The following is a 230686-nucleotide window of genomic DNA, read 5'->3' as shown; positions in this document are numbered from 1 at the left end:
CGTCTGGGTCCCGCAGCAGCGGGACACCGAGCAGGACCAGCAGTACCAGGACCAGCAGGGCTACTACGGCAACGGCGGGGACTACCAGCAGTACCGCTGACCCCGGGGGGGCGACGGGCGCCGGGCTAGCGCGAGCCGCGGAAGTCCGCGCCCTCCACGATCAGCCCGGCCACCAGGGCCCCCGACATTCCGGCGTGGGCGAGCCCGCCGCCGGGGTGGGACCAGCCGCCGACGAGGTAGAGGCCGGGGAGCGGGGAGAGGTTGGCCGCCGGCAGGTAGTGGCCGCGCGCGCCGCCGAGCGCGGGGCCCGGAACCTCGGCGACCCCGGTCTCGCGCAGGGTGTCGTCCGGGGTGCGGACCTCCTGCCAGAGCAGCCGCTCGCGCAAACCGGGGGCAGCGCGTTCGGCCGCGTCCAGCATCCATGCCGCCTGGTCCTGCCAGTCGTCGGAACCGGACGTGTGCACCGTCGACGTCACCGTCACCGACTCATGGGCGTCGTCCGGGCGCAGCGCGGGATCGTCGGGGCGCAGCACGGTCACGCTGTACCGGTCACCGACGTGGACCACCGTGCGGTGCGCGGCCTCCGCCTCGCGGGCACCCCGCAGGGCCAGACAGACCGTCACCCGCCCGGTGAGCTGGGGCTGATGGGCGCCCAGCTCCTCCTGGCCCAGGCCGACGATCTGGTCCCGGTAGAGCACCGGCACCGGCGCGCCCGACACCACGTGGTCCGCCTCCACGACCTCCCCGCCGTCGAGCCGGACCCCGCACGCCCGCCCGTCCTTCTCCAGGACCTCCACGACATGCGCGTCGAAGACGAACTCCACCCGCCGCTGCACGCACCGCTCGTACACCGCGTCCGCGAGCGCCCGCATGCCGCCGGCCACGTACCAGCTGCCGAAGGTCTGCTCCATGTACGGCAGCACCGCCGCCGCGGCGGGTGCGGTGGCCGGGTCGAAGCCGTAGCTCCAGGCGTACGAGTCGAGCAGCGCGGCGAGCCGCGGGTCGCGCAGCTCACGGGCGCCGACCTGGGCGAGCGTGGTCGTGGGACGGCGCAGCAGGCCCGCCTTGAGGGCCGGGTAGGGATCGCGGTCCAGCAGGCGGGAATCGGTCGGCTGCGGCTCCTCCAGGAGTGGCCGGCGGGTCCGGTCCCAGGCCTCGCGGGCCCGTACCAGGAAGTCCCCCCAGCGCTCGCCCGCGCCTGCGCCGAGCGCCGCGTCCAGGGCGGCGACGGTGCCGGCCCGGGAGGCGTTCGGCAGGTCCACGCGGGTGCCGTCGGCGAAGACGTGCCGGCTCGCCGGATCGACCTGGGTGAGCGTCACGCACTCCTCCAGGGGCTGCTTGCCGGTCTTCACGAACAGGTCGCGGTAGACGGCGGGCAGGTGCAGCAGACCGGGGCCGGTGTCGAAACCGAAGCCGTCCTTCGAGAACCGGCGGACCCCGCCGCCGTACGTCTCGCCGCTCTCGTACACCGTCACCCGGTGCCCCGCCACGGCCAGCCGGGCGGCTGCCGCCATGGCGCCCAGACCGGCGCCGATCACCACAATCCTTGCCATGGGGCGACCCTATCCGCCCCGCCGGACGCCTCGACCGGCGGTCAGAAGTGCTCGGAACCGTCCATCGGCACCGGTGGCCGGACCCCGGCCGCCGCGAGCCGCTTCTCCTCCCGGCGCTGTGCCCTGCGCCGCCAGAAGCGACGGATTCGCCGGGCGAGGAAGACCAGTATCACCAGGCCGAGCGCGAGCAGCGTGGCCGCGATCACCGACGCCGCGACGGGATGGAAGACGGCGAAGGTGATGAGCGCGGCGACGCCGAGATCCTCCGCCGTGGACACCACGATGTTGGAGGCGGGCTCGGGCGAGGTGTTGATCGCCATCCGGGTGCCGGCCTTGACGAAGTGGCTCAGCAGCGCCGTCGTACCGCCGACCGCGCCCGCCGCCAGCTCCGGCAGCGAACCGGACTGGCCGGCCAGCAGCGCGGCCACCACCGCTCCGCTGATCGGCCGGATCACCGTGTGGACGGAGTCCCACACGGAGTCGACGTACGGGATCTTGTCCGCCACCGCCTCGCACAGGAAGAGCACGCCGGCGGCGATCATGACGTCGGGTCGCTGCAGCGCCTCGGGCACCTCGTCGGTGAGCCCGGTGGCGCCGAAGACGCCGAGCAGCAGGACCACCGCGTACGCGTTGATCCCGCTCGCCCAGCCGCTCGTGAAGACCAGGGGGAGTACGGACACGCCCGCGATCGTAACCAGACCTGAGTATCCGTACCTAGACGTCGAGATGAGTAGGGATGCGGATGGGCCGTGACCTGCGCGGAAGGGAGAGTGGAGCGCACGGAAGGGGCGCGGCTCCGGGACCGCCGACACGGGGCGGCGGAACGGGGCCGCGCGCCTGCCGGTACGGGGGAACGGGGAAAACGGGGGAGCGGGGAGACACGGGGGAACGGAAAGACGCGCAGGTCCGGCGAGGCTCGGGGGGATCGAGCCTTGCCGGACCTGCGCTCTTCGTATGTCCTGCCGCCGTTCCGCCGGTTCAGCAGCCGCTGACGCGGCCGTGCAGCAGCCGCGAGAGCGCGGAGTGCACGTCGTCCAGAGACCGCTCCCTCTGGAAGGCCTGCCAGTCGAGCGCGGCCACCAGGACCATCCCGACCAGTGCCGAGGCGGTCAGCGGCACATCGATACCGCCGTCGATCTCCCCGGCCGCCACACCCTCGCGCAGCACGTTCTCGACCACCGCGACGGCCTCCTGACGCACCACCAGGAGGGTGGAGTTCCAGGCCCGTCCGGTGCGCCACAGCTCGGCCACGTACAGCTGGGTGAAGGCCGGGTAGCGGTCGATGAAGACCAGACCCGCCCGGATCATCGCGTCCAGCGCCTCGATCCGGCTGCCGCCGCGCTCGGCGGTCTCCTCGGCCGCCGCGCGCAGCGAGCCGGCGAGGAGCGAGACACCGTGCCGCAGCAGCTCCTCGAAGAGCTCGGTCTTGCTCTTGAAGTTGTAGTAGACCGTGCCCTTGGCGACGCCGGCCCGCTCGGCGATCTCGTCGACCGTCGTCGCCGAGAAGCCCTGCTCGGCGATGAGGGTGACGGCCGCCTCGTAGAGCTTGGCGCGGGTCGCCTGCCGTCTGGTGCTGCTGCTGTCCATGGGCTCGATTCTCACAGAGACAGTTCGGGGTGGAGACGGTCCAGCGACCACACCTGCTTCTTGCGGGCGGAGAGGGCGGTCAGGGCGAGCGCGCCGGCCGTGAAGGCGGTGAGGACGGCGACGCCCTGCCAGACCGGTCCGGTACCGCCGCCGGTGATGAGCCGGCGCAGCGCCTCGACGACGTACGTCATCGGCAGGTACGGGTGGATCCAGTTGAAGAAGCCCGGGCTGGTCTGGACGGGGTAGGTGCCGCCCGCCGAGGTCAGCTGGAGCATCAGCACCGCGAGCACCAGGATCCGGCCGGCCGCGCCGAAGCGGGCGTTGAGCCACTGGATGATGGCGGCGAAGCAGCAGGTCACCAGGACGAGGAAGCCGACGGTGCCGGCGGCCCTGGTCATCTCAAGGCCCAGGCCCCAGTGCAGCACCGACATCAGCGCGCCCACCTGGAGGACGCCGATGGCGGCGACCGGGAGCCAGCCCGCGAGCGCGATCCGCCAGGCGGAGGCGCCGGCGGCGAGCGCGCGCCGGTTGAGCGGCTGGATGATCATGTACGCGACCATCGCGCCGACCCAGAGGGAGAGCGGGATGAAGTACGGGGCGAAGCCGGTGCCGTAGTTGGGCGCCTTGTGCATCGACTGGGCGGCCAGCTTGACCGGGTCGGCCATCACCTCGGTGCGGCGGTCCCGGTCCTGCTTGTCGTAGTCGGGGATCTGCTTCACGCCGTCGCTGAGCCCGGTGGCCAGCTCGCCGGAGCCGTCGGCCAGCTTGAACAGGCCGCCGTCCAGCTCGCCCGCGCCCTTCTTGAGCTTGCCGACACCGGTGTCGAGGCTGCTGGAGCCGGTACGGGCCTGGGTCAGACCGGTGTGCAGCCGGTCGGCGCCCGCGGCGACCTGGTGGGCGCCCTTGTTGAGCTCGTTGATCTTCCTGATGGCACCCTCGATGTCCTCGTCGAGGTGCGGGGAGCGCCGGGCCAGTTCGTCGGCGTCCTTCTTCAGTTTCGTCAGCCGGGTGTCGAGGGTCTTGATGTCGCCGTTGCCGTCCTTGGTCAGCTCGTGCAGGTCGTCGGCGATCTTCGCGACGTCACCGGCGGAGACCGAGGCCTTCTTGAGGAGCTCGCAGGCCTTGGGGTCGTGCAGCGGGTCGGCGACGCAGCTCTTCTGGTAGTAGGCGGAGAGCTCGTCGTCGGCCGTGTGGGCGGCGGCGCGGGCGCCCGGGGCCCGGCGCACCAGCACGTCCAGGTTGTGCTGGACGGCGGTGGCCGAGTCGGAGACCAGGCGGGCGGTGTCGCGGATCGACTTGCCGTTGTTCGCGAGGTAGGGGCGGACCTTGTCGGCGGTGCCGTTCACCTTGTCGGCGAGCTGCTGGGTGCCGTCGGCCACCTTGCGGGAGCCGGCCTCCAGGTCCTTGGCGCCCTTGTCCAGCTTGGTGATGCCGGAGGCCAGGTCGCCGCTGCCCTTCTTGGCGGTCTTCAGGCCGTCGGCCAGGTTCTTGGAACCGGCCTTCGCCTTGTCGACGCCGTCCTTGAGGTCGCCGGCGCCCTTGGCCGCCTCCTCGGTGGCGTCGTGGAGGTCGGAGAAGGAGATGAAGATCTTGTCGAGGAAGCTCCGGGAGGACTTCGTGGAGGCGGCGGTGCGCACCTCGGAGAAGACCGTGCGGGAGATCTGGCCGACGATGTAGTTGTTGGCGTCGTTGGTCCGCACCCGCAGCGCGCCGGTCTCCGGGGAGTCGCCGGAGCTGGACGCGATCCGCTCGCTGAAGTCGGACGGCATGGTGAGGGACAGGTAGTACGTCCCGTCCTCGACGCCCTTGCGGGCCTCGGCGTCGCTGACCTCGTGCCACTCGAAGGTGGCGCTCTCGCGCAGCTTCTCGGTGATGTCGGCGCCGGCGGTGATCTTCTGGCCGCCGGTGGTGGCGCCCTTGTCCTCGTTCACCAGGGCGACGGGGATCTTGTCGAGCCTGCTGTACGGGTCCCAGAAGGAGCACAGGTACAGCGCGCCGTACAGCAGTGGCAGCAGCAGGATCGCGACCATGGCGGCCGCCGGGAGCTTCCCCCTGCCGAACCGCTTGAGCTCGAGCGCGGCGAGCTTATGCGAGCGCATCGGCGTCCCCCTTCTCGGTCTTCTGGTTCTCGTCGGTCCTCTGAGGCTTCTGGGTCTTCTTGGTGCCGGGTTCGGCGTCGGTGTCGGCCTCGGGCTTGCGCTCGGGCTCGGGTTCGACCTCGTGCTCGGGCTCGGGCGCGGTCTCGGCCGGCTTCGCTGCCGGGGCCGGGGCCGGGGCCGGGTCCTTGGCCGGGGCGGTGGCGCCGGCCGCGCCGGTCGTGGAGACCCTCAGGGCGTCCTCGGGGGCCTCGCTGCACACGGCGAGGACGGTGGTGCCGGCCGCGGCGACGGAGCGCAGCAGGGCCCAGGCCTCGGCGCGCTCGGCGTCGGAGAGCTTGAGGTCGGTGTCGTCCAGGGCGAGCAGCCGGGGCCGGCCGATGAGGGCGAGCGCGGTCGACAGGCGCAGCGCCTCCAGGCGGTCCAGGTCCCGCACCGAGGTCCGCTCGCCCTTGGCCAGGGCCGCGAGGTCGAGTCCGGCGGCGGCCAGGGCCTCGTCGATCCGGTCCCGGGCGGCGGCGCGGCGTTCGGCCGGCGGGCGCAGCAGGGCCTTGAGGGAGCCGTCGAAACGACGCTGGAGCAGCGCCCGCTCGCGCAGGTGCTCGACGACGGTGAGGGCCGGGTCGAGGTCGCTGACACCGGGGACGGGGCCGAGCGCGCTGATCCGGCGCACGGCCGCCATCTTGTGGGGCAGCCGCAGCCCGGCCACCTCGGCGTGGCCCTCGTGGGTCCTCATCCGGCCGGTGAGCGCGAGCAACAGGCAGGTGCGGCCCGAGCCGGAGGGGCCCTCAAGGGCGACCAGGCTGCCGGGGGCGGCCTCGAAGCCGATCCCCCGGAACACCCGGCCACGCGGGCCCCTCAGTCCGAATCCGTCCGCGACGACGGCGGCGCCGTGGTTCGCTTCCACCATCCCCCCTCTTTTGAACTGACCAGTCAGTGCAAAAAGTTACCGCCGAGTTGGCGAACTGGCAAAAGCCCAGGTCAGCGGGATTGTCAGTGGTGCCGTGCACGATGAACACATACGGCCACAGCGCCGTCACCCGACGACAGGAGGCTCGTCATGGCCGGCCACTCCGCCGCAGCCGCACCCCGGCGCCAGACCGCGCGCCGCTCCGCCCCCGCCCAGCTCGGACCCGCGTCCGACATCCACCCGGTCCTGCGCCGCACCTCGGCACCGCCCGCCGCCCTCGACCTGCTCGCCAAGGCCAGGTCCGGACTCGACGAGGCCGCCGCGCTGGACATGCCCCACGAGCGGTACGCCACCGCCCACCTCGCCGCCCTGCGCACGGCCGCCGCCGTGCTCGCCGCCCGCGGCCGGCCCGAGCGCGACCCCCGCAAGCGGGCGCGGATCCGCAGCGCCTGGGAGGTGCTGCCCGAGATAGCGCCCGAGCTCACGGAGTGGAGCGCGCTGTTCGCCGCCGGCGCCGAGCGGCGGGCCCGTGCCGAGGCCGGCATCACCGGAGCCGCCACCCGCCGCGACGCCGACGACCTGATCAGGGACGCCGCCGTGTTCCTGCGCCTGGTCGAGCGGATGCTCGTGCTCCAGCCGGTGCTGCCGCGCCAGCCGGGCGCGGAGGAGGCCGCCGGATGATCCGCGTGGACCGTCCCAGGCCATAGGGTGGGGATGTTCGTCCCAGTCATCGAGGAGTCAGCAACCGTGTCGGACCCTTCCCCCGTCTCCGGTCGAGAGGCGACTTCGCGCCCGTCGCGCGCCTCCCTGCGTACCGCCGTCGTCTGGGACGTCCTCAAAGACGCCCTGGAGCGCCGGGTCAAGGCCACCGGGAAGGACAGCCTCGATGTCCTCGACACGGGCGGCGGCTCCGGCAACTTCGCGGTGCCGGTGGCCCGCCTCGGTCACCGGGTCACCGTCGTCGACCCCAGCCCCAACGCGCTCTTCGCCCTGGAGCGGCGCGCCGCCGAGGCCGGCGTCGCCGACCGGGTGAGCGGCGTGCAGGGCGACATCCGCGGCCTCTTCGACGTGGTCGGGCGCGAGGGCTTCGACACCGTGCTCTGCCACGGCGTCCTGGAGTACGTGGACGACCCCGCCGAGGGCGTCCGCAACGCCACCGCCGCGCTGCGCCCCGGCGGCAGCCTCAGCCTGCTCGCCGCCGGACTCGGCGGCGCCGTCCTGGCCCGGGCGCTCGCCGGCCACTTCACCGAGGCCCGGCACGCGCTCGGCGACCCGGACGGGCGCTGGGGCGTGGGCGACCCGGTGCCGCGCCGGTTCACCGCCGAGCAGCTCACCGGCCTCGCCGCCGACGCCGGTCTGGAGGTCGGCTCCGTGCACGGCGTGCGGGTCTTCGCCGACCTGGTCCCCGGCGTCCTGGTCGACACCGAGCCGGGCGCGGCCGAGGCCCTGCTCCGGCTGGAGGCCGCGGCGGCGGAGCTGTCCTCCTTCCACGCCATCGCGACCCAGCTGCACGTTCTCGGCGAGAAGCGCGGCTGACCGGCGGGTACACCCGCACGGCGGTGCCCCGGGGGACTCGCCCCCGGGCGTCGCCGTACGCGCTGAGCAGCGGCGCAGTCGCCGATGGAGTACGCCACAGGCCGCCCGAACGGGGACTTGTCCCCGTATGATCGAGGGACACCATCCGGCATGACGGGCAGGGGGCTGGGGAATCAACGCCTCAGCATCCGATCCGCATGGCGGCCCGGTTGGCGATTTGGCATTGAGGGCGGGTTTCACGGGGGCGATTCCCTGCCTATCCTGAAAGGGCCGCAAACCGGTCGCCCCCGCGACCGACGACGAGGAGGACTCCGTGCCGCTCTCGGAGCACGAGCAGCGAATGCTCGAGCAGATGGAGCGAGCGCTGTACGCCGAAGATCCCAAGTTCGCGACAGCGCTCGAGGGAAGCGGGCTGCGTACGTACACCCGGCGACGGGTCTACCAGGCGGTCGCTGGCTTCCTGGTGGGTATCGCGCTCCTCATGGCCGGAATGGTCGCTCAGCAGATCTGGATCAGCGTGGTGGGGTTCCTCGTCATGCTGGGCTGCGCGGTCCTGGCGGTCACCGGATGGCGCAAGGCGCCCAAGCCCGGCGAACACGGCCGAGCCGCAGGCGGAGGCCGGCAGGCCCGGCAGCGCCGCTCCATGATGACCCGCATCGAAGAGCGGTGGCAGCGCCGCCGCGACGAACAGCAGGGCGGCCACCACTAGCTCCTGCACCTTCACCCCGAGCCTTTCGTGGGCCCGCACCGATCCCGGTGCGGGCCCACGGGCGTGTTCGGGGGCGGGGCGGGGCGCTCGGGGCCCGAGGCGGGTCGGCTACCGCCGGTTCCTGGCGCCGGCCCCGGGCCTTGCCCCGGCCCCGGCCCCGGCCTTGCGCCCGGGAGCGGGGGCCGGGCTTGCTACGAGGGCTTCCGGCGCAGGGAGCGGGTGAGTGCGGCGGCGCGGGTGGACCAGGTCTCCCGCAGGGCCTCGGTACGGGCCTGGGCGGCCCAGCGGACCCGTGCGGCCGAGCGCGGGGCCAGGCGGGCCCGCAGGCGGGCCGGGGTGGAGGCCGAGGCATGCAGGGCGCGGCGGATCAGCTCGGCCTGCTCGGTCAGACCCGTGGCCGGGCGGGGCCGGGGCGCGTACAGCGCCTCCTCCACCGCGCGGGCCACCCGGTGCACCGCGTCCGCCGCGTCCGTGGACAGCTCGCCCTCGCGGACCAGACGGGCCGCCGTACGCCGCGGCGTACGGGACTCGTCCGGGGTGATCCCGTAGTCCCAGGCCGTGTCGTTGATCTCCTGCCACACCGCGAGGACCCGGGCCACCGGGTCGGGTGCCGGACCGAGTCTGCGGGCCCGCAGCCGGCCGCGCCACAGCCACGGCAGCAGCGGCAGCCCGAGGACCACGAGCAATACCAGGGCCACCAGAGCGATCTGCCGCCAGTCGAAACCGCCGCCGTCGCCGTCCGTGACACCGGCCGCGGCCTTGTCCTGGCCGCAGCCGCCGAGCTTCTGCTCCTGCGGGGTGCAGCTCACCGAGGCGCTCGGCACCGCCGAGGGCTGCGCCGACGCACCGGTCGAGGGCTGCGCCGACGGGGTCGCCGAACCGCCCGCGGACTGCTCCCGGGTGTAGTCCGGCACGGTGCCGCGCGAGGGCGTCGGCTCGAAGCGGACCCAGCCCGCCCCCTCGAAGTACAGCTCGGGCCACGCGTGCGCGTCCCGGATGCCGACCGACACGGAGCCGTCCGGCTGCGGGGTGCCCGGCATGAAACCGACCGAGACCCGGGCCGGGATGCCCAGCGAGCGGGCCATCGCCGCCATCGAGAAGGAGAAGTGGATGCAGAAGCCCCGCTTGTCCTTCAGGAAGCGGGAGACCGCCCCGACGCCCGTACCGGAGTCGACCGACACGTCGTAGCGGAAGCCGCCGTCCTCGGCGAACCAGTCCTGCAGCCGCACCGCCTGCTCGTAGTCGCTGCTCGCGCCGCGGGTGACCTCCAGGGCCGTCGACCTCACGTCGGCCGGCAACGAGGCCGGCACCCGGGTGTACTCCCGGACCAGCTTCTCCGGGGCGGCCGGGGCCGCCGCCAGCTGCTCGCCGGTCGGCCGTACGTCCAGGCTGGTCACCGAGTAGCGGGCGCCGCGCGTGCTCTGCCCGTTGTCGCCGACCAGCATCCGGCCCGCCGGCTCGTACCGCCAGCTGCCGCCGATGGAGACCCTGGACGCCGGGTACGGCATCGGCAGCCACTTCTGCTCGTACTCACCGGCGGCCACGAAGTTGGTGGTCACCTCGGAGACGCGCACGTCCTGGGCCAGGCCGTCCGGCCACGGCAACTGCTCGGGCACGTCCTCGATCGGGCGGACCGACGACTTCCACGACGTGCCGTCGAACTGGTCGAGGGCGACAAGACGCAGGTACAGGCCGCTCTTGTCCGTGGCGTTGGTGCGGTAGCGCAGGACCTCCCGGTCCTCCGGCTGGCGCAGGTCGTTCTGCAGCGAGACCAGCGGGTTCACCGCCGAGATCGTGCCGCCCCTGCCGCCCCGGCCCTCGCCGCCGCTGTCGCCGAGCACACCGCCGCCCAGACCGGGCAGCGCGAACGGCACCAGGAGTGCCACGCCCAGGGTGACCGCGCCGATCCGCGCCCCGGTGCGGGCCGGTGCCGACGCGGACCCGCCCTCGCCGATCGGGGAACCGGCCCGGCCGGCGCGCTGCGCCCCGCCGAACACCCGGCCCCAGGCCGACAGCCGGTCCCGGCCCTCGGCGAGCAGCAGCACCAGATAGCCGGCCGCGGCGAGCAGGAAGGCCATCAGACCGGCGCCGCCGCCGGACAGCCCGGCGGCCACCGAGTACAGCGCGAGCAGCGGCAGACCCGCCGGGGCCGCGTTGCGGAAAGTCACCGCGAGGGTGTCCACCAGGAGCCCGATCACGGCGACGCCGGTGACCAGGAGCAGCCGGATGCCAGGGGTGTTCGGCGCGGGCGGCGCATAGGTGCCCACGTCGTCCACCCCGGCCGCGAAGAGGTCTCCGAAGGCGCCGAGCGCCTCCGGGCCCGGCAGCACGCCGAGGACCGCCTGCTCGCGGACGAAGATCACCGAGAGCACCAGCAGAGTCAGCACCGCCTGGGCGGCGATGGTCAGCGGCCGGGCCAGCGGCACCCGCCGGGTGACCGCGCCGACCGCGCTCTGCAGGGCGAGTACGAGCGCCGCCGTGAAGATCCAGGTGGCCGGCTTGACCAGTGGCAGCAGCGCGAGGGATGCCGCCAGCGTCGCGGCGTAGGCCGCGAGCGTCAGCCGCGTGCGCCCGCTCATGACCAACCTCCGTAGGTGTCGGCGCCGGGGGCCTGCGCGGCCGCGCCGCCCGCCTGCTGCCACAGATCGGCAAGCCGCACGCCAGGCCGCACGGCGAAGGCCTGCCAGCCGGCCTCCCGGAGCCGGCGCAGCCGGTCCTCGACCGCGCCGGTGACGGCGCCGCCGGTCAGCCAGGTCCCGGAGTCGAGCACGAAGGCGACGGCCGCGCCGCCGCGGTGCCGCATCCGGGCCACGAGCGCCGCCTGCTCCTCGTCGAGGTCGCCGAGGAACGCGACGAGCAGCCCCTCGTGCCCGCCGCGCAGCACGTCGTAGGCCCGGGAGAGACCGGCGCCCTCCGAGTGGTCCACGACCGCGAGGGTGTCCAGCATCAGTCCGGCGGCCTCGCCCGAGTCCTGGCCCGCGCCGGCGAAGCCCTCCGCGCCCTCGCCGGGCACGGTGCTGCCGGTGTCGGTGAGCAGCCGGACCGCGTAGCCCCGCTCCAGCAGGTGGGTGAGCACCGAGGCGGTGCCGGAGACGGCCCACTCGAAGGCCGAGTCGGGACCGCCGCCCTCGTACGCGAGGTCCCGGGTGTCGAGCAGCACCGTGCAGCGGGCCCGCTGCGGCTGCTCCTCGCGGCGCACCATCAGCTCGCCGTACCGCGCGGTGGAGCGCCAGTGGACCCGCCGCAGGTCGTCGCCGTGCCGGTAGGCACGCGGGATGATGTCGTCGTCCCCGGCGAGCGCGAGGACCCGCTGCTGCCCCTCCCCGTACCCGGCGGACTCGCCGCCGAGCCGGACCGGCGGCAGGGCCTCGGTGCGGGGGATGACGGTGAGCATGTCGTAGGCGCTGAAGGAGCGGGTCAGCTCGCACATCCCGAAGGGGTCGGTGAGCCGTAGCTGCAGCGGGCCCAGCGGGAAGCGTCCACGCAGGTCGGAGCGGACCCGGTAGGACACCTCGCGGCGGCCGCCGGCCTCGACCCGGTCGAGCACGAAGCGGGGCCGCGGCCCCAGCATGTAGGGCACGTGGTCCTGGAGCATCAGCAGGCCGGTGGGCAGCCGGGACACGTTGTCCATGCGGAGGTGGACCCGGGCCTCCGTGCTGGTCTCGACCCGCTGCGGGGCGAGCCGGCGGCTCGCCGCGACCCGGTGCCGGGTGCGGTGCAGCACGAGGACGCAGACCAGCGGCAGCACGGCGAGCAGCAGCCCGACGCGCAGCAGGTCGGCCTGGCCGAGCACATAGGCGCAGACGGCCGCGGCGACCCCCGCGGCGAGGAAGGACCGGCCGCGGGTGGTGAGCCCGGCCAGGGCGGCCCGCAGGCTGCCCCGGTCGCTGTCCTGCCACTGTCCCGGGGCCTGCCCCTGCGGAGCGGCGGCGCTCATCACGGCCGCCGGACGCCGGGCTGCTGCTGGCCGTGCTGCTGGCCGTAGTACGGACCGGAGGGCTGCGCGGGCGGGGCGGGCGGCGCGGCGGCCGGCACCGGGGTGCGCTGGAGGATGTCCTGCACGACCTGCTCCGCGGTGCGGCGGCCCAGCTGGGCCTGTGCGGTGGGCAGCAGGCGGTGGGCGAGCACCGGGGCGGCGAGCGCCTGGACGTCGTCGGGCAGCACGTACTCCCGGCCGCTGAGTGCGGCGGAGGCCTTCGCGGCCCGCAGCAGGTGCAGCGTGGCGCGCGGGGAGGCGCCGAGCCGCAGCTCGGGGTGGGTGCGGGTGGCGGCGACCAGGTCCACCGCGTACCGCTTGACGGGCTCCGCGACATGCACCGCGCGGACCGCCTCGATCAGCTTGAGCACGTCGTGGGCGTGGGCCACCGGCTGGAGGTCGTCCAGCGGGGAGACCGAGCCGTGCACGCCGAGCATCTTCAGCTCGGCCTCCGCGTTCGGATAGCCGATGGAGACCCGGGCCATGAAGCGGTCCCGCTGGGCCTCGGGCAGCGGGTACGTGCCCTCCATCTCCACCGGGTTCTGCGTGGCGACCACCATGAACGGGCTGGGCAGCTCGTAGGTCTGGCCGTCGACCGTGACCTGGCGCTCCTCCATGGACTCCAGGAGCGCGGACTGGGTCTTGGGGGAGGCGCGGTTGATCTCGTCGCCGATCACGATCTGCGCGAAGATCGCGCCGGGCTTGAACTCGAACTCGCGCCGCTGCTGGTCGAAGATGGACACACCCGTGATGTCCGAGGGCAGCAGGTCGGGCGTGAACTGGATCCGGCGGACCGAGCAGTCGATGGACCGCGCCAGCGTCTTCGCCAGCATGGTCTTGCCCACGCCGGGGACGTCCTCGATGAGGAGGTGTCCCTCGGCGAGGAGCACGGTCAGCGCAAGACGTACGACCTCGGGCTTGCCCTCGATCACACTCTCCACCGACCCGCGGACCCGCTCCGCGGTCGTGGTCAGATCTGTGAGGCTCGCTCGGTCGTCATAGGTCGTCACCCGGCCCTCCTCGGCCCTTTCGCAGCACCGACACCTGCCCCCGGCTCGCGAGGGCCGGGGGGTGTCACCCGTGCATTCTTGTTGGCGCGAAGGGGTCGTGTCACTTGCCCGCGGCAGGCCTGTGGATAACTCCGGGCGAATTGCCGGGGTTTGTGGGCTTGCGCCGGACGGAAAGCGGTTGAGATCTCAGAGCGGATCTCCGGATCCCGGACTGCGCGGCCGGTCAGGCCGGGTCGATCTCGCGCAGCAGACCCGTCGTCACGTCGAAGACGAAGCCCCGCACGTCGTCGGTGTGCGGCAGGAACGGGGAGGTGCGCACCCGCTGCATCGACTGCCGTACGTCCTGGTCGACGTCCCGGAAGGCCTCCACGGCCCAGGCCGGACGCTGCCCGACCTCGTCCTCCAGCTCGTGCCGGAAGTCCTCGGTGAGGTCCTCCAGACCGCAGTTGGTGTGGTGCACCAGCATCACGCTGCGGGTGCCGAGCGCCCGCTGGCTGATCGTGAGGGAACGGATCACGTCGTCGGTGACCACGCCGCCCGCGTTGCGGATGGTGTGACAGTCGCCGAGCTCCAGGCCGAGCGCGGCGTGCAGGTCGAGACGGGCGTCCATGCAGGCGACCACGGCGACGCGCCGCACGGGGCGCGCGTCCATTCCCGGGTCGTCGAAGTCGGCGGCGTAACGCTCGTTGGCCTCGACGAGGCGGCCGATGACCGGGCTCTCGGTGCCTATCGCGTCGGCGGAGGGGTGCGCAGAGGTCGACATGTCTCGACCGTAATGGTCACGGCCTGGGCGAGCCCGCTGTGAGAGCGGACAAAGAGCGTCAATGAACCTTGTTGTGAGCGACTCCACAGGGCGCCGCGGCCGGGGCCGTCCGGGTGAACCGCGCGAATCGTCCGGCCGCCCGGCCCGGGGTGCGCGACGCGCCAGCCGATTGGTTGACCGGCGGGTCCGGTGGACTAGAGTGACGCGAAGTTCACGGAGACATCGAGCGTTTTCCGCCGATTCTCCCCATATGCGCGGCGGTACCCACGGCTCGGCCCCCATCCGCTCGCCGGCGGTGCCCGTCCCGCCGGATCTGAGAGGGCGCATTGAGCAACGACCGACACGTCCCGGTGATGCTCCAGCGGTGCCTGGACATGTTGGCCCCCGCCCTGCAGCGGCCCGGTGGGGTTTCCCATGCCGAAGGCCGGGGGCCGGTCGTCGTCGACTGCACCCTGGGCCTCGGCGGGCACAGCGAGGCCCTGCTCAAGCGCTTCCCCGAGGCCCGGCTCGTCGCACTCGACCGCGACAAGGAGGCCCTGCGCCTCTCCGGCGAGCGGCTCGCCCCCTACGGCGAACGCGCCACCCTGGTGCACGCCGTGTACGACGAGCTGCCCGAGGTCCTCGACCGGCTCGGCATCGACAAGGTCGACGGCGTCCTCTTCGACCTGGGCGTCTCCTCCATGCAGCTGGACGAGGCCGACCGCGGCTTCGCCTACGCGCAGGACGCCCCGCTCGACATGCGCATGGACCAGACGACCGGCATCAGCGCCGCCGAGGTCCTCAACACCTACCCGGCCGGCGAACTGGTCCGCATCCTGCGCGCCTATGGCGAGGAGAAGCAGGCCAAGCGGATCGTCTCCGCGATCGTGCGCGAGCGCGAGAAGGAGCCCTTCAGCAACAGCGCCCGGCTGGTCGAGCTGATCCGCGACTCCCTCCCGCAGGCCGCCAAGCGCACCGGCGGAAACCCCGCCAAGCGCACCTTCCAGGCCCTGCGCATCGAGGTCAACGGCGAGCTGTCGGTCCTGGAGCGGGCGATCCCGGCGGCCGTGAAGGCCCTCGCCGTCGGCGGGCGGATCGCCGTCCTCTCGTACCACTCCCTGGAGGACCGGCTGGTCAAGCAGGTCTTCGCGGCGGGCGCCGCGACCACCGCGCCGCCCGGCCTGCCCGTCGTGCCCGAGCAGTACCAGCCCCGCCTGAAGCTCCTCACCCGCGGCGCCGAGCTCCCCACCGAGGAGGAGATCGCCGAGAACCGCCGCGCGGCCCCCGCGCGTCTGAGGGGTGCGGAGCGGATCAGGGAGGACGTGCAGCCGTGAGTCAGAAGGGGCCGCTCAAAGGACGCGCCGCCCGGCTCGGCCGGCTCATGCCGTCCGGACCGAGCACCGCGGCCCGCACCCCCTTCGTCCTGCTCGTCGTGCTGCTGCTCGGCGGCGGCCTGATCACCCTGCTGCTGCTCAACTCCGCCCTCAACCAGGGCTCCTTCAAGCTCAGCGAGCTGAAGAAGAAGACCACCGAGCTCACCGACGAGGAGCAGGCGCTCCAGCACGACGTGGACGACAGCGCCGCCCCCGACGCCCTGGAGCGCCGGGCCCGCGAGCTCGGCATGGTGCCCGGCGGCAGCCCCGCCTTCCTCGACCCCGACGGCAGGGTCCGCGGCGTGCCCACCGTGGCGGTCTCCCCGAAGCCCTCGCCCAAGCCCACCCCGCCGGCCGCGAACACCCCGCCGGCCACCGCCCCGCCGGCCACCGGGGCCCCCGCCACCGGGGCTCCGAAGCCGACCGGCACCGCGAGCCCGACCCCCGCGCCGCCCGCCGCGCCGCCCGGCGCCCCGACCGCGACCGCCCCCACGACCTCCGGCAGGTGACCCGTGCCCCCCAAGGAGCCCCCGCGCCGCCGTGTCCCCGGCCCCGCCCGGCCCGCACGCCCCCGCCCCGCCGCCTCCGGCCGGCCCGCCCAGCGGCCCGCACCGCGGTCCGCGCCGCCCCGGCGCCCGGCACCCCGCCCGGCCCCGAAGCCCCGCACCATCCGGCTCGGCAGCCCCAAACCACGGCTCCGCCTGGTCTCGCTCGGCCTGACCCTGGTGCTGCTCGTCTTCGTGGTGCGGCTGCTCCAGGTCCAGGCCGTCGACGCCAACGCGTACGCCGCCAAGGCCGAGAAGCACCGCTACCAGGAGTACACGCTCTCCGCCGACCGCGGTGAGATCACCGACCGCAACGGGGTCGCGCTGGCCGCCAGCGTCGACGCGTACGACGTCACCGCCGACCCCAAGCTGTTCACGCCCGAGGAGTCCCGGCTCAAGGACGCCCCGGAACAGGCCGCCGCGCTGCTGGCCCCGCTCCTCGGCAAGGAACCCGCCGAGCTCGCCAAGAAGCTGCGCACCCCCAAGTCCCGCTACACGATGCTCGCCCGCAAGCAGACCCCGCAGGTCTGGAACCAGATCAAGGACCTCAAGAAGGTCTACGAGCAGAAGGCCAAGCCCGCCAACGGCGGCAACGGCGTCAACCTGCTCGGCGGCGTCCTCGGCGAGCCCAGCACCAAACGCGTCTACCCGAACGGCGAACTCGCCGCCGGGATACTGGGATACGTCAACGCCGAGGGCCGCGGCGCCGGCGGCGTGGAGTCCATGCTCGACAAGGAACTCGCCGGCAAGGACGGCAAGATCCGCTACGCCCAGTCCGGCGGCCGCCGGGTGCCCACCGCCGGTTCCCAGGGCACCCCCGCCGTCCCCGGCTCAGACATCGAGCTCACCATCGACCGGGACATCCAGTGGGCCGCCCAGCAGGCCATCACCGAGCAGGTGAAGAAGTCCCGGGCCGACCGCGGCTACGTCGTCGTCCAGGACATCCGCACCGGCGAAGTGCTCGCCATGGCCAACGCCCCCGGCTTCGACCCCAACGACCTCTCCCAGGCCAACGCCACCGCCATGGGCAACGCCGCCCTCCAGGACGCCTACGAGCCCGGCTCGACTGCCAAGGTCATGTCCATGGCCGCCGTCCTGGAGGAGGGCGCCGCCGCCCCGGACACCCGGGTCACCGTGCCCAACCGGCTGCACCGCGGCGACCGTCTCTTCAAGGACGACGTCGACCACAAGACCTGGTACCTGACGCTCAACGGCGTCCTCGCCAAGTCCAGCAACATCGGCACCATCCTGGCCACCGGCCAGCTCGGCAGGACCCAGCCCGAGGCCAACAAGGTGCTGTACGACTACCTGCGCAAGTTCGGCGTCGGCAGCCCCACCGGCCTCCACTACCCGGGCGAGACCTCCGGCATCCTCGCCAAGCCCCAGGACTGGTCGACCTCCCAGCAGTACACGATCCCCTTCGGCCAGGGCCTCTCCGTCAGTGCCATGCAGGCAGCCTCGGTCTATTCGACCATCGCCAACGGCGGCGTCCGCGTCGAACCGAGCCTGATCCGCGGCACCAAGGGCCCCGAAGGGCGCTTCGGCGCCGCGCCCGAGCCCAAGGAGACCCGGGTGGTCAGCGAGAAGACCGCCAAGACCCTCGCCCAGATGCTGGAGTCCGTCGTCGACGACGAGGAGGGGACCGGCGCCAAGGCCGCCATCCCCGGCTACCGCGTCGCCGGCAAGACCGGCACCGCCAACCGGGTCGACCCCGAACTCGGCCGCTACAAGGGCTACACCGCCTCCTTCGCCGGCTTCGCCCCGGCCGACCAGCCCCGTATCACCGTCTACTGCGCCATCCAGAACCCCACCAAGGGCAGCTACTTCGGCGGCCAGATCTGCGGACCCATCTACAAGAAGGTCATGGAGTTCGCCCTCAAGACCCTGCACGTCCCGCCGACCGGCAGCGGCCCCGCCCGGCTGCCGGTGACCTTCGAGCCCTGAGCCGGTTCGGCCGGCCGGGCCAGGCAAGGCACCGCGCGGCCCGGCCCGGCCCGGCCCGGCCCGGCCCGTATCCGTACCCATACCCGTACGACCGTGACACCGTGTGACACTCCGGGAGCTCCAGTGACAACGATCACCCCCCGTTCCGGGAACCGGAAATCGAACTCCGGCGACGCCATGGCCCGATTTAGCCCTGCGCAGGGTGCGCCCGGTACGCTCACCGCCGTGCCACACGCTGATCAGTCCCGAACCGCCCCGCCCCGCCCCGAGCGGCTCCGCCCGACACCCCTGGGCGAGCTCGCCGACCGGCTCGGCACCGAGCTCTCCGCCGCAGGCCGCGGCGTCGAGGTCTCGGGCATCACCCACGACTCGCGGGCGGTCCGCCCCGGAGACGTGTACGCGGCGCTGCCCGGCGCCCGCGCGCACGGCGCCGACTTCGTCGCCCAGGCCGCCGGCCTCGGCGCCGCCGCCGTCCTGACCGACCCGGCGGGCGCCGAACGCGCCGCCGCGACCGGCCTGCCGGTCCTCGCGGTGGAGAACCCGCGCGGCCGGATGGGCGAGCTCGCCGCCGAGATCTACGGGCGGCCCGGCGAGGGCCTGCTGCAGATCGGCATCACCGGCACCTCCGGCAAGACCACCACCGCCTACCTCGTCGAGGGAGGACTGCGCGGGGCCGGGAAGCACACCGGCCTGGTCGGCACCGTCGAGATGCGGATCGGCGACGAGCGCATCAAGTCCGAGCGCACCACCCCCGAAGCCACCGACCTCCAGGCCCTGTTCGCCGTCATGGGGGAGCGCGGCGTCGAGGCGGTCGCCATGGAGGTCTCCAGTCACGCCCTGGTGCTCGGCCGGGTCGACGGCTGCGTCTTCGACGTCGCCGTCTTCAACAACCTGAGCCCGGAGCACATGGAGTTCCACTCCGGCATGGAGGACTACTTCCTGGCCAAGGCCCGGCTGTTCACGCCGGAGCGCAGCCGCCGCGGCGTGGTCAACCTCGACGACGCCTACGGCCGCCGGCTCGCCGAGGAGGCGACCGTCCCGGTCGTCACCTTCTCCGCGAGCGGCGACCCGGACGCCGACTGGCGCGCCGAGGACGTGGTCAGCGGCGCCGCCGACTCCGCCTTCACGGTCGTGGGCCCGGACGGCACGCGGATCTCCGCCACCGCCCCGCTGCCCGGCCCGTTCAACGTGGCCAACACCCTCGCCGCGATCGTCACCCTCGCCGCCGCCGGGATCGACCCGAAGACCGCCGCCGACGGCGTCGCCGCCGTCCCCGGCGTCCCCGGGCGCCTGGAGAAGGTCGACGCGGGCCAGCCGTACCTCGCGGTCGTCGACTACGCGCACAAGACCGACGCCGTCGAATCGGTCCTGCGCTCGCTGCGCGAGGTGACCCGCGGAAAGCTGCACGTCGTCATCGGCTGCGGCGGCGACCGGGACACCACCAAGCGCGGCCCGATGGGCGCCGCCGCGGCCCGGCTGGCCGACACCGCGGTGCTCACCTCCGACAACCCGCGCTCCGAGGACCCGCTCGCGATCCTCACCGCCATGCTGGCCGGCGCCGCCGAGGTGCCGCCGGCCGAGCGCGGCACCGTCCTCGTGGACGCCGACCGCGCCGCGGCCATCGCCACGGCCGTGGCCCGCGCCGAGCCCGGCGACACCGTCCTGGTCGCGGGCAAGGGCCACGAGCAGGGCCAGGAGGCCGGCGGCGTGGTCCGCCCCTTCGACGACCGCCTGGTCCTGCGCGAGGCGATTCTCAGCCGGCAGCAGGACGCTCCCCGCCCGCAGAACAGCCGTCACCAGAACAGTCAGGGATGAAGCAGTGATCGCCCTCTCCCTCGCCGAGATCGCCGATATCGTCGGCGGGCGGCCGCACGACATACCGGATCCGGCCGTCCCGGTCACCGGTCCGGTCGTCATCGACTCCCGTGAGGTGAAGCCCGGCAGCCTGTTCGCCGCCTTCGCCGGTGAACGGGTCGACGGCCACGACTACGCGACCCGGGCCGTCGAGGCGGGCGCCGTGGCCGTCCTCGCCACGCGCCCCGTCGGCGTGCCCGCCATCGTCGTCGACGACGTCCAGACGGCGCTCGGGGCCCTCGCCCGCGCGGTCGTCGGACGCCTCGGCACCGATGTCGTCGCCCTCACCGGCTCGGCCGGCAAGACCTCCACCAAGGACCTGATCGCCCAGGTCCTGCAGCGGCACGCGCCGACCGTGTGGACGCCCGGCTCCCTCAACAACGAGATCGGCCTGCCGCTCACCGCGCTCACCGCCGGACCCGAGACCCGCCATCTCGTCCTGGAGATGGGAGCGCGCGGAATCGGCCATATCCGGTACCTCACCGGCCTCACCCCGCCGCGCATCGGACTCGTCATCAACGTCGGCACCGCCCACATCGGCGAGTTCGGCGGCCGCGAGCAGATCGCCGAGGCCAAGGGCGAGCTCGTCGAGTCCCTGCCGGCCGCCGAGGACGGCGGAGTCGCCGTCCTCAACGCCGACGACCCCCTGGTCCGCGCGATGGCCTCCCGCACCAAGGCCAAGGTGACGTTCTTCGGAGAGGCGGACGAAGCGGCCGTACGGGCCGAGAACGTCCGCCTCACGGAAAGCGGACAGCCTTCTTTCAGGCTTCACACACCCACCGGGTGCAGCGACGTGACCTTGCGCCTGTACGGTGAGCACCACGTGTCGAACGCGCTCGCCGCGGCCGCCGTCGCCCATGAGCTGGGCATGCCCGTCGAGGAGATCGCCACCGCGCTCTCCGAGGCAGGCACCCTGTCGCGCTGGCGCATGGAGGTCACCGAGCGTCCGGACGGCGTGACGATCGTCAACGACGCCTACAACGCGAATCCCGAGTCCATGCGAGCCGCCCTGCGCGCGCTCGCGGCCATGGGCAGGCCCGCACAGGCCAGGGGCTCCCGTACGTGGGCGGTGCTCGGCAAGATGGCCGAGCTCGGAGACGAGTCGCTCGCCGAGCACGACGCGGTCGGACGGCTCGCCGTCCGGCTCAACGTCAGCAAGCTCGTCGCGGTCGGGGACAGGGAAGCGTCCTGGCTGCAACTGGGCGCCTATAACGAGGGTTCGTGGGGTGAGGAGTCGGTGCACGTGTCCGACGCGCAGGCGGCGGTCGACCTGTTGCGCAGTGAGCTGCGCCCGGGGGACATCGTCCTGGTGAAGGCTTCCAGGTCGGTGGGTCTGGAGCGGGTCGCCCTGGCACTGCTCGAGAACACCGCCGAGGGTGAGGCGGCCGGCCGATGAGGCAGATCCTCTTCGCGGGGGCCATCGGGCTCTTCCTGACCCTGGTCGGCACCCCGCTGTTCATCAAGCTGCTGGCCCGCAAGGGATACGGGCAGTTCATCCGGGACGACGGCCCGCGCACCCACGGCGCCAAGAAGGGCACGCCCACCATGGGCGGCATCTCCTTCATCCTGGCCACGCTCGTCGCGTACGCGCTCACCAAGGTCATCACCGGCGAGGACCCGACGTACTCGGGCGTCCTCGTGCTCTTCCTGATGGCGGGCATGGGCCTGGTCGGCTTCCTCGACGACTACATCAAGATCGTCAAGCAGCGTTCGCTCGGCCTGCGGGCCAAGGCGAAGATGGCCGGCCAGCTGATCGTCGGCATCACCTTCGCCGTGCTCTCGCTGCAGTTCGCGGATCTGCGCGGCAACACCCCGGCCTCCGAGAAGCTGTCCTTCATCACCGACTTCGGCTGGTCCATCGGCCCGGTGCTGTTCGTGGTCTGGGCGCTCTTCATGATCCTGGCCATGTCCAACGGCGTGAACCTGACGGACGGTCTGGACGGTCTGGCCACCGGCGCCTCGGTGATGGTCTTCGGCGCGTACACCTTCATCGGTCTCTGGCAGTTCCAGGAGTCGTGCGCCAACGCCATGACCCTGACCAACCCCAACGCCTGCTTCGAGGTCCGCGACCCGCTCGACCTCGCGGTCGTCGCCTCCGCCCTGATGGGCGCCTGCTTCGGCTTCCTGTGGTGGAACACGGCGCCGGCCAAGATCTTCATGGGCGACACCGGTTCGCTGGCCCTCGGCGGCGCGCTCGTCGGCCTCGCCATCTGCTCGCGCACCGAGCTGCTGCTCGCGCTGCTCGGCGGTCTGTTCGTGCTGATCACGATGTCCGTGGTCATCCAGGTCAGCGCCTTCAAGATGACCGGCAAGCGGGTCTTCCGGATGGCGCCGCTCCACCACCACTTCGAGATGAAGGGCTGGTCCGAAGTACTCGTGGTGGTCCGGTTCTGGATCATTCAGGGCATGTGCGTCATCGTGGGTCTGGGGATCTTCTACGCCGGATGGGCATCGGAGAAGTGAGCGAGACGGTGGACTGGAAGGGCAAGCGGGTCACGGTCGCGGGTCTCGGCGTCAGCGGGATCCCCGCCGCCCGTGTCCTGCACGGCCTCGGCGCGGTCGTGACCGTCGTCAACGACGGCGACGACGAGCGCTCCCGGGCGCAGGCCGCCGAGCTCGAGGCGGCGGGCGTCACCGTCCGCCTCGGCGACGGGGCGACCCTGCCCGAGGGCACCGAGCTGATCGTGACCGCGCCGGGCTGGCAGCCCGACAAGCCGCTCTTCCGGGCCGCCCAGGCGGCCGGTGTGGAGATCTGGGGCGACGTCGAGCTGGCCTGGCGCCTGCGCGGACCCGATGCCGCGCCGTGGCTCGCGGTCACCGGCACCAACGGCAAGACCACCACCGTGCGGATGCTCGCCTCCATCCTGGAGGCGGCCGGCCTGAAGACCGCCGCCGTCGGCAACATCGGCGTCTCGCTCCTCGACGCCGTCCTCGGCGACGAGAAGTACGACGTGCTCGCCGTCGAGCTCTCCAGCTACCAGCTCCACTGGGCGCCGAGCCTGCGCGCCCACTCGGCCGCCGTGCTCAACCTGGCGCCCGACCACCTCGACTGGCACGGCTCCATGGAGGCGTACGCCGCCGACAAGGGCCGGGTCTACGAGGGCAACCAGGTCGCCTGCGTCTACAACGTGGCCGACCGGGTGACCGAGGACCTGGTCCGCGAGGCCGACGTCGAGGAGGGCTGCCGGGCCATCGGCTTCACCCTCGGCACCCCCGGCCCCTCGCAGCTCGGCGTGGTCGAGGGCATCCTCGTCGACCGGGCCTTCGTCGAGAACCGGCAGAAGAACGCCCAGGAGCTCGCCGAGGTCGCCGACGTCCAGCCGCCGGCCCCGCACAACATCGCCAACGCGCTCGCCGCCGCCGCCCTCGCCCGCGCCTTCGGCGTCGAGCCCAGGGCCGTACGGGACGGGCTGCGCGCCTTCCGGCCCGACCCGCACCGGATCGAACTGGTCGAGGAGATCCAGGGCGTCGTCTACGTCGACGACTCCAAGGCCACCAACACCCACGCCGCCGAGGCGTCGTTGGCGGCCTACGACCCGATCGTCTGGATCGCCGGCGGCCTCGCCAAGGGCGCCACCTTCGACGAGCTCGTCCAGAAGTCGGCGAAGCGGCTGCGCGGCGTCGTGCTGATCGGCCAGGACCGCGCGCTGATCCGCGAAGCCCTGACGCGACACGCCCCGGAGGTCCCGGTGGTGGACCTCGACCGGACCGACACTGGGGCGATGTCCGCGGCGGTCCGCGAGGCGGCCGCGCTCGCCCGGCCGGGGGACACGGTCCTCCTGGCCCCGGCCTGTGCGTCGATGGACATGTTCGCCAACTACAACAAGCGGGGCGAGGCCTTCGCGGACGCCGTCCGCGCCCTCGCCGCCACCGGCGAAGCCTGACCTGACCAGCAAGGAGGTCCGGCACGGCCGGACACGACTGGAGGGGACAGGGACCATGCCGAGCAGAACCGCCGGGCCGCGCCGGCCGCCCGCCGCACGCGGCGCCGGCCGTGCCCCCGCGGCACCGAGGAAGCCCCGCGCGGGCGGCCCCAGGGGGCTCTACGAGCGGGCCCGCCGGGCCTGGGACCGGCCGCTCACGGCGTACTACGTGATCGTCGGCGCCGGACTGCTCATCACCGCGCTCGGCCTGGTGATGGTCTACTCCGCGTCGATGATCACGGCGCTCCGCTACGACCTGGTGCCCTCCTACTTCTTCCGCAAGCAGTTCTTCGCGGCACTGCTCGGCGCCGGCCTGCTGTTCCTGGCCTCCCGGATGCCGGTGAAGCTGCACCGGGCGCTCGCCTACCCGATCCTGGTCGGCGCCATCTTCCTGATGGTGCTCGTGCAGGTGCCCGGGATAGGAGTCGCGGTCGGCGGCAACCAGAACTGGATCTCGCTGGGCGGTCCCTTCATGCTCCAGCCCAGCGAGTTCGGCAAGCTGGCGCTGATCCTGTGGGGCGCCGACCTGCTGGCCCGCAAACAGGACATGAAGCTGCTCACGCAGTGGAAGCACATGCTGGTGCCGCTGGTCCCCGGGGCCTTCCTGCTGCTCGGCCTGATCATGCTGGGCGGTGACATGGGCACGGCGATCATCCTCACCGCGATCCTGTTCGGCCTGCTGTGGACCGCGGGCGCCCCCACCCGGCTCTTCGTCGGCGTGCTCGCCGTCGCCGCCGTCATCGGCGGAGTGCTCATCAAGACCAGCCCGCACCGCCTGGAGCGCTTCGGCTGCCTCGGCGCCAGCGACCCGGGCGGCGCCGGGGACCCGTGCTGGCAGGCCGCGCACGGCATCTATGCTCTCGCCTCGGGCGGATGGTTCGGTTCCGGACTCGGTGCGAGTGTGGAAAAATGGGGCCAACTCCCCGAAGCGCACACCGACTTCATCTTCGCCGTCACCGGGGAGGAACTGGGCCTGGCGGGGACGCTGTCGGTGCTCGCCCTGTTCGCGGCTCTAGGCTATGCGGGTATCCGCGTGGCCGGAGGCACGGAGGACCCCTTCGTCAGGTATGCCGCGGGAGGCGTGACCACCTGGATCACGGCGCAGGCCGTGATCAACATCGGTGCGGTGCTCGGTCTGCTGCCGATCGCCGGAGTCCCGCTCCCGCTGTTCTCCTACGGGGGCTCGGCCCTGCTGCCGACCATGTTCGCCGTCGGGCTCCTGATCGCCTTCGCGAGACAGGAACCCGCCGCGAGAGCGGCCCTGGCCCTGCGCCGCCCCGGCTGGGGCAAGCGGGCCGGGGGGAGATGGAAGTCGATGCGACGGCGCGTCAAGAAGCGTCCGTCCGGAGAGCGGTGAATTTCGGTGCATGTCGTACTCGCCGGCGGAGGTACCGCCGGTCACATCGAGCCCGCGCTCGCCCTCGCGGACGCCCTGCGCAGGCAGGACCCCTCCGTGGGGATCACGGCGCTGGGCACGGAGAAGGGCCTGGAGACCCGGCTGGTCCCCGAGCGGGGCTACGAGCTGGCGCTCATCCCGGCCGTGCCGCTGCCCCGTAAACCCACCCCCGAGCTGATCACCGTCCCCGGACGGCTCCGCGGCACCATCAAGGCCGCCGAGCAGGTCCTGGAGCGCACCAAGGCGGACTGCGTGGTCGGCTTCGGCGGTTACGTGGCCCTGCCCGGCTATCTGGCCGCCAAGCGGCTCGGCGTGCCGATCGTGGTCCACGAGGCCAACGCGCGGCCCGGCCTGGCCAACAAGATCGGCTCGCGCTACGCGGCCGGCGTCGCCGTCGCCACCCCGGACTCCAAGCTCCGCAACGCCCGTTACATCGGCATCCCGCTGCGGCACACCATCGCGACCCTCGACCGCGCCCGCGTGCGCCCCGAGGCGCGCGCCGCGTTCGGCCTGGACCCGAACCTGCCGACCCTGCTGGTCTCCGGCGGTTCGCAGGGCGCGCGCCGGCTCAACGAGGTGATCCAGCAGATCGCCCCGGTGCTCCAGCGCTCCGGCATCCAGATCCTCCACGCGGTCGGCCCGAAGAACGAACTGCCGCGTGTCGACAACATGCCCGGAATGCCGCCCTACGTGCCGGTACCGTACGTGGACCGGATGGATCTCGCGTACGCCGCCGCCGACATGATGCTCTGCCGCGCGGGCGCGATGACCGTCGCCGAGCTCTCCGCCGTCGGACTGCCGGCCGCCTACGTCCCGCTGCCCATCGGCAACGGCGAACAGCGGCTGAACGCCCAGCCGGTGGTCAAGGCCGGCGGCGGACTCCTCGTCGACGACGCGGAACTGTCGCCGCAGTGGGTGCAGGCCAACGTCCTGCCCGTACTGGCCGATCCGCACCGTCTGTACGAGATGTCCCGCTCCGCCGCCGAGTTCGGCCGCCGGGACGCCGACGAACTGCTCGTCGGCATGGTGTACGAGGCGATCGCCGCCCGCGGCCGCTAGCGGGCGAGTCGAGCCCGCGAATCAAGGGGAGGTGGATGGTGGCAGCGAAGAGCGCGAAGAGCGGGCCCGAGGGCTCCTCGTCGCGTCCGGCCCGGCCGGAGACCCGGAGGTTCCGTGTCCCCGGCCCGCGGGTGCTGCTGATCGCCCTCGGCACCGTCCTCGTGGCCGCCGGCAGCGTCTGGGCGCTCTACGGCTCCAGCTGGTTCCGGGTCGAGAAGGTCAGCACCTCCGGTACGGCGGTGCTGACCCCGGACCAGGTCGAGCGTGTCGCGGCGGTCCCGGTCGGCGCGCCGCTGGTCTCCGTCGACACCGACGCCATCGAGGCCCGGCTGCGCGCCGAACTGCCCCGGATCGACTCCGTGGACGTGGTCCGGTCCTGGCCACACGGAATCGGTCTGAAAGTGACGGAACGTCGCCCCGTGCTGCTGCTCGAAAACGGCGGAAAGTTCGACGAAGTGGACGCCGGGGCGGTCCGGTTCGCCACCGTCACCACCCCGCCCCGCGGCGTCCCCCGACTGGTCCTCGACGCCGCCGCCTCCCCGAGCCTGCGCCGCTTCGACACCGAGCGGCTGCTGACCGCCGCGGTAGGCGTGACGGGCGAACTCCCGGAGAAAATCGCCCAGGACGTCCGTGTCGTCCGGATCACGTCGTTCGACTCCATCACTCTGGAACTCGGCAAGGGCCGCAGCGTCTTCTGGGGCAGTGGTGAGGACGGGCCCGTGAAGGCCCGGGTTCTCACCGCTCTCATGAAAGCGACCCCCAAAGCGGGGCACTTCGATGTAAGTGCCCCCACCGCACCCGCCTCGTCGGAAAGTTGACGCTCATCACCGCTGGCCAGCACCCTGGTTGGCCAGCGCTACGGGTGATCACATAGGGTGAAAAGAAAAACGGGAGGTTCGGCGTGTTCGTTGAACGTGCGCCGCTTGTCGACTTAGTGTCCTGTTCGGAAGAGTCCAGCGAACAGAGACACTGGTAACCCTAAACTTCAACGTTAGGGTTTGGGTCGGCGTCATGGACCGTCCCAATCGGCATCCGTCGTCGCGACGCGTCAACCACCGCGAAGCGGCGACACGTAACTCGAGGCGAGAGGCCTTCGACGTGGCAGCACCGCAGAACTACCTCGCAGTCATCAAGGTCATCGGTGTCGGCGGCGGTGGTGTCAATGCCATCAACCGAATGATCGAGGTCGGTCTCAAGGGCGTCGAGTTCATCGCCATCAACACCGACGCGCAGGCGCTGTTGATGAGCGACGCCGACGTCAAGCTCGACGTCGGCCGTGAACTGACCCGCGGCCTCGGGGCCGGGGCCAACCCGGCCGTCGGCCGCAAGGCGGCAGAGGACCACCGCGAGGAGATCGAGGAGGTCCTCAAGGGGGCCGACATGGTCTTCGTGACCGCCGGCGAGGGCGGCGGCACCGGCACCGGCGGCGCGCCCGTCGTCGCCAACATCGCGCGTTCGCTCGGCGCCCTGACGATCGGCGTGGTCACCCGCCCGTTCACCTTCGAGGGCCGCCGTCGCGCCAACCAGGCGGAGGACGGCATCGCCGAGCTCCGCGAAGAGGTCGACACCCTCATCGTCATCCCCAACGACCGGCTGCTCTCGATCTCGGACCGCCAGGTCTCGGTGCTCGACGCCTTCAAGTCGGCCGACCAGGTGCTCCTCAGCGGTGTCCAGGGCATCACCGACCTCATCACCACCCCGGGCCTGATCAACCTCGACTTCGCCGACGTCAAGTCGGTCATGTCCGAGGCCGGTTCCGCCCTGATGGGCATCGGCTCCGCCCGCGGCGACGACCGCGCCGTGGCCGCCGCCGAGATGGCGATCTCCTCGCCGCTCCTGGAGGCGTCCATCGACGGCGCCCGCGGCGTCCTGCTGTCCATCTCCGGCGGCAGCGACCTCGGTCTCTTCGAGATCAACGAGGCCGCCCAGCTGGTGAGCGAGGCCGCCCACCCCGAGGCGAACATCATCTTCGGCGCCGTCATCGACGACGCCCTCGGCGACGAGGTACGGGTCACCGTCATCGCGGCCGGTTTCGACGGCGGTCAGCCGCCGGCCCGCCGCGACAACATCATCGGCTCGGTCTCCGCCAAGCGCGAGGAGCCCGCCCCGGCCCCCCGCGTCACCGAGACCGCCCGCCCGCTCGGCGGCCTCGGCACCGTGACCCCGCGCGAGGAGCCGGTCGCCCCGGTCGAGCCCGCGCCGGCCGTGAGCGAGAGCACGCTGCCGCCCGTCGCGCCCCCGGTGGTCCCGCCGGCCCGCCCGTACCCGGACACCCAGGCCGAAGAGCTGGATGTCCCGGACTTCCTGAAGTGACACCTTGATAGGGCAGCGTTACGAGACGAGCGGCGCGCACTTCGCCTTCACCGACCGGTGGGGCGGGGTGAGCGCCGTTCCGTACGAGGAGCTCAACCTCGGCGGCGCGGTGGGGGACGAGCCCGCGGCCGTCCTGGCCAACCGGGCCCGCGCCGCGGACGGGCTCGGGCTCGACCCGGCGCGGGTCGTCTGGATGAACCAGGTGCACGGCGCCGACGTGGCCGTGGTCGACGGACCGTGGTCCTCGGACGAGATCCCGTCCGTGGACGCGGTGGTCACCGCCACCCGCGGCCTTGCACTCGCGGTGCTCACCGCGGACTGCGTCCCGGTCCTGCTCGCCGACCCGGTCGCCGGGGTCGCGGCCGCCGCCCACGCCGGGCGGCCCGGGATGGTGGCGGGCGTCGTGCCCGCCGCGGTCGCGGCGATGACGAGGCTCGGCGCCGACCCCGCCCGGATCACCGCCCGCACCGGACCCTCGGTCTGCGGACGCTGTTACGAGGTGCCCGAGGCGATGCGCGCCGAGGTGGCCGCGGTCGAACCGGCCGCGTACGCCGAGACCTCCTGGGGGACTCCGGCCGTGGACGTGGCCGCCGGAGTGCACGCCCAGCTGGCCCGGCTCGGAGTCCGGGACGTCTCGGACGCCGGGGTCTGCACCCTGGAGTCCCGGGACCACTACTCGTACCGCCGCGACCGCACCACAGGGCGACTCGCGGGATATGTCTGGTTGAGCCGAGAAGAGACATGACCGACCTGACCGACCGCAAGTCCGAACTCGCCGCCAACCTCGCCCGGGTGGAGGAGCGCATCGCCGCCGCGTGCGCCGCCGCCGGGCGGGCGAGGGACGAGGTGACCCTGATCGTGGTGACCAAGACCTACCCCGCGAGCGATGTGCGGCTCCTGCACGAACTCGGTGTGCGGCATGTGGCGGAGAACCGCGACCAGGACGCCGCCCCCAAGGCCGCCGCCTGCGCGGACCTCGACCTCAGCTGGCACTTCGTGGGCCAGTTGCAGACCAACAAGGTCCGTTCTGTGGTGGGTTATGCCGATGTGGTGCAGTCCGTCGACCGACTGAAGCTCGTTTCCTCTCTCTCCGCTGCCGCGGAGAAGGCGGAACGCGAAGTCGGCTGTCTGATCCAGGTCGCCCTCGACGCCGAGGCGGGCGGGCGGGGCGACCGGGGCGGGGTCGCCCCGGACGGGATCGAGGAGTTGGCGGCCGCGGTGGACGCCGCCCCCGGACTGCGTCTCGACGGACTGATGACGGTCGCGCCGCTGGCCGGCCCCTTCGCCGGCCGGCAACGCGCGGCGTTCGACCGGCTGATGGATTTGTCGACTGTCCTGCGCGCGACCCGTCCAACTGCGAACATGGTGTCAGCAGGGATGAGTGCGGACCTCGAAGAGGCCGTGGCGGCCGGAGCGACACACGTACGCATCGGTACGGCGGTACTCGGAGTCCGCCCGAAGCTCGGGTAACGTCGCGAAGCAGGTCGGACCACAGCAGAAAATATGGTCATTCCGCCGAGTAGGCGGGGGGACCCGTGGATCGCGGGCACTTGGTGACACTGCGACATTCGGTAAGGCGATCCACCACTGAGCGGAGGATGCAGAGAATGGCCGGCGCGATGCGCAAGATGGCGGTCTACCTCGGCCTCGTGGAGGACGATGGCTACGACGGCCGGGGATTCGATCCCGACGACGACTTCGAACCCGAGCTGGAGCCGGAGCCTGAGCGCGACCGGCGCCACCAGCCCCCTCGGCAGATCGAGCGGGAGGAGCCGGTACGGGTCGTGCAGCCGCCCGCGCCGCGCGAACCCGTCGCTCAGTCTGTACCGGTACACGCGGAAAGCGGACGTCCTGCCCGAATTGCCCCCGTGGCATCCATCACACCCGAACGTCCGAGCCTGGAGAAGAACGCGCCGGTGATCATGCCCAAGGTCGTGTCCGAGCGGGAGCCCTACCGCATCACCACGCTGCACCCGCGGACCTACAACGAGGCCCGTACCATCGGGGAACACTTCCGTGAGGGCACCCCGGTGATCATGAATCTCACGGAGATGGACGACACCGACGCGAAGCGACTTGTCGACTTTGCCGCCGGACTCGTGTTCGGGCTCCATGGCAGCATTGAGCGAGTGACGCAGAAGGTGTTCCTGTTGTCGCCTGCTAACGTCGATGTCACGGCGGAGGACAAGGCCCGCATCGCAGAGGGCGGATTCTTCAACCAGAGCTGAGAACACGAGACCGAGAACGGCCGGCCGCGGGAGCGGTCGGACAAGTAAGAGCACGAGAGCCAGGGGAGAGGGAACCGCGGGATGGGCGTCGCACTACAGGTGGTCTACATCGCGCTGATGTGCTTCCTCGTCCTTCTGATCTTCCGGCTGGTCATGGACTACGTCTTCCAGTTCGCCCGGTCATGGCAACCCGGCAAGGCGATGGTGGTGGTCCTCGAGGCCACCTACACTGTGACCGATCCACCGCTCAAGCTTCTGCGGCGGCTCATCCCGCCGCTGCGCCTCGGGGGCGTGGCACTCGACCTGTCCTTCTTCGTTCTGATGATCATCGTCTACATCCTGATCTCCGTCGTGAGCGGCTTCGCGAGGTGATGGTGGAGGAAACTGTGGACGATACGGTCTTGCCGACTGCCGACGACTACGTAGAGGTGAAGAAGAGATGCCGCTGACCCCCGAGGACGTGCGGAACAAGCAGTTCACGACCGTCCGCCTTCGAGAAGGCTATGACGAGGACGAGGTCGATGCCTTCCTCGACGAGGTCGAAGCCGAACTGACCCGACTGCTCCGCGAGAACGAGGACCTGCGCGCCAAGCTGGCCGCCGCGACCCGTGCCGCCGCGCAGAACCAGCAGCAGGGCATGCGCAAGCCGCCGGAGCCGCAGGATCGTCCCGTCGGTCCCGGCGCTCCCGTGCCCGCCGCCATATCCGGACCGCCCGCCCAGCAGCAGGGCCCCATGCAGGGCCCGCCGCAGCTGCCGTCCGGTGCTCCCGCGCTTCCCCCCGGCCCGATGCAGGGCGGCCCCATGCAGGGTGGCCCCATGGGCCCCGGCCCGATGCAGGGCGGCCCGATGGGTCCCGGCCCGATGCAGGGCGGCCCGATGGGTCACCCGCAGCAGCAGCCGATGGCGCCGGCGCCGCAGGCGCCCGGTGGCGACAGCGCCGCGCGCGTGCTCTCGCTCGCGCAGCAGACCGCCGACCAGGCGATCGCGGAGGCCCGCTCCGAGGCCAACAAGATCGTCGGCGAGGCGCGCTCGCGCGCCGAGGGCCTGGAGCGGGACGCCCGCGCCAAGGCCGACGCCCTGGAGCGGGACGCGCAGGAGAAGCACCGCGTCGCGATGGGCTCCCTGGAGTCCGCCCGCGCCACCCTCGAGCGCAAGGTCGAGGACCTGCGGGGCTTCGAGCGTGAGTACCGGACCCGCCTGAAGTCGTACCTCGAGTCCCAGCTGCGTCAGCTGGAGACCCAGGCCGACGACTCGCTGGCCCCGCCGCGCACCCCGGCCGCCGCGTCCCTGCCGCCGTCCCCGTCGATGGCTCCGGCCGGCGCCGGCGCCCCGTCCTACGGTGGCAACGGCCCGATGGGCGGCGCCCCGTCGTACGGCGGGCAGCAGCAGATGTCCCCGGCGATGACCCAGCCGATGGCCCCGGTCCGTCCGCAGGCCCCGCAGCCGATGCAGCAGGCCCCGGCGCCGATGCGCGGCTTCCTCATCGACGAGGACGACAACTGAGGCCGGCGGATCAACGCGTGTTGAACGCGTAGCCGTCGTCGGCAGTCCTGAAGGGCCGGCCCCCGAATCCGGGGGCCGGCCCTTCGGCGTGCGGGGGCGTTGGCGGGCGCGCGCGCCGGTGCGGGTGCGGCAGGATGCGCCGCCGCGGCGGGTGGGCGGCGGCTTCGCGCCGCCGGGGAAGTCCTTGTCAGTTGCGCGCAGGGTACGGCGAAGGGCCCGGCGCCGTTACCGGAGCCGGGCCCTTCGCCGTACCGCTACGCCTTGCGGAGACGGAAGGCGAGGGCCAGGCCCTCGTCCTCGAACGGGGCGCCGAAGGTGTCGTCGGCGTCGCCCTGGGCGTAGTCCGTGGACAGCACCTCGTCGGCGATCAGGGCCGCGTGGGCCGTCAGGGCCTCCACCGTCTCCTCGGAGGAGGAGGTCCAGCGCAGGGCGATGCGGTCGGCGACGTCGAGGCCGCTGTTCTTGCGGGCCTCCTGGATCAGGCGGATGGCGTCGCGGGCGAGGCCGGCCTTCCGCAGCTCCGGGGTGATCTCCAGGTCGAGGGCGACCGTGGCGCCGGAGTCGGAGGCGACGGACCAGCCCTCGCGGGGGGTCTCGGTGATGATGACCTCCTCGGGGGTGAGGGTGATCGTCTCGCCGTTCACCTCCAGGCTCGCCTCGCCGTCGCGCAGGGCCAGGGAGAGCGCCGCCGCGTCGGCCGCGGCGACCGCCTTGGCGACGTCCTGGACGCCCTTGCCGAAGCGCTTGCCGAGGGCCCGGAAGTTCGCCTTCGCCGTCGTGTCGACCAGCGAGCCGCCCACCTCGGACAGCGAGGCCAGCGAGGAGACGTTGAGCTCCTCGGTGATCTGCGCCTGCAGCTCCTCGGACAGACCGGCGAAGCCGGTCGCCGCGACCAGCGCCCGGGACAGCGGCTGACGGGTCTTCACGCCCGACTCCGCGCGCGTGGCGCGGCCCAGCTCGACCAGGCGGCGGACGAGCAGCATCTGCTCCGAGAGGGTCGGGTCGACGAGCGCCGCGTCCGGCTCCGGCCAGGTCGCCAGGTGGACCGATTCGGGCGCCTCGGGGGTGACCGGGACGACCAGGTCCTGCCAGACCCGCTCGGTGATGAACGGGGTCAGCGGGGCCATCAGCCGGGTCACCGTCTCCACGACCTCGTGGAGCGTGCGCAGCGCCGCCTTGTCGCCCTGCCAGAACCGGCGGCGCGAGCGGCGCACGTACCAGTTCGACAGGTCGTCGACGAAGGCCGAGAGCAGCTTGCCGGTGCGCTGGGTGTCGTACGCCTCCATCGCCTCGGTCGCCTCGGCGACCAGGGTGTTGAGCTCGCCGAGCAGCCAGCGGTCGAGGACCGGGCGGTCGGCCGGCGCCGGGTCGGCGGCGGACGGCGCCCAGCCGGACGTCCGGGCGTACAGCGCCTGGAAGGCGACCGTGTTCCAGTACGTCAGGAGGGTCTTGCGGACGACCTCCTGGATGGTGCCGTGACCGACGCGGCGGGCCGCCCACGGCGAGCCGCCGGCCGCCATGAACCAGCGCACGGCGTCGGCGCCGTGCTGGTCCATCAGCGGGATCGGCTGGAGGATGTTGCCCAGGTGCTTGGACATCTTGCGGCCGTCCTCGGCGAGGATGTGGCCCAGGCAGACCACGTTCTCGTAACTGGACTTGTCGAAGACCAGCGTGCCGACCGCCATCAGCGTGTAGAACCAGCCGCGGGTCTGGTCGATCGCCTCGGAGATGAACTGCGCCGGGTAGCGGCTCTCGAACAGCTCCTTGTTCTGGTACGGGTAGCCGTACTGCGCGAACGGCATCGAACCCGAGTCGTACCAGGCGTCGATGACCTCCGGCACGCGCGTCGCGGTCTTGCCGCAGCCCTCCGCCGGGCAGGCGAAGGTGACGGCGTCGATGTACGGGCGGTGCGGGTCGAGGCCCGACTGGTCGGTGCCGGTCAGCTCCGACAGCTCCGCGCGCGAGCCCACGCAGGTGAGGTGGTCGTCCTCGCAGCGCCAGATCGGCAGCGGGGTGCCCCAGTAGCGGTTGCGGGAGAGCGCCCAGTCGATGTTGTTGTTCAGCCAGTCGCCGAACCGGCCGTGCTTGACGGAGTCCGGGAACCAGTTGGTGTTCTCGTTCTCCTCCAGGAGCCGGTCCTTGACCGCGGTGGTGCGGATGTACCAGGACGGCTGCGCGTAGTAGAGCAGCGCGGTGTGGCAGCGCCAGCAGTGCGGGTAGCTGTGCTCGTACGCGATGTGCTTGAAGAGCAGGCCGCGGGCGTCCAGGTCGGCGGTGAGCGCCTCGTCGGCCTTCTTGAAGAAGACGCCGCCGACCAGCGGCACGTCCTCCTCGAAGGTGCCGTCGGGGCGGACCGGGTTCACGACCGGCAGGCCGTAGGCCTTGCAGACCTTGAGGTCGTCCTCGCCGAAGGCGGGGGACTGGTGGACCAGACCCGTGCCGTCCTCGGTCGTCACGTACTCGGCGTTGACGACGTAGTGGGCGGGGGCGTCGAAGGGGATGAGCTCGAACGGGCGGTCGTAGGTCCAGCGCTCCATGTCCTTGCCGGTGAAGGACTCGCCGGTGGTGACCCAGCCCTCGCCGAGCGCCTTGTCGAGCAGCGGCTCGGCGACGACGAGCCGCTCGTCGCCGTCCGTGGCGACCACGTAGGTCACCTCGGGGTGGGCGGCGACGGCCGTGTTGGACACCAGGGTCCACGGGGTGGTCGTCCAGACCAGGAGCGCCGCCTTGCCGGCCAGCGGGCCGGAGGTCAGCGGGAAGCGCACGTACACCGACGGGTCGACGACCGTCTCGTAGCCCTGCGCCAGCTCGTGGTCCGAGAGGCCGGTGCCGCAGCGCGGGCACCAGGGGGCGACGCGGTGGTCCTGGACGAGCAGGTCCTTGTCGAAGATCTGCTTGAGCGACCACCAGACCGACTCGATGTACGAGGGGTCCATGGTGCGGTAGGCGTCGTCGAGGTCCACCCAGTAGCCCATGCGGGTGGTCAGCTCGGCGAAGGCGTCGGTGTGGCGGGTCACGGACTCGCGGCACTTGGCGTTGAACTCGGCGATGCCGTAGGCCTCGATGTCCTTCTTGCCGGAGAAGCCGAGCTCCTTCTCGACGGCGAGCTCGACCGGCAGGCCGTGGCAGTCCCAGCCGGCCTTGCGGGCCACGTGGTAGCCGCGCATGGTGCGGAACCGGGGGAAGACGTCCTTGAAGACCCGGGCCTCGATGTGGTGGGCGCCGGGCATGCCGTTGGCGGTCGGCGGGCCCTCGTAGAACACCCACTCGGGGCGTCCCTCGGACTGCTCAAGCGTCTTGGCGAAGACCTTGTTGTCGCGCCAGAAATCGAGCACGGAGTGCTCGAGCGCGGGCAGGTCTACCTGGGCGGGTACCTGGCGGTACTGCGAAGACATCGATCTTCCTCCGGCGGATGTGCCTCGTTCCGTCCGGAGGGACGAGAGCACTGCTCCCGCGGTACCACCCTCCTTGGCCCCGGGCGCGGACGCCCTGAGCCCCCTCATTGGGGTCGCGACGCCGGGTCTACTCGCCGCGCGGTCCTCACGGTCCGGCGGCTTTCTTCCGGCAGCTCCGGGGTGATGCTTCACATCGGGCTCGCCCCCGGGCTCGCACCGTCCCCGGGTCGCTCATGGCTGCTTACGACGCTACTCGTCCCCATCCAAGCCTTTCGCTCCGCCCAGTGTACGGGGCGGCGGACGGCTCGGCCGACCGGTTTTCCCCGGATTCCCGGTGGCGTCCCGGTGACCCGAATGGTCACACGGCCCGGCACGGACTTCCGCTGCGGCCAAGTGGGGGAGGCACGGCGCGGATAACCCGCCGGGGAGCTGGGCACAACCGAGGCAGGTTCGCCCCGCGGGCCGCCGGGGCGGGCGGAATGGGCGGCGTGCCCCGTTGCCGCGGACCTTGGGCCGATTTATCGTCCCAGCACGATTCGCGAGCAAGATCACAAAATGTGAAGGGGCCGCGACATGGTGGCGAAGAAGACCGCCGCGGAGAAGACGACGGCCACGAAGACCGCGGCCGCGAAGGCGCCGGCCGCGAAGAAGTCCGCGGCCGGAAGGGCGGCGGGCAGGAAGACCGCCGAGGCGGCCCCAGCCGGCGAGCCGGCCGCGAGGAAGACGGCCACGAGGAAGACGGCCGCGAACGCGCCGGCCGCGAACGCGACGGTCACGAAGAAGACCGACGGCAAGAAGGCGGTCACCAAGAAGACCGCCACCGAGAAGGCGGCCGCGAAGAAGCCGGCCGCCGGCAGGGCGCCCGCGAAGAAGGCGTCCGCCAAGAAGGCGCCGGCCGGGAAGACGGCCGCCCCGACCAACCGGAAGACAGGAGCCAGCACGGTGGCAGCGAAGAAGACCGCGGGCGGCGTCACGACGGCCGGCGGGAACGGGGCCGCGGTGCCCCAGGCCCGGGCCGGAGAGCTCGCCGTACGCCCCGGTGAGGAGCCGTGGACCCCCGAGGAGGTCGCCGAGGCCCGCAGCGAGCTGCAGGCCGAGGTGCTGCGGCTGCGCAGCGAGCTGGTGCACTCCGAGGAGGAGCTGACCGGCCTGATGCGCGACTCGGGCGACGGCGCGGGCGACGACCAGGCCGACACCGGCACCAAGAACATCACGCGGGAGCACGAGCTCGCCCTGGCGGCGAACGCCCGCGAGATGCTGGAACAGACCGAGCACGCCCTGGAACGGCTCGACGCGGGCACCTACGGCCTGTGCGAGGTCTGCGGCAAGCCCATCGGCAAGGCGAGGATGCAGGCCTTCCCGCGCGCCACCCTGTGCGTGGAGGACAAGCAGAAGCAGGAGCGGCGGGGCTGACGGCGCCGGAGGCGTGTGCCGTACTCTCGGTGCACATCAGGCACCTAGGTTGAGGGACTCACGTGGCAGAGGCGGAGAGCGTCATCGGTACGCCGGATTCACCGGATGCAGCAGGGGCCGACGAGACGGCCGCTCCTGAGGAGCGGCCGCAGCCGAAGGGGAAGCGCCGGATCGCCGCGCTGTTCGTGGTGGCCGTGCTCGCCTACCTGCTCGACCTCGGCAGCAAGATGCTCGTGGTGGCGAAGCTGGAGGGGCACGAGCCGATCGAGGTGATCGGCGACCTGCTGCGCTTCGAGGCCATCCGCAATCCCGGTGCCGCCTTCGGCATGGGCGAGGCCTTCACGATCATCTTCACCGTGATCGCGGCCGTGGTCATCGCGGTGATCATCCGGCTGGCCCGCAAGCTCTACAGCCTGCCCTGGGCGATCGCGCTCGGCCTGCTGCTGGGCGGCGCGCTCGGCAATCTGACCGACCGGATCTTCCGCTCGCCGGGCGTCTTCGAGGGCGCGGTCGTGGACTTCATCGCGCCCAAGGGCTTCGCCGTCTTCAACCTCGCCGACTCGGCGATCGTCTGCGGCGGCATCCTCATCGTGCTGCTGTCGTTCCGGGGCCTGGACCCCGACGGCACCGTCCACAAGGACTGACAAGGCATACTCGACGGGTGAGCACGAGTCCCGAGATCCGCACGCTGCCCGTTCCCGACGGCCTGGAGGGCGAGCGCGTCGACGCCGCCATCGCCCGTATGTTCGGGTTCTCCCGTACGAAGGCGGCCGAGCTGGCCGCCGCAGGCAAGGTCCAGGTCGACGGCTCCGTCGTCGGCAAGTCCGAGCGGGTCAGCGGTGGCGCGTGGCTCGAGGTCGAGATGCCCGGCGCGCCCGCGCCGGTGCAGATCGTCGCCGAGCCCGTGGAGGGCATGGAGATCGTCCACGACGACGACGACATCGTCGTGATCATGAAGCCGATCGGTGTGGCCGCGCACCCCAGCCCCGGCTGGACCGGCACCACCGTGATCGGCGGCCTGGCCGCCGCCGGCTACCGGATCTCCACCTCCGGCGCCGCCGAGCGCCAGGGCATCGTGCACCGGCTCGACGTCGGCACCTCGGGCCTGATGGTGGTGGCGAAGTCGGAGTACGCGTACACCTCGCTGAAGCGCCAGTTCAAGGAGCGCGTGGTCGACAAGCGCTACCACGCCCTGGTGCAGGGGCACCCGGACCCGCTGAGCGGCACCATCGACGCGCCGATCGGCCGGCACCCGAACCACGACTACAAGTGGGCCGTGACCGCCGACGGCAAGCCGTCCGTGACCCACTACGACCTCATCGAGGCCTACCGGGCGGCCTCGCTGCTCGACATCAAGCTGGAGACCGGCCGCACCCACCAGATCCGGGTGCACATGTCGGCCCACCGCCACCCCTGCGTCGGCGACCTCACCTACGGCGCCGACCCCACCATGGCCAAGCGCCTCGGCCTGACCCGGCAGTGGCTGCACGCCGTCCGGCTCGGCTTCGAGCACCCCGGCGACGGCAAGTGGGTCGAGTTCGCCAGCAACTACCCGGCCGACCTGCAGACCGCCCTCGACCGCATCGAGGCGGAGAGCCGGTGAGCGCCGACGGAGCGGCCGCCTACACGGTCCGGGAGGCCGTGGCCCAGGACGACCGCGAGGCCTGTTTCGCGGTGCGCCGCGAGGTCTTCGTCGAGGAGCAGGGCGTCCCGCAGGAGATCGAGTACGACACGTACGACGAGACCGCCGTGCATGTCCTCGCGATCCGTGCGGACGGTGTGCCGCTGGGCACCGGGCGGCTGCTCCACGGCTCCGACGCGACCGGCAAGACCGGCGCCGACGCCACGGTGGGCTCCCTCGGGCGGCTCGCGGTGAACAAGGCGGCGCGCGGCCTCGGGGTCGGCGCGGCGCTGGTGCGGGCCATCGAGGACGCGGCCCGCGAGCGCGGGCTCGCCGCCGTCGACCTGCACGCCCAGACCCACGCCCTCGGCTTCTACGAGCGGCTCGGCTACGAGGCGTACGGCCCCGAGTTCCCGGACGCGGACATGCCGCACCGGGCGATGCGGCGCGCGTTGTAGCCCTTCGCGAGAGGCGATACCGGGCGAAACGGGCGTACGTGACAGGGTAGGGCCGTGGATCAACTGGCCCTGCTCTTCCTGCTGCTCCTCGGCGCCGTCCTGACCGTGCCCCTCGGGGACCGGCTCGGGCTGCCGGCGCCCGTCCTGATGACCCTCGTCGGGATCGTCCTCGCGTTCCTGCCCTTCGTGCCGAACGTCGACGTCCCGCCCGAGTTCATCCTGCCGCTGGTGCTGCCGCCGCTGCTCTACGCCGCGGCGCAGCGCACCTCCTGGCGTCAGTTCGCGGCCAACCGGCGGCCGATCTTCCTGCTCGCGGTGGCTCTCGTCTTCGTCACCACGGCCGCCGTCGGCGCCGTCGCGGACGCCCTGGTGCCCGGCATCCCGCTGGCCGCCGCGCTGGCCCTCGGCGCGCTGGTGGCACCGCCCGACCCGGTCGCGGCGACGGCCGTGGCGGGCTCCCTCGGACTGCCGCGCCGGCTGGTGTCGATCCTGGAGGGCGAGGGCCTGTTCAACGACGTCACCGCGATCGTGCTCTACCACGTGGCGATCACGGCGGTGGTCACCGGCCACTTCTCCTGGCCCGAGGCGCTGGGCGAGCTGGTCCTGTCCGCGGTCGTCGCCGTCGTCGTCGGCCTCGCCCTCGGCTGGGCCGCCAACAAGCTGATGGGCTTCCTCGCCGACGCCACCCTGCAGACCGGGCTCACCCTGCTCGTCCCCTTCGTCGCCTACGTGATCGCCGAGGAGCTGCACGGCTCCGGCGTGCTCGCGGTCCTGGTCACCGCGCTCTACCTGGCCGAGTACGCGCTCGACGCCGACGACGTGATGGGACGGCTCGCCGGGCAGACCTTCTGGGAGATCGTCGAGACCCTCGTCACCGGCATCGCCTTCGGGCTCATCGGCCTGGAGCTGGTCCATGTCTTCGGGGTCGCCGAAGGGCGCGGCGGGGAGATGCTCCGGTGGGGCGCGGCCGTCGTCGGCGTGGTGGTCGTGGTGCGGCTGCTCTGGCTGCTGCCCGCCGCCTGGGTGGCGAAGAAGCTGCACGACCGGCGGGACTACGCCGAGGAGATCCCGATGAGCTGGCGGGAGTCCGTCGTCATGTGGTGGGCCGGGATGCGCGGAGTGGCCTCGGTGGCGCTCGCGCTCGCCATCCCGCTGCGCACGGACCGCGGCGCGCCCTTCCCCGGCCGGGACGAGCTGATCTTCATCGCCTTCTGTGTGATCCTGTCGACCCTGGTGGTACAGGGCCTCACCCTGCCGTGGCTGGTGAAGCGGCTCGACGTGAAGGCCGACTCGTACGCCGAGCGGGCCTTCGAGCGCGATCTGGCGATCCGGGCGGCGAAGGCCGCCAAACAGCGCCTGAAGGAGATCGAGGAGCTGGAGGAACTGCCGGAGGAGGTGGCCGAGCGGCTGCAGCGCGGTGCCTTCGACATCGGGGCCCGGATCAGTCCCGACATGGTGGACGAGGAGCGGCGGGCCGCGTTCACCCAGCGCGTGGAGCGCCTGAAGTCGGTGCAGCGGATCCAGAAGGAGCTGATGTCGGCGGCCCGGCACGCGGTCCTCTCGGCGCGCAGCGAGCCCGGGGCGGACCCGGAGGTGGTGGACCGGGTGCTGCGGCATCTGGACGTGCGCAGCATGCGCTGAGGCGCCCGGCGGGTGGGCGCCGGGCGGGGTGGGCGCGGGGCGGGTGTCCCGGCCGCCGGATGGGAGGATGGAGCCCATGGACATCATGCTCTTCCACTCGGTCCACGGGCTCACCCCGTCCGTGACGGCCGCGGCCGAGCGGCTGCGGGCCGCCGGTCACCAGGTCTGGACGCCGGACCTCTTCGACGGACGGACCGTGCGGACCACCGAGGAGGGCATGGCCCTGCGGGACGAGATCGGCAAGGACGAGCTCCTGAAGCGGGCCGTGCTCGCCGCCGCCCCTTACTCGGAGCGCGGCCTGGTCTACATGGGGCTGTCCTTCGGCGCCTCGGTGGCGCAGACCCTCGCGCTCGGCGACGAGAAGGCGCGCGGGCTGCTGCTCCTCCACGGCACCTCGGACATCGCCGAGTCGGCCGCCGTGGACGAGCTGCCGGTGCAGCTGCACGTGGCGGAGCCCGACCCGTTCGAGACGGACGACTGGCTGTCGGCCTGGTACCTCCAGATGCGCCGGGCGGGGGCGGACGTGGAGGTCTACCGCTATCGGGGCGCCGGGCACCTGTACACCGACCCGGAGCTGCCGGACTACGACGCGGAGGCGGCGGAGCGGACCTGGGCGGTGGCCCTGGACTTCCTCGACAGCCTCTAGGAGGCCTCGGGGAGACGTACGGGTGTGGCCCCCGGGAACTCGGTTCCCGGGGGCCACACCCTTGTGCCGGTGGCGTTCACACGGCGACGGTCCGTCAGGCGCGGTACGCGGTCCAGGCGTCGTTCATCCGGGTCACCTGGCCCGAGGTGAACTGGTACATGCAGGAGTCGTACGTGTAGTCCATGAAGTTGTGGATCGGGTCCACACCCGTCTTGGACGCGCAGGAGTCACGGCCGGTCGGGCACTCGTAGGCCGGGCTCTTCTCGGCCGGGGTGTCGGAGACGTAGTCGCCGTTGCCGTTACAGCCGCCCTGGAAGGTGTGGTACAGGCCCATCCAGTGGCCGACCTCGTGGGTCGCGGTGTCGCCCTCGTCGTAGTTGGTCGCCGAGCCGCCCGGCAGGGAGGCGTCGAGGATGACGACACCGTCCATGGAGGGGTTGGAGTTGTAGGAGGACGGGAAGGTCGCCCAGCCGAGCAGGCCGCCGCCGAGGTTGGCGGTGTAGATGTTCAGCGCGCCCGCGCCGCCCTTGCGGAGGGTCTGCTTCATCTGCTTCTCGGCGGTGGAGCCGGAGGTCAGGTTGTACCAGGTGGCGTTGTCCGTGTAGTCGGTGGCGGCCAGGGTGAACTGGAAGCCCGTGTTCACGTTGCCCGTGCCCTGGCCCGCGTAGGCGGCGTTCAGGACGGCCAGCTGGTTGTTGACGTCCGTGGCGCTGAGCTTGCCCGTCGTGCCGCTGTGGATCACGTGGAAGTAGACGGGGATCGAGACCGCGGTGGCGCCGAGGGTCGCGGAGGGGCTGAGCCGGCTGTCGGTCCAGCCGGCGGCGACCTTCTTCTTCAGGTCCGCGTCCATGGCCAGGGCCTGGGCGGCCGTGACCTCGTTGGGCTCGGCCTTGGTGGCGGTGCCCTTCGCCTTGCGGGCGCCGGACAGGGCGGTGGTGCCGTCGGCGCACTCCTCGGCCGAGGCCAGGGTGGTGGTGCCGGCCGACGGGGTGGCCGCCGGGGCGGAGAGGGGGGCCAGGGCCAGGGTTCCGGCCATCACGGCGGTGCCGAGAATGCGACGGGACATACGCGGCGATATACGTGCAAGAGCGCGCACGGGGGACTCCTCGTGGGGGTGGTGGGGAGGCACTTCCTCGCCACGGCGGGGAGATTACGCGTCCATGTCATATGTCGTTGAGGGTCGATCAAGCCCAATCAATCGGCGGGCAAATCGGGGCATGCGGAAGAAAAACTCGTGCCGATTCCGGAGTTTGAGACGTGGACGTAACAGAAGAAGTGACAAAGGCGGGTGGTGTGTCCGGATTCGCTGCCCCGAACTCACCACCCGCCGTAGCCGCGTGATCTTCCGTTAACAAACGGGATCTTGGCTGAAAATCGTCGGTCAGATGACCGGCTGGTACACCCGCTCGACACGCTGCGTTCCGTTCAGCGTGCGATACGAGCGCGCCCAGGCCGCCGTCGCGTTCCGGTCCGCCCGGTTCGAGAGCGTGTAGTAGTCCATTTGCGAGCGCTCGGCGGTCACGTCGAGCACGCCGTAGCCGTGGTGGTCCATGTCCACCCACTTCACATGGCGGTTGGCCGCCTTCACCGCGCCCGCGGCCACCACCGAGAGGGTGCCCGGCGCCACGTGCAGGATGTCGTCGAGGTTGTCCGAGGTCACCGAGGTCACCACGAACTCGGTCGCCGCCGAGGCCGACAGCGGATACGTGGACGCCTTCACCGGCACGTCATTCGCCCAGGCCATGTGGATGTCGCCGGTCAGGAAGACGGTGTTGCGGATGCCCCGGTCCGTCAGGTGCTTCAGCAGCTCCTTGCGGTCGTCGGTGTAGCCGTCCCACTGGTCGACGTTGACCGCCAGGCCCTCCTGGGGCAGCCCGAGCAGCTCCGCCAGCGGGCCGAGCAGATCGGCCGGCAGCGCGCCGAAGGCCACCGGCGAGATCATCACCGAGGTGCCCACCAGCTGCCAGGTCGCGTTCGAGGTCGAGAGGCCCGACTTCAGCCAGTCCAGCTGCGCGCGCCCGGTGATCGAGCGCTCCGGGTCGTCCACCGTGCCGCTGCCCACGCCCGCCTGCTGCGAGCGGAAGGAGCGCAGATCGAGCAGATGCAGATCGGCCAGGCGCCCGAAGCGCAGCCGCCGGTAGACCGTGCCCTCGGTGGAGGTGCGCACCGGCATCCACTCGAAGTAGGCCCGCTTGGCCGCCGCGACCCGGTCCGCCCAGCCGCCCTCGGCGCCCGGGGTGTGGTTCTCGGCCCCGCCCGACCAGGCGTCGTTGGCGAACTCGTGGTCGTCCCAGATCGCCACCATCGGGTGCGCCGCGTGCAGCGCCTGCAGGTCGGCGTCCGCCTTGTAGGTGGCGTGCCGCAGCCGGTAGTCGGCCAGCGAGACGATCTCGTGCGCCGGCTGGTGCTGCCGGACCCCGTACTTCGCCTCCGGGTAGGCGCCGGCGGCGTACTCGTAGATGTAGTCGCCGAGATGGAGGATCGCGTCCAGGTCGGTACGGGCGGCCAGGTGCCGGTACGCCGAGAACCAGCCGGCCTCCCAGTTGGCGCAGGAGACCACGCCGAAGCGCACGCCGGGACCGGCCGCGTCGGCGGCGGGCGCGGTCCGGGTGCGGCCGGCGGGGGAGACGGTGCCGTCCGCGGTGAACCGGTACCAGTACGGGGTGGCCGGGCGCAGGCCCCGTACGTCCACCTTCACCGTGTGGTCGGAGCTCGCGGAGGCGACGGTGCTGCCGCTCGCCACCGTACGGGCGAAGCCGCGGTCCTCGGCTAGCTCCCAGCCGACCGTCACATCGGGGCCCTGACCGGAACCGGGCAGGGCGTCGGGGGTGGGGGTGACGCGCGTCCAGAGCAGGACGCCGTCGGGCAGCGGGTCGCCGGAGGCGACACCGTGCAGGAAGGCGGGTGCCCCGGCGGCGGCGATCGCGGGAGAGGCGGCGGCCGCCAGTGCCGGCGCGGCGACGGCGGTCACGGCGGCGGCCTTCACCACGGAGCGGCGGGTGGGGGCGGATATGTGGTTACGACTGGTCACGGGCCGTCAGATTACCGACTGGTAGGGCGAATCGGCAGACCTCCGCGCAATGTTCGCCGGGTCTTCTTCCGCCGTTCCGCCGTTCCGCCGTTCCGCCGTTTCGTCGATCAGCCGATCAGCCGATCAGCCGATCGGCCGTTCTGCCGATCAGCCGTTCCGTAGGGCCCGTGCCCGCCCCGCCCCCACTCCCCGAGGGGCTCAGCCCTTCAGGACCTTGCCCAGGGCCGCGTTGAACTGCTCCACCGTCAGCGGCGGGTTCTCGCTGCCCTCGGCGGTCAGCGTCTTGCCGTCCATCTTCAGGGTCGGCGTGCCGCGCACCCCGCTGTCGTCGAAGGCCTTCGACATCTTCATCGCCCAGGCGTCGAAGGTGCCGTCCTCGACGTTCTTCCTGAACTCCGCGTTGCCCTTCAGGGCCGGGACCGAGTCCGCCACCTTCAGCAGGTAGGAGTCCTTGGCGAACTTGTCCTCGCTCTCCTTCGGGTGGAAGTCGGAGGAGTACAGCGCCGCCTTGTACTTCAGGAACGCCTCCGGGCTCACGTCCAGGGCGGCGCCGAGCGCGGAGAGGGCGTTCTTGGAGCCCTCGCCCTGGTCGGAGTTGTCGATGAAGGTCGCGCCCACGTACTTCAGCTTGTACTTGCCGTCGGCGACGTCCTTCTCGACCGTGGAGCCCACGCCCTGCTCGAAGGTCGCGCACACCGGGCAGCGCGAGTCCTCGTAGATCTCCAGGGTCTGCTTGGCCTCGGGCTTGCCGACGATCACGGTGGTGCCGTCCGTGCCCTCGGTGTTCTTCGGGGCCGAGACGCTCTTGGCGTCCGCCGCGGCCTCCCAGGCGGACGGCTTGTTGGTCTGGACGACGGCGAAGCCGATGCCGCCGGCCACGGCGAGGATGCCGAGCGCCGATGCGGCCACGATCACCTGACGGCGGGCCTTCTCCTTCTTGGCCTGCCTCTCGCGCTCGATCCGCAGCCGCTCGCGGGCCGCTGCCTTGTTGGACTGGCTGTTGCGCTTGCTCATGCTGAAGTTCTCCGTGACTCGGGAGGAGGAAGAGGGGGATGCGCGTGCTGCTCAGACGAGCGCGAGCACGGGCGGTCCCCGCCGTCCCACGGAGTGCGCGAACAGCCGGGTGCCGGACCGGCGCGGCCGGCCCACGGGGCGCCCGGCGCGCCGCGGCTCGGCCACGGCGGCGCCGAAGAAGGCGGCCGCCACGAGCAGCGGCCGGAAGGCGACGGCCACGGCCGCCCGCAGCAGCCGGGCGAGCGCCCGCTCGCCGCCGCGCAGCCAGGAGGCCGCGGCCAGCCCGACCACCACATGGGCGGCGAGCAGCAGCCAGGGCACGGCCGGGTCGGGGGAGGTCAGCAGGGCAGCGGCCGTGCCGCTGCCGGGGGCGGCCACACCGGGCAGCGGAGTGCCCACGGCGCCGCCGCACAGCGCGTCCACGTCGAGGCCGACGGCGCGCAGCGACCCGGCGACCGGGCCGCCGGCGGGGCCGTAACAGGCGGCCTGTCCGCTGGTGAAGAGGGTGTCGGCGGCCAGCTCCAGCGGGACCAGGAGTCCCGCGATCGGGCCGAAGCCGCGCTCACGCCCGGCGAGCGCGAAGGCCACGCCGAAGACGGCGACGGCGACCGGGGCGACCGTGCCGAGCGGCAGCGGCACCCCGGACAGCAGGACGTGCGAGGCCACGGACAGCGCCACGACCAGTGTCGTGAAGAACGCCGCCCGGAGGGCTCGCAGCTGGATTCCTGCCATGTTCATCGCCGTCGAAGTGTGCCATGCCGGGACATAAGGCGACCCTAAGCACTGGCTGTGAGGCGTCTCAAGGGGCCATCGGACCCCTTGCGTTCCACGCGCTCACAGGCCCGGGATCCGGCCGTTGCGGAACAGGTCCACGAAGATCTGGTGGTCGGCACGCGCGCGTGCGCCGTACGTGTGCGCGAAGTCCACCAGGAGCTCCGCGAAGCCCTCCTCGTCGCCGGCGATGGCCGCGTCGATGGCCCGCTCGGTGGAGAACGGCACCAGGGAGTGGCCGCTGGAGTCGTCCGCCGCCGCGTGCATGGTCGCGGTCGCCCGGCCCAGGTCGGCGACGGTCGCCGCGATGTCCTGCGGGTCGTCGATGTCCGACCAGTCCAGGTCCACGGCGTACGGCGAGACCTCGGCGACCAGCTGCCCCGTGCCGTCCAGCTCCGTCCAGCCCAGCCACGGGTCGGCGTGCGCCTGCAGCGCCCGCTGCGAGATCACGGTGCGGTGGCCCTCGTGGTGGAAGTAGTCCCGTACCGCCGCGTCCGTCACGTGCCGGGAGACCGCCGGGGTCTGCGCCTGCTTCAGGTAGATCACGACGTCGTTCTCCAGGGCGTCGCTGTTGCCCTCCAGGAGGATGTTGTACGAGGGCAGGCCGGCCGAGCCGATGCCGATGCCGCGGCGGCCGACGACGTCCTTCACCCGGTACGAGTCGGGGCGGGCCAGACTCGACTCCGGCAGCGTCTCCAGGTAGCCGTCGAAGGCGGCGAGCACCTTGTAGCGGGTGGCCGCGTCCAGCTCGATCGCGCCGCCGCCGGCCGCGAAGCGGCGCTCGTACTCGCGGATCGCGGTCATCGAGTCGAGCAGCCCGAAGCGGGTCAGCGAGCGGGCCTCGCGCAGCGCGCCGAGCAGGGCGCCCTCGGCGGTCTCCAGGGTGAAGCCGGGCGCCTCGTCGCTCTTCGCGCCGGTCGCCAGGGCGTGGATCCGCTCCCGGTAGCCCGCCGCGAAGACCCGCACCAGGTGGGTGATCTGGTCGTCGGAGAGCGCCTTCGCGTAGCCGATCAGGGCGAGGGAGGCGGCGAGCCGCTTGAGGTCCCAGGTGAAGGGGCCGACATAGGCCTCGTCGAAGTCGTTGACGTTGAAGATCAGCCGCCCGTTGGCGTCCATGTAGGTGCCGAAGTTCTCGGCGTGCAGATCGCCGTGGATCCACACCCGGCCGGTGCGCTCGTCCAGGTACGGCCCGCCGTGCGCCTCGTGCTCCAGGTCCTTGTAGAACAGGCAGGCGGTGCCCCGGTAGAACGCGAAGGCGGATCCGGCCATCTTCCGGAACTTGACCTTGAAGGCGGCCGGGTCCGCGGCGAGCAGTTCGCCGAAGGCGGTGTCGAAGACGGCGAGGATCTGCTCACCGCGCTCGGCGGCGGTGGGCTGGGGGACCGACATCGAGGGTGCCTCCTGGCTGAAAACCGTGCATGACAAATGGGACGGGTGTTCCCTGTCTCCCAACGCGCGAAGGTACCCCCGAGTGCCCGCCCGCTGTCAGTGGAGCGACGTAGACTTCCACGCTGTCCCCCCAGAAATTCGTATGGAGGCATCCCCACCGTGACCAGGCCGCCCTTCACGCACCTCCACGTCCACACCCAGTACTCCCTGCTGGACGGTGCCGCGCGGCTGAAGGACATGTTCAACGCGTGCAACGAGATGGGCATGACCCATATCGCCATGTCCGACCACGGAAACCTCCATGGCGCGTACGACTTCTTCCACAGCGCCAAGAAGGCCGGTGTGACGCCGATCATCGGCATCGAGGCGTACGTGGCGCCCGAGTCCCGCCGCAACAAGCGGAAGATCCAGTGGGGCCAGCCGCACCAGAAGCGGGACGACGTCTCCGGTTCCGGCGGTTACACCCACAAGACCATCTGGGCGGCCGACGCGACGGGCCTGCACAACCTCTTCAAGCTGTCCTCCGACGCGTACGCCGAGGGCTGGCTCCAGAAGTGGCCCCGGATGGACAAGGAGACCATCTCCCAGTGGTCGGAGGGCCTGATCGCCTCCACCGGCTGCCCCTCCGGCGAGCTCCAGACCCGGCTGCGTCTCGGCCAGTTCGACGAGGCCCTGAAGTCCGCCTCCGAGTACCAGGACATCTTCGGCAAGGACCGCTACTTCCTGGAGCTGATGGACCACGGCATCGAGATCGAGCGCCGGGTCCGCGACGGGCTCCTGGAGATCGGCAAGAAGCTCGGCATCCCGCCGCTGGTCACCAACGACTCGCACTACACCTACGCGCACGAGGCCACCGCCCACGACGCCCTGCTGTGCATCCAGACCGGCAAGAACCTCTCCGACCCGGACCGCTTCAAGTTCGACGGCACCGGCTACTACCTGAAGTCCACGGACGAGATGTACGCCGTCGACTCCTCGGACGCCTGGCAGGAGGGCTGCCGCAACACCCTCCTCGTCGCGGAGCAGATCAACACCGACGGCATGTTCGAGGCCAAGAACCTCATGCCGAAGTTCGACATCCCCGAGGGGTACACCGAGGTCACCTGGTTCCGCGCGGAGACCATGCGGGGCATGGAGCGGCGCTTCCCCGGCGGCATCCCCGAGGACCGCATGAAGCAGGTCGAGTACGAGATGGACACCATCATCTCGATGGGCTTCCCGGGCTACTTCCTCGTGGTCGCCGACTTCATCATGTGGGCCAAGAAGCAGGGCATCGCCGTGGGCCCCGGCCGAGGCTCCGCGGCCGGCTCGATCGTCGCGTACGCCATGGGCATCACCGACCTCGACCCCATCCCGCACGGTCTGATCTTCGAGCGCTTCCTCAACCCCGAGCGCATCTCGATGCCCGATGTCGACATCGACTTCGACGAGCGTCGGCGCGTCGAGGTGATCCGGTACGTGACCGAGAAGTACGGCGCCGACAAGGTCGCCATGATCGGCACCTACGGCAAGATCAAGGCCAAGAACGCCATCAAGGACTCCGCCCGCGTCCTCGGCTACCCGTACGCGATGGGCGACCGGCTCACCAAGGCCATGCCCGCCGACGTCCTCGGCAAGGGCATCGACCTCGACGGCATCACCAACCCCAGCCACCCGCGCTACAGCGAGGCCGGCGAGATCCGGGGGATGTACGAGAACGAGCCGGACGTGAAGAAGGTCATCGACACCGCCAAGGGCGTCGAGGGCCTGGTCCGGCAGATGGGCGTGCACGCCGCCGGCGTGATCATGTCCAGCGAGCCCATCGTCGACCACGCCCCGATCTGGGTGCGGCACACCGACGGCGTCACCATCACGCAGTGGGACTACCCGCAGTGCGAGTCGCTCGGCCTGCTGAAGATGGACTTCCTGGGCCTGCGCAACCTGACCATCATGGACGACGCCGTCAAGATGGTGAAGGCCAACAAGGGCATCGACCTCGACCTGCTCGCCCTGCCGCTGGACGACCCGAAGACCTTCGAACTGCTCCAGCGCGGTGACACCCTCGGCGTCTTCCAGTTCGACGGCGGCCCCATGCGGTCCCTGCTGCGGCTGATGAAGCCCGACAACTTCGAAGACATCTCCGCCGTGTCCGCGCTCTACCGCCCGGGCCCGATGGGCATGAACTCGCACACGAACTACGCGCTGCGCAAGAACGGGCAGCAGGAGATCACGCCGATCCACAAGGAGCTGGAGGAGCCCCTCCAGGAGGTCCTGGCGGTCACCTACGGTCTGATCGTCTACCAGGAGCAGGTGCAGAAGGCCGCCCAGATCATCGCCGGCTACTCGCTCGGCGAGGCCGACATCCTCCGCCGCGTCATGGGCAAGAAGAAGCCCGACGAGCTGGCGAAGAACTTCACCATCTTCCAGGCCGGCGCCCAGAAGAACGGCTACAGCGACGAGGCCATCCAGGCCCTGTGGGATGTCCTGGTCCCCTTCGCCGGCTACGCCTTCAACAAGGCGCACTCCGCCGCGTACGGACTGGTCTCCTACTGGACCGCCTACCTCAAGGCGAACTACCCCGCCGAGTACATGGCGGGACTGCTCACCTCGGTCAAGGACGACAAGGACAAGTCCGCCGTCTACCTGAACGAGTGCCGGCGCATGGGCATCAAGGTGCTCCCGCCGAACGTCAACGAGTCCGAGGCGAACTTCGCCGCCCAGGGCGACGACGTGATCCTCTTCGGCCTCACCGCCGTCCGCAACGTCGGCGCCAACGTCGTCGAGTCGATCATCAAGACCCGCAAGAGCAAGGGGAAGTACAGCTCCTTCCCCGACTTCCTCGACAAGGTCGAGGCCGTGGTCTGCAACAAGCGCACCATCGAGTCGCTGATCAAGGCCGGTGCCTTCGACACCATGGGCCACACCCGCAAGGGCCTGGTCGCCCAGCACGAGCCCATGATCGACACCGTGGTGGCGGTCAAGCGCAAGGAGGCCGAGGGACAGTTCGACCTCTTCGGCGGCATGGGCGAGGAGGACAGCAGCGAGCCCGGCTTCGGCCTGGACGTCGAGTTCTCCGACGTCGAGTGGGAGAAGGCCTACCTCCTCGCGCAGGAGCGCGAGATGCTCGGCCTGTACGTCTCCGACCACCCGCTCTTCGGCCTGGAGCACGTGCTGTCCGACAAGACCGACGCGGGTATCGCGCAGCTCACCGGCGGTGAGCACGCGGACGGCGCGGTCGTCACCATCGGCGGCATCATCTCCGGCCTCCAGCGGAAGATGACCAAGCAGGGCAACGCCTGGGCCATCGCCACCGTCGAGGACCTGGCCGGCTCCATCGAGTGCATGTTCTTCCCGGCCACCTACCAGCTGGTCTCCACCCAGCTGGTCGAGGACGCGGTCGTCTTCGTCAAGGGCCGGCTCGACAAGCGCGAGGACGTGCCGCGCCTGGTCGCCATGGAGCTGATGGTCCCCGACCTGTCGAACGCGGGGACCAACGCCCCGGTGATCCTCACCATCCCGACGGTCAAGGTGACCCCGCCGATGATCAGCCGGCTCGGCGAGATCCTCGGGCACCACAAGGGCAACACCGAGGTGCGGATCAAGCTCCAGGGCCCGCGGTCGACCACGGTGCTCCGGCTCGACCGGCACCGGGTCCAGCCCGACCCGGCGCTCTTCGGCGACCTGAAGGTGCTGCTCGGCCCGTCCTGCCTGGCCGGCTGACCTTCCTCGTACACGTTCCTCGTACACGCCAAGGGGCGCGCCCGTCGTCACGGGCGCGCCCCTTCGCCGTACCGCCTACGGCTCGTCAGTGGCCTCAGTTGTGGCCGAAACGCTTCTGCCGGCCCTTGCGGGCCATGTCACCCGGGGTGACCTGGCTCATGCGCTGCTCCGTCTGCGCCTCCATCGACGAGCGCTCGGCCTGCTGCTGGCCGCGCTCTGCCTGGGAGCCGCGCTGCTGACTGCGATCCTGCTTGCGATTCTTGGCCATGGTGATGATGCCTCCTCAAGGGGGTCTGGGGGCCAGGGCCGCTGTCAGACTCACACACCGCAGAAAGCGCCGCATTTTGGATCATTACGGATAGTGAGTGCGGCCCTCTCTCCCCTCCCGCGTGAGATCCGCCACGCCGATGATCGAGTTCCGGACGTCAACCGCATCCGGGTCGGGCAGACTCGGAGAAACCCGGAGCACGTCCGATCCCGAGGTTCCCGCAGGGCTTACCGAAGCTTCCCGAAGCGCGTTGAAAGAGGGTGGAACACGTGGACCGATGCGTCGTCCTGGTCGACGCCGGCTATCTGCTGGGCGCCGCCGCCAGCCTCCTCGCCGGCGAACCGGCCCGCTCCCGGATCACCGTCGACCACGCCGCGCTCATCCAGCAACTGCGCGACCGCGCCGAGGCGGAGACCCGGCTGCCGCTGCTGCGGATCTACTGGTTCGACGGCGCGCCCGACCGGGTGCCCCAGCCCGAGCACCGCCGGCTGCGCGTGATGCCCCGGGTCACCGTCCGGCTCGGCGCCCTGACCCGCAGCGACGGCCGCTGGGCCCAGAAGGGCGTCGACGCGGCCATGCACACCGAGCTCACCGAGCTCTCCCGCAACCGCGCCTGCTCCGACATCGTGCTCGTCACCGGCGACGGCGACCTGCTGCCCGGCCTCATGTCCGCCAAGGAGCACGGCGTCGCCGTCCACCTCTGGGCCGTCCAGGCCGCCGACGGCGACTACAACCAGTCCGAGGACCTGGTCGCCGAGGCCGACGAGCGGCGCGTCCTCGACCGCGCCTGGATCACCCGCGCCGTCCGCGCCAAGGACCTCAGCGGACTCTGCGCCCCGCCGCCCGCGCCGCGCCCCGAGATCGCCGCGATCCTCTCCGCGCCGCTGCCCGAGTCCGGCCTCGCCGCCTCCGCCGAACGGGCCGCCGCCGAACGAGCCGCCGCCGAACGAGCCGCGGCCGCCCACAACGGCTCCGCCGCGCCCGCCGACGCCCCTGGCCGCGCCCCGGCGCCCGACGGGGGCGAGCCGGTCGGCGGCGGCACCGTCCCGCAGCCCGCCGCCCGGGCCGTCCCCACCCCCAAGGACCTGGCCGCGCTGCGCGGCCCCAGCCTGCCGCCCCCGCCGCCGGCCGCCGCCACCCTGCGCTGGTCCTCCGACCGCGGCTGGATCGACCGCCCGGCCGCCCCCCTCGGCGAGCCCCCCGAGACCGCCTCCCTGCCCACCCTCGCCCAGCTCACCAGCGCCGAGCAGCGCTGGGCCGACCGCGAGGAGGACATCACCACCGTCGGCGGCGACCCCTACGAGGTCGGCCAGGTCTTCGCCCGCCGCTGGCTCGACCGGCTCCCCGAGTCCGGCCACGTCCCCAAGCTCGCCACCATGTACCCGCGCATCCCGCACCGTATCGACGGCGAACTCCTCCGCTACGCCGCCCGCTTCGGCCTGCTCGCCCACAAGGACGACCAGATCGACGAGCACGACCGCTATGCCATCCGGGCGGGTTTCTGGCGCGAGATCGACGTCCACGCCGCCACGCAACACGCCCCCGCGCCCGAGGAGAGCCGCGGGACCCCGTAGGCTCATCCCTCGTGAGTACGGTGTGCGTGGTGCGGGACCTGGTCAAGACGTACCCCGCCACACGCGGCAGACGCGGAGCACCCGCGACCCCGGAGGTACGGGCCACCGACGGGATCAGCCTCGATGTGCGCGGCGGCGAGATCTTCGGTCTGCTCGGCCCCAACGGAGCCGGCAAGTCCACCCTGGTCCGCCAGCTCACCGGCCTCATGCGCCCCGACTCCGGCACCGTCCGGATGCTCGGCCACGACCTGGTCCGCCACCCCGAACGGGCCGCCCGGCTCCTCGCCTACCTCGGCCAGGAGTCCACGGCCCTCGACGAGCTGACCGTCGCACTCGCCGCCGAGACCACCGGCCGGCTGCGCGGCCTCGGTGCCGCCGCGGCCCGCGCCGAGCGCGACGCCGTCCTCGGCGAACTCGGCCTCGACGAGATCGCCGGCCGCCCCTTGAAGAAGCTGTCCGGCGGGCAGCGCCGGCTCGCCTGCTTCGCCGCCGCCCTCGTCGGCGAGCGGCCCGTGCTCGTCCTCGACGAGCCCACCACCGGCATGGACCCGGTCGCCCGCCGCGCCGTCTGGGCCGCCGTCGACCGGCGGCGCGCCGAGCGTGGCACCACCGTGCTGCTCGTCACCCACAACGTCATCGAGGCCGAGACCGTCCTCGACCGGGTCGCCGTGATCGACCGCGGCCGGGTCATCGCCTGCGACACCCCGGCCGGGCTCAAGGAACGCGTCGCCGGCGAGGTCCGGGTCGAACTGGTCTGGCGCGAGCGCGCCCCCCTCGACGTCCCCGAGGTCGCCGCGCTGCGCACCTCGGCGCAGGAGTCGGGGCGCCGCTGGGTGCTCCGGCTCGCCCCGGACGAGGCCCGGGCGGCGGTCGCCGCCGTCACCGGCGGCGCGGCCTTCGCGGCCCTGGACGACTTCACCCTGGCGACGCCGAGCCTGGAGGACGTGTACCTGGCGCTCGGCGGCGAGACGCGGGGGCTGGTGAAGGCGTGAGTCACCGGAACGCGAGTCAGCGGAACGCGAGTGACCGGTACGCGAGTCGCCTGAGGGAAGCCAGGAGCGGGACACGCAACGTCAGGAGCTGGACGAGTTGAGCACCCTGCCCGCCGAGGCCGTGACGGCCACGGCCCCGGCCGCCCCGGCCCGCGACGAGGAGCCCGCCGCGGCGCCGCTCGCGCCGCGCGCCCGGCTGCTGCCCGCGCTCGGCGCGGTCTACAAGGCACAGCTCAGCCGGGCCCGGGTGGCCCGGATCCCGCTGCTGTTCGTGGCGACCTTCCAGTCGATCGGGATCATGGTCCTGATGCGCGGGGTGGTGGACGGCGGCTCGGAGGCCCGGGCGGTGGTGGCCGGCTCCGCCGTGCTCGTCGTGGCCTTCGTGGCGCTCAACCTGCTCGCCCAGTACTTCGGGCAGCTGCGGGCCGGCGGCGGGCTCGACCACTACGCCACGCTGCCGGTGCCGCCCGCCGCCGTCGTGCTCGGCGCGGCCGGCGCGTACGCCTCCTTCACCGTGCCCGGCACCGTGGTCACCGCGGTGGCCGGCTCGGTGCTCTTCGGGCTGCCGCTCGGCCACCTGTGGATCCTGGCGGCGGTGGTGCCGCTGTCCGGGGCCGCGCTGTCCGGGCTCGGCGCCGCGCTCGGCCTGCTCGCGCCCCGGCAGGAGCTCGCCACACTGCTCGGCCAGCTCGGCATGTCGGCCGCGCTGCTGCTCGGCGTCCTGCCCGCGGACCGGTTGCCCGGCCCGATCGGCTGGGCCCGCGACCTGCTCCCCTCCACGTACGGGGTGGAGGCCCTGGCCCGTACCTTCGACAACCACCCGGACTGGGCCGCGGTCGGCCTGGACCTCGCGGTGTGCGGGGCGGTCGGCGTGGTGTCCCTCGCGGTGGCGACCTGGGCGTACCGCAGGGCGGCTGTGCGGTGACCTGCGGCTCGGTTCGCCCCCTGCCTTCGGCGGGGGGACCCCCACGGGGCGCTTGAGCGCCCCCTCGGTTCACTCACCGGTCCGCTGAGGCGGCGCACAGGGACACCTGGCACGATGGCGTGGTGACCGCACCTCTGACTCCGCCGCACCAGCCGCCGCCGCACGATCACCATCGGCCCGAGCCGCTGCCGGCGCTGCCCGCGCCCGACGGCGCGCCCGGCACGGCCGCCGAGCTGCGGCAGTCCGCCGTCGTGGTCGCCCTGTCCGTGGTGGCCGGGGCCGTGCTCGGGCTGTTGTGGCTGTGGCTCGCGCCCCGGACCACGCTGTTCTCCGACGGCAAGGCGGTCTTCCTCAAGAACAGCGAGGGGGAGGCGGCGATCGGCACGGACGGAACGTTTGTCCTGATCGCCCTGGGCTTCGGCGCACTCGCCGCGCTGCTCGTCTTCCTGATCCACCGGCACGGCGGGGTCGCCCTCGTCCTCGGTCTCGCCCTCGGCGGCGTCCTCGGCTCGCTGCTCGGCTGGGGCGTCGGCGTCTGGCTCGGGCCCGAGCGCGATGTGGTCGCGCATGCCAAGGCGGTCGGCCCGGACGTCCCCTTCGACGCCCCGCTCGAACTGAACATGTGGGCCGCGGCGATGCTGGCCTGGCCGATCGCCGCGATGATCGTCCATCTCGCCCTGACCGCCCTGTTCGGCCCGCGCGACCCGGAGCCGGAGGACGGCCCGTGGCCGCCGGCCCCGAAGACCACCGCCTCCTAGGCGGGCGAAACCCCTAGGCGCACGGCGAAGGGCCCGATCCGCTCGGATCGGGCCCTTCGCCGTGCGTACGGTACGGGGTCAGCCGCGGCCGATCGGGGCGAGCACCGCGGCGGTGAGGGCGGCCAGGTCCCGCGGGGACAGCTCGACCTCCAGACCGCGCCGCCCGGCCGAGACGCAGATCGTCTCGTGCGCCGAGGCCGAGTCGTCCAGGACCGTGCGCAGCCGCTTGCGCTGACCGAGCGGCGAGATGCCGCCGCGGACGTAGCCGGTGGTGCGTTCGGCCGCCGCCGGGTCCGCCATCGTCGCGCGCTTGCCGCCGACGGCCGCCGCGAGCGCCTTCAGGTCGAGCTGCCCGGCGACCGGGACCACCGCGACGGTCAGCTCCCCGTCCACGTCCGCGACCAGCGTCTTGAACACCCGGTCCGGGGAGACGCCGAGGGCCTCCGCGGCCTCGTCGCCGTAGCTGGCTGCGGCCGGGTCGTGCTCGTACGCGTGCAGCGTGTACGCCGTGCCGGCCGTGGTCAGGGCCACCGTCGCCGGGGTGCCGCCGCTGTTCTTCTTCTGCTTCTTCGCCACGGAGGGCTCTCTCCTCGCGGGATCAGAGGGGTCAGTTGGGACTGGTCGGCGCGCGGGTCAGCTCCACCGCCGGCAGCGAGGGCAGATGGCGCAGCACCGCCGTCTCCGCGCGCAGCAGCGCCAGCTCCTCGCGCAGCCGGGTCGCCGTGTCCGGCGCCTGCAGCAGCCGCTGCTTGGCCGGGATGTCGAGCACGGCCGCCGCGGCGACCAGGTACGACACCACCGACGGGTCGTCGGGCAGCTCGCTGGTGGTCAGCGAGCGCTCCCGGGCCCCGGCGAGCCGCTTCTGGTAGCTGCGGAAGGCGCGCAGCACGCCCTCTGCGAGCGCGTCCGCCTCCTCGCCCCGCTCCTCCGGGATCTCCTCGGTCTCGGCGGTCAGGAACGGCCCGCTCGCGTCGACCGAGAGCAGCTTCACCCGGACGGTCCCGGTGACCATCACCTCGAAGCCGCCGTCCGCGCGCTCCCTGATCGACGCCGCGTCGGCCACGCAGCCGACCCGGTGGAAGGCCTGGATCGGGTCCGGGCCGAAACCGGCGGCGGGACCCTTCTCCGGCAGCGCCGTCTGGTCCGGCAGGCCCGGTGCGGTCGGCGCGACCTCACGGCCGTCGCGGATCGCCACGACGGCGAAGCGCCGCGGCTCGGACTCGTCCGTGGCGAGCAGCTCGCGCATGAGGGCGCGATAGCGCTCCTCGAAGATGTTCAGCGGCAGCACGAGACCCGGGAACAGCACCGTGTTCAGCGGGAAGAGAGGCAGGCGGGCGGTGGTCACAGCGGTCAAGCGTAATGGCCGCCGGGCCCGCTCCGGCCGCCCCGGTCCGCATCGCCCGGCCCGGCCCCGTACGGCTCCGGCGGCACGGCCCGCAGCGGGGTGCGCCGGGCCACCTCGCGGACGGTCCGGGACCGCGCCTCCAGGAAGCCGCGCAGCGGGTCGTCGGCCACCAGTGACCAGGGGAAGGTGCTGGCGTGCGGCCCGATCCGGCCGAACTCGGCCAGCGCCTCGGTCCAGCGGCCCCGCTCCACCAGGACGTGCACCAGCAGATTGCGCACCTCGCCCGGCCACAGGTCGCCCGCCGGGTACTCGGCCGACAGCGCGAGCGCCCGGTCGGCCGCCGCGTCGATCCGCTCGCCGCACACCGGACGCCCGGGTCCGGGCCCGGCGATCAGCAGCGTGAAGGCCGCCCGCACCGGCAGCGCCTGCACCAGCGAGCCGGGCAGCGCGTCCTCGGCGGCCTGCTCGGCGAAGTCGAAGCACTCGCGGTGGGAGCCACAGGGGGTGCGGGGGGCGTCCCCCCGCGGAGCGCAGCACTGGGCGGACAGGTACTTGAGGGCGGCGACATGGCTGCCGTAGTGGTGCGGGGCGCGGCGCACCGCCTGCTCCCACAGCGACTCGAAGACGGTGTGGGAGGCGTGCGTGCCGCGTGCGTGGTCCAGGGCGAGCCGCCACGGCACCGGGTCGTTCGGCGCGGCCTCGGCCGCCGCCTCGATCAGCGGGCCGAGCTCGCGCAGCCGCTCGGCGCGGGCCGGCGACTCCCAGGCCCGGCGGACCGCGAGCTGGGCCTTCACAAGCAGGGCGTCGGGGTCCTGCGGCGCGACGGCGAGCCAGTGCTCCAGCCAGCCGTCCCTGCGGTACGCGAAGGTGCTCAGCCGGGTCGTGTAGCGGTCCCGGTCCTCCCACTCGGCGGCGTCCCGGGTGGTCGCGAGCAGCTTGGCGGCCGGCTCGGGGTCGTCGAGGGCGGCGGCCACCAGGGCCGGCGCCAGGCGTCCGTCCGGCGGGTCGAGCAGCACGTCGTCGTCCGGCGGGAGCGCGGCGAGAAGCCGCGGGGTGTGCCGGACCAGGCGGGAGGTGCCGATCAGGGCGCGGAGCAGTGACATCGTGCGAAACATTGAAAACCGCAGGTGAGAGACGCGCCAGTAGCGGACTGTGAAGCTTTGGTAGCGGCGGGAAGGTTGTATCGGAGGGGGTCAAGACAGCGTAAAGAAAGGGGTGGAACAGTACCCGCGCCACCCCGTCCGCGACCCCGTTCCGCGCCCCCTTCCCCGCCGTCGGGCGAGCTGCCCGAGGCCCGTGCCCGCCCCGCCGCCGCCCCGCCTCAGCCCCGGCGCAGCAGCCGCGAGGCCCCCGCCGCGACCGTCGTCGCGAGCACCCAGCCGAGCAGGACCAGCGCCGTCGACGCCCACTGCCAGAAGCCCTCCAGGCGCCAGTAGCCCACCTGCCCCAGGTCGATCACCGGAAGCAGCAGATCCAGGGCGTACAGCGAGGCGTTCCAGTGCGGGGCCTCGCCCGGCTTCAGCGGTACGGGCTCGTGGCGGGAGAACACGAAGGCGCCCGCCGCCCACAGCACCGCCATCCACAGCGCCGCCCGCCCCGGCCGGTACCCGTAGGCCACGGTCAGGTCCTGCACCCAGCCCCACAGCTTCCCGGCCACCGGCAGCGTCTCCCGGCGCCGCCGCTGCTTGGCGAGCAGCACCTCGCGCGCGTCCGCGTCCTCCCCGCTGTTGCGCAGCACCGTGGCCAGGCGTTCGTACGGCTCCGGCGCGTACTCCGGGGTGGCCGCCGCGACCCACTCCAGGCGCCGGGCCAGCGGGAAGTGCCCGTACGGCACCAGGTTCTCGTAGACGAAACCGCCCATCGCCAGGCCGCCCGGGCCGGGCCAGCTGCTGGACAGGTCGATCAGCGTCACCACCTTCGCGCCGTTGAGCACGACCCGGCCCTCCTCGGGCCGCTCTCCGTTGAACCGCAGCTCGGGGGTGACGATCCGGCGCAGCGACAGCTCCTCGCGGCGCGAGCCGTCGAGCACGAAACGGGCGTAGTGCAGGTCGAGGGAGTCGCCGAAGCGCCCGTCGTCCAGCCGCACCCCGCCGTGGCACTCGAGCGGTTTGCGCCGGGCGCCCTGGGCCGGGGTCACCCCGTAGGGCGGGGTCGCCGTCGCGTTCCCCGAGGAGTCGTAGACCCATGCCGCGTTCAGATAGAGCGTGCGCTCCACCGTCAGCTGCGGCGCGTTCAGCGCGCGGCGCTGCTGCGCCCCGCGCAGCACACTGCCCCGCAGGCTCAGCGACACGCCGACCTTCGCGCCGCGCAGACTCAGCTCCCCGTGCGTCTCGATCAGCTCGGCCTGGAGGTCCTGGGCCACCACCATGCCGTCCGCCGTGATCGCCCGGCCGCGCCGGTCCGGCCACACCCGGATCTGGTTGATCAGCAGGTCCGTGCCGATCTGCGCGTCCGTCAGCCGGATGCCCCGCTCCACCCGGCAGCGCGGCAGATGCAGGTCGCCCGCCGTGTGCAACCGGGCCGCCTCCAGGCGGGGTATCGCGCACTCGACCATCCGCAGCGTCCCGAAGTGCGCCTCCGGCACCACCACCTCGCCGTCGAAGCGGCAGCCGTTCAGCTCCACGTACGGCCCTATCGTGCCGCCGGCCAGATTGAGCACCCCGGTGATCCGCACCCCGCGCAGCTTCAGCGCGGCGACCCGCCCGGACACCGCCGGCGGCCCGTCGAGCAGCAACAACTGCACGATCTCCGCCCGCACGCTGCGCTGCGCGCCCCACACCGTCCGCGCCGCGAACGGATCGTCCCGCCCGGCGACCCCCTCCCTCAGATCGCACATCGCGCCCACCCGGAACGCCCTCCACATGACCCGCTCGGGCCGGGTCAGGCCCTCCGGCATCCCGTCGTCCTCGCGCGGCTCGGTCACTGCCGCCCCCTCGCTTCCCACGATTCCGCTTTCCCGGATTCGTACAGCCGTTCTTCCCGCTGAGTGACGGACTGAACGCTAACGGTCAGGAGTGGCGACAAGACGCCAGTGGTGCGTATCAGACGTCAGAGGGGTTCGTATCAGCCAGTGATACGGAAGACCGGCCCTGTGGGCCGTCTGAGAGAATTGACCCGTGATCTCTCGAATCGATCTGCGCGGTGAGACCCTGCCCGAGGGTTCCGCCCTGCGCGACCTGCTGCCCCGTGCCGAGTTCGACGTGGAAGCCGCCCTGGAGAAGGTGCGGCCGATCTGCGAGGACGTCCGGCATCATGGCGCGGCCGCGGTGATCGACTACGGGGAGAAATTCGACGGCGTCCGCGTCCCGAGCCTCCGCGTGCCCGCCGAGGCGATCGCCCGCGCGCTCGACGAGCTCGATCCGGCCGTCCGCGCGGCCCTGGAGGAGTCCATCCGGCGCGCCCGCATGGTCCACCGCGAGCAGCGCCGCACCACTCACACCACCCAGGTCGTGCCGGGCGGCACGGTCACCGAGAAGTGGATCCCGGTCGACCGCGTCGGTCTGTACGTGCCGGGCGGCCGCGCCGTCTACCCGTCCTCCGTCGTGATGAACGTCGTGCCGGCCCAGGAGGCCGGCGTCGCGGGCCTGGCCGTCGCCTCGCCCCCGCAGAAGGAGTTCGGCGGCCTGCCGCACCCGACGATCCTCGCCGCCTGCGCCCTCCTCGGCGTGGACGAGGTCTACGCGGCCGGCGGCGCCCAGGCCATCGCGATGTTCGCGTACGGAACCGCCGACAGCGCCGACACCGCCGACGAGCCCGGCTGCGCCCCGGTCAACCTGGTCACCGGCCCCGGCAACATCTACGTGGCCGCCGCCAAGCGCCTCCTCAAGGGCCGCATCGGCATCGACGCCGAGGCCGGCCCCACCGAGATCGCGATCCTCGCCGACTCCACCGCCGACCCGGTGCACGTCGCCGCCGACCTGATCAGCCAGGCCGAGCACGACCCGATGGCCGCCTCCGTCCTCGTCACCGACTCCGCGGAGCTCGCCGAGGCCACCGAGGCCGAGCTGAAGACCCAGGTCGCCGCCTCCAAGCACGTCGACGACCGGATCGTGCCCGCCCTCGGCGGCCGGCAGTCCGCGATCGTCCTCGTCAGCGGCCTGGAGGACGGTCTGAAGGTCGTCGACGCCTACGGCGCCGAGCACCTGGAGATCCAGACCGCCGACGCCTCCGCCGTCGCCGACCGGGTCCGCAACGCGGGCGCGATCTTCGTCGGCCCCTGGGCGCCGGTCTCGCTCGGCGACTACTGCGCCGGCTCCAACCACGTGCTGCCCACCGGCGGCTGCGCCTGCCACTCCTCCGGCCTGTCCGTGCAGTCCTTCCTCCGTGGCGTCCACATCGTGGACTACAGCCGCGACGCCCTCGCCGAGGTCGCCCACCACGTGGTCACCCTCGCCGAGGCGGAGGACCTGCCCGCGCACGGCGCCGCGATCAAGGCGCGGTTTGGGGGTACCCCCACGGGCGAAGCCCTGTGGGGGAGGAAGGTGCCCGAGAGCAAGTGACCTCGTACGACAAGGTCGGGATCGACGACCTTCCCATCCGCGACGAGCTGAAGGGCAAGTCGCCCTACGGCGCGCCTCAGCTCGACGTCCCCGTCCAGCTGAACACCAACGAGAACCCCTACCCGCTGCCCGAGCCCCTGGTGGCGCGGATCGCGGAGCGGGTCGCCGAGGCCGCCCGCGGCCTCAACCGCTACCCCGACCGCGACGCCGTCGAGCTGCGCACCGAGCTGGCCCGCTACCTCACCCGTACGGCCGGGCACGAGGTCGCCCTCGCCAACGTGTGGGCCGCCAACGGCTCCAACGAGGTGCTCCAGCAGCTGCTCCAGACCTTCGGCGGCCCCGGCCGTACCGCGATCGGCTTCGAGCCCTCGTACTCGATGCACGCCCTGATCGCCCGCGGCACCGGCACCGGCTGGATCTCCGGTCCGCGCAACGAGGACTTCACCATCGACCTCACGGCGGCCGTCAGCGCGATCGCCGAGAACGCGCCGGACGTCGTCTTCGTCACCTCGCCGAACAACCCCACGGGCACGGCCGTCGACGCCGGGACGGTCCTCGCGCTCTACGAGGCCGCCCAGGCCGCCAGGCCCGGAGCCGGAGCCCTCGTGGTCGTGGACGAGGCGTACGTGGAGTTCAGCCACCGGGCCTCGCTGCTGCCCCTCATCGCGGGCCGTCCGAACCTGGTGATCTCCCGGACCATGTCCAAGGCCTTCGGCGCCGCCGGACTGCGCCTGGGCTATCTCGCCGCCCACCCCGCCGTGGTCGACGCCGTCCAGCTGGTGAGACTGCCGTACCACCTCTCGGCCGTCACCCAGGCCACCGCCCTCGCGGCCCTGGAGCACACCGACACCCTCCTCGGGTACGTCGAGCAGCTCAAGGCCGAGCGCGACCGCCTGGTCGCCGAGCTGCGCGCCATCGGCTACGAGGTCACCGAGTCCGACGCCAACTTCGTCCAGTTCGGGCACTTCGACGGGGCCGCCGGCTCCCACGAGGCCTGGCGGAAGATCCTCGACCGGGGCGTCCTGGTCCGGGACAACGGCGTACCGGGCTGGCTGCGGGTCACCGCCGGCACCCCCGAAGAGAACGACGCGTTCCTCGACGCGGTTCGTGAGCTGAAGAAGGAGCAGAACGCATGAGCCGCGTAGGCCGCGTTGAGCGCACCACCAAGGAGACGTCCGTCGTCGTCGAGATCGACCTCGACGGCACCGGAAAGGTCGACGTGTCGACCGGGGTCGGCTTCTACGACCACATGCTCGACCAGCTCGGCCGGCACGGTCTGTTCGACCTGACCGTGAAGACCGACGGCGATCTGCACATCGACTCGCACCACACCATCGAGGACACCGCCCTCGCCCTCGGCGCCGCCTTCAAGCAGGCCCTCGGCGACAAGGTCGGCATCTACCGCTTCGGCAACTGCACCGTCCCCCTTGACGAGTCGCTGGCGCAGGTGACGGTGGACCTTTCGGGCCGCCCCTACCTGGTGCACACCGAGCCGGAGAACATGGCGCCGATGATCGGCTCCTACGACACCACGATGACCCGGCACATCCTGGAGTCCTTCGTGGCCCAGGCGCAGATCGCGCTGCACGTGCACGTGCCGTACGGGCGCAACGCGCACCACATCGTCGAGTGCCAGTTCAAGGCGCTCGCCCGGGCCCTGCGCTACGCCTCCGAGCGCGACCCGCGCGCCGCCGGCATCCTCCCCTCGACGAAGGGCGCCCTGTAACCGTGAACGGCCTCTCCACCGTCCTCATCGTCGTCGGGCTCTTCCTGCTCGGCGGCATCTACTCCTTCGTCAAGCAGCAGATGCCCAAGGGCCTGATCGTGCTGCTCTCCATCGGTGCCGTCATGTGCATCTCGGCCGGCGTCCTGCGTCTGGACGTGTGGTCATGAGCGTGAGCAGCCCCAAGACCCCCAAGAAGGTCGTCGTCTTCGACTACGGCTTCGGCAACGTGCGCTCCGCCGAGCGCGCGCTCGCCCGGGTCGGCGCCGACGTCGAGATCACCCGCGACTACGAGAAGGCGATGAACGCGGACGGGCTCCTCGTCCCCGGCGTCGGCGCCTTCTCCGCCTGCATGAAGGGCCTCAAGGAGGCCCGCGGCGACTGGATCGTCGGCCGCCGGCTCGCCGGCGGGCGCCCCGTCATGGGCATCTGCGTCGGCATGCAGATCCTCTTCGCCCGCGGCATCGAGCACGGCGTGGAGACCGAGGGCCTCGACGAGTGGCCCGGCACGGTCGAGCCGCTGAACGCCCCCGTCGTGCCCCACATGGGCTGGAACACCGTGGACGCGCCCGCCGGCACCGAGCTGTTCGCCGGCCTGGACGCCGACGCCCGGTTCTACTTCGTGCACTCCTACGCCGTGCGCGACTGGACCCTGGAGGTCGGCAACCCCAACATGCGCGCACCCAAGGTCACCTGGGCCACCCACGGCGAGCCGTTCGTCGCCGCCGTCGAGAACGGCGCCCTGTGGGCCACCCAGTTCCACCCCGAGAAGTCCGGCGACGCCGGCGCCCAGCTCCTCACCAACTGGATCGGAACCCTGTGACCGTGTCGCCCAGCGTCCTCGAACTCCTCCCCGCCGTCGACGTCCGCGACGGCCAGGCCGTCCGCCTCGTCCACGGCGAGTCCGGCACCGAGACCTCCTACGGCTCCCCGCTGGAGGCCGCCCTCGCCTGGCAGCGCTCCGGCGCCGAGTGGCTCCACCTGGTCGACCTGGACGCCGCCTTCGGCACCGGCGACAACCGGGACCTGGTCCGCCAGGTCGCTGAGTCCATGGCGGACATGAACCTCCAGGTCGAGCTGTCCGGTGGCATCCGCGACGACGCCTCGCTCGCCGCGGCCCTCGCCACCGGCTGCACCCGGGTCAACCTCGGCACCGCCGCCCTGGAGACCCCCGAGTGGGTCGCCAAGGTCATCGCCGAGCACGGCGACAGGATCGCCGTCGGCCTGGACGTGCGCGGCACCACCCTGAAGGGCCGCGGCTGGACCCGTGACGGCGGCGACCTCTACGAGACGCTCGCCCGCCTGGACGCCGAGGGCTGCGCCCGTTACGTCGTCACCGACATCGCCAAGGACGGCACCCTGCAGGGCCCCAACCTGGAGCTCCTGAAGAACGTCTGCGCCGCCACCGACAAGCCGGTCGTCGCCTCCGGCGGCGTCTCCTCCCTGGACGACCTGCGGGCCCTGGCCGGCCTCGTCCCGCTGGGCGTCGAGGGCGCGATCGTCGGCAAGGCGCTCTACGCGAAGGCGTTCACCCTCGAAGAGGCCCTGGAGGCGGTGGCCGCCGTATGAGCGACGCGGTGAGGAAGGTCGTGACCGGCGCTCCCTGGGAGGAGCAGTTCGGCTACTCGCGCGCGGTCGAGCTGCCCAACGGCACCGTCCTGGTGGCCGGCTGCACCTCGGTCGTCGACGGCGCCATCGCCGACGGCGGCCCGTACGAGCAGACCGTCAACTCCTTCAACGTGGCCTTCGCGGCCCTCAAGCAGCTGGGTCTGGCCGCCGAGCACGTGGTGCGCACCCGGATGTACATCACCCACGCCCGGGACGTGGAGGAGGTCGGCCGCGCCCACAAGGAGCTGTTCGACACCGTCCGCCCCGCCGCGTCGATGATCATCGTCTCCGGCTTCGTCGACCCGCGTCTGGTCGTCGAGGTCGAGGTCGAGGCCTACAGGAGTGATGTGGCATGAGCCTCGCCGTACGTGTGATCCCCTGCCTGGACGTGGACAACGGCCGGGTGGTCAAGGGCGTCAACTTCCAGAACCTGCGGGACGCGGGCGACCCCGTCGAGATGGCCAAGCTGTACGACGCCGAGGGCGCCGACGAGCTGACCTTCCTCGACATCACCGCCTCCTCCGGCAACCGCGAGACCACCTACGACGTGGTGCGCCGCACCGCCGAGCAGGTCTTCATCCCGCTCACCGTGGGCGGCGGCGTGCGCTCGGCGGAGGACGTCGACAAGCTGCTGCGCGCCGGGGCCGACAAGGTGGGCGTGAACACGGCCGCCATCGCCCGCCCCGAGCTGATCCAGGAGATCGCCGAGCGCTTCGGCCGCCAGGTCCTCGTCCTGTCCGTCGACGCCCGCCGTACCCCCACCGGCTCCTTCGAGGTGACGACGCACGGCGGCCGCAAGGGCACCGGCATCGACGCCGTCGAGTGGGCGCACCGGGCCGCCGAGCTCGGCGCGGGGGAGATCCTGCTCAACTCGATGGACGCCGACGGCACCAAGGACGGATACGACACCGAGATGATCGCGGCCGTGCGCAAGCACGTGACCGTCCCGGTGATCGCCTCCGGCGGCGCCGGCAAGCTGTCCCACTTCCCGCCGGCGATCGACGCCGGCGCGGACGCGGTGCTCGCCGCCTCGGTGTTCCACTTCGGCGACCTGCGGATCTCGGAGGTCAAGCAGACGCTGAGGGAAGCGGGTCACGAGGTCCGCTGACCATGGGCGGGCCCCGGCCCGCTGCACGACGGTGGGGGTGGGACCCGGGGCGGGCCCCACCCCCACCGTCGTGAGGTCTTCGTCGTCAGCGCGGCCGTCAGCGTGCCGTCTGCGCCCTGTCGGGAGTCCTCGCCCTGCTGGTGCCCGCCCTGCGCCGCGCCGAACTGCCCGAGGGCTAGATGCCCAGCTGCTTCGCCTCGTGCAGCCGCTCCACCGCCGCCCGCTCCCCGTCCAGCTCCACCTTCGCCGCGTCCTGCCGCCCGAACAGGTACATGGTCAGCTCGCCCGGCTCCCCGGACACCGTCACCACCGGGGTGCCGCGGTGCGCCACCACCGTCTGCCCGTTCGGCCGGCGAAGCACCAGACCCACGGGCGCCTTCCGGCCCAGCAGCCGGGCCGACTTCTCCAGACGCGACCACAGCGCGTCCGCGAACACCGGGTCGAGATCGCGCGGCGACCAGTCCGGCTGCGCCCGGCGCACGTCCTCGGCGTGCACATAGAACTCCACCACGTTCGCGCCCTCGTCCACCTGCTTGATCGTGAACGGCGACATCCGCGGCGGCCCCGTACGGATGAGCTGGATCAGCTCCTCGTACGGCTTCTCGGCGAACTCCGCCTGCACCCGCTCCAGCCGGTCCTTGAGCAGCGGGACGAGCGTCCCGGCCGCGGCGTCCGGCCGGCGCTCGCGCACCACCACGTGCGCCGCCAGGTCCCGGGTCCGCCAGCCCTCGCAGAGCGTCGCCGCGTCGGGGCCGGCCGCCTCCAACAGGTCGGCGAGCAGAAGACGTTCACGCTTGGCATGGGTCGACATGGGCGCCAGCGTACGACCGCGGCCACGGCTCCGCCCAGTGGATGCCCGCCGACCGGACCCGCCGTTCCGCCCAGTGGACGTACCCCGGCCATCACCCCCGGTCACGGCACAATGGCGGCATGAGCAGCACGCCCCGGACCCCCAGCGGCCTCGACCCCGCCATCGCCGCCCGCCTCAAGCGCAGCGCCGACGGGCTCGTCCCCGCCATCGCCCAGCAGCACGACACCGGCGAGGTGCTGATGCTCGGCTGGATGGACGACGAGGCGCTGCACCGCACCCTCACCACCGGCCGCGCCACCTACTGGTCCCGCAGCCGCCAGGAGTACTGGGTCAAGGGCGACACCTCCGGGCACGTCCAGCACGTCAAGGCCGTCGCCCTCGACTGCGACGCCGACACGCTCCTCGTGAAGGTCGACCAGGTCGGCGCCGCCTGCCACACCGGCACCCGCACCTGCTTCGACACCGACGTGCTCCTCGCGGCCGAGTAGGGTCTGGCGCCATGGATCTCGAGACCTTCCGCAAGCTGGCGGCCGACCGCCGCGTCATCCCCGTCAGCCGCCGGCTCCTCGCGGACGGGGACACCCCGGTCGGGCTCTACCGCAAGCTCGCCGCCGAACGCCCCGGCACCTTCCTCCTCGAATCCGCGGAGAACGGCCGCAGCTGGTCCCGCTACTCCTTCATCGGCGTCCGCAGCGACGCCACGCTGACGGTGAAGGACGGCGAGGCACACTGGCTCGGCGCCCCGCCCGTCGGCGTCCCCGTCGACGGCGACCCGCTCGCCGCCCTGCGCGCCACCGTCGCGACCCTGCACACGCCCCGGGACCTGGCCTCCGGCATGCCGCCGTTCACCGGCGGCATGGTCGGCTACCTCGGCTACGACATCGTGCGCCGCCTGGAGCGGATCGGCGAGCACGGCCGCGACGACCTCAGGCTGCCCGAGCTCACCATGCTGCTCACCAGCGACCTCGCCGTCCTCGACCACTGGGACGGCACGGTGCTCCTGATCGCCAACGCGATCAACCACAACGACCTGGAGACCGGCGTCGACGAGGCGTACGCGGGGGCCGTCGCCCGGCTCGACGCGATGGAGGCCGACCTGGCCCGCCCCGTCGCGTCCATCCCGGCCGCCCTGCCCGAGTCCGCGCTGCCCGAGTACACGGCCCTGTGGGGCGGCCCCGCCTACCAGGACGCCGTCGAGGACGTCAAGGAGCGCATCCGGGCCGGAGAGGCCTTCCAGGTCGTCCCCTCGCAGCGCTTCGAGACCCCCTGCACCGCCTCCGCGCTCGACGTCTACCGGGTCCTGCGGGCCACCAACCCGTCCCCGTACATGTACCTCTTCCGCTTCGAGAACGGCTTCGACGTCGTCGGCTCCTCGCCCGAGGCCCTGGTCAAGGTCGAGGACGGGCGCGCGATGGTCCACCCCATCGCCGGCACCCGGCCCCGCGGTGCCACCCCGCAGGAGGACCACGACCTCGCCGAGGAGCTGCTCGCCGACCCCAAGGAGCGCGCCGAGCACCTGATGCTCGTCGACCTCGGGCGCAACGACCTCGGCCGGGTCTGCGAACCGGGCTCCGTCGAGGTGGTCGACTTCATGTCGGTCGAGCGCTACTCGCACGTCATGCACATCGTCTCCACCGTCACCGGCAAGGTCGCCGAGGGCCGCACCGCCTTCGACGTCCTCACCGCCTGCTTCCCGGCCGGCACCCTCTCCGGGGCACCCAAGCCGCGCGCCATGCAGATCATCGAGGAGCTCGAGCCGTCCCGGCGCGGCCTCTACGGCGGCTGCGTCGGCTACCTCGACTTCGCCGGCGACTCCGACACGGCCATCGCCATCCGTACCGCGCTGCTCCGCGACGGCACGGCGTACGTGCAGGCCGGAGCCGGTGTCGTCGCCGACTCCGACCCGGTCGCCGAGGACGACGAGTGCCGCAACAAGGCCGCCGCCGTCCTGCGGGCGGTCCACACCGCCAACCGGATGACGGCCGGGTGACACCCCGGCTGACACCCGGGGTGAACTTCCTCGGGTGATCGCCAGGTGGGCAGGTTCACACGACCGGATGAACGAACGGCCAGCCGGTAGGGGATAGTGGGGTATGTGAGTGCTGTACCCGTACCCCAGCCCCGAGCCGCCCGACCGGGCGGCGCCGCCTCCTCCGGCGCCCGCCGCAGCCTGGCCGCGGCCCTGCTGCTCGGCGCCCTCGGAGCCACCGTCGTACTGCTCTCCGCCGGCCAGATCTGGGCCGAGGGCACCGCGGCCGTGGGCGGCGGAACCGTCCCCGTCGAGGCCGACGGCGGCACCGTCACCGGCGTCCCGACCGCGCTCGCGATCGTCGGCCTCGCCGCCCTCGTCGCCGTCTTCGCGGTCCGCCGCACCGGCCGCACCATGGTCGCCGCGCTGCTCGCCCTGAGCGGCGCCGGCGCGGCCCTCGCCGCCGTCCTCGGCGCCTCCGACAGCGCGGCCCTGGACGCCGAGGCCGCCCGGATCACCGGCAACACGGCCGCCGCGGTCGGCAGCCTCAGCCACACCGTCTGGCCGTACGTCACGGCCGCCGGCGCCGTCCTCATCCTGGCCGCCGGGCTCTTCGCGCTGCGCTTCGGCAAGGCCTGGCCCGCCATGGGCGGCCGCTACGAGCGTTCCGGCGCACCCCGCGCCGCCCGCCGCCCGGCCACCCCGGCCACCGTCGACCCGGACCGCCCCGAGGACCTCTGGAAGGCCCTCGACCGCGGCGAGGACCCCACCCACGGAGCCTGACCAGGCCCCGCCGGATGCGACGCGTGATCGTTCGGGCACCCCGATTCATCGTCGCGCGCCCATGTGCGGAACAATGAGGCGTCACCACCGAGCAACATCGACGAGGAGCAACTCATGGCGGGCAGCGCCCACGGACACACCCCGGCCGCCTGGACCGGTGTCATCATCTCCTTCATCGGCTTCTGCGCCGCCGGCGTCTTCATGGTGGCGGCGAACGCGCCCGGATTCTGGGCGAGCATCGGTGTCATCTTCCTCGGCGGTGTCGTCGGCCTCGCGATGAAGGGCGCCGGCCTGGGCAAGCCGAAGGAATCGGCCGACGTCGTGGCCGCCCGCGATGCCGCCACCCGGACCGCCCTCGGCAAGGCCTGACCGGCCGCCGCCGCACCACGGTTCACCCCGAAGGCGCAGTCCCGCGACGCGGGGCTGCGCCTTCGCGCCGTACGGGTGAGAATCACCGGGTGGATCCGAACCCGACCCCGACCCCGACGGCGGCAGCCGTGAGCGAGTCGTACTCCAGCCAGGCGCACGGGCCCTCGGGTCCGTACGGGGCCTACGCGGCGTACGGGCCCGCCGGGCCGCCCCCGCCGCCCCGGCCGCTCGCCCGGCGCCTGCTGGCCCCGCTCGGCGCCCTCGCGGGGGTCGCCGCGGCCTTCGCGTACGTCGGCACCGTCGACCCCAACGAACCCGGGCACTACCCCGTCTGCCCGCTGCTCCGCTTCGCCGGCCTCTACTGCCCCGGCTGCGGCGGACTGCGCAGCGCCCACGCCGTCGTCCACGGCGACCTCGGCGCCGCCCTCGGCGCCAACGCGCTCGCCGTCATCGGCTACGGGATCTTCGGAGTGGTGATGGCCGTCTGGCTGGTTCGCGCCGTCCGTGGCATCCCCATGCGGCTCGCGATCTCCCCGGCCTGGTGGTGGGGCATCGGAGCCGTACTCACCCTGTTCACTCTGGTGCGGAACCTGCCGTTCGGGGCCGCGCTCGCACCCTGAGGGCCCGCCGGGCACCCCCTCGAAGTCCCAGCAGATGGGACGCGTCGTCGACCGATGCGGGTCAGCGGCCCACCTGCGGATACCATCGACGTGGCTGAACGTTGTTCATCGAAGTTCATCGAGTCCCGGAAGGGGGCCTCTCGCGTGAGTGTGCTCGACGAGATCATCGAGGGCGTGCGCGCCGACCTCGCGGAGCGGCAGGCGCGGGTCTCCCTCGACGAGCTCAAGGAGCGCGCCGCAAAGGCGCCGCAGGCCAAGGACGGCGTCGCCGCACTACGCGGGGACGGCGTCAAGGTGATCTGCGAGGTCAAGCGCTCCAGCCCGTCCAAGGGCGCGCTCGCCGCCATCGCCGACCCGGCCGGTCTCGCCGCCGACTACGAGGCGGGCGGCGCCGCCGTCATCTCCGTCCTCACCGAACAGCGCCGCTTCGGCGGCTCGCTGGCCGACCTGGAGGCCGTGCGCGCCCGCGTCGACATCCCGGTCCTGCGCAAGGACTTCATCGTCACCGCGTACCAGCTCTGGGAGGCCCGGGCCTACGGCGCGGACCTCGCACTGCTCATCGTCGCCGCCCTCGAGCAGGAGGCCCTGGTCTCCCTCATCGAGCGCGCCGAGTCCATCGGCCTCACGCCGCTGGTCGAGGTCCACGACGAGGACGAGGTCGAGCGGGCCGTCGACGCCGGCGCCCGCATCATCGGCGTCAACGCGCGCAACCTCAAGACCCTCAAGGTCGACCGGTCCACCTTCGAGCGCGTCGCGCCCGAGATCCCGGCCGGCATCGTCAAGGTCGCCGAGTCCGGCGTCCGCGGCCCGCACGACCTGATCGCGTACGCCAACGCCGGCGCCGACGCGGTCCTGGTCGGCGAGTCCCTGGTCACCGGCCGCGACCCGAAGGCCGCCGTCGCCGACCTGGTCGCCGCCGGAGCCCACCCGGCCCTGCGCCACGGGCGGGGCTGACCCCGGCATGACCGTCCGCTTCCGCCACGACACGCCGCACGTCCCGGGCCGCATCGCCCGGGGCGCCGTCGACGTGCACGCGGACGGAAGCGACCGTCGCCACGCCCCGCTCGCCCGCGGCTGCCGCCCCCGCGGCTGCCGCGCCCCCGCCCGGCGCGTCCACGGCCGCCGGGTCCGCTACGTGATCGGCGACGAGCCGGGCCAGGTCAACGGCATGCGATGGCGCCCGCGCCGAGCGCGCGTCTCCTGACGTCGCCGTAGCCCGCAGAGCGGGCTGCGCGCCCGCGCCTGCGCCGCCGGCTGTGCCTAGCCGTTCCTGCCGGGCCGCGCTGTCCCGTTGTGGGCATTCGTCCCGCAGGGCGGGACGGGTGGGCACACGGGACGGCGCCCGTGCGGGCGCGTTCCGCACCTGGGCCTGGACCCGCACCACGAATGCGGCGCCCTATGGGTGGCCGTTCAGGCGCGGAAGCCTAGGCCCGGCAGGGGGCGCCGTCCGTTGTGCCCACCCTCCCCCTAAGGCTTCGCCCTGGGGGGACCCCCACGCCCCTGCGGAACGTATGCCCACAACGGAGCGGCGAGGCGCAGCCCGCAAGGGCGAACCGCCCCGCGGGCGAAGGCGCAACGGAGCGGCCCGCACCGCCCCGCTGCCGGACGTCAGCGACTCGCGCGCAATACCGTGACCACCGACAAACACGTGATCCCGGGGCACCCGCCCCGCGAGGAGCAACCGCATGTCCAGCGAGTTCTTCATTCCCGACCCGGAGGGTCAGATCCCGTCCCCCGAGGGCTACTTCGGCGCCTACGGCGGCAAGTTCATCCCCGAGGCCCTCGTCGCCGCCGTCGACGAGGTCGCCGTCGAGTACGAGAAGGCCAAGCACGACCCCGAGTTCGCCCGCGAGCTCAACGAGCTGATGGTCCACTACACGGGCCGCCCCAGCGCCCTCACCGAGGTGCCGCGGTTCGCCGAGCACGCCGGCGGCGCCCGCGTGTTCCTGAAGCGCGAGGACCTCAACCACACCGGCTCGCACAAGATCAACAACGTGCTCGGGCAGGCCCTGCTCACCAAGCGCATGGGCAAGACCCGCGTCATCGCGGAGACCGGCGCCGGCCAGCACGGTGTCGCCACCGCCACCGCGTGCGCGCTGTTCGGTCTCGACTGCACCATCTACATGGGTGAGGTCGACACCCAGCGCCAGGCCCTCAACGTCGCCCGGATGCGCATGCTCGGCGCCCAGGTCGTGGCCGTGAAGTCCGGCAGCCGCACCCTCAAGGACGCCATCAACGAGGCGTTCCGCGACTGGGTCGCCAACGTGGACCGCACCCACTACCTCTTCGGCACGGTCGCCGGCCCGCACCCCTTCCCCGCCATGGTCCGCGACTTCCACCGGGTCATCGGCGTCGAGGCCCGCCGGCAGATCCTGGAGCAGGCCGGACGCCTCCCGGACGCGGCCGTCGCCTGCGTCGGCGGCGGATCGAACGCCATCGGCCTCTTCCACGCGTTCATCCCCGACGCCTCCGTCCGTCTGGTCGGCTGCGAGCCGGCCGGCCACGGTGTGGAGACCGGTGAGCACGCGGCGACCCTCACCGCCGGCGAGCCCGGCATCCTGCACGGCTCGCGCTCCTACGTCCTCCAGGACGAGGAGGGCCAGATCACCGAGCCGTACTCGATCTCGGCGGGCCTCGACTACCCCGGCATCGGCCCCGAGCACGCCTACCTCAAGGACAGCGGCCGCGGCGAGTACCGGGCCGTCACCGACGACGCCGCCATGCAGGCACTGCGTCTGCTGTCCCGTACCGAGGGCATCATCCCGGCCATCGAGTCGGCGCACGCCCTCGCCGGGGCCCTGGAGGTCGGCAAGGAGCTCGGCCCCGAGGGGCTGATCGTCGTCAACCTCTCCGGGCGCGGCGACAAGGACATGGATACCGCCGCTCGCTATTTCGGGCTGTACGACACCGACGCCGAGGTGGCCGCCGACGCCGCCGACACCGCCGAGATCGAGGGGGACGCGAAGTGACCGGCAACATCCAGCTCCTGAGCGACACCCTCGCCAAGGCGAAGGCCGAGAACCGGGCCGCGCTCATCGCGTACCTCCCGGCCGGCTTCCCGACCGTGGACGGCGGCATCGCCGCCGTCAAGGCGGCCTTCGACGGCGGCGCGGACGTCGTCGAGGTCGGCCTGCCGCACAGCGACCCGGTGCTCGACGGACCGGTCATCCAGACCGCCGACGACATCGCGCTGCGCGGCGGCCTGAAGATCGCCGACGTGATGCGCACGGTCGAGGAGACGTACGAGGCCACCGGCAAGCCGGTCCTCGTGATGACCTACTGGAACCCGATCGACCGCTACGGCGTCGAGCGCTTCACCTCGGAGCTCGCCGCGGCCGGCGGCGCGGGCTGCATCCTGCCCGACCTGCCGGTCCAGGAATCCGCCCTGTGGAGGGAGCACGCCGGGAAGCACGGTCTCGCCACCGTCTTCGTCGTCGCCCCCAGCAGCAAGGACGAGCGCCTGGCCACCATCACCGCGGCCGGCTCCGGCTTCGTCTACGCCGCCTCCCTCATGGGCGTCACCGGCACCCGCGAGTCGGTCGGCGAACAGGCCGCCGAACTGGTCCGCCGCACCCGGGCCACGTCCGACCTGCCGGTCTGCGTCGGCCTCGGCGTCTCCAACGCCACCCAGGCCGAGGAGGTCGCCGGCTTCGCCGACGGCGTCATCGTCGGCTCCGCCTTCGTCAAGCGGATCCTCGACGCGGACGGCGACGAGACCGCCGCGCTCGGCGCCGTAAGGGAACTGGCGGCCGAACTCGCGGAGGGCGTCCGCCGCAGGAGGTAACCCATACGGGTGGATTCGTGACCGGGGAGGCACGCCCGTGCCTCCCCGGTTCGTTCTCGTGGGCGTGAGCGAGAAGAACCGTGACGGTAATCGGAGCGCGCGGGAGCGCCTTCAGCAGCAGCGCGAGCGCGACAAGGCCCGGGAGAAGCAGCGGCGCGTCCTCATCGTGTCGGCGGCGGTGGTCGGCGTCCTCGGCCTGGCCGCGGTCGTCGGTGTGATCGCCGCCAACAGCGGCGGCAAGGGCAGCTCCGACAAGGCCGGCCCCGTCGTCGACCCGGCCGGGGCGATCGCCGGCGACAAGCCCGCCATCCCGACGGGCAAGCCGGACGCCCCGTCCACCCTCCAGATCTGGGAGGACTTCCGCTGCCCCGCGTGCGCCCAGTTCGAGACCTACTTCCGGGACACGATCCACGAGCTGGAGGCCTCCGGCGCGCTCAAGGCCGAGTACCACCTCGCCACCCTCATCGACGGCAACCTCGGCGGCAGCGGCTCGCTGCGCGCCGCGAACGCCGCGGCCTGCGCCCAGGACGCCGGGAAGTTCACGGCGTACCACGACGTGCTGTACACCAACCAGCCGCAGGAGACCGACGACGCCTACGCCGAGAACGGCAAGCTGATCGAGCTCGCCGGGAAGGTCCCCGGGCTCGACACGCCCGCCTTCCGCAGCTGCGTCGAGGACGGCACGCACGACGGCTGGGTGAAGAAGTCGAACGACGCCTTCAAGAAGAGCGAGTTCAACGGCACCCCGTCCGTGCTGCTCAACGGAGAATCGATCTTCCCGCAGAAGGGCAGCGAGCAGATCTCCCCGGACAACCTGAAGAAGTGGGTGGCCGAGGCCAACAAGGGCAAGCAGCCGGGCACCGCGTCCCCCGCCGCCGGCTCCCCGACGGGCCGCTGACCTCCTCCGGGTTCCCCGAGCGGGTTCCCCCGGGTGGTCGCGGTTCCCTCAGGTAGTTACGGAGAAGTTGCCGGGCTGGCTGCCGTACGGCCCGCCCGGCAGGGTAGCGTCGGACCTGCCATGGACCTTGCCTACATTCCCAGCCCGTCGACCGGCGTGATCCACCTCGGACCGATCCCGCTGCGCGGCTATGCCTTCTGCATCATCATCGGTGTCTTCGTCGCCGTCTGGCTCGGCAACAAGCGCTGGATCGCCCGGGGCGGCACCGCCGGTACGGTGGCCGACATCGCCGTCTGGGCGGTGCCCTTCGGCCTCGTCGGCGGCCGCCTCTACCACGTGATCACCGACTACCAGCTGTACTTCAGCGAGGGTGAGAACTGGGTCGACGCCTTCAAGATCTGGGAGGGCGGCCTCGGTATCTGGGGCGCCATCGCGCTCGGTGCCGTCGGCGCCTGGATCGGCTGCCGCCGCCGCGGCATCCCGCTCCCGGCGTACGCGGACGCCATCGCGCCCGGCATCGCCCTCGCCCAGGCCGTCGGCCGCTGGGGCAACTGGTTCAACCAGGAGCTGTACGGCAAGTCGACCGACCTGCCCTGGGCGCTGAAGATCACCGAGGGCCCCAACCGCGAGGCCGGCCTCTACCACCCGACCTTCCTCTACGAGTCGCTGTGGTGCGTCGGCGTCGCGCTCCTGGTCATCTGGGCCGACCGCCGCTTCAAGCTGGGCCACGGCCGCGCGTTCGCGCTGTACGTCGCCGCCTACTGCGCCGGCCGCGTCTGGACCGAGTACCTGCGCGTCGACGAGGCGCACCACATCCTCGGCCTGCGGCTCAACGTGTGGACCGCGATCATCGTCTTCCTGCTCGCCGTCGTCTACATGGTGATCTCGGCGAAGGTCCGCCCGGGCCGCGAGGAGATCGTGGAGCCGAAGAGGGGCGAGAAGGAGCCCAAGGACGGCGACACCGCGGAGAAGACCGCCGAGGACGCCGAGGCCGAGGAGGAGGCGCCCGTCGAGGACGCGCCGCCCGCCGACGAGGACCGGGCCGAGGACCGGGTCGGGGAGAAGCACAAGGACGGCGCCGGGAACGGAGCCGGGGCCGGCGGGCGCTGACCCGTACGGCACAGGCCGATCACGGCACAGGACATGGCGGAGGGCCGCCGGGACCACAGGGTTCCGGCGGCCCTCCGCCGTTGTGCACGCGGCGGTGTCAGGAGCGGCGGGCGGCGAGGGCGAGGACGCGGCGGGCCCGGGTCACCACGGCCGCGTCGACGAACCGGCCGTCCGGCAGCGCGAGGGCGCCCTCCTGGGCCTCGGCGGCCTTGACCACCTCCTCGGCGGCGGCGATCTCGTCGGGTGTGGGGAGATAGGCCCGCTCGATCACCGGGAGCTGGCGGGGGTGGATCGCGGTGCGCCCCAGGAAGCCGAGGGCGCGGCCCCGGGCGCAGCTCGCGGCGAGCGCGTCGAGGTCGCGGACGTCGGGGTGGACGGACTGGGCGGGCGGCGGCAGGGCGGCGGCGCGGGCGGCGACCACGATCCGGCTGCGCGGCCAGTCGAGCCCGCGGTCCTCCCGTACACCCAGGTCGGCGGCGAGGTCGGCCTCGCCGAGGGCGATGCCGTGGACCGAGGGGTGGGCGGCCGCGATGGCGTGGGCGTGCTCGACCGCGAGCGCGTTCTCCAGCAGGGGGTAGAGCGGGAGGCCCGCGGCGATCTCGGCGATCCGGGCGATGTCAGTGGGGTGTGTCACCTTGGGAACACGGAGAGCGACGAGTCCGGGGAGGGAGACCAGGGATGGGATGTCGCGGGGTGCGTGCACGCGGACGTGGACCGGTACGGGCTGGGGGTCGGCGAGCAGTTCGCGGGTGGCCGCGAGGGCGTAGGCCCGGCGGTCCGGGGCCACCGCGTCCTCCAGGTCGACGATGACGACGTCGGCGCCGGAGGCCAGGGCCTTGCCGACCACGTCGGGGCGGTCGCCGGGGGCGTAGAGCCAGGTGAGCGGGACGGGCCGGGTGGCCGGCCGGGTGACGGGCCGGTCGGGGGTCATACGGCTCCTTCGGCGCGCAGGGTGGCGATCTCGTCGGGGGTGAGGCCGAGCTCGGAGAGGAGGGTGTGGGTGTCGGCGCCGTGCGGGCGGCCGGTCCAGCGGATCGCGCCGGGGGTGTCGGAGAGCCGGAAGAGCACGTTCTGCATCCGGATCGGGCCGAGTTCGGGGTCCGGGACCTCGGTGACGGTGCCGAGGGCCTGGAACTGGGGGTCGTCGAGGACGTCGCGGACGTCGTAGACGGGCGCGATGGCGGCCTCCGCCTTCTCGAAGGCGGCCATGGCCTCGTCGCGGGTGTGGCGGGCGATCCAGGAGCCGACCGCCTCGTCGAGGACGTCGGCGTGCGCGGCCCGGCCGGTGCCGGTGCCGAACCAGGGTTCGTCGATCAGCTCCGGACGGCCGACCAGGCGCAGTACGCGTTCGGCGATCGACTGGGCTGAGGTGGAGACGGCGACCCAGGAGCCGTCGGAGGTCTTGTAGGTGTTGCGCGGGGCGTTGTTGCGGGAGCGGTTGCCGGTGCGCGGCTGGACGTAGCCGAGCTGGTCGTACCAGAGGGGGTGGGGTCCGATGACGGAGAGCATCGGTTCGATGATGGCCATGTCGACGACCTGGCCGTGGCCGGTGGTGTGTCTGGCGGTGAGCGCGGTCATCACGGCGTACGCGGTGGCGAGGGCGGCGATCGAGTCGGCGAGGCCGAAGGGCGGCAGGGTCGGCGGTCCGTCCGGCTCGCCGGTGATGGCGGCGAAGCCGCTCATGGCCTCGGCGAGGGTGCCGAAGCCGGGCCGGTGGGCGTACGGGCCGAACTGGCCGAAGCCGGTGACCCGGGCGAGCACCAGGCGCGGGTTGACCGTGGACAGCTCCTCCCAGCCGAGGCCCCAGCGTTCCAGGGTGCCGGGTCGGAAGTTCTCCACGATCACGTCGGCGTCGGCGGCGAGCCGGAGCAGGGTGTCGCGGCCGCCGGGGGTGGACAGGTCGAGGGTCATGGTCCGCTTGTTGCGGCCGAGGACCTTCCACCACAGGCCGACGCCGTCCTTGGCGGGGCCGTGGCCGCGTGAGGGGTCGGGCTTGCGGGGGTGCTCGATCTTGACGACGTCGGCCCCGAAGTCGCCGAGCATCATCGCGGCGAGCGGGCCCGCGAAGAGGGTGGCGAGGTCGAGGACGCGCAGTCCGTGGAGGGGCGGCCGGGGCGTGTCCGTGGCGGCGGGGCTCGGGGCGGCGGTCATGCGAGGGCCGCCTCGATCGCGGCGCGGTACGGCATCGAGGTGGACGCGCCCTCGTGCTGCACCGAGAGCGCGGCGGCCGCCGACGCCCAGGCGAGGGCCTCCGGCATCGGGCGCCCCTCGGTGAGGGCCACGGCCAGGACCCCGGCGAAGGTGTCGCCGGCGGCCGTGGTGTCCACGGCCCGGACGCGGGGCGCGGGCACGGTCCGCGGCTCGGCGCCGCGGACGGCGTGGAGGCAGCCGGCCGCGCCGAGTGTGACGACCACCTCGGGCACCTGGTCGAGGAGGGCGCGGGCGGCGGCGGCCGGCTCGGTCTCGCCGGTGAGGGCGGCGGCCTCGTGCTCGTTCGGCACCAACAGGTCGGTGTTGGCGAGGAGTTCCGGCGGAAGGGGCTGGACGGGGGAGGGGGTGAGGATGGTGCGGACGCCGCGCTCGCGGGCGGCCCGCGCACCCTCGACGACCACGGAGAGGGGGAGTTCGAGCTGGAGGAGCAGGGCGTCGGCGGTGCCGATCAGGGCCTCGTCGCCGTGGTCGAGGGAGGTGACGGTGCCGTTGGCGCCGGGGACGACGACGATCGCATTGCCGCCCTCGTCGTCGACGACGATATGGGCGGTGCCGGAGGCGCCCTCGACGGTGCGGAGCAGGTCGGTGTCGACACCGCTGTGTTCGAGCGCGGCCCGCATCCGGACGCCGAAGTCGTCGGCGCCGACCGCGCCGATCATCGACACCTCGGCGCCGGCCCGGGCGGCGGCGACGGCCTGGTTGGCGCCCTTGCCGCCGGGCACGGTGCGGAACTCGCGGCCGGTGACGGTCTCGCCGCGGGCGGGGGCCTTGGCCACATAGGCCACGAGGTCCATGTTCGTGCTGCCGAGCACGACGATGCTGCTGGTCATGGGCGTACTGCCTCCGAGTGCGTCAGTGCGGCCAGGGTGTCGAAGCCGATGCCGTCGAAGGACGGCACCGAGGTCGAGAGCCGGTTCTTGAGAGGGGAGGTCCAGGATTCGGGAAGGCGGTCGGGGTGTCCGGCGAGCAGTCCCGCGACCGAGCCGGCGGTGGCGCCGTTGGAGTCGGTGTCCCAGCCGCCGGAGACGGCCGCGCCGATGGAGCGGGTGAAGTCGCCGTCGGCGTGGGTGAGCGCGGCGGCGAGCAGGGCGGCGTTGGGGACGGCATGGACCCAGTGATACCCGCCGAGTGCGGAGTGGAGCCGGTCCACGACGGTGTCGAAGTCCCGCTGCGTACGGGCGGCCTCGATACCGGACCGTACGGCGCGGGCGAGCCGTGACTCCGGGGGCACGACGGCCAGTCCGGCGGCGAGGGAGGTGTGCACGTCGGCGTTCCCGCTCGCGGCGGTGGCGATGGCCGCGGCGACGAACATCGCGCCGTACACGCCGTTGCCGGTGTGGGTGAGCACGGCGTCCCGGTGGGCCTGGCGGGCGGCGCCGGCCGGGTCGCCGGGGTGGGTCCAGCCGTGCACGTCGGCGCGGATCTGCGCGCCGATCCACTCGCGGAAGGGGTTGCGCAGGGCGGCGGTGTGCGGGGGTTCGACGCCGTCGAGGAGGTTGCGGTAGGCGATCCGCTCGGCGGTGAAGGTGCGCCCGGCGGGCAGTTCGTCCAGCCAGAGGCGGGCGACGTCGGCGGTGCTGAAGCCGCGGCCGTGGCGCCGGAGGAGGAGCAGATTGAGGAGGGGGTAGTTGAGGTCGTCGTCCTCGGGCATCCCGTCGATGTTCTCGGCGAGGGAGGTGGCGGCGGAGCGCCGGTTCCACGGGTGGGCGGCGAGGAGTTCCGCCGGGACGCCGCGGGCCGTGAACCAGTCGCGGAGCGGCCAGTTGCCGGTGGCACGGGCGAGGGCGCGGATGGCGGGGAGGGGCAGCTTCTCCACGGGCTTGCCGAGCAGGCAGCCGGCGGCGCGGCCGAGCCAGGCGGCGTGCAGCCGGTCGAGGAGGGCCCCGCCCCCGTCTCCCCGGTGCCGCGGCGCCTGGTGCGCGGAGGCCGGATCGGCGGGGCGCGACGGCCAGTCGGGACAGGCGGCGACGATCGCGTCGAGGGCGGTGGGTTCCACCGGGGCGAGCGGAGAGGGGAGTTCGGCCAGGGCGTCGAGGATGCTTTCGGCCAGGGGGCGGAGGTCCGGGCGGGGGGTGGGGGAGGCGCCGGCGGACGGCGGGGCGGGGTGGCCGCCGGCGGCGTACCAGCGGGCGGCGAGCTCCCTGGCGTCGCGGCCGTCCTCCGCCGCCTGGCGCAGCTCGTGGCCCACCAGGTCCTCGGGCTGGACCCAGGTGAGGCGGAGCGGGGCGGGGCGGAGCGGACGGGCGGGCGTTCCGGTGGCGCGGCCGTCTTCCGGGGCCCGGTGGAGTTCGCGGCCGACGGGGTCCTCGGGCTGGACCCGGGGCAGGTGGACGGGGGCGGCGGATGCGCCCGGGGCGCTCGTCATCGCGCCGCGCCCGTCAGGGTCGCGTACGCCGACTCGTGGGCCCGGCGGCGGGCCGTGTCGCGGGCGAAGACCTCGTGGGCCACGGCGGTCAGCGCGGCGGCCGGGGCGTGCAGGTCGAGCCGGCTGGCCTCGGCGACCCGCTTGGCCCACTCGGCGGGGACGGCGGACTCGCCGTGCAGGGCCCCGGCGAGGGCCCCGGCCATGGTGGCGATGGAGTCGCAGTCGCGGCCGTAGTTGACGGCGCCGAGGACGGTACGGCGGTAGTCGCCGTCGCCGACGAGGAGCATGCCGAGGGCGACGGGGAGTTCCTCGACGGCGTGGGTCCGGGAGGGGCGGCGGGCGTCCAGGGAGGGGGCGCGGTAGTCGGGGCCGACGGAGTCGAAGGGGGCGACGGCCCGGCGCAGCGGGGCGAGCGCGGTCTCGAAGTCGCGGTGTGCTTCGCCGACTTCGGCGACCGCCTCGATGGCCGCGCGGGTGCCGTCCTTGGCGAGCGCGAGCGCCGTGTCGACGACCGAACGCGGGGTCGCGCCGGGTGCGCAGGCGGCGGCGACGGCGGCGGCGAAGACACCGGCGGCCTCGCGTCCGTACGAGGACTGGTGGGCGCCGGCGATGTCCAGGGCCTCGGCGTAGGCGGCCGCCGGGTGGGCGGCGTTGACCAGGCCGACCGGGGCCATGTACATCGCGGCTCCGCAGTTGACGATGTTTCCGGTGCCGGCCTCGCGCGGGTCGGCGTGCCCGTAGTGGAGCCGGGCGACGATCCACTTCTCGGCGAGGAAGACCCGCTGGAGGGGCAGTGCCTCCGCCTCCAGTTCGGGGATCCAGACCGGGCGGCCGATGAGTTCGGGGACCAGGTGCTCGGCGACCGCGTAGGCGTCGAGGTGGTCGCGGACCTTCTCGTACACCCTGATCAGGGCGTGGGTCATCAGGGTGTCGTCGGTGACGTGCCCGTCGCCCTTGTGGTACGGCGCGATGGGGCGGGCGGTGCGCCAGTCCGCGCCGTTCCAGGGGCCGACGACGCCGGTGACGCGGCCGCCGTGGCGCTGCAGGATCTGTTCGGGGGTGTAGCCCTCGACGGGGCCGCCGAGGGCGTCGCCCACGGCGGCCCCGAGGAGGCTGCCGGTGATGCGGTCATCCAGAGTGGGGTGAGTTTGAGGTGTCATGCCGGAATTGTCCACCCGGGGTGGTCGGTTCCGTGGCTGCGAGGAGACCGGCGAGTTCGACCAGGTCGGTGCCCGCCAGGCGGGGCAGGGCGCAGCCGGCGAGGGTGCGGCAGACCGCCCGCCAGGTCGCCGGCACCGAACCCCCGCCGCCCAGTGCCCCGGTGAGCGCGCCCGCCAGTGCCGGGGCCGAGTCCGCGACCCGGGACAGACAGACGGCGGCCGGTACGGCGGCGGTCATGTCGCCGCGTGCGGCGAGCGCGAGGGCGAGGGCGACCGGAACGGTCTCGGCGGCGGCGATGCCGTAGCTGTAGACGTGGTCGACGATCTGGTGCTCCAGGAGCGGGACGAGCTCGAAGGCGGTGGTGGCGGCGCGGGCCAGCTGGACGGCGTGGCGGGCGTTGCGGCCGATCTCCGTCGCGGGCGGCAGCTGCGCGAGCGCCGCTTCCACCGCCTCCTCGGCCGACGCTCCGCCGAGCGCCGCCGCGACCGCCGCCGCCATGGCCCGGGCGCCGTGCACGCCGTCGCCGTCCTGCGTGTACCGCGCGTCGAACTCGGCGAGAGCGGCCGCCGCCTGGGGATCCCCGGGGTGTACGAGGGCGAGGACGGCGGCGCGGACGCAGGCGGCGTCGTCGAAGTAGTGCGGGTTGTCGTGCCCGGTCGCGGGCGGTCGCAGCCCGGTCGCCAGGTTCCCGAGCCCGGCCCGCACCGAGATCCGCGCCCGCAGCGGCAGTACGGCGGACTCGACCTCGGGCGCGCGGGCGGCCGCGGCGGCGACCTGGCTCGCGAGCGCGTTCCACGCGAGGTCGACGGCCGCCCGCAGCCGCCGCTCGGGCGGGAGCGTCCGGAACAGCGGCCCCGTCGCCGCGAGCAGCGCCTCGGCCGTGAACACCGCCCACTCGGCGTCGTCCGAGGGCCCGAGGCGGAGGGGCTCGGGCGGCTGGTTCAGGGCGATCGGTACGGGCAGCGTCGTCGTCGCGTTCTCCTCGGCGAACGTGTCCAGCTCCCGGGTGAGCCGCCGCGTCCACTCCGGCATCCGCGCCGCCCGATGCCGCGCCGCCGGCCACCCCGCCGCGTCCCCCGCGGCCATCCCGAGCAGCACCCCCTCGATCCCCGCCCGCCGCCCCCCGGACCGTGTCCGCGTCCCGAGCACCGGCGCGCGACGGCCGCGGGCGGTTCGCCGGCCGGCGGCCGCGGGCGCCGGTGCGCCGCCGTCCGGACCCGGGCCCGGGCGGGCACTCGTCTCCGCGCCGCTCTCCGGGTGCGGCGAGGTCCATTCCTCGCCGCCCCTGGTCGGTGTCGCCGTGGTCGTCAGGTCTGCGCTCATCAGGCTTCTCCCTCCGGGGTGAGCAGGTCGGCGATGTCGAGGACGTGGTAGCCGCGCATGGAGGGGAGGCAGGAGCCGGCGACCGGGGGGATGGCGGAGCCCCACTCGTCCGGGATCGCGGCGGCGCCGCCCAGCGCGCCGGCCAGGGCGCCGGCGACGGCGGCGGTGGTGTCGGCGTCGCGGCCCATGTTGACGGCGGTGAGGACCGAGGTGCGGAAGTCGCCGCGGGCCGCCGCGAAGGCGCCGAAGGCGAGGGCGACGGCCTCGGGGGCGAGGTCGGTCCAGGGGTAGCCGCCGATGACGACCGCCGAGCGGACCGCGCGCTCGCGGGTCAGCGGGTCCGGCTCGACCCGCTGCGCCGCCACCACCGCGCGGCGCATCGAGCGGGCGGTCCAGGAGTCCATCGGGACCACCGAGAGGGCGGCCGCGATGACGGAGGTGACCGTCGCGCCGTCCATCGCCGCCGCGACGCCCGCCGCCACCGCCTGGCCGCCGTAGATGCCCTCGCCCTCGTGGCTGACGCTGCCGTCGATGGCGACGAGCCGCGCCGCCTCCGCCGGGCGGCCCGCCGCGAACACCCCGAAGGGCGCCGCCCGCATCGCGAGGCCGTCGCTCCAGGCGTGCCGGTGCTGGGCCGAGATGGGTGCGGCGAGGCCCCGGCGCAGGTTCTCCAGGGTGCCGCGCTCCGAGAAGCCCGCGCCCCGGAACGGGCCCTCGTCGAGGTCGGCGATCCAGTGGTGCCAGGCCCGTTCGACATGGGCGACGGTCAGGGCGGAGCCGTGCCGGGCGAGCAACAGGCCCGAGAAGATCGCGTACTCGGTGTCGTCGGTGCCGGCCGGCCGCTCCGCCACGAAGCCCTCGATCCGGCCCCAGCGGCGGCGGATCTCCGAGGGGCGCAGGTTCTCGGCGGGGGCGCCGAGCGCGTCGCCCACCGCGAGGCCGAGCAGTGCCCCCCGCGCCCGTTCCCGCACCCCGCCCGCCGTGCTCGCCGCCCCCGCCGTGACCGCCACGTCGCCCGTCATGCCGTACCCCTTCCGTACTCCCTCCCATCTCTGCCACGTGAGGGTCCCGACCCTTCACGGAAACGTTTCTGTCACCCGGGTGACGGCGTGTCAGACCTCTCGCCGCCGCATCGGCGCCCATCCGCACCCCCGCGCCAACACCAAGGTCAGCCTTAGTAAGTACGGCCTACCTTGCTGGCGCGCCCCTTACATCGGGCGTATTTTCGAGGACGTCGAAGGGGGCGGGGCTGCCGAACCCGCAGGGAACACAGGGGAGAAGCATGTCCATCATCGAAGCCGTCGCTCCGCTCCATCAGGCCCACCGCGACAACCACACCCACCGTGACGTCAACGGCGGCTGGCTGCGCCCCGCGGTCTTCGGCGCGATGGACGGACTCGTCTCCAACCTGGCGCTCATGACCGGTGTCGCCGGCGGTGCGGTCTCCTCGCAGACCATCGTCATCACCGGTCTCGCCGGACTCGCCGCCGGCGCCTTCTCCATGGCCGCCGGCGAATACACCTCGGTCGCCTCGCAGCGCGAGCTGGTCCAGTCCGAACTGGACGTCGAGCGACGCCAGTTGCGCAAGCACCCGGTCGACGAGATGGAGGAGCTGGCCGCGCTCTACGTCTCCCGCGGCGTCGAGCCCGCGCTCGCCCGCGAGGTCGCGATGCAGCTGTCCAGGGACCCAGAGCAGGCGCTCGAGATCCACGCCCGCGAGGAGCTGGGCATCGACCCCGACGACCTGCCGTCGCCGATGGTCGCCGCGGTGTCGTCCTTCGGTTCCTTCGCGCTCGGCGCGCTGCTGCCCGTCCTGCCGTACCTGCTCGGCGCGACGGAGCTCTGGCCGGCCGTGCTGCTCGCCCTCCTCGGGCTCTTCGCCTGCGGCGCCCTGGTCGCCCGGGTGACCGCCCGCAGCTGGTGGTTCAGCGGGCTGCGGCAGCTCGTCCTCGGCGGTGCCGCCGCGGTCGTCACGTACGGGCTCGGCATGCTCTTCGGGGCGGCCCTGTAGCGCCCGCGCCGCTTCCGTACGCCCCCTCCGTCCCGCCCCTGGTCCTTCCCGGCCAGGGGCTTTCGGCGTGCTCCACGCACGTGACCTGCGGCGCTGTCTCTGTGACGTATCTCCCTGGGCGGATCGGCCGTTCCGGTGAGACACTATGCGGAGCGCCACATATCTAGCCGGTTACCGGGCGGTTTCGAAGTTCCGTTCGGCGGGCATGAGGCACAAGCGCCGCGGGCAATGAGGCCCGCTCTGCGACGGAGCGAAGAGGCGTCCGACAGATCTCGGAAACCTCGGTCCGTCCCCCATGGGAACGCCGCCGTTCTCGTGCCCCACAGCTGAACCACCCACCACCGCCCGTATCGACGGTGTCCGCATGCTGGAACGAGCTATCCACTTTCCGAGAAGCCAGCCATCATGTAACCTGCACGAAATTTCGCGGAGGGCCAACGTCGTCCCTCGGCTGTTGCATATGCCACGACGACGACGGGAGAGCCGATGCGTTCCGACGCCTGGTCGCCCATGGACGGTCGCCCCGCCCCGCAGGGGATGTACGACCCCCGTAACGAACACGACGCCTGTGGTGTCGGGTTCGTGGCCACCCTCACCGGTGTTGCCAGCCACGAGCTGGTCGAGCAGGCGCTGACCGTACTGCGCAATCTCGAGCACCGCGGCGCCACCGGCTCCGAGCCCGACTCCGGTGACGGCGCCGGCATCCTGCTCCAGGTCCCGGACGCCTTCCTCCGCGAGGTCGCCGGATTCGAGCTTCCCGAGGCCGGCTCGTACGCCGTCGGCATCGCCTTCCTCCCCGCCGACGGCTCCGCACAGGCCGTCTCGCGGATCGAGACGATCGCGTCCGAGGAGGGTCTGAACGTCCTCGGCTGGCGCGAGGTCCCCGTCGCCCCCGACCTGCTCGGCGCCTCCGCCCGCTCCACCATGCCGGTCTTCCGCCAGCTCTTCGTCGCCGGGGGCACCTCCCGGACGGAGTCTGGGGGAGGCGAGAACAGTGGCATCGCGCTCGACCGCAAGGCCTTCGTCCTGCGCAAGCGCGCCGAGCGCGAGGCCGGGACCTACTTCCCGTCGCTCTCCGCCCGCACCATCGTCTACAAGGGCATGCTGACCACCGGCCAGCTGGAGCCCTTCTTCCCGGACCTGTCGGACCGCCGCTGCGCCACCGCCGTGGCCCTGGTCCACTCCCGGTTCTCCACCAACACCTTCCCGAGCTGGCCGCTCGCCCACCCGTACCGCTTCGTCGCGCACAACGGCGAGATCAACACGGTCAAGGGCAACCGCAACTGGATGACCGCCCGCGAGGCCCAGCTCGCCGGCGACGTCTTCGGCCAGGGCCGGGACGGCAGGGGCATCGAGCGGATCTTCCCGGTCTGCACCCCGGACGCCTCCGACTCCGCCTCCTTCGACGAGGTCCTGGAGCTGCTCCACCTCGGCGGCCGTTCGCTCCCGCACGCGGTCCTGATGATGGTCCCCGAGGCGTGGGAGAACCACGACTCCATGGACCCGGCCCGCCGCGCCTTCTACCAGTACCACTCCACCCTGATGGAGCCCTGGGATGGCCCGGCCTGCGTCACCTTCACCGACGGCGTCCAGGTCGGCGCGGTCCTCGACCGCAACGGTCTGCGCCCCGGCCGCTACTGGGTCACCGACGAGGGCCTCGTCGTGCTCTCCTCCGAGGTCGGCGTCCTCGACATCGACCCCGCCAAGGTCGTCCGCAAGGGCCGGCTGCAGCCCGGCAAGATGTTCCTCGTCGACACCGCCGAGCACCGCATCATCGAGGACGACGAGATCAAGGCCGCCCTCGCCGCCGAGCAGCCCTACGCGGAGTGGCTGGAGACCGGCGAGATCGAACTCTCCGACCTCCCCGAGCGCGAGCACATCGTGCACACCCACGCCTCGGTCACCCGCCGCCAGCAGACCTTCGGCTACACCGAGGAAGAGCTCCGCGTCATCCTCGCCCCGATGGCCCGCACCGCCGCCGAGCCGATCGGCTCCATGGGCACGGACTCGCCGATCGCGGCCCTGTCCGAGCGCCCGCGGCTGCTCTTCGACTACTTCACCCAGCTGTTCGCGCAGGTCACCAACCCGCCGCTCGACGCCATCCGCGAAGAGCTGGTCACCTCCCTGCGCTCCTCGCTCGGTCCCGGCAGCAACCTGCTCGACCCGACCGCGGCCTCCTGCCGCAGCGTCACCCTGCCCTTCCCGGTGATCGACAACGACGAGCTGGCCAAGCTCATCCACATCAACCACGACGGCGACATGCCCGGCATGAAGGCCGTGACCCTCTCCGGCCTCTACCGGGTCACCGGCGGCGGCGACGCGCTCGCCGCCCGCATCGAGGAGATCTGCGCCGAGGCCGACGCGGCCATCGAGGACGGCGCCCGGCTGATCGTCCTGTCCGACCGGCACTCCGACGCCGAGCACGCGCCGATCCCGTCGCTGCTGCTCACTGCGGCCGTCCACCACCACCTCATCCGTACCAAGCAGCGCACCAAGGTGGGGCTGCTCGTCGAGGCCGGTGACGTCCGCGAGGTCCACCACGTCGCCCTGCTCATCGGCTACGGCGCCGCCGCGGTCAACCCGTACCTGGCCATGGAGTCCGTCGAGGACCTGGTCCGGGCCGGCACCTTCATCACGGACGTCGAGGCCGAGCAGGCCATCCGGAACCTGATCTACGCCCTCGGCAAGGGCGTCCTCAAGGTCATGTCCAAGATGGGCATCTCCACCGTCGCCTCCTACCGCGGCGCCCAGGTCTTCGAGGCCGTCGGCCTCGACACCGCCTTCGTCGAGAAGTACTTCAACGGCACCGCCACCAAGATCGGCGGCGCCGGCCTCGACGTGGTCGCCAAGGAGGTCGCCGCCCGCCACGCCAAGGCGTACCCCGCCACCGGCATCCCCTCGGCGCACCGCGCCCTGGAGATCGGCGGCGAGTACCAGTGGCGCCGCGAGGGCGAGCCGCACCTCTTCGACCCGGAGACCGTCTTCCGCCTGCAGCACGCCACGCGCTCCAAGCGGTACGACATCTTCAAGAAGTACACGGACCGGGTGAACGAGCAGTCCGAGCGCCTGATGACGCTCCGCGGCCTGTTCGGCTTCGCCGCCGAGGGCCGTACCCCGATCTCCATCGACGAGGTCGAGCCGGTCTCCGAGATCGTCAAGCGCTTCTCCACCGGCGCCATGTCTTACGGCTCCATCTCGCGCGAGGCCCACGAGACCCTCGCCATCGCCATGAACCAGCTGGGCGGCAAGTCCAACACCGGTGAGGGCGGCGAGGACCCGGACCGCCTGTACGACCCGGCGCGCCGCTCCGCGATCAAGCAGGTCGCCTCCGGCCGCTTCGGCGTGACGAGCGAGTACCTGGTCAACGCGGACGACATCCAGATCAAGATGGCCCAGGGCGCCAAGCCCGGCGAGGGCGGCCAGCTGCCCGGCCACAAGGTCTACCCGTGGGTCGCCAAGACGCGTCACTCGACGCCGGGCGTCGGCCTGATCTCCCCGCCGCCGCACCACGACATCTACTCCATCGAGGACCTGGCTCAGCTGATCCACGACCTCAAGAACGCCAACCCGGCCGCCCGCATCCACGTGAAGCTGGTCTCCGAGGTCGGCGTCGGCACCGTGGCCGCCGGTGTGTCCAAGGCCCACGCGGACGTCGTGCTCATCTCCGGCCACGACGGCGGTACGGGTGCCTCCCCGCTGACCTCGCTGAAGCACGCGGGCGGCCCCTGGGAGCTCGGCCTCGCCGAGACCCAGCAGACCCTGCTGCTCAACGGACTGCGCGACCGCATCGTCGTGCAGACCGACGGCCAGCTGAAGACCGGCCGCGACGTCGTCATCGCCGCGCTGCTCGGCGCCGAGGAGTTCGGTTTCGCCACCGCGCCGCTCGTCGTCTCCGGCTGCGTCATGATGCGCGTCTGCCACCTCGACACCTGCCCGGTCGGCATCGCCACCCAGAACCCGGTCCTGCGCGACCGCTTCTCCGGCAAGGCCGAGTACGTCGTCAACTTCTTCGAGTTCATCGCCCAGGAGGTCCGCGAGCTCCTCGCCGAGCTGGGCTTCCGCTCGATCGAGGAGGCCGTCGGCCACGCCGAGCTGCTCGACACCAGCCGCGCCGTCTCCCACTGGAAGGCGCAGGGCCTGGACCTGGAGCCGCTCTTCCACGTGCCGGCGCTGCCCGACGGAGCGGTCCGCCACGCCCTGGTCGAGCAGGACCACGGCCTGGAGAAGGCCCTCGACAACGAGCTGATCGAGCTCGCCGCCGAGGCCCTGAACGCCGCCTCCGCCGAGGCCGCCCAGCCGGTCCGCGCCCAGGTCGCCATCCGGAACATCAACCGGACCGTCGGCACCATGCTCGGCCACCAGGTGACCAGGCGCTTCGGCGGCGCCGGTCTGCCGGCCGACACCATCGACATCACCTTCACCGGCTCCGCGGGCCAGTCCTTCGGCGCCTTCCTGCCGGCCGGTGTCACCCTCCGCCTGGAGGGCGACGCCAACGACTACGTCGGCAAGGGCCTCTCCGGCGGCCGCGTCGTGGTCCGCCCGGACCGCGGCGCCGACCACCTGGCCGAGTACTCGACCATCGCGGGCAACACCATCGCGTACGGCGCGACCGGCGGCGAGCTGTTCCTGCGCGGCCGCACCGGCGAGCGCTTCTGCGTCCGCAACTCCGGCGCGCTGGTCGTCTCCGAGGGCGTGGGCGACCACGGCTGCGAGTACATGACCGGCGGCACGGCGGTCGTCCTCGGCGAGACCGGCCGCAACTTCGCGGCGGGCATGTCCGGCGGCGTCGCCTACGTGATCGACCTGAACCGGGACAACGTCAACTCCGGCAACCTGGGCGCCGTCGAGGCCCTGTCCGAGACGGACCGGGAGTGGCTGCACGACGTCGTGCGCCGCCACCAGGAGGAGACCGGCTCCACGGTCGCCGAGAAGCTGCTCGCCGACTGGGACGCCGCCGCGGCCCGCTTCAGCAAGATCATCCCCACCACGTACAAGGCAGTGCTCGCCGCCAAGGACGCCGCTGAGCTCGCCGGCCTCTCCGAGGCCGAGACCACCGAGAAGATGATGGAGGCGGCGACCCATGGCTGACCCGAAGGGCTTTCTCACCACCGGCCGCGAGGTCGCCCGGACCCGGCCCGTCGCCGAGCGCGTCAAGGACTGGAACGAGGTCTACGTCCCCGGCTCCCTGCTGCCGATCATCAGCAAGCAGGCCGGCCGCTGCATGGACTGCGGCATCCCGTTCTGCCACAACGGCTGCCCGCTCGGGAACCTGATCCCCGAGTGGAACGACTACGCCTACCGCGAGGACTGGGCGGCGGCGTCGGAGCGGCTGCACGCCACCAACAACTTCCCGGAGTTCACCGGCCGCCTGTGCCCGGCTCCGTGCGAGTCGGCGTGCGTGCTCGGCATCAACCAGCCGGCCGTCACCATCAAGAACGTCGAGGTCTCGATCATCGACAAGGCGTGGGACGGCGGCGACGTCACGCCGCAGGCGCCCGAGCGCCTGTCCGGCAAGACCGTCGCCGTGATCGGCTCGGGACCCTCGGGTCTCGCCGCCGCCCAGCAGCTGACCCGGGCCGGCCACACCGTGGTCGTGTACGAGCGGGCCGACCGCATCGGCGGTCTGCTGCGCTACGGCATCCCCGAGTTCAAGATGGAGAAGCGGCACATCAACCGCCGCATCGAGCAGATGCGCGCGGAGGGCACCAAGTTCCGCACCGGCGTCGAGGTGGGCCGCGACATCACCGCGACCGACCTGCGCAAGCGTTTCGACGCGGTCGTGATCGCGGCCGGCGCCACCACCGCCCGCGACCTGCCCGTGCCCGGCCGCGAGCTGGCGGGCATCCACCAGGCGATGGAGTACCTGCCGCTCGCCAACAAGGTGCAGGAGGGCGACTTCGTCGCCCCGCCGATCACCGCCGAGGGCAAGCACGTGGTCGTCATCGGCGGCGGCGACACCGGCGCGGACTGCGTCGGTACGGCGCACCGCCAGGGCGCGGCCTCGGTCACCCAGCTGGAGATCATGCCGAAGCCGGGCGAGGAGCGGAACGCCGGCCAGCCCTGGCCGACCTTCCCCATGCTCTACAAGGTCACCTCGGCCCACGAGGAGGGCGGCGAGCGGGTCTACTCCGTCTCCACCACCCACTTCGAGGGCGACGAGGACGGCAACGTCCAGTTCCTGCACCTGGTCGAGGTCGAGTTCGTCGACGGCAAGCTGACCCAGAAGCCGGGCACGGAGCGGAAGATCCCCGCCCAGCTGGTCACGCTCGCGATGGGCTTCACCGGCACCGACGTGGAGAACGGTCTGGTCGCGCAGTTTGGTCTGGACCTCGACGAGCGGGGTAACATCGCCCGTGACGCGGACTTCGCCACCAATGTCGATGGCGTCTTCGTCGCCGGTGACGCCGGCCGCGGTCAGTCCCTGATCGTGTGGGCCATCGCGGAGGGCCGCTCGGCCGCCCGCGGCGTCGACCGCCACCTCACGGGTGCCAGCTCCCTGCCGGCCCCGATCCGCCCGACGGACCGTTCCCTGATGGTCTGATCCGCCGGATCACCCCTTGGACGTCCCGTACAACGACGTACGGAACTGAGCGCGGCGCCCCCCGAATGTCCCCGACCGGACGACTGGGTAGGGCGCCGCGGCGCATTCGGAACCGGTCCCGATCCCGTACGCTCGGCAGCCGTTACGCGATGAGCCGATGAGGGAGGGGGGCCGTCCGTGGCCCTGAGTCTGCGCAAGGTCGAGGAGAGCGCTCCCGCGCTGGTCAGCCTCTACAAGGAGGCGGGTGACTCGCTCCGGAGGCACGGGATCGAGGGACAGCGGGTCGCCGTCTACCTCGTCGTCGACTACTCCGGCTCCATGAAGCCCTACTACGCCGACGGCACCGTGCAGGCCCTCGCCGACCGGGTGCTCGGGCTCTCCGCGCAGCTCGACGACGACGGGCGGGTGCCCGTGGTCTTCTTCTCCACGGACGTCGACGCCGAGACCGAGATCGCGCTCGCCGACCACAAGGGGCGGATCGACCGGATCGTCGCCGGGCTCGGGCACATGGGCAAGACCAGCTACCACCTGGCCATGGACGCGGTCATCGACCACTACCTGGACAGCGGCACGGACGCGCCCGCGCTCGTCGTCTTCCAGACCGACGGCGGGCCGATCAGCAGGCCCGCCGCCGAGCGGTACGTCTGCAAGGCGGCCCGGCTGCCGCTGTTCTGGCAGTTCGTCGGCTTCGGCGACCCGGACAGCCGGCAGTTCGACTTCCTGCGCAGGCTCGACGAGCTCGCGGTGCCGGCGAAGCGGGTCGTCGACAACGCCGGCTTCTTCCACGCCGGGAAGGACCCGCGCAGGGTCCCGGACGCCGAGCTGTACGACCGGCTCGTCGCCGACTTCCCCGCCTGGCTCGCCGCCGCCCGCGCCCAGGGCATCGTCCGCCGATCCGGCTGATTCCCCGCCGCGAAATCGAGTGGTCGGGGGCGTCCGGGGCGGGCGATAGTGACCGCATGAGTTCTCTTGTGCGCCACGTCACCATCGACTGTTCCGACGCCTACGCCCTGGGATCGTTCTGGGCCCGGGTCCTCGAGGCCAAGCTCTCCGACGACGACAACCCCGGCGACCCCGAGGCCCTCCTGGAGACGCCGGGCGCCGGTCTGCTCTTCATCCAGGTGCCCGAGAAGAAGTCCGTGAAGAACCGGATCCACCTCGACCTCCAGCCGCAGGACCGGACCCGCGACGAGGAGGTCGAGCGGGTCGTCGCGCTCGGCGCGAGCGTCGTCGACGACCGGCGCCGCCCGGACGGCACCGGCTGGGTGGTCATGGCCGACCCCGAGGGCAACGAGTTCTGCGTCGAGCGCGGCAGGGCGGAGCGCGCGGAGCAGGGGGAGCAGGCGGAGTAGGCGGAGTAATCCGGACGGAAGGTGTCGGGATTCCGGTGTCTCCTGGAGACATGGGAGACACCGGAACCAGCACCCCGATCACCTGGGCGGCCTTCGAGGCCGCCGAACCCGAGCTCGCCGCGACCGTCCGCGAGCGCTTCGGCCAGTACACCCATCACGCCCTCGCCAGCCTCCGCAAGGACGGCTCGCCGCGGCTCAGTGGCATCGAGGCCGACTTCCGGGCCGGTGAGCTGTACCTCGGCATGATGCCGAACTCGCGCAAGGCCCGTGACGTGCAGCGCGACCCCCGCTTCTCGCTGCTCGCCAACCCCGGCGAGGGCACGAGCATGGGCGGCGGCGACGTCCGGATCTCCGGCCGCGCGATCGAGATCACCGACCCGGAGAAGCTGGACTGGTACGCGACCGAGGTCGGCATGCCGATGCCGTTCCATGTCTTCCGGGTCGAGCTCACCGAGGTCGTCCGGACGTACGTCGACGGCGAGGAGATCGTCCTGCGCACCTGGTCCCCGGGACGCGGGGTGCGGACGCTCCGGCGCGGCAACGACGACAGCCCGCCGCGCGAGGTCCCCGCCTAGGGCCTGTCCGGCGGATCATGGCCGGGTCCGCGACGCCTGGCACGGCACCTCGCCGCGTTGCCGAAACGTCCCGATAGCTCCGCTATCGAGACGCTCCGGCGCCTTGCCACACACCGCACCAGACGCCGCGGCCTGTCCGACCCTGATCCGCCGGACAGGCCCTAGGGCCGGTCCGCGAGGACCCGCGCCCGGCACCATGACGGGGTGCCCCAGGCGTCGCGCAGGGGGCGGGGTTTGCGGAGCCAGAGGGAGAGGTCGAGTTCCTCCGTGTAGCCGATGGCGCCGTGGAGCTGGAGGGCGGTGGCGGCGGCCGTGCGGGCGGCCTCGCCGGCCGTGACCTTCGCCGCCGCGAGATCACCGCTCGCGAAGGTGAGCGCCGCTCCGAAGAGCAGCGGGCGGGCGAACTCCAGGGCGAGCAGGGTGTCCGCGAGACGGTGCTTGACCGCCTGGAAGGAGCCGATCGGGGCGCCGAACTGGGTGCGCTGCCTCGCGTACGCCACCGTGCGGTCCAGGAGTCCCCGTCCCACGCCCAGCGCCTGCGCGGCCGTCGCGAGCAGCGCCCAGTCGCGGGCCCGGTCGGCCGCGGCGAGGACGGCGGGGCCGGCCGCGAGGAGTTCGCCGCCCGCCGCGGGCCGGGCGAGCCGGCGCACCGGGTCCGCCGACAGCCGAAGCCCCTCGTGACCGGGCGCGAGCCGCAGCTCCGCGCCCCGTACGACGAACAGCAGATCGGCGGCGTCCGGGTCGAGCGCGTACGGGGACACCTCGTCCACCGCGAGCGTCGCCACCGTCGTGCCCTCCGCGATCCCCGGCAGGAAGCGCTTGGCCGGGCCGGTCTCGCCCCGCGCGGCGAGCGCGGTGAGCAGCGCGCCCGCCGCGACCGTCTCCACCAGCGGCCCGGGCACCGCGTGGCGGCCCACCTCCACGAAGGCGTGGGCGAGTTCCACCGGCAGCGGTCCCGCCCCCTCGTACGCCTCGGGCACGGCGAGCGCGAACACCCCCGCCCCGCCGAGCCGCGCCCACAGCGCCCGCGCCGGGCCGTCGTCGCCCGCGGCCCGGGCCCGGATCGCCGCCGGGGTGTCGGCGGCGGTCAGCAGCGCGTCGAGCGAGCGCGCGAAGGCGCGCTGCTCGTCGGTCGGCAGGAAACGCATCAGCGGCGGCCCTTCGGAAGGCCGAGCAGCCGCTCGGCGATGATGTCGCGCTGGATCTCGTTGGTGCCCGCGTAGATCGGCCCGGCGAGCGAGAAGACATGCCCCTCGGCCCACTCGGTGTCCGCCAGCTCCCCGTCCGCGCCGAGCAGATCGAGTGCGGTCTCGTGCAGGGCGATGTCGTACGTCGACCAGAACACCTTGTTGAGGCTCGACTCGGCGCCGATGGCCTCGCCCCCCGCGAAGCGGGACGCCCCGGCGGCCGTGAACAGCTGATACGCCCGTGCCCCGATCACGGCGTCCGCGACCCGGTCGCGCAGCGCGGTGTCCGCCGGGTCCGCCCGCTCCCGCCACAGCCGTACGAGCCGGTCGGCGGCGGCCAGGAATCGGCCGGGGGAGCGGAGGGTGAGCCCGCGTTCGTTCCCGGTGGCGGACATGGCGATCCGCCAGCCCTGGCCGGGCTCGCCGATGACGTCCTCGTCCGGCACGAACACCTCGTCCAGGAACAGCTCGGCGAAGGCCGGCTTGCCGTCGAGCCGCCCGATCGGCCGGACGGTCACGCCGGGCGCGCGGAGGTCGAACATCAGATACGTCAGGCCCCGGTGCGGCCGCCCCTCGGCCGCCGGCGCCGGGCCGGTGCGGAAGATCCCGAAGGCCCGGTCGGCGAACGCGGCCCGCGAGGACCAGGTCTTCTGCCCGGAGAGCAGCCAGCCGCCCGCCGTCCGCACCGCCCGCGAGGTCAGCGAGGCCAGGTCGGAGCCGGCCTCCGGCTCGGACCAGGCCTGTGCCCAGATCGTCTCGCCGCTCGCCATGGACGGCAGGACCCGGGCCCGCTGTTCCTCGGAGGCGTGCTCGAAGAGGGTGGGGGCGAGCAGGTTGATGCCGTTCTGCGAGACCCGGCCGGGCGCGCCCGCCGCGTAGTACTCCTCCTCGAAGGCCAGCCAGCGGAAGATGTCGGCGTCCCGGCCGCCGTACCGCTCCGGCCAGGAGACCACCGACCAGCGGCCGGCGGCGAGTTCGGCCTCCCAGGCGCGATGGGCGGCGAAGCCCTCGGCGGTCTCCAGGGACGGCAGCGGCTCGGCGGGCACATGGGCGCGCAGCCAGGCCCGGGCATCGGCCCGGAACTCCGCTTCCCCGGGCGAGCTGGTCAGGTCCATCGGCATCCTTCCCTAACAAGTGTTTGGTAGGTTACCGTGCGACCATGAGCAGCGTCGAGGAGTTCCGCGCCGAGGCACGCGACTGGCTGAAGGCCGGACTCGCCGGTGAATACGGGGCGTTGAAGGGGCTCGGCGGGCCCGGCCGCGAGCACGAGGCGTTCGCCGGACGGCTCGCCTGGGAACGGCACATGGCCGCCCACGGCTGGACCTGCCTCGGCTGGCCGAAGGAGTACGGCGGCCGCGGCGCGAGCGTCGAGGAGCAGATCGCCTTCCACGAGGAGTACGCCCTCGCCGACGCCCCCGCCCGGGTCAACCACATCGGCGAGCAGCTCCTCGGCCCCACGCTCGTCGACCACGGCACCGAGGAGCAGAAGGCCCGCTTCCTGCCCCCGATCCGGGCCGTCGAGGAGCTGTGGTGCCAGGGCTACAGCGAGCCCGACGCCGGCTCCGACCTCGCCGCCGTCCGCACCCGCGCGGTCCGCGACGGTGACGAGTGGGTCGTGCACGGCCAGAAGATCTGGACCTCGCTCGCCCACGAGTCCCAGTGGTGCTTCGTCCTCGCCCGGACGGAGGCACGCACCCCGGGCTCACGCCCGCACACCGGGCTCTCCTACCTCCTCGTCCCGCTCGACCAGCCCGGCGTCGACATCCGGCCCATCGTGCAGCTCACCGGTACCAGCGAGTTCAACGAGGTCTTCTTCGACGGCGCCCGCACCTCCGCCGCCCACGTGGTCGGAGCGCCCGGCGACGGCTGGCGGATCGCCATGGCCACCCTCGGCTACGAGCGAGGCGTCTCCACCCTCGGCCAGCAGGTCGGCTTCCGCCGCGAACTCGAAGCCCTGATCGCCCTCGCCCGCGCCAACGGCGCCGCCGCCGACCCGCTGATCCGCGACCGGCTCGTCCGCGCCTGGACCGGCCTGCGCACCCTGCGCGCCCACGCACGCACCGGCACCGAACCCTCCCTGGCCAAGCTCTCCTGGTCCCACTGGCACCGCGACCTCGGCGAACTCGCCATGGACGTGCGCGGCGCCGCCGCCACCCTCGCCGCCGGCGAACCGTACGAACTCGACGACTGGCAGCGCCTGTTCCTCTTCTCCCGGGCCGACACGATCTACGCCGGGTCGAGCGAGATCCAGCGGAACATCATCGCCGAGCGGGTGCTCGGCCTCCCGAAGGAGCCGCGCGCATGAGCCCCCGCACACCCCCGCCGCCCTATGTCGAAGGCCACGGCCTGCTCGCCGGCCGCAGCGCCGTCGTCACCGCCGCCGCCGGCGCCGGCATCGGCGGCGCCACCGCCCGCCGCCTCCTGGAGGAGGGCGCCCGCGTGCTGATCAGCGACGCCCACGCCCGCCGCCTCAAGGAGACCGAGAGCGCCCTCGCCGCCGAGTTCGGCTCCGACAGGGTCGCCGCCCGGCCCTGCGACGTCACCGACGAGACCCAGGTCCAGGCCCTCTACGACACCGCCGTACGGCTCCACGGCCGCCTCGACGTCCTCGTCAACAACGCCGGCCTCGGCGGCACCGCCGCACTCGTCGACATGACCGACGACCAGTGGGACCGGGTCCTCGACGTCACCCTGAACGGCACCATGCGCTGCACCCGCGCCGCCCTCCGCCACTTCCGCGACAGCGGGAACGGAACCGAAGGGAAGGGCGTCATCGTCAACAACGCCTCCGTCGTCGGCTGGCGCGCCCAGGCCGGCCAGGCCCACTACGCCGCCGCCAAGGCCGGCGTCATGGCCCTCACCCGCTGCGCCGCCGTCGAGGCCGCCGCGTACGGCGTACGCGTCAACGCCGTCGCCCCCTCCCTCGCCATGCACCCCCACCTGGTCAAGGTCACCTCGGCCGAGCTGCTCGACGAGCTGACCGCGCGCGAGGCCTTCGGGCGGTACGCGGAGCCGTGGGAGGTCGCCAACGTGATCGTCTTCCTGGCCGGCGACTACTCCTCGTACATGACCGGCGAGACGGTCTCCGTCAGCAGCCGGCATCCGTAGGACAACAATGGACGTGTGCCAACGACGAAGCCTTCCCCGAAGAAGAAGACCCAGGTGACCGCCTCGCCCGAGCGGCGCCGCGAGCTGCTCGACACCGCCGCAGAGGTCTTCGCCGCCCAGGGCTACAACGCCACCACCGTCCGCAAGATCGCCGACGAGGCGGGCATGCTCGCCGGCAGCCTCTACTACCACTTCGATTCCAAGGAATCGATGCTCGACGAGATCCTCTCCGGCTTCCTGAACGAGCTCTGGGACGGGTACGACACCGTGCTCGCCGCCGGGCACGGTCCCAGGGAGACCATCGAGGCCCTGGTCACCGAGTCCTTCCGGGAGATCGACCGGCACCGCGCCGCCGTCGCCATCTACCAGAAGGAGGCCAGACACCTCTCCGACCAGCCCCGCTTCCACTATCTCGCCGACTCCCAGGTCAAGTTCGAGAAGGCCTGGCTCGGCACCCTGGAGCGCGGCGTCGAGTCCGGCGTCTTCCGCGCCGACCTCGACATCCGGCTCACCTACCGCTTCGTGCGCGACACCGTCTGGGTCGCCGCGAGCTGGTACCGCCCGGGCGGCGGGCACAGCCCGGACGAGATCGCCCGCCAGTACCTGTCGATGGTGCTCGACGGGATCGCCGTACGAAACCCCTAGACCTCTCAGAGGAGCAGCCATGGCCGAGGCCTACATCGTCGACGCGGTCCGCACCCCGGTGGGCCGCCGCAGGGGCGGGCTCGGCGCCGTCCATCCGGCGGACCTCGGCGCCCACGTCCTGAAGGCGCTCGTCGGGCGCACCGGCATCGACCCCGCCGCCGTCGAGGACGTGGTCTTCGGCTGCCTCGACACCGTCGGGCCGCAGGCCGGCGACATCGCCCGCACCTGCTGGCTCGCCGCCGGGCTCCCCGAGGAGGTCCCCGGCGTCACGATCGACCGCCAGTGCGGCTCCTCCCAGCAGGCCGTCCACTTCGCCGCGCAGGGCGTGCTCTCCGGCACCCAGGACCTGGTCGTCGCCGGCGGCACCCAGAACATGACCATGATCCCGATCGCCTTCGCCTCCCGGCAGGCCGCCGAACCCCTCGGCCTCGACCAGGGCCCGTACGCAGGATCCGAGGGCTGGCGGGCCCGCTACGGCGACGCGCCGGTCAACCAGTTCCACGGCGCCGAACTCATCGCCGCCAAGTGGGGCATCACCCGCCGCGACCAGGAGGAGTTCGCCCTCCGCTCGCACCGGCGGGCCCTGCGCGCCATCGACGAGGGCCGTTTCGCGCGGGAGACCGTCGCCTACGGTGACGTGACCGTCGACGAGGGGCCGCGCCGCGACACCAGCCTGGAGAAGATGGCCGGGCTCACGCCGGTCGTCGAGGGCGGCACCATCACCGCCGCCTGCTCCTCCCAGGTCTCGGACGGAGCGGCGGCGATGCTGGTCGCGAGCGAGCGGGCGGTGCGCGAACACGGGCTCACGCCCCGGGCCCGCGTCCACCACCTGTCGGTGCGCGGCGAGGACCCCATCCGGATGCTGTCCGCGCCGATCCCGGCCACCGCCCACGCCCTGAAGAAGACCGGCATGACCATCGACGACATCGACCTCGTCGAGATCAACGAGGCCTTCGCCCCGGTCGTCCTCGCCTGGCTCAAGGAGACCGGCGCCGACCCGGAACGCGTCAACGTCAACGGCGGCGCCATCGCCCTCGGCCACCCGCTCGGCGCCACCGGTGTGAGGCTGATGACGACCCTGCTGCACGAACTGGAGCGCACGGGCGGGCGCTACGGCCTGCAGACCATGTGCGAGGGCGGCGGGCAGGCGAACGTGACGATCATCGAGCGGCTCTGACCACGACTGCCGCCGCAACCCTCCGCCGTCCGGCCGGAGGCCGGCGCAGGCTCCCGAAGCCCGTGAGGCCCCCTGGGGCCGAGCGGTGCGAGGGGGCCGGTGGAAAGGGGGGGCCATGTGCGAGGGCGGCGGGCAGGCGAACGTGACGATCATCGAGCGGCTGTAGGGCCTCCTCTTGTACGGATACGGGCGCGGCCCCCGCGTGAGGGGCCGCGCTCCCTCGCGTACGGGTCAGGCGACCAGCCGGTCCCGGAGCCCCGCCAGCGTGCGCAGGTCCAGGCCCAGGCCCTCCGTCACGTACCGGAACAGGGTGCCGTAGCCGGACCGCACCTCGGCGAGGGCCGCGTCCAGGTACTCCTGGCGGACCTCCTGGAGCGGAATGATCAGGTCGGGGTTCTGCATGAGGCCGCCCTGCTTCAGCCCCTCCCGCACCCTGGCGTCGTAGGCCGCGCGGAAGGTGTTGGAGGCCAGATAGTCCTCGGTGGCCGTGCGCTCCGGCACCCCGACGAGCGTGAGCAGCAGCCAACTCGCCCAGCCCGTACGGTCCTTGCCCGAGGTGCAGTGGTAGAGCTGCGGGCCGGCGCCCGGGGCGGCGAGCTCGCGCAGGGTCGCCCCGAACCGCTCCCGGTTGGCCGCGCTGGTGACGAAGGTGCGGTACACCTCCGTCATGAAGGCCGCGGCCCGGCCGCCGCCGAGCATCTCCTCCTGCCGGACCGGGTCGCGCGAGCCGATCGCGGTGAGCAGCTGCCCGTACAGACCGTTGTCGGTGACGGAGCGGGAGACGGCGGCGACCCCGGCCGGCAGCCGGTCCGCGCCGTCGTACTGCACCTCCAGCGGGATCCGGAAGTCGACCACGCGAGAGAGCCCCAGGGCGCCGAGCACGGTCACGTCGGCGGCGGTCAGCCTGCCGAGGTGGTCGCCGCGGTAGACCAGGCCGCTGCGGACCCGGGCCCCGTCGTACGTGAGGTATCCGCCCAGGTCACGGACGTTGACCGCGCCCTGGAGGGGGATCTGGCGGATGGTGGCGGCGGTGCTGCGGGGGCGGGGCCGGGCCAGGACGGGTGGGGCCGCGACCGCGAGGAGAGCGGTGGCGCCGGCGGTGCTCAGCAGTGCGCGTCTCGACAGTGCGCGTCTCGGCAGAGACATGGCTGACTCCCTTACGAGGGTGGAAGGGTACGGAGCACGTGCGCGGCCTCGGACATGATCCGGGCGACGAGTTCCGCGCAGCTCGGCAGGTCCTCGATCACCCCCGCGACCTGTCCGGAGGCCATGACGCCGAGGTCGGTGCGGCCCTCGACCATGGAGGCCTTCAGGAGCATCGGGGTGTTCGCGGCGAGCAGGACCTGGCTCCAGGACAGGTCCCTGCCGTGGCGCATCGCGAGCCCGTCCCGGACCATCGCCGCCCAGGACAGTCCGCCGAGCCGCCGGAACCCGGCGGCCCGGCGCACGGCCCGCGCCAAGCCCCGTATCCGGCCCGCCCGTTCGAGCTCCGCGACCATCCCGGTGCGCAGCATCCGGTGCGGCAGCCCGTCGACGGCGGTGGTGACGGTGACGTCCTTGACCGTCGCCGCCAGGTACTTCGCCTTGACGGCGTCGGGGACGGTCGAGTCGGAGGTGAGCAGGAAGCGGGTGCCCATGGCGACGCCCGCCGCGCCGTAGGCGAGCGCGGCGACCAGGCCCCGCCCGTCGTGGAAGCCGCCGGCCGCGATCACCGGGATGTCGACCGCGTCCACCACCTGCGGAAGGAGCACGGTGGTCGCCACCTCGCCGGTGTGCCCGCCGCCCTCGCCGCCCTGCACGACGACCGCGTCCGCGCCCCACGCGGCGACCTTCTCGGCGTGCCGGCGCGCCCCGACGGACGGGACGACGACGACCCCGGCGTCCTTGAGCTCGGCGATCAGCTCGCGGGAGGGCGCGAGGGCGAAGGAGGCGACCCTGACCCCCTCCTCGACGATGATCCGCACCCGCTCGCGGGCGTCGCCCGCGTCGGCCCGCAGGTTGACCCCGAAGGGACGGTCGGTGCGGGACTTCACCTCCCGTACGGCGGCACGGAGTTCGGGCACGGTCATGGTCGCGGAGGCGAGGATGCCGAGTGCGCCCGCGTCGGCCGTGGCGGAGACGAGCCGGGGCCCGGCGACCCAGCCCATGCCGGTCTGCACGATCGGGTGCTCGACGCCGACGAGCTCGGTGAGCGCGGTCTTCATCAGGACCTGACCTCGCGGTCGCGGAGTCCGGACGGGTCGATGACCTCGCGGATCAGGCGCAGCTCGTCGGCGGTGGGCTCCCGCGTGGCCGGCACCTCGCCCTCGACGACGAGCTCGAAGCCGGTCGCCGCCCGGACCTCGTCGACCGTCACACCCGGGTGCACGGAGGCGAGCCGCATCCGGTGGTCGGGGGTCGCGAAGTCGAGCACCGCGAGGTCGGTCACGACGCGGGGGAGGCGGTGGTAGGGGCCGACGGCGTGGTCGTAACCGACTCCGCTGATCATGTCGACGCGCTCGACGAAGACCCGCGGGGAGTGCCGGGGGATCCAGTAACTCACCGGATTGTTGAGGGTGTTCACGGGTGCGCCGCGCACTCCGAGCAGCTGCCGGGCGGGCCGTTCCCAGTCGCCGACGCAGGAGATGTTCTGGTTGCCGTAGCGGTCGATCTGGCTCGCGCCCATCATCACGTGCCGCTTCCCGCCGGTGACCATGGTGAGGTGCCGGCGGTACGGCAGCCAGCCCTCGGGCCGCCCGTCGAGGCCGACCAGCATCGCCTCGCCGTCGGTGAGCAGCAGGTCGGGGGAGAAGGTGCGCTTGGCGAGCCGGGCGCCGAGGGCCGGGACCAGGCCCATGGGGCTGGCGAGCACCTCGCCGTCGTCGCGCCAGGCCTCGGCGCAGGCGATCACGCAGTACTCGGCCCGGGTGATCGTGTCCGTGGGCGTCATCGCGCCTCCTCCTCACGCCAGGCGCGGACGGCGGCCTGGTAGTCGTCCTCGCTCTTGCCGGACAGGAAGCGTGCGGCGAACTCGGGCCAGGGGGTGGTCGCGTAGAGCTTCTGGAAGGGCTCGTCGCGGTCGTGGTCGGGGACGCAGGAGGTGAAGTGGGCGCCGTTGGGGGTCTCGACGACGCCGGTGACGCTGTGCCGGGAGACCAGCAGGGTCTGCGGCACGGTGTCCGGGCCGAAGTCGTCGACCAGCCGTTCGCAGGAGACGTACGCGGTGTCGGCGGCCTCGCAGAACAGGTCGTCGAAGTACGGGTCGGGGCCCAGGTACTGCCCGTTGCCGAGCCGGTCGGCGCGGTTGAGGTGGACCAGGGCCGCGTCCATCCGCAGCGCGGGCACGGCGACGAACTCCTCGCCGTCCTCGTACGGCGAGGTCACCGTGCGCAGCCCGGGGTTGACCCGCATGACGTCGGAGCCGAGACCGGCCCGGACGGGCAGGAACGGCAGCCGGTTGGCGGCGGCGTGCAGGCCCCACATGAACATCGCCTCGTCGAGCTCGGTGAGCGCGAACGCGCCGCGCTCGCGGGCGGCCCGGAAGTGCGGTTCGAGGGGGATGGAGTCGAGGGTCGCGAAGGGCGCGACGAGCCGGCGGATCCGGCCCGCGGCGGCGAGCAGGCCGACGTCGGGGCCGCCGTACGAGATGACGGTGAGATCGGTGATCTCGGACCGGAGCAGCGCTCTGACCAGCGCCATCGGCTTGCGCCGGGAGCCCCAGCCGCCGATCCCGATGGTCATGCCGGAGCGCAGCCGCCCCACGACCTCGTCCACCGTCATGGTCTTGTCGGTCATCGGTCCTCACCGCCCCTTCCGAAGCCGTCGCGGACCCGGTCGGCGACCCCGCTGAGGCCGGCCTCGAAGGTGAAGCCCTGCTCGAAGCGGTAGCTGCGGCGCACGTCGACCGGGTCGATGCCGTTGATGGCGGCCTTCGCGAGCCGGATGAGGATCCCGTCCTTCGCCGCGATCTCGCTCGCCAGCTCCAGTGCCGCGGCACGGAGTTCCGCACGTGGCACCACCTTCCACACCGAGCCGTGGGCGTGCAGCTCGGCGGCGGTGGCGGTGCGCGAGGTGTAGTAGAGGGCCCGCATCAGGTGCGGGGGCACGAGCCGGGCGAGATGTGTGGCGGCGCCCAGCGCACCCCGGTCGAGCTCCGGAAGCCCGAAGGTCGCGTCCTCCGAGGCGACGATCGCGTCGGCGTTGCCGACCAGGCCGACGCCGCCGCCGAGACAGAAGCCGCCGACCGCCGCGACGACCGGCACCTCGCAGTCGTAGACCGCGGCGAAGGCCTCCGCGCAGCCCCGGTTGACGGCGATGAGCGTGCCGTGGCCGGGGTCGCGCTGGAGCTCCTTGATGTCGACGCCCGCGTTGAAGCCCCGGCCCTCGGCGGCGAGCACGACACAACGGGTGTCCGGGTCGCGCCCGGCGGCGCGGACGGCGTCGGCCAGCTCGTACCAGCCGTGCGCCGGAAGGGCGTTGACGGGCGGGAAGTCGACGGTGACGAGTGCGACGCCCTTCTCCGGGCGTGAGGTGGAGACACCCATGAACGGATCAGCTACCTTTCCACCAAACGTTTGTTAGGTGACGCGCTGGAAGGAAGGTAGCAGCGGATGGAGCTGGACGGGAGGGTCGCCGTCGTCACCGGCGGAACCCGCGGGGTCGGCGCGGGCATCGCCCGGGCCTTCCTGCGGGCCGGGGCCGAGGTCGTCGTCTGCGCCCGCAGACCACCGGACGAGCCGGTCGCCGAGGCGGGCCGCACGGCCGTGTTCGAGGCGGTCGACCTGCGCCGGCAGGAGGACGTGACCGCCTTCTTCGAGCGGATCGGCGAGCGGTACGGACGGCTCGACACCCTCGTCAACAACGCCGGCGGGACCCCGTACCGGACGCTCGCCGAGGGCGATTCCGAACGGCACGCGCGCGTCGTCGAGCTGAACCTCACCGCGCCGCTGCTCGCCTCCCTCACCGCGTACGAGCGGCTGCGCGCCGCCCGCGGCTCGATCGTCATGATCGGCAGCGTCAGCGGCACCCGGCCCTCGCCCGGCACCGCCGCGTACGGCGCCGCCAAGGCCGGCCTGGAGAACCTGGCCCGGTCCATGGCCGTCGAATGGGCCCCCGAGGTACGGGTCAACACCCTCGTCCTCGGCATGGTCCGCACCGAACTGTCCCACCTGCACTACGGCGACGCCGACGGCATCGCGGCCGTCGGCCGCACCGTGCCGCTCGGCCGGCTCGCCGAACCGTCCGACGTCGGCGAGGCCGCGGTCTTCCTCGCCTCCGACCGGGCGGCGTACGTGTCGGGTGCGTCGCTGCTCGTGCACGGCGGCGGGGAGCGCCCCGCCTTCCTGGACGCCGCAACAGCCAACAAGGAGGACGGACATGGGTCTGTGTGACGAACGCGTGGTCATCGTGACGGGCGCCGGACGCGGCCTCGGCCGGGCCCACGCCCTCGCCTTCGCCGCCGAGGGCGCCAAGGTCGTCGTCAACGACCTCGGCGTCGGCCTCGACGGCCGCCCCGACGCGGACAGCCCGGCGGCCCGGGTCGTCGAGGAGATCCGCGCGGCGGGCGGCGAGGCCGTCGCGCACGGCGGCGACATCGCCACCGAGGAGGGCGCCGGATCGCTCGTGCGCACCGCGCTCGACACGTACGGACGGCTCGACACCCTCGTCAACAACGCCGGGTTCCTGCGCGACCGGATGCTCGTCAACCTCGGCGAGGACGACTTCGACGCGGTGCTGCGGGTGCACGTGAAGGGCCACTTCCTGCCGACGCGGCACGCGGCGGCGCACTGGCGCGCCGAGTCCAAGGCGGGACGCGCCGTGACCGCCCGGGTCGTCAACACGACCTCCGGCGCGGGCCTCCTCGGCAGCGTCGGCCAGGGCAACTACGCCGCCGCCAAGGCCGGCATCGTCGGCCTCACCCTCGTCGCCGCGGCCGAGATGGGCCGTTACGGCGTCCAGGTCAACGCCGTCGCCCCCGCCGCCCGCACCCGCATGACCGAGCACACCTTCGGCGACCTCCAGGCGCTCCCCGAGGACGTCTCCCCGCTCGTCGTCTGGCTCGGCTCCGCCGCCTCCGCCGGTGTCACCGGCCGGGTCTTCGAGTCCGAGGGCGGCCGCCTCACCGTCATGGAGGGCTGGCGCCCCGGCCCCACCGCCGACAAGGGCGCCCGCTGGACCCCGGCGGAGGCGGGCGAGGCCGCCCTCGAGCTCCTGGCGGCGGCCGAACCACCGCAGCCGGTGTACGGCGCGTAGCGCGGACCGGGCTCGCGCCCCTACCGGCACCTCGGCGTCGTCCATTCGAGCCGCGTCCGGACGCGGGGGTCCGTCACGTACGGGAGGGCCGCGAGGGCCGTCTCGCGGGCCGGGCCCTCCGGGTCGGAGTCGGCGAGGAGCCGGGCCAGGGGGTCGATGGCGCGGGGGTCCTGGCGGAGGGCGAGGCCGCGGGCGGCCTCGGCGGTGGTCTCGGGGTCCGGGTCGGCGAGACGTGCGGCGAGGGCCTCGCGGACGGCGGGGGTGTCGTCGGGGAGTTCGGCGAGGGCGAGGGTGGCCCAGTCCCGGACCCGGGGGTCGGGGTCGCGGCTCAGGGCGGTGATCCGCTCGATCGCCACCGCGTCGCCGGGCGGGACGATGCCGGCGAGCGCGGCCGCCGCCTCTCGCCGTACCTCCGCGTCGGGGTGCGCGGCGAGGGCGAGGAGTTCGGGGACGGCGGCACCGTCGCCGCACCGGCCGAGGGCCACGGCCACGGAGGCCGCGGGCTCCCGGTCCCCGGTGGCCGCCGCCTCCGCCGCGAGCCGGCGCAGCACCGGCACCGCGCCCGCCCCGTACCCCGGCAGAGCCGCGAGGACCCGAGCGCCGAGCGCGAGCAGGGCCCGGACGAGCGAGGGCGAGCCGCGCCGGGCGGCGGCGGTCAGCGGGGCGAGCCCGTCGGGCCCCGCCCGGTCCGGGTCGGCGCCCGCCGCGAGCAGCGCCCGGGCCGCCTCGGTGTGCCCGAGTCGTACCGCCCAGGCAAGCGCGGTGAAGCCGTAGCCCTCCTCCTGGTCCGGCTCCGCGCCCGCCGCGAGCAACGCCCGTACGACCTCGGTGTGTCCGCCGCACGCCGCCCCGCACAGCGGCAGGTCCCCGCCGTCCGCGCCGCTCGCCCGGCCCGGATCGGCCCCGGCGGCGAGCAGCAGCCGGACCGCGCCCGGCCGGTTCTCGACGGCCGCCCGGTACAGCGGGGTCTCCCCGTCGGCGTCCCGGGCCTCCGGGTCGGCGCCCCCGCGCAGCGCCCGGACCATGGCGTCGTCCCCGGACCCGTCCCACAGCGTGTCGAACAACGTGCTCATGCGCCCGACCCTCACCCGGAACACCCGAACGGCGCAAACGGATACACCCCGGGTCGCCCCCGGAGCTACGGCGCGCAGTCGAGGACCGTCCCGCACACCCCGCACCGCGCCTTCACCCGCCGCGTCCCCGGCACCCGCAGCCGCTGCCCGCACACCGGGCACGGGAACACCCCGTCCGAGCCCTGGGCACGGGCCCGCCGCCGCGCGGCCCAGCCCGCACCCGCCAGCGGCGGGCGGCGCCAGTCCCGCGCAGCCTCCGCCCGGCCCCGTACCCACGCCTCGTACGCCACCGCGCTGGTGAACCACGGCGAGGGGTCCTCGCCGAACACCTCCGCCCGCTTGGCGAGCACGTAGCCGAACTCCTCCGGCGTCAGATAGCCCAGCTTCTGGCTGGACAGCCCGTCCTGCCGGAACGCGTCGAGCAGCAGCCAGCCCGCCCCCAGATAGCTGGTGACGACATCCGTGAGGATCTCGTTCTCGGCGACCGTCGGCCGGTCCAGACCGAGCCGGTGCAGCAGTACATGGGTGATCTCGTGGGCGAGCGCCGCCCCGATGTCGCGCTGGTGGGCGGGGCGCGCGAAGCGCTCGTTGAGCTCGACGAAGTACTCCGGGCCCGCGCCCAGCTCCACGCTCGCCGCGTGCTCCATCGCCCGGAAGCTCACCACGATCCGCGCCTCGGGCAGCCCCAGGTGCCGCACCAGGGCCCGGGCCACCCGCTGGGCGCCCAGATGGAGCCCGTCGGCGGGGTCGAGCAGCACGTCGGAGGCCGGGATGCTCAGCTCGTAGCGCCGCACGCCGTCGGGGGAGAGCCGCCGATAGAGCGCCGTGATGGCCGAGCGGACCGTGTCGAGGTGCGGGAACCCGTGCACGACGGGGGAGGATTCGTCGCTGTGCGGCATCCCGGATCACCCCCTGCGTCCAGGGTACGGGCGGCGCGCCGCGCCGCCCCACGCGTTCCCCGGCCTGCCCGCCCGGCTGGCCGAAAAGGCCTTCTTGTGACGCCTGTTGGCCGATGTCCATAATCCGGACCAGGTCTTGACGGGCTCATGCCATCAAGATCAACCCCCCACGAGAGAAGGCAGTCGCATGCAGAAGAAGAACAGACTGGTGCGCGCGTTGCAGAAGCTCGCCGCCACCGGCGCCGTCGTCCTCGCCGCCGTCAGCCTCCAGCCCACGAGCACCGCCTCCGCCGCGCCCGCCCCGGTCGTCGGCGGCACCCGCGCCGCGCAGGGCGAGTTCCCCTGGATGGTCAGGCTCTCCATGGGCTGCGGCGGCTCCCTGATCAGTCCTCAGGTCGTCCTCACCGCCGCGCACTGCGTCTCCGGCTCCGGCGACAACACGAGCATCACCGCCACGGCCGGAGTCGTGGACCTCCAGTCCAGGAACGCCATCAAGGTCCGCTCGACCAAGGTCTACCAGGCCCCCGGCTACAACGGGCAGGGCAAGGACTGGGCCCTCATCAAGCTCGCCTCGCCCATCACGAGCCTGCCGAACCTGAAGATCGCCGACACCACCGCCTACAACAGCGGCACCTTCACCGTGGCCGGCTGGGGCGCCACCCGCGAGGGCGGCGGCCAGCAGCGCTACCTGCGCAAGGCGACCGTCCCCTTCGTCTCCGACGCCGACTGCCAGTCCGCGTACGGCGGCTCCCTCGTCCCCGGTGAGGAGATCTGCGCCGGCTACAACGAGGGCGGCGTCGACACCTGCCAGGGCGACTCCGGCGGCCCGATGTTCCGCAAGGACAACACCAACGCCTGGATCCAGGTCGGCATCGTGAGCTGGGGCGAGGGCTGCGCCCGTCCCGGCCTCCCCGGCGTCTACACCGAGGTGTCCACCTTCGCCTCGGCCATCAAGTCCGCCGCCGCCTCCCTTTAGGAGCTCGGTTCGCCTCCGGGGCGCTTCAGCAGGTGTCGACGGTCGACCGTGCTCGACTGCTCGTTCCTCGCAGCCTCCGCGCGCTCTCTCTTTCGACACCCGCGCGCCCCTTCGGCTCACTCGCTCTCACGCCCTGGGGCGGACCCGGACCGGTCCGGGTCCGCCCCAGGGCACCCCCGCTCACGCCAGCTCCACCGGCCCGCCCGCGCCCCCCGCCAGTTCGAGGACCCACACCTCGTTCGCGCCCTCCCGGAGCACCGGGCCCGGCGCGAACAGGGCATCCTGCGGGCCCGCGTTCCAGTAGCGGCCCAGGCAGAAGCCGTTCACCCACACGAAGCCGCGGGTCCAGCCCGGCAGGCGCAGGAACGCGTCGCCCGGGGCCGGGACGGTCACCTCACCCGCGTACAGACCGGGCCCGGATCCCTCCGGCACCTCCCCGAAGGGCACCTTCGCCACCGCCGCCGTCTCGAAGGCGCCGAGCCGCAGCCCCCGTGCCCGTACCCCGTGCAGATACTGCCGCTCGTGCCGCACCCCGCCCGTGATCCCCTTCGGCTCCGCGAGCCGCGGCCCGTAGTTGACCCGGCCCAGGGACTCCACCCACAGATCGACCACGGCGGGCCCCGCCACCGGCTCCGGCAGCTCTTCCGCCCCCTCCTCCAGGACCCCGGCCGGCACCCCGTCCACGTACACCGTCGCCCGGTCCCGCAGCCCCGTCACCCCCAGCGGATACGGCTGACGCGGCCCCGGCACCGCCACCCGGTAGCGCACCAGGCCCCGGTCCACGCCGAGCTCCTCGAAGGTCGGCGGCACGGGGGACTCCGTCTCCTCGTCGCCCAGCACCTCCAGGACCCCGGCCAGCGGCGCCCACGCGCCCACCGCGCCCGTCGCCGGCGCCCCGATCCGTACCGGCGGCTCCGGAACCTCCGGCAGCGGACCGTCCGCGTACTCCGCGAGCACCTCGCGGAAGCGCCAGAACTTCTCCGTCGGCAGCCCCGCCTCGTCGACCGGCGCGTCGTAGTCGTACGAGGTGACCGTCGGCCGCAGCCCGCCCCCGTGCAGCCGGCCCGCCCGGTTCGCCCCGGCCCAGCCGGCGAAGCTCGTCCCGCCGTGCGCCATGTAGACGTTGACCGAGGCCCCGCACTCCAGGATCTCCCGCAGCGCCGCCGCCGCGTCGGCCGCGTCCCGGCCCACGGAGGCCGTGCCCCAGTGGTCGAACCAGCCGCACCAGAACTCCATGCACATCAGCGGACCGGCCGGCCGGTGCCGCCGCAGCGTCGCGAACGCCTCGCGCGCCCCCGAGCCGAAGTTCGCCGTCGCGAGCACCCCCGGCACCGAACCGCCGGTCAGCATGTGGTCCTCCGGACCGTCCGAGGTGAACAGCGGCACCTCCACCCCGCAGTCCACGAGCAGGTCCGCCACCCACCGCAGATACCCGGCGTCCGAGCCGTAACTGCCGTACTCGTTCTCCACCTGCACCATCAGCACCGGACCGCCACGCCCGATCTGCCGCTCCACCACCTGCGGGAGCAGCCGCCGGAACCAGCGCTCCACCGGCGCCAGGTACTCCGGGTCGGCCGTCCGGATCCGCCGCCCCAGCGGACCCGTCAGCCAGTGCGGCAGCCCGCCGTTCTCCCACTCGGCGCAGATGTACGGGCCGGGGCGCACGATCGCCCACAGGCCGGCCCGCGCCACCGCGTCCAGGAAGCGGCCGAGCGCCGCCACGTCCCCGAACCGGCCGGGCTCCGGCTCGTACAGATTCCACGGCACGTACGTCTCGACACAGTTGAGGCCCATCGCGCGCAGCATCCCGAGCCGGTGCTCCCACTGCTCCTCGTGCACCCGGAAGTAGTGCAGCGCTCCCGAGAGCAGCCGCACCGGCCGCCCGTCGAGCAGAAAGTCCTCGTCACCCACCACGAACCGGCGGACGTCCTTCATGTGCCTCTCGCTCATGCGGCTCACCCTCGCCCTCTGGCGGCGGGCCGGTCCATGGACAAAGATCGTCGCAGTTTGGACGTTCGGACCGAGGCCGGAAGGGCAGCCGCGCCGTGTACCACACCTGGATGCGCTACTTCACGCCCGGCCCCGCCCACCACCGGCTCGGCCTGGTCTGCCTCGGCGTCGGGCTCCAGCACGGCGCCCTGCCCACCGTCGGCCCGCGCACCCTCGACCACCACGTCGCCGTCGTCGTCGGCTCCGGCAGCGGCTGGTACCGCGGCCCCGACGGGCGCCGCACCCCCGTCACCGCGCCCGCCCTGATCTGGCTCACCCCCGGCGTGCCGCACCACTACTCCGCCGACCCCGGCACCGGCTGGGACGAGTCCTTCGTCGACTTCACCGGACCCGCCACCGCCACCTACACCGAACTCGGCTACATCGAACCCGAGCGCCCCGTCGTCCCCCTCGCCGACGCCGCCCCGGCCCGCGCCGTCGTCGGCCGCATCGCCCGCGCCGCCCGCCCCGGCAACCCGCTCCTGGAGGTCGAGACCGCCGCCGCCGTCCACGAACTCCTCGTCGCGCTGCGCCGCGCCCGCGCCGACACCAACGCCGACGGCGCCCCCGTCCTCGCCGCCCTCGCCCGCGACGCCTTCACCCGGCTCTCGGTCGCCGAACACGCCGCCCGGCACGGCATGACCCCCGCCGAGCTGCGCGCCGCCGTCCGCCGCGCCGCCGGATGCAGCCCCAAGGACTACCTGCTCACCGTCCGCCTCGGCCGCGCCAAGGAACTCCTCGCCGCCACCGACCTCCCCGTCGCCGCCGTCGCGCGCCGCGTCGGCTACGACGACCCCGCCTACTTCTCCCGCCTCTTCACCCGCCGCGTCGGCACCGCCCCCGTCCGCTTCCGAGAGCAGCAGGGGCGCACCGTTCCGGGCGGCTGGAGTCACACCGTTCCGGATCCCGAACACCCGCCCATCATCCTCACCGGATCCGGATAAGGTCCCTGGTCATGAGCGAGATCGACGAGCCCGTACGGGCCGAGCTGACCCGGCTGCGCGAGAGCATCGACAACATCGACGCGGCGGTGGTCCACATGCTCGCCGAGCGCTTCAAGTGCACCCAGCAGGTGGGCGTCCTCAAGGCCGAGCACGACCTGCCGCCCGCCGACCCGGCCCGCGAGGCCCGGCAGATCGCCCGGCTGCGCGAACTCGCCGAGAGCGCCAGACTGGACCCGGCGTTCGCGGAGAAGCTGCTGAACTTCATCATCGCGGAGGTCATCCGCCACCACGAGACGATCGCGGACAACTCGACGACGAAGGACGGAGCGGCACGCTGATGGCACGCGTCACCGTGTTCACCCTGGGCGGCACCATCTCCGCGCGGGGCGGTGACGCCGCCCGCATGACCGGCACCGAGGTGCTCGCCGAGCTGGGCGTCACGCCGGAGGGCGTCGACGTCGAGTTGCGCGACTTCCGCCGGGTCCCCAGCTCCTCCCTCTCCTTCGAGGACCTCACCGCCCTCGCCGACGAGATCACCGCGGCCGTCGCCGCCGGCTCCGGCGTGGTCGTCGTCCAGGGCACCGACACCCTGGAGGAGACCGCCTTCCTCCTCGACCTGCTGTGCACCACCGAACAGCCGATCGCCGTCACCGGCGCCATGCGCCGCCCCGACCTGCCCGGCGCCGACGGCCCCGCCAACCTGGCCGCCGCCCTCGCCGTCGCCGCCGACCCCGGCTGCCGCGGACTCGGCGTGCTCGTGGTCCTCGCCGACGAGATCCACGCCGCCCGCTTCGCCCACAAGGCCCACACCACCTCGGTCGCCACCTTCGCCTCGCCCGGCGCCGGCCCCCTCGGGCACGTCGTCGAGGGCGAGCCGCGGATCCTGCTCCGCCCCGCCGTGCCCGCCCGCGCCTGCCCGCTGCGTCTCGACCCGGCCGTACGGGTGGCCCTCCTCACCCTCTCCCTCGGCGACCGCGGCGAACTCCTGGAGGGACTCGCGGACCGGTACGACGGACTCGTCGTCGCCGCCTTCGGCGCCGGACACGTGCCCGGCGTGCTCGTCGAACCCCTCGCCGCGCTGGCCGAGCGCATCCCCGTCGTCCTCGCCTCCCGCACCGGAGCCGGCGCGACCCTCTCCCACACCTATCGCGGCCCCGGCTCCGAGTACGACCTGCTGCACCACGGCCTGATCCCGGCCGGCCCGCTCACCCCGGTCAAGGCCCGGCTGCTCCTGCACACCCTGCTCTCCAGCGGCGCCAAGGGCCCCGCGGGCTACGACCGGCCCAGGATCTCGGCCGCCTTCGCCCACCTCGACGGAGCGGGCCTGGCCTGAGCGGCCGCGAGACTCCCCGTACGAACTCCTGAGCTCTCGGTGAACGCCCCTCCCCGGGGCGGGAGGGCATCGGGCAGCATGGCCCCCATGTCCGTACTGACGCGCGACGAAGCGCAGACCCGTGCCCAGCTCCTCGACGTCCACCACTACGCCGTGGACCTCGACCTCACCACCGGCGACGAGACCTTCGGGTCCACCACCCGCATCAGGTTCACCGCCCGCGCCGCCGGGGACACCTTCGTCGAGCTCAAGCCGGACGCCCTCCACTCCGCCGTCCTCGACGGCACCCCGCTCGACGCCGAGGCGCTCGACGGCAACCGGCTCCCGCTCACCCTCGCCGAGGGCGAGCACACCCTGAGCATCACCGCCACCATGCGCTACTCGCACACCGGCGAGGGCATGCACCGCTTCACCGACCCGACCGACGGTGAGTCGTACGTCTACACCCAGCTGTTCATGGAGGACGTGCAGCGCGTCTTCGCCGCCTTCGACCAGCCCGACCTGAAGGCCGTCTTCGAGGTCTCCGTCACCGCCCCCGAGGGCTGGACCGTGCTGTCCAACGGCATCACCGAGCAGCAGGCGGACGGCCGCTGGACCGCGGCCGCCACCCCGCTGATCTCCACCTACCTGGTCTGCGTCGCCGCCGGGCCCTGGCACTCGGTGCGCACCGAGTACGCCGGCCTGCCGTTCGGCATCCACTGCCGCCGCTCGCTCGCGCCCCACCTGGACGCCGACGCCGACGAGATCCTCGACGTCACCAAGGCCTGCTTCGACCGCTACCACGAGAAGTTCGCCGAGCCGTACCCCTTCGACTCGTACGACCAGGCCTTCGTCCCCGAGTTCAACGCGGGCGCCATGGAGAACCCCGGACTCGTCACCTTCCGCGACGAGTTCGTCTTCCGCTCCGCCGTCACCGACACCGAGCGGATGCACCGCGCCATGGTCATCGCCCACGAGATGGCCCACATGTGGTTCGGCGACCTCGTCACCCTGCGCTGGTGGGACGACATCTGGCTGAACGAGTCCTTCGCCGAGTACATGGGCTTCCAGACCGTCAACGAGGCCTGCTCCGACCTCTTCGCCGACACCTGGATCGACTTCGGCGTCACCCGCAAGGCCTGGGGTTACGAGGCCGACCAGCGGCCCTCCACCCACCCCGTCGCCCCCGCCGCGGACGCCGTCCCCGACACCGCCTCCGCGCTGCTCAACTTCGACGGCATCTCCTACGCCAAGGGCGCCTCCGCGCTGCGCCAGCTCGTCGCGTGGATGGGCGAGGAGGACTTCCTCGCCGGCATCAACATCCACTTCAAGCGGCACCGCTTCGGCAACGCCACCCTCGCCGACTTCGTCGACAACCTCGCCGCCGCCACCGACCGCGACGTGCACGGCTGGGCCGAGCAGTGGCTGCGCACCACCGGCGTCGACACCCTCACCCCGCGCCTGGAGGGCGAGGGCAGCAAGTGGCGGCTCTCCGTGGACCGCGCCGGCAGCCGCCCGCACCGGCTGTCCGTCGGGATCTACGACCGCGACGCGGTGGACGCTCCCGTCCTGCGCGAGCGGCACGAGATCGACGTCCCGCAGGAGGCGCCGCTGGAGCTGAGCGGCCCGCGCCCCGCGCTCGTCGTCCTGAACGAGGGCGACCTCACCTACACGAAGATGCGCTTCGACGACACGTCGCAGTACACCGTCCTGTGGGCGCTCTCCCGCATCCCCGACGCCCTCACCCGCGCCGTCGTCTGGAACGCCCTGCGCGACATGGTCCGCGACGGCGACCTGGAGCCCGGCACCTACCTGGAGGCGGCCCTCGCCCACCTTCCCGAGGAGACCGAACTCGCCGTCGTCCAGGGCGTGCTGGGCTTCGCCCGCATGCAGATCGCCGACCGCTACGTCTCCGAGGCCGACCGCCCGGCCGCCCTCGCCACGCTCACCGAGATCACCCGCGCGCTGCTGCGCCGCACCGAGGACGGCGAGGCGCCCGGACTGCGCCTCACCGCCGTCCGCGCCTGCATCGACAGCGCCACCACCCCGGACAAGATCGCCTCCTGGCTGGAGGAGGGCACCGTCCACGGCGGCCCCGAGCTCGACCCGGAGCTGCGCTGGCGGATCCTCGCCCGGCTCGCCGTCCTCGGCGCGACCGACGAGGCCGCGATCGCCGCCGAGCTGGAGCGCGACCCCAGCGCCACCGGCCAGGAGGGCGCGGCCCGTTGCCGGGCGGCGCTGCCGACGGCGGAGGCGAAGGCGGCCGCGTGGTCGGCCATGTTCGACTCCGACGAGCTGTCGAACTACCTGTTCACGGCCACCGCCGACGGCTTCTGGAAGCCCGAGCAGGCCGAGCTGACGCGGGAGTACGTGGCCCGCTTCTACCCCGCCGCGATCGCCATGGCCGAGCGCCGCGGCGCGGCCCTCGCGGAGGCTGCCGGCCGCCGCGCCTTCCCGGCCTTCGCGATCGACGCGGACTCCCTCGCCCTCGGCGAGCGCCACCTCGCCGACGACACGATGATCCCGGCCCTGCGCCGCCAGCTGGTCGACCAGCTGGACGACCTCCGCCGGGCGCTGCGGGCGCGCGGCTGACGTCCGCGCCGCGCCTGTGGCCGGACGGCCGCCCCCCCACGTGAACTTCACGGCGGCGGACGGCCGTCCGGCGCATTCGGCGCGGGGGCGGGGCGGCGCGAACAGCCGCGATCGGGCTGGGCCCGGTCCTAGACCGGGCCCGCCGACCAGTCCCACCCCGTCAGCGTCGCGTGCATCAGGCGGGCGGCTCCGCTCGGGCGGCCGTCGGCCGGGCGCAGCAGGGTCAGCGCCCGTCGGCAGGCGGAGCCCTCGACGGTGATCCAGGCGACCGGAGCTCGGGTCGCGCTGCGCCGGGCCATGTCCGGGATGAGGCCGATGCCGAGGCCCGCGGCGACCAGGATCGCGGTGGCGCTCGGCTCGTCGCCCTCGCACACGATCCGGGGCGCCGCCAGGCCCTCCGCCGCGAACAGCCGGTCGAGCAGGCGGCGCTGCCAGTGCCCGGTGCGGGTGCTGACGAAGGGCTGCTCGGCGAGCTCGGCGACGCTCACGGACTCCCGGCCCGCGAGCGGATGCCCGAGCGGGGCGACCACCCAGACCGGTTCGTCGAGCAGTCCGACCGCCTCCAGGCCCTCGGCCGGCACCGGCTGCGAGGCCACGCACAGATCGACCTCCTGCGCCCGCAGCGCACGCGCCATCCGCTCGGCCGGCATCTGGTGCAGGGCGACCTCGACCGCCGGGTGGGCGCGCTTGAAGGACGCGAGCGGCCCGGTGAGCGTCAGGAAGGTCTCCGACGCGATCCGTACCGCGCCGACGCCGTGCTCCGCGATGTCGGCGACGGCCCGCCGCCCGGCGTCCAGCTCGCCGAGCGCGCGCTCGACATGCCGCAGGAAGGCCCGGCCCGCGTCGTTCAGACGCAGCCGCCCCGCCCGGTCGAAGAGCGGGGCGCCGAGCTCGCCCTCCAGACGGGCGATGGTGCGGCTCAACGAGGGCTGGGCCACGTGGAGTTCCTCGGCGGCCCGGCTGAGGTGCTCGAGCCGGGCCACGACCTGGAACTGCCGGAGCGCGTGCAGATCCATCATGTCCCCCGGGGTATGACGCCATAGCAATATCGATCTTGGACACCATAACCGGCCCGCGCATAGCGTCGAAGGCGTTCAGAAGCCGAGCGGGGGAGGGGGACGCGGCATGCGCCTGCGACCCGTCGAGTGGGTGTTGCGGGCCGTCGTCACGGTCCACATGGTGGCGGTCTTCGCACAACCGGTCTTCGCCGGCGTGTACTTGAGCGGGGACTTCGACGGCCTCGGCCTGCACGCGACCGGCGCGGACGTCGTCACCTCGCTCTGTCTGCTCCAGCTGGGCGTGGCGATCGGCGGGTGGGTGCGACTGCGCCGCGCCTGGCCCTGCCTGGTCACGCTGGCGCTCGCGGTCGCCGAGACCGTGCAGTACTTCGCCGGGACGGCGGGCGCGCTGTGGCTGCACATCCCGCTCGGGGTGTTCACGATCGCGGCCGTGGCCGTGCTGTTCGTGGCGATCTGGGCCCGGCCGGTGGCCCGGTCCGTGGGGAAGGCGGCCGTCGATGCGTGAACCGTCGCCGTACGGACGCGGGTTGAGCAGACGCCAGATCCTGGCCATCGGGGGCGCGCTCGGCGCGACGGCGGTCACCGGCCTGGGCGCCGCGGCCGGGCTGTCCCGCCGCCCGGCGGCCACCGGCGCCGAACTGCGCAGCGCCGTACCGCTGCCGCCGCCGTTCCGGGTCCCGCTGCCGCTGCCCGCCGTCCTCGCACCGGTCGGTCGCGCGGGCGGGACAGACCGTTACGCGATCACGCAGCGCGCGGTCACGGCGGAGATCCTGCCGGGCGTACGGACCCCGCTGTGGACGTACGACGGGACCTTCCCGGGCCCGACGATCGAGTCCCGGCGCGGCCGGCCGGTCACCGTGACCCACCGCAACGAGCTGCCCGTGCCGACCGTCGTGCATCTGCACGGCGGGCGCACCCCGGCGGAGTCGGACGGCTATCCGACGGACCTGGTGACGCCGGAGGGCTGGCGCCCAACAGGTCACGGCGGCACGTCAGGGCATGGCGGAGGCACGGGCATGCACGACCCGCGCGCGGTGACGACGGAGCTGACCCGGGACTACACCTTCCCGCTGGACCAGCGCCCGGCGCTGCTCTGGTACCACGACCACCGCATGGACTTCACCGCTCCCGCGATCTGGCGGGGCCTGGCCGGGCTGCACATCGTCCGCGACGCCGCCGAGGAGGCCCTCGGGCTGCCCGCGGGCCACCGCGAACTGCCCCTGATGGTCGCGGACCGCGCCTTCGCGGCGGACGGCAGCCTGGCCTACCCCTCCCTGGACCCGACGCTGCGCGAGCACCCCGGCGTGCCCGAGCCGTACCTCGCCGGTGTGCTCGGCGACGTCATCCTGGTCAACGGCGCGCCGTGGCCGGTGCACGAGGTGGACGCGGCGCGGTACCGGCTGCGGCTGCTCAACGCGTCGAACGCACGGCACTACGAGTTCGCGTTCGTCGACGAGGGCGACGGCCGACAGTGGGAGTTCCACCAGATCGGCGCCGACCAGGGCCTGCTCGCCGCCCCCGTCGCCCACCGCACCCTGCCGGTCGCCCCGGCCGAACGCTACGACCTGGTCGTGGACTTCTCCCGCTTCCCGGTCGGCACCCGCGTCCGTCTGGTCAACCGCCTGGGCTCCGGGCGCACCCGGGACGTCATGGCCTTCCACGTCGTCCGCAAGGCGGCGGACGACAGCCGTGTGCCGCGCGTCCTCTCCACCGACCTGCCCGCCTGGCGCCGCGAGGACGCGGTCCGCGTCCGCGACTTCTCCTTCCGCGCCGGCCGCATGGGCGAGGACGACACCCACGGCTGGCTGATCGGCGGCCTCCCCTTCGACCCCACCCGCACCGACGTCACCGTCCGCCACGGTGACACCGAGGTCTGGCGCCTCGTCGCGGACGTCCACCACCCCGTCCACCTCCACCTCACCGGCTTCCGCGTCCTCTCCCGCGGCGGCCGGCCCCCTCACCCGCACGACGCGGGCCTCAAGGACACGATCTCCCTCCGCCCCGGCGAATCCGCCGAACTCCTCACCCGCTTCGACGCCTACCGCGGCCGCTACCTCTTCCACTGCCACAACGCGGAACACGAGGACATGGGCATGATGGCGAACCTGGAGGTCGTCTAAGACTTGTCCCGTAAAGAGCTTTGAGTCAGCGGGGCCGTGATCGGCTACCGCCCGCTCTGCTCGCGGTGGCGGCCAGTGCCTCGGGGCCGTGCCAGGCAAGGGCCTTCATCTGCCGCATGGGAGACCCGTACCGCGCCTCGAAGGCGGCGGTCTCGTCGGCGGGACACCATCACTTACGGGACAGCCCTTAGCAGGACAACCCCCTGTTGCTGCTGTGGCGTCGTGGACCGGTCTGCCTTTTACTTGTAGACATACGGAGAGTGGCCGGCGCCAGGCCTGGCACTGGTCGATCCATCCACCAGACCAGGGGCGCATTCGATAGGCCGACCCGAGCGCCCGCTCAACCTCACTGGTGTTCCGATCGAGCACTTTCATCCATCAGATGCGTCAGCTCCGCGAGCACGTCGGCCATTTCGATTCCCGCCAGGTGGCCCAGCTCGCGTATTACCGCGGTAGGTGAGCTTATGCTGAAGCTTCGAACATGGGGCACGGCCGTGCTCGTGCTATCGACAGGTGCCCTGGCCCTCATTGTTCCTGACCGTACGCCGGCCGCCACCTCAGACGCCAACCTGTCGACTGCGGTCTATCTGTCTGATGGTTCTCGGTTTCCGGGGTGGACGCAGTGGAGTGACCGGGATGGTGGGTGGATTGACGGTACTCCGTGGGTTGCGGGGGATTTCAATGGGGATGGGAAGGCTGATCTTGCCACTGTCTGGAACAATGGCGGCTCGAACACGATAACGGTGAGTGTGTCGACCGGTTCGGGTTTCAGGCGTAGTCATTGGGCCACGAACGCGGGTGGCTGGGTGGGTACGACCAAGTGGGCCGCCGGGGACTTCAATGGTGATGGGAAGAGTGATATCGCCGCGTCCTGGAACAACGGCGGTAACCTGTCGACTGCGGTCTATCTGTCTGATGGTTCTCGGTTTCCGGGGTGGACGCAGTGGAGTGACCGGGATGGTGGGTGGATTGACGGTACTCCGTGGGTTGCGGGGGATTTCAATGGGGATGGGAAGGCTGATCTTGCCACTGTCTGGAACAATGGCGGCTCGAACACGATAACGGTGAGTGTGTCGACCGGTTCGGGTTTCAGGCGTAGTCATTGGGCCACCAACGCAGGTGGCTGGATGGATAACACCAAGTGGGCCGCCGGGGACTTCAACAGCGACGGGAAGAGCGACGTCGCCGCGTCCTGGGCCAACGGCGACACGTCTGGGCCGGGAGATTGCCAGAAGGCGGAAGAGCGGTACGCCGGCTATGTCGACAAGGTTCCTCAGACCGACGCCGAGGTCGTCAACGCCGAGCACGCGCTGCTCTACCTCGTCAACGTGGAGCGCTCGCAGCGTGGTCTGGCCCCGCTCTGCTTCAACGGACACCTCTCCCCCGCGGCGCGGGCGCACTCCGAGGACTGGGCGACCGCCCCGGATCGAAGCTGCCCGCCCAATCCGAACTGGTTCGGATGCGGTCACTGGGACTCCCGAGCGGGATACGCCTGGCCAGAAGACCGCATCGCCAAGTCGGGCTACGGCGCGTTCAACGCGATGAGCGAGAACACCCAGTACGGCGGAGGGCGGAGCGACGGCACGAATGTCGTGCCTGCAGGATGGACCTGGGGCACCCCCAAGGCCGCCGTCTACTGGTGGATGAATCACGACCCCCAGAACAACTACGCCGACAACGGACACCGCAGAGCCATCCTCGACCCTCGATTCGAAGACGCAGGCCCCGGTGTCGGCCGCTACACCGATCGCTTCGGCAACCGCGCCGCGACCTTCACGTTGATGTTCGGCGTCCGCTGACCCCAGCGCGCGCAACGCCGGATCGGCCATGGCGACCTCCGTAGGTCGCCATGGCCGACTTTCGCCCGTCGGACCGATGCCGAGTGGGACCGCGCAACCCCCCGTCCCTCGTTCGGGTCACAGCGCCCCACTCGCCGGACAAACCCCGGCAATCCCCGGCAGCCTGTCGTCCATGCGTGCCGCACCCCTCGCCGGTGGCCCCCAGGGGGCCGATGCTCTGCGTCCACTGCTCGATGTCGTGCTGCGGGCGCTGCACGACGGCGCCGTCGAGCGGGGCGGGCCGTTGCCGGGGGGCGGGCCCGGGGAGGTGAGGCGGCGGCTGCGGGAGGTGCTCGGGGCGGCGGTGCCGGAGCAGGGCACCGGGGCCGACGAGGCGCTGCGGACGGTGGTCCGGGCGGTCGCCGCGGGGGCGGCCGATCCCGCCGAGCCGTTGTGCGCGGCGCATCTGCACACACCGCCGCTCGCGCTCGCCGTGGCCGCCGATCTCGCGGCCTCCGCGCTGAACCCGTCGATGGACTCGTGGGACCAGGCGCCGGCCGCGTCCGAACTGGAGGCCGTCGTGACGGCCGCGCTCGCGGCCGAGGTGTTCCCGGGGGCGGCCGGGCCCGACGCGCTGGTCACCACCGGCGGCACCGAGTCCAACCAGCTCGCCCTCCTCCTCGCCCGCGAGCGCCACGGCACCGTCCAGGCGGTCGTCGGGGCCCACGCGCACCACTCCTTCCACCGCGCCGCCTGGCTGCTCGGCCTGCCCGAACCCGTCGTCGTGCCCGCGCCGAACGGCACGATCGACCCGGCCGCCCTCGACGAGGCGCTGCGCGACACCCCCGGCCCCCTCCTCGTCGCCGCCACCGCCGGCACCACCGACGCCGGGCTGATCGACCCGCTCCCCGCGATCGCCGACCGGTGCGCGGCGCACGGGAACGCCGACCTCCACGTCGACGCGGCCTACGGCGGCCCCGCGCTCTTCAGCGCCGCCCACCGCCCGCTGCTCGCCGGGCTCGACCGGGCCCGCACGGTCACCGTGGACCTGCACAAGCTGGGCTGGCAGCCGGCCGCCGCGGGGCTGCTCGCCGTACGGGACGCCGCCGACCTCGCCGTACTCACGCACACCGCGGACTATCTGAACGCCGACGACGACACCGACGCCGGCCTGCCCGACCTCCTCGGGCGCTCGCTGCGCACCACCCGCCGGCCGGACGTCCTGAAGACCGCCGTGACGCTGCGCGCCCTCGGCCGCGACGGCCTCGGGGCGCTCGTCGACGCGTGCATGGAGCGCGCCGCGCACCTCGCCGACCTGGTGGAGAAGTCGCCGGGCCTGGAGCTGTATGCCCGCCCCACCCTCACCACCGTCCTGTTCCGGCCGTACGACGCCGACGACGAGACCGTGGCCGCGATCCGCCGCACCCTCCTCGCCGAGGGCCGCGCCGTCCTCGGGCGCGCCGCCGCGGACGGGCGGCTGTGGCTCAAGGCCACCCTGCTCAACCCCCACGCCACCCCCGGCGACCTCCAGCAGGTCCTCACCCTCGTGAACGCCCTCGTGAACACCCTCGTGGAAGGCAGCAGCCACCGATGACCGGCAGCACCCCCCAGCCCGCCCCCGACCGTCCCTACGACCTGGTCGGCGTCGGCATCGGTCCGTTCAACCTCTCGCTCGCCGCCCTCGCCGACGGCGTGCCCGGCGGTCTCGCCGCCGCCTTCTACGAGCAGCGCCCCGACTTCCGCTGGCACCCCGGGCTGCTCATCGAGGGCGCCACGCTCCAGGTGCCGTTCCTGGCCGACCTGGTGACCCTCGCCGACCCGGCCAGCCCGTGGAGCTTCCTCAACTACCTGAAGAGCCGCGACCGGCTCTTCCCCTTCTACTTCGCCGAGACCTTCCACATCCAGCGCGCCGAGTACGACGCCTACTGCCGCTGGGCCGCCGGCCTGGTGCCCGGGCTGCACTTCGGCCACCAGGTCGACTCGGTCCGCTGGAACCCCGAACGGCGCCTGTTCGAGGTCGACTTCACCCAGCTCGACGCCGACGGCGAGGCCGAGGCGCTGGGCCGCTCGTACACCCGCAACGTCGTCCTCGGCGTCGGCACCGAGCCGTACGTCCCCGAGCCGCTGCGCCCGCTCGCCGACGCGCCCGGCGTGCCGGTGATCCACTCCGCGGACTACCTCGCCCACCGCGAGGCGCTGCTGTCCGCCGGTCACGTCACCGTCATCGGCTCCGGCCAGTCCGGCGCGGAGATCTTCCTCGACCTGCTGCGGGCCCGGCCCGCCGGGGCGGAGAAGCTGCACTGGATGGCCCGCACCGAGGCGTTCCGCCCGATGGAGTACTCGAAGCTGGGCCTGGAGCACTTCACGCCCGACTACACCCGCTACTTCCACGCCCTGCCCGAGCAGGTCCGGTCCGAACTCCTGCCCCGGCAGAGTCAGTTGCACAAGGCCATCGACACCGAGACGATCAGCGCCATCCACGCCGAGCTCTACCGCCGCACCCTGCACGGCGGCTGGCCGGACGCGGTGCTCACGCCCGGCGTCCGGGTCCGCACCGCGGGCCGGATCGCCACCACCAAGGTGGAGCTGCACCTGGAACACGTACAGCAGGGCAGCCGCTCCCGTCTGGTCACCGACGCCGTGGTGCTCGCCACCGGCTACCAGGAGCGTCCGGTGGACCGGATGCTGGCCGGACTCGACCCGTATCTGCGGCACGACGCGGCCGGCCGGGCCCGGATCGACACCGACTACCGGCTCGTCCTCGACGAGTCCGTCACCGGCTCGGTCTACGTGCAGAACGCCGAGCGGCACACCCACGGCGTCGGCGCCCCCGACCTGGGCCTCGCGGCCTGGCGCAGCGCCGTCATCCTCAACTCGGTGACCGGCACGGAGCCGTACCCGCTGCCGCGCCGCACCGCCTTCACCAGCTTCGGCCTGGACGCGCGAGAGGCGCCCGGCATTCCGGCCCAGGACCGGAAGCTGACGCCTCTCGTACAGCAGTAGAACGCGGTCAGAAGACCGGGACTGGAAGCCCGGGACTAGAAGACCGGGACGCCGTCCCGCGTCAGCTTCCAGCCCACCGACGCGAACTGCGCCGGGTCGACCGTCCCCTTGGCCTGCACCCACTGGATGATCGTGTTGCGGATCTCGTCCGAGTTGGCCCACAGCTTCGGAGCGGCGGCGACGTGCGGGAACGCACCGCCGCCGTTCGCCCGGTAGTTGTTGACCGCGAACACGAACTGCGCCGCCGGGTCGATCGGCTTCCCCTCGAAGGACAGGTTCACGATCCGCGCACCGGCCGGCTTCGCGATGTCGATCTCGTACGTCAGACCCGACACCGCGTCGTAGTTGTAGTCCGGGGTGGCGTTCGCGTTGGTCAGCTTCGCGGTGTCCACCGGCGCGTCCGCCGGCGTCTGCACGTAGTACCGCGCCGAGTACTCCAGGTAGTCCTTCAGCTGGGCACCCGTCATCAGGCGGGCCTCCAGGGTGTTCTCGAAGACGTAGAGACCGGCCGCGTCCCGGATGGTCACCTGACCGGCCGGGATCCTCGCCGTACGGGAGAAGCAGGAGGCCTGCGAGACCACCGGCAGGTTCCCGTACTGGCCGCCCGCGAGGGCCGCCCTCACCGTCTCGGCCTGCACGACGTTGATCAGGTCGATGATCGGCTCGTCCTTCCACGGCGCGTCGGCCGTGGTCATGGCGGCGGTGCAGGTGCCGATGACCTGGTTGACGTACTCCACGACCTTCTTGTGCTCGTCGGAGAGCAGCGCCGTGATCTCCGGGTCCTCGGCCACCGCGTTCGAGTTGAGGACCTGCGCGCCGACCTTCTCGACGGTCCAGCGGCCCTTCACCCACACGAGGTCGAAGTCGAAGAGGGTCAGACGCTGACCCCACTTGAGCGGCTCGGACAGCACCACGTCCTTGCCGGTCTCCTTGTTCGTGACCTTGTACTCGGGGATCTCGGTGTGCGCGTGGCCCACGAGGATCGCGTCGATGCCGGGCACCTGCTCGGCGACGAGCCCGGCCGCGTTCTCGATGTACGGCAGCTGGTCACCGTACGAGGAGAGGCCGCTGGAGCCCGAGTGCGCGGAGACGATCACCACGTCGGCACCCATCGACCGCAGCTTCGGCACCCACTTCGCCGCCTGCTCCTCCAGGCCGGGGAAGACCATCTGGCCGGTGACGTTGGCCTTGTCCCAGATGGCGATGCCCGGGTTCGTCAGGCCGAGCACGGCGACCTTCACGTCCCGGCCGTGCGGGGTGCGCAGACAGTGCATGCTGTACGGCGGGAAGGCCGGGCGCAGCGTCTTCGCGTCGAGCGCGTTGGCGCCGAGCAGCGGGAAGTCGCACTGGTCCTGGAACTTGCGGAGCACCGGGATGCCGTAGTTGAACTCGTGGTTGCCGAGCGCGGCGGCGTCGTAGCCGATGGCGTTCATCGCCTGGGCCATCGGGTGGACCGGGCCGCCGGCCTTCGTGATCGGGTCGACCTTGGCGTAGTAGTACGACAGCTGGGTGCCCTGGATGGTGTCGCCGGCGTCGATGAGCAGGGTGTTGCCCTCGCCCTTCGCGGCGCGCACCTGGTTCACCAGGGTGGAGATCTTGGCGAGGCCGACGTCGTTGTGGGCCTTGTCGTCGAACTCCTTGTCGGTGAAGTAGTCCCAGTTGAAGACGTTCCCGTGCAGGTCGGTGGTGCCCATCACGGTGAAGGAGTACCGCTTGGCCGGCCGGGGACGGGTGCCCCCGTGGGCCTCGGCCGGGGCCGCGACCCCGGCGGTGAGGGCGATTCCGGCTCCGACGGCGGCGGAGCTCTCCAAGAAGGCCCGGCGGTTCAGCGGCATGTGTGTCTCCCCATTGATCCAGCGCCCCCCAAGGGCGCACAACGCGCGTAGATTCTGGCCCAGACCGCACCGTCGCAACAGACCTTTCGGGTTACGGAGTGGGAAAGTGTTCGGTATGACACAGCAGCCCCCGGCCCTGGGACACCCCCCGACCCCCGAGGCGCCCCAGGTGACCGTCCGCGGCGAGGGCCGCCTGGAGGTGGAGCCGGAGCTCGCCCGGATCGACGTGTCGGTACGTTCCGGGGGCACCGACCGGGCCTCGGTGCTGACCGCCCTGACGGACCGTAACGCCGAGGCGCTCGCCCTGGTGAAGTCGTACGGCGAGGCCGTCACCGCGCTGGAGACCGGCGCCCTGTCCGTGACCCCCGAACCGGCCCGGCACGGCCGCGGCGAGCGGGTGCGCGGCTACCGCGGCTGGGTGCGTCTTTCGGCCGAGGTCACGGACTTCACGGCGCTCGGCGAGCTGACCACCCGCCTCGCCGACCTGGAGTGGACCCGGGTCGACGGCCCGTGGTGGGCGCTGCGCCCGGACTCCCCGGCGTACGCGGAGGCGCGCCGGCAGGCCGTACGGGAGGCGGTGCGCCGGGGCCGGGAGTACGCGGAGGCGCTCGGCGCCTCGCTGGTGGCCCTGCTCGAACTCTCCGACACCGGACTGGCCGGCGCCGTGCCGCCGGGGCGGCCGCTCGGTGCGTCACGGATGGCCTTCGCGGCCGAGTCGGTGGACGAACCGGCGCCGCTGGACCTGGAGCCGCAGCGTCAGACGGTGGTGGCGGAGGTCGCCGCGCGCTTCGTGATCAGCCCGCCGGAACTCTGAGGAGCTCTGAAAGGGGCCGGAATTCCGCTCATCGGAGCAGCCCCGCGCACAAATTCAAGACTTGTCAACAACCTTTCACGGAAAGGTTGTTGGGTCGTCATGCGCAGCTGCTTCGCTACCCACTGGTAAGGCCTACTCTCGCCTTATGCGCCGAGCAAAAATCGTTTGTACCCTTGGGCCCGCCACCGAAACATACGACCAGATCAAGGCGTTGATCGCGGCCGGAATGGACGTGGCCCGCCTCAACCTCAGCCACGGCGGTCACGCCGAGCACGAGGAGCGCTACCGGCACGTCCGCAAGGCGGCCGACGAGGCCGGCCGCAGCGTCGGCATCCTCGCCGACCTTCAAGGCCCGAAGATCCGCCTCGGCCGATTCCGCGAGGGTCCCGTACTCCTTGAACGCGGCGACGAGTTCACCATCACCGTGGAGCCGATGGAGGGCGACCAGCACTGCTGTGGCACCACCTACTCCGGGCTCGCCGAGGACGTCACCGCCGGTGAGCGCATCCTCGTCGACGACGGCCGGGTGACCCTGGAGGTCACCTCCGTCGACGGCCCCCGGGTGCACACCCGGGTCGTCGAGGGCGGCATGGTCTCCGACAACAAGGGCCTCAACCTGCCCGGCGTCGCCGTGTCCGTGCCCGCCCTGTCCGAGAAGGACGTCGAGGACCTGCGCTGGGCCCTGCGCACCGGGGCCGACGTCATCGCCCTCTCCTTCGTCCGCAGCGGCCGGGACGTCGAGGACGTGCACCGGATCATGGACGAGGAGGGCCGCCGGGTCCCCGTCATCGCCAAGATCGAGAAGCCGCAGGCCGTCGAGAACATCGACGAGATCGTCGCCGCGTTCGACGGCATCATGGTCGCGCGCGGCGACCTGGGCGTCGAAATGCCCCTGGAGCAGGTGCCGATCGTCCAGAAGCGGGCGATCAAACTCGCCAAGCGCAACGCCAAGCCGGTCATCGTCGCCACCCAGATGCTCGACTCGATGATCGAGAACTCCCGCCCCACCCGCGCCGAGGCCTCCGACGTCGCCAACGCCGTCATCGACGGCACCGACGCCGTGATGCTCTCCGGCGAGACCAGCGTCGGCAAGTACCCGATCGAGACCGTGCGCACCATGAGCCGGATCGTCGAGGCCGCCGAGGAGGACATCCTCGCCAAGGGCCTGCCGCCGCTGACCGAGCGCAGCAAGCCCCGCACCCAGGGCGGCGCGGTGGCCCGGGCCGCCGCCGAGATCGGCGACTTCCTCGGGGCGCGGTTCCTGGTCGCCTTCACCCAGTCCGGCGACACGGTCAAGCGTCTGTCGCGCTACCGCTCGCCGATCCCGCTGCTCGCCTTCACGCCCGACCCGGAGACCCGCGCCCAGCTCAACCTGACCTGGGGCGTGGAGACCTTCCTCGGCCCGCACGTCGAGTCGACCGACGCCATGGTGGCCCAGGTCGACGAGGAACTGCTGCGGATCGGGCGCTGCCGCAAGGGTGACATCGTGGTCATCACGGCCGGCTCGCCGCCCGGCGTCCCCGGCTCGACCAACCTGGTCCGGGTGCACCACATCGGGGATCCCGTCGGAGACCCGGCGGGAGACCCGGTCGCGAACTGATCGGCGAACGGGTGACCTTGGAAATCTCGTTAATGTACCCCGGGTGGGATTCGAACCCACGCTGGATGGTGTTTGAGACCATTGCCTCTACCGCTGGGCTACCGGGGCATCCTTCGAAACGAAGGGGGGCGGTCACCCGCCGTGCCCCTACCTTACAGGAGGTGGGTAGGCTCATGGGGAGCTGTATCCGCCTCGCTTCCGGAGGGAACGAGGCCCTGAACGAGGAGCCCGCGTGACCGCCCCCGAGTCGCCCCAGCCCGCCTCCGACGACGACGCCGCGCCGGCGTCGCACGTCCCGCCGCTGACGACCCGTGTCGTCATCGCCGAGGACGAGGCCCTCATCCGTCTCGACCTCAAGGAGATGCTCGAGGAGGAGGGCTACACCGTCGTCGGCGAGGCCGGCGACGGCGCCCGGGCCGTCGAACTGGCCCGCGAGCACCGCCCCGACCTGGTCATCCTCGATGTGAAGATGCCGGTCCTCGACGGCATCTCGGCGGCCGAGAAGATCGCGGGCGAGTCCATCGCCCCGGTCCTCATGCTCACCGCCTTCTCGCAGCGCGAGCTCGTCGAGCGGGCCCGGGACGCCGGCGCCATGGCGTACCTGGTGAAGCCGTTCAGCAAGAGCGACGTCGTGCCGGCCATCGAGATGGCCGTCTCCCGCTTCGCCGAGCTGCGCGCCCTGGAGAAGGAGGTCGCCGACCTCTCCCAGCGCCTGGAGACCCGTAAGCTCGTCGACCGCGCCAAGTCGATCCTGCAGACGCAGTACGGGCTGACCGAGCCGGCCGCGTTCCGCTGGATCCAGAAGACCTCCATGGACCGCCGCATGTCGATGCAGCAGGTCGCCGAGGCGGTCATCGAGGACGCCGAGGAGAAGAAGGCCGCGAAGGCCAAGGAGCAGTAGGCGGTACGGACGCGAGTCGTCCGCACGTCGTACGCACGAGGAAGGCCCGCCCCACATCGTCGTGGGGCGGGCCTTCCGTCTGGGGTGGTGCCTACTCCTCGCCGAGGTACGTCTTGCGCACGTCGTCGTTCACGAGCAGCTCCTGACCGGTGCCGGACAGCTTGATGTTGCCGACCTCCAGCACGTACGCCTGGTCCGCGAGCGAGAGCGCGGCCTGCGCGTTCTGCTCGATGAGCAGGATCGTCATGCCCTCGGACTTCAGCGTCGCGATGGTCTCCATGATCTTCTGCATCATGATCGGGGAGAGACCCATCGAGGGCTCGTCCAGCATCAGCAGCTTGGGCTGGGACATCAGCGCCCTGCCCATCGCCAGCATCTGCTGCTCACCGCCGGAGAGGGTGCCCGCGGCCTGCTTGCGACGCTCACCCAGGATCGGGAAGAGGTCGTAGGCCTTCTGGACGTCCTTCTCGATGCCGTCCTTGTCCTTGCGGAGGAAGGCACCGAGCTGGAGGTTCTCGGCGATGGTGAGCCGGGGGAAGATGTGCCGGCCCTCGGGGGAGTGGGCCAGGCCCAGCGAGACCACCTTGTGGGCGGGGACGCCGTTGAGCGGCTGCCCGTCGAAGGTGATCTTGCCCGCGGTGGGCTTGAGGAGGCCCGAGAGGGTGCGCAGGGTCGTGGTCTTGCCGGCGCCGTTGGTGCCGATCAGGGCGACGACCTGGCCCTCCTCGACGGAGAAGGAGATGCCCTTGACGGCCTCGATCTTGCCGTAGGCGACCCTGAGGTCCTCGACCTCGAGCAGAGCGGTCACTTGGAGTCTCCTTCGGTGGTGCTGTCCGCGTCGGCGGCCGGAGCCGCGTCCTCGGGGGTGTCGCCCGCGTCCTCGTCCGCGTCGGCGGCCGGGGACGCGTCGTCGGCAGGCGCCTCGGCCGGCTCCTCGGGCGCGGCGTCCTCGGCGGCTTCCTCCGCCGCCTCCTCGGCCGCGTGGGCCTCGGCCGCCTCGACCTCGGCGACCTCCGCCGCGCCCGGGGCGTCCTCGTACGGCGTACCGAGGTACGCGGCCACGACCCGCTCGTCGCCCTGGACGACCTCGGCCGTGCCCTCGACGAGCTTCTCGCCCTGGACGAGGACGGCCACCCGGTCGCACAGCTTGAAGATGAACTTCATGTCGTGCTCGATGACCAGGACCGCGATGCCGCGGTCGCGGATCGCGAACACGAGCTCCTCGGTGGTGCGGGTCTCGGCCTGGTTCATGCCGGCGGTCGGCTCGTCGAGCAGCAGCAGACCCGGGTCGCTCGCAAGGGCGCGGGCGATCTCCAGCTTGCGCTGCTCGCCGTACGGCAGATTGCGCGCCAGGTGCTCCGCCTTGTTCGCCAGGCCCACGAACTCCAGGAGTTCCATGGCCCGTTCACGGGAGGCGGCCTCCGCCTTCTTGAAGCCGGGGCCGCGCAGCAGCGCGGACCACAGGCCCTCCTTGGTCCGGGTGTGGCGTCCGACGAGGACGTTCTCCAGGACCGTCATGTTGGAGAAGAGGCGGATGTTCTGGAAGGTACGGGCGATGCCGGCCTGGGTGACCAGGTGCGGCTTCGGCGGGAGCACCGTCCCCTTGTAGCTGACCTGGCCCTCGGTGGGCACGTATAGACCGGTCAGGCAGTTGAAGAAGGTGGTCTTGCCGGCGCCGTTGGGGCCGATCAGGCCGACGATCTCGCCCTCGCGGACGGTCAGGTCCACGTCGCGGACGGCGGTCAGACCGCCGAAGCGCATGGTCACGCCGCTGGCCTGGAGGACCGTGGCGGCGGTGGCCGTCGCCGTGGTGCCGGTCTCGGTGGTGGTCGTCATGGCGTTCACGCCCCTGCCTTCGCCGCACCGGCGCCGGACGTCGCGTCCGCGTCCGCTTCCGCGGACTGACGCTGCTCCGGTACGCCGGCCTCGTCGTCGTTCTCGTGGAATTCCAGCCGCGCCCGCTTGTTGGCGATGAGGCCCTCGGGGCGGAAGCGCATCAGCAGGATCAGCGCGATGCCGAAGCCGAGCAGCTGGTAGTCCTGGAGGAAGGACAGCTTGGCCGGGATCAGGAAGAGCAGCGCCGAGCCGACGATGGGACCGGAGATGGTGCCCATGCCGCCGAGGATGACCGCCGCCAGGAGGAAGGCGGAGTTCGGCGGGACGGGACCGGCGAACACGTAGTTCTCCGGGACCACCGTGGTGTTGACGTGGGCCTGCACGGTGCCCGCGAGGCCGGCCAGGGCGGCGCCGAGGGCGAAGGCGACGAGCTTCACGCGGAAGCCGTTGATGCCCATCGCGGTGGCGGCGGTCTCGTCCTCGCGGATCGCGACCCAGGCGCGGCCGATCCGGCTGTTGCCGGCGCGGGAGAAGACGACCACGACCAGCGCCATGATCAGGATCATGAGCAGGTAGTAGTTGGCGTACGCGCCGAGCGTGATGCCCAGGATCGTGTGCGGCTCGCCGAAGTTGTAGCCGAAGAACTCCAGCTGCGGGATGTTCGGGATGCCGTTCGGGCCGTTGGTGATCTTCGGGCCCGAGGTGCCGTCCAGGTTGCCCATGGCGATGCGGAAGATCTCACCGAAGCCGAGGGTCACGATGGCCAGGTAGTCGCCGCGCAGCCGCAGGGTCGGCGCGCCGATGACGACGCCGAAGACCAGCGAGGCCGCCATGCCGGTGAGCGCCGCGGCCCAGAAGGGGAACTGGACGCCGAAGGCGGAGGAGGTGGCTCCGGAGACCAGTGCGGCGGTGTACGCGCCGACGCCGAGGAAGGCGACGTAACCGAGGTCGAGCAGACCGGCGAGGCCGACCACGATGTTCAGGCCGAGGGCGACGGTCGCGAAGATCAGGATGTTGACCGCGATCAGCGTGTACGTGTCGCCGCTCTGCTGGATGAACGGGAAGGCGATCGCCATGACGAGGCTGGCGGTGATCGTCACCTGACGGTTGCGCGCGGTGATCTGCGAGAGGCGGGCGGTGAGCCCGGACTTGATCAGCGCGGTGACGGAGAAGCCGACCAGGATCAGGTACGCGATGAAGAGCTGCGGCTCCGAGTCGTCGGTGTCGATGCCGAAGGTGACCACGAAGAGGCCCAGGGCGAAGACGGCGACGATGATCAGGACCTCGGCCCAGGACGCCAGCTGCTTGGCCGGGGCGGCCTTGCGGGTGTCGTCGGGCAGCTTGTACGCGGCGATCGCCGGGACGGCGGCGGCGACGACGGCGAAGCCGGCACCGGGCTCCAGGTCCACCAGGGCGCCCAGCTCCACGATGATCGAGATCGCGGTGAAGAGGGTGGTGGCGAAGGTGCCCAGGGCCAGGATCCACAGCGGCTTGCGGGCGCCGGTGGGGGTGAGCCAGCCGAGACCCTTGATGCCGAGCGCGGAGAGCGCGTACAGGCCGGTGAGGACGGCTCCGACCAGCGTGAGGAGCTGGAGCGGGGCGGGGTTGCCGTAGATCGTGAGGTTGCCCGGGAACAGGGTCGTCCACGTCCAGGCGAGGAAGGCGCTGGCGACGGTCGCGACCGAGCCGGCGACGATCGTCCAGAGCAGGGCCGCGGGCGTGGCCGGGGCCTTGGCGACCGTCTGGTCGAGAGTGGTGTCGGTCATGGTGCTCACGCCCTGTCCGCGACGCGCTCGCCCAGCAGGCCCTGTGGCCTGACGAGCAGTACGAGGATGAGGAGGACGAAGGCCCACACGTTGGACCAGGCACCGCCGCCGAGCTGCTGCATGCCGGGGATGTCCTGGATGTAGGCGATCGAGAGGGCCTCGGCGATGCCGAGGACCACGCCGCCGACCATGGCGCCGTAGATGTTGCCGATGCCGCCGAGGACGGCCGCGGTGAAGGCCTTGAGGCCGAGGATGAAGCCCATCTCGAAGTTGATCTGGCCCTTGTCGAGGCCGTAGGCGACCGCGGCGACGGCGGCGAACGCGGCACCGATGGCGAAGGCCATGACGATGATGCGGTCGGTGTTGATGCCCATCAGCTTCGCGGTGTCGGGGTCCTGCGCGGTGGCCTGCATGGCGCGGCCGCTGCGGCTCTTCGAGACGAAGACGCCGAGGGCGAGCATGCACAGCGGGGCGAGGACGAGCACGAAGGCGTCGGCGCGCTGGATCTGGAGGCTCTCGGTGATCTGGAAGGCCTCGCCCTTGAACTCGGGGAAGCTGACGGCCTTCTTGGCGTCCGGGTAGAACTGCCAGACCAGCTGCTGGAGGGCGATCGACAGACCGATCGCGGTGATGAGCGGGGCGAGCCGGGGCGCGTTGCGCAGCGGTCGGTAGGCGAACCGCTCGGCGGCGGTGGCGACGGCCACGGAGGCGATCGCGCCACCGAGGATCATGAGCGGGATCGCCACCAGAAGGGACGTTCCGCTCGGCAGAGCGGTGTAGGTGGTGAGGGCGCCGAAGCCCCCGATCATGAAGATCTCGCCGTGGGCGAAGTTGATGAGCTGGACGATGCCGTAGACCATGGTGTACCCGATGGCGATGAGGCCGTAGAGGGCACCGAGGGCCAGACCGTTGGCCAGCTGTTGCGGCAGTTCGTGCACCGCAGGCCTCCGATGAGCTTGTCGGATAAGACTCCGCGCGAGGGCGCTGTTTGCGCCCTCGCGCGGTCGTGGTTCAGGTCGTGCGGGGCTCCCGGAGCGAGGCCGGGACGGTGGTGCTTACTGGTTGAAGGTGTCGCTCTTGACGTCGACCCACTTGCCGCCCTCGACCTTGTAGACCGTGAGCTGCTTGTTGGTGGTGTCGCCGTACTCGTCGAAGGAGACCTTGCCGGTCACACCGTCGAAGGAGACCTTGCCCAGGGCCTCGGTGACCTTGGCGCGGGCGTCGGTCGGGACCTTGCCGCCGTTGGCGGCGACGACGGCCTTGACGGCCTGGATGATCGCCCAGCCGGCGTCGTAGGAGTAGCCGCCGTAGGCCGCGTACGGGTCCTTGTAACCGGCCGCCTGGTAGTCCGCGATGAACTTCTTGGCGGTGTCGAGCTTCTCGACCGGGTAGCCGATCGAGGTGGCCAGGTCGCCCTCGTTGGCCTCGCCGGAGGCGCTGATGAAGGCCGGGTCGTAGATGCCGTCGCCGCCCATGACCGGGACCTTGGCGCCGGTCTTCTTGATCTGGTCGGAGAGCAGGCCGCCCTCGGGGTACTGGCCGCCGAAGTAGACGGAGTCGGCGCCGGAGGCCTTGACCTTGTCGGCGGTGGAGGAGAAGTCGGTCTCCTTCACGGTGACGTGGTCGGTCTCGACGACCTGGCCGCCGAGGCGCTTGAACTCGTCGGAGAAGATCGTCGCGAGGCCGGCACCGTAGGTCTGCTTGTCGTCGACGACGAAGACCTTCTTCTTGCCCGCGTCCTTGAAGAGGTACTGGGCGGCGAACTTGCCCTGGACCACGTCGGTGGCGGCGGTACGGAAGTAGGTCTTGAAGGGACGCTTGAAGTCGCCCTTGCCCCAGTTGTCGCCCTGGGAGAGGGACGGGTTGGTGTTGGCCGGGGAGACCTGCGCCAGGTTGGCGGCGGCGAAGACACCCTGCATCTGCTGGGAGACGCCCGAGTTCAGCGGGCCGACGACGCCGACGACGTCCTTGTTGCCGACCAGCTTGGTGGCGTTGGCCTGGCCGGAGGCCGGGACCGCCTGGTCGTCGAGGGCCTCGATCTTGAAGGTGACGCCGGGGACTTCCTTGTTCTTGTTGGCGGTCTGCACCGCCAGGTCCACGGAGTTCTTGATGCCCTGGCCCAGCGCGGAGAGCGAGCCGGTGAGCGGCGCGTCGACGCCGATGACCACGGTGGTGCCGCCGCCGGCGCTGTCGCCGCCGCCCTTGCCCTCGTCGCGCGAACCGCAGGCGGTGAGGGTGAGCGCACCCGTGGTGAGAACGCTGGTCAGGATGAGCAAAGAACGGTGTCGCACGAAGGTTTTCCTTTCCCTGGCGCGGCCCCCTCGAGCTGAGGCGGTGCCGTGAAGCTGTGGAGCTGGGGAGCTGAGAGGTGCCGTTTTCGATGCCGGGCCGTACGGGGTGAAGCGGGGCCGTGCAGAGCAAGCGCCCGGCGGCGCGGTGACTGGCCGTGACTCTAAGCGCAGCCGGGGAAAGTCCGGGAGCGCCGACGGGATGATGTGACTGTCTTGTTATGCCGACAGGGGGAACCGGTGTGCAGGCCATGGGCAAACTGGGGCATAACGGTCAGCAATGTGGTGTTCACATGCTGAGAACGCCCAGAGAACGCCTAGTTCTGCTAAGGCGCTTGAATGGTTGATGGTCCTGACAAGATCATTCGGCGACTCTCCGGATATCGGACACCCGCTCTGAGCTGAGCGGACGGAGTGGCTGAGCGGAGCGCTCCGCTCCGTCGCCGGTGCCACCGCGCGGGAATGTCACGCAGAGTCACGACAGGGGTGGGTGGGTACCGCTGGCGGGTACGCGCTGTTCGCTGGGCGGGCGCCAGTTCTCCGAACTGCCCGTCGCGCCCTTCGCCGCCTCGCACCTCCGCCGGGTCTCGCGCTCGGTCAGCGCGAACGCCGCAGCGCGTCCCGCCCGCCGCTCCTCGGCGCGCGCCGCGGTCAGCACCTCGTCGTGGATCTCGTACTGCTCGTTCGACATCCCCTTCTGCTCCCAGTCGAGCCCTGCCCACTTGCTGCCGTTCAGTGCCTCTTTCACCCAGTACGACACGAGACTTGTGCAGACGTCCGCCGGGGAACTCGCGGTCGGCTCCGGGTCGGCGGACCGCTCGGGCGCCCGCCCGCAGCCCGCCGGCAGGGCCAGTACGCAGCCGGCCAGGGCCGCGGCGAGCGCGGCCCCGGCCGGGTGGGAGCGGTGACGGGTCACGGCAGTTGGACGTACGGCTTCAGGAAGTCGCGGGCACCGGGGGTGTCCAGGCGGTACACCACGTTCGTGGCGTAGCAGGGGGTGTCGCCGGTGATGGTGGTGGCCACCAGGGTGAGCCGGCCGCCCAGCGTCGCGAAGTTCGGTCCGCCCGAATCCCCGTAGCAGGCACCGCCGTTGCCCTGCGGCGCGGTCATGCCGAGCCGGATCCACGCGTCGTTCAGCGCGTCGAACGAGACCGGCGCCTTCATCCGGACGCCGCCGCCCGGGTGGGTCTGGCCGCCCGGCCCGCGCCGGGCCTCCTGGGTGCCGTAGCCCGCCACGAGGAAGGAGGTGTCGTTCAGTCCCTGCGGGCCGAGCGCGCTCAGCGCGCCCGCCTCCGGCAGCGCCGCGGGCTTGAAGCTCCAGCGCTCCGCGATCTTGGCCGCGGGCAGTTCGATCACCGAGATGTCATGGGTGTCGGCCGCCGGGCCCGGGTAGGCCGGGTGACTGTGCGCGACGCCCTCGACGGCGACGGCACGCGCCACGGCCGTCGGGTCGCCCGGATGAGCGGCGGCGGCCGCGTCCAGACCGGCCTGCACGTCCTGGTCGAGCGAGACGTAGAAACGCACGTTCTCCGGCCAGTCGGTCGTGCAGTGCGCCGCGGTGAGGAAGGTGTCGGCGTCGATCATGGTCCCGGAACAGACCCAGTCGACCCGGTCGGGCGTGCTCGGGTCGGCGTCGTTGTCCCAGGTCGCGACCAGCGCGCCGACCTCGGTGCGCTCGGGCGCGGGAGTCGCGTTGTACGAGTTGATCGCTGCGGACGGGATCGCGGTGGCGAGAACGGCAGCGCAGGCCGCGGCGGACACGGCGGTCGCCACGGTCGTGGTGCGTACGGCGGTCAAGAAGAACCCCTTGGTCGTTGAACTCAGGCGTGAGCGAACTCGGTGTGAGCGGATCGGGCTTCTCCTGTGGGGGAGACCGGCCAGTGAAGCCGCTGCAGCGCGCGAGGGCAAGAGGGCGCGGGGATACGGGAGTTGGCGCGCGACCGGAGCGGGAACGCACCGCGGCCCGGTACGGGAGGTTCCGTACCGGGCCGCGGGGGAGCGGGGGCGCCGCTCGGGCGTCGCCCGAGGGATCGGGTCGGACGTGGGCCGAGGGGTCGGCTCAGGCGCCGGCGCCGTCCAGTCGGCCGGCCGCCGGGAGGTGCTGCGCGTCCTGACCGCCGATCTCCTTGAGCATGCAGGTCAGCCGCGCCGTGCAGACCCGCTTGTCCTGCTCGTCCGTGATCACGATCTCGTACGTCGCGGTCGAACGGCCCCGGTGCACCGGCGTCGCCACACCGGTCACCAGACCGCTGCGCACCCCCCGGTGATGCGTGCAGTTCAGATCCACGCCCACGGCGATCCGGGACACCCCGCCGTGCAGCATCGAACCGATCGAGCCCAGGGTCTCGGCGAGCACCGCGGAGGCGCCGCCGTGCAGCAGCCCGTACGGCTGGGTGTTGCCCTCCACCGGCATCGTGCCGACCACCCGGTCCGCCGAGGCCTCCACGATCTGTACGCCCATCCGGTTGCCCAGGTGCCCGGCCGAGAACAGCGCCGGCAGGTCCACGCCCAGCGAGGCGTACTCGTCGATGACCTCCTGCGGGAACTTCACGTGCTGCTGCTCACCCATGGACGGGCTCCGTTCGTCGTCGTACGGCCGGTCTTCCGCTACTGCCTGAGCAAACGCTTAGGCGGTTGCGGATTCTTCCAGACGCACGATCACGGACTTGCTCGCGGGGGTGTTGCTGACATCGGCCGTCGACTCCAGCGGCACCAGCACGTTCGTCTCCGGGTAGTACGCCGCGGCGCAGCCCCGGGCCGTCGGATAGTGCACCACCCGGAAGCCGGGCGCCCGCCGCTCGCTGCCGTCCGTCCACTCGCTCACCAGATCCGCGTACGCCCCGTCCGCGAAGCCCAGCGCCGCCGCGTCCTCCGGGTGCACGAGGACCACCCGGCGGCCGCCCGTGATGCCTCGGTAACGATCGTCCAGCCCGTAGATCGTGGTGTTGTACTGGTCGTGCGAGCGCAGTGTCTGCAGCAGCAGCCGGCCCTCCGGCACCGCCGGGTACTCCACGGGCGCCGCCGTGAAGTTCGCCTTCCCGGTCGCCGTCGGGAAGCGGCGCTCGTCGCGCGGCGCGTGCGGCAGCGCGAAACCGCCCGGGTTCGCCGCGAGCTTCGCGTTGAAGTCCTCGAAGCCGGGGATCACCCGGGCGATCCGGTCGCGGATCGCCGCGTAGTCCGCCTCGAAGTCCTCCCACGGCGTCGCCGAGGCCCCGCCGAGCACCGCCCGGGCCATCCGCGCCACGATCGCCGGCTCGGACAGCAGGTGCGGGCTCGCCTGCGGCAGGTTGCCGCGCGAGGCGTGCACCAGACCCATCGAGTCCTCGACCGTCACGAACTGGCGGCCGCCCTTCTGCACGTCCCTGTCCGTGCGGCCCAGCGTCGGCAGGATCAGCGCGCGGGTGCCGGTCACCGCGTGCGAACGGTTCAGCTTCGTCGACACATGGACCGTCAGGCGGGCCTTCCGCATCGCCGCCTCGGTGACCTCGGTGTCCGGGGTCGCCCCGACGAAGTTGCCGCCCATCGCGAAGAACACCTTCGCGTCGCCGTCGCGCAGCGCCGCGATGGCCCGCACCACGTCATAGCCGTGATGGCGCGGCGAGACGATCCCGAACTCCTTGTCCAGGGCGTCCAGGAAGGCCGCGGCCGGCCGCTCGAAGATGCCCATGGTGCGGTCGCCCTGCACATTGGAGTGACCGCGCACCGGGCACACGCCCGCGCCCGGCCGCCCGATGTTCCCCCGCAGCAGCAGGAAGTTCACGACCTCGCGGATCGTCGGCACCGAGTGCTTGTGCTGGGTCAGTCCCATCGCCCAGCAGACGATGGTCCGCTCCGAGGCCAGCACCATCTCCAGGGCCTGCTCGATCTGCGCCCGGGACAGGCCGGTCGCCGCCAGCGTCTCGTCCCAGTCGGCGGCCTCCGCGGCCGCCGCGAACTCCTCGTGACCATGCGTGTGCGCGGCGACGAACTCCTCGTCCACCGCCCCCGGCGTCGTGAGGATCAGCTTGTTGAGCAGCCGGAACAGCGCCTGGTCGCCGCCGATCCGGATCTGCAGGAAGAGATCGGTGAGCGCGGCGCCCCGGAGCATGCCCTGCGGCGTCTGCGGGTTCTTGAACCGCTCCAGACCCGCCTCCGGCAGCGGGTTCACCGAGATGATCTTCGCGCCGGCCGCCTTCGCCTTCTCCAGGGCCGACAGCATCCGCGGATGGTTCGTCCCCGGGTTCTGCCCGGCGACCACGATCAGATCCGCCCGGTGCAGGTCCTCCAGGGACACGCTGCCCTTGCCGATGCCGATCGTCTCGACCAGCGCCGAGCCCGAGGACTCGTGGCACATGTTGGAGCAGTCCGGCAGATTGTTCGTACCGAACTCGCGGGCGAAGAGCTGCAGCAGGAACGCCGCCTCGTTGCTGGTCCGGCCCGAGGTGTAGAAGAGCGCCTCGTCCGGCGAGGACAGCGCCGTCAGCTCCTCCGCGATGATCGCGAAGGCCCGCTCCCAGCTCACCGCCTCGTAGCGGTCGGCACCCTCCGGCAGATACATGGGATGCGTGATCCGGCCCTGCTGACCCAGCCAGTAACCACTGCGCTCCGCCAGGTCGGCCACCGGATGCGCGGCGAAGAACGCGGGCGTCACCCGGCGCAGCGTCGCCTCCTCGGCGACCGCCTTCGCCCCGTTCTCGCAGAACTCCGCCACATGCCGCTTGTCGCCCTCCGGCCAGGCACAGCCCGGACAGTCGAAGCCGTCCTTCTGGTTGACCTTGAGGAGCGTGCGCGCGGTGCGCCGCACGCCCATCTGCGCTTGGGCGATCCGCAGCGTGTGGGCGACGGCGGGCAACCCGGCCGCCGCGTGCTGCGGCGCCGCGACCTGCGGCGCGTCCTGGACCGGGTCCCCGGCGGGCGGCTTGCTGACCATCGCGCTCTCCCTTGAGCGAAGCAAAGCTGTCGTACGACCCGATCCTGTCACGCACCCCTGACATCGGACCATGCGCGGTCGGTCGCGAAGGGAGCCGAGTCGCGTGGAGTCGCGGTGGAGCAGCGGTGGACGGGAATGTCGGTCGCGCGTGGCAGGATCGTCCCGTGGCCGAGACAGCAGCGAAGAAGACCGATATGACCGAAGAGAACCGCCCGCGCCTGCTCCTCATGGACGGGCACTCCCTGGCGTACCGGGCGTTCTTCGCACTGCCCGCGGAGAACTTCACCACCGCGACCGGGCAGCCGACGAACGCGATCTACGGATTCGCCTCCATGCTGGCGAACACGCTCCGCGACGAGGCGCCCACGCACTTCGCCGTCGCCTTCGACGTGTCCCGCAAGACCTGGCGCTCCGACGAGTTCCCCGAGTACAAGGCGAACCGCTCCAAGACCCCCGACGAGTTCAAGGGACAGGTCGAGCTGATCGGCGAGCTGCTCGACGCCATGCACGCGCCGCGCTTCGCCGTCGAGGGCTTCGAGGCCGACGACGTCATCGCCACCCTCGCCACCCAGGCCGAGGCCGAGGGCTTCGAGGTCCTCATCGTCACCGGCGACCGGGACTCCTTCCAGCTCGTCACCGAGCACACCACCGTCCTCTACCCCACGAAGGGCGTCTCCGAGCTGACCCGCTTCACCCCGGAGAAGGTCCAGGAGAAGTACGGGCTCTCGCCCTCGCAGTACCCCGACTTCGCGGCCCTGCGCGGCGACCCGTCCGACAACCTGCCCGGCATTCCGGGCGTCGGCGAGAAGACCGCGGCGAAGTGGATCAACCAGTTCGGCTCCTTCGCCGAACTCGTGGACCGCGCCGACGAGGTCAAGGGCAAGGCAGGCCAGAACTTCCGTGACCACCTGGAGTCGGTGAAGCTCAACCGGCGCCTCACCGAGATGGTCCGCGACGTCGAGCTGCCGAAGACCGTGCCGGACCTGGCCCGCGAGCCGTACGACCGGACGGCCGTCGCCCTCGTCCTCGACACCCTGGAGATCCGCAACCCCTCGCTGCGCGAGCGGCTCCTCGCCGTCGACCCCGGCGCCGCCGAGGAGACCGCCCCCGCGCCGGCCCCCGGCGTCGAGCTCGACTTCACCGTCCTCGGCTCCGGCGAGCTCGCCGGCTGGCTCGCCGAGCACGGCGGACAGCCGCTCGGCATCGCCACCGTCGACAGCTGGGCCCTCGGCACCGGCAGCGTCACCGAGGTCGCCCTCGCCGCGGCAGGCGGCGCCGCCGCCTGGTTCGACCCGACCGAGCTCGACGAGGCCGACGAGAAGGCCTGGTCCGACTGGATCGCCGACCCCGAGCGCCCGAAGACCATGCACAACGCCAAGGGCGCCATGCGGGTCTTTCCCGAGCACGGCTGGAGCGTCGCCGGCGTCACCATGGACACCGCGCTCGCCGCCTACCTGGTCAAGCCCGGCCGCCGCTCCTTCGCGCTGGACGCCCTGTCCCTCGAATACCTCGGGCGTGAGCTCGCCCCCGCCGCGGCCGCCGACGGCCAGCTCGCCTTCGGCGCCGACGACACCGCCGAGGCCGAGGCCCTGATGAGCCAGGCCCGCGCCGTCCTCGACCTCGGCACCGCCTTCGAGGAGAAGCTCGCCGAGGTCGGCGCCAAGGACCTGCTCCACCAGGTCGAGCTGCCCACCTCCGTGCTCCTCGCCCGTCTGGAGCGGCACGGCATCGCCGCCGACCGGGACCACCTGGAGGCCCTGGAGCAGCAGTTCGCGGGCGCCGTGCAGCAGGCCGTGAAGGAGGCGCACGCCTCCGTCGGCCACGAGTTCAACCTCGGCTCGCCCAAGCAGCTCCAGGAGGTCTTCTTCGGCGAGCTCAACCTGCCGAAGACCAAGAAGACCAAGACCGGATACACCACGGACGCCGACGCGCTCGCCTGGCTCGCCGGCCAGACCGAGCACGAGCTCCCGGTCATCATGCTGCGCCACCGCGAGCAGGCCCGGCTGCGCTCCACCGTCGAGGGTCTGATCAAGACCGTCGCGGCGGACGACCGCATCCACACCACCTTCAGCCAGACCGTCGCCGCGACCGGCCGTCTGTCCTCCACCGACCCCAACCTGCAGAACGTGCCGGTACGGACCGACGAGGGCCGCGCCATCCGCCACGGCTTCGTCGTCGGCGAGGGCTTCGAGGCCCTGATGACCGCCGACTACAGTCAGATCGAACTGCGCGTCATGGCCCACCTCTCCGAGGACGAGGGCCTGATCGAGGCCTTCGCCTCCGGCGAGGACCTGCACACCACGGTCGCCTCGCAGGTCTTCGGCGTCGAGCGGTCCGCCGTCGACGCCGAGATGCGCCGCAAGATCAAGGCCATGTCGTACGGCCTGGCGTACGGGCTCTCCGCCTTCGGGCTCTCCCAGCAGCTGAACATCGACCCGGCCGAGGCGCGTGGCCTGATGGACACCTACTTCGAGCGCTTCGGCGGCGTCCGCGACTATCTCCGCCGCGTCGTCGACGAGGCCCGCGCCACCGGCTACACCGAGACCATGCTCGGCCGCCGCCGCTACCTCCCGGACCTCAACAGCGACAACCGTCAGCGCCGCGAGGCCGCCGAACGCATGGCCCTCAACGCCCCGATCCAGGGCACCGCCGCCGACATCGTCAAGGTCGCCATGCTCGACGTCGACCAGGCCCTGACCGAGTCCGGCCTCGCCTCCCGCATGCTCCTCCAGGTCCACGACGAAATCGTCCTCGAACTCGCCCCCGGCGAGCGCACCCAGGTCGAATCCCTCGTCCGCGACCGCATGTCCAACGCGGTCTCCCTGCGGGCCCCGCTGGACGTCTCGGTGGGCGTGGGCCAGAACTGGGACGAAGCGGCGCACTGACGGCGGGGCACCGCCCCGCGCATGGGCGCCGCCGGTTGCGCCCCACGCCGTGTGGGCATTCGTCCCGCTGGGGCGTGGGGGTCCCCCCAGGGCGAAGCCCTAGGGGGAGGGTGGGCACGCGGGACGGCGCCCATGCGGGCGCGTTCCGCACCTGCGCCTGGACCCGCACCGGGAGCGCGGCGGGCTCGTGCCGGAGGTTCAGGCGCGGAAGCCTAGGCCCGGCAAAGGGCGCCGTCCGGGGTGCAGTCGTACCGCCCGGCCCGCGGTCAGCGAGGTCCCGGACGGGAGGGTTCCGGGGTGCGTTCCGCCACGGGGGCGGCGGGCGGCACCCGCGGACCCGCACCCGCACGGGTACGGACCCGCACCCCCGCCCCGTACACCAGCACGCCCAGGAACAAGCCCGACCCCGCCCCGAAACACAGCGTCGGAATGATGTCGACCGGCGTCCCGATCCGCCCCCAGTACTCGTAGAAGCGCAGCACCCGCTGCACCGCCCCGGCCACCACGCACCCGCCGATCACCGCCGCCGCGAGCAGCAGCCCGCGCCGGCCGAGGACCGGCACCCGCGCCGGCACCGGCGCGTCCGCGGGGGCCCCGCGCAGGGCCCGTACGGTGAACCAGCAGAGCAGCACCAGGGCCAGCGCCGAACCCCCGTACTGCGCGTACAGGTAGACGGGGAAGCCGGCCACGACCTCGCCGAGGACCGGGATCACCCGGGTGCCCCAGCGGTCGAGATGGGTGAAGGCGTCCCACACCACGTGCGTGGTCGCGCCGATCACCGCCGAGAGCACGAACCACCCGGCCAGCGCCGCCGGATGCCGCTCCCGCCACGGCCGGCCGCGCACGAAGCCGTACACCCGGCCCCGCCACCGCCGCGGCAGCAGCGCCACCAGCGGCTCGCGGACGAGCAGCCACAGCCCCACCACCGCCGCCGTGATGAGCACGTCGACGGTGACGACGCCGAGGAAGGAGTGCGTGACGTTCCCGAACAGCATCGCGCCGGGAATCACCGAGGCCGCGAAGTAGGTCATGTCGGGGGAGAAGGAGCCGGCGACCAGCGCCGACGCCACCAGCGGGCCCCGGCCCGTACCGCCGCGGCGGATGCCCGGCAGGACCGCCGCGGCATGACTGAGTGTGAACGGCACGGAACTCCCCCTCGATCCGAAGTGCCCCCTCAGTATTCAGGACCGCCCCGAGGAGAAAGCTCCGGCGGCCAAGTAGTGACGAAACAGTGAAACACGGTCAGCACGCGGTGTGCCGGTGACGGGAGTTGGCATAGGGTCGGCGGTCGGAGCCGCGCGGGGAGCGCGGAGGGGACACGGGGAGGACCACACGTATGGCAGCGCACTTGGGCCGTCGGCTGCGCAGGGGAGCCACCAGCGGTGCGGTCGTGGCCGCCGCGGTCGCGGCGCTCGCCGCCTCGCAGGCGCCCGGCACGACCACGCCTCCCACCGACGGCGCGAGCGGCGACCTGCCGATCGGCGCCGGTGACGCGAGCACGCCCCCGGACGGCTCGGCCTCCGGCGACTCGTCGTACTACACCGAGCTGCCCCCGCTGAACACCCCCAACAAGCCCGGCGCGCCCACCACCTCGCCGCTGGTTACCGGCCCCGGCGAGGCCGGCATACCCGCGACCGTCTACGCGGCCTACAAGCGCGCCGAGGAGTCGATACGCTCCACCGACCCCGGCTGCAACCTGCCCTGGCAGCTCCTCGCCGGCATCGGCAAGGTCGAGTCCGGACAGGCGGGCGGCGGCAACGTCGACGCCAACGGCACCACCAAGTCCCCGATCCTCGGCCCGGTCCTCAACGGTGTCGGCTTCGCCAACATCTCGGACACCGACGGCGGTCTGTACGACGGCGACACGACGCACGACCGGGCGATCGGCCCGATGCAGTTCATCCCGTCGACCTGGAAGACCTGGGGTCAGGACGCCAACGGCGACGGGAAGAAGGACCCGAGCAACATCTACGACGCGGCCCAGGCCGCCGGCCTCTACCTCTGCGCCAACGGCCGCAACCTCGCCCTCCAGGCCGACCTGGACCAGGCGATCCTGAGCTACAACCACTCCAACGAGTACCTGCGCACGGTGCTCTCCTGGTTCGAGTACTACAAGCGCGGCACCCACCAGGTGCCCGACGGCACCGGCCAGCTCCCCGGCCACCGCAGCGACGACCGCGTCACCACCCCGGCCGGCACCCGCCCGCTCCCGACGACTCCCGCGTCGCCGAGCCCGAAGCCGACCGCGCCGAAGCCCACCCCGTCCAAGCCGGTGCCGCCGAAGCCCACCACGCCGCCGGTCACCGACCCGGCGAGCAGGGTGACCCGGATCTCCCGGGACGGCGCCACCACCCTCACCACCCGCGCGGGCAGCGGCTTCGTCGCCCGGCCCACCGTCCTCGCCGTCGACGCGGCCGGCAAGCCGGTCGCCGGCGTCCAGGTGCGCTTCCGGATCGTCGGCGACACCGACGCCCGGTTCGCCATCGGGACGCGGGAGATCGCCATCGTCACCGGCAGCAACGGCAAGGCCGTCGCCCCCGCGCTGAAGGCCGGCGAGCGCACCGGTGCCTTCACCGTCAGCGCCGCCGTGGCCGGCCGGGACCTGAACGCGGTCGAGTTCGCCGCGACCGTCACCGAGCGCTCCGCCGACACCCTCACCCGCCTCGACACGAAGGAGCTCGCGGCCGTCACCGGCGGCAGCTTCGCCGACCGGGTGACCGTCAAGGCCACCGACGGCGGCACCGACGCCGCCGGGGTCGCCCTCACCGCCACCTTCGTCACCTCGGCCGAGGACCCGAAGCCCGCCACCGACGGCCCCTTCTTCAAGGACGCCGACGGGAACGCGGTCCGCACCCTCACCGGTGTGAAGACCAGGGCCGACGGCACCTACACGCTGCCGGAGATCTTCGCGGGCGACACGGCCGGCACCTTCACGCTGCTGCTCACCGCGCCCGGCGGCGGCACGGTCACCGTCGCGCTCACGGTCGACGCCCCCGCGCCCGAGCCGACCCCGACGCCCACCCCGTCGCCCTCGGAGTCCGAGACCGGCACCCCGTCGCCCACGCCGAGTTCCTGACCGGCCGGGCCTGCCCGCCCGGCCCCGTGCCGCCCCCGTGTCCGCCGCGCCGGACCCGGGGGCGCACGCGTTCTGAGTGCAACGTGTTCTCATCTCACGGTCGCGTTGCTACGGTGCCCCCGCCCTGACGATGTATCAGATCGAGCGCCGGGAGGCCGACCTTGCGCGCCCTTGCCGCAGCCGTCATCGGACTCGTGCCCGTCCTCCTGTTCATCCTGCTCGTCTCCTTCGTCGATCTGCCGCCGGACGGGCCGACCTCGCCGCTGCCCCTGCTCACCGCCGATCCCGGCCCCAAGAAGTGAGGGGCCGCCCGATGCGCCGCAGAGCGAGCCTCGTCCTGCTCGCCTTCGCCGTCTTCTTCGCCGCCATGGCCCCCACCCTGCGCTGGTACGCCTTTCCCCGGCTCGCGAAGATCCCGCCGAACCAGTACCAGGAGACGGTCCTGGAGGCGAAGCCCGCGACCCTGCTCAACTACTCCACCCTGAAGGCCGAGAAGGTCGACAAGATCACGATCGTCCAGACCCTCAAGGGCAATGTCGAGGAGTCGAGGAAGATCGAGCGCGACGCCGGCCGCGACGTCGTCGTCTGGGACTCCCTCTCCTACGTCCTGGGCCCCGACGGCAAGATGGTCTCCAAGATCCCCGAGCGCTACGTCTTCGACGCCCACACCCAGGACCCCGTCCACGCCACCGGCGAAATGGTCGACGGCGACCCGGTCCGCCGCGAGGGCATCGAGTTCAAGTGGCCCTTCCTCACCGAGAAGCGGGACTACCAGTACTTCGACGCCCAGACCCGTACCTCCGCCCCCATCCACTACCAGGGCACCCGCACCTTCCGCGGCCTGGAGGTCTACTACTTCGAGCAGACCGTCCCCTGGACCCGGGTCCCCATGCCCAAGACCATGCCGGTGAAGGGCATCACCCCCGACGTCCTCGCCAAGACCGGCCTCACCCGCTGGTACACCACCAAGCGCATGTTCTGGATCGACCCCGTCACCGGCGCCCCCGTCAACGGCGAGGAGATCCACCGGGAGGAACTCCGGGGCGCCGGCGCCCTCATGGGCCAGGACACCGTCACCGTCTTCGCGGGCCACGTGAAGATGCGCGAGGACTACATCGCCTACGTCGTCGACCTGGTCGAGAGCAACCGCCTCATGGTGCTCCTCCTCGTCTCCTATCTCCCGTGGAGCTTCACCGTCCTCTCCGTTCTCCTGCTCGGCCTCTCCCTCTGGCTGGAGGCCCGCTCCCGCCGCCCCGCGCCCCGGACCGGCCCTGAACCCGGCACAGACCCCGGCCCGGACACCGGGCCCGCCCCCGTCACCGCTCCCGCCTGAGCCGGGCACTGGTGTGCCGGGTCGGCTCCGCCACAGAGGGGTCCTCCGGCCAGGGGTGCTTCGGATACCGCCCCCGCAGCTCCGCCCGCACCGCCCGGTAGCCCTCCCGCCAGAACGACGCCAGGTCCGAGGTCACCGCCGCCGGCCGCCCGGCGGGGGAGAGCAGGTGCACGAGCACCGGCACCCCCGCCACCCGGGGCGTCTCGGCAAGACCGAACATCTCCTGGAGCTTCACCGCCAGCACCGGCCGCTCCCCGCCGTACTCCACCCGTATCCGCGAACCGCTCGGCACCTCGATCCGCTCCGGCGCCAGCTCGTCGAGCCGCCCCGCCTCGCCCGTCGCCCACGGCAGCAGCCGGCGCAGCCCCTCACCCGCGTCGATCCGCCCCAGATCGGCCCGCCGACGCGCCCGTGACAGCTCCGGCTCCAGCCACTCCGCCGCCCGGCCGAGCAGCGCCTCCTCCGACATCTCGGGCCACGGATCGCCCACTTCCCGGTGCACAAAGGCCAGCCGGCTCCGCAGCTCCACCGCCTCCCGCGACCACCGCAGCAGCCCCGTGCCCTCCCGGCGCAGCCCGTCGAGCAGCGCCGCCCGCACCAGCGCCGGATCGGCCCCGTCCCGCAGCGGCCGCACCGTCAGCTCCACCGCCCCCAGCCGCTCCACCGACCGGGCCACCACGTCGCCGTCCTCCCAGTGCACCTCCTCGTCCGAGCTCAGCAGATGCCCCGCCGCGCGCCGCGCCACCGCCTCGTCCACCACCGCCGCGAGCCGCACCCGGGCCACGGCGCTCTGCACCGTCCGGTCCGCCACCGCGACCGCCAGCCACGGCGCGGACCGCAGCCCCGAGCCCTCGGCGAGCCGCGCCCCGGTGCCCGACACCATCAGACAGCCGCCCTGCTCCCGCGCCCGCGCCACCCGCTCCGGAAAGGCCAGCGCCGTCACAAGCCCCGCCACCGCGTCCTCCCCGGCGGTCCCCGCCGATCCCGAGGTCCTCCCCGCGGCTCCGGACCCGGCCGCCTCGCCGGCCGACCGCTCCAGGCGCCGCACCTCCGCCTTCCAGCGCGCCCCATACCCGTCGCCGCCCCGGCGCGCCTCCCGCCAGGCCGCCGCCAGATCGTCCCCGTACTCCCGGGGCGGCTCCTCGCTCAGCAGCGCCACCACCTCCGCCGCCCGCCGGGCCCCCACCTCGGGAGCCCCGTCGAGCAGCGCCCGTCCGAGGCGCGGATGCAGACCGAGCCGGGACATGCGCACCCCGCGGTCCGTGGCCCTGCCCTCCTCGTCCACCGCACCGATCGCCGTCAGGACCTGCCGGGCCGCCGCCATCGCCCCGGCCGGCGGCGCGTCGAGCAGGGCGAGACCTGCCGCCGAGGGATCCCCCCAGCACGCCGCCCGCAGCGCGAAGTCGGTCAGATCGGCGACCTTGATCTCGGGTGCGGGGAACCGCGCGAGCCGTGCGTCCTCCGCCGCCGACCAGCAGCGGTACACCGTCCCGAAGGCCTCGCGCCCGGCCCGCCCGGCGCGCTGCGTCGCGACCGCCACCGACACCGGCACGGTGGCCAGCGAGCCGAGGCCCCGCGCATGGTCCATCCGCGGCTCCCGGGACAGCCCGGAGTCCACCACGATGCGCACCCCCGGCACCGTCAGGCTCGATTCCGCCACCGAGGTCGTCAGGACCACCCGGCGCCGCCCGCCCGGCCCGCCGCCGCGCAGCACCGCGTCCTGCACCGCCGCCGGCGCCCGTCCGTGCAGCTGCAGGACCTCGGCGTCCAGGCCCGCGAGCAGCCCGGCCGTCCGGGCGATCTCCCCGGTGCCCGGCAGGAAGCAGAGCAGATCGCCCTCGTGCCGCTCCAGCGCCTCCCGCACCGTCGCGGCCACATGCCGCAGCAGCGCCGGGTCCACCCAGGTGCCGTGCGCCGGCCGCACCCCGGCCGGCGGCGGTGCGAAGTGGACCGCGGAGCCGTGCATCTTCCCCTCCGCCCGCACCACCGGCGCCGGATCGCCACCGTCGAGCACGGTCAGCAGGTCCGCCCAGGCCGCCGCGTCGCTCGTCGCCGACGCGGCGATCAGCCGCAGCTCCGGCCGCAGCGCCGCCCGCACGTCCACCAGGAACGCGAGCGCCGTGTCCGCGTCCAGATGCCGCTCGTGGCACTCGTCGAGCAGCACCACATCCACCCCGGCCAGCTCCGGATCACGCTGCAGCCGCTGCAGCAGCACACCCGTGGTCACCACCTCGACCCTGGTGGCCGGCCCGGCCCGCCGCTCCCCGCGCACGGAGAATCCGACGGACCCGCCGACCTCCTCGCCGAGCAGCCAGGCCATCCGCCGCGCCGCCGCCCGCACCGCCATCCGGCGCGGCTCGGCCACAAGGACCCGCCGCTCCGGCCCGTCCCCTATGAACCCCGCGAGCGCCAGCGGGACCAGCGTGGTCTTGCCGGTCCCGGGCGGGGCGTGCAGCACCGCCGTGCCGCGCTCCTCGAGCGCGGTCAGCAGCTCGGGGACGGCATGGCGGACGGGAAGCAGGTCGAGTGCGTCGTTTCGGATCACGCGGCCAGTCTCGTACGACCCGCCGACCCGGTGCGCGCGACTGTCCACAGGCCCGCCGATTCATATGACTAATCGGCGGTGCGGCTCATCGACAGCCGGCAGCCGACAGCCGACAGCCGCCGACAGTCGGCGGCCGGCAGCACGCGGTCGGGGTCGGCCGTGCGGCTAGTCGGCGCGCTCGCACACGAAGATCGCCGTGCCCGGGATCAGGTTCCCCCGCAGCGGGGACCAGCCGCCCCATTCCTGGTTGTTCCAGGCCGGCCACTCCGGCTCCACCAGGTCCACCAGCCGGAAGCCGCCCGCCACCACGTCCCGCACCCGGTCCCCGATCGTCCGGTGATGCTCGACGTAGACCGCGTTCCCCCGCTCGTCCTGCTCGACGTACGGCGTCCGGTCGAAGTAGGAGGCGGCGACCGACAGACCCTCGGGACCCGGCTCGTCCGGGAACGCCCAGCGGATCGGGTGCGTCACCGAGAACACCCAGCGCCCGCCCGGCCGCAGCACCCGGCGCACCTCGCGAAACACCCGTACCGGATCGGCCACGAACGGCACCGCGCCGTACGCAGAACACGCGAGGTCGAAGCTGCCGTCGAGGAACGGCAGCGCCCCCGCGTCCGCCTCCACCAGCCGGACCGCCGGCACGTCACCGCCGCTGATCCGCAGCGCGTGCTGGAGCTGCCGGTGCGAGAGGTCCAGGGCCACCGGCCTGGCGCCCTGCGCGGCCAGCCAGCGCGAACACTGCGCCGCGCCCGCGCCGATCTCCAGGACGTCCATGCCCTTCAGCGCCGAGGCCGGCCCCAGCAGCCCGGCCTCGGCCTCGTCGAGCCCCTCCGGCCCCCACACGAACCGGTCGTCCCCGAGGAACGCTCCGTGCTCGCTCTGGTACTCGTCGGCGTTGCGGTCCCACCAGCCGCGGCTGGCCCGGCTGCTCTCCGCTTCCCCCGCGTCACGCCGGGTGGCCTCCGCCTCGTCCTCGGGCCCGTCTTCGTGTCCGTACTCTTGGTTCATCTCGCCCGTCGATGTAGTTTGCGCTCAGAGCCGCGCGCGTAGATGCGGGCGGCCTCCCGTGGCCAGGATGGCCTGGGCCGACATGAGTTGTGCCGGATATGCGGCGATCCGCCCCGGGTGCGCGCTTCGCGCATTGACCCTGTCCGGCCGCCCCCGTATGCTAAAGGTTGCGCTGCGGGCCTGCGCGCCTCAGACGGAGCAGGCCGCGCTCGCACCTGTTGCAGTCCCCTCGGTTTTCGAGGCGCCCCCCGTTCTGCGGGAAAGGCGCTTCATTGGCTGTCTGGCTTCATCAGTGCGATACGGGCTCTCGGCGTAGCAGTACCTACGACTTTCTGTCCGTAACCGGAGCCCTTTCCCACATGACGAGCAGCACCGAGACCACCGCCACCACCCCGCAGGTTGCGGTCAACGACATCGGTAACGAGGAAGCCTTCCTCGCCGCGATCGACGAGACGATCAAGTACTTCAACGACGGCGACATCGTCGACGGCGTCATCGTGAAGGTCGACCGGGACGAGGTCCTGCTCGACATCGGTTACAAGACCGAAGGTGTCATCCCGAGCCGCGAGCTCTCGATCAAGCACGACGTCGACCCGAACGAGGTCGTCAAGGTCGGCGACGAGATCGAGGCCCTGGTCCTCCAGAAGGAGGACAAGGAAGGCCGCCTGATCCTCTCGAAGAAGCGCGCCCAGTACGAGCGTGCCTGGGGCACCATCGAGAAGATCAAGGAAGAGGACGGCATCGTCACCGGTACCGTCATCGAGGTCGTCAAGGGTGGTCTCATCCTCGACATCGGCCTCCGCGGCTTCCTCCCGGCCTCCCTGGTCGAGATGCGTCGCGTCCGCGACCTCCAGCCCTACGTGGGCAAGGAGCTCGAGGCGAAGATCATCGAGCTGGACAAGAACCGCAACAACGTGGTCCTGTCCCGCCGCGCCTGGCTCGAGCAGACCCAGTCCGAGGTCCGCCAGACCTTCCTCACGACCCTCCAGAAGGGTCAGGTCCGCTCCGGCGTCGTGTCCTCGATCGTCAACTTCGGTGCCTTCGTGGACCTGGGTGGCGTCGACGGTCTGGTTCACGTCTCCGAGCTGTCCTGGAAGCACATCGACCACCCGTCCGAGGTCGTCGAGGTCGGCCAGGAGGTCACCGTCGAGGTTCTCGACGTGGACATGGACCGCGAGCGCGTCTCCCTGTCGCTGAAGGCGACCCAGGAGGACCCGTGGCAGCAGTTCGCCCGTACCCACCAGATCGGCCAGGTCGTCCCGGGTAAGGTCACGAAGCTGGTTCCGTTCGGTGCGTTCGTCCGCGTGGACGAGGGCATCGAGGGTCTGGTCCACATCTCCGAGCTGGCCGAGCGCCACGTGGAGATCCCGGAGCAGGTCGTCCAGGTCAACGACGAGATCTTCGTCAAGGTCATCGACATCGACCTCGAGCGTCGTCGCATCAGCCTCTCGCTGAAGCAGGCCAACGAGTCCTTCGGTGCCGACCCGGCCTCGGTCGAGTTCGACCCGACCCTGTACGGCATGGCCGCGTCCTACGACGACCAGGGCAACTACATCTACCCCGAGGGCTTCGACCCCGAGACCAACGACTGGCTCGAGGGCTACGAGACCCAGCGCGAGGCCTGGGAGACCCAGTACGCCGAGGCGCAGCAGCGCTTCGAGCAGCACCAGGCTCAGGTCATCAAGTCCCGCGAGGCCGACGAGGCCGCTGCTGCCGAGGGTGGCGCCGCCGCTCCGGCCGCCGCGCCGACCGGTGGCTCCTACTCCTCGGAGTCGGACGACAACGCCGGCGCCCTGGCGTCGGACGAGGCCCTCGCCGCCCTGCGCGAGAAGCTGGCCGGCGGCCAGAGCTGAACAGGCTCACCGCTGAGCTCCAGTAGCTAGCGTCGAGGCCCGTCTCCCTTCGGGGAGGCGGGCCTCGGTCGTTTCTCAGGGGGTGACGGGGTGGACGTCGGCCAGTGCCGTCTTCTGATGCGGGCATGCCAAGCTCTGGACTGGTGGCCGGTCTTGGTGTGGAAACCCGCTCGGAGCACACCGCGACCGACGGGAATGGGCGTGGAGCGGAGGGTGTTGAGGGGAGAGAACGCGAGGAGGAGCGGAAATCGTGCTTGATCCCCAGGATTTGTACGAATGGGACCAGAAGGGCTTGGCCGTGGTCGACCTGGCCCTGGCCCAGGAGTCGGCCGGACTGGTCATGCTCTACCACTTCGACGGCTACATCGACGCCGGCGAGACCGGCGAACAGATCGTCACGCGCCTGCTCGACACCCTGCCCCACCAGGTCGTGGCCCGCTTCGACCACGACCGGCTCGTGGACTACCGCGCCCGCCGTCCCCTGCTGACCTTCCGCCGTGACCGCTGGACCGCCTACGAGACCCCGGCGATCGAGGTCCGCCTCGTCCAGGACGCCACCGGTGCCCCCTTCCTGCTGCTCTCCGGGCCCGAGCCGGACGTCGAGTGGGAGCGGTTCGCCGCCGCCGTGGGCCAGGTCGTCGAGCGCCTGGGCGTGCGCCTCGCCGTGAACTTCCACGGCATCCCCATGGGCGTTCCGCACACCCGCCCGGTCGGCCTGACCCCGCACGGCAACCGCGTCGACCTCATGCCCGGCCACCGCAGCCCCTTCGACGAGGCCCAGGTGCCCGGAAGCGCCGAGTCGCTCATCGAGTTCCGCCTCGGCGAGGCCGGTTTCGACACCCTCGGCGTCGCCGCCCACGTCCCGCACTACGTGGCCCGCTCCCCGTACCCGGACGCCGCCCTCACCGCCCTGGAGGCGATCACCGCCGCCACCGGCCTCGTCCTGCCCGGCGTCGCGCACGCCCTGCGCACCGAGGCCCGCCGCACCCAGACCGAGATCGACCGCCAGATCGGCGAGGGCGACGAGGAGCTGATCACCCTGGTCCAGGGCCTGGAGCACCAGTACGACGCGGTGGCCGGCGCCGAGACCCGCGGCAGCCTGGTCGCCGAGCCCGTCGACCTGCCCTCCGCGGACGAGCTGGGCCGCGAGTTCGAGCGCTTCCTCGCCGAACGGGAGGGCGACGCGTAACCGCCGGGCCACGCGATCTAAGCTGCCGCTCATGCTGAAGGTGGGCCTGACCGGCGGTATCGGCGCCGGCAAGAGCGAAGTGTCCCGGCTGCTCGTCTCGTACGGCGCCGTCCTCATCGACGCCGACCGGATCGCGCGCGAGGTCGTGGAGCCCGGCACCCCCGGGCTCGCCGCCGTCGTCGCCGAGTTCGGCGAGGGCATCCTCACCCCCGAGGGCACCCTCGACCGGCCCGGGCTCGGCGCCATCGTGTTCGGCGACCCTGAGCGGCTCGCCGCCCTCAACGCGATCGTGCACCCTCTCGTCGGCGCCCGCTCCGCCGAACTGGAGGGCCGGGCCGGCCCCGACGACGTCGTGATCCACGACGTGCCGCTGCTCACCGAGAACGGCCTCGCCCCGCTCTACGACCTCGTCGTGGTCGTGGACGCCGCCCCCGAGACCCAGCTCGAGCGCCTGGTCCGGCTGCGCGGCATGACCGAGGACGAGGCCCGCGCCCGTATGTCCGCCCAGGCCACCCGGGCCCAGCGGTGGGCCGTCGCCGACCTCGTCATCGACAACGACGGCCCCCTTGAGGCGCTCGAACCGCAGGTGCGCAAGGTCTGGGAGGAGCTCCGTCAGCGAGCCGTGGACGCCCGCTGACGGGAAAACGCCACGGCTCCGCGGGTCGCAAGTGCCCGTGGACTGGGTAGGAATGCCCACCACGGGAGGCCCCGGCACCACGCCCTCCCCGCGGAATACGGTCACCGTGCCCGCTGTTGAACCGCCGGAACGAGGGGAAGGAATACGCCGTGGCCGAGAGCACCCCGGAGACCCACGTCATCGACTACCGGGCCGCCGAGCAGCTGCTCGCCGCCCGGGACCCGAGAGGCGCGGTCAAACTCCTCGACTCGGTGATCGCCGCCCACCCCGAGAACACAGCGGCCCGTCTGCTGCGCGCCCGCGCCTTCTTCGCCGCCGCCCAACTGCGCTCGGCCGAGCTCGAGTTCGGACTGGTCCTGGAGCGGGAGCCGGACAACGCCTTCGCGCACTTCGCGCTCGCCCGCACCTTCGAGCGCTCCGGCCGTCCCGACCAGGCCCTGCGCCACTTCCGGCTCGCCGCCGCCCTCGACCCCAAGCCGGAGTATCTGGAGGCGGCCCGGTTCGGTCCGGCAGAGGCCTGAGCCGCCGCCCTCGGCCGGGGCGCCGACCGGCCGGACCTCAGCGGCCGCGGCCGCCGTGATCGGGTTCGTACGGCGGGATGTCACGCCCCGGCTGCCAGTGCGGGCCCTGCCGGATGTGGTGGGCGACCATGATCAGGTCGACGGCCGCCACGACGAACAGCACGCCGCACGCCGCCGCCCAGCCCGGCCGTTCGACCAGTGAGAACACCGTCGTACCGAAACCGGCCCACAGGACACCCCACAGGCTCAGCCAGAACCGCAGCCGCAGCGCACTGCGAGCGGTCGCCGGTTCACTCCCCGTACGCATGACTCGCATCTCCCGGGTGAGGTGACCCCCTCGGGCACTTTCCAGGATCCACCCCCCACGCGCGATCCGAAAGCAGCACTCGACCGGAGGACGTGACAGGACATGAGCGAACAGCGGAACACGGACCGGACAGACAGGACGGATGGCCGGAAGCGCACCGGACACGGCGGGACCGGTCCCGGGCCGATCACCCCGGACGGCTGCGCCGTCGACCTCTACCGGCGGCTGGCGGTCGGCACCGAGCCCGAGGTGATCGAGGCCGCACTGCCGGCCGGCGCCACCCTCCTGGAGCTGGGCAGCGGCGCGGGCCGGGTGACCGTACCCCTCGCCGAGCGCGGCTTCGCCGTGACCGCCGTCGACGAGTCGGCCGAGATGCTCGCCGTCGTCGGCGAGCGCGCCCCGGACGTCGAGACCGTGCTCAGCCCCATCGAGGAGCTGCGGCTGCCCAGGCGGTTCGACGCCGTCGTGCTCGGCTCGTTCCTCGTCCACAGCGCCGACCACCGCACCCGGCAGGGCCTCCTGGAGACCTGTCGGCGGCACGTGAAGGACGACGGGCACGTCCTCGTCCAGCGCGAGGGCGCCGACTACCACGACGACGTGCCGCGCGAGCGGCACGACCCGGCCGGCTACACCGTACGGATCGCGGCCACCGACCCCGTCGGCGACGGCGTCGACCGGGTGCTGTGCGAATACGTCTTCCCGGACGCGCGCTGGACCCAGACCTTCCTGTCCCGCCGGCTCACCCCCGAAGCCTTCGAGGGGCATCTCGCCGAGGCCGGGCTCGCCGTCGAGCGCTACCTCACCGACGATGGCACCTGGGTGCTCGCCCGCCCCGTCCCGGGCGTCAGTGGATGACGCTGTAGCTGCGCCAGGGCAGCGTGCCCGGCACGATCTCGTCCGTCAACGTGGTCGCCAGGTAGATGGGGTCCTTGCCCGTGCAGTCCCGCGTCCGGTAGAGCTGGATGTCCACCAGCGTCGCGTTCTCCACCCGGGTCGCACCCGACGGCGCGAGCCGATGACAGCCGTTCACCGAGGGGCTGGTCACCCTCACCACGACGTCGCGGCCGGTCTCGTAGGTGAGCGTGCCCACCATGGTGCGGCCGAGGCCCGAACAGCCGGTGAGGGCGAGCGTGAGCAGGGCGGCCCCGCTGGCGATGGAGAGACGCCGGTGAAGGGACATGGCGGGATTCCTCGTCTGTCGGGCGTGGGCGGCCGAGGCCTGTTTCTTCGTCACCCTGACCCCTCCCCGGTCGGGTGTCATGTCCGGATGGGCCGGTCGGGCGAACCGTGGCGCGGGGCCGTTGTCAGACCCCACCCGTAAGGTCGGAGGTCCAGTCGGAATCCGTCACGGAACACGGAACGCGGAACACGGAACGGGAGGTGAGCAGCGCCGTGACCACAGTCCTCACCGGCGGCGCCGCCGTCTTCCTGCCCGCCGCCCTGCCCCGGGACGGCCGCATCGCCCTGTGGGCCCCCGACGGCGGGCCGCTGCCCGGTGAGCGGCCCGGACCCGACGGAGCTCCGGTCCTGCCCGCCTCCGCCGAGCGGGGCGAGCTCACCGTCGTGCGGCGGCACGGCACCGGGGCCCGCACCCGGACCGTGCCCGCCGTGCTGCTGCCCGTCGCCGACGCCCTGCCCCACCTGGTGGCCGCCCGCCACCACCCCGCCGCGCACCCCGCGACCGCCTGCTGGGGCGCCGCCGCCCTGCACGCCCTGCACCTGGTCGCCCGCGGCCGGCTGCTGCCCGGACTGACCGCCGACGACGAGGACGCCTGGCGGGCCGGACCGCTCGACGCCGACGACATCGCCCATCTGCGGGCCGTCGCCGCCGCCATGCCCTACGAGGCCCACGCCGTGCCCGTGCCCGGCCGGGGCCCGCTCCGGCTGCCCGAGCCCGAGGCCCTGGTCCGCGCCTTCCTCGACGCCGTCGCCGACACCCTGCCCCGCACCCCCGCCGCGCCGCACGCCGCCGGAGCCCCGTTCGCCGCCCGCGAGCCCAGCCGGCTGCCCGGCGCGCGGGCCTGGGCCGCCGAGGCCGCCGCCGGCATGGACGCGGGCGTGCGGATCTCACTCCGCCTCGACCTGTCACCCTTCGAACTCTTCGACCTGTCCGGCCCGGCCGACACCACCGACGGCGAGGAGCGGCAGGCCGCCGCCGCACTCCTCCAGGTGCACAGCCTCGCCGACCCCACCCTCGTCATCGACGCCGGCGCCCTGTGGGCCGGCGAGGGCGACGAGCGCTTCGGACCCCGCGCCCGCATCGACGCCGTCCTCGCCCTGCGCCGCGCCGCCCGCGTCTGGCCGCCGCTCGGCCGCCTCCTCGAGCGGCAGGTGCCGGACGTGATGTCCGTGACCGAGGACGAGCTGTACGAGCTCCTGGGCCCGGCCGCCGCCCGGCTCGCCGACGCCGGGGTCGCCGTCCACTGGCCCCGTGACCTGGCCCGTTCCCTCACCGCCTCGGCCGTGGTCCGCCCCGACCGCGCCGCGCCCGGCTCCGCCACCGACGGCACCGCCTTCTTCGACAGCACCGAACTGCTGCGGTTCAACTGGCAGCTCGCCCTCGACGGCGACCCGCTCACCACCCGCGAGATGGACGCTCTCGCCGAGGCCCACCGGCCCGTCGTACGGCTACGCGACCAGTGGGTGGTCGTCGACCCCGACCTCGTCCGCAAGGCCCGCAAGCGCGAACTCGGCCTGCTGCAGCCGGTCGACGCGCTCGCCGTCGCCCTCACCGGCACCGCCGAGCTCGACGGGGAGACCGTGCCCGCCGTCCCCGTCGGCGCCCTCGCCGCCCTCCGTGACCGGCTGCTCGCCGGCCCCGAGGACGTGCCCCCGCCGCCCGGACTCGACGCCACCCTGCGCGACTACCAGCTGCGCGGCCTCGCCTGGCTCGACCTCATGACCTCGCTCGGCCTCGGCGGCTGCCTCGCCGACGACATGGGGCTCGGCAAGACCGTCACCCTCATCGCCCTCCATCTGCGCCGCGCCCGCACCGCCCCCACCCTCGTCGTCTGCCCCGCCTCCCTCCTCGGCAACTGGCAGCGCGAGATCCGGCGCTTCGCCCCCGACGTCCCCGTCCGCCGCTTCCACGGCACCGACCGCAGCCTCGACGGAGTCGACGGCGGCTTCGTCCTGACCACCTACGGCACCCTGCGCACCAGCGCGGACCGGCTCGCCGAGCGGGAGTGGGGCATGGTCGTCGCCGACGAGGCCCAGCACGTCAAGAACCCGTTCTCCGCCACCGCCAAGGCGCTGCGCACCGTGCCCGCCCCCGCCCGGGTCGCGCTCACCGGTACCCCCGTGGAGAACAACCTCTCCGAGCTGTGGGCCCTGCTCGACTGGACCACCCCCGGCCTCCTCGGCCCCTTGAAGGCCTTCCGCGCCCGGCACGCCCGCGCCGTGGAGAACACCGAGGAGATCGAGAACGAGGAGGCCGTCGAGCGCCTGGCCCGGCTGGTCCGCCCCTTCCTGCTGCGCCGCCGCAAGTCCGACCCCGGCATCGTCCCCGAGCTGCCGCCCAAGACCGAGTCCGACCACCCGGTGGCCCTCACCCGTGAACAGGCCTCGCTCTACGAGGCCGTGGTGCGCGAGACGATGGCGCACATCGAGGGCTCCGAGGGCATCGCCCGGCGTGGCCTCATCATGAAACTGCTGACCTCGCTCAAGCAGATCTGCGACCACCCCGCGCTCTATCTCAAGGAACGCGCCCCCGGGTCCGGCGCGCGCGCCGCGACCGGCCGGCTCCGGCTCGCCGGCCGATCCGGCAAACTCGCCCTGCTCGACGAGCTCCTCGACACGATCCTCGCCGAGGACGGCGCCGTGCTCGTCTTCACCCAGTACGTGTCGATGGCCCGGCTCCTGGAGGACCACCTGGCCGCCCGGGGCGTCCCCACCCAGCTGCTGCACGGCGGCACGCCGGTCGCCGAGCGCGAGCGGATGGTCGACCGCTTCCAGGCCGGCGAGGTCCCCGTCTTCCTGCTCTCCCTCAAGGCCGCCGGCACCGGCCTCAACCTCACCCGGGCCGGCCATGTCGTGCACTACGACCGCTGGTGGAACCCGGCCGTTGAGGAGCAGGCCACCGACCGCGCCTACCGGATCGGACAGACCCAGCCGGTCCAGGTCCACCGGCTCGTCGCCGAGGGCACCGTCGAGGACAGCATCGCCGAGATGCTCCGCGCCAAGCGGGCCCTCGCCGACGCCGTCCTCGGCACCGGAGAGGCCGCCCTCACCGAGCTCACCGACCGTGAGCTCGCCGACCTGGTGTCCCTGAGGAGGCCCGCATGAGCCCGCGCAGCCCCCTCCCCGGCGACGAGCCCGGCCGCCCCCGGACCGGCGCCGCCCGCGCCCGTGCCCGTACGCGCTCCGCCGCCGCCCGTCCTGCCGGCCCGCCCCGTCATGAGGCCCGGCGCCGCACCTTCCCCCAGTTCGCCCCGCGCGAGGCGCCCGACGGCCGGTTCGCCGCCAGCTGGTGGGGCAACGCGTGGGTGGACGCCCTGGAGGACACCGCGCTCGACCCGGCCCGGCTCGCCCGCGGCAAGGCCTACGCCCAGCGCGGCCACGTCGACGCCATCACCGTCGCCCCCGGCCGCGTCGTCGCCTATGTGCACGGCAGCCGCCCCCGGCCGTACCGCGCGGAGATCCGGCTGCGGACCCTCGGCGACGACGACTGGGAACGCTTCCTCGACGAGGCCGCCGCCCGCCCCGAGCACATCGCCGCCCTCCTCGACAAGGACGTGCCGCACGCCCTGGAGGCCGTCACCGGACTCCTGCCCGCCCCCGGCGACCTCGTCCCCGACTGCACCTGCCCCGACGACGGCTACCCCTGCAAGCACGCGGCCGCCCTCTGCTACCAGGCCGCCCGCCTCCTCGACGAGGACCCGTTCGTCCTCTTCCTCATGCGCGGCCGCGACGAGCAGGAACTGCTCGCCGACCTCACCCGGCGCAAGGCCGTCCACGCCGCCGCCGAGAGCACCCCCGCCGCCCCCGCCCTGCCCACCGTCCTCGCCCGCACCGTGCTCGCCCCGACCACCGGGCACGCACCGCCGCAGCTGCCGCCGCCGTTCCCCGCACCCGACCGGCCCGGCCGGCCCGCCGTCTTCCCCGCCGACCCCGAGGCACCGGACCCGCTCGCCCTCGACCTCCTCGCCGGGGAGGCCGCCGCCCGCGCCCACACCTTCCTCGCCACCGGACACGACCCCGTCGCCGCCCTCACCCCCTGGCAGGACGCGGTCCGGCTGGCCGCCGCCCACCCCGGCTCCGGCCTCACCGCCTCCACCCGAGCCCTCTACCGCGACCTGGCCTACGCCCTCGACCGCACCCCCACCGACCTGGCCCGGGCCGTCGCCGCCTGGCGCCAGGGCGGCGCCGCCGGACTCGCCGTCCTGGAAGAGGCCTGGGACCCGCCCGCCGGCCCCTTCGACCGGGCCCGCCCCGCCCTGCTCGCCGCCGACCTCCCGGCCTTCCGCCCCTGGCGCAACCGCCTGTCCACCGGCTCGCTCCAACTGCGCCTCGGCCGCGACGGCCTCTGGTACGGCTACGAGTCGGACACCGACCGCGAGGACTGGTGGCCGCGCGGCACCCCGGACGCCGACCCGGTCGGCGTGATCACCGACCTCCTGGGGTGGTGACCGATAGGCTGGGGAAGACGCAGCAGGCGGTGAAGGGGGCCCGGTGGAAGCCGAGTTGGTGGCACTGGCGACGGCGGGGGCGACGGCCCTCGTCCAGCAGATGGTCGGCGACGGCTGGGAGCGGGCAAGGACCCGGGTGGCCGCCTTCTTCGCCGCCCGCTCCGGCGGAGACGAACGGGCCGTCGGCGCCGAACTCGAGGCCGCCCGCGACGAGCTGGTCCGTGCCGAGCGGGGCGGTGACCAGGAGGCGGCCGACGAGGCGCGCACCGAGGCCCGCGTCGAATGGCGCGCCCGGATGCGCCGCAGCCTGCTCGCCGACCCCGAGGCGGCGGCCGAACTGCGCCGGATCCTGGCCGAGTTGACGGGCCCCGAGGCTGCGGTTCCACAGAACGTCACCACCGTGAACAACACCCTCACCGGAGGGAGCCACGGCATCGTCCTCCAGGTCGGCACCGTCAACCGGATGCACACCGTCCACGAGACGCGCGACACGGGCGGCACCGGCGGAGGCGCCGCCCCGGACGGCCCCCGCCCATGAGCCCCGACCCCGTGCCGTACGACCCCGAGGCCCCGGACCCCGTGACCCCGGACCCCGTGCCGTACGGCTCCGTGGCCCCGGATCCCGTGGTGCGCAACGAGGTCGGCGGCACCACGACCGTCCACGGGCCCGTCGTCCAGGCCGGGCGGATCGACACGCTGACCGTGGCCGCCGCGGTCCCGGCGATCCTGCCCGGCAGCCCCGCACCCCGGTTACTCCCGGCCCCCGCACGTCACTTCACCGACCGACATGACGAACTCGCCCGCCTGACGGCCCTGCTGGACGGGACCGACGGCGCGGACGACGCGGCCGGTCCGGACGGGGACCCCGCGCCCCGGGTGGTCGTCCTCACCGGCACCGGCGGCATCGGCAAGTCCGCCACCGCGCTCCACTTCGCCGCCCGCCTGCGGGACCGCTACGACGGCGGGCAACTGCACGCCGACCTGCGCGGCGACGCCACCGCCACCGCGGCCGCGCCGTCCACCGTCCTGGTGCGCTTCCTGCGCGCCCTCGGCGTCGCCCCGCCGTATCTGCCGGCCGACGAGCAGGAGCAGATCGACTGGTACCGCACCCTCACCGCGGACCGCCGGATGCTCACCGTCCTCGACAACGCCCACTCCGCCGCCCAGGTGCTGCCGCTGCTGCCCACCGGCCCCGGCTCGCTCACCCTGGTCACCAGCCGGCGCCGGCTCGACGGCCTGACCCGCGAGGTCGGCGCCCGGGTGATCCAGCTCCCGCCGCTCGGCCCCGCCGACGCCGCCCTGCTCCTCACCCGGCTGTCCGGCCGCGAGGCGCCGCACCCGGCCGAGGCGGACGCCGTCGCCCGCCGCTGCGGTGGACTCCCGCTGGCCCTCTGCATGGCCGGCGAACGGCTCGCCGTCCGCACCCACCTCACCTGGCAGCAGCTGGAGCAGGACATGGCCACCGCGGCAGCGCCGTCCGACGAGCCCGGCGCCGACGCGTCCGGCATCGACCCCGGCACCGACCCGGTCACCGCCGCGGCCGACACCTCCTACGACGACCTCACCCCCGGCGCCGCCCGCCTCTACCGGCTCGGCGGGCTGCGCCCCTGGCCCGCGCTCACCGCCCCGGCCGCCGCCGTGCTCGCCGAGGTCCCCGAACCGGAGGCCGCGGTCCTGCTCGACGAACTCGCCGCCATCCACCTCCTGGAGGAGCACGCCGCCGGCCGCTACCGGCACCACGACCTGCTGCGCGCCCACGCCGAACGCCGCGCGCTGCGCGTCGACGGCCACGCCCGCGCCGCCGCGGCCGTCGGACGGCTGCTGCGCCACCACCTGGCCGAGGCCGCCGCCGCGGACGCCCGCGTCATGCCGGGCCGCTGGCACCTCGGCCCCGCCTACGACCGGCTGCCCCCGGACCCCCGCACCGCCGAGCAGGCCGCCGACTGGCTCCTCGCCGAGCGGGAGAACCTCGTCGAGGCGGTGCGGACCGCCGACGAGTACGGACTCGACGACCTCACCTGGCAGTTGTGCGAGGCGCTCTGGAGCCTCTTCCTCCGAAACGGCCACCACCAGGACTGGCTGGCCACCCACCGGCTCGGCGTCCGCGCCGCCGCCCGCTGCCCCGCCACCCCCGAGGCCGAGGGCCGGATGCACGCCCAGCTCGGCTTCGCCCTCAAGGGACTCGGCCGCCTCGACGAGGCCGAGCAGGCGTTCACCGCCGCCGCCGAGGCCGACCGGCGCTGCGGCCACCGCAGGGGCGAGGCGACCGCGGTCGAGTCCCTGGGCCTGGTACGCCTGGAGCAGCGGCGGTACGAGGAGGCCGAGGCCTGTTTCGTCGCCGCCGAGGCCCTCACCGACGACCCGCGCGCCCGCGCCCTGCTCGCCCACCACCGGGGCCGCGCCCTCTCCGGCCGTGGCGAGCACGACCAGGCCGCGGCCACCCTGGAGCGGGCCGGGCGGCTCATGGCGGAGCTGCCCGTCCCCGACACGTACAACCAGGCCCGGGTCCTCACCAGCCTCGGCCAGGCGGCCCTCGCGGCCGGCGACCGCGAGCGCGCCGCCCGCGTGCTCGCCGAGGCGGCCGAGCGGATGCGGCAGGAGAAGGCCCCCGTCCAGGACGCGGACATCGCGGAACTGCGAGCCCGCGCCGCGGCCACACCCGGCGACCGCCGCGCTTTCCTCACCGAGGCCGTCGAGCTCCACGAACGCCTCGGCTCGCCCCGTGCCGCCGCCCTGCGCGCGGAACTCGGCACCGACTCCGACAGCACGACCTAGGCCGGAACGGCCCGTACCGCCACCCGGTGGCGCACCCGGCCCGTCGTCACCATGAGGACGCCCGCCGCGGCCAGCTCGGCGAGAGGGCGGCCGCTCGCCTGCCAGGCGAGGGCGGCCGAGGCGTACGCGAAGGGGTCGCCGGGGTCGGGGAAGCCGTCGGGGCGGGGGAGCGCGACGAGGTCCAGCAGGGTGCCCGCGCGGTCGCGGGCCAGGCAGCGGCCGGGGCCGGTCCGGACGGCGGCGAGGGCGGCGTACGGGTGGGCCGCGAGGAGCTCCGCGGCGCGCGGGCCCGGCGGGTCGGCGGCGAGGCCGCGGTCGGTCACCAGGTCCGCGAGCGCGAGCCGCCCCGCGTCGGAGGCGGCCTCGTCCACGACCGTGTGGGCGCCCTCGGCCTTCTCCGCCTCCGGGCCGACCGGTTCGGTGGCGGGATCGGCGTACCGGGTCACCACCACCTCGGGCGGACCGCCGGCCGAACCGTCCGTGACGACGCGCGTGAGGACCCTGAGCGGGACCGTGAGGTCCGGGGTTCCGAGGCGGGCCTCGCCCGGGGCGGTGCCCGGGACGGGCAGTTGGGGGAGTGCGGCCGGCCGGACGGGCTCGGGGGTGGCCAGCAGGGAGTGGAACAGGGTGCGCAGCAGCCCGGCCGACCCGCCCGGGTCCGAGCTCGCGAGCGCCGCGAACCCGTCGTAGCGTCCCGGCACATGGCCGTCGATCACCGCGTCGAGCTGTGTCCGCAGCGGGACTCCGGGCCGAAGGCGGGGTGCGGCCCGGCCGAGCGAGGCGACCGGCGAGTCCGGGTCGAGGTCCCGTTCGGCGAAGGTGCCGAGCAGCACGGGCAGGCCGAGGGCGACGGCGTAGTAGGTGACCGAGCCGTGGTCGCCGATGACGCAGTCGGCCGCCGCGACGGTCTGCCGCCAGGGGCCGAGCGGGTCGATCGGGGTGAGCCCGGAGGCGGCGGCCCGGCGCAGCCAGGCCCGTACCTGGCCGGGGCCGTGTCCGTACCCGATGTTGGGGTGGAGCACGGCGCACAGCCGGTACTCGTCCACCGGCAGTGTCTCCGTCAACTCCCGGAGCAGGGCGGGGAAGGCGTCGGAGCCGAAGAGGGAGGCCCGGCCCCAGGTGGAGTTCAGGACGACGAGCCGGCGTCCGTCGCCCGCGCCGAGCGCGCGCCGCAGGGCGGGCCGCCGGTGGCGGAGGGCGAGCATCCGGTCGAAGCAGGGATCACCGGCGAGGACGGCGGTCTCCGCGGCCTCGGGGCAGGCCCGGCGCAGCCGGTCGAGCTGTTCGGGGTGGGAGAGCACGGTCGCCGTGGCGAGCGGCTTGCCCTCGTGCAGCAGCCAGTCGGGCGCCATCCCGAACACGGGCGCACCGCCACCGCCCTCGCCCTCGCCCTCGGCTCCGGTGTCCGGTGTCCGGTGTCCGGTGTCCGGTGTCGCCAGCCTCTTATTGTATCCGGCGCCGTGTGAGAGGATGGTCAACTTCCCTTGGAAGGCCTGGAGTTCGCCTCCGTAGCTCGCGCTGACGGCCAGGTCCACGCCGCCCGTCGCGGCCAGTTCCTTCGCCTGTTCCCACGGCACCACCGGCAGTCCAGCCCGGTCGAGCAGCGCGTCGACCCCGGCGAGGAAGGGTGAGGAGCCGGTGCAGGTCGCGAGAGTCTGCACGTCGGGAGCGTCGTCGAACAGGGGGAGGACGTCGAGCAGTCGGGTCGCCGAGGTGACGTTGTGGACGACGAAGAGCACCGTGCGGGTGGTCCCGCGTGTCCGCCAGCGCGCCGCGTCGCGTCCCACCGGCACCCGTAGTCGATCCTGCCCCACGGTCAGCTCACCCCCCTTCCGCGCCACGGTAGCCCACCGGCAACGTCGCACGTCGGGACATGATCGCCCGCCGCACACTCCCTCGTTGGAGTGAAACACGAGAAGTGCGGGATCCGGCCACCTCGTGGATGCCGTTATTTCGGGTACGGGCGAGTGCCCGTGAAGACATCCGGAAGGCAGGAAACCATGAGGCACATTCGCCGAAGTGGTCTGGCCACACTGTTGGTCACCGGCGGCGCGCTCGCGCTCTCGGCGGGCGCCGCGCACGCCGACTCCGCGGCTCAGGGCGCGGCGGTCGGTTCGCCGGGCGTCGGCTCCGGCAACACGGTTCAGCTGCCGGTGCACGTGCCCGTGAACGTCTGCGGCAACACCGTCAACGTGGTCGGACTGCTCAACCCGGCGGCCGGCAACAGCTGTGCCAACAGCTCCGGCGGCTCCCGGGCCGACGACTCCGGCGCCCACGCCGGCAGCCCCGCGCACAAGGACCTGCCCGGCACCCCGCGCACCGGCTCGCCCGACTCCGGCACCCGCGCCGGCGGCGGTTCCTCGCATGACGGTTCCTCGCACGGCGGCGCCCACAACGGCGGCGGCGCGACCGCCGAGAGCCGCGCCGAGGGCTCCCCGGGCGTGCTGTCCGGCAATGGACTGCAGCTGCCGGTCGACCTCCCGGTCAACCTCAGCGGCAACTCGCTGAACGTGGTCGGCATCGGCAACCCCGCCTTCGGCAACACCTCGGTCAACGAGTCCACGCCCGAGGAGGAGTGCGAGCACCCCGAGACCCCGACCCCGCACCCGCCGACCCCGGTGCGCAACCTGCCGCCGGCCCCGAGCCACGAGCAGGGCCCCGTCCCGCAGTCCACCAAGGTGCAGCTCGCCAGCACCGGCGCGGACTCCCTGGGCTTCGCCGCCCCGGCCAGCGCCGCGCTGCTCCTCGGCGGCGCGCTCCTCTACCGCAGGGCCCGCCGCGCGTCGGCCGACCAGGCCTGACGGCCCGGACCGGACGCCCGGGCCTGGCACTCGGGCCTGGCACCTGGGCCGGACGCCCGGACCTGGCACTCGGGCCTGGTACCTGGGCCTGACGCCCGGACCTGGCACCTGGGCCTGACGCCCAGGCCGGCCCGGCAGGCCCGACCCACGCACCAGCCGACCGTGGCCGACCACGGCCGGCCAGGTCCGGCGCGCGCTCCCGCGAGGCGGGCCGGAGGGCCGAGTTCAGGGCGCCGCGTCGACGCGCCCCTCAGCCCGCCCGCCAGGACCGGAGCACCGTCTCGATGGCCGGCGCGATCCGCGCCCGCGCCTGGTGCCGGGGCACCCCGGCCATCAGCAGCGCGTCGTAATCGGTGTCGACATGCCGTATGGCGGCCCGCACCGCGGCCGTGACCGCGCCCGGATCGAGCGCCCGGCCGGCCGCCGTACGCCCCACCCGGCCGCTGCCCTTCGCCGAGGCGTGCGCGGCGATCCGCTCCGCGCGCTCGGTCGGGCAGCCGGGGAACAGGCGCAGGATCTCCGCCTCCAGGGCCGCCGTGACCTCCGCGTCCCGCGCCGCCCGGCGTGCCGCGTCCCGGGCCCGGCGGCGCGCCCGGGCCTCGGCGTCCGCGAGGCAGGCGGCCTCGGCCCGGACCAGCGCCGCCTCCTCGACGAGCAGGCCCTGGCGCTCGTAACGGGTGCGGCGCCGGTTGTGCCGTACGACCACCGCCCACAGACCACTGCCCTCGCGGGCCCGGCGGGTGAGGGCGGTGTCCCCGCGGCGCAGGAAGACGAGATGCCCGAGGTCGGCGCAGTCCAGGCACACGGGCGCGTCGAACTCGACGATCATGCGCTCCAGGGGGCCCTGGCGGCATTCCGAACAGCGGCGCCGCCGGAGCGGTTCGACCACGACGGGGGCGACGAGATCCACGCCGGTGTTCTACCCGCGCGTACCCCGGCGCATCCCCCGTGTCCGGTGGTGGGGGGCGCTGTCAGCGCAGGCCGGGCCCCGCGGCCTCGATGAACCGGGCCAGGGCCTCCTTGGCCTCGTCCGAGCGGCGCGTGCGCTCGGCGTCGTCGGCGGCCTCGTGCATGCAGTGGGTGGTCTCGAAGGCGGTCTCGGCGCGTCGGCGGGTCTCCGCGTCGTCGCACATCAGCTGGACCCGGAAGAGCGCCTGCCGGGCGGCGGTGCGCTGCCGGTACGAGGCGTGGCGGGACTGCTCGGCCTCCTCGGAGCCGGGCTCCAGGTGCGCCTTGAACCAGCGGTCGTTCTGGCTCTGCCGGTAGTCGACGACGGCGCCCGCGAAGGCGCTGTAGGTCGCGATCCGCTCCTGCCGCAGCTGCTCGGTCCGGGCGAGCGAGGCCGTGCGCTCGGCGGCCCGGCCCTGGAACCAGTGGGTGGCGATGACACCCAGCAGGGTTCCGACGACGGCTATCAGTGCGGCATCCATGACGGACTCGCGCCTCCCTTGTCCCACTCCTGCGATGATCCGTCAGATCATCGCAGGAACAGGAGGGTCAAGAGCTCCGCCCCTACTGCCGGTAGCCGGCCAGGAAGCGCCCGATGCGGCTGATGGCGGCGTCCAGGTCGTCGGCGTACGGCAGCGTGAGGATGCGGAAGTGGTCGGGGCGAGGCCAGTTGAAGCCGGTGCCCTGCACCACCTGGATCTTCTCCCGCAGCAGCAGGTCCAGGACGAACTTCTCGTCGTCGTGGATCGGGTACACCGCCGGGTCGAGTCGCGGGAAGGCGTAGAGCGCTCCCTTCGGCTTGACGCAGCTGACGCCGGGGATCTCGTTGAGCTTGCGCCAGGCCAGGTCGCGCTGCTCGCGCAGTCGGCCGCCGGGGGCGGTGAGCTCGTGGATGGACTGCCGGCCGCCGAGCGCGGCCTGGATGGCGTACTGCGCGGGGGCGTTCGGGCACAGGCGCATGGAGGCCAGCATGGTCAGGCCCTCCAGGTAGTTCGCGGCGTGCTCCTTCGGGCCGGTGACGATCATCCAGCCGGAGCGGAATCCGGCCACCCGGTAGGTCTTGGAGAGGCCGCCGAAGGTGAGGACGACCAGGTCGGGGGCGAGCGAGGCGGTGGGGTGGTGCACGGCCTCGTCGTAGACGATCTGGTCGTAGATCTCGTCGGAGAAGACCATCAGGCCGTGCCGCCGGGCGAGATCGAGGATGCCCTCGACGATCTCCTTCGGATAGACCGCGCCGGTCGGGTTGTTGGGGTTGATGATCACCACGGCCTTGGTGCGGTCGGTGATCTTCGAGGCCATGTCGTCGAGGTCGGGGTACCAGTCGGCCGACTCGTCGCACACGTAGTGCACCGGCCTGCCGCCGGCGAGGGTGGTCACCGCGGTCCACAGGGGGTAGTCGGGGGCCGGGATCAGGACCTCGTCGCCGTCCTCCAGGAGTGCCTGGGTGGCCATCGAGATGAGCTCGGAGACACCGTTGCCGAGGTAGACGTCGTCGACGTCCACCTCCGTCAGACCCATCGACTGGTACCGCTGGGCTACCGCGCGGCGGGCGGAGAGGACGCCGCGGGAGTCGGTGTAGCCGTGCGCCCGGGGAAGCATCCGGATCATGTCCTGGACGATCTCCTCGGGGGCCTCGAAACCGAAGAGCGCGGGGTTGCCGGTGTTGAGGCGCAGCACGCTGTGGCCTGCCTCCTCCAGGGCGTTGGCCTGCTCGATGACCGGGCCGCGGATCTCGTAGCAGACCTCGCTCAGCTTGCTCGACTGCCGGAACTCCATGCGCCGACCTCCCCAGAAGTGTTGATGCTTGGTTTTACCAAGTTCGAGCTTGGAAAGTCCAACAACATGTCTAGACTGCGTCGCATGCCAGCTCAGTCGCGCCCGCCGCGCCCCTCGCCCCGCCGCCGGAGCTACGACCAGTACTGCGCCGCAGCACGCGCCCTCGACGCGGTCGGCGACCGGTGGACCCTGCTGATCGTCCGTGAACTCCTCGCCGGGCCGCGCCGCTACACCGATCTGCACGCCGATCTCCCCGGCGTCAGCACCGACATGCTCGCCGGCCGGCTCAAGGACATGGAGAGCACCGCACTCGTCACCCGCCGCAAGCTGCCGCCGCCCGTCTCCGCGTACGTGTACGAACTCACCGACCGCGGCCAGGAACTGCTGCCCGTGCTGCGCGCCCTCGCCGCATGGGGCGCGCCCGCCCTCGGCGAACCGCGCCCCACCGACGCCGTCCGCGCCCACTGGTTCGCCATCCCGCTCCTCGACGCGCTGGCGGGCCTCGGCGCGAAGGCCGTCCACGTGACCCTGGACGAGGGCGAGTTCCACGTACGGCGCGGGGCCGACGGGCGGTTCGCCTACGGGGACGGGCCCGCGGACGACGCCGAGGTGCGGCTGCGCACCGACGCGGCCACCTGCCGGGAGCTCGCGGAGGGCGGACTCACCCTCGCGGAGGCGCTCGAAACGGGCCGGGCGGAGCTGACGGAGCGGGTATCCGTCTCGTGAGCCGGTAACCGGGGTCAGGGGGCCGGCGCCGCATGTGCGGCGAGGGCGGTGGCCCGCCCGATGCCCGTGCCGGCTCCGGTCACGACGACGACCCGCGGCTGTGTCTGTGCGGTGGTGGTGGTGTTCCCGTGGTTCATGCGGAGATCGTCGAAGCCTGCCGCCAGTGGCAAGGTCAAGCCCGGGCGGCGGGAACCGGATGGCGGGACCCGTACGGCAGGATGGGACGGATGCGATTCGAAGCGATCAGCTGGGAGCGGCTGGCCGACACCGTGGCCGACCGCGTCGACCGGGCCGAGCCCGGGGACGGCGGCGACTGGCTCAAGGTGGGCGTCGACGGGGCCCCGGCCGCGTCGGGCGGGGAGTTCGCCGAACGCGTGGCGGCGGTGCTGCGACTGCGCGGCCGGTCGGTGCTCGTCGTCGCGACCGACGGCTTCCTGCGTCCGAAGTCGCTGCGCTTCGAGTACGGCAAGCAGGACCCCGACGCGTACTACGGCGACTGGTACGACACGGGCGCGCTGTGGCGCGAGGTGTTCGGCCCGCTGGAGCCGGGTGGCAGCGGGCGGGTGCTGCCCGACCTGTGGAACCCGGTCACCGACCGCGCCACCCGCAGCCCCGCCGTCCCCCTCCCGCCGGGCGGCGTCCTGGTGCTCCACGGCCCCTTCCTGCTCGGCCACTGGTACCCCTTCGACCTGAAGCTCCACCTCCGCCTCTCCCCGGGTGCCCTGTCCCGCCGCACCGAACAGGCCTGGACGCTGCCCGCCTTCGCCCGTTACGAGTCGGAGGTCGCCCCGGCCGACATCGCCGACGCGGTCATCCGCGCGGACGACGCGCGCAGGCCGGCCTGGACGGGGTGGAGGGACTTTCCGGACACCCCCTAAGGCCTGTCCGGCGGATCAGGGTCGGGCAGGCCCTGGTGTCATCCCATGGCCGTACCGCCGCCGGGGCGGCCGCCCACCGCCGTCACCGCGCGGGCGCCGGACGCACAGCCCGCCGCGGCCGCCTGGGCGGGGGAGGCGCCGGTGTGGAGGGCGGTGAGGAAGGCGCCGGTGAAGGCGTCGCCGGCGCCGGTGGTGTCGAACGGGGTGGCCGAGGGGGCCGGGACGTGGGCGGTGACGCGGCCGTCGGCGGCGAGGACGGCGCCGTCGGGGCCGAGGGTGACGGCGACCAGCGGGTAGTGCCGGCTGAGCGCCGCCGCGGCCTCGGCCGGGTCCGGGCGGCCGGTCAGGAAGCGGGCCTCGTCGGCGTTGGGCAGCAGGCAGGCTGCACCGGCCGTCGCGGCGAGGAAGGCCTCGGCGCCGAGGCCGGCGAGGAAACCGGCCGAGGCGGGGTCCACGCTCACCGGGAGGCCCGCCGCACGGGCGTCCCGCAGGACCCGGACGGCCGTCGCGCGGCTGCGGTCGGCGAAGAAGAGGTAGCCCGACAGATGCACCCGGACGACCCCGTCGAGCAGGGCCGGCGACCAGTCGCCGGGCGCGAGCCGCAGCGCCGCCCCGCTGTCCGTCAGGAAGGTGCGCTCCGCGTCCGCGCCGACCAGGGCGATCACGGTCGCCGTCGGTGCGTCCGGATCCCTGACAAGCAGCGGACGGACGCCCGCACGGCGCAGCTCCCGGTCGTGCCAGGAGGCGGAGTCGGTGCCGACCCGGGCGAGCAGCCGCACGTCTCCGCAGCCCGAACGCGCCGCCCAGCACGCCACGTTCGCCCCCGCGCCACCCGGTACGGTACGGATCCGGGCCGCCGTGTCGGTCGCCGCCGCGAGCGGTGCGTCGTGCCGGGCGACCACGTCCGTGACCACGTCCCCGACCACCAGCAGCGCCCCGGACCCGGCCCCGGACATAGCCCCGGACGCGGTCACGGCAGATCGCGGTACGCGGCGGCGATCCGGGCGGCGAGCGCCACATTGCCCCGTACCGCCGCCAGGTTCGCCTCCAGGGACGCGCCCTCCGTGTGCGCCGTCAGGTACTCGAGCAGGAACGGCGTCACCGCCTGCCCCGTGATCCCCTTCTCGCGCGCCGCCGCGAGCCCGGCCGCGAGCGCCCGGTCGTGCAGGGCCGGATCCAGCTGCCGCGCGGCCGGTACGGGGTTGCCGACGACCAGCGCCCCGCGCGGCCCGCCCAGCTCGTCCCGGGCCCGCATCACCCGCGCCGCCTCCACCGGGGTCCGCACGGTCCAGTCGACGCGCTCGCCGGAGGAGGAGAGGTAGAAGCCGGGGAACATCTCCGTGCCGTAGCCGAGGACGGTCACGCCCAGGGTCTCCAGGCGCTGCACGGTCGCCGGCACGTCGAGGATCGACTTCACGCCCGCGCACACCACCGTGATGCCGACCTCGGCGAGCAGGCGCAGGTCCGCCGACTCGTCCTGGGTCTCGGTCCACTCCCGGTGCACGCCCCCGAGGCCACCGGTCGCGAACACCCGTATGCCGGCGGCCTCCGCGAGCCAGGCCGTCGCCGACACGGTCGTCGCGCCCGAGGCGCCGCTCGCGAGGGCCGGCGCCAGGTCGCGGTGGCCGAGCTTGCGCACCGACGGGTCCTCGGCGATCCGGGCGAGGGCCGGGGCGTCGAGGCCGATCCGGGCGACCCCGTCGAGCACCGCGATCGTCGCGGGCACCGCCCCGCCATCCCGGACCAGTGCCTCCAGCTCCTCGGCCACCGCCAGGTTGCGCGGACGCGGCAGGCCGTGGGCGATGATCGTCGACTCGAGCGCGACGACCGGACGCCCCGTGTGGAGCGCCTCCCGTACCTCTTCGGACACCTGTGTGGACATGGTGGATCTCTGGCGCGGCCGCCCGCCTCGCAAACCTCGCCGCCGAACATGGCGAACATCAGCCACAGGCCTTCTCAGCCACAGCCCGGAAGGCCGGGCAGCCGGGCCGCGTCCACCACCCGGATCACCGGGCGCGCGCCGGCGGTCTTGGCGTTGCCGAGGCTGTACGCGAGGGCCAGCGCGTTCCCGGAGGCCGCGGTGTAGCCGTACGGGGGCGTGATCCGCGCGTACGAGCCGGCGCCGGAGCCGGCGGCAGGGCCCGGGCGTCCGAGGTCGAGGGCGTACGAGGTCTCCGGCGTGCGCCAGGTGACGAGCCGGCCCGCGATCCGCAGCTGGTCCATGCCGTCCGCGGCCGGGGAGGCGGTCACGGCGGCGAAGGGGCGCGCCTCGCCCGGGCGCCAGACCATCAGCCGGGGCGCCGTCTCACCCTCGACCCACGCCCAGGTGGTGCCGTCCGAGACGAGGGCGCGGATGTCGCGGAGGTCGGCGATCGGCGCGGGCAGCGCGACCGGTCGCCCGTCCTTCAGGCGGACCGCCACCGGCCGGGTGTGCCCGTCCGCCGACTCCCGCCACACCAGCAGGCCGCCCGCCGCGAACGGCGTGTCCAGGACCGCCGTGCGCCACGCGCGCGCGTGCCCGCCGCCTGCCGCCGGCGCGGCGAACACCGTGGCCCGGCCCGCGCCCGTGCCCTGCGCCCACACCACCGTGCCGTCGCGGACCACCGGGCGGGGGAGCGGGCCGGGCCGGTCGGCGCGGGCGAGGCGCCGGGCCTTGCCCGTGGACGCGTCCCACACGTACAGGCTCCACCGGCTGTCGAGGGTCCGGCCCTCCAGGACGGCGAAGGCGGCCCACCGGCGTCCGTCGAAGTCGGCGGCGAGGAGCTGGTGCTCGACGGGGTCGGCGAACCGCAGCAGGGTGCGGGGCGCGGCCCCGCCGCCCCGTACGAGCACGGCCCGCCGCCCGTCCGGGCTTCCGGTGAGCTGGAGCGCCGTCCAGCCGGGGCCGGTGTCCGTGAGGACCGCGCGTTGCCCGGTGGGCGGCCGGTACTCGCCGGCCGCGAAGGCCCGCTGCCAGGCGTCCGGCAGGGGCACCTCGCAGGCCGGGACCGTCCGCACGGAGGCCCGTGTCGGGGCGGAGGTCGGCGGGCCCGGCGGGGCCCCGCCACCCGGCGAGCACCCCGCGAGAAGGGCGCCCGCCAGGAGCATGGCCGGGAGCAGGGCGGGGGTCAGGGCCGGGAGCGGGGCCGGGACGCGGGCCCGGCGGTACGGCACAGCGCTACCAGACGTACCCACGGCCGCCCATGATCGTCGTGAGGGTGTCGGAGGAGATGTGCGCGGACTTGGGCACCGGGCCCGCCCAGGAGATGACGCTGGTGCTCACCCCGCCGACCGGGTCGAGGTAGTTGACCTGGCCGGCGGCGGTGTCCGTGTTGTAGCCGTCGATCGCGACCCAGTGGAAGATCTCGATGTTGGGGTGCCCCACCAGGTGCGGCCCGCCGGGCACCTCCCAGGCGTTGCCCGCGATGGCGTAGTCGTAGTCGGTGTTGTGGGTGATGTGCTGCTTGAACGCGGTCTTGTCGGTCGCGGTGGGGGTGTAGGGCAGGGCCTTGGGCACGTAACCGGCACCGGGCAGGCGGTAGTTCAGCGCGTCGACCATGGGGTAGCCGGTGGGGTCGGGCACGTTGATGTCGATCCCGTACCAGGCGGTGCCGGACGTGGTCGTCTTCAGCAGGGTCGCCGCGTCCCGCTGCGAGCGGCCGGCGACCTCGTCGTGCGCGGACTGGGTGATGACCAGGGTGGCCGGGCCGCACCAGTAGGAGGTCTGCTGCGACTGGTGGATCCCGCCGGACAGCTTGTACCCGGCGAGCGCGCCCTGGGCGCCCGTCGTGCCCGTGCCGTCCGAGGTGTCCGTGGTGCCCGGAGCACCCATGGCGCCCACGGCTCCCGTGGTGCCGAGGGCTCCGAGGGCGTCCGCCTCCTCGTACGATCTCGCCGCCGCGGCCTCCTTGACCGCCGAGAGCCGGAGCTGGGCCGGCGTCAGGCGCTGCGGCCCGAGGGTGTCGTGGGCGGCCTTGTAGTCGCCGCCGGGATCGGGCGCGGAGGCCGTGGCGGCGGGGGCGGTCGTGGCGGCGGTCAGCAGGGCCGCCGCGCCGAGGACGGCGGCGCGGAGAAGGGTGGGGGTGGCCGACATCGCACTCTCCTGTCCGGAGTGGGGGGAGTTGTGGGGGTGTGGGGGAGTGGCTCTGGGGGAGTGTGCCGTCCGCGCACCCGCGCTGCCAGGGGGCGCGACGTGATTCCCCGGACCAACATTGGCCCCACCAAAGGCGCCTCCCCGGACCAGCGAGGATGCCCGTGGGCGCCGCCCGCCCGGCGGACGGTTTTCGGCGTGCTTCACCCGCACGCCCGTTCGTACGCCCTTCGGGCACCCCTCCGAGCGCCCTTCACGCGCGCGTGCGAAGACCGCGGAATCGGTGCCCGCCGGCCCTGCCGCGCACGCTGGGGACGCCTCTTGGCGCACGGGCGCGCCGCAAACCCCCCTTGCGGATTCCGTCGTGTCGAACGGGTTGACGAAGTGCCTGGTGGGAGCGTCGAAGGGAAGGCTGAATTCCAGGAACTCCCGGCGGCGGAACGGTGCTCGGGCCCCGCTACAGTCACCGCCCATGACCACTCACGCGCAGCCTTCCTTCGCCGTCCACATCCCCGACGCCGAGCTCGAACCCGAGCCGCTCGACCCCGGTCAGATCGTCTCCGGCACGCCCGAGGTGACCGGCAAGGTCCTGTGGGAGTCCGCCGACGGCAAGCAGCTCCGCGGCATCTGGCAGATCACTCCCGGCGTGGTCACCGACACCGAGGCGAACGAGCTCTTCGTCGTCGTCAGCGGTCGCGCCACGGTCGCGGTCGAGGGCGGCGAGACGCTGGAGATCGGCCCCGGCGACGCCTGCGTGCTGCGCGAAGGTGACCGCACCACCTGGACCGTGCACGAGACCCTGCGCAAGGCGTACCACATCAGCCTCTGAGGCCCCGCCGGCCACGCGCCCCGCGAACGCCCCTCCTCTCAAGGGGCGTTCCGGGTCTGGTAGGAAACCTTCCTGTCCGCTAACCTCGCGGGCGGCGGCTTGGCGCGGCGCCCGTGCCCCGGATCCCGGATCCCGGATCTCGGATCCTGGGGGGGGCGGGCGTGACGCGCTCAGCGAGAGCTCTGACCCGGCCGCCGTGCACCGCGGCACGCTGCTCCGTGGCGCCCCATCGCCACGCGGCCGGACCGCGCTGTCCGCACCGCAGTCCAGCTCTCGCCGATACCAGGCAAGGGAGCCCCAGGTATGCGCCTGTACGCCTCCGCCCCACCTCGCCGCACCACGTCGTCCCCCGCCTTCCTCCTCACCGTCGTCACCGCGGCGCTGTGTCTGATCGGCGGGCTGCTGCTCGCCGCCACCGGCCGCGCCGACGCCGCCGACCCCCTGCTCTCCCGCGGCAAGCCCGCGACCGCGTCCTCCATCGAGGACACCGGATACGAACCCGCCAAGGCCTTCGACGGCGACGGCTCCACCCGCTGGGCCAGCGCCGAGGGATCCGATCCCCAGTGGATCAAGGTCGACCTCGGCGCCCCGTCCACCGTCTCCCGCGTCCGGCTCGTCTGGGAGGTCGCCTACGCCAAGGCCTACCGGGTCGAGATCTCCGCCGACAACAGCACCTGGACCCGGCTCGCCACCGAGACCGCCGGCAACGGCGGCACCGACGACTGGACCGGACTGGCCGGAAAGGGCCGCTACCTGCGGATCTACGGCACCGCGCGCGGCACCTCGTACGGCTACTCGCTCTACGAGACGGAGGTGTACGGCACCCCGGACGGCACCACCCCGACGAGCACCCCGCCCACGACTCCGACGACCCCGCCCACCACTCCGCCCGGCAACGGCGCCTTCACGGTCGTCGCGGCCGGCGACATCGCCGCCCAGTGCACCGCCTCCAGCAGCTCCTGCGCCCACCCGAAGACCGCCGCGCAGGCCCAGCGGATCAACCCGGCCTTCTATCTGACGATGGGTGACAACCAGTACGACGACGCGCGCCTGTCCGACTACCGGAACTACTACGACAAGACCTGGGGCGCCTTCAAGGCCAAGACCCGCCCGGTGCCCGGCAACCACGAGACCTACGACCCGGCCGGACCGCTGGCCGGCTACAAGTCGTACTTCGGCACCCTCGCCTATCCGCAGGGCGAGCCGTACTACAGCTACGACGAGGGCAACTGGCACTTCGTCGCCCTCGACTCCAACTCCTTCGACGACCCCGACCAGATCCAGTGGCTGAAGGACGACCTCGCCCGCACCACTAAGGGCTGCGTCGCCGCCTACTTCCACCACCCGCTCTACTCCTCCGGCGGCCACGGCAACGACCCCGTGTCCAAGCCGGTCTGGGAGATCCTCTACGACGCCAGGGCCGACCTCGTCCTCAACGGCCACGACCACCACTACGAGCGCTTCGCGCCGCAGGACCCGGACGGCCGGGCCACCGCCGACGGCATCGTCGAGATCGTCGGCGGCATGGGCGGCGCCGAGCCGTACCCCATCGAGGACGTCCAGCCCAACAGCCAGAAGCGGATCAGCGGCCCGTACGGCGTCCTGAAGCTCGACTTCACCGACACCACCTACACCTGGCAGTACGTCGGCACCGACGGCCAGGTCAAGGACGCCGGCCCGACCTACACCTGCCACTGATCGCCGCCGCCCATGTATCTCGCGACCACCGGTCGCCGGGACGTGCCGCCCGCCCCCACCGGGGCGCGGCGGCGCGTCTCCGCCACCGTCCTCGCCCTCGGCACGGTCAGTCTGGTCACCGACGTCTCGTCCGAGATGGTCACCGCGGTCCTGCCGCTCTACCTGGTGCTCGGCCTCGGTCTCACCCCGCTCCAGTTCGGCTTCCTGGACGGGCTGTTCAACGGCGCCACCGCCCTCGTCCGGATGATCGGCGGGCAGGTCGCCGACCGCGGCGGCCGGCACAAACGGGTCGCCGGCCTCGGTTACACGCTCTCCGCCTGCTCCCGGCTCGGCCTGCTCCTCGCGGGCGGCGCGACCGGACCGATCGCCGCCGCGCTCGCCGCCGACCGGCTCGGCAAAGGCCTCCGCACCGCGCCCCGCGACGCGCTCATCACCCTCGACAGCCCGCCCGACGCCCTCGGCCGCGCCTTCGGCGTGCACCGCGCCATGGACACCACCGGCGCACTGCTCGGCCCGCTCGCCGCGTTCGCGATCCTGTGGGTCACGGCCGACGCGTACGACGCCGTCTTCGTCGTCAGCTTCTGCGTCGGGCTGCTCGGGGTGCTGCTGCTCGTCGTCCTCGTCCCCGGCGGCTCCCGCGCGCCCGCGCCCGGGCCCGGGCCCGCCCCACGTACTCCCGGTCCTCCAGACGGCAGGTCCGGTGATGATCCGGCCCTGCTGCGGCTGCCCGCCGTGCGCCGGGTCGCGCTCGCCGCCGCGCTGCTCGGCGCGGCCACCGTCGGCGACGCGTTCTTCTACCTGCTGCTGCAGCGGCGCACCGAACTCGACGCCACCTGGTTCCCGTTCCTGCCGCTCGGCGCCTCGGCCGCGTATCTGCTGCTCGCCGTGCCCGCCGGCCGGCTCGCCGACCGGACCGGCCGCCGGCGTCCCTTCCTGTACGGGCACGGGGCCCTGCTGATCGCCCTCGGCCTGCTCCTGGCCCCGGTGCCGGGCCTGCTGCTCCTCGTGGCCGTCCCGCTGCTCCTCGGGGTCTTCTACGCGGCCACCGACGGCGTCCTGATGGCGCTCACCGGCCCGCTGCTCCCGCCCGCGCGGCGGGCGGGCGGACTCGCGCTCGTCCAGACCGCGCAGGCCCTCGCCAAGGTGGCCGCGGCCACCGGCTTCGGTGCCGCCTGGACCCTCTGGGGGCCGCGCCCCGCGCTGTTCCTGGCGCTTGCCGCCCTGCCCGTCGCGCTGCTCGGCGCGAGCCGCCTGCTCCCCCGGGAGCCGTCCACGGCACTTCCCAGAAGGGACCTCTCATGACCCGGCTCCGGCTTTGGGCCCTCGTGCTCGGCTTCCTGCTGCTGGCCGGCGGGGCCACCGCGTACACCGTGCGGGCCGCCCACGGCCGCCCCGACGAGGGTGCCGTGGCGGCCGACGCCGGGTTCGGGCTCGACGGGGCACGGCCGGGCGTGCTCTGGTTCCGGGACACCGCGACCGGCCGGGTGGCCCGACAGGACCCGGCCGCGCCCGGCGGCCGGCTCGCGCTCGGGCCGCGCTGCGACCGCTTCCACGCCGCCGGGCACACCGCGCTGTGCCTCCAGCGCCGCCCGGGCGTGCCGGCCCGCTCGTACGTCCTGGTGCTCGACCGGCGCCTGCAGGAGCAGAAGCGGATGAGCCTGCCCGGCATCCCCAACCGGGCCCGGGTCTCCGCCTCCGGCCGGGTGCTCGCCTGGACCACCTTCGCGACCGGCGACTCGTACAACACCTCCGCCTTCTCCACCCGCACCTCGATCCTCGATCTGCGCACCGGCTATCTGATCAAGAGCATCGAGCAGATCCCGCTCACCCTCGACGGGCGCCGCTACCACGCGCCCGACGTCAACTACTGGGGTGTCAGCTTCGCCGCCGACGACAACCGCTTCTACGCGACCGTCGGCACCCGGGGCCGCACCTACCTCGTCGAGGGCGACCTGAAGAAGTGGTCGGCGCGGGCGATCGAGGAGAACGTCGAGTGCCCCTCGCTCTCCCCGGACGGCACCCGCCTCGCGTACAAGAAGAAGGTCTCCACCGACCCGAGCGCCCCCTGGCGGCTGTACGTGCTCGACCTGGCGACCCGGCGCGCGCACCCGCTCGCCGAGACCCGCTCCGTCGACGACCAGGCCGCCTGGACCGGTCCCGGCACGGTCTCCTACGCCTACGACGGCGCCGTGTGGAGCGTGCCCGCCGACGGCACGGGCACGCCGCGGGAGGTGGCGCCGGGCGCCACCTCCCCGGTGGTGCCCCGATGAACCGACCGGGAACTCCCGGGCAGGCCGAGGCGCGTCCGGCGCCTCAGCCGAAACGCCCCGACAGCCCCGCTGTCGAGACGCTCCGGCGCCCGATGTTCCCTCGGCCCCGGCGGCCGGGGGACAACCGCCGGCACCGAACCGCGCGGCCTGTCCGCTCCTGATCCGCCGACGCGTTCCGGCCTCAGGCGCGGCGCAGCGCGCCACGCGCCGCGAGCACGGTCATCGGGAGGAGGAGACAGGCGCCGACGAGGTTGAGCCAGCCGTAGCCCGCCTGGGAGACGATCAGGCCGGCGGCGAGGCCGCCGAGGCCGGCCGAGGTGTTCATGATGAAGTCGGAAAGGCCCTGGACGGCCGCCCGGGCGGCCTGCGGCACGGAGTCGGTGAGCAGCGCCGAGCCGGAGACGAGGCCGGCCGACCAGCCGAGGCCGAGGACGAACAGACCGAGCGCGGTCTGCCCGTGGCTGGGCCCGGCGGTCCCCGCGAGCGCCGCGGCGGTGACGAGCAGCGCCACCGCGAGGCCGATCACGGTGAGCCGGCCGAGCCGGTCGGACAGCCAGCCCATGACGGGCGAGAAGGCGTACATGCCGGCGATGTGGCCGCTGATCACCAGCCCGATCAGCCGGATGCCTGCGCCATGGTGGCTGAGCGCGACCGGGGTCATCGACATGATCGACACCATGGCGGTGTGCGAACCGGCGACCGTCACCAGGGCGAGCCGGGCCCGGGACGAGGCCCGCACCGCGCGCATCCCGGCCTTCAGGGAGCGCCCGTCGGCGGCCGCGGTCTCCTCGGGGTCGGCCAGCGCCCGCGCGGTGAGCAGTGGGTCGGGCCGCAGCAGCACCGCCACCATGACGGCGGCGACCACGAAGACGCCGGACGCCCACACGAAGGGCCCGGCGGCGGCCGGGACGCCGAGGCCGGAGACGCTCTCGCCGGCCGGGGCGGCGATGTTGGGGCCGAGGACGGCGCCGATGGTGGTGGCCCACACCACGGTCGAGATGGCCCGGGCCCGGCGGTCCGGCTCGGCCAGGTCCGCGGCGGCGAACCGGGCGGCCAGATTGGCCGAGGAGCCCGCGCCGAAGCCGACCAGACCGGCCAGGAGCAGCGGGAAGCTGCCCGCGGTGGCGCCGAGCACGGCGACCGCCGAGCCGAGGGCGCCGACCAGATAGGCCAGGACGAGGCCGGCCCGCCGCCCGCGCCGGGCCATCAGCGAGGCGAGCGGCATCGCGAGCAGGGCGGGCCCGGCGACCGTGGCCGTCGACGCGAGACCCGACAGCGCCTCCGTACCGCTGACCTCCTTGGCCAGGACGGCGGCGAGCGCCACGCCGATGGCGATGCCGAGCCCGCCGAGGATCTGGGTGGCGATCAGCACGGCCTGGATCCGGCGCCGCAGGGCGGGCAGCCGGTCGGGGGAGACGGGTGGCTTGGATATCCCCGCGGTCAGCAGGGCGTCAGGGGCGTCTGGCGCTTTGGTCACTTACGCAGTGTGCCAGCCGTCCCACCGGCTGGGAACGCCCAGGTGGCCGCCGACCGCAGCGGGGCGTGTGCCCCGGGCGGTCATCCGGCCCGCGCCCCGGCTACGGGTGACCGGCCCCGGGGCCCGCCGAGTGCCCACCGGGCGCGCGTCGGCGCCGGCTCATCCGACGCGGCCCGGCCCCGGCTCCAGGCCTTGCGGCGGGCAGCCCGGCCCCGCCCGCCGTCCGCCGCAGGGCCCGCCCGAGCCCCGGAGGGTCCGCCGCCCAGCCGCGAACGCCCCCGCTCAGAACAGCGGCTCCGGCAGCACACCCTCCAGCGCGAGCAGCTTCCGCTTCGTCTCCAGACCGCCGCCGAAGCCCCCGATGCCGCCGTCGCTCTCCACCACCCGGTGGCACGGCACCACCACCGGCAGCGGATTGGCGCCCATCGCCGCACCGACGGCCTGGGCGGCGGCCGGCTGCCCCACCCGGCGGGCCAGCTCCCCGTACCCCACCACCGCCCCGAAGGGGACGGTGTCCGCCAGCTCGCGGAGCACCTGACGATTGAATCCGGTCACCAGCGACCAGTCGAGCTTGACGTCGAAGCTCCGCAGACCCCCGTCGAAATAGGCCGCGAACTGCCGTATTGGCTCGGCCAGCCGGCCCGAGGAGAGCTCCACGAGCTCCCCGCCCAGCGCCCCGGCGAGCCGCTCCAGGGCCCGCTCCCGCACGCGCGCGTCCGCGTGGAACACCACGCTCACGAGCCCCCGCTCCGTCGCGGCGAGCAGCAGGGGCCCGACGGCACTGGGCACCACCGCCCACTCCACCCGTCCCCGCTCCGACCCCGCCGGCGTCCCCGGCCTCTCCTGCTCCATGCCGCCCACCGTACGACCCGCCACCGACAACCGGTCCGGACTTTTCCCGGACCCCATGGCCGGACGAGCTCGGCGGGCGCCATAATCCGATAGCACTACTCAGCGGTACCGACTGTTTTCGGACGACGTTGCACCAGGGGTGGAGGACAGACGCTGATGCAGGGCACGGTCGACGGATTCAGCTACGGACTGGTCACACCGGTGGCGGCCTTCCTCATGGCCTGCCTCGGCGGCGCCCTGGGTCTCCGCTGCACCACCAGGTCGCTGCGCCACCGCGACACCTTCAAGGCCGGCTGGCTCGCCCTCGGCGCCACCTCCATCGGGACCGGCATCTGGACCATGCACTTCATCGCCATGATGGGCTTCTCGGTCCGGCAGGCCCCGATCAGTTACGACCGGCCCATCACCTTCGCCAGCCTCGGCGTCGCCATCCTCATGGTCGGGATCGGCATCTTCATCGTCGGATACCGCGGGGCCACCACGCTGACCCTGGTCACCGGCGGCACCATCACCGGCCTCGGCGTCGCCACCATGCACTACCTGGGCATGGCCGGAATGCGGCTGCACGGGGAGATCGGCTACGACACCCTCACCGTCGCCCTCTCCGTGGTCATCGCCGTCGTAGCCGCCACCGCCGCCCTGTGGGCCGCGGTCTCCGTGCACGGCTTCCTCGCCAGCCTCGGTGCCAGCGTCGTCATGGGGCTCGCGGTCAGCGGGATGCACTACACCGCCATGGCCGCCGTGGACGTGCGGCTGCACGGCACCGCCGCCCCCGGCAGCGGCGACAGCGCCACCTCGCTCCTGCTGCCCATGCTGATCGGGCCGGGCGTCTTCCTGCTGCTCGCCGCCGTCGTCGTCATGTTCGACCCGCTGCTCGTCATGGGCGAGCCCGACTGGCAGCGCCCCAGCGCCCGCGGCGGCTACCCGCGCGGCCTCCCCGGAGTCCCCTCCCCGCGCCGCGCCCCGGCCTACGGCGAGCCCGCGAACTGGTCCTCCGCCCGCCCCGCGGCCCGCTCCGGCCGCCGCACCGCCCACCGCGGCACGTACCGCTCCCAGGACTGGTAGCGGGACCGGCGGGACCGCCGACAGGGCCGGCGGCAGGCCCGCCGGGCCCGTCCGCGGGCCGATGACCCCCCGGCTGTCAGTGCCGGGTCGTACGGTGGTGACATGCGGCCCGTTTCCAAGATCGAACGTACGGTGGCGCCCTTCGAGGTCGTCAGCCCCTATCAGCCCAGCGGCGACCAGCCGGCGGCCATCGCCGACCTCGACCGGCGCATCCGCGCCGGCGAGAAGGACGTCGTGCTGCTCGGCGCCACCGGCACCGGCAAGTCGGCGACCACCGCCTGGATGATCGAGAAGCTTCAGCGCCCCACCCTGGTGATGGCGCCGAACAAGACGCTGGCCGCCCAGCTGGCGAACGAGTTCCGCGAGCTCCTGCCGAACAACGCGGTGGAGTACTTCGTCTCGTACTACGACTACTACCAGCCCGAGGCGTACGTCCCGCAGTCCGACACCTACATCGAGAAGGACTCCTCCATCAACGAGGAGGTCGAGCGGCTGCGCCACTCCGCCACCAACTCGCTGCTCACCCGGCGCGACGTGGTCGTGGTCGCCTCCGTCTCCTGCATCTACGGCCTCGGCACCCCGCAGGAGTACGTGGACCGGATGGTCTCCCTCAAGGTCGGCGACGAGATCGACCGCGACCAGCTGCTGCGCCGCTTCGTCGACATCCAGTACAACCGCAACGACATGGCCTTCGCCCGCGGCACCTTCCGGGTGCGCGGCGACACCATCGAGATCTTCCCGGTGTACGAGGAGCTGGCCGTCCGCATCGAGATGTTCGGCGACGAGATCGAGGCCCTGTCGACCCTGCACCCGCTCACCGGCGAGGTCATCAGCGACGACGAGCAGCTGTACGTCTTCCCCGCCAGCCACTACGTCGCGGGCCCCGAGCGCATGGAGCGCGCGGTCAACGACATCGAGACCGAGCTGGAGCAGCGCCTCAAGGAGCTGGAGAAGCAGGGCAAGCTCCTGGAGGCCCAGCGGCTGCGCATGCGCACCACCTACGACATCGAGATGATGCGCCAGATCGGCTCCTGCTCCGGCATCGAGAACTACTCGATGCACTTCGACGGCCGCGAGCCCGGCTCCCCGCCCAACACCCTCCTCGACTACTTCCCCGAGGACTTCCTGCTCGTCATCGACGAGTCGCACGTCACGGTCCCGCAGATCGGCGCCATGTACGAGGGCGACGCCTCCCGCAAGCGCACCCTCGTCGACCACGGCTTCCGGCTCCCCTCGGCGCTCGACAACCGGCCGCTGAAGTGGGAGGAGTTCCAGGAGCGGATCGGCCAGACCGTCTACCTGTCGGCCACCCCCGGCACCTACGAGCTGTCCCGCTCCGACGGCTTCGTCGAGCAGATCATCCGGCCCACCGGCCTCGTCGACCCCGAGATCGTCGTCAAGCCCACCGAGGGCCAGATCGACGACCTCGTGCACGAGATCCGGCTGCGCGCCGAGCGCGACGAGCGGGTGCTCGTCACCACCCTCACCAAGAAGATGGCCGAGGACCTCACGGACTACTTCCTGGAGCTCGGCATCCAGGTGCGCTATCTGCACAGCGACGTCGACACCCTGCGCCGCATCGAGCTGCTGCGCGAACTGCGCTCCGGCGAGTACGACGTGCTCGTCGGCATCAACCTGCTTCGCGAGGGCCTCGACCTGCCCGAGGTGTCCCTGGTCGCCATCCTCGACGCCGACAAGCAGGGCTTCCTGCGCTCCGGCACCTCGCTCATCCAGACCATCGGCCGCGCCGCCCGAAACGTCTCCGGCCAGGTCCACATGTACGCCGACACCATCACCCCGGCGATGGCGCAGGCCATCGACGAGACCAACCGGCGCCGCGAGAAGCAGGTCGCGTACAACAAGGCCAACGGGATCGACCCGCAGCCGCTCCGCAAGAAGATCAACGACATCGTGGCCACCATCGCCCGCGAGGAGATCGACACCGAGGAACTGCTCGGCACCGGCTACCGCAAGGCCGGGAAGGACGGCAAGGGCGCCAAGTCGCCCGTGCCGTCGCTGGCCGTCCACGCGCCGAAGGCCAAGGCCGGCAAGGCCGCGAAGGCCGGCTCGACCCTGGAGCTCGGCGACCGGCCCGCGGCCGAACTGGCGGGAATCATCGAGGAGATGACCGACCGCATGAAGGCCGCCGCCGCCGAGCTGCAGTTCGAGGTCGCCGCCCGGCTCCGCGACGAGGTGTCCGAACTCAAGAAGGAGCTGCGGCAGATGAAGGAGGCCGGACTCGCCTGACGCCCGCCCGCCGCCACGGCCCGGGACGGACCCGGAGCCGGCCCAGTGTGTTGCAAGACCGACACAAAACCGGGCCGCTCCGGGCACGGTGTCAGTGCCCCTGCGTAGGGTGCTGCTCACACCGATGAGAGGGGCAGCGCGTGACGGTCAACATGACCAAGGGGCAGGCCATCAGCCTGGAGAAGAAGGACGGGGGCAGCCTCACGTCCGTACGGATGGGGCTCGGCTGGCAGGCGGCGCCCCGCCGCGGACTGTTCGGCTCGCGCACCCGCGAGATCGACCTCGACGCCTCCGCGGTCCTCTTCGCCGACAAGCAGCCCGTCGACGTGGTCTTCTTCCGCCACCTGGTCAGCGACGACGGCTCGGTCCGCCACACCGGTGACAACCTGGTGGGCGGCGTGGGCCAGGGCGGCGACGACGAGGCGATCCTGGTGGACCTCCAGCGGGTCCCCGTCCACATCGACCAGATCGTGTTCACGGTGAACTCCTTCACCGGCCAGACCTTCCAGGAGGTGCAGAACGCGTTCTGCCGCCTCGTGGACGAGACCAACGGCCAGGAGCTCGCCCGCTACACGCTCAACGGCGGCGGCCAGTACACCGCCCAGATCATGGCCAAGGTGCACCGCAACGGCTCCGGCTGGCAGATGACCGCCCTGGGCAACCCGGCCAACGGCCGCACCTTCCAGGACCTGATGCCGAGCATCTTCCCGGTCCTGTAACCCGGCGCCGCCGCGCCCACGTTCGTACGGAGAGACGGAGCAGATGACCGCCGAGCTGGTCCGGGGGCAGAACCACCCCCTGCCCCACACCCGCCTGGAGATCCGGGTCTCGGCCGGTCATCCGGTCCTCGCCGCGGCCACCCTGGGCGACGAGGAGGGCCGCGTCGCCGGCCCCGAGGCCCTCGCCCACCCGGGGGCCGCCGAACTGCCCGGCATAGAGGTGTCCCGGCAGGCCGCCGCCCGGCACCGGCTCGCGGTCGACCTGGAGGCGGTGCGCGCCACCGTCCACCGGGTCTCCGTACTGCTCGCCCTGCCGCTCGGCACGGGCGGCCCCACCCGCTTCGGCGCCTCGGCCGCGCCCGTCGTCACCGTCACCGCGCCCGACGGCACCGCCATCGCCGATTACACGATCACCGGGCTCGACCTCGAGTCCGCCGTGGTCGCCCTGGAGCTCTACCGGCGTCAGGGCGCCTGGAAGGTCCGCGCCGTCGGCCAGGGGTACGAGGGCGGGCTCGCCGCCCTCCTCGCCGACCAGGGCCTCGACCGCGCCCCCGAACTCGCCGGCTCCGTCCTGGACGCCGTCGCCCAGGGCCTGGCCCGCGCCGTGCCCGCCCCCGCCCCGCGCGCCGAGGACGCCGCAGGCCGGGTCACCGAGGGCGAGCGCGCCCACCAGGCCGCCCAGACCCAGCCCGTGGTCCCGCCCCAGCCCCCGATCGCACCGCCCCAGCCCCCGGCCGCACCGCCGCCGCCCCCGGCCGCGCCGGGCAGCGGCGGGCCCATCGACTACACCCACCCGCGCCGCCGCCCGGCCGCCGCCGAGGCCTCCGCCCAGGCCCCCGCCCCCGCCGGGTTCCCGACCCCGGTCGCGGGTGACGCCAGCGGCTGGACCATGGACGAGCGGCTCTACAACCAGGTGTGGGGCATGTTCGAGGACCTGGCCCGGGCCACCGCCGCCTACCGCAGCGCCTGCAACTTCGCCGAGTCCCGCCTCGACCAGGAGCTCGACGGGCTCCTGTCCGACCCGCGCAGCCGTATCGGCGGCGCCGGCGACGCCGCCCGGGCCGCGGCCAAGGCCAAGCACGACGAGCTCACCGCCCGCGCCCAGGAGGCCCTGGACCGCGACCTCACCCAGCTCACCGCCGAGTCCGAGGTGGTCGAGCCCGCCCTGCCCGCCGCGTACGCCCGCTGGAGCAGCCCGGTCTGGCAGGCCTACCGGGTGCCCATGGAGGCCCCGACGGCGGTCCGGCTCGGCGACCTCCACCTCCCCGAGCGGACCGGCCTGCGCATCCCGTTCCTGGCCCGCCTCCCGCTCGCCCGCGGGCTCTGGGTGGACTCGGGGCGCGGCCACTCCGAGGCGGCGACGCTGCTCGACGAGGCCGAGCTGCGCCGGCTCGCCCTGGAGAGCGCCGTCGCCCACGCGGTGCGGCTGCTCGCCGTGCACCCCGCGGGCTCCTTCCGGGTCCGCGTGATCGACGCGGCCGGAGCGGGCGCGAACGCCTTCGCCCCGCTCGTCGAGGCGGGCGTGCTCGCCGGCCCGCCGGCCGCCGGAGCGGCCGGGGTCTCGGCCGTCCTGAAGCAGGTCACCGAGCGGGTCGACCTGCTGCAGATGGCGGCGCGCGCCGGGGCCTCCGAGGACCTGCCGCCCGGCCTGGACACGGCCGAGGAACTGCTGATCGTGCACGACTTCCCGCACGGCTTCGACGACCGCTCGGTCAACCAGCTGCGCTACCTGGCCGACGAGGGCCCGGCGGTCGGCACCCATCTGCTGCTCGTCGCCGACCGGGCCGACGCGGCGGCGTACGGGCCGGTGCTCGACCCGCTGTGGCGCTGTCTGACCCGGCTGACCCCGGTACCCGACGACCACCTCGCCGATCCCTGGGTCGGGCACGCCTGGACGTACGAGCCGCCGGTCTTCCCGGCGGGCAGCGCGGTGCTGCGCCAGGTGCTCGCCCAGCTCTCCGACTCCCGACGACAGTGGGGCCCCTGACCTGCGCTTTTGGTCTCGCTTTACCCTTCTCTTTACCAATACTTGGTCTTTCGGGTAGGCTCCCCTCAGCGGAGGGGAGTACTCCCCAAGCGCGGCGCACCCGTCAATACGGACAGGTCGGACACCTGGTCCCGGGACGCCGGCCCGGGCGACCCGGGTGGAAGAGACCTCCGGCAACGACGAGGCCGATCCGTCGGCCGTACGACGCCGGAGGCACAGTGGACGTTTCTGTGACCCTGTGGGTGCTGACCGTTCTCGGTCTGAGCGCCCTGATCGCGATCGACTTCTTCATCGGGCGCAAGCCCCATGACGTGTCCACCAGGGAAGCGGGCATCTGGACGGGCGTCTGGATCGCCCTCGCCGCCCTGTTCGGCCTCGGCCTGTGGGTCTTCGGTGACAGCCGGGCCTCCGGCGAGTTCTTCGCCGGCTTCATCACCGAGAAGTCGCTGAGCGTCGACAACCTCTTCGTCTTCGTCCTGATCATGGCGAAGTTCTCGGTGCCGTCCCACCTCCAGCAGCGCGTGCTGCTCGTGGGCGTGCTGATCGCCCTGGTGCTCCGCGCGGTCTTCATCGCCGCCGGCGCGGCGATCATCGCGAGCTTCTCCTGGGTGTTCTACCTGTTCGGCGCCTTCCTCATCTACACCGCCTGGAAGCTCATCCAGGAGGCCCGCTCCGACGAGGAGGAGGACGAGTTCGAGGAGAACCGCCTCCTCAGGTCGATCGAGAGGAAGTTCGGCGTCGCCGACCGCTACCACGGCACCAAGCTGTTCCTCCGCGACAACGGCAAGCGGGTGCTGACCCCGCTGATGATCGTCATGCTGGCGATCGGCACCACCGACGTGCTGTTCGCCCTCGACTCCATCCCGGCGATCTTCGGCCTCACCCAGGACCCGTACATCGTCTTCACCGCCAACGCCTTCGCCCTGATGGGCCTGCGCCAGCTGTACTTCCTGATCGGCGGCCTGCTGAGGAAGCTGGTCCACCTCGGCTACGGCCTGTCGGTGATCCTCGGCTTCATCGGAGTGAAGCTGGTGCTGCACGCGCTGCACGAGTCGGGCGTCCCCGTCCCGGAGATCTCCATCCCGTTCTCCCTCGCCGTCATCTGCGGCGTGCTGATCGTCACGACGATCACGAGCCTGATCGCGACCAGGAGGGAGACGGAGCGGGCGGCCGAGCGGGAGACGGCCGAGGCCTGAGGCCGCGCCGTCGGTTCGCGCAGCCGGTGACGGCGGTAGGCAGTCGCAAGCGGAAGGCGGCTACGCGGGCGCGCACTCCCTCTCCGCCGCCTCCGGGGCGGGCAGCGTCTCCGGCAGCAGCGCGAAGCAGCCCAGACTCACCAGCGCCACCACGGTCAGATAGGCCGCCACGCCCCACGGCGGGCCCTCGCCGCCGTCGGAGAAGGCCGTCGCCACGATCGGGGTCAGCGCGCCGCCGAGGACGCCCGCCAGGTTGTACCCGACGGCCGCGCCGGTGCAGCGGACCCGGGGCTCGTACAGCTCCGGGAGGTACGCGGCGACCACGGCGAACATCGTGATGAAGGCGAGCAGCGAGCCGAGGAAGCCGAGGAACATCAGCAGCGGGCGCGCGGTGTGCAGCAGCGCGATCATCGGGAACATCCAGAGGGCCGAGGCCGCGCAGCCCGCCAGGCACAGGGTCCGGCGTCCGTAGCGGTCGCCGAGCAGTGCGAAGACCGGGGTCGTCGCCCCCTTGATCGCCACCGCCGCCATCACACAGGTCAGCATGACGGTGCTGGGCACACCGAGCCGCTCGGTGCCGTACGCCAGGGCCCAGGTGGACACCGTGTAGAAGACGGCGTAGCCGACCGCGAGCGCGCCCGCCGTGAGCAGCACCAGCCGCCAGTGGTCCCGGGCGACCTCCCGCAGCGGCGCGCTCGCCTGCCCGCCCTCGGCGGCCAGCGCCTCGAACTGCGGCGTCTCCGCGAGCGAGGAGCGCAGCGCGAGACCGGCGGCGGCGAGCAGCCCCGCCGCCCAGAACGGCACCCGCCAGCCCCAGGAGCGGAAGTCGGCGTCCCCGAGCCCGGCGGTCAGCACCAGCATCACCCCGTTGGCGAGCAGGAATCCGACGGCCGGCCCGATCTGTGGGAAGCTCGCCCACAGCGCCCGCCGCCCCGCCGGGGCGTGCTCGGCGGTCAGGAGCACCGCCCCGCCCCACTCGCCGCCCAGACCGAGGCCCTGGAGGAAGCGCAGGACGAGCAGCAGGACCGGCGCGGCGACGCCGATGCCGTCGTACGTGGGGACGCAGCCGACCGCAACCGTGGCGCAGCCGGTGAGCAGCAGCGAGGCGAACAGGACCGGGCGCCGTCCGTAGCGGTCGCCGACATGCCCGAAGACGACCGAGCCGAGCGGCCGGGAGAGGAAGCCGACCGCGAAGGTGCCGAAGGCGGCGAGGGTGCCGGCGACGGGGGAGAAGGTCGGGAAGAAGAGCGGTCCGAGGACGAGCGCGGCGGCCGTCCCGTAGACGAAGAAGTCGAAGAACTCGATGGCGGTGCCGACGAGCGAGGCGGCGGCGAGCCGTCCCATCGAGGGCGCGGGGCGGGCCGTGGGCGGCGACGGAGCGTGACTGGACTGCATGTCGCGCCAACTACCCGGCCGCCGTCCGGGTTACGGGGGCGCGTGGGAGCCCCCGGTGTCACCAGGGGCGCCTCGGTCGTGTCCTGGGACTACCAGCCGCGCTCGCGCCACTCGGCGAGGTGGGGGCGCTCGTCACCGAGGGTGGTGTCCTTGCCGTGGCCCGGGTAGACCCAGGTCTCGTCGGGGAGCCGGTCGAAGAGCTTGGTCTCCACGTCGTGGAGCAGGCTCGCGAAGGCCTCGGGGTCCTTCCACGTGTTGCCGACGCCGCCGGGGAAGAGGCAGTCGCCGGTGAAGACGTGCGGGTGCCCGTGCGGGTCGTCGTAGACCAGGGCGATCGAGCCGGGGGTGTGGCCGATCAGCCGGCGGGCGGTCAGCTCGACCCGGCCCACCCGGATCGTGTCGCCGTCCTCCACGAGCTCGTCGGTCCCGACGGGGATGCCCTCCGCGTCGTACGCACCGGCGTACGTACGGGCGCCGGTGGCCGCGACGACCTCGGCGAGCGCCTGCCAGTGGTCGCCGTGCCGGTGGGTGGTGACGACGGCGCTGATGCCGTCGTCACCGATCAGCGTGAGCAGGGTGCCGGCCTCGTTGGCCGCGTCGATCAGCAGCTGCTCGCCGGTGGCCCGGCAGCGCAGCAGATACGCGTTGTTGTCCATCGGACCGACCGCGACCTTCGAGATCATCAGATCGGTCAGCTCGTGCACGTCGGCGGGCCCGCCGACCTTCACCGCTCCGCTGTACGTCATGTGATCAGCCTAGTCCCGGTCACCGGCGCGCGGGCCGGTGACCGGGGCAACTCGGCTAGAGCGCCGGGAGGTCGGGGAGGGCCGGGCCCGAGAGGACGGCGAGGTGGGCGCCCTTGTCGCCGCGGCCGGCCAGCCAGCCGAGGAGCTCGGCGGCGGTGCCCGCGAGGACGACGGGCTCGCCCTCGGTGCCGCCGGTGAGCCAGGAGGGGGTGTCCTCGTCGTGGCCGAGGCGCAGGGTGACCGGCGGGACGTCCGGGCGGCCGCTCCAGCGGTCGGCGAGGAAGCCGATCTCGCGGGAGACGAACTCCTCCGGCAGGTCCTCCAGCTCGTAGCCCGCGCCCAGGTCGACGTGGTGCAGGGCCACCTCCACCCAGCGGCGGAAGGGGATCCGGGAGGCGCTGTCGGTGACGCCGTTGCGCAGCTCGACGGTGCGGTCCCAGTCGGCGGGCTCCTCGCAGACCGCCGAGAAGCGGTCGGCGGTGGCGCGCAGGTCGGCGAGCTGGACGTCCAGCGGGCGGGCGGAGCCGCCCTCGATGTCGGCGTCGCGGGTCTCCGCGTCCTTGTACATCGGCAGACCCTGGAGAACGTTCACGAGGGCGTCGGCGTTACGGGAGAGGTGGGCCAGGACATGGCCGCGGGTCCAGCCCGGAAGCCGTGACGGCTGGGCGAGCGCCGCGTTGTCCCAGGAGGAGACCGCGTCGATGAGCCGGTCGGTCGCCTCGCGCACGGAGGCGAGGTCACGCACATGGTCGATCATGGCGCCGACCCTAGGGGGTTCCGGGCCGGTCCGGCCAGGCCTCCAGGGCCACGACCTGGGACGACGCCCCGGCGCCGCCACTCGTTCGGGTGAAGTGGTCGGCGAACGTCCGGAAATCGAATGTGCGTGCTATAGGCTCGGTGGAAGCATCCGGCATCCTTGGTTGTTGGGTGTTCAGGCACATCCGCTCTCTGAAGAAAGGTGCGGACCGGCGTGGCCGACCGTCTCATCGTCCGTGGCGCTCGCGAGCACAACCTCAAGAACGTCTCGCTCGACCTCCCGCGTGACTCCCTCATCGTCTTCACCGGGCTCTCCGGGTCGGGCAAGTCCTCCCTCGCGTTCGACACGATCTTCGCCGAGGGGCAGCGCCGGTACGTCGAGTCGCTCTCCTCCTACGCCCGGCAGTTCCTCGGCCAGATGGACAAGCCGGACGTCGACTTCATCGAGGGCCTGTCGCCGGCCGTCTCCATCGACCAGAAGTCGACCTCGCGCAACCCGCGCTCCACGGTCGGCACGATCACCGAGGTCTACGACTACCTCCGGCTGCTCTTCGCCCGCATCGGCAAGCCGCACTGTCCCGAGTGCCGCCGCCCGATCTCCCGCCAGTCGCCGCAGGCCATCGTCGACAAGGTCCTGGAGCTGCCCGAGGGCAGCCGCTTCCAGGTGCTCTCGCCGCTGGTACGCGAGCGCAAGGGCGAGTTCGTCGACCTCTTCGCCGACCTCCAGACCAAGGGCTACAGCCGCGCCCGGGTCGACGGGCAGACGATCCAGCTCAGCGAGCCGCCGACGCTCAAGAAGCAGGAGAAGCACACCATCGAGGTGGTCGTCGACCGCCTCACCGTGAAGGACAGCGCCAAGCGCCGTCTCACCGACTCCGTCGAGACCGCCCTCGGGCTCTCCGGCGGCATGGTCGTGCTCGACTTCGTCGACCTCGCCGAGGACGACCCCGAGCGCGAGCGGATGTACTCGGAGCACCTCTACTGCCCGTACGACGACCTGTCCTTCGAGGAGCTGGAGCCGCGTTCCTTCTCCTTCAACTCGCCCTTCGGCGCCTGCCCGGACTGCACCGGCATCGGCACCCGCATGGAGGTCGACCCCGAGCTGGTCGTCCCCGACGAGGAGAAGTCGCTCGACGAGGGCGCCATCCACCCCTGGTCGCACGGCCACACCAAGGAGTACTTCGGCCGGCTGATCGGCGGCCTCTCCCAGGCCCTCGGCTTCCGCACCGACATCCCGTACGCGGGCCTGCCGCAGCGCGCCAAGAAGGCGCTGATGTACGGCCACAAGACCCAGGTCGAGGTCCGCTACCGCAACCGGTACGGTCGCGAGCGCTCCTACACCACGCCCGCCTTCGAGGGCGCCGTCTCCTTCGTGAAGCGGCGGCACAGCGAGGCCGAGAGCGACTCCAGCCGCGAGCGCTTCGAGGGCTACATGCGCGAGGTGCCGTGCCCCACCTGTGAGGGCACCCGCCTCAAGCCGATCGTGCTCGCGGTCACGGTGATGGAGAAGTCCATCGCCGAGGTCTCGGCGATGTCGATCAGCGACTGCGCCGAGTTCCTGGGCCGGCTCACGCTGAACGCGCGGGACAAGAAGATCGCCGAGCGGGTCCTCAAGGAGGTCAACGAGCGGCTGCGCTTCCTGGTCGACGTAGGCCTCGACTACCTCTCGCTCAACCGCGCGGCCGGCACCCTGTCCGGCGGCGAGGCCCAGCGCATCCGGCTCGCCACCCAGATCGGCTCCGGCCTGGTCGGCGTGCTGTACGTGCTGGACGAGCCGTCCATCGGCCTGCACCAGCGCGACAACCACCGGCTCATCGAGACCCTGGTCCGGCTCCGCGACATGGGCAACACGCTGATCGTCGTCGAGCACGACGAGGACACCATCAAGGTGGCCGACTGGGTCGTCGACATCGGCCCCGGCGCCGGTGAGCACGGCGGCAAGGTGGTCCACTCCGGATCCCTGAAGGAGCTGCTCGCCAACGAGGAGTCGATGACCGGGCAGTATCTGTCCGGCCGCCGGGCGATCGTCACGCCGGAGATCCGCCGCCCCGTGGACCCCTCGCGCCGCCTCACCGTGCACGGCGCCCGGGAGAACAACCTGCGGGACATCGACGTCTCCTTCCCGCTGGGCGTCCTCACCGCCGTCACCGGCGTCTCCGGCTCCGGCAAGTCGACCCTGGTCAACGACATCCTCTACACCCACCTGGCGCGCGAGCTGAACGGCGCCAAGTCGGTGCCCGGACGGCACACGCGCGTGGACGGCGACGACCTCGTCGACAAGGTCGTGCACGTCGACCAGTCGCCCATCGGCCGCACCCCGCGGTCCAACCCGGCGACCTACACCGGTGTCTTCGACCACATCCGCAAGCTCTTCGCGGAGACCATGGAGGCGAAGGTGCGCGGCTATCTGCCCGGCCGCTTCTCCTTCAACGTCAAGGGCGGCCGCTGCGAGAACTGCTCCGGCGACGGCACCATCAAGATCGAGATGAACTTCCTCCCGGACGTCTACGTCCCGTGCGAGGTCTGCCACGGCGCCCGCTACAACCGGGAGACCCTGGAGGTCCACTACAAGGGCAAGTCCATCTCCGAGGTCCTCGACCTGCCCATCGAGGAGGCCCTGGACTTCTTCGAGGCCGTCCCGACCATCTCCCGCCATCTGCGCACCCTCACCGAGGTCGGCCTCGGCTATGTGCGCCTCGGCCAGTCCGCGCCGACCCTCTCCGGCGGCGAGGCCCAGCGCGTCAAGCTCGCCTCCGAGCTCCAGAAGCGCTCCACGGGCCGCACGGTCTACGTCCTGGACGAGCCGACCACCGGCCTCCACTTCGAGGACATCTCGAAGCTGATCAAGGTGCTCTCCGGCCTGGTCGACAAGGGCAACTCGGTGGTCGTCATCGAGCACAACCTGGACGTCATCAAGACCGCGGACTGGATCATCGACATGGGCCCCGAGGGCGGCAGCGGCGGCGGACTCGTCGTCGCCGAGGGCACCCCCGAGGAGGTCGCCTCGGTGCCGGCCAGCCACACCGGCAAGTTCCTGCGGGAGATCCTCTCCGCCGACCGGATCAGCGACGCCACGGCGGCCACCGTCCCGGCCGCGCGCGGCGCGAAGAAGGCCCCGGCGAAGAAGACGGCCGTGAAGAAGACGGCGGCCGCCGCCAAGACCGCCGCGGCGAAGCAGGCTGCGCCGGCGAAGAAGACCGCCGCCAAGAAGACGGCCACCGGCCGGGCCCGCAAGGCCTGACGGGCGCCGACACCGGCCCGAGGGGGCGCCCGCCGAGACGTGGGCGCCCCCCTCAGCCGCCTCAGCCCCTCAGCCGTCGATGAGCTCGTGGGCGTACGGCGGCTCCGCGCCCGCCCGGGTACAGGTGACCGCCGCCGCCCGCGCGGCGAACGTGAGCAGCTCGTGCCAGTCCGTCCGGTCGAGCGCGTCCGGCATGCGACCCGCCAGGCCGTGCAGCAGAGCCGCGTTCACCGTGTCGCCCGCGCCGATCGTGTCCACCACCGGCACCCGCACGCCCGGTACCGACACCTCGTACTCCCGGGTGAACACCGTCAGGCCGTCGCCGCCCCGGGTCAGCACCACGGCCGCCGGCCCGGCAGTCGCCCACTCGGCGGGGGAGCCGCCCAGCCAGGCCGTGTCCTCCTCCGAGACCTTCAGCAGGGAGACGTCCGGCAGCCAGCCCGCGAAGCGCTTACGGTAGGCGTCCGCGTCCGGGATCAGCCCCGGCCGGACGTTCGGGTCGAGCAGCGTGAGCAGGCCCTCCCGCGCCGAGCGCCGCAGCAGCGCCTCGTACGCGCTCGCGCCCGGCTCCAGGGCCAGGGAGCAGGTCCCGAAGGCCACCGCCCGCACCCCCTCCGGCAGCCGCTCGGGGAGTTCGAAGAGCCGGTCGGCCGTGCCCTCCACGTAGAAGCCGTAGCGCGCCGAGCCGTCCGGCCCCACGGCGGCCACCGCGAGCGTGGTCGGCTCGGGACCCCGCTGGACGAGCCCCGTCGCCACCCCCGCCGCGACAAGGCGCTCCACCAGCGCCTCGCCGAAGACGTCCGTCGACACCCGCGAGCAGAAGGCCACGTCCGCGCCGAGCCGCCCCAGGGCCACGGCGGTGTTGTACGGGCCGCCGCCCGGCCGGGGCAGCAGCGGGGCCAAGGGGCCCGGCGCCCCGTCGGGGACCAGGTCGATCAGGGACTCACCGGCGACGACGATCACGCACCGGAACGTAACCCATCACCGGCGCGGGCCGACAGCCACGGCCCCGCCGATCCGCCCGACGACCCGCGGGCCGCGGTCTGCCCGCCGACCCGCCCGTCGGCCCCTGCGTACGCGCCGGTATCGTCGGTTCGGTCCCTTCTGGGACCGCCTGTCCCGTCCCCGATCCGACTCCGTGGAGCGCTCATGTCCGGCCAGTCCACCCGCCGCACCGTCCTCAAAGGCGCCGCCCTCGCCGGGGCCGCCGGGCTGGGTGTCGCCGCCTGCTCCACCGACTCCAAGGTCGGCCACGCCCAGGACCCGACCCCCACCGCCCCGGTCGCCCTCGGCGCGCCCGACGAGATCCCCGTCGGCGGCGCCAAGCTCTACCGCGAGCAGCGGCTCCTGGTGCACTGCCCGGCCAAGGGCGAGTACAAGGCGTTCAGCGCCCAGTGCACCCACGCCGGCTGCGTCCTGGACAAGATCGAGGACAACGAGGGCAACTGCCCCTGCCACGGCAGCCGCTTCGACGTGACCACCGGCAAGGCCGTCCAGGGCCCGGCGACCGTGCCGCTCCCCGAGGTCCCGGTCCGCGTCGAGAACGGCAAGCTGATCGCCGGCCCGAAGGCGTAGCCGGAGCGGACTCCGGCCCGCCCGTCAGGACCAGTCCCACTCGATCCCGAGGATCCCCGGGCGCACCCCCTGCTCCACCACGTGCACCGCGCGGTTCCGGCCGCTCAGGGTCAGCTCGGCCCGGCCGCCGCGCGGCGCGCCCGTCGAGGCCTGCGCGAACCGCCGGCAGCGCACCGGCAGGGCCGTCTCGTCGAAGCGGACCTGGAGCACGTACTGCCCGCCGGCGAAGCCGAAGCCCCGCACGTACTCCCGGCTCGGCCCGCCGGTGCCGTCCTCGAAGCCGTACGAGAAGAGATACGTGTCCCCGGCCCGCAGCCGGGTGTCGAAGAGCAGCTCGGCCACGCACACCCCGGTCTCCGCGTGCCGCCGCACCCGGCCCGTGCGGCAGTTCTCCGTCGCCCGCACCTCCACCCGGGACGGGTCGCAGCCCGGATCGCCCCGGTGGATCGCGAGATAGCGGTCGACGCCGTCCCGGTGCGCCCGCACCACCTGCTGCGAGTCGCGGCCGAGCAGCTCGCGCCCCGCGCCGATCCGCACCCGCTCCTGGTGGCCCACCGTGTGCAGCCCGCCGTCCGCCGGGCACTCCAGCTCCGCGAGCAGCTGCTCCACCACCCCGGAGGCCTCGAGCAGCGAGCGGTACGAGCGGGCCGCCGGGCGCTCGACCTCGGCGCGTCCTGAGGCGTCCTCGCGGAGCAGCCGGAGCAGCGAGTCGCCGGGCAGCTGGAGCACCTCCTCAAGTGCCCGCACCGCCTTCAGCGACTCCGGCCGCTGCGGCCGCCGGGCCCCCTGCTGCCAGTAACTCAGCGAGGTCACACCGACCTTGACGCCCCGGTGGGCCAGATGGTGCTGCACCCGCTGGAGCGACAGCCCGCGCACCGCGAGCGCCGTGCGCAGCGCCAGGTGGAACGGCCCGGTGTGCAGCAGCTGCACCAGATCGGCCTCGGTGTGGCCCACGAGGACTCCTCAGTGAACGTTCACGGCAGGGGGCGGCGGAGCGCGCGCCGCCGGGGCGGGCGGGCAGGTGGGCAGGGGACGGCCGTTCACATCCGGGTCACACCGTTCACGGCCCGCCGTCACCCCGCATTGAAGCGTGTTGACCCGATCCGGACAACGTCCGATGCTCCAGGCAGCGTCCGGACGCGCTCCTCTCCCCCCACCCACTCCCCACATCCCCACCCCGGGAGGAACGCGATGCGCAGCAGAAAGGCCCTGGCGGTGCTTGTCGCAGCCGCCGCCCTGTTCCTCGTCCCCGCCACGCCGGCGTCCGCCGCGCCGATCGGCGTGTCGGACGGCGAGGACGTCCTCGTGGAGGACGTCTCCACCTACGCGTCCAAGCGCCTGAACATCACCATGCAGGCCCAGCAGAAGACCAACTGGTGCTGGGCGGCCGGCGGCAACACCATCGCCACCTGGTTCGGCCGCACCTACTCGCAGAACCAGTTCTGCAACGCCGCCTTCGGGCGGCAGCAGGGCTACGACTGCCCCAACTGGCAGGCCACGCTGGCCGACGTCCAGGACGGACTGAGCTGGGCGGGCATCAACCCCGGCTCGTACGTGAACGGCTGGCTGCGCTACTCGACCGTGCAGACCGAGATCAACGCGAACCGGCCGGTCGAGACCCGCATCCAGTGGGCGAGCGGCGGCGGTCACATGCACGTCCTCTACGGCTACGACGACGCCGACGGCTGGGTGTACTGGGGCGACCCGTGGCCGTCGAGCGACCGCTACAACTGGGCCTCGCACGCCTGGTACGTGAACAACGGCTCCTTCTCCTGGACCCACTCGCTCTACCGGATCGGGGCGTGACGGCGATGACGAACGCACGGATACGGGCGGTGCTCGGTGCGGCGGTCCTGACGATCGGGCTCGGCGCGGTCCCGGCGGAGGCCGTCGTGGCCCCGGCGACCGCGACGACCCCGGACCAGGCGGCGGCCGCGCCGGGGACGCTCGACACGGTGGCGCGCTTCTTCGCGCGGGACGCCGCCGAGGGAGCCGGCTCTCCTGCGCGGTCCGCCGCCAAACCCCGGATCGAGGGCGCGTCCGTCCCTGTCCGGATCCTGTCGCCCGACTTCGTCGCCGGGAAGCCGGGGGCGCCGGTGGCCCGGGTCGAGTTCCACGCGAGCACGGCGGTCGCCGCCGACGGCCGGACCGCCTCCCTGTGGACCGTGCGCACGGCCGGCGGCGACTGGCAGGTGGTGAACATCGCCACCGGCGACGACGAACGCCGCTACGACGCGGCGGGCCGGCGCGCGCTCCCCGGCGGGACGGTGTTCCGCGAGCCGCAGATCGACGCCTGGTACGTCCAGAAGGGCACGAAGGTGCTGCCCCTGGACGAGGACGCGGTCCGGGCGGTCGGCCGGAACGGCACGACCCTCGCCGCGTACCGCGCCCGCGTCACCCGGGCGTACGGCGACAAGCTCCCGGGCTCGGTCTACGCGAGGAAGGGGGCGGCGGGCGGCTACGACGCGTCGTCCCCGGCCCCGGCCCACGACGACCCCGCCGTGACCCTCGCCTCCACGGCGGCGGGCGCGGGCGCACTGCTCGCCCTGGCGCTGACAGCGACCAGGGCGATCCGCCGCCGTGCGTCCCGCAGGACCTGAGGCTCCCGTCCCGCCCCGGGACGTATGCCCACGGCGGGAACGGCGAGGACCCGCGTCACCCTCCGCCAACCAGCGCGCACGGTCTGAGTGTCGGTCCCCGCCAGTAGGGTGGGAACCATGGCCGACCCCTCCAGCTACCGCCCCAAGCCGGGACAGATCCCCGACTCGCCCGGGGTCTACAAATTCCGTGACGAGCACCGTCGGGTGATCTACGTCGGCAAGGCGAAGTCCCTGCGTCAGCGGCTGGCGAACTACTTCCAGCCGCTGACGAGCCTGCACCCGCGCACGGCGACGATGGTGACCACGGCCGCGTCCGTGGAGTGGACCGTGGTGTCCACCGAGGTCGAGGCGCTGCAGCTGGAGTACTCCTGGATCAAGGAGTTCGACCCCCGGTTCAACGTGAAGTACCGGGACGACAAGAGCTACCCGTATCTCGCGGTGACGCTGAACGAGGAGTTCCCCCGCGTCCAGGTCATGCGCGGCCACAAGAAGAAGGGCGTGCGCTATTTCGGGCCGTACGCGCACGCGTGGGCCATCCGAGAGACCGTCGACCTGATGCTGCGGGTGTTTCCCGTACGGACGTGCTCCGCCGGCGTCTTCCGCAACGCCGCCTCCGCCGGGCGGCCCTGCCTGCTCGGCTACATCGGCAAGTGCTCGGCGCCCTGCGTCGGCCGGGTCACCCCGGTCGAGCACCGCGAACTGGCCGAGGAGTTCTGCGACTTCATGGCCGGCCGCACCGGCACGTACCTGCGCCGCCTGGAGAAGCGGATGATGCTCGCGGCGGAGGACATGGAGTACGAGAAGGCCGCCCGGCTGCGCGACGACATAGGGGCGCTGCGCAAGGCCATGGAGAAGAACGCGGTGGTGCTCGCCGACGCCACCGACGCCGACCTGATCGCCCTCGCCGAGGACGAGCTGGAGGCGGCCGTGCAGATCTTCCACGTGCGCGGCGGCCGGGTGCGCGGCCAGCGCGGGTGGGTCACCGACAAGGTCGAGGCCGTCGACACCGCCGGCCTCGTGGAGCACGCCCTCCAGCAGCTGTACGGCGAGGAGAGCGGCGACGCGGTGCCCAAGGAGGTCCTGGTCCCGGCACTGCCGGAGGACGCCGAGGCGGTCACCGCCTGGCTCTCCGGGCGCCGCGGCTCCCTGGTGTCCCTGCGCGTCCCGCAGCGCGGCGACAAGAAGGACCTGATGGAGACGGTCGCGCGGAACGCGCAGCAGGCCCTCGTACTGCACAAGACCAAGCGGGCCAGCGACCTGACCACCCGCTCCCGGGCCCTGGAGGAGATCGCCGAGGCCCTGGACCTGGACTCGGCGCCGCTGCGCATCGAGTGCTTCGACATCTCGCACCTCCAGGGCGAGGACGTGGTGGCCTCCATGGTGGTCTTCGAGGACGGCCTGCCCCGCAAGAGCGAGTACCGCCGCTTCCAGATCAAGGGTCGTGTCGGAGACACGCAAATCTGGCACGGCGAGGGTCAGGACGACGTCCGGTCCATGCACGAGGTGATCAGCCGCCGCTTCAGGCGTTACCTCCTGGAGAAGGAGAAGACGGGGGAATGGGTCGACGGCGAGGCCTCTGACGAGGACGGACGGCCCAAGCGCTTCGCGTACCCGCCGCAGCTCGTCGTCGTCGACGGCGGGCAGCCGCAGGTCGCCGCCGCCCGCCGGGCCCTGGACGAGCTCGGCATCGACGACATCGCCGTCTGCGGCCTCGCCAAGCGCCTGGAGGAGGTCTGGCTGCCCGACGACGACGACCCGGTGGTGCTGCCCCGCACCAGCGAGGGCCTGTACCTCCTCCAGCGGGTGCGTGACACGGCTCACGACTTCGCCATCCGCTACCAGCGGTCCAAGCGGAACAAGCGCATCCGTACCAGCCCCCTGGACGCGATCCCCGGTCTCGGCGACACCCGGAAACAAGCCCTCATCAAGCATTTCGGCTCGGTCAAACGGCTCCGGCAGGCGACAATCGAGCAGATCTGCGAGGTCCCCGGCATGGGCCGCAAGACGGCCGAGGCCGTGGCGGTGGCCCTCGCGCAGGCGGCCCCGGCCGCGCCCGCCGTGAACACGGCCACAGGAGAGATCATGGAAGACGACGGGGGCACCACCGCATGACCGAGCACGAACGACACGAGCAGCACGAACACGAGCAGCACGAACACGAGCAGCACGAGTACGAAGACGGAGCACCAGACATGAGTACGGGCACGACGGAGCCCGCCGGCGAGAACAACGCCGACGCGGCCATCCCCGAGCTGGTGATCATCTCCGGCATGTCCGGCGCCGGCCGGTCCACCGCGGCGAAGTGCCTGGAGGACCTCGGCTGGTTCGTCGTCGACAACCTGCCGCCCGCGCTGATCCCCACCATGGTGGAGCTCGGCGCCCGCTCCCAGGGGAACGTGGCCCGGATCGCGGTCGTCGTCGACGTCCGCGGCCGCCAGTTCTTCGACAATCTCCGCGAGTCCCTGGCCGACCTCGACGCCAAGCAGGTCACCCGCCGGATCGTCTTCCTGGAGTCCTCCGACGAGGCCCTGGTCCGGCGCTTCGAGTCGGTCCGCCGGCCCCACCCGCTCCAGGGCGACGGCCGCATCGTCGACGGCATCGCCGCCGAGCGCGACCTGCTGCGCGAGCTGCGCGGCGACGCCGACCTGGTGATCGACACCTCCAGCCTCAACGTGCACGAACTGCGCGCGAAGATGGACGCCCAGTTCGCGGGCGACGAGGAGCCCGAGCTGCGGGCCACCGTGATGTCCTTCGGCTTCAAGTACGGCCTGCCGGTCGACGCCGACCTGGTCGTCGACATGCGCTTCCTGCCGAACCCGCACTGGGTCCCCGAGCTGCGCCCCTTCACCGGCCTCAACGAGGAGGTCGCGAACTACGTCTACAACCAGCCCGGTGCCAAGGAGTTCCTGGACCGCTACACCGAGCTGCTGCAGCTGATCGCCGCCGGCTACCGGCGCGAGGGCAAGCGTTACGTGACCATCGCGGTCGGCTGTACGGGCGGCAAGCACCGCTCCGTCGCCACCGCCGAGAAGCTGGCCGCCCGTCTCGCCGCCGAGGGCGTCGAGACCGTCGTCGTCCACCGGGACATGGGGCGCGAGTGAAGCAGTACCGCAGGCGCACGCCCACCCTCTCGGTGCGGCGTGCGCTCCGCAGGCGCGGCGCCCAGCCCAAGGTCGTCGCGCTCGGCGGCGGCATGGGCCTGTCCGCCTCCCTCGCCGCCCTGCGCCGGATCACCGGCGACCTGACCGCCGTGGTCACCGTCGCCGACGACGGGGGCTCCAGCGGCCGGCTCCGCGAGGAGCTGGGCGTGCTGCCCCCGGGAGACCTCCGCAAGGCGCTCGCCGCGCTGTGCGGCGACGACGACTGGGGCCAGACCTGGGCCCGGGTCATCCAGCACCGCTTCCAGTCCAAGGGCGACATGGGCGGCCACGCCGTCGGCAACCTGCTGATCGTCGCCCTCTGGGAGCAGCTCGGCGACCCCGTCCTGGCCCTGGACCTGGTCGGCCGGCTGCTCGGCGCGCAGGGCCGGGTGCTGCCCATGTCGGCCGTGCCGCTGGAGCTCCAGGCCCTGGTCAGGGGCCATGATCCGGAGCGCCCGCACGACGTGGACACCGTGCGCGGGCAGGCCACCGTGGCACTCACCCCGGGCGAGGTCCAGTCCGTGCACCTGGTGCCGCACGACCCGCCGGCCGTGCCCGAGGCGGTCGCCGCGGTGCTCGACGCGGACTGGGTGGTGCTCGGTCCCGGCTCCTGGTTCTCCTCGGTGATCCCGCACCTGCTCGTGCCCGAGCTGCTCGACGCGCTCATGGAGACCAAGGCCCGCCGGGTGCTCTCGCTGAACCTCGCGCCGCAGCCGGGAGAAACCGAGGGCTTCTCCCCGCAGCGTCATTTGGAGGTTTTGGCACGACACGCCCCTAAACTCGCCCTGGACGTGGTGCTGGCCGACGAGGCCGCCGTACCCGACGCGTCGGCAAGAGAACCCCTCGCCGAAGCCGCCAAGCGGCTCGGCGCCGCGGTCGAGCTGGCGCCGGTGGCCCGGCCCGACGGCGCTCCGAAGCACGACCCGGAGCTGTTGGCCGCCGCGTACGACCGTATTTTTCGGATGCATGGAAGGATCGGCCCATGGCGATGACGGCAGCGGTGAAGGACGAGATCTCCCGGCTCCCCGTCACCCGGACCTGCTGCAGGAAGGCCGAGGTCTCGTCGATCCTGCGGTTCGCGGGCGGGCTGCACCTGGTGAGCGGCCGGATCGTGATCGAGGCGGAGCTGGACACCGCGATGGCGGCGCGCCGGCTGAAGCGGGACATCCTGGAGATCTTCGGGCACAGCTCGGAGCTGATCGTGATGGCCCCCGGCGGACTGCGCCGCGGCTCGCGCTTCGTGGTCCGCGTGGTCGCCGGCGGCGACCAGCTGGCCCGGCAGACCGGTCTGGTGGACGGCCGCGGCCGCCCCATCCGGGGCCTGCCCCCGCAGGTGGTCTCCGGGGCCACCTGTGACGCCGAGGCGGCCTGGCGCGGCGCGTTCCTGGCACACGGCTCGCTGACCGAGCCGGGCCGCTCCTCCTCCCTGGAGGTCACCTGCCCCGGCCCGGAGGCTGCCCTGGCCCTGGTCGGCGCCGCCCGCCGGCTCTCCATCGCCGCCAAGGCCCGTGAGGTACGCGGCGTGGACCGGGTCGTGGTCCGCGACGGCGACGCGATCGGCGCCCTGCTGACCCGGCTCGGCGCGCACGAGTCGGTGCTCGCCTGGGAGGAGCGCCGGATGCGGCGCGAGGTCCGCGCCACCGCCAACCGCCTCGCCAACTTCGACGACGCCAACCTGCGCCGCTCGGCCCGTGCCGCGGTCGCCGCGGGCGCCCGGGTGCAGCGGGCCCTGGAGATCCTCGGCGAGGAGGTGCCCGAGCACCTCGCCGCCGCGGGCCGGCTGCGCATGGAGCACAAGCAGGCCTCCCTGGAGGAGCTGGGCGCGCTCGCCGACCCGCCGCTCACCAAGGACGCGGTGGCCGGCCGGATCCGCCGGCTGCTCGCCATGGCCGACAAGCGGGCCCAGGACCTGGGCATCCCCGGGACCGAGTCCAATCTGACGGAGGAGCTGGACGACAGCCTGGTCGGCTGAACCGGGCCGAACGAGCCGCCGGGGGATCCCGGAAGCCCCAACTCCCCGCTGCCGGTGCCTTTCTGAGGTACCGGCAGTTCCGTTTGAACGGCCCTGCGCCGACGCGCCGGAGGCACCCTTGACAGGGGTATGAGCCGCCACGAGCCTGGCGTCTGTTCACATTCGTGGCAGACGACAGCAAGGGGGGCTGATGAGACGCGGAGCGGGAGCGATCCTCGCCACTGCATCACTGGTCATCGCGGGCCTGGCGGCGGCACCCGTCGCGGGAGCGCAACCCGAGCACCAGGACGGGGACTTCGAGCATGTCTCCGTCTGGCGGGCCGAGGTGACGAAGGAACAGCTGCCGCTGCTCCTCGACGCCGGCACCGACGCCCACGAGCTGACCGAGCAGGTGCCCGCCAGGGGCTCCGCCACCGTCGAGCTCTACCTCACCGACGCGCAGGCCGGTCAGCTGCGCCGGCGGGGCGTCGAGATCGCCGAGCACACTCTCGGGGCGCAGGCCGAGAAGCGGGTCGCGGCCGCCGGGGACGGCGTCTTCCGCCCGTACGGCGGCAAGGGCGGCCTCAAGCAGGAGATCGTGGACACGGCCCGGGCCAACCCCGGGCTGACCAAGGTGGTCTCCATCGGCAAGACCGTGAAGGGCCAGGACATCCTGGCCCTCAAGGTGAGCAAGGGCGCCGCCAAGACCGGGGACGGCAGCAGGCCGGCCACGCTGTACCTGTCCAACCAGCACGCCCGTGAGTGGATCACGCCGGAGATGACACGGCGGCTGATGCACCACTACCTGGACGGCTACGGCAAGGACCCGCGGATCACGAAGCTCGTGGACACCACGGAGCTGTGGTTCGTGCTCTCGGCCAACCCGGACGGCTACGACCACACCCACGCCGACCCCGCCAACCGCCAGTGGCGCAAGAACCTGCGGGACAACAACGGCGACGGCCGGATCGGCTCCGGCGACGGCGTCGACCTCAACCGCAACTTCGGCCACAAGTGGGGCTACGACGACGAGGGCTCCTCGCCCGACCCGGCCGACGAGACCTACCGCGGCCCGGCCGCCATGTCCGAGCCGGAGACCCGGGCGCTCGACGCCTTCGAGAAGCGCATCGGCTTCCGCTACGCCATCAACTACCACTCGGCCGCCCAGCTGCTGCTCTACGGCGTGGGCTGGCAGGTCGCCACCGACACCCCGGACGACGTGGCCCTCAAGGCGCTCGCCGGCACCCCGCAGCGGCCCGCGATCCCCGGCTACCGCTCGCAGCTCTCCTCCGAGCTCTACACCACCAACGGCGAGGCGGACGGGCACGCCGCCAACGTCAACGGGACACAGATGTTCACCCCGGAGATGTCGACCTGCGCCACCGTCTCCCGGGTCGACCCGAACGACGCCTGGGACCCGGCCGACTGCGCCTCCGTCTTCACCTTCCCGGACGACGAGAAGCTGATCCAGGCCGAGTTCGCGAAGAACATCCCGTTCGCGCTCGCCGTCGCCGAGTCCAGCGCCCACCCGGACACCCCGGTCTCCCCGGTCGGCGTCGAGGCCCCCGACTTCACGCCGGACGCCTTCGCCACCTCGTACGCGGGCGGCGGCGCCCAGGAGGTCGCGGTCACCGCCCGCAAGTCCCTGCGCGGCAAGACCCTGAACTACCGGATCAACGGCGGCCGCACCCACCGCGCCGGCCTGGAGGCCTGGAAGGGCGGCGAGACCTGGGGCGGCGAGGACAACCTCTACTTCGACCAGTACCGCGCCGAGGTCCAGGGCGCCCGTACCGGCGACAGGGTCGAGGTCTGGTTCACCGCCCGCACCCGAGCCGGGAGGACGACCGCGTCCGCCCCGTTCACGTACACCGTGGCCGAGCGGCCCCGCGGCGACGTCCTCGTCCTCGCCGAGGAGGGCGGCACCGCCCCCGCGCGGCACACCGACGCCTATGTGAAGGCGCTCGCCGCGAACGGCCGCCGGGCCGCCGTGTGGGACGTCGCCACCCAGGGCGCCCCGCACGCCCTCGGCGTGCTGAGCCACTTCCGTACCGTCGTCTGGTACACCGGCGCCGAGCAGCCCTCCGGGGCCTCCCTGCTCGCCGTCCGCGCCTATCTCAACGAGGGCGGCAAGCTGATCAACGCGGGCGAGAAGTCCGGCGGGCAGGTCCAGGTCGGCCGCGCCCAGTCCAACGACTTCGCCCAGTACTACCTCGGCGCCTTCCGCCGGGTCGGGCTCGACGGCCCCGCCTCCTTCGCGGGATCCGGCCGGCTCGGCGGCAGCGGGGCGGCACTCGGTGCCGCCGCCGGCAACCCGCTCGACAACGCCGGCGCCTTCACCGTCACCTCCGACACCCTCGCCCCGGACCGCTTCCCGCAGTTCGCGAGCAGCGCTGCCGGCGGCGACTACCCGGGCCTCAAGACCCCCTTCGAGCCGTACGCGGGCAGCCGCTTCGCCGCGCTGCGCCACACCGACGGCACCTGGGGCCGGCTGAGCCGGACCGTGGACCTCACCGGGGTGAGCGCGGCCGAGCGGCCGAACCTGACCTTCCAGGTCAGCTACGACACCGAGCCGGGCTACGACAACCTCGTGGTGGAGGCCCACACCGTCGGCCAGGACGACTGGACCACCCTGCCCGACGCCAACGGCGGCACCTCCGCCGCACCGCCCGCCGACTGCGGCGAGGGCTACTACGTCCGGGACCACCCCTTCCTGGCGCACTACCTCACCGTCGGCCAGGACGGCGGCTGCGCCGCCACCGGCACCACCGGCGCCTGGCACGCCTTCACCGGCCCCTCCAACGGCTGGCGGCAGGCGCGCGTCGACCTGAGCGCCTACGCGGGCAGGCAGGTCGAGCTGGCGATCTCGTACGTGTCCGACCCGGGCACCGGTGAGACGGGCGTGTTCGTCGACGAGCTGACCCTCTCGGCGGGCCCGGCGACCGGCACCGAGGGCTTCGAGACCGGAATGGGCGCTTGGTCCGTCCCGGGCCCGCCGGCCGGAAGCCCCGGCAACGGAAGTGACTGGACGCGTTCCGAGGCCCTCTTCCACTCCCAGGCCGCGGTCACCACCCGTGACACCGTCCTGTTCGGCTTCGGCCTGGAGCACGTGCCGAATGCGACGGAACGGGCGACTCTGCTCAATAGGGCGCTTACTTCGCTCCGACGCTGATTCGGGCGCTCAGGCGAGCACCGGTTTTCGTCACTCTGTGTAGTGGGGGCCAAGGTCCCTCGACAGCCCTTACCCGTTGGTAGGCAAGGGCTGTCGGCCTTTTTCCGGCACTTTCCGGGCGTGTAGCGCTGCACTCGATGTCACGCGGAGCCATCTGGAGAGGTAGGGTCGTAAGCGGTCGGGGACATCCCAAAAGAGAAGCTCGCCGGGCGTCGAAACCCGGCGTACCTAACGAGGAGATCGGTTCGTGACGATCCGCGTAGGCATCAACGGCTTTGGCCGTATCGGTCGCAACTACTTCCGCGCGCTCCTTGAGCAGGGTGCCGACATCGAGGTCGTGGCCGTCAACGATCTGGGCGACACCGCGACCACGGCTCACCTGCTGAAGTACGACACCATTCTGGGCCGCCTCAAGGCCGAGGTGACCCACACCGCCGACACCATCACCGTCGACGGCCACACCATCAAGGTGCTGTCCGAGCGCAACCCGGCCGACATCCCGTGGGGCGAGCTGGGCGTCGACATCGTCATCGAGTCCACCGGCATCTTCACCAAGCGCGAGGACGCCGCCAAGCACCTCGCGGGCGGCGCGAAGAAGGTCCTCATCTCGGCCCCGGCCAAGGACGAGGACATCACCATCGTCATGGGTGTCAACCAGGACAAGTACGACCCGGCCAGCCACGACGTCATCTCCAACGCCTCGTGCACGACCAACTGCGTCGCGCCGATGGCCAAGGTCCTCGACGAGAACTTCGGCATCGTCCGCGGTCTGATGACCACGGTCCACGCGTACACCAACGACCAGCGCATCCTGGACTTCCCGCACAAGGACCTGCGCCGCGCCCGTGCCGCCGCGGAGAACATCATCCCGACCACGACGGGTGCCGCCAAGGCCACCGCCCTGGTCCTCCCACAGCTCAAGGGCAAGCTCGACGGCATGGCCATGCGCGTGCCCGTCCCGACCGGTTCGGTCACCGACCTGGTCGTCGAGCTCTCCCGCGAGGTCACCAAGGACGAGGTCAACGCCGCGTTCAAGAAGGCCGCGGACGGCGAGCTCAAGGGCATCCTGTTCTACACCGAGGACGAGATCGTCTCCTCGGACATCGTGAGCGACCCGGCTTCCTGCACCTTCGACTCGTCGCTGACGATGGTCCAGGAGGGCAACTCGGTCAAGGTTCTCGGCTGGTACGACAACGAGTGGGGTTACTCCAACCGTCTCGTCGACCTCACCGTCTTCGTCGGCGGCCAGCTCTAAGCTCTCTAAGCTTCTGAGCGGGCTTTCGATGTGAAGCAGGGCTCGGGCAGTGCGATGGCGCACTGTGCGAGCCCTGTGTCGTGTGCTCCACCGCGTGTACCAAGGAGTCAGAGAAACAGATGAAGACGATCGACGAGCTGCTCGCCGAGGGCGTCACCGGCAAGCGGGTGTTCGTCCGCGCCGACCTCAACGTGCCCCTCGACGGCACCACCATCACCGATGACGGGCGCATCCGCGCCGTCGTCCCGACCGTCAAGGCGCTCGCCGAGGCCGGCGCCCGGGTCGTGGTCGCGTCCCACCTCGGCCGCCCCAAGGGCGCCCCGGACCCGGCGTTCTCGCTCGCCCCGGCCGCCGCGCGGCTCGGCGAACTGCTCGGCGCCGACGTGGCCTTCGCGACCGACACGGTCGGCGAGTCGGCCAGGGCGACCGTCGCGGGCCTGACCGACGGCCGGGTGGCCGTCATCGAGAACCTGCGCTTCAACGCCGGCGAGACCTCGAAGGACGACGCCGAGCGCGCGGCCTTCGCCGCGCAGCTGGCCGAGCTCGCCGACCTGTACGTCGGCGACGGCTTCGGCGCCGTGCACCGCAAGCACGCCTCGGTCTTCGACCTCCCCGCCAGGCTGCCGCACGCCGCGGGCTACCTCATCGCCACCGAGGTCGGCGTCCTGAAGAAGCTCACCGACGAGGTCAAGCGGCCCTACGTCGTCGTCCTCGGCGGCGCCAAGGTCTCCGACAAGCTCGGCGTGATCGACCACCTCCTGGAGAAGGCCGACCGCATCCTGGTCGGCGGCGGCATGGCGTACACCTTCCTCAAGGCCAAGGGCCACGAGGTCGGCATCTCGCTGCTGCAGGAGGACCAGATCCCGGCCTGCCTCGAGTACCTCGCCCGCGCCGAGAAGCGCGGCGTGGAGTTCGTGCTCCCGGTCGACGTCCTGGTCTCCGCCGACTTCCCGGACCTGAAGACCAAGGCCCCGGCCAACCCCACCACGGTCGCCGCGGACGCCATCCCGGCCACCGAGGAGGGCCTGGACATCGGCCCGAAGACCCGCGAGCTCTACGCCGCGAAGCTCGCCGACGCGGGCACCGTCTTCTGGAACGGCCCGATGGGCGTCTTCGAGCACCCCGACTACGCGGGCGGCACCCAGGCCGTCGCGCAGGCCCTGCTCGACTCCCCGGCCTTCACCGTGGTCGGCGGCGGCGACTCGGCCGCGGCCGTCCGGCTGCTCGGCTTCGACGAGAATGCCTTCGGCCACATCTCGACCGGCGGCGGCGCCTCCCTCGAATACCTCGAGGGCAAGCAGCTCCCCGGCCTCGTCGCACTGGAGGACTGACCTTTCCATGAGCACCACCCGCACCCCGCTGATGGCGGGCAACTGGAAGATGAACCTCAACCACCTGGAGGCCATCGCCCACGTCCAGAAGCTCGCCTTCGCCCTGACCGACAAGGACTACGACGCCGTCGAGGTCGCCGTCCTGGTCCCCTTCACCGACCTGCGCTCCGTGCAGACCCTGGTCGACGGCGACAAGCTGAAGATCAAGTACGGCGCCCAGGACCTCTCGGCGCACGAGTCCGGCGCGTACACCGGTGAGATCTCCGGCGCGATGCTGTCCAAGCTGAAGTGCGCCTTCGTGGCCGTCGGCCACTCCGAGCGCCGCCAGTACCACGCCGAGACCGACGAGCTCTGCAACGCCAAGGTGAAGGCGGCCTTCCAGCACGGCCTGACCCCGATCCTGTGCGTCGGCGAGGAGCTGGACGTCCGCGAGGCCGGCGACGCCGTCGCGCACACCCTGGCCCAGGTCGAGGGCGGCCTGAAGGACATCCCGGCCGAGCAGGCCGAGACGATCGTGATCGCCTACGAGCCGGTGTGGGCCATCGGCACCGGCAAGGTCTGCGGCGCCGACGACGCCCAGGAGGTCTGCGGGGCGATCCGCGGCAAGCTCGCCGAGCTGTACTCGCAGGAGCTGGCCGACAAGGTCCGCATCCAGTACGGCGGCTCCGTCAAGAGCGGCAACGTGGCCGAGATCATGGCCCAGGCCGACATCGACGGCGCCCTGGTCGGCGGTGCCTCGCTGGACGCCGACGAGTTCGTCAAGATCGTGCGATTCCGCGACCAGTGATGATGTAGAGCGGCGGACGGGATCCGTCGTACCCTTGCGGGGGTCGGGCAGGTACGAGGCCCGGCCCCCGTCCGTATAAGTCCGAGGAAGTTGGTCCAGCCGTGGTTATGGGGTTCTCGATCGCCCTGATCGTCTTCAGTGCGCTGCTGATGCTGCTCGTGCTGATGCACAAGGGGAAGGGCGGCGGCCTCTCCGACATGTTCGGTGGCGGCATGCAGTCCTCCGTCGGTGGCTCCTCGGTCGCCGAGCGCAACCTGGACCGCATCACCGTCGTGGTCGGTCTGCTGTGGTTCGCCTGCATTGTCGTACTTGGTCTGCTGATGAAGATGGACGGGTAACTCCAATCACTGGACGCGCGTTGGGCCTTACGTAGACTGGGGCATCTTCGAGCACCATCACGCAGGGAGTTACGACCGTGGCAAGTGGCAACGCGATCCGGGGAAGCCGGGTCGGCGCGGGGCCGATGGGCGAGGCCGAGCGGGGCGAGTCGGCACCGCGTCTCCGGATCTCCTTCTGGTGCTCGAACGGGCACGAGACCCAGCCGAGCTTCGCCAGCGACGCACAGGTCCCGGACACCTGGGACTGCCCCCGCTGTGGCTTCCCGGCCGGTCAGGACCGGGACAACCCGCCGGACCCGCCGCGCACCGAGCCGTACAAGACGCACCTCGCGTACGTGCGGGAGCGGCGCAGCGACGCGGACGGCGAGGCGATCCTCGCGGAGGCGCTCGCGAAGCTGCGGGGCGAGATCTGAGAACCGATGGAACGGGCTCTGTGCGCAGGGCCCGTTCCGTCGTTTCCGGCGCCCGTTTCCGGCGACCCCTTCCACGCGGCGGGCACGGAACGGGAATCGGGTGCCCGATCAACTAGGTTGGAGACAGCGGGGCACGAAGCAGCAAGACGAAGAAATGGGCGATGTCCGAGATGAACAACGCAGGCCGTAGCAGGCTCAACCAGCTGCCCGAGTGGGCGGCCCTCGGCAAGCACCGTGAGCAGCTGGGCGAACCCCATCTGCGCGAGCTGTTCGCCGCCGACCCCGAGCGCGGCAGCGCGTTCACGCTGCGGGTCGGCGACCTCTATCTGGACTACTCCAAGCACCTGGTCACCGACGAGACCCTGCGCCTCCTGCGCGAACTGGCCGCCGCCACCGGCGTGGCCGAGCTGCGCGACGCCATGTTCCGCGGCGAGAAGATCAACAACACCGAGCACCGTGCCGTCCTGCACACCGCGCTGCGCGCCCCGCGCGGCGCGGTCGTCGAGGTCGACGGCGAGAACGTGGTCCCCGAGGTGCACGCCGTCCTCGACAAGATGGGCGCCTTCGCGGACAAGGTGCGCGCCGGCGAGTGGACGGGTCACACCGGCAAGCCGATCAAGAACATCGTCAACATCGGCATCGGCGGCTCCGACCTCGGCCCCGCCATGGCCTACGAGGTGCTGCGCGGCTACACCCGGCGCGATCTGACGTTCCGTTTCGTCTCCAACGTCGACGGCGCCGACCTCCACGAGGCCGTCCGCGACCTCGACGCCGCCGAGACCCTCTTCATCGTCGCCTCGAAGACCTTCACCACCATCGAGACGATCACCAACGCCACCTCCGCCCGCGACTGGCTGCTCACCGAGCTGCGGGCCGGTCAGGAGGCCGTCGCCAAGCACTTCGTGGCCCTGTCGACCAATGCCGAGAAGGTCGAGGACTTCGGCATCGACACGGCCAACATGTTCGAGTTCTGGGACTGGGTCGGCGGACGCTACTCCTACGACTCCGCCATCGGCCTCTCCCTGATGATCGCCATCGGCCCGGACGCCTTCCGCGAGATGCTCGACGGCTTCCACCTCGTCGACGAGCACTTCCGCACCGCCCCGCCCGAGGAGAACGCGCCGCTGCTCCTCGGCCTCCTCGGCATCTGGTACGGCGGCTTCTTCGACGCCCAGTCGCACGCCGTACTGCCGTACTCGCACTACCTGTCGAAGTTCACCGCGTACCTCCAGCAGCTCGACATGGAGTCCAACGGCAAGTCCGTCACCCGCGACGGACAGCCGGTCGACTGGCAGACCGGCCCGGTCGTCTGGGGCACCCCCGGCACCAACGGCCAGCACGCCTACTACCAGCTGATCCACCAGGGCACCAAGGTCATCCCGGCCGACTTCATCGGCTTCGCGAAGCCCGTCGCCGACCTGCTGCCCGGCCTGGTCGCCCAGCACGACCTGCTGATGGCGAACTTCTTCGCCCAGACCCAGGCCCTCGCCTTCGGCAAGACGCCCGAGGAGGTGCGTGCCGAGGGCGTGCCCGAGGAGCTCGTCCCGCACAAGACCTTCAAGGGCGACCACCCCACCACCACCATCCTGGCCGACGCCCTCACCCCCTCCGTGCTCGGCCAGCTCGTCGCCCTCTACGAGCACAAGGTCTTCGTCCAGGGCGCCGTCTGGAACATCGACTCCTTCGACCAGTGGGGCGTCGAGCTCGGCAAGGTCCTCGCCAAGAAGATCGAGCCGGTGCTGACGGACGGGACCGGCGGCGAGGGGCTCGACTCGTCCACCGCCGGACTCGTCGCGGCCTACCGCGCGCTGCGCGACCGGGGCTGATCCGGTGACTGGGGGGAGGAACGCGACGGACGAGGTACGGCTGCGCCCGCCGAGGAACCCGCTCGACGGGCGGGCCGTCGGCTGGTGGCGGACCCGGCTCCTGCTGGCCACCGCCGCACCGGCCGGCGTCCTGGCCGTGCTCGGCGGCCTCATCGGCCCGGCGAGCACCTGGCTGCTCGCCGCGGCCGGCGCCGTGGCGGTGCTCGGCCTCGGCTGCACCGCGTTCCTCCCCGCCTGGTGGTACCGGGTGCACCGCTGGGAGGTCACCGAGGAGGCCGTGTACGTGCGCACCGGCGCCCTCTGGCAGGAGTGGCGGATCGCGCCCATGTCCCGGATCCAGACCGTCGACACCGTGCGCGGCCCGCTCGAACAGGCCTTCCGGCTCGCCACCGTCACCGTCACCACCGCCTCCTCCAAGGGCGCGATCCGGATCGAGGGCCTGGACCACGAGCTCGCCGCCGGGCTCGCCGAACGGCTCACCGCGATCACCCGCGCCACCCCCGGGGACGCCACATGAGCGAGGACTGGCGGCAGCTCGCACCCCGTACGGTGCTCGCCGGGGCCGCCGTCCTGTGCGGCGTCGCCGCCGGCGCCGCGCTGCCCGCCCTCCTCAGCCTCTCCTCCGGCTCCCGCCCGCTCTGGCAGGCCGCCGCCTGGGTGCTCGCCGGAGCCGCGCTGCTCATCGGCGGCGGCACCACCGCCGACTGGATCCGGCTGCGCCGCACCCGCTACCGCGTCGGCGCCGAACGCGTCGACCTCCACACCGGGCTTCTGGTCGTCAAACGGCGCTCGCTGGCCCGCGAACGCATCCGCAGCGTCGACCTCACCGCCAACCCGCTGCAGCGCCTCCTCGGCCTGGTCAAGGTCCGCATCGGCACCGGCGAGCACACCGACGGCGAATCCACCCTCGAACTCGACCTGGTCACCCGGGCCGAGGGCGAACAGCTGCGCCGCACCCTGCTCGCCCGCCCGGCCGGCACCGCCGAGGACGCCGCCCACGACGGCGTGCTCGCGACCCTCGACCCGCACTGGATCCGCTACGCTCCGGTCTCCTTCGTCGCCCCGCTGCTCGGCGGCGCCGCCGCCGGGGCCGTGATGCAGGTCAGCGACTGGTTCGGCGCCCAGGACAAGGTCATCCACTGGATAGGGGACCGCTTCGAGGACGTCTCGCTGCCCTGGATGATCGTCGACCTCGTGCTGCTCGCCACCCTCGCCGGCATGATCGGCGCGCTCGGCCTGTGGACCGAGATGTGGGCCCACTACCGCCTGGAGCGCGAGCCCGGCGGCACCCTCCGGGTCCGCCGCGGTCTGTTCACCGCCCGCTCCGTCTCCCTGGAGGAGCGCCGGCTGCGCGGCGTCGAACTCGTCGAACCCCTCGGTGTACGCCTGTTCCACGCCGCCCGCGTCGACGCCGTCGCCACCGGGCTCGCCCAGGACGACGACGACAAGCACGCCGACCTCAAGAACCTGCTGCCGCCCGCGCCGCGCGCCGTCGCCGACCGGGTCGCCGCGAGCGTGCTCCGCGAGACCGAACCGCCCACGAGCGCGGCGCTCGCCGCCCACCCCCGGGCCGCCCGGAGGCGACGCCTGGGGTGGGCGCTCTGGGCCGCGCTCGGCCCGGCCGCCGTCCTCGCCGCCCTCGGCGCCTGGCTCACACCCGTGCTGCTCTATCTCGCGGGCGGCGTCGCCGTCGTGCTCACCCCGCTTTTCGTGCTGCTCGCCCTCGACGCCTACCGCAATCTCGGACACGGCGTCAGCGGCGCCTTCCTGGTGACCCGTTCCGGCACCGTACGGCGCTCCACCGTCGCGCTCCAGCGCACCGGGGTGATCGGCTGGACCGTCAAGCAGTCCTGGTTCCAGCGCCGGTCGGGCGTGCTCACGCTGAGCGCCACCACGGCCGCCGGCGAGGGTGCGTACGACGTGTACGACGCGGGCGAGAGCCAGGGCCTGGCCTTCGCCGCCGAGGCCGTACCGGATCTGCTCACGCCCTTCCTGGAACCCGTACCCGGCCGGGAAACGCCGGAGGCCCGGCCCACCGACAGGTGAACCGGGCCTCCCTGTACGGGAATCAGGCCGAGGCCGGCGGATACAGGCCGCGCGGCAGCTCGGCCGCCGCGGCCGCGTCGAGCAGCCACAGCGTGCGCGCCCGGCCGCGGGCGCCGGCCGCCGGGGCCTGCACCTCACCCGCGCCGGACAGCGCGATGGCGGCGGCCTTCGCCTTGTCCGCGCCGGCCGCGAGCAGCCAGACCTCCTTCGCGGCCCGGATCGCCGGAAGGGTCAGCGAGATCCGGGTGGGCGGCGGCTTCGGCGCGCCGTGCACGCCCACCACCGTCCGCTCCGTCTCGCGGACCGCCGGCAGCTCCGGGAACAGCGAGGCGACATGGGTGTCCGGGCCGACGCCCAGCATCAGCACGTCGAAGGTCGGCACCCCGCCGTGGTCGCCGGGAGCGGCGGCCGCCGCGAGCTCCGTCGCGTAGGCCTCGGCCGCGGCCTCCACGTCGGAGCCGTACGCACCGTCCGAGGCCGGCATCGCGTGCACCCGTGCCGGGTCCAGCGGGACGCTGTCCAGCAGCGCCTCGCGGGCCTGGGTGACATTGCGCTCCGGGTCGCCCTCGGGGAGGAAGCGCTCGTCGCCCCACCACAGGTCGAGCCGCGACCAGTCGATCGCGTCCCGGGCGGGCGCCGCACGCAGCGCCGCGAGCAGCCCGTTGCCGTTGCGGCCGCCGGTGAGCACCACCGACGCGGAGCCGCGGGCGGCCTGGGCGTCCACGATCTTCGTGATCAGCCGGGCCGCGGCGGCCTCGGCCATCAGCTCCTTGTCGCGGTGCACGACCAGCTGAGGGGCGCTCACTTGGCCGCCGCCTTCTTGGCCGTGGCCTTCGCCGGGGACTTCTTCGCGGCCGGCTTGGGCGCCTCCCCGGCCTTCCCGGCCTCCTCGACCTCGGCCACCTCCTCGACCACGAACACGTCCTCGGCCGCTATGACGGCCTCGGGCGCGGTCGTCGCCGCCTCCTCGTCGAGCCGCTCCAGACCGAAGCGCAGCGCCGAGGCGTAGGTGTCGTCCGGGTCGAGCCGGCGCAGCTCCTCCGCGATCAGCTCGGCGGTCTCGCGGCGCTTGAGCGCCACGGCCCGGTCCGGCTGGCCCTGGATGGAGAGCGTCGCGAGCGAGCCGTCCGGCCGGTCGAGCACGATCGGACCGGTGCTGGTCTCCATCCGTACGGACGTGAGGCCGGGGCCGCCCGACTTGGAGCGCCGCACCGGGATCTTCAGCCGGTCCGCCAGCCACATGGCGAGCAGTTCGACGCTCGGGTTGAACTCCTCGCCCTCGACCTCGGCCGAGGTCACCTCGCAGGCGACCTGGTCGAGCGCGGCGGCCAGCATCGACCGCCACGGGGTGATCCGGGTCCACGACAGATCCGTGTCGCCCGGGGTGTACGCGTCCGCGCGCTCGGTCAGCTCCTGGATGGGCTGCTCGGCGGCGTACGTGTCGGTGACCCGGCGCTGGGCGAGGGCGCCCAGCGGGTCGCTCGCCGGGTCGACCGGCGCGTTCACCGGCCACCAGACGACGACCGGCGCGTCCGGCAGCAGCAGCGGCAGCACCACCGACTGGGCGTGGTCGACGACCTCGCCGTACAGCCGGAGCACCACCGTCTCGCCGGTGCTGGCGTCGGCGCCGAGGCGGACCTCGGCGTCGAGCCGCGCCTTGCTGCGGTCCCGCGGTCCCCGCGAGACCCGCTTGATGACGACGAGGGTCCGCGAGGGGTGCTCGCGGGACGCCTCGTTGGCCGCCTTCAGCGCGTCGTAGGCGTTCTCCTCGTCGGTGACGATGACGAGGGTGAGCACCATGCCGACGGCCGGGGTGCCGATGGCCCGCCGCCCGAGCACCAGCGCCTTGTTGATCTTGGAGGACGTGGTGTCCGTCAGGTCGGTCTTCATGGCCGGCGCCAGCTCCTGCCGTCTCGTGCGAGCATCTCGTCCGCCTCGACCGGACCCCAGGTCCCGGACTGGTACTGCGCGGGCCTGCCGTGCCCGTCCCAGAACCGCTCGATCGGGTCGAGGATCTTCCAGGACAGCTCGACCTCCTCGACCCGCGGGAAGAGGTTGGAGTCGCCGAGCAGGACGTCGAGGATGAGCCGCTCGTAGGCCTCGGGGCTGGACTCGGTGAAGGACTCGCCGTAGGCGAAGTCCATCGACACGTCCCGGACCTCCATCTGGGTGCCCGGCACCTTGGAGCCGAAGCGCATGGTCACGCCCTCGTCCGGCTGGACGCGGATGACCAGGGCGTTCTGCCCGAGCTCCTCCGTGGCCGTCTGGTCGAAGGGGGAGTGCGGGGCGCGCTGGAAGACCACCGCGATCTCGGTGACCCGGCGGCCGAGCCGCTTGCCGGTGCGCAGATAGAAGGGGACGCCCGCCCAGCGGCGGTTGTCGATCTCCAGCTTGATCGCCGCGTAGGTGTCGGTCTTCGACTGCGGGTCGATCCCGTCCTCCTCCAGGTAGCCGACGGCCTTCTCGCCGCCCTGCCACCCGGCCGCGTACTGGCCGCGGACCGTGGACTTCGCCAGGTCCTTGGGCAGCTTCACCGCGCCGAGCACCTTGGTCTTCTCCGCCGCGAGCGCGTCGGCGTCGAAGGAGGCGGGCTCCTCCATCGCGGTCAGCGCGAGCAGCTGGAGCAGGTGGTTCTGGATGACGTCACGGGCCGCGCCGATGCCGTCGTAGTAGCCGGCCCGGCCGCCGATGCCGATGTCCTCGGCCATGGTGATCTGCACGTGGTCGACGTACGACCGGTTCCAGATCGGCTCGAAGAGGGTGTTGGCGAAGCGGAGCGCCAGGATGTTCTGGACGGTCTCCTTGCCGAGGTAGTGGTCGATGCGGAAGACCGCCTCGGGCGGGAAGACCTCGTGCACGACCTCGTTGAGCTCCTTGGCGGACTCCAGGTCGTGGCCGAACGGCTTCTCGATGACGGCGCGCCGCCACGAGCCGTTCCTCTGGTCGGCCAGGCCGTGCTTCTTGAGCTGCTGGACGACGAGGGGGAAGAACTTCGGCGGCACGGAGAGGTAGAAGGCGAAGTTGCCGCCCGTGCCCTGTGCCTTGTCGAGCTCCTCGATGGTGGACTTCAGCTGCTCGAAGGCGTCGTCGCTGTCGAAGTCGCCCTGGACGAAGCGCATCCCCTGGATCAGCTGCTGCCACACCTCCTCGCGGAACGGGGTGCGGGCGTGCTGTTTGACCGCCTCGTGGACCTCCTGTGCGAAGTCCTCGTCCTCCCACTCGCGGCGGGCGAATCCGACGAGGGAGAAGCCCGGCGGCAGCAGACCCCGGTTCGCGAGGTCGTAGACGGCAGGCATCAGCTTCTTACGGGACAAATCGCCCGTGACACCGAAGATCACCAGACCCGACGGCCCCGCGATGCGCGGGAGCCGTCGGTCTGCGGCGTCACGGAGCGGGTTGGCTCCGGTGACTGCGCTCAAGGTGCTTACGCCTCCGAGGGAGTACGGCGGGAGAGCTCCGCCTCGGTCGACTTCAGCAGGTCGTTCCACGAGGCCTCGAACTTGTCGACGCCCTCGTCCTCCAGGAGCTGGACGACCTCGTCGTACGAGATGCCGAGCGCGGCCACCGCGTCGAGGACCTTGCGGGCCTCCTCGTACGTGCCGCGGATGGTGTCGCCGGTGACCTCGCCGTGGTCGGCGGTGGCCTCCAGGGTCGCCTCCGGCATGGTGTTGACGGTGCCCGGGGCGACCAGGTCCACCACGTACAGGGTGTCCTTGTACGCCGGGTCCTTCGCACCGGTCGAGGCCCACAGCGGACGCTGCTTGTTGGCCTGCGCCTTGTCCAGGGCCGCCCAGCGCTCCGAGCCGAAGACCTCCTCGTACGCCTCGTAGGCGAGCCGCGCGTTGGCCACGGCCGCCTTGCCCTTGAGGCCCTTGGCCTCGTCGGTGCCGATGACGTCCAGGCGCTTGTCGATCTCGGTGTCCACCCGGGACACGAAGAAGGACGCCACGGAGTGGATCTTCGACAGGTCCAGGCCGCGCTCGCGGGCCTTCTCCAGACCGGCCAGGTAGGCGTCCATGACCGCGCGGTAGCGCTCCAGCGAGAAGATCAGCGTCACGTTCACGCTGATGCCGAGGCCGATGACCTCGGTGATCGCCGGCAGACCCGCCTTGGTGGCCGGGATCTTGATGAGGGTGTTGGGCCGGTCCACCAGCCAGGCCAGCTGCTTGGCCTCGGCGATCGTGGCCGCCGTCTCGTGGGCCAGGCGCGGGTCGACCTCGATCGAGACCCGGCCGTCCTGGCCCTGCGTCGCGTCGAAGACCGGGCGCAGGATGTCTGCGGCGTCCCTCACGTCCGCCGTCGTGATCATGCGGATGGCCTCGTCCACCGTCACCTTGCGGGCGGCGAGGTCCGTGAGCTGCTGCTCGTAGCCGTCACCCGAGGAGATCGCCTTCTGGAAGATGGACGGGTTGGTGGTCACACCCACCACGTGGCTCTGGTCGATGAGCTCGGCGAGGTTGCCGGACGTGATCCGCTTCCGCGAGAGGTCGTCGAGCCAGATCGCGACGCCTTCGTCGGAGAGGCGCTTGAGAGCGTCTGTCATGAGAATTGCATCTCCATTAAGTCGTACGTATGCGCGTCAGCGCGCGACGGCGTCCAGGGATTCCCGCGCGGCGGCGACGACCGCCTCCGGCGTGAACCCGAACTCGCGGAACAGCACCTTCGCGTCCGCCGAGGCACCGAAGTGCTCCAGGGAGACGATCCGGCCGGCGTCACCGACGTACCGGTGCCAGGTCAGACCGATACCGGCCTCGACCGCGACGCGCGCCTTGACCGACGGCGGCAGGACGGCGTCCTTGTACTCCTGGTCCTGCTCCTCGAACCACTCGACCGACGGCATCGAGACCACCCGGGTCGGGACGCCCGCGGCCTGCAGCTGCTCCCGGGCCTCGACGGCCAGGTGCACCTCGGAGCCGGTGGCGATCAGCACGAGCTGCGGCGCAGTGTTCTGCCCGGAGGGCCCTTCCGCCTCGAACAGCACGTAGCCGCCCTTGGCCGCGTCCTCGTTCGGCGCGTAGGTCGGCACGCCCTGACGGGTCAGCGCCAGACCGTGCGGGGCGCCCTTGCCGTACACCTTGGTGTGGCGGCGCATGATCTCGCGCCAGGCGATCGCGGTCTCGTTGGCGTCGGCCGGGCGGACCAGGTTCAGGCCCGGGATGGCGCGCAGCGAGGCCAGGTGCTCCACCGGCTGGTGGGTCGGGCCGTCCTCGCCGAGACCGATCGAGTCGTGCGTCCACACGTACGTCACCGGCAGGTGCATCAGCGCGGACAGGCGCACCGCGTTGCGCATGTAGTCGGAGAACACCAGGAAGGTGCCGCCGTAGACGCGGGTGTTGCCGTGCAGCGCGATGCCGTTCATCTCCGCGGCCATGGCGTGCTCGCGGATGCCGAAGTGGATCGTCCGGCCGTACGGGTTCGCCTCGGGCAGCGGGTTGCCCTCAGGGAGGAAGGAGGACGTCTTGTCGATCGTGGTGTTGTTGGAGCCGGCCAGGTCGGCCGAGCCGCCCCACAGCTCCGGGATCACCGCGCCGAGCGCCTGCAGCACCTTGCCGGACGCCGCACGCGTCGCGACACCCTTGCCGGGCTCGAAGACCGGGATCGCCTTCTCCCAGCCCGCGGGCAGCTCGTTGGCCTGGATGCGGTCGAACTCGGCCGCCCGCTCCGGGTTGGCGGTGCGCCACTCGGACAGCTGCTTCTCCCACGCGGCGCGGGCCTCGCGGCCGCGGTCGCCGAGCGCGCGGGTGTGCGCGATGACCTCGTCGGAGACCTCGAAGGTCTGCTCCGGGTCGAAGCCCAGGACGCGCTTGGTGGCCGCGACCTCCTCGTCGCCGAGCGCCGAGCCGTGCGCGGCCTCGGTGTTCTGCGCGCTCGGGGCCGGCCAGGCGATGATCGAGCGCATCGCGATGAAGGACGGACGCTCGGTCTCGGCCTCGGCGGCCTTGATCGCCGCGTAGAGCGCGGCCGGGTCCAGGTCGCCGTCGGCCTTCGGCTCGACGCGCTGCACGTGCCAGCCGTACGCCTCGTACCGCTTCATCGTGTCCTCGGACACGGCGGTCTCGGTGTCGCCCTCGATCGAGATGTGGTTGTCGTCCCACAGCAGGATCAGGTTGCCGAGCTTCTGGTGACCCGCGAGCGAGGACGCCTCGGCGGAGATGCCCTCCTGCAGGCAGCCGTCGCCGGCGATCACGTACACCCGGTGGTCGAAGGGGGAGGTGCCCTGCGGGGCCTCCGGGTCGAACAGACCGCGCTCGTAGCGGGCGGCCATCGCCATGCCCACCGCGTTCGCGACACCCTGGCCGAGCGGACCGGTGGTGGTCTCCACACCGGCCGTGTGCCCGTACTCGGGGTGGCCCGGAGTCTTCGAGCCCCAGGTGCGGAACGACTTCAGGTCGTCGAGCTCCAGACCGAAGCCCCCCAGGTACAGCTGCGTGTACAGGGTCAGGGACGAGTGCCCGGCGGAGAGGACGAAGCGGTCACGGCCCACCCACTCCGGATCGGCGGGGTCGTGGCGCATCACCTTCTGGAAGAGGGTGTACGCGGCGGGCGCCAGGCTCATGGCCGTGCCGGGATGGCCGTTGCCGACCTTCTGTACGGCGTCGGCGGCCAGGATGCGGGCGGTGTCCACGGCCCGCTGGTCCCGTTCGGTCCATTCGAGGTCTGTGGTGGTCGGCTTAGTGCTCACCCTGAGTCAGGGCTCCTCTCCACATGTCTGTAGCCGGTGACTGAGGGTGTCCCGGCGTTGTCGAGCCTACCCCCGAAAAACGCCCCTCTTTTCGGGCTCACGCCCCTCAAATGAGCGCCTACGGCAAGACTGCCGCCGCCCGTGGCACTTCGCCTCCCGAGCCGCTCCGGCCGCCGCTTCACGAGGCGTGTCCACCCACTGGGACGCACCCTCGGGTGACCCCCGCCAACACGACCCCACCCCCGCGAAGATCGGCCCATGGGCAACGTCTAGAGTGGCGTGGTACGCGCAAGTCTTCACCCCGTCTTCATCCGGGGAGCTTGCTGGGAATTCTCTGTCAGGGGTGTGCGTGACGGCCGTCGAGTCCCGACCCGCAGGGGTCGTCCTGACTCCCAGCCCGGGGGGCCATCGGCCGTTCGGGGCCCGCGTCAGGGCATTCGTGGCGCTGACCAAGCCGCGGATCATCGAGCTGCTGCTCATCACCACCGTGCCGGTGATGTTCCTCGCCGAGCAGGGCGTGCCCGACCTGTGGCTGGTGCTCGCCACCTGCTTCGGCGGCTACCTCTCCGCGGGCGGCGCCAACGCGCTGAACATGTACATCGACCGCGACATCGACGCCCTGATGGACCGCACCTCCCAGCGCCCGCTGGTGACCGGGGTGCTCACCCCGCGCGAGGGCCTGGTCTTCGGCCTGAGCCTCGCGGTGATCTCCACCCTCTGGTTCGGCCTGCTCGTCAACTGGCTGTCCGCCGCGCTCTCGCTCGGCGCGCTCCTCTTCTACGTCGTGATCTACACGATGATCCTCAAGCGGCGCACCGCGCAGAACATCGTCTGGGGCGGCATCGCCGGCTGCCTGCCGGTGCTCATCGGCTGGTCGGCCGTCACGAACTCGATGTCGTGGGCCGCGATCATCCTCTTCCTCGTCATCTTCTTCTGGACGCCGCCGCACTACTGGCCGCTGTCGATGAAGGTGAAGGACGACTACGCGCGCGCCGGCGTCCCCATGCTCCCGGTGCTCGCCTCCAACAAGGTCGTCGCCAAGCAGATCGTCCTCTACAGCTGGGTCATGGTGGCGGTCTCGCTGCTGCTCACCCCGCTGGGCTACACCGGCTGGTTCTACACGGCCGTGGCCCTGGCCACCGGCGGCTGGTGGCTGTGGGAGGCGCACGCCCTTCTGAACCGCGCCAAGGCGGAGGTGACAGGCGCGAAGCTCAAGGAGATGCGCCTGTTCCACTGGTCCATCACCTATGTCTCGCTGCTCTTCGTGGCGGTCGCGGTGGACCCCTTCCTGCGCTGACCCCCTTCACCTCCGGTCGACGGCCGGGGCGCGTGGCCCACGCCACGTGCCCCGGCCGTCGCCACGTGATCTACCCCCGAGTAGCATCCTTGACATGGCAGACACGAAGCAGGCGGAGCGCAGGGCGGCCAAGCTGGCCAAGGAGATCAAGGCGTTCGCCGGTCAGCACGGCGGGGCCGAGGGCAAGCTCGCCCACATCGGACAGGCGGGCACCCGGATCGTCCTCGTCGGCGAGGACGGCGGCTGGGGCGACCTGGTCGCGCCCACCTACGCGATCGCGGAGAAGGCCGCCGAGCAGGCCGGCCTGACCCTCCACGAGGAGTTCGACGGCGAGTTCGCCGCCAAGGTCGTCACCGGCCCGTACGAGTGGACCCGCATGGCCGGCATCCAGGTCGGCGGCCCGTCCAACAGCTGAGGCGACTGCCGGCTGAGGCGACAACCTCGCGCGGGGCTCACCCGTTAGGAGGGGTGCAAGCCCGTCCACACGTGGGAGCCCCCCGAATGATCGACACACCGCGCCTGGTCGACCAGTACTGCCACGGGGTGCTCCGTACGGAGCTCGGCCTCGGCACCTTCGAGAGCCACCTCGCACCGGCCGGCGCCCCAGCCGCGGCGGGCACCACCTTCTTCGACACGCAGACCGGCTTCGCCGTACGCCGCTGGTGCCCGCCGCTGCTCGGCCTCGAACCGCACTGCCCGCCGGCCCGCTATCTCGCCCGGCGGCGCGAACTCGGCGTCCTGGAGACCGGCCGGCGGCTGCTCAGGGCCTCCGGGATCACCACCTACCTCGTCGACACCGGGCCGCACGGCGACCTCACCGGCCCCGCCGAACTGGCCGCCGCCGGCGACGCCACCGCCCACGAGATCGTCCGGCTCGAACCGCTCGCCCAGCAGGTCGCCGACACCTCCGGCACCGTCGACGCCTTCCTGGCCAACCTCGCCGACGCCGTCCACGGGGCCGCCGCGGGCGCCGTCGCCTTCTCCTCGGCGGCAGGGGTACGGGGCGGGCTCGCCGCCGTCCCCGAGCCGCCCGGACCGGGCGAGGTGCGCGGCGCGGCCGGCCGCTGGCTGGCCCGGCGCCCGGCCGGCGGGGCGGTGGACGACCCGGTGCTGCAGCGCCATCTGCTCTGGGTGGCCGTCGGTGCGGGGCGTCCGCTGCAACTGCACGTGGGGGACCGGGACCCGGGCACCCTGGCCGGATTCGCCGCCGCCACCGGCGGCCTCGGCACGGACCTGGTGCTGCTGCACTCCTACCCGCACCACCGTCAGGCGGCCCGCCTCGCCGCCCACTTCCCGCACGTCCACGCCGACCTCGGCCCGGTGGTCGCCCGTACGGGCGCGCGGGCCGCGGCCGTGCTCGCCGAGTTCCTGGAGCTGGCCCCGTTCGGCAAGCTCCTCTTCTCCAGCGGCGCCCGCGCCCTGCCCGAGCTGCACGTGGTGGCCGCCGGGGTGTTCCGCGGGGCGCTCGCCCGGGTGCTCGGCGAGTGGGTCGGCGACGGCGCCTGGTCCCGTACCGACGCGCGGCGGGTGGCGGGGATGCTCGCCGAGGGGAACGCGCGGCGGGTGTACCGGCTGGCCTGACGGCCCGACTCAGGCGTTCGCAGGTACGGCGTCGGCCTGGGCCGGGATCTCGGCCGGCGTCCCGGGGCGCTCGCGCATGCTCAGGGCGAGCCGCAGCACCGCGATCCACATCAGGCACGAGCCCAGCATGTGAAGGGCCACCAGAAGCTCGGGGACGCCGGTGAAGTACTGGGCGTAGCCGATCGCGCCCTGGGCGAGCAGCACGATCAGCAGGTCGCGGGCGCGGGCCCGGGTGTCGTCCGGGGCGTCGACCACGCGGAGCACCAGCCACATCGCCACGGCGAGCGCGCACAGCGCCCAGGCGGCGATCGCGTGCACATGGGCGGCGTTGGTCCAGTCCCACGGCATGCGCGGCACGTCGCTGCTGTCACCGGCGTGCTTGCCGGCGCCGGTCACCGTCGTGCCGAGCGCGATGAGCACCGCGGAGACCGCGACGATCGCCCAGGACAGCTTGCGCACCGGGCGCGGCACGCGCGGCCTAGGGGTGGAGTCGCCCTCGCCGGCGCGGTGCCAGGTGATCACGGCGACCGTCAGGAGCGAGTTCGCGGCCAGGAAGTGGCCGGCCACCGTCCACGGGTTGAGGCCCATCCACACGGTGATGCCGCCGATGACGGCGTTGCTCATCACGATCCAGAACTGGGCCCAGCCGAGCCGGGTCAGCGGGCGGCGGCGGGGCTTGGCGGACCGCGCGGCGACGATCGCCCAGCCGACGGCCGCCGACAGGACGTACGTCAGCATGCGGTTGCCGAACTCCACGAAGCCGTGGAAGCCCTGCTCGGCCGTGACGATCAGGCTGTCGTCCGTGCACTTCGGCCAGGTGTCGCAGCCGAGGCCGGAGCCGGTCAGCCGGACCGCGCCGCCGGTGACGATGATGACCACGCTCATCACGACGGCGGAGAGCGCGGCGCGCCGGACCATCCGGGGGGACGGGGTCCAGCGCTGGGCGATGAAGGCGAGGGGGGTCTGCACGGGCCCCATCGTAGGACGGGGCTTGTGCACGCTTTCACGAGGGGGGTACGAGAGGGTGGTTACGGGGCCGAGTCGCCCCGAAACGTCACCGCGTCGCTACTCCCAGCGGAAGAACCGGGCCGCCGCGCCGAGCCCGAGGAACGCCCACACGGCCAGGATCAGCGCGTCGCCCCAGGGCATTCCGGCGCCGTGCTGCAGGACGTCCCGCAGGCCGTCGGAGAGCGCCGAGATCGGCAGGAACGCGAGCACGTCGCCCGCCGCGCCGAACTTCTCCAGGGGCACCATCACGCCGCCGCCGACGAGCAGCAGCAGGAAGACCAGGTTCGCGGCGGCCAGGGTGGCCTCCGCCTTCAGGGTGCCGGCCATCAGCAGCCCGAGCCCGGAGAAGGCGGCGGTGCCGAGGACGAGCAGCACGAGCACCGAGAGCGGGTTGCCGTGCGGCGACCAGCCGAGGGCGAGGGCGATCGCGGTCAGGAGCGCCACCTGGAGCACCTCGGTGACCAGGACGGAGAGCGTCTTGGCGGTCATCAGGGCCCAGCGCGGCAGCGGCGAGGCGGCCAGCCGCTTGAGCACCCCGTAACGCCGCTCGAAGCCGGTGGCGATGGCCTGCCCGGTGAAGGCGGTGGACATCACGGCGAGCGCGAGGACGCCGGGGGCGAGGAAGTCGACGGCCTCGCCCCTGCCCGTGTCCACGATGTCCACCGTCGAGAACAGCACCAGGAGGAGCGAGGGGATGATCACCGTGAGGAGCAGCTGCTCGCCGTTGCGCAGCAGCATCCGGGCCTCCAGCGCGGTCTGCGCGATGATCATCCGCCCGACGGGCGCGGCCCCGGGCTTCGGCGCGTACGTACCCGTACCCGTGCCTGTGGTGGCCGTGCTCATGCGCGCAGCTCCTTGCCGGTCAGTTCCAGGAAGACGTCTTCGAGGGTGTGACGCTCGACCGAGATCCGGTCCGGCATCACGCCGTGCTGGGCGCACCAGGTGGTGACCGTGGCGAGCAGCTGGGGGTCGACCGTGCCGGTGAGGCGGTAGGTGCCCGGGGTGGGCTCGGCGGCCTGGGTGCCGTCGGGGAGGGCCTTGAGGAGCGAGCCGAGGTCGAGGCCGGGGCGGCCGGTGAAGCGGAGGCTGTTCTCGGCGCCGCCGCGGCACAGCTCCTCGGGGCTGCCCTGGGCGACGACGCGGCCTGCGTCGACGATGGCGACGTCGTCGGCGAGTTCCTCGGCCTCGTTCATGAAGTGGGTGGTGAGCACGGTGCTCACGCCGTCGGCGCGCAGTTCGCGGATCAGGTCCCAGGTGGCGCGGCGGGCCTGCGGGTCGAGGCCGGCGGTGGGCTCGTCGAGGAAGACGAGCTCGGGGCGCCCGACGACGGCCATGGCGAGGGAGAGCCGCTGCTGCTGGCCGCCGGAGAGGCGCCGGTAGGTGGTACGGCCGCAGGAGCCGAGGCCGAGGCGCTCGATCAGCGCGTCCACGTCCAGCGGGTGGGCGTGCAGCTTCGCCATGTGGCGGAGCATCTCGTCGGCGCGGGCGCCGGAGTAGACGCCGCCGGACTGGAGCATGACGCCGATCCGGGGGCGCAGGGCGGCGGCGTCGGCGACCGGGTCGAGGCCGAGCACCCGCACGGTGCCGGCGTCCGGTCTGCGGTAGCCCTCGCAGGTCTCGACGGTGGTGGTCTTGCCGGCGCCGTTGGGGCCGAGGACGGCGGTGACGGTGCCGGCCCGGACGTCCAGGTCGAGGCCGTCGACGGCGGTCTTCGTCCCGTACCGCTTGACCAGGCCCCGGACCCGGACGGCGGACTCGACGGACTCGTTTCGCATGCCGGGAAGTCTAAGGACCCGCCGGTGGGTCCGGTCCCGGCGGGGTACGGGCCGGGTATGACGGTGTTCGTCGGAACCTCGGGCTGGCAGTACCGGGACTGGCGGGGCGTGCTCTACCCGGAGGGCGTGCCGCAGCGGCTCTGGCTGGAGGAGTACGCGCGGAACTTCGCGGCCGTGGAGAACAACAACGCCTTCTACCGGCTGCCGGAGCGGTCGGTCTTCGCCGACTGGCGGGAGCGGACGCCCGAGGGTTTCGTCATGGCGGTCAAGGCGAGCCGCTATCTCACGCACATCAAGCGGCTGAAGGCTCCGGCCGAGCCGGTGGCGCGGCTGATGGACCGGGCGGCGGGGCTCGGGGACCGGCTGGGGCCCGTACTGCTCCAGCTGCCGCCGAACCTGCGGGCGGATCCGGGGCTGCTCGACGCGGCGCTCGCCCGGTTCCCGGCGGGGACGCGGGTGGCGGTGGAGCCGCGGCATCCGGCGTGGTGGACGGACGAGGTGGCCGGGATCCTTGCCGGGCACGGTGCCGCGCTGTGCTGGGCGGACCGGGGTTCCCGGCCGGTGGCGCCGCTGTGGCGGACGGCGGACTGGGGCTATCTGCGGCTGCACGAGGGCCGGGCGCGGCCCTTCCCCTCGTACGGCGGGAAGGCGCTGCTGAGCTGGGCGGAGCGGATCGCGGAGGGCTGGCCGGACGACCGGGCCGATGTCTTCGTCTTCTTCAACAACGACACGGGCGGTGCCGCTGTCCGCAACGCGCGGTCCTTCGTCCGCCTCGTGGCGTCGGTGGGCCTGGAAACCGCTGGTCACGGGGGTCGTGATTCGTCCTACGAATGATCGTTTCCGCAGGTCAGGTAAGCCTTACCTGCGTGACGTACGGCACCGCCGCCCGCCCGGACCTCGCTTGTCAGTCCCCGATTAATTACGCAACAATGGCGTTGTGAAAAACGTCGGTGAGGCTCCTGCGGAGGAACTCGCGACCGGTGAGCGTTCCACGCGCAACCGGGTCGCGCGCTCCATCCTGGACCACGGTCCCTCGACCGTCGCCGATCTCGCCGAGCGGCTCGGCCTCACCCAGGCCGCCGTCCGCCGCCACCTCGACTCCCTGGTGGGCGACAACGTCGTGGAGGCGCGCGAGAAGCGGGTCTACGGAGCCCGCACCCGCGGCCGGCCCGCGAAGGTGTTCGCCCTCACCGACTGCGGCCGGGACGCCTTCGACCAGTCGTACGACAAGCTCGCCGTCGAGGCCCTGCGCTGGATCGAGCGCAACGCCGGCGGGGAGGCGGCCGTCGCCGCCTTCGCCCGTGACCGGATCGAGGCCCAGGCCGAGCCGTACCGCGCCGCCGTCGAGTCCGCCGGCCCCCAGCAGCGCACCGAGGCCCTGGCCAGGGCCCTGACGGCCGACGGGTACGCTGCCACGGCACGCAACGCGCCGGTCGGCGAGCAGCTCTGCCAGCACCACTGCCCGGTCGCCCACGTCGCCGAGCAGTACCCCCAGCTGTGCGAGGCGGAGACGGAGATCTTCTCCCGCCTCCTCGGGACCCACGTCCAACGCCTGGCCACCATCGCGCATGGTGACGGCGTCTGCACGACGTTCATCCCGCACATCGCGCACGGCACCCCACAGACCACCGAATCCACAGCATCCGCAAGCACGGCCGGGAGGAACCCCGCATGACCACCGAGATCAGCCACCCCGAGCTCGAGGGCCTGGGTCGGTACGAGTACGGCTGGGCCGACTCGGACGCGGCCGGTGCCGCCGCTCAGCGCGGTCTCTCCGAGGACGTCGTCCGCGACATCTCGGCGAAGAAGAACGAGCCCGAGTGGATGCTGAAGCTGCGGCTGAAGGGTCTGCGGCTGTTCGACAAGAAGCCCATGCCGACCTGGGGCTCCGACCTGTCGGGCATCGACTTCGACAACATCAAGTACTTCGTGCGGTCCACCGAGAAGCAGGCCGAGTCCTGGGAGGACCTGCCGGAGGACATCAAGAACACGTACGACAAGCTCGGCATCCCGGAGGCGGAGAAGCAGCGCCTCGTCGCCGGTGTCGCCGCCCAGTACGAGTCCGAGGTCGTCTACCACCAGATCCGCGAGGACCTGGAGGAGCAGGGCGTCGTCTTCGTCGACACCGACACGGCCCTGAAGGAGCACGAGGAGCTCTTCAAGGAGTACTTCGGCACCGTCATCCCGGTCGGCGACAACAAGTTCGCCTCCCTGAACACCGCCGTGTGGTCCGGCGGATCGTTCATCTACGTGCCGAAGGGCGTGCACGTCGAGATCCCGCTCCAGGCCTACTTCCGCATCAACACGGAGAACATGGGCCAGTTCGAGCGGACGCTGATCATCGTCGACGAGGACGCCTACGTCCACTACGTCGAGGGCTGCACCGCCCCGATCTACTCCTCGGACTCGCTGCACAGCGCCGTGGTCGAGATCATCGTCAAGAAGGGCGGCCGCTGCCG

The 230686-nt window shown here is 72.7% G+C and carries 202 protein-coding genes and 1 tRNA gene (2 of these 203 only partly in view); 123 read left to right on the top strand and 80 right to left on the bottom strand.

The window, feature by feature from the left end; translation table 11 throughout:
• Positions 1-100 carry the end of a hypothetical protein gene (locus tag AB0M18_RS11005; protein ID WP_365756536.1) on the top strand. The gene continues 701 nt to the left of window position 1, outside the view, so only the last 100 of its 801 coding nucleotides appear in the window; its start codon lies off the left edge, out of view; its stop codon occupies positions 98-100.
• Positions 101-125: 25 nt separating this feature from the next.
• Here AB0M18_RS11005 and AB0M18_RS11000 read toward each other — a convergent pair whose 3' ends face one another.
• The 5 genes from AB0M18_RS11000 to AB0M18_RS10980 all read right to left on the bottom strand — a co-directional run bounded on the left by AB0M18_RS11000 (position 126) and on the right by AB0M18_RS10980 (position 6146).
• Entirely contained in the window at positions 126-1553 is a 1428-nt protein-coding gene (locus AB0M18_RS11000) for an NAD(P)/FAD-dependent oxidoreductase (RefSeq protein WP_365756535.1), read from the bottom strand.
• A 41-nt stretch (positions 1554-1594) separates the two neighbouring features.
• Positions 1595-2233, bottom strand: coding sequence for a DUF4126 domain-containing protein (locus tag AB0M18_RS10995; protein WP_365756534.1), 639 nt, complete (start codon positions 2231-2233; stop codon positions 1595-1597).
• 298 nt (positions 2234-2531) lie between these two features.
• Positions 2532-3140, bottom strand: coding sequence for a TetR/AcrR family transcriptional regulator (locus tag AB0M18_RS10990; RefSeq protein ID WP_365756533.1), 609 nt, complete (start codon positions 3138-3140; stop codon positions 2532-2534).
• An 11-nt stretch (positions 3141-3151) separates the two neighbouring features.
• On the bottom strand, positions 3152-5239 hold the full coding sequence (locus AB0M18_RS10985) for a YhgE/Pip domain-containing protein (protein ID WP_365756532.1): 2088 nt from the start codon (positions 5237-5239) through the stop codon (positions 3152-3154).
• Entirely contained in the window at positions 5226-6146 is a 921-nt protein-coding gene (locus AB0M18_RS10980) for an ATP-binding cassette domain-containing protein (RefSeq protein WP_365756531.1), read from the bottom strand. The genes AB0M18_RS10985 and AB0M18_RS10980 overlap by 14 nt, the downstream gene beginning before the upstream one ends.
• Before the next feature lie 150 nt (positions 6147-6296).
• Between AB0M18_RS10980 and AB0M18_RS10975 the strand changes: the two genes are divergently transcribed.
• The 3 genes from AB0M18_RS10975 (at position 6297) to AB0M18_RS10965 (ending at position 8391) form a co-directional block, all read left to right on the top strand.
• Complete coding sequence (locus AB0M18_RS10975; RefSeq protein ID WP_365756530.1) at positions 6297-6827, top strand: SAV_6107 family HEPN domain-containing protein; 531 nt, start codon at positions 6297-6299, stop codon at positions 6825-6827.
• Between the two features lie 66 nt (positions 6828-6893).
• On the top strand, positions 6894-7682 hold the full coding sequence (locus tag AB0M18_RS10970; RefSeq protein WP_365756529.1) for a methyltransferase: 789 nt from the start codon (positions 6894-6896) through the stop codon (positions 7680-7682).
• A gap of 313 nt (positions 7683-7995) precedes the next feature.
• A complete protein-coding gene (locus tag AB0M18_RS10965) occupies positions 7996-8391 on the top strand; it encodes a DUF3040 domain-containing protein (RefSeq protein WP_365756528.1) in 396 nt (131 codons plus the stop codon).
• 191 nt (positions 8392-8582) lie between these two features.
• Here the strand turns inward: AB0M18_RS10965 and AB0M18_RS10960 are convergent, their stop codons facing one another.
• The 4 genes from AB0M18_RS10960 to AB0M18_RS10945 form a co-directional block, all read right to left on the bottom strand.
• A complete protein-coding gene (locus tag AB0M18_RS10960) occupies positions 8583-10970 on the bottom strand; it encodes a DUF3488 and transglutaminase-like domain-containing protein (RefSeq protein ID WP_365756527.1) in 2388 nt (795 codons plus the stop codon).
• Positions 10967-12328 carry a DUF58 domain-containing protein gene (locus tag AB0M18_RS10955; RefSeq protein WP_365756526.1) on the bottom strand — a complete coding sequence of 454 codons (1362 nt, stop codon included), beginning with the start codon at positions 12326-12328 and terminating at the stop codon, positions 10967-10969. Before AB0M18_RS10955 ends, AB0M18_RS10960 begins: the two co-directional genes overlap by 4 nt.
• Entirely contained in the window at positions 12328-13377 is a 1050-nt protein-coding gene (locus AB0M18_RS10950) for a MoxR family ATPase (protein WP_365756525.1), read from the bottom strand. The genes AB0M18_RS10955 and AB0M18_RS10950 overlap by 1 nt, the downstream gene beginning before the upstream one ends.
• 223 nt (positions 13378-13600) lie before the next feature.
• Complete coding sequence (locus AB0M18_RS10945; RefSeq protein WP_365756524.1) at positions 13601-14140, bottom strand: carbonic anhydrase; 540 nt, start codon at positions 14138-14140, stop codon at positions 13601-13603.
• A 326-nt stretch (positions 14141-14466) separates the two neighbouring features.
• Between AB0M18_RS10945 and rsmH the strand changes: the two genes are divergently transcribed.
• From rsmH to AB0M18_RS10865, 16 genes are all read left to right on the top strand, one after another.
• Positions 14467-15453, top strand: a complete 987-nt coding sequence (gene rsmH, locus AB0M18_RS10940) for a 16S rRNA (cytosine(1402)-N(4))-methyltransferase RsmH (protein WP_365756523.1) — start codon at positions 14467-14469, stop codon at positions 15451-15453.
• Positions 15454-15500: 47 nt separating this feature from the next.
• Positions 15501-16001 carry a cell division protein FtsL gene (locus AB0M18_RS10935; RefSeq protein ID WP_365756586.1) on the top strand — a complete coding sequence of 167 codons (501 nt, stop codon included), beginning with the start codon at positions 15501-15503 and terminating at the stop codon, positions 15999-16001.
• Positions 16002-16004: 3 nt separating this feature from the next.
• Positions 16005-17981 (top strand): penicillin-binding protein 2, encoded by a 1977-nt coding sequence (locus AB0M18_RS10930; RefSeq protein ID WP_365756522.1) that lies wholly within the window; start codon positions 16005-16007, stop codon positions 17979-17981.
• 177 nt (positions 17982-18158) lie between these two features.
• Complete coding sequence (locus AB0M18_RS10925) at positions 18159-19796, top strand: UDP-N-acetylmuramoyl-L-alanyl-D-glutamate--2,6-diaminopimelate ligase (protein WP_365756521.1); 1638 nt, start codon at positions 18159-18161, stop codon at positions 19794-19796.
• A gap of 4 nt (positions 19797-19800) precedes the next feature.
• The gene (murF, locus tag AB0M18_RS10920; RefSeq protein ID WP_365756520.1) at positions 19801-21231 is read left to right on the top strand and encodes a UDP-N-acetylmuramoyl-tripeptide--D-alanyl-D-alanine ligase; all 1431 of its coding nucleotides are present in this window, start codon (positions 19801-19803) and stop codon (positions 21229-21231) included.
• Positions 21228-22298 (top strand): phospho-N-acetylmuramoyl-pentapeptide-transferase, encoded by a 1071-nt coding sequence (gene mraY, locus AB0M18_RS10915; protein ID WP_365756519.1) that lies wholly within the window; start codon positions 21228-21230, stop codon positions 22296-22298. The genes murF and mraY overlap by 4 nt, the downstream gene beginning before the upstream one ends.
• Complete coding sequence (gene murD / locus AB0M18_RS10910) at positions 22280-23719, top strand: UDP-N-acetylmuramoyl-L-alanine--D-glutamate ligase (RefSeq protein ID WP_365756518.1); 1440 nt, start codon at positions 22280-22282, stop codon at positions 23717-23719. Before mraY ends, murD begins: the two co-directional genes overlap by 19 nt.
• Positions 23720-23774: 55 nt before the next feature.
• Entirely contained in the window at positions 23775-25115 is a 1341-nt protein-coding gene (ftsW, locus tag AB0M18_RS10905; protein ID WP_365756517.1) for a putative lipid II flippase FtsW, read from the top strand.
• A gap of 6 nt (positions 25116-25121) precedes the next feature.
• Positions 25122-26213: an undecaprenyldiphospho-muramoylpentapeptide beta-N-acetylglucosaminyltransferase gene (gene murG / locus AB0M18_RS10900; protein WP_365756516.1), complete on the top strand. Its 1092-nt coding sequence runs from the start codon at positions 25122-25124 to the stop codon at positions 26211-26213.
• Between the two features lie 35 nt (positions 26214-26248).
• Positions 26249-27031 carry an FtsQ-type POTRA domain-containing protein gene (locus AB0M18_RS10895; RefSeq protein WP_365756515.1) on the top strand — a complete coding sequence of 261 codons (783 nt, stop codon included), beginning with the start codon at positions 26249-26251 and terminating at the stop codon, positions 27029-27031.
• Positions 27032-27311: 280 nt separating this feature from the next.
• On the top strand, positions 27312-28526 hold the full coding sequence (gene ftsZ, locus AB0M18_RS10890; protein ID WP_365756514.1) for a cell division protein FtsZ: 1215 nt from the start codon (positions 27312-27314) through the stop codon (positions 28524-28526).
• A 4-nt stretch (positions 28527-28530) separates the two neighbouring features.
• Positions 28531-29271 carry a peptidoglycan editing factor PgeF gene (gene pgeF, locus AB0M18_RS10885; RefSeq protein WP_365756513.1) on the top strand — a complete coding sequence of 247 codons (741 nt, stop codon included), beginning with the start codon at positions 28531-28533 and terminating at the stop codon, positions 29269-29271.
• Between the two features lie 5 nt (positions 29272-29276).
• Positions 29277-29996: a YggS family pyridoxal phosphate-dependent enzyme gene (locus AB0M18_RS10880; protein ID WP_365756585.1), complete on the top strand. Its 720-nt coding sequence runs from the start codon at positions 29277-29279 to the stop codon at positions 29994-29996.
• Positions 29997-30133: 137 nt separating this feature from the next.
• A complete protein-coding gene (gene sepF, locus AB0M18_RS10875) occupies positions 30134-30754 on the top strand; it encodes a cell division protein SepF (protein ID WP_265861641.1) in 621 nt (206 codons plus the stop codon).
• An 81-nt stretch (positions 30755-30835) separates the two neighbouring features.
• Positions 30836-31126, top strand: a complete 291-nt coding sequence (locus tag AB0M18_RS10870; RefSeq protein ID WP_132915584.1) for a YggT family protein — start codon at positions 30836-30838, stop codon at positions 31124-31126.
• Positions 31127-31193: 67 nt separating this feature from the next.
• A complete protein-coding gene (locus AB0M18_RS10865; RefSeq protein WP_365756512.1) occupies positions 31194-32258 on the top strand; it encodes a DivIVA domain-containing protein in 1065 nt (354 codons plus the stop codon).
• 254 nt (positions 32259-32512) lie between these two features.
• Here AB0M18_RS10865 and ileS read toward each other — a convergent pair whose 3' ends face one another.
• Together ileS and AB0M18_RS10855 are read right to left on the bottom strand one after the other, a co-directional pair.
• On the bottom strand, positions 32513-35653 hold the full coding sequence (ileS, locus tag AB0M18_RS10860; RefSeq protein ID WP_365756511.1) for an isoleucine--tRNA ligase: 3141 nt from the start codon (positions 35651-35653) through the stop codon (positions 32513-32515).
• Positions 35654-36201: 548 nt separating this feature from the next.
• Complete coding sequence (locus AB0M18_RS10855) at positions 36202-36594, bottom strand: hypothetical protein (RefSeq protein WP_365756510.1); 393 nt, start codon at positions 36592-36594, stop codon at positions 36202-36204.
• Between the two features lies 1 nt (position 36595).
• Here AB0M18_RS10855 and AB0M18_RS10850 point away from each other — a divergent pair, with 1 nt between their 5' ends.
• The 6 genes from AB0M18_RS10850 to AB0M18_RS10825 all read left to right on the top strand — a co-directional run bounded on the left by AB0M18_RS10850 (position 36596) and on the right by AB0M18_RS10825 (position 41432).
• Positions 36596-37066, top strand: a complete 471-nt coding sequence (locus AB0M18_RS10850; RefSeq protein WP_365756509.1) for a TraR/DksA C4-type zinc finger protein — start codon at positions 36596-36598, stop codon at positions 37064-37066.
• Between the two features lie 62 nt (positions 37067-37128).
• Positions 37129-37710 (top strand): signal peptidase II, encoded by a 582-nt coding sequence (gene lspA, locus AB0M18_RS10845; protein ID WP_365756508.1) that lies wholly within the window; start codon positions 37129-37131, stop codon positions 37708-37710.
• Between the two features lie 17 nt (positions 37711-37727).
• Positions 37728-38669 carry an RluA family pseudouridine synthase gene (locus AB0M18_RS10840; protein WP_365756507.1) on the top strand — a complete coding sequence of 314 codons (942 nt, stop codon included), beginning with the start codon at positions 37728-37730 and terminating at the stop codon, positions 38667-38669.
• Positions 38666-39145 carry a GNAT family N-acetyltransferase gene (locus AB0M18_RS10835; protein ID WP_365756506.1) on the top strand — a complete coding sequence of 160 codons (480 nt, stop codon included), beginning with the start codon at positions 38666-38668 and terminating at the stop codon, positions 39143-39145. The genes AB0M18_RS10840 and AB0M18_RS10835 overlap by 4 nt, the downstream gene beginning before the upstream one ends.
• A 54-nt stretch (positions 39146-39199) precedes the next feature.
• A complete protein-coding gene (locus AB0M18_RS10830; protein ID WP_365756505.1) occupies positions 39200-40786 on the top strand; it encodes a Na+/H+ antiporter in 1587 nt (528 codons plus the stop codon).
• Positions 40787-40862: 76 nt separating this feature from the next.
• Entirely contained in the window at positions 40863-41432 is a 570-nt protein-coding gene (locus AB0M18_RS10825) for a dienelactone hydrolase family protein (RefSeq protein WP_365756504.1), read from the top strand.
• A gap of 94 nt (positions 41433-41526) precedes the next feature.
• Here the strand turns inward: AB0M18_RS10825 and AB0M18_RS10820 are convergent, their stop codons facing one another.
• The 5 genes from AB0M18_RS10820 to AB0M18_RS10800 all read right to left on the bottom strand — a co-directional run bounded on the left by AB0M18_RS10820 (position 41527) and on the right by AB0M18_RS10800 (position 47637).
• Positions 41527-42498 carry a zinc metalloprotease gene (locus tag AB0M18_RS10820; RefSeq protein ID WP_365756503.1) on the bottom strand — a complete coding sequence of 324 codons (972 nt, stop codon included), beginning with the start codon at positions 42496-42498 and terminating at the stop codon, positions 41527-41529.
• Positions 42499-42813: 315 nt separating this feature from the next.
• Positions 42814-44463 (bottom strand): alkaline phosphatase D family protein, encoded by a 1650-nt coding sequence (locus AB0M18_RS10815; protein WP_365756502.1) that lies wholly within the window; start codon positions 44461-44463, stop codon positions 42814-42816.
• Positions 44464-44661: 198 nt separating this feature from the next.
• Positions 44662-45477 (bottom strand): thioredoxin domain-containing protein, encoded by an 816-nt coding sequence (locus tag AB0M18_RS10810; protein WP_365756501.1) that lies wholly within the window; start codon positions 45475-45477, stop codon positions 44662-44664.
• A gap of 51 nt (positions 45478-45528) precedes the next feature.
• Entirely contained in the window at positions 45529-46215 is a 687-nt protein-coding gene (locus AB0M18_RS10805) for a hypothetical protein (protein ID WP_365756499.1), read from the bottom strand.
• 96 nt (positions 46216-46311) lie between these two features.
• Entirely contained in the window at positions 46312-47637 is a 1326-nt protein-coding gene (locus tag AB0M18_RS10800) for a DUF2252 domain-containing protein (protein WP_365756498.1), read from the bottom strand.
• A gap of 159 nt (positions 47638-47796) precedes the next feature.
• Between AB0M18_RS10800 and dnaE the strand changes: the two genes are divergently transcribed.
• Positions 47797-51336, top strand: coding sequence for a DNA polymerase III subunit alpha (gene dnaE, locus AB0M18_RS10795; RefSeq protein WP_365756497.1), 3540 nt, complete (start codon positions 47797-47799; stop codon positions 51334-51336).
• Positions 51337-51430: 94 nt separating this feature from the next.
• Here dnaE and AB0M18_RS10790 read toward each other — a convergent pair whose 3' ends face one another.
• A complete protein-coding gene (locus tag AB0M18_RS10790; protein WP_365756496.1) occupies positions 51431-51604 on the bottom strand; it encodes a hypothetical protein in 174 nt (57 codons plus the stop codon).
• Positions 51605-51864: 260 nt separating this feature from the next.
• Between AB0M18_RS10790 and AB0M18_RS10785 the strand changes: the two genes are divergently transcribed.
• The 4 genes from AB0M18_RS10785 (at position 51865) to AB0M18_RS10770 (ending at position 55853) form a co-directional block, all read left to right on the top strand.
• Positions 51865-53178, top strand: a complete 1314-nt coding sequence (locus AB0M18_RS10785) for an NYN domain-containing protein (protein ID WP_365756495.1) — start codon at positions 51865-51867, stop codon at positions 53176-53178.
• Between the two features lie 20 nt (positions 53179-53198).
• Positions 53199-54170: an ABC transporter ATP-binding protein gene (locus tag AB0M18_RS10780; RefSeq protein ID WP_365756584.1), complete on the top strand. Its 972-nt coding sequence runs from the start codon at positions 53199-53201 to the stop codon at positions 54168-54170.
• 121 nt (positions 54171-54291) lie between these two features.
• Positions 54292-55095: an ABC transporter permease gene (locus tag AB0M18_RS10775; RefSeq protein WP_365756583.1), complete on the top strand. Its 804-nt coding sequence runs from the start codon at positions 54292-54294 to the stop codon at positions 55093-55095.
• A gap of 122 nt (positions 55096-55217) precedes the next feature.
• The gene (locus tag AB0M18_RS10770) at positions 55218-55853 is read left to right on the top strand and encodes a DUF2567 domain-containing protein (protein ID WP_365756494.1); all 636 of its coding nucleotides are present in this window, start codon (positions 55218-55220) and stop codon (positions 55851-55853) included.
• A gap of 78 nt (positions 55854-55931) precedes the next feature.
• On the opposite strand, the gene ybaK is transcribed toward AB0M18_RS10770, so the two are convergent.
• From ybaK to AB0M18_RS10750, 4 genes are all read right to left on the bottom strand, one after another.
• The gene (gene ybaK / locus AB0M18_RS10765) at positions 55932-56429 is read right to left on the bottom strand and encodes a Cys-tRNA(Pro) deacylase (protein ID WP_365756493.1); all 498 of its coding nucleotides are present in this window, start codon (positions 56427-56429) and stop codon (positions 55932-55934) included.
• A gap of 31 nt (positions 56430-56460) precedes the next feature.
• A complete protein-coding gene (locus AB0M18_RS10760; RefSeq protein WP_365756492.1) occupies positions 56461-57198 on the bottom strand; it encodes an LON peptidase substrate-binding domain-containing protein in 738 nt (245 codons plus the stop codon).
• Positions 57199-57203: 5 nt separating this feature from the next.
• Complete coding sequence (locus tag AB0M18_RS10755) at positions 57204-58313, bottom strand: hypothetical protein (RefSeq protein WP_365756491.1); 1110 nt, start codon at positions 58311-58313, stop codon at positions 57204-57206.
• 206 nt (positions 58314-58519) lie between these two features.
• Entirely contained in the window at positions 58520-60121 is a 1602-nt protein-coding gene (locus tag AB0M18_RS10750; protein ID WP_365756490.1) for an oxidoreductase, read from the bottom strand.
• A 193-nt stretch (positions 60122-60314) separates the two neighbouring features.
• Between AB0M18_RS10750 and hisD the strand changes: the two genes are divergently transcribed.
• Genes hisD through hisF form a run of 8 tightly spaced genes read left to right on the top strand, consistent with a single transcriptional unit; the run spans position 60315 to position 66136 of the window.
• Positions 60315-61697 carry a histidinol dehydrogenase gene (hisD, locus tag AB0M18_RS10745; protein ID WP_365756489.1) on the top strand — a complete coding sequence of 461 codons (1383 nt, stop codon included), beginning with the start codon at positions 60315-60317 and terminating at the stop codon, positions 61695-61697.
• Positions 61694-62833 (top strand): histidinol-phosphate transaminase, encoded by a 1140-nt coding sequence (locus AB0M18_RS10740; RefSeq protein WP_365756488.1) that lies wholly within the window; start codon positions 61694-61696, stop codon positions 62831-62833. The genes hisD and AB0M18_RS10740 overlap by 4 nt, the downstream gene beginning before the upstream one ends.
• Positions 62830-63423 carry an imidazoleglycerol-phosphate dehydratase HisB gene (hisB, locus tag AB0M18_RS10735; RefSeq protein ID WP_030492957.1) on the top strand — a complete coding sequence of 198 codons (594 nt, stop codon included), beginning with the start codon at positions 62830-62832 and terminating at the stop codon, positions 63421-63423. The genes AB0M18_RS10740 and hisB overlap by 4 nt, the downstream gene beginning before the upstream one ends.
• Before the next feature lie 2 nt (positions 63424-63425).
• Positions 63426-63590: a hypothetical protein gene (locus AB0M18_RS10730; protein WP_365756487.1), complete on the top strand. Its 165-nt coding sequence runs from the start codon at positions 63426-63428 to the stop codon at positions 63588-63590.
• Positions 63587-64243 (top strand): imidazole glycerol phosphate synthase subunit HisH, encoded by a 657-nt coding sequence (hisH, locus tag AB0M18_RS10725; RefSeq protein WP_365756486.1) that lies wholly within the window; start codon positions 63587-63589, stop codon positions 64241-64243. The genes AB0M18_RS10730 and hisH overlap by 4 nt, the downstream gene beginning before the upstream one ends.
• Positions 64244-64245: 2 nt before the next feature.
• Positions 64246-64989: a bifunctional 1-(5-phosphoribosyl)-5-((5-phosphoribosylamino)methylideneamino)imidazole-4-carboxamide isomerase/phosphoribosylanthranilate isomerase PriA gene (priA, locus tag AB0M18_RS10720; protein WP_365756485.1), complete on the top strand. Its 744-nt coding sequence runs from the start codon at positions 64246-64248 to the stop codon at positions 64987-64989.
• On the top strand, positions 64986-65384 hold the full coding sequence (locus AB0M18_RS10715; RefSeq protein WP_365756484.1) for a RidA family protein: 399 nt from the start codon (positions 64986-64988) through the stop codon (positions 65382-65384). The genes priA and AB0M18_RS10715 overlap by 4 nt, the downstream gene beginning before the upstream one ends.
• Positions 65381-66136, top strand: a complete 756-nt coding sequence (hisF, locus tag AB0M18_RS10710) for an imidazole glycerol phosphate synthase subunit HisF (protein ID WP_265861602.1) — start codon at positions 65381-65383, stop codon at positions 66134-66136. The genes AB0M18_RS10715 and hisF overlap by 4 nt, the downstream gene beginning before the upstream one ends.
• A 175-nt stretch (positions 66137-66311) precedes the next feature.
• On the opposite strand, the gene AB0M18_RS10705 is transcribed toward hisF, so the two are convergent.
• A complete protein-coding gene (locus tag AB0M18_RS10705; RefSeq protein WP_365756483.1) occupies positions 66312-66947 on the bottom strand; it encodes a TIGR03085 family metal-binding protein in 636 nt (211 codons plus the stop codon).
• A 119-nt stretch (positions 66948-67066) separates the two neighbouring features.
• Here AB0M18_RS10705 and hisI point away from each other — a divergent pair, with 119 nt between their 5' ends.
• The 11 genes from hisI to lgt all read left to right on the top strand — a co-directional run bounded on the left by hisI (position 67067) and on the right by lgt (position 76480).
• Entirely contained in the window at positions 67067-67435 is a 369-nt protein-coding gene (gene hisI, locus AB0M18_RS10700) for a phosphoribosyl-AMP cyclohydrolase (protein WP_365756482.1), read from the top strand.
• Between the two features lie 11 nt (positions 67436-67446).
• Positions 67447-68937, top strand: a complete 1491-nt coding sequence (locus tag AB0M18_RS10695; protein WP_365756481.1) for an anthranilate synthase component I — start codon at positions 67447-67449, stop codon at positions 68935-68937.
• Between the two features lie 96 nt (positions 68938-69033).
• Complete coding sequence (locus AB0M18_RS10690; protein ID WP_365756480.1) at positions 69034-69699, top strand: TIGR02234 family membrane protein; 666 nt, start codon at positions 69034-69036, stop codon at positions 69697-69699.
• A 114-nt stretch (positions 69700-69813) separates the two neighbouring features.
• Positions 69814-70068, top strand: coding sequence for an HGxxPAAW family protein (locus AB0M18_RS10685; RefSeq protein WP_365756479.1), 255 nt, complete (start codon positions 69814-69816; stop codon positions 70066-70068).
• Positions 70069-70307: 239 nt separating this feature from the next.
• Complete coding sequence (locus AB0M18_RS10680) at positions 70308-70688, top strand: DUF2752 domain-containing protein (RefSeq protein WP_365756582.1); 381 nt, start codon at positions 70308-70310, stop codon at positions 70686-70688.
• Positions 70689-70832: 144 nt separating this feature from the next.
• On the top strand, positions 70833-71642 hold the full coding sequence (trpC, locus tag AB0M18_RS10675) for an indole-3-glycerol phosphate synthase TrpC (protein WP_365756478.1): 810 nt from the start codon (positions 70833-70835) through the stop codon (positions 71640-71642).
• A gap of 7 nt (positions 71643-71649) precedes the next feature.
• A complete protein-coding gene (locus AB0M18_RS10670; protein ID WP_365756477.1) occupies positions 71650-71892 on the top strand; it encodes a tryptophan synthase subunit(beta) in 243 nt (80 codons plus the stop codon).
• A 481-nt stretch (positions 71893-72373) separates the two neighbouring features.
• Entirely contained in the window at positions 72374-73657 is a 1284-nt protein-coding gene (gene trpB, locus AB0M18_RS10665; protein WP_365756476.1) for a tryptophan synthase subunit beta, read from the top strand.
• Positions 73654-74472 carry a tryptophan synthase subunit alpha gene (trpA, locus tag AB0M18_RS10660; RefSeq protein WP_365756475.1) on the top strand — a complete coding sequence of 273 codons (819 nt, stop codon included), beginning with the start codon at positions 73654-73656 and terminating at the stop codon, positions 74470-74472. The genes trpB and trpA overlap by 4 nt, the downstream gene beginning before the upstream one ends.
• Before the next feature lie 64 nt (positions 74473-74536).
• Entirely contained in the window at positions 74537-75370 is an 834-nt protein-coding gene (locus AB0M18_RS10655) for a thioredoxin domain-containing protein (RefSeq protein ID WP_365756474.1), read from the top strand.
• A gap of 120 nt (positions 75371-75490) precedes the next feature.
• Positions 75491-76480: a prolipoprotein diacylglyceryl transferase gene (gene lgt / locus AB0M18_RS10650; RefSeq protein WP_365756473.1), complete on the top strand. Its 990-nt coding sequence runs from the start codon at positions 75491-75493 to the stop codon at positions 76478-76480.
• 97 nt (positions 76481-76577) lie between these two features.
• On the opposite strand, the gene AB0M18_RS10645 is transcribed toward lgt, so the two are convergent.
• The 7 genes from AB0M18_RS10645 to AB0M18_RS10615 are packed head-to-tail and all read right to left on the bottom strand — an operon-like array spanning position 76578 to position 84562.
• Entirely contained in the window at positions 76578-77411 is an 834-nt protein-coding gene (locus AB0M18_RS10645; protein WP_365756472.1) for an aldolase/citrate lyase family protein, read from the bottom strand.
• Positions 77408-78631 (bottom strand): CoA transferase, encoded by a 1224-nt coding sequence (locus tag AB0M18_RS10640; RefSeq protein WP_365756471.1) that lies wholly within the window; start codon positions 78629-78631, stop codon positions 77408-77410. Before AB0M18_RS10640 ends, AB0M18_RS10645 begins: the two co-directional genes overlap by 4 nt.
• Complete coding sequence (gene rbsK / locus AB0M18_RS10635) at positions 78628-79521, bottom strand: ribokinase (protein WP_365756470.1); 894 nt, start codon at positions 79519-79521, stop codon at positions 78628-78630. The genes AB0M18_RS10640 and rbsK overlap by 4 nt, the downstream gene beginning before the upstream one ends.
• On the bottom strand, positions 79518-81056 hold the full coding sequence (locus AB0M18_RS10630; protein WP_365756469.1) for an ADP-ribosylglycohydrolase family protein: 1539 nt from the start codon (positions 81054-81056) through the stop codon (positions 79518-79520). The genes rbsK and AB0M18_RS10630 overlap by 4 nt, the downstream gene beginning before the upstream one ends.
• Positions 81053-82216: an ADP-ribosylglycohydrolase family protein gene (locus tag AB0M18_RS10625; protein ID WP_365756468.1), complete on the bottom strand. Its 1164-nt coding sequence runs from the start codon at positions 82214-82216 to the stop codon at positions 81053-81055. Before AB0M18_RS10625 ends, AB0M18_RS10630 begins: the two co-directional genes overlap by 4 nt.
• Positions 82185-83540: an ADP-ribosylglycohydrolase family protein gene (locus AB0M18_RS10620; protein ID WP_365756467.1), complete on the bottom strand. Its 1356-nt coding sequence runs from the start codon at positions 83538-83540 to the stop codon at positions 82185-82187. Before AB0M18_RS10620 ends, AB0M18_RS10625 begins: the two co-directional genes overlap by 32 nt.
• The gene (locus AB0M18_RS10615; RefSeq protein ID WP_365756466.1) at positions 83540-84562 is read right to left on the bottom strand and encodes an ADP-ribosylglycohydrolase family protein; all 1023 of its coding nucleotides are present in this window, start codon (positions 84560-84562) and stop codon (positions 83540-83542) included. The genes AB0M18_RS10620 and AB0M18_RS10615 overlap by 1 nt, the downstream gene beginning before the upstream one ends.
• A 260-nt stretch (positions 84563-84822) precedes the next feature.
• Here AB0M18_RS10615 and AB0M18_RS10610 point away from each other — a divergent pair, with 260 nt between their 5' ends.
• The 6 genes from AB0M18_RS10610 (at position 84823) to AB0M18_RS10585 (ending at position 94019) form a co-directional block, all read left to right on the top strand.
• Entirely contained in the window at positions 84823-85551 is a 729-nt protein-coding gene (locus AB0M18_RS10610) for a VIT1/CCC1 transporter family protein (protein ID WP_365756465.1), read from the top strand.
• Between the two features lie 486 nt (positions 85552-86037).
• Positions 86038-90639, top strand: coding sequence for a glutamate synthase large subunit (gltB, locus tag AB0M18_RS10605; protein ID WP_365756464.1), 4602 nt, complete (start codon positions 86038-86040; stop codon positions 90637-90639).
• Positions 90632-92092, top strand: coding sequence for a glutamate synthase subunit beta (locus AB0M18_RS10600; RefSeq protein ID WP_365756463.1), 1461 nt, complete (start codon positions 90632-90634; stop codon positions 92090-92092). Before gltB ends, AB0M18_RS10600 begins: the two co-directional genes overlap by 8 nt.
• A gap of 177 nt (positions 92093-92269) precedes the next feature.
• Positions 92270-92995: a VWA domain-containing protein gene (locus tag AB0M18_RS10595; RefSeq protein WP_365756462.1), complete on the top strand. Its 726-nt coding sequence runs from the start codon at positions 92270-92272 to the stop codon at positions 92993-92995.
• A 56-nt stretch (positions 92996-93051) separates the two neighbouring features.
• Complete coding sequence (locus AB0M18_RS10590) at positions 93052-93444, top strand: VOC family protein (protein WP_365756461.1); 393 nt, start codon at positions 93052-93054, stop codon at positions 93442-93444.
• Positions 93445-93494: 50 nt separating this feature from the next.
• Positions 93495-94019, top strand: coding sequence for a pyridoxamine 5'-phosphate oxidase family protein (locus AB0M18_RS10585; protein WP_365756460.1), 525 nt, complete (start codon positions 93495-93497; stop codon positions 94017-94019).
• A 161-nt stretch (positions 94020-94180) separates the two neighbouring features.
• Here the strand turns inward: AB0M18_RS10585 and AB0M18_RS10580 are convergent, their stop codons facing one another.
• Together AB0M18_RS10580 and AB0M18_RS10575 are read right to left on the bottom strand one after the other, a co-directional pair.
• Positions 94181-95167: an acyl-CoA dehydrogenase gene (locus AB0M18_RS10580; RefSeq protein WP_365756459.1), complete on the bottom strand. Its 987-nt coding sequence runs from the start codon at positions 95165-95167 to the stop codon at positions 94181-94183.
• The gene (locus AB0M18_RS10575) at positions 95167-96321 is read right to left on the bottom strand and encodes an acyl-CoA dehydrogenase family protein (protein WP_365756458.1); all 1155 of its coding nucleotides are present in this window, start codon (positions 96319-96321) and stop codon (positions 95167-95169) included. Before AB0M18_RS10575 ends, AB0M18_RS10580 begins: the two co-directional genes overlap by 1 nt.
• A gap of 44 nt (positions 96322-96365) precedes the next feature.
• Between AB0M18_RS10575 and AB0M18_RS10570 the strand changes: the two genes are divergently transcribed.
• Genes AB0M18_RS10570 through AB0M18_RS10555 form a run of 4 tightly spaced genes read left to right on the top strand, consistent with a single transcriptional unit; the run spans position 96366 to position 100136 of the window.
• Positions 96366-97511 carry an acyl-CoA dehydrogenase family protein gene (locus AB0M18_RS10570; RefSeq protein ID WP_365756457.1) on the top strand — a complete coding sequence of 382 codons (1146 nt, stop codon included), beginning with the start codon at positions 96366-96368 and terminating at the stop codon, positions 97509-97511.
• Complete coding sequence (locus AB0M18_RS10565; protein WP_365756456.1) at positions 97508-98314, top strand: SDR family oxidoreductase; 807 nt, start codon at positions 97508-97510, stop codon at positions 98312-98314. Before AB0M18_RS10570 ends, AB0M18_RS10565 begins: the two co-directional genes overlap by 4 nt.
• Before the next feature lie 15 nt (positions 98315-98329).
• Positions 98330-98959: a TetR/AcrR family transcriptional regulator gene (locus tag AB0M18_RS10560; protein ID WP_365756455.1), complete on the top strand. Its 630-nt coding sequence runs from the start codon at positions 98330-98332 to the stop codon at positions 98957-98959.
• 19 nt (positions 98960-98978) lie between these two features.
• Complete coding sequence (locus AB0M18_RS10555; protein ID WP_365756454.1) at positions 98979-100136, top strand: acetyl-CoA C-acetyltransferase; 1158 nt, start codon at positions 98979-98981, stop codon at positions 100134-100136.
• A gap of 231 nt (positions 100137-100367) precedes the next feature.
• Here AB0M18_RS10555 and AB0M18_RS10550 read toward each other — a convergent pair whose 3' ends face one another.
• From AB0M18_RS10550 to AB0M18_RS10530, 5 genes are read right to left on the bottom strand one after another with little or no spacing between them, the layout of a single operon-like run.
• Positions 100368-101282, bottom strand: coding sequence for a tyrosine-protein phosphatase (locus AB0M18_RS10550; protein ID WP_365756453.1), 915 nt, complete (start codon positions 101280-101282; stop codon positions 100368-100370).
• An 11-nt stretch (positions 101283-101293) separates the two neighbouring features.
• Positions 101294-102340 (bottom strand): nitronate monooxygenase, encoded by a 1047-nt coding sequence (locus tag AB0M18_RS10545; RefSeq protein ID WP_365756452.1) that lies wholly within the window; start codon positions 102338-102340, stop codon positions 101294-101296.
• Entirely contained in the window at positions 102340-103065 is a 726-nt protein-coding gene (locus AB0M18_RS10540; protein WP_365756451.1) for a CoA-transferase, read from the bottom strand. The genes AB0M18_RS10545 and AB0M18_RS10540 overlap by 1 nt, the downstream gene beginning before the upstream one ends.
• Positions 103062-103910 (bottom strand): CoA-transferase, encoded by an 849-nt coding sequence (locus AB0M18_RS10535; RefSeq protein ID WP_365756450.1) that lies wholly within the window; start codon positions 103908-103910, stop codon positions 103062-103064. Before AB0M18_RS10535 ends, AB0M18_RS10540 begins: the two co-directional genes overlap by 4 nt.
• The gene (locus AB0M18_RS10530) at positions 103907-104659 is read right to left on the bottom strand and encodes an enoyl-CoA hydratase family protein (RefSeq protein WP_365756449.1); all 753 of its coding nucleotides are present in this window, start codon (positions 104657-104659) and stop codon (positions 103907-103909) included. Before AB0M18_RS10530 ends, AB0M18_RS10535 begins: the two co-directional genes overlap by 4 nt.
• A 66-nt stretch (positions 104660-104725) precedes the next feature.
• Here AB0M18_RS10530 and AB0M18_RS10525 point away from each other — a divergent pair, with 66 nt between their 5' ends.
• Complete coding sequence (locus AB0M18_RS10525; RefSeq protein WP_365756448.1) at positions 104726-105505, top strand: SDR family oxidoreductase; 780 nt, start codon at positions 104726-104728, stop codon at positions 105503-105505.
• Complete coding sequence (locus AB0M18_RS10520; protein ID WP_365756446.1) at positions 105492-106367, top strand: SDR family oxidoreductase; 876 nt, start codon at positions 105492-105494, stop codon at positions 106365-106367. The genes AB0M18_RS10525 and AB0M18_RS10520 overlap by 14 nt, the downstream gene beginning before the upstream one ends.
• A gap of 20 nt (positions 106368-106387) precedes the next feature.
• Here AB0M18_RS10520 and AB0M18_RS10515 read toward each other — a convergent pair whose 3' ends face one another.
• Both AB0M18_RS10515 and AB0M18_RS10510 read right to left on the bottom strand, forming a co-directional pair.
• Positions 106388-107440, bottom strand: a complete 1053-nt coding sequence (locus AB0M18_RS10515) for an ankyrin repeat domain-containing protein (protein WP_365756445.1) — start codon at positions 107438-107440, stop codon at positions 106388-106390.
• A 65-nt stretch (positions 107441-107505) separates the two neighbouring features.
• Positions 107506-108339: a hypothetical protein gene (locus tag AB0M18_RS10510; protein WP_365756444.1), complete on the bottom strand. Its 834-nt coding sequence runs from the start codon at positions 108337-108339 to the stop codon at positions 107506-107508.
• A gap of 187 nt (positions 108340-108526) precedes the next feature.
• On the opposite strand from AB0M18_RS10510, the gene AB0M18_RS10505 reads away from it, so the two are divergent.
• Entirely contained in the window at positions 108527-109315 is a 789-nt protein-coding gene (locus AB0M18_RS10505) for a serine protease (RefSeq protein WP_365756443.1), read from the top strand.
• Between the two features lie 180 nt (positions 109316-109495).
• Here AB0M18_RS10505 and AB0M18_RS10500 read toward each other — a convergent pair whose 3' ends face one another.
• Positions 109496-111265 (bottom strand): beta-galactosidase family protein, encoded by a 1770-nt coding sequence (locus AB0M18_RS10500; RefSeq protein WP_365756442.1) that lies wholly within the window; start codon positions 111263-111265, stop codon positions 109496-109498.
• Between the two features lie 95 nt (positions 111266-111360).
• On the opposite strand from AB0M18_RS10500, the gene AB0M18_RS10495 reads away from it, so the two are divergent.
• From AB0M18_RS10495 to pepN, 4 genes are all read left to right on the top strand, one after another.
• A complete protein-coding gene (locus AB0M18_RS10495; RefSeq protein ID WP_365756441.1) occupies positions 111361-112248 on the top strand; it encodes an AraC family transcriptional regulator in 888 nt (295 codons plus the stop codon).
• A gap of 11 nt (positions 112249-112259) precedes the next feature.
• Entirely contained in the window at positions 112260-112586 is a 327-nt protein-coding gene (locus AB0M18_RS10490; RefSeq protein WP_365756439.1) for a chorismate mutase, read from the top strand.
• Complete coding sequence (locus tag AB0M18_RS10485; protein WP_365756438.1) at positions 112586-113581, top strand: asparaginase; 996 nt, start codon at positions 112586-112588, stop codon at positions 113579-113581. The genes AB0M18_RS10490 and AB0M18_RS10485 overlap by 1 nt, the downstream gene beginning before the upstream one ends.
• An 87-nt stretch (positions 113582-113668) precedes the next feature.
• Positions 113669-116152 carry an aminopeptidase N gene (gene pepN / locus AB0M18_RS10480; protein WP_365756437.1) on the top strand — a complete coding sequence of 828 codons (2484 nt, stop codon included), beginning with the start codon at positions 113669-113671 and terminating at the stop codon, positions 116150-116152.
• A 128-nt stretch (positions 116153-116280) separates the two neighbouring features.
• Here the strand turns inward: pepN and AB0M18_RS10475 are convergent, their stop codons facing one another.
• Positions 116281-117171: a LysR substrate-binding domain-containing protein gene (locus AB0M18_RS10475; RefSeq protein ID WP_365756436.1), complete on the bottom strand. Its 891-nt coding sequence runs from the start codon at positions 117169-117171 to the stop codon at positions 116281-116283.
• A gap of 106 nt (positions 117172-117277) precedes the next feature.
• Here AB0M18_RS10475 and AB0M18_RS10470 point away from each other — a divergent pair, with 106 nt between their 5' ends.
• From AB0M18_RS10470 to AB0M18_RS10450, 5 genes are all read left to right on the top strand, one after another.
• Positions 117278-117676, top strand: a complete 399-nt coding sequence (locus AB0M18_RS10470; protein ID WP_365756435.1) for a hypothetical protein — start codon at positions 117278-117280, stop codon at positions 117674-117676.
• A gap of 22 nt (positions 117677-117698) precedes the next feature.
• On the top strand, positions 117699-119291 hold the full coding sequence (locus tag AB0M18_RS10465) for a multicopper oxidase domain-containing protein (RefSeq protein ID WP_365756434.1): 1593 nt from the start codon (positions 117699-117701) through the stop codon (positions 119289-119291).
• Between the two features lie 464 nt (positions 119292-119755).
• Positions 119756-121090, top strand: coding sequence for an FG-GAP-like repeat-containing protein (locus tag AB0M18_RS10460; protein WP_365756433.1), 1335 nt, complete (start codon positions 119756-119758; stop codon positions 121088-121090).
• 172 nt (positions 121091-121262) lie between these two features.
• Positions 121263-122663, top strand: coding sequence for an aminotransferase class V-fold PLP-dependent enzyme (locus AB0M18_RS10455; RefSeq protein WP_365756432.1), 1401 nt, complete (start codon positions 121263-121265; stop codon positions 122661-122663).
• Positions 122660-124072 carry a SidA/IucD/PvdA family monooxygenase gene (locus AB0M18_RS10450; RefSeq protein ID WP_365756431.1) on the top strand — a complete coding sequence of 471 codons (1413 nt, stop codon included), beginning with the start codon at positions 122660-122662 and terminating at the stop codon, positions 124070-124072. The genes AB0M18_RS10455 and AB0M18_RS10450 overlap by 4 nt, the downstream gene beginning before the upstream one ends.
• A gap of 35 nt (positions 124073-124107) precedes the next feature.
• Here the strand turns inward: AB0M18_RS10450 and AB0M18_RS10445 are convergent, their stop codons facing one another.
• Positions 124108-125907, bottom strand: a complete 1800-nt coding sequence (locus tag AB0M18_RS10445) for a 5'-nucleotidase C-terminal domain-containing protein (protein ID WP_365756430.1) — start codon at positions 125905-125907, stop codon at positions 124108-124110.
• Positions 125908-126022: 115 nt separating this feature from the next.
• On the opposite strand from AB0M18_RS10445, the gene AB0M18_RS10440 reads away from it, so the two are divergent.
• Positions 126023-126721: an SIMPL domain-containing protein gene (locus tag AB0M18_RS10440; RefSeq protein WP_365756429.1), complete on the top strand. Its 699-nt coding sequence runs from the start codon at positions 126023-126025 to the stop codon at positions 126719-126721.
• Between the two features lie 145 nt (positions 126722-126866).
• Positions 126867-128321, top strand: coding sequence for a pyruvate kinase (gene pyk, locus AB0M18_RS10435; protein ID WP_365756428.1), 1455 nt, complete (start codon positions 126867-126869; stop codon positions 128319-128321).
• A 35-nt stretch (positions 128322-128356) separates the two neighbouring features.
• On the opposite strand, the gene AB0M18_RS10430 is transcribed toward pyk, so the two are convergent.
• Positions 128357-128429, bottom strand: a tRNA-Leu gene (locus AB0M18_RS10430).
• A 124-nt stretch (positions 128430-128553) separates the two neighbouring features.
• Here AB0M18_RS10430 and AB0M18_RS10425 point away from each other — a divergent pair.
• Positions 128554-129222 carry a response regulator gene (locus tag AB0M18_RS10425; protein ID WP_365756427.1) on the top strand — a complete coding sequence of 223 codons (669 nt, stop codon included), beginning with the start codon at positions 128554-128556 and terminating at the stop codon, positions 129220-129222.
• Positions 129223-129313: 91 nt separating this feature from the next.
• Here AB0M18_RS10425 and AB0M18_RS10420 read toward each other — a convergent pair whose 3' ends face one another.
• The 9 genes from AB0M18_RS10420 to AB0M18_RS10380 form a co-directional block, all read right to left on the bottom strand.
• Entirely contained in the window at positions 129314-130030 is a 717-nt protein-coding gene (locus AB0M18_RS10420; RefSeq protein WP_365756426.1) for an ABC transporter ATP-binding protein, read from the bottom strand.
• Positions 130027-131058: an ABC transporter ATP-binding protein gene (locus AB0M18_RS10415; protein WP_365756425.1), complete on the bottom strand. Its 1032-nt coding sequence runs from the start codon at positions 131056-131058 to the stop codon at positions 130027-130029. The genes AB0M18_RS10420 and AB0M18_RS10415 overlap by 4 nt, the downstream gene beginning before the upstream one ends.
• A 5-nt stretch (positions 131059-131063) precedes the next feature.
• The gene (locus tag AB0M18_RS10410; RefSeq protein WP_365756424.1) at positions 131064-132824 is read right to left on the bottom strand and encodes a branched-chain amino acid ABC transporter permease; all 1761 of its coding nucleotides are present in this window, start codon (positions 132822-132824) and stop codon (positions 131064-131066) included.
• Positions 132825-132829: 5 nt separating this feature from the next.
• On the bottom strand, positions 132830-133762 hold the full coding sequence (locus AB0M18_RS10405; RefSeq protein WP_365756423.1) for a branched-chain amino acid ABC transporter permease: 933 nt from the start codon (positions 133760-133762) through the stop codon (positions 132830-132832).
• A 117-nt stretch (positions 133763-133879) separates the two neighbouring features.
• Entirely contained in the window at positions 133880-135115 is a 1236-nt protein-coding gene (locus tag AB0M18_RS10400; protein ID WP_365756422.1) for a branched-chain amino acid ABC transporter substrate-binding protein, read from the bottom strand.
• 472 nt (positions 135116-135587) lie between these two features.
• Positions 135588-136028 carry a hypothetical protein gene (locus AB0M18_RS10395; protein ID WP_365756421.1) on the bottom strand — a complete coding sequence of 147 codons (441 nt, stop codon included), beginning with the start codon at positions 136026-136028 and terminating at the stop codon, positions 135588-135590.
• Positions 136025-136909: a trypsin-like serine protease gene (locus AB0M18_RS10390; protein ID WP_365756420.1), complete on the bottom strand. Its 885-nt coding sequence runs from the start codon at positions 136907-136909 to the stop codon at positions 136025-136027. The genes AB0M18_RS10395 and AB0M18_RS10390 overlap by 4 nt, the downstream gene beginning before the upstream one ends.
• 262 nt (positions 136910-137171) lie before the next feature.
• Positions 137172-137681, bottom strand: a complete 510-nt coding sequence (locus tag AB0M18_RS10385; RefSeq protein ID WP_365756419.1) for a hotdog fold thioesterase — start codon at positions 137679-137681, stop codon at positions 137172-137174.
• Positions 137682-137738: 57 nt separating this feature from the next.
• The gene (locus AB0M18_RS10380) at positions 137739-140021 is read right to left on the bottom strand and encodes an FdhF/YdeP family oxidoreductase (protein WP_365756418.1); all 2283 of its coding nucleotides are present in this window, start codon (positions 140019-140021) and stop codon (positions 137739-137741) included.
• A 164-nt stretch (positions 140022-140185) separates the two neighbouring features.
• On the opposite strand from AB0M18_RS10380, the gene polA reads away from it, so the two are divergent.
• Positions 140186-142906 carry a DNA polymerase I gene (polA, locus tag AB0M18_RS10375; protein WP_365756417.1) on the top strand — a complete coding sequence of 907 codons (2721 nt, stop codon included), beginning with the start codon at positions 140186-140188 and terminating at the stop codon, positions 142904-142906.
• A gap of 266 nt (positions 142907-143172) precedes the next feature.
• Here polA and AB0M18_RS10370 read toward each other — a convergent pair whose 3' ends face one another.
• Entirely contained in the window at positions 143173-144051 is an 879-nt protein-coding gene (locus AB0M18_RS10370; protein ID WP_365756416.1) for a DUF4184 family protein, read from the bottom strand.
• Positions 144052-144242: 191 nt separating this feature from the next.
• Here AB0M18_RS10370 and AB0M18_RS10365 point away from each other — a divergent pair, with 191 nt between their 5' ends.
• The 3 genes from AB0M18_RS10365 (at position 144243) to AB0M18_RS10355 (ending at position 147315) form a co-directional block, all read left to right on the top strand.
• A complete protein-coding gene (locus tag AB0M18_RS10365) occupies positions 144243-145982 on the top strand; it encodes a lytic transglycosylase domain-containing protein (protein WP_365756415.1) in 1740 nt (579 codons plus the stop codon).
• A 161-nt stretch (positions 145983-146143) separates the two neighbouring features.
• Complete coding sequence (locus AB0M18_RS10360; RefSeq protein WP_365756414.1) at positions 146144-146284, top strand: SPW_0924 family protein; 141 nt, start codon at positions 146144-146146, stop codon at positions 146282-146284.
• An 11-nt stretch (positions 146285-146295) separates the two neighbouring features.
• A complete protein-coding gene (locus AB0M18_RS10355; RefSeq protein WP_365756413.1) occupies positions 146296-147315 on the top strand; it encodes a DUF3068 domain-containing protein in 1020 nt (339 codons plus the stop codon).
• Here AB0M18_RS10355 and hrpB read toward each other — a convergent pair.
• Both hrpB and AB0M18_RS10345 read right to left on the bottom strand, forming a co-directional pair.
• Positions 147299-149860 (bottom strand): ATP-dependent helicase HrpB, encoded by a 2562-nt coding sequence (hrpB, locus tag AB0M18_RS10350; RefSeq protein WP_365756412.1) that lies wholly within the window; start codon positions 149858-149860, stop codon positions 147299-147301. The two genes, AB0M18_RS10355 and hrpB, sit on opposite strands and share 17 nt — an antisense overlap.
• 165 nt (positions 149861-150025) lie before the next feature.
• The gene (locus AB0M18_RS10345) at positions 150026-150868 is read right to left on the bottom strand and encodes a methyltransferase domain-containing protein (RefSeq protein WP_365756411.1); all 843 of its coding nucleotides are present in this window, start codon (positions 150866-150868) and stop codon (positions 150026-150028) included.
• Positions 150869-151227: 359 nt separating this feature from the next.
• Between AB0M18_RS10345 and rpsA the strand changes: the two genes are divergently transcribed.
• The 4 genes from rpsA to AB0M18_RS10325 all read left to right on the top strand — a co-directional run bounded on the left by rpsA (position 151228) and on the right by AB0M18_RS10325 (position 155068).
• Positions 151228-152721 carry a 30S ribosomal protein S1 gene (gene rpsA, locus AB0M18_RS10340; protein ID WP_365756410.1) on the top strand — a complete coding sequence of 498 codons (1494 nt, stop codon included), beginning with the start codon at positions 151228-151230 and terminating at the stop codon, positions 152719-152721.
• Positions 152722-152971: 250 nt separating this feature from the next.
• Positions 152972-153910, top strand: coding sequence for a PAC2 family protein (locus AB0M18_RS10335; RefSeq protein WP_365756409.1), 939 nt, complete (start codon positions 152972-152974; stop codon positions 153908-153910).
• 31 nt (positions 153911-153941) lie between these two features.
• Positions 153942-154547, top strand: coding sequence for a dephospho-CoA kinase (gene coaE / locus AB0M18_RS10330; RefSeq protein ID WP_365756408.1), 606 nt, complete (start codon positions 153942-153944; stop codon positions 154545-154547).
• A 149-nt stretch (positions 154548-154696) separates the two neighbouring features.
• On the top strand, positions 154697-155068 hold the full coding sequence (locus AB0M18_RS10325) for a tetratricopeptide repeat protein (RefSeq protein ID WP_365756406.1): 372 nt from the start codon (positions 154697-154699) through the stop codon (positions 155066-155068).
• 37 nt (positions 155069-155105) lie between these two features.
• On the opposite strand, the gene AB0M18_RS10320 is transcribed toward AB0M18_RS10325, so the two are convergent.
• Complete coding sequence (locus AB0M18_RS10320; protein WP_365756405.1) at positions 155106-155375, bottom strand: DUF6343 family protein; 270 nt, start codon at positions 155373-155375, stop codon at positions 155106-155108.
• A gap of 102 nt (positions 155376-155477) precedes the next feature.
• On the opposite strand from AB0M18_RS10320, the gene AB0M18_RS10315 reads away from it, so the two are divergent.
• Positions 155478-156230: a class I SAM-dependent methyltransferase gene (locus tag AB0M18_RS10315; RefSeq protein WP_365756404.1), complete on the top strand. Its 753-nt coding sequence runs from the start codon at positions 155478-155480 to the stop codon at positions 156228-156230.
• Here the strand turns inward: AB0M18_RS10315 and AB0M18_RS10310 are convergent.
• Positions 156220-156555 carry a hypothetical protein gene (locus AB0M18_RS10310; protein ID WP_365756403.1) on the bottom strand — a complete coding sequence of 112 codons (336 nt, stop codon included), beginning with the start codon at positions 156553-156555 and terminating at the stop codon, positions 156220-156222. The two genes, AB0M18_RS10315 and AB0M18_RS10310, sit on opposite strands and share 11 nt — an antisense overlap.
• Positions 156556-156767: 212 nt before the next feature.
• Here AB0M18_RS10310 and AB0M18_RS10305 point away from each other — a divergent pair, with 212 nt between their 5' ends.
• The 4 genes from AB0M18_RS10305 to AB0M18_RS10290 are packed head-to-tail and all read left to right on the top strand — an operon-like array spanning position 156768 to position 163777.
• Complete coding sequence (locus AB0M18_RS10305; protein WP_365756402.1) at positions 156768-159659, top strand: DEAD/DEAH box helicase; 2892 nt, start codon at positions 156768-156770, stop codon at positions 159657-159659.
• Entirely contained in the window at positions 159656-161002 is a 1347-nt protein-coding gene (locus tag AB0M18_RS10300) for an SWIM zinc finger family protein (protein ID WP_365756401.1), read from the top strand. Before AB0M18_RS10305 ends, AB0M18_RS10300 begins: the two co-directional genes overlap by 4 nt.
• A 43-nt stretch (positions 161003-161045) precedes the next feature.
• Positions 161046-161540, top strand: coding sequence for a hypothetical protein (locus AB0M18_RS10295; RefSeq protein WP_365756400.1), 495 nt, complete (start codon positions 161046-161048; stop codon positions 161538-161540).
• On the top strand, positions 161537-163777 hold the full coding sequence (locus AB0M18_RS10290) for an NB-ARC domain-containing protein (protein ID WP_365756399.1): 2241 nt from the start codon (positions 161537-161539) through the stop codon (positions 163775-163777). Before AB0M18_RS10295 ends, AB0M18_RS10290 begins: the two co-directional genes overlap by 4 nt.
• Here the strand turns inward: AB0M18_RS10290 and AB0M18_RS10285 are convergent.
• On the bottom strand, positions 163774-165570 hold the full coding sequence (locus AB0M18_RS10285) for a hypothetical protein (protein ID WP_365756398.1): 1797 nt from the start codon (positions 165568-165570) through the stop codon (positions 163774-163776). The two genes, AB0M18_RS10290 and AB0M18_RS10285, sit on opposite strands and share 4 nt — an antisense overlap.
• Before the next feature lie 207 nt (positions 165571-165777).
• Here AB0M18_RS10285 and AB0M18_RS10280 point away from each other — a divergent pair, with 207 nt between their 5' ends.
• Entirely contained in the window at positions 165778-166578 is an 801-nt protein-coding gene (locus tag AB0M18_RS10280; RefSeq protein ID WP_365756397.1) for a chaplin, read from the top strand.
• A gap of 250 nt (positions 166579-166828) precedes the next feature.
• Here the strand turns inward: AB0M18_RS10280 and AB0M18_RS10275 are convergent, their stop codons facing one another.
• The 3 genes from AB0M18_RS10275 to AB0M18_RS10265 form a co-directional block, all read right to left on the bottom strand.
• On the bottom strand, positions 166829-167488 hold the full coding sequence (locus AB0M18_RS10275; RefSeq protein ID WP_365756396.1) for a DUF2293 domain-containing protein: 660 nt from the start codon (positions 167486-167488) through the stop codon (positions 166829-166831).
• 61 nt (positions 167489-167549) lie between these two features.
• Positions 167550-168008: a hypothetical protein gene (locus AB0M18_RS10270; protein ID WP_365756395.1), complete on the bottom strand. Its 459-nt coding sequence runs from the start codon at positions 168006-168008 to the stop codon at positions 167550-167552.
• A gap of 82 nt (positions 168009-168090) precedes the next feature.
• A complete protein-coding gene (locus AB0M18_RS10265) occupies positions 168091-169302 on the bottom strand; it encodes a pyridoxal phosphate-dependent aminotransferase (RefSeq protein ID WP_365756394.1) in 1212 nt (403 codons plus the stop codon).
• An 84-nt stretch (positions 169303-169386) separates the two neighbouring features.
• Here AB0M18_RS10265 and AB0M18_RS10260 point away from each other — a divergent pair, with 84 nt between their 5' ends.
• Complete coding sequence (locus AB0M18_RS10260; protein ID WP_365756393.1) at positions 169387-170028, top strand: winged helix-turn-helix transcriptional regulator; 642 nt, start codon at positions 169387-169389, stop codon at positions 170026-170028.
• 14 nt (positions 170029-170042) lie between these two features.
• On the opposite strand, the gene AB0M18_RS10255 is transcribed toward AB0M18_RS10260, so the two are convergent.
• Entirely contained in the window at positions 170043-170165 is a 123-nt protein-coding gene (locus AB0M18_RS10255) for a hypothetical protein (RefSeq protein ID WP_365756392.1), read from the bottom strand.
• A gap of 90 nt (positions 170166-170255) precedes the next feature.
• Here AB0M18_RS10255 and AB0M18_RS10250 point away from each other — a divergent pair, with 90 nt between their 5' ends.
• The gene (locus tag AB0M18_RS10250; protein WP_365756391.1) at positions 170256-170906 is read left to right on the top strand and encodes a uridine kinase; all 651 of its coding nucleotides are present in this window, start codon (positions 170256-170258) and stop codon (positions 170904-170906) included.
• A 38-nt stretch (positions 170907-170944) separates the two neighbouring features.
• Here the strand turns inward: AB0M18_RS10250 and AB0M18_RS10245 are convergent, their stop codons facing one another.
• The 4 genes from AB0M18_RS10245 to AB0M18_RS10230 all read right to left on the bottom strand — a co-directional run bounded on the left by AB0M18_RS10245 (position 170945) and on the right by AB0M18_RS10230 (position 174978).
• Positions 170945-171862, bottom strand: a complete 918-nt coding sequence (locus AB0M18_RS10245; RefSeq protein WP_365756581.1) for a PfkB family carbohydrate kinase — start codon at positions 171860-171862, stop codon at positions 170945-170947.
• Between the two features lie 14 nt (positions 171863-171876).
• A complete protein-coding gene (locus AB0M18_RS10240; RefSeq protein ID WP_365756390.1) occupies positions 171877-172788 on the bottom strand; it encodes a pseudouridine-5'-phosphate glycosidase in 912 nt (303 codons plus the stop codon).
• A 74-nt stretch (positions 172789-172862) separates the two neighbouring features.
• Positions 172863-174080 (bottom strand): hypothetical protein, encoded by a 1218-nt coding sequence (locus tag AB0M18_RS10235; protein WP_365756389.1) that lies wholly within the window; start codon positions 174078-174080, stop codon positions 172863-172865.
• Complete coding sequence (locus AB0M18_RS10230) at positions 174064-174978, bottom strand: hypothetical protein (RefSeq protein WP_365756388.1); 915 nt, start codon at positions 174976-174978, stop codon at positions 174064-174066. Before AB0M18_RS10230 ends, AB0M18_RS10235 begins: the two co-directional genes overlap by 17 nt.
• A gap of 469 nt (positions 174979-175447) precedes the next feature.
• Here AB0M18_RS10230 and AB0M18_RS10225 point away from each other — a divergent pair, with 469 nt between their 5' ends.
• The 4 genes from AB0M18_RS10225 (at position 175448) to AB0M18_RS10210 (ending at position 179772) form a co-directional block, all read left to right on the top strand.
• Entirely contained in the window at positions 175448-175804 is a 357-nt protein-coding gene (locus AB0M18_RS10225; RefSeq protein ID WP_365756387.1) for a cupin domain-containing protein, read from the top strand.
• A 303-nt stretch (positions 175805-176107) separates the two neighbouring features.
• Positions 176108-177502, top strand: a complete 1395-nt coding sequence (locus AB0M18_RS10220; protein WP_365756386.1) for a discoidin domain-containing protein — start codon at positions 176108-176110, stop codon at positions 177500-177502.
• 12 nt (positions 177503-177514) lie between these two features.
• Complete coding sequence (locus tag AB0M18_RS10215) at positions 177515-178804, top strand: MFS transporter (protein WP_365756385.1); 1290 nt, start codon at positions 177515-177517, stop codon at positions 178802-178804.
• Complete coding sequence (locus AB0M18_RS10210) at positions 178801-179772, top strand: hypothetical protein (RefSeq protein WP_365756384.1); 972 nt, start codon at positions 178801-178803, stop codon at positions 179770-179772. Before AB0M18_RS10215 ends, AB0M18_RS10210 begins: the two co-directional genes overlap by 4 nt.
• 181 nt (positions 179773-179953) lie before the next feature.
• Here the strand turns inward: AB0M18_RS10210 and AB0M18_RS10205 are convergent, their stop codons facing one another.
• Positions 179954-181216, bottom strand: coding sequence for an MFS transporter (locus tag AB0M18_RS10205; protein ID WP_365756580.1), 1263 nt, complete (start codon positions 181214-181216; stop codon positions 179954-179956).
• 315 nt (positions 181217-181531) lie between these two features.
• Positions 181532-182101, bottom strand: coding sequence for a methylated-DNA--[protein]-cysteine S-methyltransferase (locus AB0M18_RS10200; protein WP_365756383.1), 570 nt, complete (start codon positions 182099-182101; stop codon positions 181532-181534).
• A gap of 156 nt (positions 182102-182257) precedes the next feature.
• On the opposite strand from AB0M18_RS10200, the gene AB0M18_RS10195 reads away from it, so the two are divergent.
• The 5 genes from AB0M18_RS10195 to AB0M18_RS10175 all read left to right on the top strand — a co-directional run bounded on the left by AB0M18_RS10195 (position 182258) and on the right by AB0M18_RS10175 (position 189315).
• Positions 182258-183166 carry an MHYT domain-containing protein gene (locus AB0M18_RS10195; RefSeq protein ID WP_365756382.1) on the top strand — a complete coding sequence of 303 codons (909 nt, stop codon included), beginning with the start codon at positions 182258-182260 and terminating at the stop codon, positions 183164-183166.
• Between the two features lie 102 nt (positions 183167-183268).
• On the top strand, positions 183269-185413 hold the full coding sequence (uvrB, locus tag AB0M18_RS10190) for an excinuclease ABC subunit UvrB (protein WP_365756381.1): 2145 nt from the start codon (positions 183269-183271) through the stop codon (positions 185411-185413).
• A gap of 140 nt (positions 185414-185553) precedes the next feature.
• A complete protein-coding gene (locus tag AB0M18_RS10185; RefSeq protein ID WP_365756380.1) occupies positions 185554-186132 on the top strand; it encodes a TerD family protein in 579 nt (192 codons plus the stop codon).
• A gap of 43 nt (positions 186133-186175) precedes the next feature.
• The gene (locus AB0M18_RS10180) at positions 186176-188119 is read left to right on the top strand and encodes a TerD family protein (RefSeq protein ID WP_365756379.1); all 1944 of its coding nucleotides are present in this window, start codon (positions 186176-186178) and stop codon (positions 188117-188119) included.
• Between the two features lie 218 nt (positions 188120-188337).
• The gene (locus tag AB0M18_RS10175) at positions 188338-189315 is read left to right on the top strand and encodes a TerC family protein (RefSeq protein ID WP_365756378.1); all 978 of its coding nucleotides are present in this window, start codon (positions 188338-188340) and stop codon (positions 189313-189315) included.
• Positions 189316-189375: 60 nt separating this feature from the next.
• Here the strand turns inward: AB0M18_RS10175 and AB0M18_RS10170 are convergent, their stop codons facing one another.
• From AB0M18_RS10170 to AB0M18_RS10160, 3 genes are all read right to left on the bottom strand, one after another.
• Positions 189376-190659, bottom strand: coding sequence for an MFS transporter (locus AB0M18_RS10170; protein WP_365756579.1), 1284 nt, complete (start codon positions 190657-190659; stop codon positions 189376-189378).
• A 140-nt stretch (positions 190660-190799) separates the two neighbouring features.
• Positions 190800-191456: an MBL fold metallo-hydrolase gene (locus AB0M18_RS10165; RefSeq protein WP_365756377.1), complete on the bottom strand. Its 657-nt coding sequence runs from the start codon at positions 191454-191456 to the stop codon at positions 190800-190802.
• A 55-nt stretch (positions 191457-191511) separates the two neighbouring features.
• Entirely contained in the window at positions 191512-192213 is a 702-nt protein-coding gene (locus tag AB0M18_RS10160) for a maleylpyruvate isomerase family mycothiol-dependent enzyme (RefSeq protein WP_365756376.1), read from the bottom strand.
• Between the two features lie 213 nt (positions 192214-192426).
• Between AB0M18_RS10160 and uvrA the strand changes: the two genes are divergently transcribed.
• Positions 192427-195453, top strand: a complete 3027-nt coding sequence (gene uvrA / locus AB0M18_RS10155; protein ID WP_365756375.1) for an excinuclease ABC subunit UvrA — start codon at positions 192427-192429, stop codon at positions 195451-195453.
• 69 nt (positions 195454-195522) lie between these two features.
• Here the strand turns inward: uvrA and AB0M18_RS10150 are convergent, their stop codons facing one another.
• Complete coding sequence (locus AB0M18_RS10150) at positions 195523-196416, bottom strand: carbohydrate kinase (RefSeq protein WP_365756374.1); 894 nt, start codon at positions 196414-196416, stop codon at positions 195523-195525.
• Between the two features lie 186 nt (positions 196417-196602).
• Here AB0M18_RS10150 and AB0M18_RS10145 point away from each other — a divergent pair, with 186 nt between their 5' ends.
• Positions 196603-197028, top strand: a complete 426-nt coding sequence (locus AB0M18_RS10145) for a Rieske (2Fe-2S) protein (protein ID WP_365756373.1) — start codon at positions 196603-196605, stop codon at positions 197026-197028.
• A 24-nt stretch (positions 197029-197052) separates the two neighbouring features.
• Here AB0M18_RS10145 and AB0M18_RS10140 read toward each other — a convergent pair whose 3' ends face one another.
• On the bottom strand, positions 197053-197982 hold the full coding sequence (locus AB0M18_RS10140; protein ID WP_365756372.1) for a hypothetical protein: 930 nt from the start codon (positions 197980-197982) through the stop codon (positions 197053-197055).
• Between the two features lie 237 nt (positions 197983-198219).
• Between AB0M18_RS10140 and AB0M18_RS10135 the strand changes: the two genes are divergently transcribed.
• From AB0M18_RS10135 to AB0M18_RS10065, 15 genes are all read left to right on the top strand, one after another.
• The gene (locus AB0M18_RS10135; protein WP_365756371.1) at positions 198220-198834 is read left to right on the top strand and encodes a papain-like cysteine protease family protein; all 615 of its coding nucleotides are present in this window, start codon (positions 198220-198222) and stop codon (positions 198832-198834) included.
• A gap of 5 nt (positions 198835-198839) precedes the next feature.
• Positions 198840-199628, top strand: coding sequence for a hypothetical protein (locus AB0M18_RS10130; protein ID WP_365756370.1), 789 nt, complete (start codon positions 198840-198842; stop codon positions 199626-199628).
• Positions 199629-199745: 117 nt separating this feature from the next.
• The gene (uvrC, locus tag AB0M18_RS10125) at positions 199746-201740 is read left to right on the top strand and encodes an excinuclease ABC subunit UvrC (protein WP_365756369.1); all 1995 of its coding nucleotides are present in this window, start codon (positions 199746-199748) and stop codon (positions 201738-201740) included.
• A gap of 80 nt (positions 201741-201820) precedes the next feature.
• A complete protein-coding gene (gene rapZ / locus AB0M18_RS10120; RefSeq protein WP_365756368.1) occupies positions 201821-202729 on the top strand; it encodes an RNase adapter RapZ in 909 nt (302 codons plus the stop codon).
• Positions 202726-203760: a uridine diphosphate-N-acetylglucosamine-binding protein YvcK gene (yvcK, locus tag AB0M18_RS10115; RefSeq protein WP_365756367.1), complete on the top strand. Its 1035-nt coding sequence runs from the start codon at positions 202726-202728 to the stop codon at positions 203758-203760. The genes rapZ and yvcK overlap by 4 nt, the downstream gene beginning before the upstream one ends.
• Positions 203751-204740 carry a DNA-binding protein WhiA gene (gene whiA, locus AB0M18_RS10110; RefSeq protein WP_030205188.1) on the top strand — a complete coding sequence of 330 codons (990 nt, stop codon included), beginning with the start codon at positions 203751-203753 and terminating at the stop codon, positions 204738-204740. The genes yvcK and whiA overlap by 10 nt, the downstream gene beginning before the upstream one ends.
• Positions 204741-204930: 190 nt before the next feature.
• A complete protein-coding gene (locus tag AB0M18_RS10105) occupies positions 204931-207888 on the top strand; it encodes a M14 family zinc carboxypeptidase (protein WP_365756366.1) in 2958 nt (985 codons plus the stop codon).
• 247 nt (positions 207889-208135) lie between these two features.
• Positions 208136-209143, top strand: a complete 1008-nt coding sequence (gap, locus tag AB0M18_RS10100; protein WP_365756365.1) for a type I glyceraldehyde-3-phosphate dehydrogenase — start codon at positions 208136-208138, stop codon at positions 209141-209143.
• 119 nt (positions 209144-209262) lie between these two features.
• Positions 209263-210474, top strand: coding sequence for a phosphoglycerate kinase (locus tag AB0M18_RS10095; RefSeq protein WP_365756364.1), 1212 nt, complete (start codon positions 209263-209265; stop codon positions 210472-210474).
• A 31-nt stretch (positions 210475-210505) separates the two neighbouring features.
• The gene (gene tpiA, locus AB0M18_RS10090) at positions 210506-211261 is read left to right on the top strand and encodes a triose-phosphate isomerase (RefSeq protein ID WP_365756578.1); all 756 of its coding nucleotides are present in this window, start codon (positions 210506-210508) and stop codon (positions 211259-211261) included.
• Positions 211262-211368: 107 nt separating this feature from the next.
• Positions 211369-211599: a preprotein translocase subunit SecG gene (gene secG, locus AB0M18_RS10085; RefSeq protein WP_265866124.1), complete on the top strand. Its 231-nt coding sequence runs from the start codon at positions 211369-211371 to the stop codon at positions 211597-211599.
• Positions 211600-211676: 77 nt separating this feature from the next.
• Positions 211677-212012, top strand: coding sequence for an RNA polymerase-binding protein RbpA (locus AB0M18_RS10080; RefSeq protein ID WP_003957010.1), 336 nt, complete (start codon positions 211677-211679; stop codon positions 212010-212012).
• Positions 212013-212182: 170 nt separating this feature from the next.
• Complete coding sequence (gene pgi / locus AB0M18_RS10075; RefSeq protein ID WP_365756577.1) at positions 212183-213838, top strand: glucose-6-phosphate isomerase; 1656 nt, start codon at positions 212183-212185, stop codon at positions 213836-213838.
• Positions 213839-213842: 4 nt separating this feature from the next.
• Positions 213843-214355 carry a PH domain-containing protein gene (locus AB0M18_RS10070; protein ID WP_365756363.1) on the top strand — a complete coding sequence of 171 codons (513 nt, stop codon included), beginning with the start codon at positions 213843-213845 and terminating at the stop codon, positions 214353-214355.
• On the top strand, positions 214352-215884 hold the full coding sequence (locus AB0M18_RS10065) for a PH domain-containing protein (RefSeq protein ID WP_365756362.1): 1533 nt from the start codon (positions 214352-214354) through the stop codon (positions 215882-215884). Before AB0M18_RS10070 ends, AB0M18_RS10065 begins: the two co-directional genes overlap by 4 nt.
• 22 nt (positions 215885-215906) lie before the next feature.
• On the opposite strand, the gene pgl is transcribed toward AB0M18_RS10065, so the two are convergent.
• The 5 genes from pgl to tkt are packed head-to-tail and all read right to left on the bottom strand — an operon-like array spanning position 215907 to position 222566.
• The gene (gene pgl / locus AB0M18_RS10060) at positions 215907-216689 is read right to left on the bottom strand and encodes a 6-phosphogluconolactonase (RefSeq protein WP_365756361.1); all 783 of its coding nucleotides are present in this window, start codon (positions 216687-216689) and stop codon (positions 215907-215909) included.
• On the bottom strand, positions 216686-217774 hold the full coding sequence (gene opcA, locus AB0M18_RS10055; protein WP_365756360.1) for a glucose-6-phosphate dehydrogenase assembly protein OpcA: 1089 nt from the start codon (positions 217772-217774) through the stop codon (positions 216686-216688). Before opcA ends, pgl begins: the two co-directional genes overlap by 4 nt.
• The gene (gene zwf, locus AB0M18_RS10050) at positions 217771-219303 is read right to left on the bottom strand and encodes a glucose-6-phosphate dehydrogenase (RefSeq protein ID WP_365756359.1); all 1533 of its coding nucleotides are present in this window, start codon (positions 219301-219303) and stop codon (positions 217771-217773) included. The genes opcA and zwf overlap by 4 nt, the downstream gene beginning before the upstream one ends.
• A 5-nt stretch (positions 219304-219308) precedes the next feature.
• Complete coding sequence (gene tal, locus AB0M18_RS10045; RefSeq protein ID WP_365756358.1) at positions 219309-220427, bottom strand: transaldolase; 1119 nt, start codon at positions 220425-220427, stop codon at positions 219309-219311.
• A 36-nt stretch (positions 220428-220463) separates the two neighbouring features.
• Positions 220464-222566, bottom strand: a complete 2103-nt coding sequence (tkt, locus tag AB0M18_RS10040) for a transketolase (RefSeq protein WP_365756357.1) — start codon at positions 222564-222566, stop codon at positions 220464-220466.
• 349 nt (positions 222567-222915) lie between these two features.
• Here tkt and AB0M18_RS10035 point away from each other — a divergent pair, with 349 nt between their 5' ends.
• The 3 genes from AB0M18_RS10035 (at position 222916) to AB0M18_RS10025 (ending at position 225444) form a co-directional block, all read left to right on the top strand.
• Positions 222916-223863, top strand: a complete 948-nt coding sequence (locus tag AB0M18_RS10035; protein ID WP_365756356.1) for a heme o synthase — start codon at positions 222916-222918, stop codon at positions 223861-223863.
• Positions 223864-223957: 94 nt separating this feature from the next.
• Positions 223958-224278, top strand: a complete 321-nt coding sequence (locus AB0M18_RS10030) for a hypothetical protein (RefSeq protein ID WP_365756355.1) — start codon at positions 223958-223960, stop codon at positions 224276-224278.
• Between the two features lie 86 nt (positions 224279-224364).
• The gene (locus AB0M18_RS10025; protein ID WP_365756354.1) at positions 224365-225444 is read left to right on the top strand and encodes an amidohydrolase; all 1080 of its coding nucleotides are present in this window, start codon (positions 224365-224367) and stop codon (positions 225442-225444) included.
• Positions 225445-225453: 9 nt separating this feature from the next.
• Here the strand turns inward: AB0M18_RS10025 and AB0M18_RS10020 are convergent, their stop codons facing one another.
• The 3 genes from AB0M18_RS10020 to AB0M18_RS10010 form a co-directional block, all read right to left on the bottom strand.
• On the bottom strand, positions 225454-226422 hold the full coding sequence (locus AB0M18_RS10020) for a COX15/CtaA family protein (RefSeq protein ID WP_365756353.1): 969 nt from the start codon (positions 226420-226422) through the stop codon (positions 225454-225456).
• Positions 226423-226509: 87 nt separating this feature from the next.
• Positions 226510-227295, bottom strand: coding sequence for an ABC transporter permease (locus AB0M18_RS10015; protein WP_365756352.1), 786 nt, complete (start codon positions 227293-227295; stop codon positions 226510-226512).
• A complete protein-coding gene (locus tag AB0M18_RS10010; protein WP_365756351.1) occupies positions 227292-228227 on the bottom strand; it encodes an ABC transporter ATP-binding protein in 936 nt (311 codons plus the stop codon). Before AB0M18_RS10010 ends, AB0M18_RS10015 begins: the two co-directional genes overlap by 4 nt.
• Positions 228228-228284: 57 nt before the next feature.
• On the opposite strand from AB0M18_RS10010, the gene AB0M18_RS10005 reads away from it, so the two are divergent.
• From AB0M18_RS10005 to sufB, 3 genes are all read left to right on the top strand, one after another.
• Positions 228285-229061 (top strand): DUF72 domain-containing protein, encoded by a 777-nt coding sequence (locus AB0M18_RS10005; protein ID WP_365756350.1) that lies wholly within the window; start codon positions 228285-228287, stop codon positions 229059-229061.
• A 103-nt stretch (positions 229062-229164) separates the two neighbouring features.
• The gene (locus tag AB0M18_RS10000; RefSeq protein WP_365756349.1) at positions 229165-229902 is read left to right on the top strand and encodes a metalloregulator ArsR/SmtB family transcription factor; all 738 of its coding nucleotides are present in this window, start codon (positions 229165-229167) and stop codon (positions 229900-229902) included.
• Positions 229899-230686: the 5' portion of a Fe-S cluster assembly protein SufB gene (gene sufB / locus AB0M18_RS09995; protein ID WP_365756348.1), read on the top strand. Its footprint extends 628 nt past the window's final position; 788 of the gene's 1416 nt are visible here — the first part of the coding sequence; its start codon is at positions 229899-229901; its stop codon lies off the right edge, out of view. Before AB0M18_RS10000 ends, sufB begins: the two co-directional genes overlap by 4 nt.

This window comes from Streptomyces sp. NPDC051909, assembly GCF_040681095.1.
Lineage (GTDB): Bacteria > Actinomycetota > Actinomycetes > Streptomycetales > Streptomycetaceae > Streptomyces.
The sequence above is the reverse complement of the archived record's forward strand: the minus strand, read 5'-3'. Positions and strand labels throughout refer to the sequence as shown.

Bases quoted from the DNA above. Each gene is read 5' to 3' on its own strand.
- AB0M18_RS11000 (WP_365756535.1), bottom strand. From the start codon at position 1,553: ATGGCAAGGATTGTGGTGATCGGCGCCGGTCTGGGCGCCATGGCGGCA.
- AB0M18_RS10990 (WP_365756533.1), bottom strand. From the start codon at position 3,140: ATGGACAGCAGCAGCACCAGACGGCAGGCGACCCGCGCCAAGCTCTAC.
- AB0M18_RS10985 (WP_365756532.1), bottom strand. From the start codon at position 5,239: ATGCGCTCGCATAAGCTCGCCGCGCTCGAGCTCAAGCGGTTCGGCAGG.
- AB0M18_RS10980 (WP_365756531.1), bottom strand. From the start codon at position 6,146: ATGGTGGAAGCGAACCACGGCGCCGCCGTCGTCGCGGACGGATTCGGA.
- AB0M18_RS10975 (WP_365756530.1), top strand. From the start codon at position 6,297: ATGGCCGGCCACTCCGCCGCAGCCGCACCCCGGCGCCAGACCGCGCGC.
- AB0M18_RS10960 (WP_365756527.1), bottom strand. From the start codon at position 10,970: ATGAGCGGGCGCACGCGGCTGACGCTCGCGGCCTACGCCGCGACGCTG.
- AB0M18_RS10955 (WP_365756526.1), bottom strand. From the start codon at position 12,328: ATGAGCGCCGCCGCTCCGCAGGGGCAGGCCCCGGGACAGTGGCAGGAC.
- AB0M18_RS10945 (WP_365756524.1), bottom strand. From the start codon at position 14,140: ATGTCGACCTCTGCGCACCCCTCCGCCGACGCGATAGGCACCGAGAGC.
- AB0M18_RS10935 (WP_365756586.1), top strand. From the start codon at position 15,501: ATGCCGTCCGGACCGAGCACCGCGGCCCGCACCCCCTTCGTCCTGCTC.
- AB0M18_RS10925 (WP_365756521.1), top strand. From the start codon at position 18,159: ATGGCCCGATTTAGCCCTGCGCAGGGTGCGCCCGGTACGCTCACCGCC.
- mraY (WP_365756519.1), top strand. From the start codon at position 21,228: ATGAGGCAGATCCTCTTCGCGGGGGCCATCGGGCTCTTCCTGACCCTG.
- murD (WP_365756518.1), top strand. From the start codon at position 22,280: ATGGGCATCGGAGAAGTGAGCGAGACGGTGGACTGGAAGGGCAAGCGG.
- ftsW (WP_365756517.1), top strand. From the start codon at position 23,775: ATGCCGAGCAGAACCGCCGGGCCGCGCCGGCCGCCCGCCGCACGCGGC.
- AB0M18_RS10895 (WP_365756515.1), top strand. From the start codon at position 26,249: ATGGTGGCAGCGAAGAGCGCGAAGAGCGGGCCCGAGGGCTCCTCGTCG.
- sepF (WP_265861641.1), top strand. From the start codon at position 30,134: ATGGCCGGCGCGATGCGCAAGATGGCGGTCTACCTCGGCCTCGTGGAG.
- AB0M18_RS10870 (WP_132915584.1), top strand. From the start codon at position 30,836: ATGGGCGTCGCACTACAGGTGGTCTACATCGCGCTGATGTGCTTCCTC.
- AB0M18_RS10865 (WP_365756512.1), top strand. From the start codon at position 31,194: ATGCCGCTGACCCCCGAGGACGTGCGGAACAAGCAGTTCACGACCGTC.
- ileS (WP_365756511.1), bottom strand. From the start codon at position 35,653: ATGTCTTCGCAGTACCGCCAGGTACCCGCCCAGGTAGACCTGCCCGCG.
- AB0M18_RS10825 (WP_365756504.1), top strand. From the start codon at position 40,863: ATGGACATCATGCTCTTCCACTCGGTCCACGGGCTCACCCCGTCCGTG.
- AB0M18_RS10820 (WP_365756503.1), bottom strand. From the start codon at position 42,498: ATGTCCCGTCGCATTCTCGGCACCGCCGTGATGGCCGGAACCCTGGCC.
- AB0M18_RS10810 (WP_365756501.1), bottom strand. From the start codon at position 45,477: ATGAGCAAGCGCAACAGCCAGTCCAACAAGGCAGCGGCCCGCGAGCGG.
- AB0M18_RS10805 (WP_365756499.1), bottom strand. From the start codon at position 46,215: ATGAACATGGCAGGAATCCAGCTGCGAGCCCTCCGGGCGGCGTTCTTC.
- AB0M18_RS10800 (WP_365756498.1), bottom strand. From the start codon at position 47,637: ATGTCGGTCCCCCAGCCCACCGCCGCCGAGCGCGGTGAGCAGATCCTC.
- AB0M18_RS10790 (WP_365756496.1), bottom strand. From the start codon at position 51,604: ATGGCCAAGAATCGCAAGCAGGATCGCAGTCAGCAGCGCGGCTCCCAG.
- AB0M18_RS10755 (WP_365756491.1), bottom strand. From the start codon at position 58,313: ATGTTTCGCACGATGTCACTGCTCCGCGCCCTGATCGGCACCTCCCGC.
- hisB (WP_030492957.1), top strand. From the start codon at position 62,830: ATGAGCCGCGTAGGCCGCGTTGAGCGCACCACCAAGGAGACGTCCGTC.
- hisH (WP_365756486.1), top strand. From the start codon at position 63,587: ATGAGCGTGAGCAGCCCCAAGACCCCCAAGAAGGTCGTCGTCTTCGAC.
- AB0M18_RS10715 (WP_365756484.1), top strand. From the start codon at position 64,986: ATGAGCGACGCGGTGAGGAAGGTCGTGACCGGCGCTCCCTGGGAGGAG.
- hisF (WP_265861602.1), top strand. From the start codon at position 65,381: ATGAGCCTCGCCGTACGTGTGATCCCCTGCCTGGACGTGGACAACGGC.
- AB0M18_RS10705 (WP_365756483.1), bottom strand. From the start codon at position 66,947: ATGTCGACCCATGCCAAGCGTGAACGTCTTCTGCTCGCCGACCTGTTG.
- hisI (WP_365756482.1), top strand. From the start codon at position 67,067: ATGAGCAGCACGCCCCGGACCCCCAGCGGCCTCGACCCCGCCATCGCC.
- AB0M18_RS10695 (WP_365756481.1), top strand. From the start codon at position 67,447: ATGGATCTCGAGACCTTCCGCAAGCTGGCGGCCGACCGCCGCGTCATC.
- AB0M18_RS10685 (WP_365756479.1), top strand. From the start codon at position 69,814: ATGGCGGGCAGCGCCCACGGACACACCCCGGCCGCCTGGACCGGTGTC.
- AB0M18_RS10670 (WP_365756477.1), top strand. From the start codon at position 71,650: ATGACCGTCCGCTTCCGCCACGACACGCCGCACGTCCCGGGCCGCATC.
- trpB (WP_365756476.1), top strand. From the start codon at position 72,374: ATGTCCAGCGAGTTCTTCATTCCCGACCCGGAGGGTCAGATCCCGTCC.
- lgt (WP_365756473.1), top strand. From the start codon at position 75,491: ATGGACCTTGCCTACATTCCCAGCCCGTCGACCGGCGTGATCCACCTC.
- AB0M18_RS10645 (WP_365756472.1), bottom strand. From the start codon at position 77,411: ATGACCCCCGACCGGCCCGTCACCCGGCCGGCCACCCGGCCCGTCCCG.
- AB0M18_RS10640 (WP_365756471.1), bottom strand. From the start codon at position 78,631: ATGACCGCCGCCCCGAGCCCCGCCGCCACGGACACGCCCCGGCCGCCC.
- rbsK (WP_365756470.1), bottom strand. From the start codon at position 79,521: ATGACCAGCAGCATCGTCGTGCTCGGCAGCACGAACATGGACCTCGTG.
- AB0M18_RS10630 (WP_365756469.1), bottom strand. From the start codon at position 81,056: ATGACGAGCGCCCCGGGCGCATCCGCCGCCCCCGTCCACCTGCCCCGG.
- AB0M18_RS10625 (WP_365756468.1), bottom strand. From the start codon at position 82,216: ATGACACCTCAAACTCACCCCACTCTGGATGACCGCATCACCGGCAGC.
- AB0M18_RS10620 (WP_365756467.1), bottom strand. From the start codon at position 83,540: ATGAGCGCAGACCTGACGACCACGGCGACACCGACCAGGGGCGGCGAG.
- AB0M18_RS10615 (WP_365756466.1), bottom strand. From the start codon at position 84,562: ATGACGGGCGACGTGGCGGTCACGGCGGGGGCGGCGAGCACGGCGGGC.
- AB0M18_RS10610 (WP_365756465.1), top strand. From the start codon at position 84,823: ATGTCCATCATCGAAGCCGTCGCTCCGCTCCATCAGGCCCACCGCGAC.
- gltB (WP_365756464.1), top strand. From the start codon at position 86,038: ATGCGTTCCGACGCCTGGTCGCCCATGGACGGTCGCCCCGCCCCGCAG.
- AB0M18_RS10600 (WP_365756463.1), top strand. From the start codon at position 90,632: ATGGCTGACCCGAAGGGCTTTCTCACCACCGGCCGCGAGGTCGCCCGG.
- AB0M18_RS10590 (WP_365756461.1), top strand. From the start codon at position 93,052: ATGAGTTCTCTTGTGCGCCACGTCACCATCGACTGTTCCGACGCCTAC.
- AB0M18_RS10585 (WP_365756460.1), top strand. From the start codon at position 93,495: ATGGGAGACACCGGAACCAGCACCCCGATCACCTGGGCGGCCTTCGAG.
- AB0M18_RS10580 (WP_365756459.1), bottom strand. From the start codon at position 95,167: ATGCGTTTCCTGCCGACCGACGAGCAGCGCGCCTTCGCGCGCTCGCTC.
- AB0M18_RS10575 (WP_365756458.1), bottom strand. From the start codon at position 96,321: ATGGACCTGACCAGCTCGCCCGGGGAAGCGGAGTTCCGGGCCGATGCC.
- AB0M18_RS10570 (WP_365756457.1), top strand. From the start codon at position 96,366: ATGAGCAGCGTCGAGGAGTTCCGCGCCGAGGCACGCGACTGGCTGAAG.
- AB0M18_RS10565 (WP_365756456.1), top strand. From the start codon at position 97,508: ATGAGCCCCCGCACACCCCCGCCGCCCTATGTCGAAGGCCACGGCCTG.
- AB0M18_RS10555 (WP_365756454.1), top strand. From the start codon at position 98,979: ATGGCCGAGGCCTACATCGTCGACGCGGTCCGCACCCCGGTGGGCCGC.
- AB0M18_RS10550 (WP_365756453.1), bottom strand. From the start codon at position 101,282: ATGTCTCTGCCGAGACGCGCACTGTCGAGACGCGCACTGCTGAGCACC.
- AB0M18_RS10545 (WP_365756452.1), bottom strand. From the start codon at position 102,340: ATGAAGACCGCGCTCACCGAGCTCGTCGGCGTCGAGCACCCGATCGTG.
- AB0M18_RS10540 (WP_365756451.1), bottom strand. From the start codon at position 103,065: ATGACGCCCACGGACACGATCACCCGGGCCGAGTACTGCGTGATCGCC.
- AB0M18_RS10535 (WP_365756450.1), bottom strand. From the start codon at position 103,910: ATGACCGACAAGACCATGACGGTGGACGAGGTCGTGGGGCGGCTGCGC.
- AB0M18_RS10530 (WP_365756449.1), bottom strand. From the start codon at position 104,659: ATGGGTGTCTCCACCTCACGCCCGGAGAAGGGCGTCGCACTCGTCACC.
- AB0M18_RS10525 (WP_365756448.1), top strand. From the start codon at position 104,726: ATGGAGCTGGACGGGAGGGTCGCCGTCGTCACCGGCGGAACCCGCGGG.
- AB0M18_RS10520 (WP_365756446.1), top strand. From the start codon at position 105,492: ATGGGTCTGTGTGACGAACGCGTGGTCATCGTGACGGGCGCCGGACGC.
- AB0M18_RS10515 (WP_365756445.1), bottom strand. From the start codon at position 107,440: ATGAGCACGTTGTTCGACACGCTGTGGGACGGGTCCGGGGACGACGCC.
- AB0M18_RS10510 (WP_365756444.1), bottom strand. From the start codon at position 108,339: ATGCCGCACAGCGACGAATCCTCCCCCGTCGTGCACGGGTTCCCGCAC.
- AB0M18_RS10505 (WP_365756443.1), top strand. From the start codon at position 108,527: ATGCAGAAGAAGAACAGACTGGTGCGCGCGTTGCAGAAGCTCGCCGCC.
- AB0M18_RS10500 (WP_365756442.1), bottom strand. From the start codon at position 111,265: ATGAGCGAGAGGCACATGAAGGACGTCCGCCGGTTCGTGGTGGGTGAC.
- AB0M18_RS10490 (WP_365756439.1), top strand. From the start codon at position 112,260: ATGAGCGAGATCGACGAGCCCGTACGGGCCGAGCTGACCCGGCTGCGC.
- AB0M18_RS10485 (WP_365756438.1), top strand. From the start codon at position 112,586: ATGGCACGCGTCACCGTGTTCACCCTGGGCGGCACCATCTCCGCGCGG.
- pepN (WP_365756437.1), top strand. From the start codon at position 113,669: ATGTCCGTACTGACGCGCGACGAAGCGCAGACCCGTGCCCAGCTCCTC.
- AB0M18_RS10475 (WP_365756436.1), bottom strand. From the start codon at position 117,171: ATGATGGATCTGCACGCGCTCCGGCAGTTCCAGGTCGTGGCCCGGCTC.
- AB0M18_RS10470 (WP_365756435.1), top strand. From the start codon at position 117,278: ATGCGCCTGCGACCCGTCGAGTGGGTGTTGCGGGCCGTCGTCACGGTC.
- AB0M18_RS10460 (WP_365756433.1), top strand. From the start codon at position 119,756: ATGCTGAAGCTTCGAACATGGGGCACGGCCGTGCTCGTGCTATCGACA.
- AB0M18_RS10455 (WP_365756432.1), top strand. From the start codon at position 121,263: ATGCGTGCCGCACCCCTCGCCGGTGGCCCCCAGGGGGCCGATGCTCTG.
- AB0M18_RS10450 (WP_365756431.1), top strand. From the start codon at position 122,660: ATGACCGGCAGCACCCCCCAGCCCGCCCCCGACCGTCCCTACGACCTG.
- AB0M18_RS10445 (WP_365756430.1), bottom strand. From the start codon at position 125,907: ATGCCGCTGAACCGCCGGGCCTTCTTGGAGAGCTCCGCCGCCGTCGGA.
- AB0M18_RS10440 (WP_365756429.1), top strand. From the start codon at position 126,023: ATGACACAGCAGCCCCCGGCCCTGGGACACCCCCCGACCCCCGAGGCG.
- pyk (WP_365756428.1), top strand. From the start codon at position 126,867: ATGCGCCGAGCAAAAATCGTTTGTACCCTTGGGCCCGCCACCGAAACA.
- AB0M18_RS10415 (WP_365756425.1), bottom strand. From the start codon at position 131,058: ATGACGACCACCACCGAGACCGGCACCACGGCGACGGCCACCGCCGCC.
- AB0M18_RS10410 (WP_365756424.1), bottom strand. From the start codon at position 132,824: ATGACCGACACCACTCTCGACCAGACGGTCGCCAAGGCCCCGGCCACG.
- AB0M18_RS10385 (WP_365756419.1), bottom strand. From the start codon at position 137,681: ATGGGTGAGCAGCAGCACGTGAAGTTCCCGCAGGAGGTCATCGACGAG.
- AB0M18_RS10380 (WP_365756418.1), bottom strand. From the start codon at position 140,021: ATGGTCAGCAAGCCGCCCGCCGGGGACCCGGTCCAGGACGCGCCGCAG.
- AB0M18_RS10365 (WP_365756415.1), top strand. From the start codon at position 144,243: ATGGCAGCGCACTTGGGCCGTCGGCTGCGCAGGGGAGCCACCAGCGGT.
- AB0M18_RS10355 (WP_365756413.1), top strand. From the start codon at position 146,296: ATGCGCCGCAGAGCGAGCCTCGTCCTGCTCGCCTTCGCCGTCTTCTTC.
- AB0M18_RS10345 (WP_365756411.1), bottom strand. From the start codon at position 150,868: ATGAACCAAGAGTACGGACACGAAGACGGGCCCGAGGACGAGGCGGAG.
- rpsA (WP_365756410.1), top strand. From the start codon at position 151,228: ATGACGAGCAGCACCGAGACCACCGCCACCACCCCGCAGGTTGCGGTC.
- coaE (WP_365756408.1), top strand. From the start codon at position 153,942: ATGCTGAAGGTGGGCCTGACCGGCGGTATCGGCGCCGGCAAGAGCGAA.
- AB0M18_RS10320 (WP_365756405.1), bottom strand. From the start codon at position 155,375: ATGCGTACGGGGAGTGAACCGGCGACCGCTCGCAGTGCGCTGCGGCTG.
- AB0M18_RS10315 (WP_365756404.1), top strand. From the start codon at position 155,478: ATGAGCGAACAGCGGAACACGGACCGGACAGACAGGACGGATGGCCGG.
- AB0M18_RS10310 (WP_365756403.1), bottom strand. From the start codon at position 156,555: ATGTCCCTTCACCGGCGTCTCTCCATCGCCAGCGGGGCCGCCCTGCTC.
- AB0M18_RS10300 (WP_365756401.1), top strand. From the start codon at position 159,656: ATGAGCCCGCGCAGCCCCCTCCCCGGCGACGAGCCCGGCCGCCCCCGG.
- AB0M18_RS10290 (WP_365756399.1), top strand. From the start codon at position 161,537: ATGAGCCCCGACCCCGTGCCGTACGACCCCGAGGCCCCGGACCCCGTG.
- AB0M18_RS10280 (WP_365756397.1), top strand. From the start codon at position 165,778: ATGAGGCACATTCGCCGAAGTGGTCTGGCCACACTGTTGGTCACCGGC.
- AB0M18_RS10270 (WP_365756395.1), bottom strand. From the start codon at position 168,008: ATGGATGCCGCACTGATAGCCGTCGTCGGAACCCTGCTGGGTGTCATC.
- AB0M18_RS10265 (WP_365756394.1), bottom strand. From the start codon at position 169,302: ATGGAGTTCCGGCAGTCGAGCAAGCTGAGCGAGGTCTGCTACGAGATC.
- AB0M18_RS10260 (WP_365756393.1), top strand. From the start codon at position 169,387: ATGCCAGCTCAGTCGCGCCCGCCGCGCCCCTCGCCCCGCCGCCGGAGC.
- AB0M18_RS10255 (WP_365756392.1), bottom strand. From the start codon at position 170,165: ATGAACCACGGGAACACCACCACCACCGCACAGACACAGCCGCGGGTC.
- AB0M18_RS10250 (WP_365756391.1), top strand. From the start codon at position 170,256: ATGCGATTCGAAGCGATCAGCTGGGAGCGGCTGGCCGACACCGTGGCC.
- AB0M18_RS10245 (WP_365756581.1), bottom strand. From the start codon at position 171,862: ATGTCCGGGGCCGGGTCCGGGGCGCTGCTGGTGGTCGGGGACGTGGTC.
- AB0M18_RS10240 (WP_365756390.1), bottom strand. From the start codon at position 172,788: ATGTCCACACAGGTGTCCGAAGAGGTACGGGAGGCGCTCCACACGGGG.
- AB0M18_RS10230 (WP_365756388.1), bottom strand. From the start codon at position 174,978: ATGTCGGCCACCCCCACCCTTCTCCGCGCCGCCGTCCTCGGCGCGGCG.
- AB0M18_RS10225 (WP_365756387.1), top strand. From the start codon at position 175,448: ATGACCACTCACGCGCAGCCTTCCTTCGCCGTCCACATCCCCGACGCC.
- AB0M18_RS10220 (WP_365756386.1), top strand. From the start codon at position 176,108: ATGCGCCTGTACGCCTCCGCCCCACCTCGCCGCACCACGTCGTCCCCC.
- AB0M18_RS10215 (WP_365756385.1), top strand. From the start codon at position 177,515: ATGTATCTCGCGACCACCGGTCGCCGGGACGTGCCGCCCGCCCCCACC.
- AB0M18_RS10210 (WP_365756384.1), top strand. From the start codon at position 178,801: ATGACCCGGCTCCGGCTTTGGGCCCTCGTGCTCGGCTTCCTGCTGCTG.
- AB0M18_RS10200 (WP_365756383.1), bottom strand. From the start codon at position 182,101: ATGGAGCAGGAGAGGCCGGGGACGCCGGCGGGGTCGGAGCGGGGACGG.
- AB0M18_RS10195 (WP_365756382.1), top strand. From the start codon at position 182,258: ATGCAGGGCACGGTCGACGGATTCAGCTACGGACTGGTCACACCGGTG.
- uvrB (WP_365756381.1), top strand. From the start codon at position 183,269: ATGCGGCCCGTTTCCAAGATCGAACGTACGGTGGCGCCCTTCGAGGTC.
- AB0M18_RS10180 (WP_365756379.1), top strand. From the start codon at position 186,176: ATGACCGCCGAGCTGGTCCGGGGGCAGAACCACCCCCTGCCCCACACC.
- AB0M18_RS10170 (WP_365756579.1), bottom strand. From the start codon at position 190,659: ATGGGACGGCTCGCCGCCGCCTCGCTCGTCGGCACCGCCATCGAGTTC.
- AB0M18_RS10165 (WP_365756377.1), bottom strand. From the start codon at position 191,456: ATGACGTACAGCGGAGCGGTGAAGGTCGGCGGGCCCGCCGACGTGCAC.
- AB0M18_RS10160 (WP_365756376.1), bottom strand. From the start codon at position 192,213: ATGATCGACCATGTGCGTGACCTCGCCTCCGTGCGCGAGGCGACCGAC.
- AB0M18_RS10145 (WP_365756373.1), top strand. From the start codon at position 196,603: ATGTCCGGCCAGTCCACCCGCCGCACCGTCCTCAAAGGCGCCGCCCTC.
- AB0M18_RS10135 (WP_365756371.1), top strand. From the start codon at position 198,220: ATGCGCAGCAGAAAGGCCCTGGCGGTGCTTGTCGCAGCCGCCGCCCTG.
- AB0M18_RS10130 (WP_365756370.1), top strand. From the start codon at position 198,840: ATGACGAACGCACGGATACGGGCGGTGCTCGGTGCGGCGGTCCTGACG.
- uvrC (WP_365756369.1), top strand. From the start codon at position 199,746: ATGGCCGACCCCTCCAGCTACCGCCCCAAGCCGGGACAGATCCCCGAC.
- rapZ (WP_365756368.1), top strand. From the start codon at position 201,821: ATGAGTACGGGCACGACGGAGCCCGCCGGCGAGAACAACGCCGACGCG.
- whiA (WP_030205188.1), top strand. From the start codon at position 203,751: ATGGCGATGACGGCAGCGGTGAAGGACGAGATCTCCCGGCTCCCCGTC.
- AB0M18_RS10105 (WP_365756366.1), top strand. From the start codon at position 204,931: ATGAGACGCGGAGCGGGAGCGATCCTCGCCACTGCATCACTGGTCATC.
- AB0M18_RS10095 (WP_365756364.1), top strand. From the start codon at position 209,263: ATGAAGACGATCGACGAGCTGCTCGCCGAGGGCGTCACCGGCAAGCGG.
- tpiA (WP_365756578.1), top strand. From the start codon at position 210,506: ATGGCGGGCAACTGGAAGATGAACCTCAACCACCTGGAGGCCATCGCC.
- secG (WP_265866124.1), top strand. From the start codon at position 211,369: ATGGGGTTCTCGATCGCCCTGATCGTCTTCAGTGCGCTGCTGATGCTG.
- pgi (WP_365756577.1), top strand. From the start codon at position 212,183: ATGAACAACGCAGGCCGTAGCAGGCTCAACCAGCTGCCCGAGTGGGCG.
- AB0M18_RS10065 (WP_365756362.1), top strand. From the start codon at position 214,352: ATGAGCGAGGACTGGCGGCAGCTCGCACCCCGTACGGTGCTCGCCGGG.
- opcA (WP_365756360.1), bottom strand. From the start codon at position 217,774: ATGAAGACCGACCTGACGGACACCACGTCCTCCAAGATCAACAAGGCG.
- tal (WP_365756358.1), bottom strand. From the start codon at position 220,427: ATGACAGACGCTCTCAAGCGCCTCTCCGACGAAGGCGTCGCGATCTGG.
- AB0M18_RS10030 (WP_365756355.1), top strand. From the start codon at position 223,958: ATGGCAGACACGAAGCAGGCGGAGCGCAGGGCGGCCAAGCTGGCCAAG.
- AB0M18_RS10025 (WP_365756354.1), top strand. From the start codon at position 224,365: ATGATCGACACACCGCGCCTGGTCGACCAGTACTGCCACGGGGTGCTC.
- AB0M18_RS10020 (WP_365756353.1), bottom strand. From the start codon at position 226,422: ATGGGGCCCGTGCAGACCCCCCTCGCCTTCATCGCCCAGCGCTGGACC.
- AB0M18_RS10015 (WP_365756352.1), bottom strand. From the start codon at position 227,295: ATGAGCACGGCCACCACAGGCACGGGTACGGGTACGTACGCGCCGAAG.
- AB0M18_RS10010 (WP_365756351.1), bottom strand. From the start codon at position 228,227: ATGCGAAACGAGTCCGTCGAGTCCGCCGTCCGGGTCCGGGGCCTGGTC.
- AB0M18_RS10005 (WP_365756350.1), top strand. From the start codon at position 228,285: ATGACGGTGTTCGTCGGAACCTCGGGCTGGCAGTACCGGGACTGGCGG.